General features: G+C 47.2%; 187 protein-coding genes, 1 tRNA gene, 1 pseudogene and 3 riboswitches (2 of these 192 only partly in view). Of the genes and pseudogenes, 121 read left to right on the top strand and 68 right to left on the bottom strand.

Annotation, left to right across the window (positions count from 1 at the left end):
• On the bottom strand, positions 1-802 hold the 5' portion of the coding sequence (locus LL912_RS17465; protein WP_235554877.1) for a winged helix-turn-helix domain-containing protein. The gene continues 230 nt to the left of window position 1, outside the view; only the first 802 of its 1,032 coding nucleotides appear in the window; the start codon lies at positions 800-802; the stop codon falls past the left edge of the window.
• Positions 803-1,016: 214 nt separating this feature from the next.
• Between LL912_RS17465 and LL912_RS17460 the strand changes: the two genes are divergently transcribed.
• The 14 genes from LL912_RS17460 (at position 1,017) to LL912_RS17395 (ending at position 28,050) form a co-directional block, all read left to right on the top strand.
• Positions 1,017-4,196, top strand: a complete 3,180-nt coding sequence (locus LL912_RS17460; RefSeq protein WP_235554876.1) for a SusC/RagA family TonB-linked outer membrane protein — start codon at positions 1,017-1,019, stop codon at positions 4,194-4,196.
• A 33-nt stretch (positions 4,197-4,229) separates the two neighbouring features.
• Positions 4,230-5,801, top strand: coding sequence for a RagB/SusD family nutrient uptake outer membrane protein (locus tag LL912_RS17455; protein ID WP_235554875.1), 1,572 nt, complete (start codon positions 4,230-4,232; stop codon positions 5,799-5,801).
• 15 nt (positions 5,802-5,816) lie between these two features.
• Positions 5,817-6,719 carry a DUF5017 domain-containing protein gene (locus LL912_RS17450; protein WP_235554874.1) on the top strand — a complete coding sequence of 301 codons (903 nt, stop codon included), beginning with the start codon at positions 5,817-5,819 and terminating at the stop codon, positions 6,717-6,719.
• Positions 6,720-6,736: 17 nt separating this feature from the next.
• Complete coding sequence (locus LL912_RS17445) at positions 6,737-9,343, top strand: prenyltransferase/squalene oxidase repeat-containing protein (protein WP_235554873.1); 2,607 nt, start codon at positions 6,737-6,739, stop codon at positions 9,341-9,343.
• Positions 9,344-9,355: 12 nt separating this feature from the next.
• The gene (locus tag LL912_RS17440) at positions 9,356-12,763 is read left to right on the top strand and encodes a hypothetical protein (protein WP_235554872.1); all 3,408 of its coding nucleotides are present in this window, start codon (positions 9,356-9,358) and stop codon (positions 12,761-12,763) included.
• Complete coding sequence (locus LL912_RS17435; RefSeq protein WP_235554871.1) at positions 12,750-14,189, top strand: glycoside hydrolase family protein; 1,440 nt, start codon at positions 12,750-12,752, stop codon at positions 14,187-14,189. The genes LL912_RS17440 and LL912_RS17435 overlap by 14 nt, the downstream gene beginning before the upstream one ends.
• Positions 14,190-14,199: 10 nt before the next feature.
• The gene (locus LL912_RS17430; protein ID WP_235554870.1) at positions 14,200-15,699 is read left to right on the top strand and encodes an SGNH/GDSL hydrolase family protein; all 1,500 of its coding nucleotides are present in this window, start codon (positions 14,200-14,202) and stop codon (positions 15,697-15,699) included.
• The gene (locus LL912_RS17425) at positions 15,692-16,783 is read left to right on the top strand and encodes a glycoside hydrolase family protein (RefSeq protein ID WP_235554868.1); all 1,092 of its coding nucleotides are present in this window, start codon (positions 15,692-15,694) and stop codon (positions 16,781-16,783) included. Before LL912_RS17430 ends, LL912_RS17425 begins: the two co-directional genes overlap by 8 nt.
• A gap of 189 nt (positions 16,784-16,972) precedes the next feature.
• Positions 16,973-18,835 carry a glycoside hydrolase family 97 protein gene (locus LL912_RS17420; RefSeq protein WP_235554867.1) on the top strand — a complete coding sequence of 621 codons (1,863 nt, stop codon included), beginning with the start codon at positions 16,973-16,975 and terminating at the stop codon, positions 18,833-18,835.
• The gene (locus LL912_RS17415; protein ID WP_235554866.1) at positions 18,832-21,681 is read left to right on the top strand and encodes a hypothetical protein; all 2,850 of its coding nucleotides are present in this window, start codon (positions 18,832-18,834) and stop codon (positions 21,679-21,681) included. Before LL912_RS17420 ends, LL912_RS17415 begins: the two co-directional genes overlap by 4 nt.
• 1 nt (position 21,682) lies before the next feature.
• On the top strand, positions 21,683-23,968 hold the full coding sequence (locus LL912_RS17410; protein WP_235554865.1) for an FAD-dependent oxidoreductase: 2,286 nt from the start codon (positions 21,683-21,685) through the stop codon (positions 23,966-23,968).
• Positions 23,969-24,127: 159 nt separating this feature from the next.
• Positions 24,128-25,804 carry a sodium:solute symporter family protein gene (locus LL912_RS17405; protein ID WP_235554864.1) on the top strand — a complete coding sequence of 559 codons (1,677 nt, stop codon included), beginning with the start codon at positions 24,128-24,130 and terminating at the stop codon, positions 25,802-25,804.
• 187 nt (positions 25,805-25,991) lie between these two features.
• Positions 25,992-27,110 carry a glycoside hydrolase family 88/105 protein gene (locus LL912_RS17400; RefSeq protein WP_235554863.1) on the top strand — a complete coding sequence of 373 codons (1,119 nt, stop codon included), beginning with the start codon at positions 25,992-25,994 and terminating at the stop codon, positions 27,108-27,110.
• Positions 27,111-27,120: 10 nt separating this feature from the next.
• Positions 27,121-28,050 carry a DUF4886 domain-containing protein gene (locus LL912_RS17395; protein WP_235554862.1) on the top strand — a complete coding sequence of 310 codons (930 nt, stop codon included), beginning with the start codon at positions 27,121-27,123 and terminating at the stop codon, positions 28,048-28,050.
• A 63-nt stretch (positions 28,051-28,113) separates the two neighbouring features.
• Here LL912_RS17395 and LL912_RS17390 read toward each other — a convergent pair whose 3' ends face one another.
• The 3 genes from LL912_RS17390 to recQ all read right to left on the bottom strand — a co-directional run bounded on the left by LL912_RS17390 (position 28,114) and on the right by recQ (position 32,466).
• Positions 28,114-29,214: an AAA family ATPase gene (locus LL912_RS17390; RefSeq protein ID WP_235554861.1), complete on the bottom strand. Its 1,101-nt coding sequence runs from the start codon at positions 29,212-29,214 to the stop codon at positions 28,114-28,116.
• A 784-nt stretch (positions 29,215-29,998) separates the two neighbouring features.
• Positions 29,999-30,071 (bottom strand) — tRNA-Phe (locus LL912_RS17385).
• 127 nt (positions 30,072-30,198) lie between these two features.
• Positions 30,199-32,466 (bottom strand): DNA helicase RecQ, encoded by a 2,268-nt coding sequence (gene recQ, locus LL912_RS17380; protein ID WP_235554859.1) that lies wholly within the window; start codon positions 32,464-32,466, stop codon positions 30,199-30,201.
• Between the two features lie 187 nt (positions 32,467-32,653).
• Between recQ and LL912_RS17375 the strand changes: the two genes are divergently transcribed.
• Genes LL912_RS17375 through LL912_RS17360 form a run of 4 tightly spaced genes read left to right on the top strand, consistent with a single transcriptional unit; the run spans position 32,654 to position 35,763 of the window.
• Positions 32,654-33,616, top strand: a complete 963-nt coding sequence (locus tag LL912_RS17375; protein ID WP_235554858.1) for a KpsF/GutQ family sugar-phosphate isomerase — start codon at positions 32,654-32,656, stop codon at positions 33,614-33,616.
• 10 nt (positions 33,617-33,626) lie between these two features.
• A complete protein-coding gene (locus LL912_RS17370; RefSeq protein WP_235554857.1) occupies positions 33,627-34,706 on the top strand; it encodes a mannose-1-phosphate guanylyltransferase in 1,080 nt (359 codons plus the stop codon).
• 1 nt (position 34,707) lies between these two features.
• Positions 34,708-35,430 carry a 3'-5' exonuclease gene (locus LL912_RS17365; RefSeq protein WP_235554856.1) on the top strand — a complete coding sequence of 241 codons (723 nt, stop codon included), beginning with the start codon at positions 34,708-34,710 and terminating at the stop codon, positions 35,428-35,430.
• A gap of 6 nt (positions 35,431-35,436) precedes the next feature.
• Positions 35,437-35,763, top strand: a complete 327-nt coding sequence (locus LL912_RS17360; RefSeq protein WP_235554855.1) for an MmcQ/YjbR family DNA-binding protein — start codon at positions 35,437-35,439, stop codon at positions 35,761-35,763.
• Between the two features lie 165 nt (positions 35,764-35,928).
• On the opposite strand, the gene LL912_RS17355 is transcribed toward LL912_RS17360, so the two are convergent.
• Positions 35,929-37,428: a GH3 auxin-responsive promoter family protein gene (locus LL912_RS17355; RefSeq protein ID WP_235554854.1), complete on the bottom strand. Its 1,500-nt coding sequence runs from the start codon at positions 37,426-37,428 to the stop codon at positions 35,929-35,931.
• A gap of 140 nt (positions 37,429-37,568) precedes the next feature.
• Positions 37,569-38,747, bottom strand: a complete 1,179-nt coding sequence (locus LL912_RS17350; protein WP_235554853.1) for a serine hydrolase — start codon at positions 38,745-38,747, stop codon at positions 37,569-37,571.
• Between the two features lie 488 nt (positions 38,748-39,235).
• Here LL912_RS17350 and LL912_RS17345 point away from each other — a divergent pair, with 488 nt between their 5' ends.
• Positions 39,236-41,524, top strand: coding sequence for a GH92 family glycosyl hydrolase (locus tag LL912_RS17345; protein WP_235554852.1), 2,289 nt, complete (start codon positions 39,236-39,238; stop codon positions 41,522-41,524).
• A gap of 436 nt (positions 41,525-41,960) precedes the next feature.
• Here the strand turns inward: LL912_RS17345 and LL912_RS17340 are convergent, their stop codons facing one another.
• Positions 41,961-42,731, bottom strand: coding sequence for a DeoR/GlpR family DNA-binding transcription regulator (locus tag LL912_RS17340; protein WP_235554850.1), 771 nt, complete (start codon positions 42,729-42,731; stop codon positions 41,961-41,963).
• Positions 42,732-42,910: 179 nt separating this feature from the next.
• On the opposite strand from LL912_RS17340, the gene LL912_RS17335 reads away from it, so the two are divergent.
• From LL912_RS17335 to LL912_RS17290, 10 genes are all read left to right on the top strand, one after another.
• Positions 42,911-44,473, top strand: coding sequence for a glycerol-3-phosphate dehydrogenase/oxidase (locus LL912_RS17335; protein WP_235554849.1), 1,563 nt, complete (start codon positions 42,911-42,913; stop codon positions 44,471-44,473).
• A gap of 459 nt (positions 44,474-44,932) precedes the next feature.
• Positions 44,933-48,211 (top strand): SusC/RagA family TonB-linked outer membrane protein, encoded by a 3,279-nt coding sequence (locus LL912_RS17330; protein WP_235554848.1) that lies wholly within the window; start codon positions 44,933-44,935, stop codon positions 48,209-48,211.
• An 11-nt stretch (positions 48,212-48,222) separates the two neighbouring features.
• Positions 48,223-49,794, top strand: coding sequence for a SusD/RagB family nutrient-binding outer membrane lipoprotein (locus LL912_RS17325; RefSeq protein WP_235554846.1), 1,572 nt, complete (start codon positions 48,223-48,225; stop codon positions 49,792-49,794).
• 25 nt (positions 49,795-49,819) lie between these two features.
• Positions 49,820-51,469: a DUF5689 domain-containing protein gene (locus tag LL912_RS17320; protein ID WP_235554845.1), complete on the top strand. Its 1,650-nt coding sequence runs from the start codon at positions 49,820-49,822 to the stop codon at positions 51,467-51,469.
• A gap of 68 nt (positions 51,470-51,537) precedes the next feature.
• Positions 51,538-52,059, top strand: a complete 522-nt coding sequence (locus tag LL912_RS17315) for a hypothetical protein (protein ID WP_235554844.1) — start codon at positions 51,538-51,540, stop codon at positions 52,057-52,059.
• 30 nt (positions 52,060-52,089) lie between these two features.
• The gene (locus LL912_RS17310; RefSeq protein WP_235554842.1) at positions 52,090-52,782 is read left to right on the top strand and encodes a GDSL-type esterase/lipase family protein; all 693 of its coding nucleotides are present in this window, start codon (positions 52,090-52,092) and stop codon (positions 52,780-52,782) included.
• A 1-nt stretch (position 52,783) separates the two neighbouring features.
• Positions 52,784-53,695, top strand: a complete 912-nt coding sequence (locus LL912_RS17305; RefSeq protein WP_235554841.1) for a glycerophosphodiester phosphodiesterase family protein — start codon at positions 52,784-52,786, stop codon at positions 53,693-53,695.
• Positions 53,696-53,914: 219 nt separating this feature from the next.
• Positions 53,915-54,934 carry a DUF6528 family protein gene (locus LL912_RS17300; RefSeq protein ID WP_235554840.1) on the top strand — a complete coding sequence of 340 codons (1,020 nt, stop codon included), beginning with the start codon at positions 53,915-53,917 and terminating at the stop codon, positions 54,932-54,934.
• A 186-nt stretch (positions 54,935-55,120) separates the two neighbouring features.
• Positions 55,121-56,617 carry a glycerol kinase GlpK gene (gene glpK / locus LL912_RS17295; RefSeq protein WP_235554839.1) on the top strand — a complete coding sequence of 499 codons (1,497 nt, stop codon included), beginning with the start codon at positions 55,121-55,123 and terminating at the stop codon, positions 56,615-56,617.
• 105 nt (positions 56,618-56,722) lie between these two features.
• A complete protein-coding gene (locus LL912_RS17290) occupies positions 56,723-57,430 on the top strand; it encodes an MIP/aquaporin family protein (protein ID WP_235554838.1) in 708 nt (235 codons plus the stop codon).
• A 25-nt stretch (positions 57,431-57,455) separates the two neighbouring features.
• Here LL912_RS17290 and LL912_RS17285 read toward each other — a convergent pair whose 3' ends face one another.
• On the bottom strand, positions 57,456-58,532 hold the full coding sequence (locus LL912_RS17285) for an aminotransferase class V-fold PLP-dependent enzyme (RefSeq protein ID WP_235554837.1): 1,077 nt from the start codon (positions 58,530-58,532) through the stop codon (positions 57,456-57,458).
• A 153-nt stretch (positions 58,533-58,685) separates the two neighbouring features.
• Positions 58,686-59,507 carry a DUF5694 domain-containing protein gene (locus tag LL912_RS17280; RefSeq protein ID WP_235554836.1) on the bottom strand — a complete coding sequence of 274 codons (822 nt, stop codon included), beginning with the start codon at positions 59,505-59,507 and terminating at the stop codon, positions 58,686-58,688.
• Positions 59,508-59,637: 130 nt separating this feature from the next.
• Between LL912_RS17280 and LL912_RS17275 the strand changes: the two genes are divergently transcribed.
• Both LL912_RS17275 and LL912_RS17270 read left to right on the top strand, forming a co-directional pair.
• Positions 59,638-60,663 carry a sensor histidine kinase gene (locus LL912_RS17275; protein ID WP_235554835.1) on the top strand — a complete coding sequence of 342 codons (1,026 nt, stop codon included), beginning with the start codon at positions 59,638-59,640 and terminating at the stop codon, positions 60,661-60,663.
• Positions 60,660-61,361 carry a LytR/AlgR family response regulator transcription factor gene (locus LL912_RS17270; protein ID WP_235554833.1) on the top strand — a complete coding sequence of 234 codons (702 nt, stop codon included), beginning with the start codon at positions 60,660-60,662 and terminating at the stop codon, positions 61,359-61,361. The genes LL912_RS17275 and LL912_RS17270 overlap by 4 nt, the downstream gene beginning before the upstream one ends.
• 50 nt (positions 61,362-61,411) lie before the next feature.
• On the opposite strand, the gene lysS is transcribed toward LL912_RS17270, so the two are convergent.
• Complete coding sequence (gene lysS, locus LL912_RS17265; protein ID WP_235554831.1) at positions 61,412-63,061, bottom strand: lysine--tRNA ligase; 1,650 nt, start codon at positions 63,059-63,061, stop codon at positions 61,412-61,414.
• Between the two features lie 265 nt (positions 63,062-63,326).
• Here lysS and LL912_RS17260 point away from each other — a divergent pair, with 265 nt between their 5' ends.
• From LL912_RS17260 to LL912_RS17230, 7 genes are all read left to right on the top strand, one after another.
• Positions 63,327-64,088, top strand: coding sequence for a helix-turn-helix transcriptional regulator (locus LL912_RS17260; protein ID WP_235554829.1), 762 nt, complete (start codon positions 63,327-63,329; stop codon positions 64,086-64,088).
• Positions 64,089-64,517: 429 nt separating this feature from the next.
• Positions 64,518-65,717 carry a Pycsar system effector family protein gene (locus LL912_RS17255; RefSeq protein ID WP_235554828.1) on the top strand — a complete coding sequence of 400 codons (1,200 nt, stop codon included), beginning with the start codon at positions 64,518-64,520 and terminating at the stop codon, positions 65,715-65,717.
• 16 nt (positions 65,718-65,733) lie between these two features.
• Positions 65,734-67,755 carry a polyphosphate kinase 1 gene (gene ppk1, locus LL912_RS17250; protein WP_235554827.1) on the top strand — a complete coding sequence of 674 codons (2,022 nt, stop codon included), beginning with the start codon at positions 65,734-65,736 and terminating at the stop codon, positions 67,753-67,755.
• The gene (locus LL912_RS17245) at positions 67,752-68,582 is read left to right on the top strand and encodes an SdiA-regulated domain-containing protein (protein ID WP_235554826.1); all 831 of its coding nucleotides are present in this window, start codon (positions 67,752-67,754) and stop codon (positions 68,580-68,582) included. Before ppk1 ends, LL912_RS17245 begins: the two co-directional genes overlap by 4 nt.
• Positions 68,583-68,587: 5 nt before the next feature.
• Entirely contained in the window at positions 68,588-72,187 is a 3,600-nt protein-coding gene (locus LL912_RS17240; protein WP_235554825.1) for a BamA/TamA family outer membrane protein, read from the top strand.
• Between the two features lie 5 nt (positions 72,188-72,192).
• The gene (locus tag LL912_RS17235) at positions 72,193-74,595 is read left to right on the top strand and encodes a GAF domain-containing protein (protein ID WP_235554824.1); all 2,403 of its coding nucleotides are present in this window, start codon (positions 72,193-72,195) and stop codon (positions 74,593-74,595) included.
• A gap of 425 nt (positions 74,596-75,020) precedes the next feature.
• Positions 75,021-75,398, top strand: coding sequence for a GxxExxY protein (locus LL912_RS17230; RefSeq protein ID WP_235554823.1), 378 nt, complete (start codon positions 75,021-75,023; stop codon positions 75,396-75,398).
• Positions 75,399-75,683: 285 nt separating this feature from the next.
• Here LL912_RS17230 and LL912_RS17225 read toward each other — a convergent pair whose 3' ends face one another.
• From LL912_RS17225 to LL912_RS17200, 6 genes are all read right to left on the bottom strand, one after another.
• Positions 75,684-76,127 (bottom strand): phosphoribosylpyrophosphate synthetase, encoded by a 444-nt coding sequence (locus LL912_RS17225; protein ID WP_235554822.1) that lies wholly within the window; start codon positions 76,125-76,127, stop codon positions 75,684-75,686.
• Positions 76,127-76,498, bottom strand: a complete 372-nt coding sequence (locus tag LL912_RS17220) for a DoxX family protein (protein WP_235554821.1) — start codon at positions 76,496-76,498, stop codon at positions 76,127-76,129. Before LL912_RS17220 ends, LL912_RS17225 begins: the two co-directional genes overlap by 1 nt.
• An 80-nt stretch (positions 76,499-76,578) precedes the next feature.
• Positions 76,579-77,391 carry a sugar phosphate isomerase/epimerase family protein gene (locus LL912_RS17215; protein WP_235554820.1) on the bottom strand — a complete coding sequence of 271 codons (813 nt, stop codon included), beginning with the start codon at positions 77,389-77,391 and terminating at the stop codon, positions 76,579-76,581.
• Positions 77,392-77,414: 23 nt separating this feature from the next.
• Positions 77,415-78,692, bottom strand: coding sequence for a Gfo/Idh/MocA family protein (locus LL912_RS17210; RefSeq protein ID WP_235554819.1), 1,278 nt, complete (start codon positions 78,690-78,692; stop codon positions 77,415-77,417).
• A gap of 165 nt (positions 78,693-78,857) precedes the next feature.
• Positions 78,858-79,277, bottom strand: a complete 420-nt coding sequence (locus tag LL912_RS17205; protein WP_235554818.1) for a DoxX family protein — start codon at positions 79,275-79,277, stop codon at positions 78,858-78,860.
• Positions 79,278-79,366: 89 nt separating this feature from the next.
• Positions 79,367-79,951, bottom strand: a complete 585-nt coding sequence (locus LL912_RS17200; protein ID WP_235554817.1) for a Crp/Fnr family transcriptional regulator — start codon at positions 79,949-79,951, stop codon at positions 79,367-79,369.
• Positions 79,952-80,168: 217 nt separating this feature from the next.
• Between LL912_RS17200 and LL912_RS17195 the strand changes: the two genes are divergently transcribed.
• The 7 genes and pseudogenes from LL912_RS17195 to LL912_RS17170 all read left to right on the top strand — a co-directional run bounded on the left by LL912_RS17195 (position 80,169) and on the right by LL912_RS17170 (position 84,528).
• Positions 80,169-80,771 carry a Crp/Fnr family transcriptional regulator gene (locus LL912_RS17195; protein WP_235554816.1) on the top strand — a complete coding sequence of 201 codons (603 nt, stop codon included), beginning with the start codon at positions 80,169-80,171 and terminating at the stop codon, positions 80,769-80,771.
• Positions 80,772-80,824: 53 nt separating this feature from the next.
• On the top strand, positions 80,825-81,277 hold the full coding sequence (locus LL912_RS17190) for a DoxX family protein (RefSeq protein ID WP_235554815.1): 453 nt from the start codon (positions 80,825-80,827) through the stop codon (positions 81,275-81,277).
• Between the two features lie 60 nt (positions 81,278-81,337).
• On the top strand, positions 81,338-82,075 hold the full coding sequence (locus LL912_RS17185; RefSeq protein WP_235554814.1) for a GNAT family N-acetyltransferase: 738 nt from the start codon (positions 81,338-81,340) through the stop codon (positions 82,073-82,075).
• Positions 82,076-82,083: 8 nt separating this feature from the next.
• Positions 82,084-82,354 (top strand): annotated as a pseudogene (locus LL912_RS26270) (DUF6597 domain-containing transcriptional factor); the annotation flags it as partial.
• Positions 82,355-82,396: 42 nt separating this feature from the next.
• Positions 82,397-82,882: a helix-turn-helix domain-containing protein gene (locus LL912_RS17180; protein WP_406603627.1), complete on the top strand. Its 486-nt coding sequence runs from the start codon at positions 82,397-82,399 to the stop codon at positions 82,880-82,882.
• 158 nt (positions 82,883-83,040) lie between these two features.
• Positions 83,041-83,862 carry a bestrophin-like domain gene (locus LL912_RS17175; protein ID WP_235554812.1) on the top strand — a complete coding sequence of 274 codons (822 nt, stop codon included), beginning with the start codon at positions 83,041-83,043 and terminating at the stop codon, positions 83,860-83,862.
• 24 nt (positions 83,863-83,886) lie between these two features.
• Positions 83,887-84,528 (top strand): Pr6Pr family membrane protein, encoded by a 642-nt coding sequence (locus tag LL912_RS17170; protein ID WP_235554811.1) that lies wholly within the window; start codon positions 83,887-83,889, stop codon positions 84,526-84,528.
• A gap of 9 nt (positions 84,529-84,537) precedes the next feature.
• Here the strand turns inward: LL912_RS17170 and LL912_RS17165 are convergent, their stop codons facing one another.
• Both LL912_RS17165 and LL912_RS17160 read right to left on the bottom strand, forming a co-directional pair.
• Positions 84,538-84,966, bottom strand: coding sequence for a phage tail protein (locus LL912_RS17165; RefSeq protein ID WP_235554810.1), 429 nt, complete (start codon positions 84,964-84,966; stop codon positions 84,538-84,540).
• A 100-nt stretch (positions 84,967-85,066) separates the two neighbouring features.
• On the bottom strand, positions 85,067-85,996 hold the full coding sequence (locus LL912_RS17160) for a M20/M25/M40 family metallo-hydrolase (protein WP_235554809.1): 930 nt from the start codon (positions 85,994-85,996) through the stop codon (positions 85,067-85,069).
• Positions 85,997-86,227: 231 nt separating this feature from the next.
• Between LL912_RS17160 and LL912_RS17155 the strand changes: the two genes are divergently transcribed.
• From LL912_RS17155 to LL912_RS17115, 9 genes are all read left to right on the top strand, one after another.
• A complete protein-coding gene (locus LL912_RS17155) occupies positions 86,228-86,986 on the top strand; it encodes a phytanoyl-CoA dioxygenase family protein (protein ID WP_235554808.1) in 759 nt (252 codons plus the stop codon).
• 155 nt (positions 86,987-87,141) lie between these two features.
• Positions 87,142-87,927, top strand: coding sequence for a helix-turn-helix domain-containing protein (locus LL912_RS17150; RefSeq protein WP_235554807.1), 786 nt, complete (start codon positions 87,142-87,144; stop codon positions 87,925-87,927).
• Positions 87,928-87,996: 69 nt separating this feature from the next.
• Complete coding sequence (locus LL912_RS17145) at positions 87,997-88,551, top strand: dihydrofolate reductase family protein (protein WP_235554806.1); 555 nt, start codon at positions 87,997-87,999, stop codon at positions 88,549-88,551.
• A gap of 157 nt (positions 88,552-88,708) precedes the next feature.
• Positions 88,709-89,152 carry an IPExxxVDY family protein gene (locus tag LL912_RS17140; RefSeq protein WP_231005670.1) on the top strand — a complete coding sequence of 148 codons (444 nt, stop codon included), beginning with the start codon at positions 88,709-88,711 and terminating at the stop codon, positions 89,150-89,152.
• 10 nt (positions 89,153-89,162) lie between these two features.
• Complete coding sequence (locus tag LL912_RS17135) at positions 89,163-89,393, top strand: 4a-hydroxytetrahydrobiopterin dehydratase (RefSeq protein WP_235554805.1); 231 nt, start codon at positions 89,163-89,165, stop codon at positions 89,391-89,393.
• A 40-nt stretch (positions 89,394-89,433) separates the two neighbouring features.
• On the top strand, positions 89,434-89,910 hold the full coding sequence (locus LL912_RS17130; RefSeq protein WP_235554804.1) for a DUF4920 domain-containing protein: 477 nt from the start codon (positions 89,434-89,436) through the stop codon (positions 89,908-89,910).
• Between the two features lie 265 nt (positions 89,911-90,175).
• Positions 90,176-91,756 carry a F0F1 ATP synthase subunit alpha gene (gene atpA, locus LL912_RS17125; protein WP_235554803.1) on the top strand — a complete coding sequence of 527 codons (1,581 nt, stop codon included), beginning with the start codon at positions 90,176-90,178 and terminating at the stop codon, positions 91,754-91,756.
• 154 nt (positions 91,757-91,910) lie between these two features.
• A complete protein-coding gene (locus LL912_RS17120; RefSeq protein ID WP_235554802.1) occupies positions 91,911-92,624 on the top strand; it encodes a LytR/AlgR family response regulator transcription factor in 714 nt (237 codons plus the stop codon).
• Positions 92,625-92,734: 110 nt separating this feature from the next.
• Positions 92,735-93,103, top strand: a complete 369-nt coding sequence (locus LL912_RS17115) for an Hpt domain-containing protein (RefSeq protein ID WP_235554801.1) — start codon at positions 92,735-92,737, stop codon at positions 93,101-93,103.
• 148 nt (positions 93,104-93,251) lie between these two features.
• Here the strand turns inward: LL912_RS17115 and mtgA are convergent, their stop codons facing one another.
• The 4 genes from mtgA to LL912_RS17095 form a co-directional block, all read right to left on the bottom strand.
• Complete coding sequence (gene mtgA, locus LL912_RS17110) at positions 93,252-93,944, bottom strand: monofunctional biosynthetic peptidoglycan transglycosylase (RefSeq protein ID WP_235554800.1); 693 nt, start codon at positions 93,942-93,944, stop codon at positions 93,252-93,254.
• 240 nt (positions 93,945-94,184) lie between these two features.
• Positions 94,185-94,805: a LysE family translocator gene (locus LL912_RS17105; protein WP_235554799.1), complete on the bottom strand. Its 621-nt coding sequence runs from the start codon at positions 94,803-94,805 to the stop codon at positions 94,185-94,187.
• A 39-nt stretch (positions 94,806-94,844) separates the two neighbouring features.
• On the bottom strand, positions 94,845-96,374 hold the full coding sequence (locus LL912_RS17100; RefSeq protein WP_235554798.1) for a GH3 family domain-containing protein: 1,530 nt from the start codon (positions 96,372-96,374) through the stop codon (positions 94,845-94,847).
• A 495-nt stretch (positions 96,375-96,869) separates the two neighbouring features.
• Positions 96,870-98,009: a glycosyltransferase family 2 protein gene (locus tag LL912_RS17095; RefSeq protein WP_235554797.1), complete on the bottom strand. Its 1,140-nt coding sequence runs from the start codon at positions 98,007-98,009 to the stop codon at positions 96,870-96,872.
• Between the two features lie 168 nt (positions 98,010-98,177).
• Between LL912_RS17095 and LL912_RS17090 the strand changes: the two genes are divergently transcribed.
• From LL912_RS17090 to LL912_RS17060, 7 genes are all read left to right on the top strand, one after another.
• Entirely contained in the window at positions 98,178-98,954 is a 777-nt protein-coding gene (locus tag LL912_RS17090; RefSeq protein WP_235554796.1) for an inositol monophosphatase family protein, read from the top strand.
• Between the two features lie 46 nt (positions 98,955-99,000).
• Positions 99,001-99,321: a four helix bundle protein gene (locus LL912_RS17085; protein WP_235554795.1), complete on the top strand. Its 321-nt coding sequence runs from the start codon at positions 99,001-99,003 to the stop codon at positions 99,319-99,321.
• A gap of 89 nt (positions 99,322-99,410) precedes the next feature.
• Positions 99,411-100,436, top strand: a complete 1,026-nt coding sequence (thiL, locus tag LL912_RS17080) for a thiamine-phosphate kinase (protein WP_235554794.1) — start codon at positions 99,411-99,413, stop codon at positions 100,434-100,436.
• Between the two features lie 29 nt (positions 100,437-100,465).
• The gene (locus LL912_RS17075; protein WP_235554793.1) at positions 100,466-101,623 is read left to right on the top strand and encodes a helix-turn-helix domain-containing protein; all 1,158 of its coding nucleotides are present in this window, start codon (positions 100,466-100,468) and stop codon (positions 101,621-101,623) included.
• 192 nt (positions 101,624-101,815) lie between these two features.
• Positions 101,816-104,203 carry a TonB-dependent receptor gene (locus tag LL912_RS17070; RefSeq protein WP_235556527.1) on the top strand — a complete coding sequence of 796 codons (2,388 nt, stop codon included), beginning with the start codon at positions 101,816-101,818 and terminating at the stop codon, positions 104,201-104,203.
• A 36-nt stretch (positions 104,204-104,239) separates the two neighbouring features.
• Positions 104,240-105,298 (top strand): tetratricopeptide repeat protein, encoded by a 1,059-nt coding sequence (locus tag LL912_RS17065; RefSeq protein ID WP_235554792.1) that lies wholly within the window; start codon positions 104,240-104,242, stop codon positions 105,296-105,298.
• A 239-nt stretch (positions 105,299-105,537) separates the two neighbouring features.
• Positions 105,538-107,013 (top strand): S41 family peptidase, encoded by a 1,476-nt coding sequence (locus LL912_RS17060; RefSeq protein ID WP_235554791.1) that lies wholly within the window; start codon positions 105,538-105,540, stop codon positions 107,011-107,013.
• A gap of 29 nt (positions 107,014-107,042) precedes the next feature.
• On the opposite strand, the gene LL912_RS17055 is transcribed toward LL912_RS17060, so the two are convergent.
• The 7 genes from LL912_RS17055 to LL912_RS17025 all read right to left on the bottom strand — a co-directional run bounded on the left by LL912_RS17055 (position 107,043) and on the right by LL912_RS17025 (position 114,110).
• On the bottom strand, positions 107,043-108,416 hold the full coding sequence (locus LL912_RS17055; RefSeq protein WP_235554790.1) for an alpha-L-fucosidase: 1,374 nt from the start codon (positions 108,414-108,416) through the stop codon (positions 107,043-107,045).
• Between the two features lie 42 nt (positions 108,417-108,458).
• Complete coding sequence (locus LL912_RS17050) at positions 108,459-108,758, bottom strand: type II toxin-antitoxin system RelE/ParE family toxin (protein ID WP_235554789.1); 300 nt, start codon at positions 108,756-108,758, stop codon at positions 108,459-108,461.
• Positions 108,758-108,988, bottom strand: a complete 231-nt coding sequence (locus LL912_RS17045) for a hypothetical protein (protein ID WP_235554788.1) — start codon at positions 108,986-108,988, stop codon at positions 108,758-108,760. The genes LL912_RS17050 and LL912_RS17045 overlap by 1 nt, the downstream gene beginning before the upstream one ends.
• Positions 108,989-109,204: 216 nt before the next feature.
• Complete coding sequence (locus tag LL912_RS17040) at positions 109,205-109,891, bottom strand: hypothetical protein (RefSeq protein WP_235554787.1); 687 nt, start codon at positions 109,889-109,891, stop codon at positions 109,205-109,207.
• Between the two features lie 2 nt (positions 109,892-109,893).
• Positions 109,894-110,598: a hypothetical protein gene (locus LL912_RS17035; RefSeq protein WP_235554786.1), complete on the bottom strand. Its 705-nt coding sequence runs from the start codon at positions 110,596-110,598 to the stop codon at positions 109,894-109,896.
• 1 nt (position 110,599) lies between these two features.
• Entirely contained in the window at positions 110,600-110,935 is a 336-nt protein-coding gene (locus LL912_RS17030) for a PadR family transcriptional regulator (RefSeq protein ID WP_235554785.1), read from the bottom strand.
• A 121-nt stretch (positions 110,936-111,056) separates the two neighbouring features.
• Complete coding sequence (locus LL912_RS17025) at positions 111,057-114,110, bottom strand: sensor histidine kinase (RefSeq protein ID WP_235554784.1); 3,054 nt, start codon at positions 114,108-114,110, stop codon at positions 111,057-111,059.
• 144 nt (positions 114,111-114,254) lie between these two features.
• On the opposite strand from LL912_RS17025, the gene LL912_RS17020 reads away from it, so the two are divergent.
• Positions 114,255-116,018 carry a histidine kinase gene (locus LL912_RS17020; RefSeq protein WP_235554783.1) on the top strand — a complete coding sequence of 588 codons (1,764 nt, stop codon included), beginning with the start codon at positions 114,255-114,257 and terminating at the stop codon, positions 116,016-116,018.
• A 12-nt stretch (positions 116,019-116,030) separates the two neighbouring features.
• Positions 116,031-116,786, top strand: coding sequence for a LytR/AlgR family response regulator transcription factor (locus LL912_RS17015; protein ID WP_235554782.1), 756 nt, complete (start codon positions 116,031-116,033; stop codon positions 116,784-116,786).
• A 191-nt stretch (positions 116,787-116,977) separates the two neighbouring features.
• Here LL912_RS17015 and LL912_RS17010 read toward each other — a convergent pair whose 3' ends face one another.
• On the bottom strand, positions 116,978-118,504 hold the full coding sequence (locus LL912_RS17010; RefSeq protein WP_235554781.1) for a flavin-containing monooxygenase: 1,527 nt from the start codon (positions 118,502-118,504) through the stop codon (positions 116,978-116,980).
• A 107-nt stretch (positions 118,505-118,611) separates the two neighbouring features.
• A complete protein-coding gene (locus LL912_RS17005; RefSeq protein WP_235554780.1) occupies positions 118,612-119,019 on the bottom strand; it encodes a hypothetical protein in 408 nt (135 codons plus the stop codon).
• A 298-nt stretch (positions 119,020-119,317) separates the two neighbouring features.
• Between LL912_RS17005 and LL912_RS17000 the strand changes: the two genes are divergently transcribed.
• Positions 119,318-120,460, top strand: a complete 1,143-nt coding sequence (locus tag LL912_RS17000; protein WP_235554779.1) for a TlpA family protein disulfide reductase — start codon at positions 119,318-119,320, stop codon at positions 120,458-120,460.
• Positions 120,461-120,479: 19 nt separating this feature from the next.
• On the opposite strand, the gene LL912_RS16995 is transcribed toward LL912_RS17000, so the two are convergent.
• From LL912_RS16995 to LL912_RS16975, 5 genes are read right to left on the bottom strand one after another with little or no spacing between them, the layout of a single operon-like run.
• Positions 120,480-121,283 carry an amidohydrolase gene (locus LL912_RS16995; protein WP_235554778.1) on the bottom strand — a complete coding sequence of 268 codons (804 nt, stop codon included), beginning with the start codon at positions 121,281-121,283 and terminating at the stop codon, positions 120,480-120,482.
• A gap of 18 nt (positions 121,284-121,301) precedes the next feature.
• Complete coding sequence (locus LL912_RS16990; protein ID WP_235554777.1) at positions 121,302-122,222, bottom strand: sterol desaturase family protein; 921 nt, start codon at positions 122,220-122,222, stop codon at positions 121,302-121,304.
• A gap of 8 nt (positions 122,223-122,230) precedes the next feature.
• Positions 122,231-122,713, bottom strand: a complete 483-nt coding sequence (locus LL912_RS16985; RefSeq protein WP_235554776.1) for a regulatory protein RecX — start codon at positions 122,711-122,713, stop codon at positions 122,231-122,233.
• A 2-nt stretch (positions 122,714-122,715) separates the two neighbouring features.
• Positions 122,716-123,816: a trypsin-like peptidase domain-containing protein gene (locus tag LL912_RS16980; protein ID WP_235554775.1), complete on the bottom strand. Its 1,101-nt coding sequence runs from the start codon at positions 123,814-123,816 to the stop codon at positions 122,716-122,718.
• A 25-nt stretch (positions 123,817-123,841) separates the two neighbouring features.
• A complete protein-coding gene (locus LL912_RS16975; RefSeq protein WP_235554774.1) occupies positions 123,842-125,173 on the bottom strand; it encodes a hypothetical protein in 1,332 nt (443 codons plus the stop codon).
• 205 nt (positions 125,174-125,378) lie between these two features.
• Between LL912_RS16975 and dnaN the strand changes: the two genes are divergently transcribed.
• The 7 genes from dnaN (at position 125,379) to LL912_RS16940 (ending at position 134,367) form a co-directional block, all read left to right on the top strand.
• On the top strand, positions 125,379-126,494 hold the full coding sequence (gene dnaN, locus LL912_RS16970) for a DNA polymerase III subunit beta (RefSeq protein ID WP_231005542.1): 1,116 nt from the start codon (positions 125,379-125,381) through the stop codon (positions 126,492-126,494).
• Positions 126,495-126,596: 102 nt separating this feature from the next.
• A complete protein-coding gene (locus LL912_RS16965; RefSeq protein WP_235554773.1) occupies positions 126,597-127,844 on the top strand; it encodes an NAD(P)/FAD-dependent oxidoreductase in 1,248 nt (415 codons plus the stop codon).
• A 45-nt stretch (positions 127,845-127,889) separates the two neighbouring features.
• Complete coding sequence (locus tag LL912_RS16960) at positions 127,890-128,462, top strand: TPM domain-containing protein (RefSeq protein ID WP_235554772.1); 573 nt, start codon at positions 127,890-127,892, stop codon at positions 128,460-128,462.
• Between the two features lie 64 nt (positions 128,463-128,526).
• Positions 128,527-128,735, top strand: a riboswitch (cobalamin riboswitch).
• Positions 128,736-128,838: 103 nt separating this feature from the next.
• A complete protein-coding gene (locus tag LL912_RS16955) occupies positions 128,839-130,860 on the top strand; it encodes a TonB-dependent receptor (RefSeq protein WP_235554771.1) in 2,022 nt (673 codons plus the stop codon).
• Between the two features lie 10 nt (positions 130,861-130,870).
• Positions 130,871-131,992, top strand: a complete 1,122-nt coding sequence (locus tag LL912_RS16950; RefSeq protein ID WP_235554770.1) for a YncE family protein — start codon at positions 130,871-130,873, stop codon at positions 131,990-131,992.
• Between the two features lie 112 nt (positions 131,993-132,104).
• The gene (locus LL912_RS16945) at positions 132,105-133,232 is read left to right on the top strand and encodes a hypothetical protein (RefSeq protein ID WP_235554769.1); all 1,128 of its coding nucleotides are present in this window, start codon (positions 132,105-132,107) and stop codon (positions 133,230-133,232) included.
• A gap of 10 nt (positions 133,233-133,242) precedes the next feature.
• The gene (locus LL912_RS16940) at positions 133,243-134,367 is read left to right on the top strand and encodes a DUF5074 domain-containing protein (RefSeq protein WP_235554768.1); all 1,125 of its coding nucleotides are present in this window, start codon (positions 133,243-133,245) and stop codon (positions 134,365-134,367) included.
• 86 nt (positions 134,368-134,453) lie between these two features.
• Here LL912_RS16940 and LL912_RS16935 read toward each other — a convergent pair whose 3' ends face one another.
• From LL912_RS16935 to metE, 3 genes are read right to left on the bottom strand one after another with little or no spacing between them, the layout of a single operon-like run.
• Entirely contained in the window at positions 134,454-134,837 is a 384-nt protein-coding gene (locus tag LL912_RS16935; RefSeq protein WP_235554767.1) for an acyl-CoA thioesterase, read from the bottom strand.
• Between the two features lie 38 nt (positions 134,838-134,875).
• A complete protein-coding gene (locus tag LL912_RS16930) occupies positions 134,876-135,130 on the bottom strand; it encodes a cysteine-rich CWC family protein (protein ID WP_235554766.1) in 255 nt (84 codons plus the stop codon).
• Positions 135,131-135,132: 2 nt separating this feature from the next.
• Positions 135,133-137,463, bottom strand: a complete 2,331-nt coding sequence (metE, locus tag LL912_RS16925; protein WP_235554765.1) for a 5-methyltetrahydropteroyltriglutamate--homocysteine S-methyltransferase — start codon at positions 137,461-137,463, stop codon at positions 135,133-135,135.
• A gap of 177 nt (positions 137,464-137,640) precedes the next feature.
• Positions 137,641-137,831: riboswitch (cobalamin riboswitch) on the bottom strand.
• Positions 137,832-138,199: 368 nt separating this feature from the next.
• Between metE and LL912_RS16920 the strand changes: the two genes are divergently transcribed.
• The 5 genes from LL912_RS16920 (at position 138,200) to corA (ending at position 142,436) form a co-directional block, all read left to right on the top strand.
• Entirely contained in the window at positions 138,200-139,189 is a 990-nt protein-coding gene (locus LL912_RS16920) for a hypothetical protein (RefSeq protein ID WP_235554764.1), read from the top strand.
• Between the two features lie 76 nt (positions 139,190-139,265).
• Positions 139,266-139,682: a putative signal transducing protein gene (locus tag LL912_RS16915; protein ID WP_235554763.1), complete on the top strand. Its 417-nt coding sequence runs from the start codon at positions 139,266-139,268 to the stop codon at positions 139,680-139,682.
• Entirely contained in the window at positions 139,682-140,551 is an 870-nt protein-coding gene (locus LL912_RS16910; protein ID WP_235554762.1) for a sterol desaturase family protein, read from the top strand. The genes LL912_RS16915 and LL912_RS16910 overlap by 1 nt, the downstream gene beginning before the upstream one ends.
• A 22-nt stretch (positions 140,552-140,573) precedes the next feature.
• A complete protein-coding gene (gene kdsB / locus LL912_RS16905; RefSeq protein WP_235554761.1) occupies positions 140,574-141,305 on the top strand; it encodes a 3-deoxy-manno-octulosonate cytidylyltransferase in 732 nt (243 codons plus the stop codon).
• 18 nt (positions 141,306-141,323) lie between these two features.
• Entirely contained in the window at positions 141,324-142,436 is a 1,113-nt protein-coding gene (gene corA, locus LL912_RS16900; RefSeq protein WP_235554760.1) for a magnesium/cobalt transporter CorA, read from the top strand.
• Between the two features lie 3 nt (positions 142,437-142,439).
• Here corA and LL912_RS16895 read toward each other — a convergent pair whose 3' ends face one another.
• The 4 genes from LL912_RS16895 to LL912_RS16880 all read right to left on the bottom strand — a co-directional run bounded on the left by LL912_RS16895 (position 142,440) and on the right by LL912_RS16880 (position 147,559).
• Complete coding sequence (locus LL912_RS16895; RefSeq protein ID WP_235554759.1) at positions 142,440-143,042, bottom strand: DinB family protein; 603 nt, start codon at positions 143,040-143,042, stop codon at positions 142,440-142,442.
• 104 nt (positions 143,043-143,146) lie between these two features.
• Entirely contained in the window at positions 143,147-143,653 is a 507-nt protein-coding gene (locus tag LL912_RS16890; protein ID WP_235554758.1) for a DUF2480 family protein, read from the bottom strand.
• Between the two features lie 106 nt (positions 143,654-143,759).
• Positions 143,760-145,898 carry a peptidylprolyl isomerase gene (locus LL912_RS16885; protein WP_235554757.1) on the bottom strand — a complete coding sequence of 713 codons (2,139 nt, stop codon included), beginning with the start codon at positions 145,896-145,898 and terminating at the stop codon, positions 143,760-143,762.
• A 137-nt stretch (positions 145,899-146,035) separates the two neighbouring features.
• On the bottom strand, positions 146,036-147,559 hold the full coding sequence (locus LL912_RS16880) for a bifunctional GNAT family N-acetyltransferase/carbon-nitrogen hydrolase family protein (protein WP_235554756.1): 1,524 nt from the start codon (positions 147,557-147,559) through the stop codon (positions 146,036-146,038).
• Between the two features lie 251 nt (positions 147,560-147,810).
• On the opposite strand from LL912_RS16880, the gene LL912_RS16875 reads away from it, so the two are divergent.
• From LL912_RS16875 to LL912_RS16860, 4 genes are all read left to right on the top strand, one after another.
• Positions 147,811-149,088 (top strand): DUF3472 domain-containing protein, encoded by a 1,278-nt coding sequence (locus LL912_RS16875; RefSeq protein WP_235554755.1) that lies wholly within the window; start codon positions 147,811-147,813, stop codon positions 149,086-149,088.
• Positions 149,089-149,488: 400 nt separating this feature from the next.
• Positions 149,489-149,592, top strand: a riboswitch (SAM riboswitch).
• A 293-nt stretch (positions 149,593-149,885) separates the two neighbouring features.
• Positions 149,886-153,059 carry a SusC/RagA family TonB-linked outer membrane protein gene (locus tag LL912_RS16870; RefSeq protein ID WP_235554754.1) on the top strand — a complete coding sequence of 1,058 codons (3,174 nt, stop codon included), beginning with the start codon at positions 149,886-149,888 and terminating at the stop codon, positions 153,057-153,059.
• Between the two features lie 10 nt (positions 153,060-153,069).
• On the top strand, positions 153,070-154,512 hold the full coding sequence (locus tag LL912_RS16865) for a SusD/RagB family nutrient-binding outer membrane lipoprotein (protein ID WP_235554753.1): 1,443 nt from the start codon (positions 153,070-153,072) through the stop codon (positions 154,510-154,512).
• A 142-nt stretch (positions 154,513-154,654) separates the two neighbouring features.
• Positions 154,655-155,905: a peroxiredoxin family protein gene (locus LL912_RS16860; RefSeq protein WP_235554752.1), complete on the top strand. Its 1,251-nt coding sequence runs from the start codon at positions 154,655-154,657 to the stop codon at positions 155,903-155,905.
• 255 nt (positions 155,906-156,160) lie between these two features.
• Here LL912_RS16860 and LL912_RS16855 read toward each other — a convergent pair whose 3' ends face one another.
• The 3 genes from LL912_RS16855 to LL912_RS16845 form a co-directional block, all read right to left on the bottom strand.
• Positions 156,161-157,174 carry a zinc-binding alcohol dehydrogenase family protein gene (locus LL912_RS16855; protein ID WP_235554751.1) on the bottom strand — a complete coding sequence of 338 codons (1,014 nt, stop codon included), beginning with the start codon at positions 157,172-157,174 and terminating at the stop codon, positions 156,161-156,163.
• 132 nt (positions 157,175-157,306) lie between these two features.
• Positions 157,307-158,326 (bottom strand): aldo/keto reductase, encoded by a 1,020-nt coding sequence (locus LL912_RS16850; protein WP_235554750.1) that lies wholly within the window; start codon positions 158,324-158,326, stop codon positions 157,307-157,309.
• 107 nt (positions 158,327-158,433) lie between these two features.
• Positions 158,434-159,471 carry a nucleoid-associated protein gene (locus LL912_RS16845; RefSeq protein ID WP_235554749.1) on the bottom strand — a complete coding sequence of 346 codons (1,038 nt, stop codon included), beginning with the start codon at positions 159,469-159,471 and terminating at the stop codon, positions 158,434-158,436.
• Between the two features lie 558 nt (positions 159,472-160,029).
• Here LL912_RS16845 and LL912_RS16840 point away from each other — a divergent pair.
• The 4 genes from LL912_RS16840 to LL912_RS16825 all read left to right on the top strand — a co-directional run bounded on the left by LL912_RS16840 (position 160,030) and on the right by LL912_RS16825 (position 162,195).
• Positions 160,030-160,623, top strand: a complete 594-nt coding sequence (locus LL912_RS16840; RefSeq protein WP_235554748.1) for a dihydrofolate reductase family protein — start codon at positions 160,030-160,032, stop codon at positions 160,621-160,623.
• 54 nt (positions 160,624-160,677) lie between these two features.
• A complete protein-coding gene (locus LL912_RS16835; RefSeq protein ID WP_235554747.1) occupies positions 160,678-161,157 on the top strand; it encodes a GNAT family N-acetyltransferase in 480 nt (159 codons plus the stop codon).
• A 122-nt stretch (positions 161,158-161,279) separates the two neighbouring features.
• Positions 161,280-161,513 carry a hypothetical protein gene (locus tag LL912_RS16830; protein WP_235554746.1) on the top strand — a complete coding sequence of 78 codons (234 nt, stop codon included), beginning with the start codon at positions 161,280-161,282 and terminating at the stop codon, positions 161,511-161,513.
• A gap of 217 nt (positions 161,514-161,730) precedes the next feature.
• Positions 161,731-162,195: a hypothetical protein gene (locus LL912_RS16825; protein ID WP_235554745.1), complete on the top strand. Its 465-nt coding sequence runs from the start codon at positions 161,731-161,733 to the stop codon at positions 162,193-162,195.
• 69 nt (positions 162,196-162,264) lie between these two features.
• On the opposite strand, the gene LL912_RS16820 is transcribed toward LL912_RS16825, so the two are convergent.
• Genes LL912_RS16820 through LL912_RS16805 form a run of 4 tightly spaced genes read right to left on the bottom strand, consistent with a single transcriptional unit; the run spans position 162,265 to position 164,683 of the window.
• The gene (locus LL912_RS16820; protein ID WP_235554744.1) at positions 162,265-162,906 is read right to left on the bottom strand and encodes a DUF2911 domain-containing protein; all 642 of its coding nucleotides are present in this window, start codon (positions 162,904-162,906) and stop codon (positions 162,265-162,267) included.
• 9 nt (positions 162,907-162,915) lie between these two features.
• Complete coding sequence (locus tag LL912_RS16815) at positions 162,916-163,476, bottom strand: DUF2911 domain-containing protein (RefSeq protein ID WP_235554743.1); 561 nt, start codon at positions 163,474-163,476, stop codon at positions 162,916-162,918.
• Positions 163,477-163,489: 13 nt separating this feature from the next.
• On the bottom strand, positions 163,490-164,080 hold the full coding sequence (locus tag LL912_RS16810) for an acyl carrier protein phosphodiesterase (RefSeq protein ID WP_235554742.1): 591 nt from the start codon (positions 164,078-164,080) through the stop codon (positions 163,490-163,492).
• Between the two features lie 42 nt (positions 164,081-164,122).
• On the bottom strand, positions 164,123-164,683 hold the full coding sequence (locus LL912_RS16805; RefSeq protein ID WP_235554741.1) for a thioredoxin family protein: 561 nt from the start codon (positions 164,681-164,683) through the stop codon (positions 164,123-164,125).
• 176 nt (positions 164,684-164,859) lie between these two features.
• Between LL912_RS16805 and LL912_RS16800 the strand changes: the two genes are divergently transcribed.
• Positions 164,860-165,048 (top strand): hypothetical protein, encoded by a 189-nt coding sequence (locus tag LL912_RS16800; protein ID WP_235554740.1) that lies wholly within the window; start codon positions 164,860-164,862, stop codon positions 165,046-165,048.
• Between the two features lie 61 nt (positions 165,049-165,109).
• Here LL912_RS16800 and LL912_RS16795 read toward each other — a convergent pair whose 3' ends face one another.
• Both LL912_RS16795 and pnuC read right to left on the bottom strand, forming a co-directional pair.
• Entirely contained in the window at positions 165,110-166,189 is a 1,080-nt protein-coding gene (locus LL912_RS16795; protein ID WP_235554739.1) for an acyl-CoA dehydrogenase family protein, read from the bottom strand.
• The gene (gene pnuC, locus LL912_RS16790) at positions 166,186-166,791 is read right to left on the bottom strand and encodes a nicotinamide riboside transporter PnuC (protein WP_235554738.1); all 606 of its coding nucleotides are present in this window, start codon (positions 166,789-166,791) and stop codon (positions 166,186-166,188) included. Before pnuC ends, LL912_RS16795 begins: the two co-directional genes overlap by 4 nt.
• A 399-nt stretch (positions 166,792-167,190) precedes the next feature.
• Here pnuC and LL912_RS16785 point away from each other — a divergent pair, with 399 nt between their 5' ends.
• From LL912_RS16785 to LL912_RS16775, 3 genes are all read left to right on the top strand, one after another.
• Positions 167,191-167,628 (top strand): SET domain-containing protein-lysine N-methyltransferase, encoded by a 438-nt coding sequence (locus LL912_RS16785; RefSeq protein ID WP_235554737.1) that lies wholly within the window; start codon positions 167,191-167,193, stop codon positions 167,626-167,628.
• A gap of 111 nt (positions 167,629-167,739) precedes the next feature.
• The gene (obgE, locus tag LL912_RS16780) at positions 167,740-168,750 is read left to right on the top strand and encodes a GTPase ObgE (RefSeq protein WP_235554736.1); all 1,011 of its coding nucleotides are present in this window, start codon (positions 167,740-167,742) and stop codon (positions 168,748-168,750) included.
• A gap of 92 nt (positions 168,751-168,842) precedes the next feature.
• Positions 168,843-171,542 carry an alpha-L-rhamnosidase gene (locus LL912_RS16775; protein WP_235554735.1) on the top strand — a complete coding sequence of 900 codons (2,700 nt, stop codon included), beginning with the start codon at positions 168,843-168,845 and terminating at the stop codon, positions 171,540-171,542.
• Here the strand turns inward: LL912_RS16775 and LL912_RS16770 are convergent.
• On the bottom strand, positions 171,523-172,527 hold the full coding sequence (locus tag LL912_RS16770; RefSeq protein ID WP_235554734.1) for an SRPBCC family protein: 1,005 nt from the start codon (positions 172,525-172,527) through the stop codon (positions 171,523-171,525). The two genes, LL912_RS16775 and LL912_RS16770, sit on opposite strands and share 20 nt — an antisense overlap.
• A gap of 91 nt (positions 172,528-172,618) precedes the next feature.
• Complete coding sequence (gene msrB / locus LL912_RS16765) at positions 172,619-173,179, bottom strand: peptide-methionine (R)-S-oxide reductase MsrB (protein WP_235554733.1); 561 nt, start codon at positions 173,177-173,179, stop codon at positions 172,619-172,621.
• Positions 173,180-173,480: 301 nt separating this feature from the next.
• Here msrB and LL912_RS16760 point away from each other — a divergent pair, with 301 nt between their 5' ends.
• The 7 genes from LL912_RS16760 (at position 173,481) to LL912_RS16730 (ending at position 184,434) form a co-directional block, all read left to right on the top strand.
• Complete coding sequence (locus LL912_RS16760; protein ID WP_235554732.1) at positions 173,481-174,038, top strand: RNA polymerase sigma factor; 558 nt, start codon at positions 173,481-173,483, stop codon at positions 174,036-174,038.
• 69 nt (positions 174,039-174,107) lie between these two features.
• The gene (locus LL912_RS16755; protein ID WP_235554731.1) at positions 174,108-175,280 is read left to right on the top strand and encodes a FecR family protein; all 1,173 of its coding nucleotides are present in this window, start codon (positions 174,108-174,110) and stop codon (positions 175,278-175,280) included.
• 221 nt (positions 175,281-175,501) lie between these two features.
• On the top strand, positions 175,502-179,164 hold the full coding sequence (locus LL912_RS16750) for a SusC/RagA family TonB-linked outer membrane protein (RefSeq protein ID WP_235554730.1): 3,663 nt from the start codon (positions 175,502-175,504) through the stop codon (positions 179,162-179,164).
• A 10-nt stretch (positions 179,165-179,174) separates the two neighbouring features.
• Positions 179,175-180,668, top strand: a complete 1,494-nt coding sequence (locus tag LL912_RS16745) for a RagB/SusD family nutrient uptake outer membrane protein (protein WP_235554729.1) — start codon at positions 179,175-179,177, stop codon at positions 180,666-180,668.
• Positions 180,669-180,692: 24 nt separating this feature from the next.
• Entirely contained in the window at positions 180,693-182,114 is a 1,422-nt protein-coding gene (locus tag LL912_RS16740; RefSeq protein WP_235554728.1) for a substrate import-associated zinc metallohydrolase lipoprotein, read from the top strand.
• Between the two features lie 8 nt (positions 182,115-182,122).
• Positions 182,123-183,457: a DUF4302 domain-containing protein gene (locus LL912_RS16735; RefSeq protein WP_235554727.1), complete on the top strand. Its 1,335-nt coding sequence runs from the start codon at positions 182,123-182,125 to the stop codon at positions 183,455-183,457.
• Between the two features lie 368 nt (positions 183,458-183,825).
• Positions 183,826-184,434, top strand: a complete 609-nt coding sequence (locus LL912_RS16730; protein ID WP_235554726.1) for an adenylate kinase — start codon at positions 183,826-183,828, stop codon at positions 184,432-184,434.
• Positions 184,435-184,463: 29 nt separating this feature from the next.
• Here the strand turns inward: LL912_RS16730 and LL912_RS16725 are convergent, their stop codons facing one another.
• Entirely contained in the window at positions 184,464-184,925 is a 462-nt protein-coding gene (locus LL912_RS16725; protein WP_235554725.1) for a viral A-type inclusion protein, read from the bottom strand.
• A gap of 147 nt (positions 184,926-185,072) precedes the next feature.
• Between LL912_RS16725 and LL912_RS16720 the strand changes: the two genes are divergently transcribed.
• A complete protein-coding gene (locus LL912_RS16720) occupies positions 185,073-185,519 on the top strand; it encodes an MliC family protein (protein WP_235554724.1) in 447 nt (148 codons plus the stop codon).
• 36 nt (positions 185,520-185,555) lie between these two features.
• Here LL912_RS16720 and LL912_RS16715 read toward each other — a convergent pair whose 3' ends face one another.
• Entirely contained in the window at positions 185,556-185,756 is a 201-nt protein-coding gene (locus LL912_RS16715; protein ID WP_235554723.1) for a hypothetical protein, read from the bottom strand.
• A 45-nt stretch (positions 185,757-185,801) separates the two neighbouring features.
• On the opposite strand from LL912_RS16715, the gene LL912_RS16710 reads away from it, so the two are divergent.
• Positions 185,802-186,953, top strand: coding sequence for an ABC transporter ATP-binding protein (locus LL912_RS16710; RefSeq protein WP_235554722.1), 1,152 nt, complete (start codon positions 185,802-185,804; stop codon positions 186,951-186,953).
• 34 nt (positions 186,954-186,987) lie between these two features.
• Positions 186,988-188,715, top strand: coding sequence for a hypothetical protein (locus tag LL912_RS16705; RefSeq protein ID WP_235554721.1), 1,728 nt, complete (start codon positions 186,988-186,990; stop codon positions 188,713-188,715).
• 17 nt (positions 188,716-188,732) lie between these two features.
• Here LL912_RS16705 and LL912_RS16700 read toward each other — a convergent pair whose 3' ends face one another.
• Positions 188,733-191,993: an amidohydrolase family protein gene (locus LL912_RS16700; RefSeq protein WP_235554720.1), complete on the bottom strand. Its 3,261-nt coding sequence runs from the start codon at positions 191,991-191,993 to the stop codon at positions 188,733-188,735.
• Between the two features lie 249 nt (positions 191,994-192,242).
• Between LL912_RS16700 and LL912_RS16695 the strand changes: the two genes are divergently transcribed.
• Entirely contained in the window at positions 192,243-193,550 is a 1,308-nt protein-coding gene (locus LL912_RS16695) for a DUF285 domain-containing protein (protein WP_235554719.1), read from the top strand.
• A gap of 132 nt (positions 193,551-193,682) precedes the next feature.
• Here LL912_RS16695 and feoB read toward each other — a convergent pair whose 3' ends face one another.
• On the bottom strand, positions 193,683-195,800 hold the full coding sequence (gene feoB, locus LL912_RS16690) for a ferrous iron transport protein B (protein WP_235554718.1): 2,118 nt from the start codon (positions 195,798-195,800) through the stop codon (positions 193,683-193,685).
• A 151-nt stretch (positions 195,801-195,951) separates the two neighbouring features.
• Positions 195,952-198,219, bottom strand: a complete 2,268-nt coding sequence (locus tag LL912_RS16685) for an FUSC family membrane protein (RefSeq protein WP_235554717.1) — start codon at positions 198,217-198,219, stop codon at positions 195,952-195,954.
• Positions 198,220-198,720: 501 nt separating this feature from the next.
• On the opposite strand from LL912_RS16685, the gene LL912_RS16680 reads away from it, so the two are divergent.
• From LL912_RS16680 to LL912_RS16655, 6 genes are all read left to right on the top strand, one after another.
• Complete coding sequence (locus tag LL912_RS16680; protein WP_235553555.1) at positions 198,721-199,044, top strand: transposase; 324 nt, start codon at positions 198,721-198,723, stop codon at positions 199,042-199,044.
• Positions 199,045-199,058: 14 nt separating this feature from the next.
• Positions 199,059-199,946 carry an IS3 family transposase gene (locus LL912_RS16675; RefSeq protein WP_235553554.1) on the top strand — a complete coding sequence of 296 codons (888 nt, stop codon included), beginning with the start codon at positions 199,059-199,061 and terminating at the stop codon, positions 199,944-199,946.
• A 462-nt stretch (positions 199,947-200,408) separates the two neighbouring features.
• A complete protein-coding gene (locus LL912_RS16670; protein ID WP_235554716.1) occupies positions 200,409-201,884 on the top strand; it encodes a sensor histidine kinase in 1,476 nt (491 codons plus the stop codon).
• A gap of 3 nt (positions 201,885-201,887) precedes the next feature.
• Positions 201,888-203,381 carry a TlpA family protein disulfide reductase gene (locus LL912_RS16665; protein ID WP_235554715.1) on the top strand — a complete coding sequence of 498 codons (1,494 nt, stop codon included), beginning with the start codon at positions 201,888-201,890 and terminating at the stop codon, positions 203,379-203,381.
• 30 nt (positions 203,382-203,411) lie between these two features.
• Complete coding sequence (locus LL912_RS26110; RefSeq protein ID WP_235554714.1) at positions 203,412-204,074, top strand: LytR/AlgR family response regulator transcription factor; 663 nt, start codon at positions 203,412-203,414, stop codon at positions 204,072-204,074.
• Positions 204,075-204,085: 11 nt separating this feature from the next.
• Positions 204,086-205,408, top strand: coding sequence for a serine hydrolase domain-containing protein (locus LL912_RS16655; RefSeq protein WP_235554713.1), 1,323 nt, complete (start codon positions 204,086-204,088; stop codon positions 205,406-205,408).
• Here LL912_RS16655 and LL912_RS16650 read toward each other — a convergent pair.
• On the bottom strand, positions 205,405-206,643 hold the full coding sequence (locus LL912_RS16650; RefSeq protein WP_235554712.1) for a M16 family metallopeptidase: 1,239 nt from the start codon (positions 206,641-206,643) through the stop codon (positions 205,405-205,407). The two genes, LL912_RS16655 and LL912_RS16650, sit on opposite strands and share 4 nt — an antisense overlap.
• 93 nt (positions 206,644-206,736) lie before the next feature.
• Complete coding sequence (locus tag LL912_RS16645) at positions 206,737-208,020, bottom strand: OmpA family protein (protein ID WP_235554711.1); 1,284 nt, start codon at positions 208,018-208,020, stop codon at positions 206,737-206,739.
• Positions 208,021-208,220: 200 nt separating this feature from the next.
• Here LL912_RS16645 and LL912_RS16640 point away from each other — a divergent pair, with 200 nt between their 5' ends.
• Entirely contained in the window at positions 208,221-208,610 is a 390-nt protein-coding gene (locus LL912_RS16640; RefSeq protein ID WP_235554710.1) for a DUF4488 domain-containing protein, read from the top strand.
• A 60-nt stretch (positions 208,611-208,670) separates the two neighbouring features.
• On the opposite strand, the gene leuS is transcribed toward LL912_RS16640, so the two are convergent.
• Positions 208,671-211,451 carry a leucine--tRNA ligase gene (gene leuS, locus LL912_RS16635; protein ID WP_235554709.1) on the bottom strand — a complete coding sequence of 927 codons (2,781 nt, stop codon included), beginning with the start codon at positions 211,449-211,451 and terminating at the stop codon, positions 208,671-208,673.
• A 332-nt stretch (positions 211,452-211,783) separates the two neighbouring features.
• On the opposite strand from leuS, the gene LL912_RS16630 reads away from it, so the two are divergent.
• From LL912_RS16630 to hemL, 4 genes are all read left to right on the top strand, one after another.
• On the top strand, positions 211,784-212,035 hold the full coding sequence (locus LL912_RS16630; RefSeq protein WP_235554708.1) for a DUF3098 domain-containing protein: 252 nt from the start codon (positions 211,784-211,786) through the stop codon (positions 212,033-212,035).
• 65 nt (positions 212,036-212,100) lie between these two features.
• Positions 212,101-212,937 carry an undecaprenyl-diphosphate phosphatase gene (locus LL912_RS16625; protein ID WP_235554707.1) on the top strand — a complete coding sequence of 279 codons (837 nt, stop codon included), beginning with the start codon at positions 212,101-212,103 and terminating at the stop codon, positions 212,935-212,937.
• Between the two features lie 94 nt (positions 212,938-213,031).
• Positions 213,032-213,388, top strand: a complete 357-nt coding sequence (locus LL912_RS16620) for a four helix bundle protein (protein ID WP_235554706.1) — start codon at positions 213,032-213,034, stop codon at positions 213,386-213,388.
• A gap of 38 nt (positions 213,389-213,426) precedes the next feature.
• Positions 213,427-214,719, top strand: a complete 1,293-nt coding sequence (gene hemL, locus LL912_RS16615) for a glutamate-1-semialdehyde 2,1-aminomutase (RefSeq protein WP_235554705.1) — start codon at positions 213,427-213,429, stop codon at positions 214,717-214,719.
• A gap of 14 nt (positions 214,720-214,733) precedes the next feature.
• Here the strand turns inward: hemL and LL912_RS16610 are convergent, their stop codons facing one another.
• A complete protein-coding gene (locus tag LL912_RS16610; protein ID WP_235554704.1) occupies positions 214,734-215,249 on the bottom strand; it encodes a DinB family protein in 516 nt (171 codons plus the stop codon).
• A gap of 102 nt (positions 215,250-215,351) precedes the next feature.
• Positions 215,352-215,894, bottom strand: coding sequence for an ORF6N domain-containing protein (locus LL912_RS16605; protein ID WP_235554703.1), 543 nt, complete (start codon positions 215,892-215,894; stop codon positions 215,352-215,354).
• A gap of 136 nt (positions 215,895-216,030) precedes the next feature.
• Here LL912_RS16605 and LL912_RS16600 point away from each other — a divergent pair, with 136 nt between their 5' ends.
• On the top strand, positions 216,031-216,507 hold the full coding sequence (locus tag LL912_RS16600) for an SRPBCC family protein (RefSeq protein WP_235554702.1): 477 nt from the start codon (positions 216,031-216,033) through the stop codon (positions 216,505-216,507).
• 37 nt (positions 216,508-216,544) lie between these two features.
• Here the strand turns inward: LL912_RS16600 and LL912_RS16595 are convergent, their stop codons facing one another.
• Positions 216,545-217,222 (bottom strand): NAD-dependent epimerase/dehydratase family protein, encoded by a 678-nt coding sequence (locus tag LL912_RS16595; RefSeq protein ID WP_235554701.1) that lies wholly within the window; start codon positions 217,220-217,222, stop codon positions 216,545-216,547.
• 298 nt (positions 217,223-217,520) lie between these two features.
• On the opposite strand from LL912_RS16595, the gene LL912_RS16590 reads away from it, so the two are divergent.
• The 5 genes from LL912_RS16590 (at position 217,521) to LL912_RS16570 (ending at position 221,904) form a co-directional block, all read left to right on the top strand.
• Entirely contained in the window at positions 217,521-217,634 is a 114-nt protein-coding gene (locus tag LL912_RS16590; protein ID WP_235554700.1) for a DUF4287 domain-containing protein, read from the top strand.
• A gap of 123 nt (positions 217,635-217,757) precedes the next feature.
• Positions 217,758-218,345, top strand: coding sequence for a Crp/Fnr family transcriptional regulator (locus LL912_RS16585; protein WP_235554699.1), 588 nt, complete (start codon positions 217,758-217,760; stop codon positions 218,343-218,345).
• Positions 218,346-218,435: 90 nt separating this feature from the next.
• Positions 218,436-219,371: a DUF4267 domain-containing protein gene (locus LL912_RS16580; protein ID WP_235554698.1), complete on the top strand. Its 936-nt coding sequence runs from the start codon at positions 218,436-218,438 to the stop codon at positions 219,369-219,371.
• A 52-nt stretch (positions 219,372-219,423) separates the two neighbouring features.
• A complete protein-coding gene (locus LL912_RS16575; RefSeq protein WP_235554697.1) occupies positions 219,424-219,744 on the top strand; it encodes a ferritin family protein in 321 nt (106 codons plus the stop codon).
• Between the two features lie 108 nt (positions 219,745-219,852).
• Positions 219,853-221,904, top strand: coding sequence for a family 10 glycosylhydrolase (locus LL912_RS16570; RefSeq protein ID WP_235554696.1), 2,052 nt, complete (start codon positions 219,853-219,855; stop codon positions 221,902-221,904).
• Here LL912_RS16570 and LL912_RS16565 read toward each other — a convergent pair.
• Entirely contained in the window at positions 221,891-222,616 is a 726-nt protein-coding gene (locus tag LL912_RS16565) for a tRNA threonylcarbamoyladenosine dehydratase (protein WP_235554695.1), read from the bottom strand. The two genes, LL912_RS16570 and LL912_RS16565, sit on opposite strands and share 14 nt — an antisense overlap.
• The gene (locus tag LL912_RS16560; RefSeq protein WP_235554694.1) at positions 222,603-223,253 is read right to left on the bottom strand and encodes a TatD family hydrolase; all 651 of its coding nucleotides are present in this window, start codon (positions 223,251-223,253) and stop codon (positions 222,603-222,605) included. Before LL912_RS16560 ends, LL912_RS16565 begins: the two co-directional genes overlap by 14 nt.
• Before the next feature lie 190 nt (positions 223,254-223,443).
• On the opposite strand from LL912_RS16560, the gene LL912_RS16555 reads away from it, so the two are divergent.
• The 4 genes from LL912_RS16555 (at position 223,444) to LL912_RS16540 (ending at position 228,385) form a co-directional block, all read left to right on the top strand.
• A complete protein-coding gene (locus LL912_RS16555) occupies positions 223,444-224,694 on the top strand; it encodes a DNA polymerase III subunit (protein WP_235554693.1) in 1,251 nt (416 codons plus the stop codon).
• A gap of 227 nt (positions 224,695-224,921) precedes the next feature.
• A complete protein-coding gene (locus LL912_RS16550; protein ID WP_235554692.1) occupies positions 224,922-226,244 on the top strand; it encodes a PSP1 domain-containing protein in 1,323 nt (440 codons plus the stop codon).
• A 274-nt stretch (positions 226,245-226,518) separates the two neighbouring features.
• Positions 226,519-226,998, top strand: coding sequence for a hypothetical protein (locus tag LL912_RS16545; protein WP_235554691.1), 480 nt, complete (start codon positions 226,519-226,521; stop codon positions 226,996-226,998).
• 112 nt (positions 226,999-227,110) lie between these two features.
• A complete protein-coding gene (locus LL912_RS16540; RefSeq protein WP_235554690.1) occupies positions 227,111-228,385 on the top strand; it encodes a M16 family metallopeptidase in 1,275 nt (424 codons plus the stop codon).
• Positions 228,386-228,514: 129 nt separating this feature from the next.
• On the opposite strand, the gene LL912_RS16535 is transcribed toward LL912_RS16540, so the two are convergent.
• Positions 228,515-229,582, bottom strand: coding sequence for a DUF4421 family protein (locus tag LL912_RS16535; RefSeq protein ID WP_235554689.1), 1,068 nt, complete (start codon positions 229,580-229,582; stop codon positions 228,515-228,517).
• A gap of 252 nt (positions 229,583-229,834) precedes the next feature.
• Between LL912_RS16535 and LL912_RS16530 the strand changes: the two genes are divergently transcribed.
• On the top strand, positions 229,835-230,686 hold the start of the coding sequence (locus LL912_RS16530) for an alpha-ketoacid dehydrogenase subunit alpha/beta (protein ID WP_235554688.1). Its footprint extends 1,134 nt past the window's final position; the window shows 852 of its 1,986 coding nt (coding positions 1-852); the start codon lies at positions 229,835-229,837; its stop codon lies beyond the right edge, outside the window.

Here is a 230,686-nt window from a genome sequence, read left to right as displayed (position 1 = left end):
CGGTATTGTATCGGCTGAATGTTACATATGCATTGCCTTTCCGGAAATTTTTTTCATCAATCTCCGATTGGATCAGGTAGGGAAATTGGGTTTCGGTGCAATAACGTAGAAAGCCGTCAATCACCAGGCGGGCATGAACCGCTTCCGGATGGGCTACAAGAATAAGCCGTTTGTATTTGGACAATTCATGATTCAGCGCAAGGAGGCTGTGATAGATATCGTATCCAAAATCCTGATAAATACTGTTATAGTTCCCTGTTAAACCTTTTTCATGAAGGTCGATGATAATTCTCTTCTTATCCGGGATCTGGTTTAACAGGGGTGTCACATCTTCTTTAAGAAAAGTAGCGATGACATAATGTGTATATTTTCCCAGGTTTTCCCGAATCAGTTTTTCAAATACCTGGTAATTATGGTGGTGAAAATAAATGTCAATATCTGCGCGTTCCTTTAAGTGATCGAACAAACTCCTGTAGAGTTGTTCCCGCATAATGTTCATTTTGTCCAGCAGCAGGAAGATCCGGAAATTATGATCAATGGCTTTTTTCCTTACAAAATAACCTTTACGGTATATCGATTCTATGATGCCTTTTTCAACCAGGTGATTCAATCCCTTTAGCAACGTTTCCTTACTCATCCGGAGTTGTAACTGCAATTGCTTTAATGAAGGAATCTGATCTCCGATATGTAATTGGTCGCTTTCGATAAGCGAAATAATATACTCTGATAATTGCTCATACTTCAGTTTGGCGTGTAGTTCATTTTTCACCTGTTTTGTATCTGCATCCACTGCTGAGCTCATAAAAAATCTTTCCGGCAAAAGTAAGTAATAACCAAAACAAACCAAACCAGAAGCGGAGATGCTTTAGTATACAAGTATAATATATGTGTAATTAATTTATTTTAAAATGATTATAAAAAATATGATGTAAAAATTTGGAAAAAAGAAAATTAAGCCTATGTTTGTTTTTATATATACCAGTCCAGACCAGACTATAAAATAACGAATATTGCGTATGAAACGAAGTAAAATCTTGCCGTTGCTGTTCGCCTTTAGTTTTCCGATCAGCTGTTTGGCGCAGACCGTAAAGAGTGTTACCGGTACTGTTACGGATGAAAATGGAACGCCCCTGCAAAAGGCCACTGTTATTATACAGGGCAAATCCGTATCCGGTATCACCGATACCAAGGGGAATTTTAATCTCTCCAATATCCGGGAAAATGATGTAATGGTTATTTCCATGGTAGGGTACACCACGCAAACGGTTCCTGTTTCGGGCGAAAATCATTATAAAATACAGTTGGCACCCAGCAACCAGGTACTGGATGATGTGGTGGTAATTGCATATGGGGAAGTAAAGCGGAAAGATCTCACCGGGTCTGTAGGTTCTGTTAATATGAAAGACATGGAAAAGGCGCCGGTCGTTTCTTTTGAAGATGCACTGGCCGGAAGGGTAGCCGGTATGCAGGTAAGCTCCAATGATGGTCAGCCGGGAAGCACCAGCAATATCGTAATCCGTGGAGGTAATTCCATTACACAATCCAACTCGCCATTATATGTGGTAGATGGTTTTCCGCTGGAGAGTCCGGACAACAATACGATTAACCCGGATGACATCGAATCCATTGAAGTGCTGAAAGATGCTTCCTCCACTGCTATTTACGGAGCAAGGGGCGCCAATGGTGTCATCATCATCAAAACAAAGCAGGGAAAAACCGGGCCTCCGGTGGTAGCGTACAATAACTGGCTGGGACTTCAGTATCCCATGAAGAAGCTTCCGGTGATGAGCCCGTATGAGTTTGTCAAATACCAGCTGGAGCTGAACCGTACAATGGCAGAGCGCCTGTACCTGCAGGATGGTAAAACACTGGAATCGTATAAGGATATGGAAGGAGTAGACTGGCAGGACTATGTGCTGCAAAATGCCTTTATGCAAAATCACAGTATTTCCGTAAGAGGGGGAACGGCCGCTACCAAATATTCAGTAAGCGGATCTTACCTGGATCAAAAGGGCATAGTGATCAATGGAGGATATAAACGTTATCAGGGCCGTTTCCAGATTGAACAACGTATTGGCAAAAATTTCAGAACGGGCATCAATACCAATTATACGCAGGCGATAAAAAACGGGCAGATCGCCAATTTGACCAGCGACAATCTGAACAGCTCTTCTGCCGGCAATGCTTCATCCTACCTGCTTTACAGCACCTGGGGTTACCGGCCGGTTACCGGAAAGGGAGAAAGCGATGATTTTATAGATATACCGTTTGATGATGAAGTGGCGTCCAATACCGACTTAAGGGTGAACCCGGTGGTGAACTCCAATAACATGTATATGTACGCTTTCAATAAATCTTTTTTCACCAATGCATTCCTGGAATATTCGTTTCTCAAATATTTTAAATTCCGGGTAAATGGCGGACTAACCGATATAGATCTCCGGTTTGAGCGGTTTAATAATTCAAAAACTGCAGCCGGAAACCCGCGCACGGTTTATGGCGCTACTTATGGTATTAATGGTTCGATTGATAACCAGAATGTCCGCAGCCTGCTGAATGAAAACCTGCTTACCTTCAACCGGACGTTTAACAGCAAACACCGGGTAGATGCTGTTGGAGGATTTACCATGCAACGCAACAGCACCCAGGGGAATGGCTTTGTATCGATCTTATTGCCAAACGAGGTACTGGGGATCAAGGGGCTTGACCAGGGAACCATACTTTCAAAAACAACTTCGGGTTCTTATTCTACCCTTGTATCCATGCTTGGGCGTGTGAACTATACCTACAATTCGCGTTACCTGTTTACCGCTTCGTTCCGGAGTGACGGATCTTCCAAATTCGCACCTCAAAACCGGTGGGGCTATTTTCCCTCCGGCGCTTTTGCCTGGAATTTGGGAAACGAACCCTTTCTTAAAACCGCCAAGGCAATCTCCGCTGCAAAACTTAGGATATCCTATGGTATTACCGGTAACAACAGGGTTTCCGATTTTCCTTATCTCAGCGTGCTGGACCAGGAAGTGTCCTCCAATACAGGTAATACCAAGAGCGGATACTATTTTAATGGTACCTATATAAAGGGAACGGTTCCTATACTGGTTGGCAATAATAATCTAAAATGGGAACGCACCGCCAACCTGGATCTGGGCCTGGACGTTAGCCTGTTTAAAGAACGCATCAGTTTGACTACTGATTACTATTATAAAAGAACCACGGATCTCTTGCTGGAGGCGTCGCTGCCTACGTCAACGGGTTACCTGACCGCCTTTAAAAATATTGGTGTTGTAGCAAATAGAGGACTTGAATTTACCCTCAATACCGTAAATGTAAGCACCAAGAATTTTACCTGGTCATCTAATTTCAACATTGCGTTTAATAATAACGAGATAAAGGAACTGAACGGGGATCAACCCAGTTTGATTACCCGTATCACCAACTGGAATGCCAGCTTTAATAATTCGCTACCCTATATCGCGTTACCCGGACAGCCCGTGGCTTTATTTTACGGATATGTTTTTGATGGCCTATATCCCATAAGTGATTTCAATGTATTACCCAATGGAACCTATGAGTTGAAACCGGATGTGCCCAATAACGGAGGCGACCGGTCACTTATAAAACCAGGATATATAAAATACAAAGATATTAATGGAGATGGGGCCGTAGATGCCAATGATCAAACCATTATCGGCAATCCCAATCCCAAACATATTGGTGGCTTTTCCAATAATTTCCGCTACGGACAATTTGATCTGAATGTGTTTTTACAATGGTCATATGGAAATGATGTGTTGAACGCCAACCGGATCGTTTTCGAAGGAGCTGAAGCAAGGATGAACCTGAATATGTATAAAAGCTATGAGAACCGGTGGTCTGTTGATAATCAAAGCAGCCTGCTGCCGGTGGCCGGTGGTTATGGGCCGAATGTTTACTCCAGCAGGAATATTGAAGACGGATCGTTCCTGCGGTTAAAAACGGTATCGTTGGGATATAATCTTTCATCCGCATTGATGAAGCGCTGGAAGATCCAGGCGGCTCGGGTGCATCTTTCTGCGCAGAACCTGGCCACCTGGACCAAATATTCCGGATTAGATCCGGAGGTTTCTGTACGGAACACGGCGCTGACGCCAGGTTTCGATTGGAGCCCTTATCCAAGAGCGCGTACGGTAACACTTGGTATGAACATTACTTTTTAACGACAGCGATAAAGAACCCATAAAAATATTCATATGAAAAAGCGTTTCTATTATATCTATACAGCACTGGCATTGCTGGGTTTTTCGTGCAACAAGATTCTGGACACAACCCCGCAGGATTTTGTATCGCCGGTTAACTATTACAATACAGAAAGTGAGCTGGAATCGGCCCTGGCCGGGGTTTATGACCGTATGGGCGATAACCGGGTGTATGCGCAGGGGATGGCCAGCTACCTGGTGGTGAGTGACGAGTTCTTCATGAAAAACCAAACCTCCGGAATCAATGCCAACATCATCGATGCATCCACCCTGGAAATCAACCGGCATTGGGAAGCTTTGTATACCGGTATTGAACGGGCAAATATGTTGTTGGAAAATATAGACAAGGCACAGCAGGTAAGTGAAGCAAAACGTAAAGAGATAAAAGGGCAGGCGCTTTTCCTGAGAGCCTATTATTATTTTTTACTGACAGATGAATTTGGCTCCGTGCCTCTAAAACTGCAATCCAGCAAAAGCCCGGAAGAAGCGCCGCTGCCCGGTAGTCCGGTAAAAGAGATTTATGATCAGATATTAAAAGACATGAAAGAAGCAGAGGGTCTTGTACGGTCGGTTTCGGATTACGGATATAACACCCGTATTACAAAGACCACGGTACAGGGTATACTGGCCCGGGTTTGTTTAACGATGGCCGGAACTCCGTTGAAGGATGTTTCAAAATATACGGAGGCCCGGGCCTATGCCGATAGTGTAATGCAGTCGGGCCTGCATGGGTTAAACCCCGATTTCAGGCAGATCTATATCAATCATGTTAAAGAAATTTTTGACACACGGGAAAATCTTTGGGAAGTAGAATTTAAAGGAACCAGCCAGGGTGAAATACAGGAAGGCGGTACCATTGGAAGTTATAACGGTATTACCTGCGGCAATATCGATACCGGGTATGGATATGATTATGTACATGCCACGGCTAAACTGTACAATGCCTATGCCAATGGTGATCTGCGAAGAGACTGGGCCGTGGCGCCGTTCCGGTTTGTAACCACTGGAAGCACGGTGGTACGCACCGCCTGGGGGGCCAACGAAATTTACGAGCGCAGTAATGGAAAATGGAGAAGGGAATATGAAACCGTTTTGCCCCGGAACCAGAACAATACCGGAACCAACTGGCCCTTGTTACGCTATGCGGATGTCCTGCTGATGTTTGCGGAAGCCGACAACTACTTAAACAACGGGCCTTCCGAAAAAGCGTATATGGCCATTAACATGGTGAGGCGGAGAGGATATGGGAAAGATGTGCTTGCCCCGGATACCCAGGCCGATGCGCCCGCGGGCCTTTCACAGCAAGACTTCCAGGAGCTGATCGTAAATGAGCGGCTGCGGGAACTGGCCTTTGAAGGGATTCGCAAGCATGATCTGATACGCTGGGGGATTTATCCAACGGTTATGCAGGCACAGGCGCGGGAATACCAGGCAAATATGCCTACGGCGCTACGGGATCCTGCTGTAGCGCAGGCCCAGCGGGTAACTGCGCGGGCAGTATTATTCCCGATTCCCAACAGTGAACTGGCGGTGAATCCTAATATCAAACAAAATTCCGGTTGGTAATAAAAATTGTATGCGATGAATAAGCTAATAATTGCTGTGCTGTTTTTTCTTTCACTGGTTTCCTGCAAAAAAAGATATGCGCTGGATGCCTTTGATAACTTTTCTATAGAGCTCGAAAAAACCAGTTATAAGGTGGGAGAGCCCATTCGCTTTGTAATAAATGGAAAGCCCAACAATCTGGTGTTCTGGTCGGGCGAGGCCGGTCATGTCTACGACTTCCGGCAACGTACGGTTGTGGAAGGAAATTCCATATCTCTTAATTTTAAAAGCTATGCACAGTTCGGGCAGATGCCCATCGATCAGTCGGTGATCAAGCTGCTGGTGTCTACCGATTTTAGCGGGAAATACGATTCCACCAATGTAAAAGCCGCTACCTGGGAAGACATTACGGATAAAGCGGTGCTATCAACCGGCCAGGATCAAACGCCTTCGGGCAATATTGATCTGAGCAGTTTTGCCGCCCGCAATAAAAATATAGCCATCGCGTTCCGGTATAAAACCAATGTGATAAAACCGGAGGCACAGCAAAACCGTTGGGTGATCCGTTCCTTTGACCTGAAGAGCATTAATCAGCAGGGCGATGAAACGATACTGGCCAATATGGCAACTGCTGGCTGGACCTCCTTTAATTTCAGTGGCCCTGCAACCAACTGGAGCATTACTTCTGCGCAATTATTAACGGTACGGAACAGCACCGATCTGGATGACGACTGGGTGATCACCAAACAGTTCAATCCTAACAAAACAATGCCGGATAAGGGAGAACCCATTAAAAACATTTCCCAAAAATTATATGAATATACAAGGGTATATAACAAACCCGGCGTATACAAAGTGGTATTTGTAGCCACAAATGTGAATGTAAAAGAAGCGGCATCTGTTGTAAAGGAAATGGAGTTAACAATTACGGCTCCATAATAAAAAAAGAGATCTATATGAATCGTGTGGTTATTTATTGTTTAAATGGAATATTACTACTGGGAGCAGGAACCGGAAAGAGTTTGGGGCAACCTGTTGTAAAGGCCGGGTTAAGGAACAATGCGCTGCGTGTAGATTGGAACCCGACCAGTAACGGATATAAAATAAAGCAGCTGCTGGTAAAAGATCAGAGCAGGTGGCGATCTTTGGCGACACCCCTGGGGCAATACACCCTGCTTTACAGCGCGGAGCAACCGAAGATGGATGCAGCGGTCTTTACAGATAAAGAAGGGAAAACAATCCAGTTTCCCGAACCTGAATACCGGTATATCATTCCTACCTGGAAGGCGAATACTTCCGCTGTTTCGATGAACCGGGAGGGACGTGCTATTTCTTTTTATCCACAGCAGTATAAAGCAAACGGCGACAAAATCATTTTTCAACAAAACACGGACGTTGCTACCGTTGAAGCCGTTTGGCAACTGGATCCTGTTTACAAAAATGACCTCCGTGTTTCCATCCGGCTGACGGCGAAGGCGCCCGGTTATTATTCCATTGCAAGTCCGGCGCTTACTGTAAATGACAAAGACCGGTTTCAATGGGCCTGTATTCCCGGGCTTTTTCAGGGAAACAGCATCAACCACAATTTTATTGATGCGTATGGCTATGGCCATGGAATTCCGGACAAACCAATGGTGGTACGGGAACGTACTGCGGCAGCACTTACAAGTATGCTCACCAATAAAGAGGGGATTACGCTGGCGGTTACGGCAGAGCCCGGAACCGGCCGCGATCCCTGGGCGTTCGATAAATCGACTCAGTCCGACTGGCGGCTTGGGTTATCCCTGATCAATCGCCATGAACAGCTGATGCCCACGCTCTATTACCCGGTACTGGGACAAAAAAACTCCTATTTAAAAGAAGGAGAAACAGTTTCTTTTGATTTCCGGTATACGGTGAATGCTGCAAACTGGTATCCGGTTTACAAACATGTGGTGAATGATATCTACCGCTTTGATGAATTGCTGCATATAAAACAGACCCGCTTATCCTTATCTGAACGGATCGGGCAACTTTTCAGCTATGTAAAAAATGACAGTACTTCCCGTTGGCGTACGTTTGAATATAACGGTCGCATCATTGGTGCACAGGACTATCTGGGAGGCGTATACGAGTCGAACAGGGACGCTGTTAAAAATGCGGATTATGGTGCGATGTGGATGCTGGCAACCATCACGCAGGATTCTGTGCTGATTCACGAGCGGTTAAAAGCAGCATTGAATTTTAAACTGACGCAGCAAAATACCGGCGGTGGCTTTTTCAGCGGTGCGGCGGCGGGTCAATATTACCTGTATCAATCCAAGCGGTTTACAGAAGAGTGGGGCCCGTACACCGAACCGGTTGCCACCACTTATTATATGTTGCTGGATATGGGTAATATCCTGTTGTTTGAACCCGGAAACGCAGCTCTAAAAAAGTCGATACGCCTTGCGGCAGACTGGCTGTTGACCACGATGAAACCGGAAGGCTATTGGGAAGTAGCGTATAATAATCATACGATGAAGCCGATGTTTACGGATCTGAAGGATTACCGTCCTACTTTTTACGGGTTGGTGGTTGCATACAAAACACTCGGGGACAAAAAGTACCTCGATGCAGCGCTAAAATCAGCGAACTGGTATATTAAAAATGCGGTAGAGCGGGGCTACTTTTTGGGCGTTTGCGGCGATGCGCGGTTTGCTCCGGATTTTGCTACCGGTCAAAGCGCCCAGGCATTGCTGGATCTGTACGATATTACTAAAGACTCGCGATTTAAACAGGCGGCTGTAACAACAGCACAATTCTATACGACATCCATTTACTCGCATCCGATACCGGGGCATCAAGCTAAGAAAAGCAACGGACGCCAACTGGAAGACTGGCAGATCAGCCAGGTGGGATTAAGCTTTGAACATGGTGGTACATTGGGTTCGGCAAATCCCAGCGGTCCTATCCTGCTGGCCAGTCATGCCGGTATGTTCGTGCGCCTGTTTCAACTAACAAAGGATTCCCTGTACCTGAAAATGGCCAGAACGGCGGCATTGAGCAAAGACGCATTTGTAGATCCTGCTACCGGTGTGGCCTCCTATTACTGGAGCGCAATGAACAAGGGCGCAGGGCCCTATCCGCACCATGCCTGGTGGCAGATAGGATGGATCACCGATTACCTGATGGCGGAGCTTGCGCTGCGGTCGCAGGGCCGGATCGATTTTCCCGCCGGCTTTCTTACACCCAAGGTGGGGCCACATAAAACATTCGGTTTCCGGGAAGGAAAAATATTTGGTCAGCAAGGAAAATTACTGTTTAAAGAGGGCCTGGTTTCATTAAGCAATCCGAATATGGATTACCTGTGTGCGTTAAACCAGAAGACAAAGAAGCTTTACCTGTTTGTACTCAATAATGATGACGAGCTACAGCAGGGAGATTTGAAGATCGACGGTTCCCGTTTTATCCCAGGATGCGAGATCCGGCCGGAAAGTGCCGAATGTTTCACGGCATCAGGCGAGCGCATGAAAGATGTTCCGCCAAACAAGATAAAGATCGGCCCCTATGGCCTGACGGTCTATGCATTTGATTACAATTAAATCGTTCAATAAATGCGCCCCATCATTACAGTCAGGCTGGTGCTTGTGTTTATGTTACTGATCTGCTGCGGGAATGCTTTTGCGCAGCCTCGCAGGTACCTGCTGCTGGGATCCGATTTTCAGTTCAAAGGCAAGTGGTTTGCAGAAACCAGTAAGGAAAGCATCAGTGGAAATATCTTACGGTTTTTAGAAGGCGAACAGGATTCAAGCTCCGATGCATTGACCGTATTGAAAGTAGAGCAGCCCGGAAACTATGCTATATGGATCCGCACGCCGGATTTTGAAACCTATCCCCGTACACGTTTATTCCAGCTTTCCATTGGCAATGCCCGGCTAAAGAAAGCAGGGGGGCATGGAAGGCCGGGATATTTTTGGGAACGGCTGGGTACTGCAGACCTGAAACAGGCAGCAGTATTGCTGCGTCTTCACAATTTTAATTATGGCCGCTGTGATGCCATCCTGTTGTTACAGGACAGTACCATTGACCCAAATAAAACCGATACAAAAACGCTGCTATCCTGGAAGAAGATCCCGGAAGAGCAACCCGTGATAGCTGAAGAAAAAAAGAATACAGCTCCCTTGCTGCGGATTGGCCATACAGACAAAGTCATAGCTGGAATTGAAAATGAAAATATCCGCCTGCAATTTGTAAAGGCCGGTGCGGATCAACGATCCATCGCCTGCAAAACGGAGATCCGGGAGCAGGGCCAGTGGAAGCAGGCAGGAGGCCAGATGGAAGACCATAAAGTATTTTTGATCACAACGGATGCCACAGCCATCCAGTTCAATAAATACTATCCCACCTGGGATAACAGGAACCCCGGGGCGTATTTTATTTTCGAAGGACAAAAGTATATCGTACAAAAACCCGGGGACGAATTCAATCCTTTTCAATCGGGCAACCTGAGCGAGGCCATTCCAGTAAGCGTAAATGCCATTGATAAACAAACCATCGAAGTGCAGTATGTAACCCGGAACGGTTCACCCGTCACCGGATTTTGGTCGCTACCCGCGGGGCAGCAACACATTGAACTGCGGCTGGTTTGCAAAACGGCTCAGCAGGGATATTATAGCATGGGGGTAGCCGCTTTTCAGCCAGTGGCAGACCCGGAGCTGGAAAATGTATTGATGGCCCCTATGTTTCAATATAAGCGTGTATCCGAATGTCCGCAAATGATGGTTACTTCTATGATGCAGCAACCTATTGCAATCGTTGCTGCCAAAACAAGCTACGGGCCTGTTTCAACATACGTGGCTGCAGATCCGGAAACACTTAAAAAAGACTGGGGCTCTGTAGACCACGCTCCTTCCGGGTTTACCCTTAAGAATCATCAGAACCAGGTACAGCCGGTAATGTTTGCCCCGGTTCTGGGGATGAAGGATTCAAAATATGAAGCAGGGCAACTGATCGACCGGCGGTTTATCATCGGGTTGGTTTCCGGCAATTGGGATACGGCCCTGGCCTATGTGTCTAAAAATATATTCCAGGTGCGTGACTATCGCAGGCAACAACAGGCTTCGCTTACGGATGCGGTATTTAATATGATTGCATTAACAAAGAATGATACAGCCGGCGGATGGGCAAAGGAACTGAAGGGATTTTATGATATTGAAGGGGACCCAAAAACAGCGCCGACAGTAGTGAATGCCACGCCGCTGGTGAATGTGGCCCTTTCCGTATTACAAAATGATGAACAGTATTACCTGAGCCGCTCGTTACCTACGATCGAATTCACCCTTTCGCGGAGCGGATACCGATGGGCAACCGATATTGTTCCCACAGCCTTTAACAATACCCGGAAAACATTAGAGCTGAATCCGCTTACTTCCCAGTTCACCACTTCTTACTATGTGGGGTTGAACCGCATGCTGGGAGGTTTGAACCCGTGGTTGGAGCAGCTTGCGTTGCCGGGTGATAGCCTTCGGGCGGCGAAAGGATATTCCACTGATTTTATTCCCTGGAATCAGGCGCTATGGGCCTACCACATGACCGGGCAGGCAAAATGGTTGCAACGGGCCCGTAACAATGCCGACCTGTTTATTCAAAACAAAATTTATTCAAACTCCAGCAAGCCGCTGAGTCATATCCCGTTTTACAACGCCAGCTTTTATGCGCCCTGGTGGGATTTGCTGGACCTGTATGAAACCACAAAAGACGCAAAATACCTGAAAGCCGCGGCCTATGGCGGATATTTTACTATTGCAGGTATCCGCAGTTATCCTTGTGTGGAAGACCAGCAGCAAACCATTCATCCCGGAAACCGCTATGAGGGCATTACCCATATCTGGTGGAAAGGAAATCAGCCGTACCGGTTGGGTTTCCCGAGAAAAAAAGAGGATGTGCAGGAAAAGAAGGTTCCGGAATGGCTGGTGTCTCCGGTAGGGTTGGGACTGGAGCAGCCCAGTACGTATTTTACGCGCGTAAAAGGACAAACTGTGCACCCGGTATTTATGAGCAGCTGGGCGCCGCATCTGCTGCGCCTGTTTCAATATGCGCATCAGCCCATTTATGAAATTTATGCCCGGAATGCCGTCATTGGCCGATACGCGAACTACCCCGGATATTACGGCACGGGTTTTACCGATGTGCCTATGTCGGCCAACTTCCCTTATAAAGGACCCGATGTAAGCTCTATTTACTACCATCATATACCGCCGCATATCGGGTTTAGCCTGGACTACCTGATTACAGAGGCTATACAGCGCTCTAATGGCAATGTGGAATTTCCCTACAGCAAGCAAGAAGGGTTTGTGTGGTTTAATAACCGGGTATATGGTGGAGGAAAAGGAACCATTTTCGGAGATACAAAAGCAATACTGCGTATGCATAAAGATTGGGTGCAGATTCAAAACCCGGAGATTAATTATGTAACCGCAATTTCCGATAAAAATTTCTGGATCTTGCTTTCTTCGGAAGCAGCTCAGGCCCAACCGGTAAACATCAGATGGGCGAAGCAGACCGGTGCCAAACAGGAGGGCCAGGCCCTGTGCTACGCCGGCGACGGGCAATCTGAAACAGTGGCCATTAAAAATGCGGGCGTTGAAGTGCAGGTACCTGCAAAAGGATTCCGCGCCATAGCCATTCCGTTGAATGCAATCGCATCGCAGAAAATATTTCCGCCACTGAAAGAAGGAATGAAAATTATCGACCTGGGTAAACCCTGGGGCCGTGTGTTCCTGTTCCGCATCCGTTCTCCCTTTGGATGGGATAGTTTTTATGGCTTTGCAGAAACTGCACCCTTAAGCGGGCATGCTGTAACGGTTACATGCAACAGTCAAACGCAGGAAGTAAAACAGTATCCCTATGAATGGAGTTTCAGCAAAATCGGGATGAGCGAGCCTGCTGTGATCGAAATGGATTTTAAAACGGATGGAAGCAAATCAGTATCCAAAAAAATTATACTTAATGGAAATGAATAAAACCCATAAGAAGGCAGGTGCTCCGGGGCTGCGATGGTTACTGGTAATGGCAACTGCGGTGGGCTTTGCCTGCAAAAAGAATACTTCCGGAAACGCAAACGATGCCTTGAAAACCCGGTTGGCTTACACGGCCCAGGCCCTGGCGGCAATTGATACGCCGGCAGTCAGCAGCAGCGCATACCAGGTATATATAAACAACATTCCGGTAAACGTATGGAAGGAAACCTGTTATGATCTGGAGCAGAACGGAGGAAAAAGAGTGGTACATACGGCCCGTTTCACCCATGTGCCGGGAGCGCAGATTAAAATTGTTTGTACGTCTGCGTTTACCAGTTATACCCTGTCGCCCAAAAGACTGAACCTGCAACCGGTAAAAAATGGCAATATCCTCACATTTACAGCAGCAGACTATTATAACTATGCACTGGATCTCCCCGGCAGAGAGCCGTTATTCCTTTTTGGTGCGCCCGATCTGAATGCGTATAAAAGCAATGCCACCGTAGTCTTCGACAGCGGCGTGCACAATGGGGTAAACGGTGAATTTCAATTGCAGTCCAACACGGTCTATTACCTGGAAGAGGGAGCCGTGCTGAAAGGGAAGATACGGATCGAAAATGATTCAAATATCACTCTGGTGGGCCGGGGGCTCATTGACGACCGGAGCAGCCCGGTTGCCGGTAATTTTATAAAAGTGTACAAAAGCAAGAACATCGTGCTGAAAGGGTTTGGTGTTCGTCATGCCGCGCTGGGATGGCAGGTGGACATGGTTAACGCCTCCGATGTGGACGTGTCGCACCTGAACCTGCTTAGCTTTGGTCAGAACAATGATGGGCTGGATCTTGGATCCGGCTGTACCCGGGTAAACTTCAGCCATTGCTTTATTGGCTCGGGAGATGATGGTTTTGGCTGGCATGCGATCAACGCGGCAGTGGATGGTGAAATACCGCTGGCCGACTGCCATGCCCGGGATTGTATGGTATGGAAAAGCCAGGTAGGCGTGGGCATCCGCATCGGCTCTTCCCTTGAAACAAGCGCGGTTGAAAATCTAAGCTTCCGGAATATTGATCTTGCAAAAATGACCTGGGGCGGGTATGCAGTGGCCATCCCACATTCCGATTGGGCGGCAGTGCGGAACATTACCTTCGATGGTATTTACGACGAAACTCCCGGCAATACAAAGTTCGTACTGGCCTATATCAAACAAACATCCAATTCCAATCCGGTATACCGGCCCGGTACCATTTGCAATATCCGGTTTACTAATTGTGTGAGCAATGGAACAGGTACCTTGTTTGAGGGGTACGATTCAAGCCATATGATCCGGAATGTAAGATTTGAGAATGTAAAGCTGGCAGGGCGAAATATGATGCAATCTGATGTGGTTAAGAATGCTTTTACGGAAAATATCGTGGTACAGGAAAATTAAAGCAGAAGAAATGCGCCGGATTTTTCAATATATGATATGGTTGTTTTTGGGAGTATGCAGTATTTGTGCAGCCCATGCACAAACAACGGCCGACCAGGAGAAGATTGCCGCATCGCAGGCCGGCGCTTCACCGCTTTATTTTGATGCAGCCGCATCCGGAATTCCTGCGGTGGAGCCGGGAAGTTTTTACAATGCACAGGAATGCCAGGTACGTGCAGGCCTCCCGGATTTCTTTGAAAAAATAAAGCAGGAAAAAGAAGTGGTAGTAGCGTTTATCGGAGGCAGCATTACCCAGGCCGGTTTTTGTTATCGCCTGCAGACGGCCCGCTACCTGGAGCAGTTGTATCCGTCCGCCCGGTTTAAATGGATCAACGCCGGTGTTTCCGGTACCGGAACGGAGCTGGGTGCGTTCCGGATCGGGGAGCAGGTATTGCAGCACAAGCCCGATCTGATTTTTGTAGAATTTGCGGTGAACGGCGCATATCCTGCAGGGATGGAGGGCATGATCCGGCAAACAATAAAAGCGAATCCTTCTACGGATATCTGCCTCTTGTATACGATACAAAACGGACAAACAACGTTCTATCAAAAAAATGAAGTTCCTCCAAATATTAAAGGGCTGGAACAGGTGGCGGCTCATTACGGATTGTCATCGGTTCATTTGGGTATGGAAGCTGCCAGCCTCGAAGCCGCGGGAAAGCTGATCTGGAAAGGGAGCCCCGGCGCCGATCCGGGAAAAATTATTTTCTCGGAAGATGGCATTCATCCGGCAACAGCGGGAGGAAACCTTTATGCAGCAGCCATCGCAAGAGCCTTTCAAAAAATGAAGACAGCTGCGCAGGCGAAAAAGAAACAACTCCCGGCACCGGTGATTACGGCCAACTGGGATGCGGCCACCATGGTAGAGCCTTCGATTGCGGCCCAGGCAAATAATGGTTGGGCGCCACATGCTACAGCACCGGATCCGGCATTAAATAAATTCAATCCCTGGTTTGCAACTGTTTTTACTGCCAACAAACCCGGGGCTTCTTTCCGGTTTCGTTTCTGCGGCGATCTGTTTGGCCTCTTTGATATCGGCGGTCCCGAAGCAGGCCAACTGGAGTTTACAGTAGATGGTAAACCCGTAAAATTGAGCAGGGAGAAGGAGGGGAGTTTTATGTATTACCAGGCAAACGACACCGTATCCAACAAGGTGTTGAACCGCTTTAACGCGTATTGTAACAACCGGTACCGCGGGCAGTTTGATGTCATAAAGCTGGAGCCGGGTGTGCATGATGTAGTTGTGACTGTCTCTGCACAGAAGGCCGATAAGCTTCAGATTCTTCCTGCAGATAAACGGGAAGATATAGAACAACATCCGGAAAAGTACGACCGGTCGGTCATTTATCTGGGGCGGATCTTAATAAGAGGAAAATTGGTAAAGGAACCGGCGCCTGCACGTATCAAGAATAACACAACAATCATTTCTTGCAACCCCTTTTTCACCGCTAAAAACACTTCCTATGATTAGGCTTTTATTTATTGTATTCAGCATTCAACTTCTTTGTTCCTGGAGTTCCTGTAGTAAACAGGACCGTTCTGTTGCAAACAATCTTAAACTACAAAAAACAACGCTCACCGGCGAATGGAGTTTTACGCTGGGAGAACGCTCAATTCTTTCCCAGAGCGGCTTTCCGCCTGGCGACAGCGGATATTATACCGATGGTGCAGTTCCCGTTTTAAAATTGGGCAACCAGTATTATGCCTTTTGGGCCCGGTACCGCAATTACAGAACCATTGCCAATTCCCCGTTTTTACAAGATCACCTGAACCACTTGGATCCATTAACACCGGTATTTGGTGGTAACCAGCCCAATAACGGAACGTCTAACGGGTTTAATGACGGTGGCATGTGGTTTATCGGCGTGCGGCAACTAAATGATGGCCGGCTTGCAGGCTTTTTCCATGCCGAAACGCACTGGTATCCCCGTAACATCCAGGGCTGGTATGCCTACAAATCGATTGGTGTTGCCTATTCAAGCGATAGTGGCAAATCCTGGGGTGCACCTTACCAGATCCTGAAGCATGAGTTAAATAAGCCCGATACTCCCCGCTGGTCGGGATTGGGAGATGGTGCTGTTATTTATAATCATTTAAACAATAAATATTATTGTTATTACACACCGGCCACCGGCGTCACTGCCATCTGCATGGCTTCTTCAACGGATCCAAATGGCTATGTGGGTTCCTGGAAGAAATGGTACAATAATGCATTTTCGGAACCGGGTCTGGGCGGTAAGCAAACTGCAATTGCTCCCCTTAGTATGCATCCGGGCTCAAATCCTTCGGTTCACTGGAATACCTATCTGAACAAATTTGTAATGATCTGGCATGGGTGGGATGGTAAATTATACATTTCCGCCAGTGCAGATGGTGAAGCCTGGGAACCCCCGAAGTTATTACTGGAAGACGGTCCCAAAACCTGGTATCCGGCCATCATTGGAACCAGTAGTGTTGAAGGAGGACAGGTGATCCAATTATATTATGCCTATAATTTCCGGCCGGATGGCAGAAGAACCCTGGCCTCCCGAACGATCACGTTTCAGCTGTTATAAAAAATGAAACAAAGAAGAAAAATATTCGTCACCCCGGGGGGTATAATATTTTGGGGCTTGAAGTGGCACGTAGGGTGCCGCCATAACAAAAGCATGAGCGCTTGTCAGCCAACCGGCGATACAGGCCCCCGCAATCCTGGAAAATGGCGTCTTGCTTTGATCACTGCTTTAAACAGTTTCCTGTTGCTTATGGCACCTTTTACCGGGCAATGCAGTGAGCAACCGTTGTTGCTAAAAAGCCCCTCGGAAAACATTGTGGTTACAGTATTCAGAGAAAAGAACAGCTTCTTTTACAAAGTGGCGCTGAACGGGGCGTCGGCGTTGACGGCCTCTCCGCTCGGTTTGCAGATAGACGGTGCTGCATTATTGAACAGCACTACAGCACCCGTATTGCTGCGGAAAAAGTTGCTCACAGACACATTGGCCCTGCTGAAAGATCATTACCAGGGAAAACAAATGACATATTTTAATTACCAGGTAGCGATCGGAGAGTCCGTTATGGAGTTTGCCGTATTCGATAATGGATGCGCCTTCCGGTATCGGTTACCGGAAAACGGAGGACATATTCAGTCGGAGCAAACGGGCTTTACGCTGGACCCCAACAGCCGCGTCTGGTTTTTTGAGCGCACCAATAGCTGGAAGCTGAAATCCTATGCCGGTTTATGGATGCAAACCCGGGCGGATAGCCTGGATAAAATTTCGCCGGAAGGGCCGGTACAGGGCAAGCCGGTAATTGTGGAATGTAAGCAGGGTGGGTACATATTCATTACCGAGGCAGCACTATCTGGTTTTAGCGGAATGCGGTTGAAGGCCGCGGGCAATCGTCTTGCCGTGGATTTTACAGAAGATGCAGCAGGATTCACCGTGCAAAAAAGCACGGAGGCATATAGTCCCTGGCGTGTGATCGGTTTCGCAAAAGACCTGAATGCGCTGGTGAATCATTTCATGATCGCAGCACTAAACCCGGCACCTGATCCGGTGTATTTTAAAAACATGGCATACATAAAACCCGGCAGGGCGGTATGGAGCTGGATCACTAAAGATGAACGGTACCTGGATCCTGGCTTTGAAAAACAGCTGATCAATGCGGCTGCCATGCTGGGATTTGAATATACGCTCATCGATGACGGCTGGGAGCAAAAATGGAATCATAAATGGCAGGTTTTAAAAGAACTGATCGATTTAGGTAATATTAAGAAGGTTGGCGTTTGGGTATGGAAGGATTCGAAGTTTTTAAGAGACAGTGTTTACAGGAATGCGTTCCTCGATACCCTGCAGCAACTGGGTGTAGCGGGCATTAAGATTGATTTTATGAACAGCGAAGCCAAAGCACTGGTTGATTTTGAAACTGGATTTTTAAAAGCCGCGGCCCAAAGAAAACTGATGGTGAACTTCCACGGCTGCCAGACCTCCACCGGTGAATACCGGACCTTCCCGAATGAATTAACAAGAGAAGGGATCCGGGGCATGGAACTCAACATCATGAATGAACCAATTCCTGCCTGGCATAATGCGGCATTGCCGTTTACCCGGCTCATTACGGGCCCCGGCGATTATACACCCGGACTGTTCTCAAAAAAGGGTGCTACGACCAATGCCCACCAGCTGGCATTGCTGTACCTGATGGAATCGCCGTTCCTGTGCATTGCAGAAAACCCGTTAACGCTATTGAACGATCCGCGTTTTAAGCCGGTTCTTCCGCTGCTGCGAAAGCTGCCGGCTACCTGGGATGAACGCGTTGTTTTGCCCGGAAGCCGCATCGGCCAGGCGGCCATCATTGCCAAAAGAAACGGCCGCGATTGGTACGTGGCGGCAGTAAACGGACAGGAAAAAGCAATGACACTACCACTGGACCTTTCATTTATAAAGGATCTCTCCGGATACCGGGCTACCCTTGTAAACGATACCGGGGACGGTTTTACCACTACGACCCTGTGGCCCGGGCAATTGCATAAAATAACCGTTACCCTGCAGCCATCCGGGGGGATGGTCCTTTACCTGGAAGCGGTACCAGGAAAGGAAACCAGGAGCCGCTTAAAGAAGAAGAAATGATGAAACAGATTTATATATTTTTTTTGATATTGATTATGGGCCTGTTTCCCGCTGCTGCACAGGTAAAACTGGAGGGGAGCGATATGCTGGTGCGCTCTGCGGGGAAAACCTATCGCTTTTCACCGGAGTTTACGGTTTTGTTCAGCGAGTCAGATCCAACCCTGGCGCTGAAACCGGCAGGCATTGATAAAGTGCCCTACAATGTGCCTACCTGGAAAACGGAGGCCGCAAAAGCCGATTACCGGCAGCAGCGCATCAATGAATCTGTGGCCGGAGATGGATTCGATGATAAGATCCTGCGTAGCAAAAAAGAAATGAGAACGGCTAGTATTTATCATGTTGGCCATTCTTTGACGATAAAGGCAGACAAGGCCTCGGAAAAAGGGGATACGGCATATTTCCATTTCCCCGATCAGGAGGGATTTACATTGCAGGCCTGGCTGGTAAAAAATACGGTGCCCTATCCTCAGCTTGAATTTCTACTGGTGCCCAAAAAACAAGGCTATTACAGTGTGGGCTATACCGGGGCTCCATCCTTTGAGAAGCGCAACACCCGTGAATCATGGCAGCCCTTGATCTGGACGGAGCAACGTACCCCGGACCAGCCTTATCTTACTCCGGCCTTTATGGCAACAGAACCCACCACCCTTGTAAACGACGGTGTAAATTCACTGGGCGTGCTGGCCCATCCACGGCATCTCCCTTTTCAGCCGCTGCCCTTGCTGGACAATAGCCAGTTTGGAATTGCCTTGTTAAATTCGAAAGCCCAATTGCAGCCCCAGGTGTTTGCGCCCATCCCCGGCGGACTGCATTCTTTTATGAAGGCGGACTCTTCTTTTCGCTTTTCTTTTTATCTGTTGGTTACACCACGCACGATTACGGATACCTATGAGCAGATCGCCCGGAATATTTTTGGGTTCAGGGATTACCGCACCAATGCTACGGTTTCGATGAACACAACCCTTGATAACCTCATTGATTATGCCAAAACACACTATGCCTGGTTTGTGGATAGCCTGAAGGGATTTGCCTATTCCACCGATGTTCCGGGTGCGGTAAAAAATGTATCCAGTCTTAATCCGCTGGAGATGGCCATTATCAGGGATGACAAAGAACTGTTTGAAAAGCGCGCCTATCCGTTGATGGAATTTATGCTGTCGCGCGAGAAGTTTTTATTCAGTTTGGACAGCACCCAAAAGATACAGTCCCCGTCTCGAAAACTCAAGGGGCCGATTGCTCCGCTGTCGGAACTGGGTGTGCTGCACAGTGTATTTCCGTCAAACGATGATTTATATACCAAACTGGCAAAAAAAGAATTTTTAAGAACAAGGGTACGTAACCTGGATGTGGAGGAGAAAGGAGCCAACTGGATCAACGCATTGTTCCTGTTTAAAATGACAGGAGACAGCACCTATCTTTCCATGAGCCGTAAGATGGCGGATGCATACCTTAAAGCCCGGGTGGATCAACGGATGGAAGCTTTTGGAGACCCGATGATTAGCACGCATTTTTTCTGGCCTACATTCACGAATAACTGGTCGGCGCTGCTGGAACTATACGAATTGACCCGGGAAGAGCGCTATTTAAAAGCAGCCCATGATGGTGCCCGGCATTATGCCTTATTTACCTGGATGGCCCCTGCGATACCGGATAGTATAATCACGGTAAACAAAGGAGGAAAAGCGCCCATGTACTGGTACCTGAAATCAAAAGGACATCAGCAGATGTATTATCCTGAAGAAAAAGTGCCGGCCTGGCGGGTATCGGAGATAGGACTCACTTCCGAATCTTCAGGAACGGCCACCGGACACCGGGGAATTTTTATGTCGACCTTTGCACCCTGGATGCTGCGCATCGGGTATTATACCAAGGATGATTTTCTGATCCGGATTGCAAAAGCATCCCTGGTGGGGCGCTCCGCCAGTTTCCCGGGGTATCATATGAACACGGAGCGTACCACGGCCTATGAAAAACCGGATTTTCCCCTGCATGCACACCGGGATCAAAGCGTAAACTCGTTTCATTACAATCATATTCTTCCGATGGCTTCCCTGTTTATGGATTATCTGGTTTCGGATGCCTTTATTAAAAGTGACGGCCGGATTCATTTTCCCAATGACTACATCGAGGGATATGCGTATCTGCAGAATAAATTTTACGGGCACAAGAAGGGAAATTTTATGGGCTCGGACCAGGTGCAGCTCTGGATGCCGGCACGACTGTTAAGGATCGGCGATATCGGGTTGAATTATATTGCTGCCCGGAAAAAGGATTCGTTATTCATCGCATTTTCCAATCAATCGGCCCATCCCGTTCAGACAACGGTTACGGTTAACCCGGCATGGGTCCGGTTTTCAGAAAAGGCGGTAATGACCATGCTCGACCGGGAAAAGCAGGAAGAACCGTTAAAAGACAGCAGTTTCACGGTAACCGTTCCCGCCAACGGTCAAACCGCTGTTGTGTTGAAGGGTGCGGTTGCTAAATCGTTGTTCCAGGACCAACTGTTGCAACCCGTACCGGATAAAAGCCCGGACTATTTTTCTATACCCGAAGGGCATGCAAAGGCCCTGTTGTTTAAGCTGGGAGGCTACGGCCGCAGGTTGTTTTTGTATCTCGAAGACGATGATAATAAATGGAGCAATGTCACGCTTCAATATCGTGTAGGAAAATCAAAAAAGATAAGCATTATAAAAAAAGAGTACCCGTTCGAGTTTACGGTAGCAGCGGATCTTCAGAGGCCCATTGCATTTTCGTTAACCCTCAAGGGTGCTGATGGAAAGACTGTTCGCACAAAGGAATACGAGCTGGGTAGTGTAACCACATCAATCAAACAGAAAAATAAATAGCATGATCATTAAAGATGCAGAAACGAAGCGGGATCTGAAAAAAGAAGTTATTGAACAGGATCTTGTTATTGTAGGAGGAGGTATGTCTGGCCTATGTGGCGCTATAACAGCCGCCCGGCAAGGACTCCGTGTGCTGCTGGTGCAGGATCGCCCCGTACTGGGCGGCAACGCATCCAGTGAGGTACGGCTGTGGATCCTGGGTGCTACCTCGCATATGGGCAACAACAACCGGTGGAGTCGGGAAGGCGGCGTGATCGATGAAATACTGGTAGAGAACACTTACCGGAATCCCGAAGGGAACCCGGTAATACTGGATATGATCCTGCTGGATAAAGTAAAGCAGGAGGCCAATATCACCTTGCTGCTGAATACGGCCGTGTATGAAGTAATTAAGGCGGATGCCGACCGTATCTCAGGGGTAAAGGCTTTTTGCAGTCAGAACGCCACCGAATATGAATTAAGAGCGCCCTTGTTCTGCGATGCCTCCGGCGATGGGATCGTGGGCTTTCTTTCAGGAGCAGCTTTCCGTATGGGCGCCGAAACCCGGGAGGAGTTTCATGAGCCAATGGCTCCGGATATCAGCTATGGCGAACTGCTGGGGCATTCGCTTTATTTTTATACAAAAGATACCGGTAAGCCGGTGACCTTTCACGCGCCCTCTTTTGCAATGGATGTACAAAAGGAAATTCCACGGTATAAAAATTTTAATGCAAAGGAACATGGATGCAAACTGTGGTGGGTAGAATATGGCGGAAGAATGGACACGGTACATGATACAGAGCAGATCAAATGGGAACTGTGGAAGGTGATCTATGGGGTTTGGGATTATATCAAAAACTCCGGCAACTTTCCGGAGGCGGCTACATATACGTTGGAATGGGTAGGCATGATCCCGGGCAAGAGGGAAAGCCGCCGTTTTGAAGGGGATTATATTTTATCGCAAAAAGACCTTATTGAGCAGCGCATCCATCCGGATGCTGTTGCTTACGGTGGATGGTCGATTGACCTGCACCCGGCAGACGGCGTGTTCAGCGACCGCTCGCCCTGCAACCAGTGGCACAGCAAGGGACTTTTCCAGATTCCCTACCGTTGTTTGTACAGCAGGAATATAAAGAACCTTTTTCTGGCGGGCCGCATCATCAGTGTAAGTCATGTAGCGTTTGGCGCCACCCGGGTAATGGCTACCAGCGCGTATACCGGTCAGGCCGTGGCCGTGGCTGCCGCCCGCTGTATCCGGAACGGGAAGGATCCACAGGGTTTGCTGGAGGCATCGCAAATGGCGGCACTCCAAAAAGAACTGATGAAAACGGGCCAGTATATTCCCGGCAAAAAATTGCAGGACGAGGAAGACCTGGTGCCGGCCAGTACCATTACGGCAAGTTCTTTTTTAAACGTTACCGGCTTTGATCAGCGGCAACTGGTGTATAAACCGTTAGCGATTGCTGCGGCACAGTTAATACCGGTAACCGCAGGAAGGCTTCCGGCATTCCGTCTTCCTGTAAAAGCGTCCGGGGCTACCGAGCTTATAGTGGAGGTTCGCTCCAGCAGCCGGGTGGGCGGGTTTACACCGGATCAGACCCTGGTACGGAAAAAAATTTTGCTTCAGGAAGGGGAAGCAGAAATTAAAGTGGATACCGGACTGCAGCTGAATCATCCGCAGTACCTGTTTCTTTGCTTCCTGAAGAATGAGGAGGTTCAAATTGCGTACTCCCGCCAGCGGATAACAGGGTTTGTTTCCGTATTCAACGGGGTTAATAAAGCCGTATCCAACAATGGAAAACAAAGGGCCCCGGAGGGGTCTGGTGTGGATTCTTTTGAGTTCTGGTGCCCGCAGCGCCGGCCGGAAGGGCAGAACCTGGCACTCCGTTTTTCGGAGCCGGTATTTACAGCAGGTACCGGTAATCTTACCAATGGCATTGACCGTCCTACAGACCAGCCCAATGCCTGGATTGCCGATCCCGGGGATGCACAACCATCTGTTAAGCTTGCCTGGGCTACACCGCAGCAGATCCGGCAGATCCACCTGGCATTTGATACAGACTTTGATCATGCCATGGAATCGGTGCTGATGACACACCCGGAAACGACGATGCCGTTTTGTGTGCAGGATTACCAGGTGGAAGATGAGTGGGGAAACCTGCTGTATCAAAAAGAAGGTAACTTTCAAACGCGGAATGTAATTGTACTGGAACAACCGGTTGTTACCAAACAACTGGTCATCCGGATGAAACACCCTTCTGCAGCAGTTCCGGCAGCATTGTTCTCCGTTAGATGTTATGCAGAATAAGAAACGGACTACCGGCAGCATTGGCATACATAGCAGTACTGCAGTTGAAGGGTGCGATCCCGCTGTGGCGGGACAGGCTGCAACAAGGCTTAATAGTAGTAGTGCAGCCGGGCGCATAAAAATAAAATAATCATGGTTGCTAAAAAATAATCTCACAGCATGATAGATACAATAGTGGTGATCGTATTTTCTGTTTTTATTTTGTTGGTGGGGATCAGCTTTTCCCGCACCGGCAGAAACCTCAAATCTTTTTTTGCGGGGGGAGAGGCCGTTCCCTGGTTCATTGGCGGATTATCATTGTTCATGAGTTTTTTCTCTGCCGGAACCTTTGTTGCCTGGGGCGCAATCGCCTACCAGCACGGGTGGGTGGCGGTAACCATACAGTGGACCATGTGCATCGGCGCGCTGGTTACGGGGCTTTACCTGGCGCCCAAATGGAAGGCAACGGGTAACCTTACAGCAGCCGAGTTTATTAAAATGCGGCTGGGTACCAATGTGCAAAAAAGCTATATCTATATTTTCACGATTGTTTCGGTCTTTATCAAAGGATCTGTATTGTATTCTGTTGCCAAGCTGGTATCTGCCTCTCTTGGATATCCGCTGATCCCGGTTACGGTGATCCTGGGCATTTTGATGATCTCTTACACCGCGGTGGGAGGACTTTGGGCAGTAATGGTAACGGATATATTGCAGTTTGTGGTGTTGACCGCTGCTGTTTTGATCATCCTGCCCCTGGTGTTTCATGAAACCGGAGGCGTGCAGCAGTTTATCAATAAAGCCCCCGATCATTTTTTTGATCTGGTGAATGGAGAATTCAGCTGGGGCTTCATTTTTGCCTTTGCTCTTTATCATATCTTTTATATTGGCGGCAACTGGACCTTTGTACAGCGGTATACCAGTGTAGACGGTCCCAAAAGCGCATCAAAAGTGGCCTACCTGTTTGCCGGGCTTTATATCTTAAGTCCCATTATCTGGATGCTGCCGCCGATGGCTTATCAGGTGATTCATCCCGGCATGTCGGGCCTTGACGCGGAGAATGCCTATATCATGGTTTGTAAACAGGTATTGCCTGCGGGACTGCTGGGGCTGATGTTAACCGGCATGTATTTTTCTACCTCGGCATCTGCTAATACAGCGCTGAACGTGGTATCTGCGGTATTTACCAACGACATTTATAAAGGATCCATTAACCCACAGGCGTCCGATAAAAAACTGATGTTTGTGGCTCGTGCCTCCTCCTGGTTTTTTGGAATCTTTATGATCCTGATTGCTATTGGTGTGCCCTATATTGGAGGTATTGTAGAATTTACCTTAAGTGTGGGCGCCATTACGGGCGGTCCGTTGCTGCTGCCTCCCATCTGGGCATTGTTTTCTAAAAAACTGTCCGGAAAGGCGACCATCTACATTACCATCCTGAGCCTGGCCATCAACCTGCTGTTTAAAATGGTGATCCCGGTAATCAATCATTATAAATTATCAAGGGCCAATGAAATGTTGCTGGGGGTGTTGCTGCCGCTGATTGCGCTTATCATTTATGAGTGGGTAGCCGCCCGGAAAAAACAGGTAAGTAAGGACTACTTACAATACCAGGAGTATAAGCAACACAAGAAAGAGGCGGCAACCGCAGTGGATGAAGAGGAAGCCCGGCAGGTGAAAGCCCAGAATGTTTTCGGCTTAAAGATGATTGCCTTTTCCCTGGCGTTTATGGCGGTGCTGATGTTGGCGCTTGCATTTATTACCTCAAAGGGAGGGCTGTTGGTTGCCACCATCGCGTTGCTGATCCTGCTTGGCGCGCTGATTCCCTGGCGGGCGTCAAAAAAAGCCGGTCGCCGATGATGCGTGAAAAAGATCCAATGCTGTATTCCGGCGCTCATGCGTTATCAGTAAAAATATAAACGGCGGATCTGCAGCGAAAAAATGTCACACAATGCAGCCACTGCATATTTCTGTCTTGGTTTTTCGGGCGCTTTTCTTACTTTCATATTCCCGATAACGATTACGGGATTTCAATAATAAGATGCGCATGACAACTTCTACGTTTAAAAACCTGATTGCTTTTTTGACCTTACTTTTTTTTGTAATAACCAACAGTCCGGCCAGTGCAGCAGGTCCCAAGCCTAAGGAGGTGCTAAAGATCATGCACCGCGTGGCCGACTGGCAGCTGGAGAACTGGAAAACAAAAGGTTTTAAATACCCCAAGTCTGATTGGACCAATGGCGCCTGTTATACGGGGTTATATGCTGCGGGCACCCTAAAGGGCGGAAAAAAATACCTGCAGACGCTGGTAACTATTGGGAATGAGCTGGGGTGGAATACGGGTCGTCGACGCTTTTTTGCAGATGATTATTGTGTAGGCCAGACCTATGCGCAGTTGTCGATGCGGTACAAGGATAAAAAAATGACTGCCCCGTTCCTGCTGCTGGCAGATAGCATCCTGGCAAAACCACATGATGAACCGCTAAACTGGAAAAATAATGTGCATTTGCGGGAGTGGGCCTGGTGCGATGCGTTGTTTATGGGACCGCCTTCGCTGGCCTACCTGACCACGGCAACAAAAGACAGCCGGTACCTGGATATGGCCGCAAAGCTCTGGTGGAAAACAACCGACTTTCTTTATGATCCTTCCGAGCAGCTTTATTTCAGAGATGAAAGTTATTTCAATAAAAAGGAAAAGAACGGGAAAAAAGTTTTTTGGTCGAGAGGAAATGGATGGGTGCTGGGCGGACTGGTCCGTATGCTGGAAAATATGCCGGCTGACTACCACGACCGGGTTCGGTTTGAAAAGCTTTATAAAGAAATGATCCAAAAAGTGGTGACACTTCAGCAGCCGGATGGCAGCTGGCATGCATCATTGCTGGATCCGGAAAGCTTTCCAATAAAGGAAATGAGCGGCACGGGCTTTTTTTGCTATGCATTGTTATGGGGATTAAATCACGGCTTGCTGGATAAAGCCACTTACTGGCCGGCAGCGAAGCGTGCATGGGATGTGATGGTGTCTTCTGTACATGCGGATGGAATGCTGGGCTATGTACAACGTATTGGTGCAGCTCCGGACAAGGTGAATGCGGAAAGCACGGAGGTTTACGGGGTAGGGGCCTTCCTGCTGGCGGGTACCCAGCTATATGATTATCTGAAAAAATAATAAGCTACAAATGAAAAACAAAATATGCCGGATCCTTATGCTGCTTTTGCTTCTTGCGGGCTTCAGCACAGGTTATACCCAGGAAACGGAAAGGAAGTCAATACGATTATTTCTGATCGGCAACAGTTTTTCGCAAAACGCCACAAGATACTTGCCGCAACTGGCCAGCGATGGAGGCTTTACCCTTTCCATCGGCCGTGCAGAACTGGGAGGCTGCTCACTACAACGCCACTGGCAACTGGTTGAAGCCGCAGAGGCCGGCGATCCGAAAGGAAAGGCGTATAACGGAAAATCATTAAAGGAATTGTTGGGTTCCGGAACCTGGGATGTGGTCACATTGCAGCAGGCCTCCATTTTATCCGGCGACTCCAATACCTACAAACCCTATGCGCGCAAACTGGTGGAATACATTCACCACCTGCAACCCAACGCCACAATTGTGCTGCATCAGACATGGCCCTACCGAATCGATGCGCCTTCCTTTTCACAGATCCCGGGTGGCGGCCATGCCCCGTCTGCTGAAGCAATGTGGCAGCAATCGCGGGCAGCCTACCATACAATAGCTGCTGCGTTACAGTTGGCCCTTATTCCCGTTGGCGATGCTTTTTTTGCAGTGCAACAGAAAGGCAGTACGGCGTTTAAAAAGGATAGCGCCTTTAAGCCCGCGCAGGCGGTTTTCCCTGAACTTCCCGACCAGGCACATTCCCTGCATGTAGGATATTTTTATAATAAACAACAACAGCTGACCCTGGATACCCATCATGCCAGTGAAGCGGGTTGTTATCTTGCCGGATTGGTATGGTATAAATTCCTTTTTAGCGCGTCTCCTGTACAGATCGTTTTTAAACCGGAAGCCGTAGATGCCGGATTTGCAAAAGCATTAAGGACAATTGCAGATCGTATTGCATCCGGAACAGATCCGACGCAGCTGCGGCAGTGAACCCTGGCGAAAACAGTACCGGTCGTTGCCGCCGGAGATCAATGCGGCACCATCCTTTCCGCCTTATTGGTCTGCTAAAACATGAAAAAGCACCTCCATGTTCAGGTCATTTTGAACCAGGGATCCGGCATATGCGTTCCGGGTCAATCCATAAGTAGTGATCAGGGTTAAAAAGAGCGTTTTCCGGGTAGAGGTTGCTTCGCGGAATGCGGTTAATTTATTTCTTAACTCCTCGGCGTATTTTTTGGTGATCGAAAAGTTATTGATGGAAAATTTCATTTCACAAAGATTGATCACCTGGTCTTTCCGGTCGATTACAAGATCTATTTGAGCGCCTTCACCGGTCCAGGAAGAAACCGATGTCTGCACCCCGCTGATGCCGAGTGCCTGTTTGATCTCTTTTATATGTGCCAGGCATACCTGCTCAAAAGCATAGCCGCTCCAGGCCCGGTGTTTCGGATCATCGAGGCCATTGATCCAGTTGTTTTCATCCCGCCGGTTTACAATAAAACGCAGATAAAAAAGGGAATAAAAATCGGATAGCTGATATAAACTGTTCCGCTCCTTTTTTCCGAAAGAGTGGTATCTGCGGATAAAGCCGCTTTCTTCCAGCTCTTTTAATATACGGGTAGTACTGCCGGCATTGGGCAACTTTGTGATGGTAATGATTTCATCGCGGGTAAGCCCCTTTGCTTTTTTGCTCAGGGCTTCTATGACCAGGATATGTTTTTCTGCCTTGTTAAATAAAGAACGGTACAGATCGTCGAATTCTGTAACCAGGAGCCCGTTTTCACTGAAACAGATCCGGTCAATGTTCTGTGCGGCACTGAGGCCGGGATCGACCTGGTTCAGGTAAAAAGGAATACCTCCCATTGCCATATATAATTGTATGACCTGGTACCGGTCAAAGACGGCATTCCGGCTTCTTAAAAAGGCTTCACATTCGGCTAGGGAGAAGGGCTCCAGCTTGATGCGCCGGGTAACCCGGTTGTGCAGGCCGCCTTTATTGTGAATGAGCTTGTTGATCATCCAGGAGGCGGCCGACCCGCAAACCACCAGCACGATGTCTGTTCTGCTGCTTGCCCAAGAGTTCCAGAAATGTTCCAATGCGGGCATAAAACCGGACTGGGCGGTATCAAGCCAGGGTAATTCGTCGAGGAACAAAACTTTACGGGCACTTTTTTTGCTTCCAGGAGAGCGATGAGCCGCTGAAAAGCCAACATCCAGTTCCCCGCAGGAACGTGCTCCTTTGCGGCAGGATCATATTTTTTTAGGGCCAGATCAAAATTCAGGAGTTGTTGTTTGGTGTTTACATTTGCCATTCCGGTAACGTAAAAGTCGAAGTTGCTGTTAAAAACCTCCCGTACTAAAAAGGTTTTTCCTACGCGGCGGCGGCCATACAGCGCAATAAATTCTGATTGTGCAGACCTGTAGAGCTGTATTAGCTGCTCCTGCTCCTTTTTACGCCCGATAAGCATTAACGGTTCTTTTTGGCTATAAATATATAAAAAAAACACATTAAAGCCAAAATGAAAAAATAAAGTGGCTCTAATGTATAATATTTCATGAGTTAAAGCCAAATTGAATCCCTCTAAATAGATACTGCTTTACTTATGGGTTGTAAAGAAATCAGCGACTATAAAAATACGAGTTGAAATTTTTTAAAACCCTGGCATTGAATGCCTCCCGCGTATTATTATCGGAGCAAAGCAATCGCAGGTATTTTTTGGATTTCATGGATTTGAGATACGTTTCAATGGTCAGCGCGGACTTCTTTCAGGAAGTTCCCAGGTTTGAAGCGGCCTCCAATCACTGGCAAAGGCGGTGCTTGCATGATGATAATGTTTTGAATGGTGTTGCAGGGTTCTTATCATAAGTTGGGCTGTATAAAATATATACAAAATGCATAAAAAGCAAAAGAATCCCGGAATTACTCCGGGATTCTTTGTGGTGTGGGCCGGGATCGAACCGGCGACACAAGGATTTTCAGTCCTTTGCTCTACCGACTGAGCTACCGCACCATCCTTTCCGCCTTAACGGGCTGCAAATATAGCGTATCAACTGCAGACTGTCAAAAATATCGGGAAAAAATAAAAAAACGCCCCCGGGATAAAAATTTATCGCCGCGTTGTTCCTAACAGGGACTCTTTACATGCCGTATTCCGCTAAAAATTTGATCCGCATAATCTTCAGCTGCTCCCAGTTAAAATCAAACTCGGCCAGTTCTTCCTGTGCCAGCTGAAGGGAGGACGTTTCGCAGCTTTTAAAGTATTCAATGATCTCATCCTGTTCATCCTCGTCCAGCATTTCGTCAATAGCATAACCCAGGTTTAGCTTGGTGCCGCTGGCTGCAATGGTTTCCATCTCTTCCAACAGCTCATTCATCTGCCAGCCTTTGTTTTTGGCAATGGTTTCCAGGGGGATCTTTTTATCGGTTTGCTGAATGATGTACACCTTGTTACCACTTTTATTCACCACGCTTTTCATTACAAAATCATCCGGCTTCTGGATATTGTTGTCTTCTACATAGCGTGCTACCAGCTCCACAAAAGGCTTTCCATAGCGAATGGCTTTCCCCTTGCTTACACCCTGGCACTTTTCCAGCTCCGCTACAGTGGTGGGATACAGAGTGGCCATATCCATCAGCGAATTTTCAAGGAAAATGACAAAAGGCGGCAGGCTTTTTTTCTTGGCTTCTTTCTGACGCAGCTCCTTCAGCATTTCAAATAGCTGCTGATCGGTGGCAGCGCCTTCGCCGTCTTCCGTACCGGTAGCTTCATCATCGTCCCAGGCTTCTTCAAATTTATTGTTCAGTACAATAGCGAAGGGTTTGGGTTTCTTTAAAAAGACCGTTCCGGCAGGTGTTATTTTTAAAACGCCGTATTCTTCTATATCTTTTTTCAACAGACCCTCCAGCAGCATCTGGCGGATCAGGGAGTTCCAGAACAATGTATCCTGAGCTTTTCCCACTCCAAAAGAACTGAGTCCTTCATGCCGGAACATTTTAACCTGCGGGGTTAATTTCCCAATCAGTATGTTTACAACATAGTCGGTTGCAAAACGCTCATCCAGTTCTTTAAGCGCCTTCAGCACCAGCACGGCCTGTTCTTTTGCCTCCATCCGTTCTTTCGGGTGTTTGCAATTATCGCATTGACCACAGTTTTCCACATCGTATTGTTCACCAAAATAGCTCAGGATCACTTTCCGGCGGCAAACCCCGCTTTCGGCGTAGGCCACGGTTTCATTGATCAGCTGTGCGCCCACTTCCCGTTCGCTGAGCGGCTTATCGCGCATCAGGTGTTCCAGCTTGCTTACATCCTTATGTGAATAATACAACAGGCATTTTCCCTCCAGCCCGTCACGTCCGGCACGGCCGGTTTCCTGGTAATAGTTTTCAATCGACTTGGAAATATTATAGTGGATCACAAACCGGATATCGGGTTTATCGATCCCCATCCCAAAGGCAATGGTTGCAACAATCACCTGCACATCTTCATTTAAGAACTGGTCCTGCCGCTCGGCCCGCAGTTTACTGTCGAGCCCTGCATGATATGCCACGGCCTTGATGCCATTGGCCATCAGGATATCCGCCAGCTCTTCTGTGGTTTTCCGGTTGAGTGTGTAGATGATGCCGCTTTTATTTTTCATGCTTTTAATAAAGCGGACAATACTTTCATTGGTTTGTTTCTTGTTCACTTTTGGAACGATCTCGTAATAAAGATTGTCCCGGTTAAAAGAAGAAATAAAAATGTTGGCATCTTTAAGGCCCAGGTTCTTGATGATATCGCTTTGTACCTTGGGCGTTGCGGTAGCCGTTAATGCAATCACAGCAGCATTGGGGTTAATCTGGTTCATCATCTCCCGCAGGCGCCGGTATTCCGGCCGGAAATCATGTCCCCATTCCGAAATACAATGCGCTTCGTCCACCGCAAAAAAGGAAATGTTCAGATCGCTGAAAAAAACCAGGTTCTCCTGTTTGGTCAGCGTTTCCGGAGCCACGTATAAGAGCTTTGTTTTTCCGGATAACAAATCATCATGAACTTCCTTTATTTCTTTTTTATTTAAAGTTGAATTTAAAAAGTGTGCAATTTCATCATTGCTGTTATAACCCCGTACCAGGTCTACCTGGTTCTTCATCAGTGCAATCAGCGGTGAAACAATGATGGCAACGCCCTCCATGATCACAGCAGGGAGCTGATAACAAAGGCTTTTTCCGCCTCCGGTAGGCATTATAACAAATGTATCTTTTCCTGATAAAAGCGAATGAATGATGTCTTCCTGTTTTCCCTTGAATTTTTGAAAACCAAAATTCTTCAGCAATTCTCCGTGTAAATCTGTCTTTGAATCTGTTTTTGTTGCGCGGCCGGCCCCCGGTTCTTTCTTTTTTGGGGCCTTTTTTTCGCTTTTCACTGCCATTTCTGTAATATAAATGATTTTAATAGTCGATCAATATCCTTAAAAGATACGCAGGATATCCAGAAAAAAAAAATTTTCGGGTAGCGAATTTAGCTAAGCTTGGCCTGCTTTTAAAATATTAATGGTTAAAGTTTTTTGTGCCCATATAAATAATACATTTGTGTTTTCTTAACGAGGCGATATATAAATGAGTGACAATATTTTACAACGCGCCAGAAAGACATTCCAATTAGAGGCCGATGCGCTTAATGAAGTACAGCTTTTATTGAATGATGATTTTAAGCAAGCGGTTTTGCTGATTCATAACTGCGCAGGACGTGTGGTTCTCAGCGGAATAGGAAAAAGTGCCCTGGTTGCACAAAAAATCGTGGCTACGTTTAATTCCACAGGAACGCCTTCCATTTTTATGCATGCGGCGGATGCCCTGCACGGAGACCTTGGTATGGTTCAGGAGTCGGATGTGGTGGTCATTCTCAGCAAAAGCGGATACAGCCCGGAGATCAAAGCGCTGGTACCCCTGGTTAAAAATTTTGGAAACAAACTGATTGCCATTGTTGGAAATACCGGTTCTTATCTGGCTCAACAGGCGGACCTGGTTTTAAACACTACGGTTAATCAGGAAGCTTGTCCGAATAACCTGGCACCTACTTCCAGTACCACTGCTCAAATGGTAATGGGGGATGCGCTGGCCACCTGTCTTATGGACCTGAAAGGGTTTAAGGATGATGATTTCGCCAAATTTCATCCGGGGGGAACATTGGGGAAAAAGCTGTACCTGAGTGTGGCGGATGTGTTTCCGGGAAATGAGCGCCCCATGGTTTACGAACATCAATCACTAAAAGAGGTAATTGTTGAAATCACTCAAAAAAGATTGGGGGTTACGGCCGTAATCAATGAACAAAAAGAGCTGGTAGGCATTATAACAGACGGGGATCTCCGGAGAATGCTGGAAAAGAATACGGATATTGAAGGGACGGTGGCTCAAAATATTATGACCCGTAATCCGAAAACCATCGAGCCCGGAGAACTGGCGGTGTCTGCGCTGGACCTCATGCGCAGGAACTCCATTACACAGCTGGCGGTTGTGGAAGGAAAACGTTTCCTGGGAATTATTCACATACACGACCTGTTAAAGGAAGGACTGATTTAAAAAAAGAACTATGAGTAACCGTTATGTTGCAATAATGGCAGGAGGCATCGGAAGCCGGTTCTGGCCTAAGAGCCGGACGAACTACCCGAAACAATTCCTGGATATATTGAATACCGGCAAAACGCTGATCCAGTCTACGTTTACCCGGTATAATAAAACGGTTCCGGCCGAAAATATTTATGTGGTAACCTCCGAAGAGTATAAAGAGATTGTAGCGCGTCAGTTGCCGGAGCTTCCTGTAGAAAATATTGTAACGGAGCCTTTCCGGAAAAATACGGCACCCTGTATTGCTTACATCGCATTTAAGATTCAGAAAAAAGATCCGGAAGCGATCATGATCGCCGCTCCTTCTGATAACCTGATACTGGAAGATGAGGCCTTTAATGACACCCTGGAAAATGCGCTGAAATTTGTAGAGTCTGTGAATGCGCTGGTAACCCTGGGGATCAAGCCCCGGAATCCCAATACGGGATATGGTTATATACAGCATGATACCATAGAAGCAGCTCCGGGTATTTATAAGGTAAAGACTTTTACGGAGAAGCCGAACCTGGAGCTGGCGAAAGTGTTTGTGAAAAGCGGCGATTTTTTATGGAATTCGGGCATTTTTACCTGGAAGGTGAAAAACATTATTGCGGCGTTTGAGAAATACCTGCCGGAGATCCATGAGGTGTTTGCCACCTACCAGGATCAGTTCAATACGCCGGAAGAGATGAAGGTGATACAGGAAATCTATGCACAGTGCTCTAGTATTTCCATTGATTTTGGAATTATGGAAAAGGCGTCGAATGTATATGTGATCCCGGCCTCCTTTACCTGGAGCGACCTGGGCACCTGGAAAAGCGCGTATGAGAACATGAGCAAAGATTATTTTGACAATGCGGTTGTAGGGCAGAATGTGATGGTTTACGATACACATAATTGCATGATCCATGTGCCGGGAGGAAAACTGGTCGTACTGCAGGGGCTTGAAGATTTTATTGTGGCGGATACCGATGACGTATTGCTGATTTGCAAAAAAGACCAGGAGCAGGAGATTAAAAACTATGTTGCCGATGTAAAAAGAAACAAGGACGAAAAATATCTATAACATGCTCTCACAATACCCCGTTCAATCCATTCTTTTCCTGGACATAGAAACCGTGCCGCAGTATGCTTCTTTTAATGAGGTTCCGGAGGCCTGGAAGCACTTGTGGGAAAGGAAAGCCGGCTCCCTGTTGAGGAACCGGGAAGAGGAAACGCCGGAAAGTTTGTATGAGCGTGCCGGGATTTATGCGGAGTTTGGTAAGATCGTTTGCATCAGTTGCGGAGTGGTACAGGGGAGTGCCGGCCAGCGTAAGATGATTATGAAATCGTTTTACGGAAGCGATGAAAAACAGCTACTACAGGCCTTTTCAGAAATGTTGCAGAAATTTACAGCCAATGAGCAACGGTATCTTTGCGCGCATAACGGGAAAGAGTTTGACTTTCCTTACCTGTGCCGCAGGATGCTGATCAATGAAGTTTCTATTCCGTTGTTGCTGAATACAGCCGGAAAAAAGCCCTGGGAAGTGAACCACCTGGACACCATGGAGCTTTGGAAGTTTGGCGATTTTAAAAGTTATACCACGTTGAACCTGCTGGCACACGCATTGGGCGTACCTACGCCAAAGGATGATATCGACGGAAGTATGGTGGCGGATGTTTTTTATAAAGAACAGCAAATTGAACGTATTGTAACCTATTGCCAGAAGGATGTCATTACTGTTGCACAGATTTTTTTGAGAATGAACGGAGAGCCGCTGATTAGCGAACAAAATATTGAATACAAATAAAGCGGTATGAATATCGAAGAATTACGGGAATACTGTTTACGGCACCCGCTCGTAGAGGAAGGCTTTCCCTTTGGCCCGGATACGCTGGTATTTAAAGTAAAGGGCAAAATATTCCTGCTGACAGGATTGGATAATGATCCCCTTCAATTCAATGTAAAATGTGATCCCGAAAAAGCCGAGGCCTTACGGGAGCAACACTCCTGCGTATTACCGGGATACCACATGAACAAAAAACACTGGAATACCGTTGTTGTGGATGGGTCCGTTCCCAACCGCCTGTTAAAAGAATGGATCACCGATTCGTATAACCTGGTGGCAAAAATTAAGAAATAACGTTAAGGTAAAGCGAGTTTAAAAGATCCGTTTAAGAAAAATAATGATGGAAGTTTCCGATATTTTGAAGTTCTGAAATATCGAACTGTTTATTATATAAAACAAAATAAGGTTTTTGTCATCCGGTTGCGGCACACTAGTATGAAAGCTAAAAAGTATTGAATTTTAGGAAGAAATAAGCTGCTGCTCTTGACTACTCTTATAAAAAGCAAGAACCGCTTCCAGCGTATGGCGGTCATTGCTTAAACGGGGCACTTTATGCTGGCCCCCTAATTTACCCAGGTGATGCAGCCAGTCGATAAAAAAGCCTTTGGGCAATGCATGTACGATGGGCATTTTTAGCGCAATGTCCTTATGGCGCTTGGCCTCATAATCACTGTTGATCGATTGCAACGCAGCATCCAGGCACTCTATAAACCGGTCCAAACGCTCCGGTACTTTCTCAAACTCAATCAGCCACTCATGCCCTCCGTTACCGGCATCAGAAAAATAAACCGGTGCGGCGGTATAATCGTTTACCACGGCCCCCGTTTCCTTGCAGGCTATCTGGATCGCCTTATCTGTGTTGTCGATGATCACCTCCTCGCCAAAGGCATTGATAAAATGCCGTACCCTTCCGGATACAATGATCTTAAAAGGATCCTTTGATATAAACCGGATGGTATCACCCAGGAGATAGCGCCAAAGCCCTCCGTTGGTACTGATCACCGGGGCGTAATTAGTGTGCAGATCCACATCCCTCAGGCCAATGGTCCGCGGTTGTGCGCTGCCATATTCACTCACCGGCATAAATTCCATAAAAATGCCATGATCGGTAAACAGCAGCATGCCTTCTTCTCCCGGAACTTCCTGAGCGGCAAAAAAACCCTCGCTGGCATTATATGTTTCGAGATAATAGATCTCCTTTCCGATAATCCTTTTAAACTGCTCCCGGTAAGGCGTAAACGAAACGCCCCCGTGCATATATAATTCAAGCCCGGGCCAAACGTCTGCGATCGTCGGTTTTCCTGTAATTTCCAGGATCCGTTTAAAGAGCACCAGCGTCCAGGTGGGCACACCGCTTACAGAGGTAACATTTTCGTTGATGGCCTGCGCCGCTATTTTTTCAAGTTTGGTTTCCCAGTCGTCCATCAATGCAATACTAAGTTCAGGTGTCCGGAGCCAATGCCCCCAGAAGGGGCTGTTTTGCAGCAATACCGCACTCAGGTCGCCAAACTGAGCCTCTTCATTCAGGGCGTTGATGTTATGACTGCCGCCTAATACCAGGCCTTTTCCGGTAAGCATGGTGCTATCGGGTTTAAACTGGTAATACATGGTCAGCACATCTTTTGCCGCCTTATAATGGCAATCCTCCAGGCTTTCTTCGCTGATCGGAATAAACTTGCTTTTATCGCCGCTGGTGCCGCTGCTTTTTGCAAACCACATAATGGGCGAATTCCAGAGCAGGTTTTGCTCCCCGTTCATACAACGCTCTATATAAGGTTTCAGGTCGTTATACTCATGAATGGGAACGGCTTTTTTAAAATCGCGGATATTATACAGGTTGCTGAAATGATACTTTCTTCCAAATTCCGTATACTGGGCAGATGTAACCAGGTTTTGCAATACTTCCCGCTGCGCATCCAGGGGGTGGCTGCGCCAGCCATCAATACGCCATTGACGCATACGGGCAAGAGATGATATTGCAGGACTTAAAAGCGGCATCTGTAGCTTGCAATATAGTCAGAAACTAAGAAAAAAGAACCGGAATCTCTGTTGACTCCCGGTTCTTTTACTTTTTTATTATAATGATACGGTACTGTTATTTATTCGGTCCAGGCATTGTTATAAGCCGGTATCACCACATTTTCCATATTAAGCGTTCCTTTTAAGGAATTTACCTGCACGGCTGCCTCAATATTATTCGGAAACAATACATGAATGGTGTAGCAGCCCCGCCCTTTTGGATCTGCTGCATTATTGGGAGGGTATTTGTCTTCGAAATAGCCGCCGTGGTAGTAGGCTTTTCCTCCTTTTACATCGGGGGTACCGCTCCAGCCCATGGCGCGGTCGTTCATTTTATTTTTCCAGTGCTTATTCAGGATATCTTCTGTATACCTTAGGTGGGCTAATATCTTATTCTGCTCCTCTGAAGAAAGCCTCCATCCGGCGCTACCGGCATAGCGGGTCATATCCCCTTTGTTCCATCCCGGGTCCTGGGTGGTAAAATTGTAATTCATCGTGGGGTTGGTTTCGCCGTCGGGTTTGGGATAGGTGTAAGGAATACCGCAGGGGGCGAATACTTTCTTATTCACTTCGTCGATATAGTAGTTGTTAATGGCGGTTTCCAGTGCTTTTTCGGTAGCTTCGGTTGGAAAACTCACATATTGAAACTCCAGCAAATTCAACTCCAGCGGATGGCTGAGATAAGCAATAGCGATCCTTAAAAAGGCATAATTTACATTCTGATAATCATAGTTCCCATGAAGATAAACACCCCCGTCTTCCACTTTTTTCTTTAGTGAGAAGAAATCAAGACCGGAGGGCAGCATGCCGGTTTCATGGCGCATCAGCATCTCAAAAGTGATATCATTAAAACTCCAGGCCGGGCTTTTCCAGTAACTGGGCAGGTAATCAATGAGCAGCGCCTTTTCGGTGAGTCCTTTATCCTGCAGCAGACGCATCAATGTAAGTGCGGTAAAGGTTTTGCTGCAGCTGGCAAGATCCTGTCGCTTATTATATGCATGCGGAATCGCCTGGCCGGTACGGGTATCCCATGAGGCAACGGCAGCGCCACCCGCTCCTTTTTTCTTTTGCTGGCCGTTTTGAGAAATGCTGTAGCTAAATCCAATGGTTTTATCCGTTAAGGCGTTTTTAATATTTTGTTCAAAGCGGTCCAAATCAAATTCCTGGCCGGGAACCTTGATCGAATCCGTTTTTTTACAAGAAGCAATACATCCCGCTAAAAGCAGGATCAGTAGTGGTTTACATGCTGTTTGTTTCATTTTTTTGTTTTATACTGTAAAATTGAAATAGCAACAGGCAAAAGGAACGGGGGCTTAACACGCGAAGGTCCCTGCTTAACAAAAAGGCGTTTTTGTTTAACCGCAGGTCAGCGAAACAGGAATTCTTTGGCAGGAAAGACGGCAACCATGAGGTTTAACGCGGGGCAGCCGACAGATTCCCCAAGCCTAAGCATCGGCATTGTTTTGCAGCATTCACAGACTATAAAGTATGGAAGCGTTGCGGCTTCCGGTTCATTGCATGGGCGTCGGGTTAAAAATAAACGATCACTATAAAATGCAGTCCCCATAAGCCTTTTGGGTCAAGAATACAAACTATTTTGATAGCAAACGGATGCAACGCGCCGCAAATCATTATAACAAGAACGCTCAGTGCTTGCTCTTGGCCGTAGCGCAAGGGAATCTCCTCACATTCACAGTTTCGGTCCTGTGGTTTCCAAATAAAGCGAATAAGTCCTAAATTTACCGGGATGAAAAAACGATTTTGCTTTAATATACTAGTCCTGCTGTTTGCACAGGCTGCAATGACCCAGGACCAACTGATTCAATATGTAAACCCCTTGATCGGCACCCGTAAAATGGGGCATACGTTTCCGGGAGCCACGGTTCCTTTTGGGGCCGTACAGCTAAGTCCGGATACCGATACGCTTCCCTACGATGTAAACGGCAGGTATAATGCAGCTGTTTATAAATATTGTGCCGGGTACCAGTATGATGACCCCACGATTGTGGGCTTCAGTCACACGCATTTCAGCGGAACCGGCCACTCGGACCTGGGTGATTTCCTGATTATGCCAACCACCGGGCCGCTTCAGCTAAACCCGGGAACGGCTGCCAACCCTGAAACGGGGTACCGCAGCCGCTTTCAGCACCATACCGAAACAGCGGAACCCAATTATTATAAAGTAAAACTGGAAGATCATAATATCCTGGCTGAACTTACTACTACCACCCGCGTAGGAGTGCACCGGTATACTTTTCCGCAATCGGAAGATGCGCATATCATCCTCGACCTGATGCACGGGATCTATAATTATGCAGATAAGAATGTATGGACCTTTGTGCGGGTAGAGAACGATACGCTGATTACCGGGTTTAAACAAACCAACGGCTGGGCCCGCACCCGCACGGTGTATTTTGCCCTGGTTTTTTCAAAGCCGTTCCGTACCTATGGGTTTGCCAATTTCAAAACCTACCCGTATAAGGGCTTTTACAAACGGTTCGATCAGACAAAGAATTTTCCAGAAATGGCCGGAGAACAGATCCGTGCCCATTTTGATTTTGGAACCCATGCAGGCGAACAGATCGGGATCCGCTTTGCCCTTTCCCCGGTGAGCACTCAAAATGCCCTTGAAAACCTTTTGGCTGAAACCTCGGGCCAGGATTTTGAATCCATCAAAAAGAATGGACAAAGCCAATGGAATGAAGAACTGGGCAAGATCAGAATAGACGCGTTGAATAAAGCAGACCTGGTAAATTTTTATACGGCGATGTACCACGCATTCTTAAGTCCAACGGTATACATGGATCAGAACCGGGAGTATAAGGGCCTCGACCAGAACGTGCACAAAGCGGAAGGGTTTACCAACTATACCACTTTTTCGCTTTGGGATACCTATCGGGCGCTGCATCCCTTCTTTAACCTGGTGCAGTCCAAACGGAACAACGACATGATCCGCAGCATGCTGGCACACCAGCAGCAAAGCGTACATAAAATGCTGCCGGTATGGAGCCACTATGCCAATGAGAACTGGTGTATGAGCGGTTACCACAGTGTACCGGTAATTGCCGACGCCATTGTAAAAGGAACGGCAGATTTTGACGCCAATAAAGCGCTGGATGCCTGCATTCAAACCGCCAATGTGCGGTATTATGACGGGTTGGATGCCTACCTGCAAAAGGGGTATGTGCCCGATGATGTGCGGCCTAATTCGGTTTCTACCACAATGGAATATGCTTTTGACGACTGGAGCCTGGCTCAGGCAGCGAAGAAGCTGGGCCGGATGGATGTATACGAAACCTTTATAAAACGGGCGCAAAACTGGAAAAATGTATTTGATGCATCCATTGGATACATGCGCCCCCGGCTCAGTGATGGCAGCTTTCGTAAAGAGTTTGATGTACTCTCTACACATGGCCAGGGATTTATAGAAGGCAATGCCTGGAATTTCAGCTTGTTTGTACCACAGGATCCCAAGGGAATGATAGCGGCAATGGGCGGCGAAAAACGGTTTCTTCTGCACCTCGATTCCCTGTTTACCATGCACCTGCCTGATAAGTTTTTTGAAGAAACGGAAGATATAACCCGCGATGGCATCATCGGGAACTATGTGCACGGCAACGAGCCTTCGCATCATGTGGCCTACCTGTATAATTTTACCGGGCAGCCCTGGAAAACGCAGGAGCGGGTGCGCATGATCCTGAAAAAGCAGTACCAGCCGGCTGTTGATGGATTAGGCGGCAATGATGACTGCGGGCAAATGAGCGCCTGGTATCTTTTCAGTACCCTTGGGTTTTATCCTTTTGCCCCCGGATCGGAAGACTATCAGTTGGGAAGTCCGGCTATAAAGAAAGCGGTGCTCAAACTGGAAAACGGGAATACATTTACCATCGATGTAAAAAATCAAAGCGACCAGCATGTATACGTGTCAAAAGTCTTGTTGAACGGACAGCCGGTCAACGGTCATTCACTCAGGCACAGCGATATTTTAAAAGGTGGGGTATTGCAGTTCGTTATGGCGGCAAGGCCGGTGAAATAATGCCGAAAGATATTGAGCGTAGAGGGCTGCTATAAACACGACGTTCCTAAAGAAGCGAAATAGAGACGACCTGGTAAAAAAGGCATCAGATGCGGCGATTTTGAATACTAAAATTCAAAAAATCGGCAGCGTAAGTTTTGGTTTCTATTAGAATAGCGGCATGCTGCACACTTTTAAAGCAAGTCGCAAATTAAGATTGCAGCGGTTATAACGTTTTCTTTTGTGGGCTGGGGCCGCTGATAACCTGATCAAACAACGCGGGAGAAAAATATCGCCTTAGTGCTTAATCAGCGGTGCTCAAATAAATACGGGTATAAAGATGATTTTGATGTCGGGTCATTACCAGTAACACCCCGGCTCCTGAAAGAGAAGGCTGAAAGGTACCAGGGAAAAGCATACGCATCCACACAACGAAGCAAACAACCAGCAGCGGTCGTTAAACCGGCAATACGGTTACCTCAATTCCTCCCGCCCGCAATTCATCTACGATATGTGGGGAAATATTGCTGTCGGTAATGATCTGTTCAATATCTTCCAGTCCGCAGATCTTTCCAAATCCCCGTTTTCCAAACTTGCTGGAATCAGCCAGCACAATGGTTTTCCGTGAAGCTGCGATCATTTTGCGGTTTAATTGGGCTTCCATCATGTTTGTGGTGGTTAGTCCAAATTCCATGTCAATACCGTCAACGCCCAGGAATAACTTGCTGCAGGAAAAATCTTCTAATATTTTTTCTGCATAGATGCCGGTTACGGATGAGGAGGTTTTGCGCATAATACCCCCCAGCTGGATCACCTCGATACCCGGGTGGTGGGCAATTTCCATCGCTACATTCAGGGCGGCCGTAATTACCGTTACGTTTCCCTTTGGTTGAATGTATTTAGCAAAATAAAAAACCGTAGTTCCTGAAGCAATGAGGATACAGTCGTTCGGCTCTATTAATCCCGCAGCATATTGGCCTATTTTTTCTTTTTCGGTCGATTGCATCCGTACTTTTTCGATAACCGGCCGGTCGCCGATATAAGGGTTGCTTAGGGTGGCGCCCCCGTGTGTGCGGAAAAGCTGGTTTTTATCTTCCAGGAACTGCAAATCCTTTCGGATTGTTACGGATGAAACATCCAATTCCTGGCAAAGATCCAGTACCTGAACCACGCCCTTTTTTTTGAGCGTGTCCAGTATATGTTGATGACGTTCAACTAAGCTACTCATAATTTCAAAAATAATGATTCTCTTTTATTTGTAAAAGAAATAAAAGGAAAGCTTCATCTCGTTATTAAATTATTATTATTTTTTTCTTTTTTCAATTTAAAACGTTATTATTGCTTTCGAAATCTTTTGTTTTGTTTTTTAAACTAAGGATTCGAAAACAAAGACAACCTGAGGATAAAATGAAAAGTGGAACCATCGACAGGGAACAGCTATTAAAACAAGCGACTGCAGCCGGCGAGTGGGATGTAGTAGTAATCGGTGGCGGCGCCTCCGGTTTGGGAATTGCACTGGAGGCTGTAACCCGGGGCTATAAAACATTATTACTGGAACAGTTTGATTTTGCCAAAGGCACTTCCAGCAGAAGCACGAAGCTGGTGCATGGTGGTGTTCGCTACCTGGCACAGGGGGATATTGCATTGGTTCGGGAAGCGAGTATCGAAAGAGGATTGCTGCAAAAGAATGCGCCGCACCTGGTAAAAAACCAAACCTTTATTGTTCCTGTTTACTCCTTTTGGGACCGGGTCAAGTACACCATCGGGTTAAAGGCCTATGACTGGATCGCGGGAAGGTTGTCGCTGGGTTCCTCTGTATTTATTTCCCGTAAAAAAACGCTGGAGGCAATACCGGATGTGAAGGCAAAAGGATTGGTAGGAGGGGTATTATATCACGACGGCCAGTTTGACGATTCCCGGCTTGCACTGAACCTGGCTCAAACCATTATCGAACAGGGAGGGGTAGCACTGAATTATATGAAAGTAACCGGGCTCCAGAAAGATGGCCATCAGAAACCTTCCGGGGTGATCGTGGAGGATATGGAACATGCGGTTAGCTACAGCATAAAGGCAAAATCGGTGATCAATGCCACCGGTGTATTTGTAGACGATATCCTCCGTATGGACAACCCCGTGGCCTCAAAAAGCGTGGTAGCCAGTCAGGGCATTCATCTGGTATTGGGAAAAGAATTCTTTTCCTCGCCCCATGCATTAATGATTCCAAAAACGGCCGATGGACGGGTATTGTTTGCCGTGCCCTGGCATAATGAAGTGGTGGTTGGCACAACGGATACGCTGGTGGGGGCACCGTCTGTAGAGCCACGTCCGCTGGAAAAAGAAATAGAGTTTATACTGGAAACAGCAGGAGCCTACCTGGTAAAAAAACCGGCACGTGGGGATGTACTCAGCGTGTTTGCCGGGCTGCGTCCCCTGGCCGCCCCAAAAGAAGGCGCGCAGAAAACAAAGGAAATATCCCGCAGTCATAAGATCATGATCTCTCCTGACGGCTTGTTTACGATCATTGGAGGAAAATGGACTACCTACCGAAAGATGGGTGAAGACATGCTGGACAGCGTTGAAAAAACGCTGGGTTGGCCGAAGAAGACGTCGCAGACCCCACATCTGCGGATTCATGGTTTTTTCACCGGTGTGGACTGGAATGATCCCTTTTATTTTTACGGCAGTGATGCTGCATATATTAAGGAAAAGAGCAACGGCCATTGGATCAGCGAGCGGCTCCGGATTAATAAGGCGCAGGTAGAATGGGCCGTTTCCCACGAAATGGCCCGGACGGTTGAAGATGTGCTGGCGCGAAGAACCCGGGCGTTGTTGCTGGATGCGCGCGAAAGTATACGGATCAGCGCGGCCGTTGCCTCCATCATGGCCCGGGCATTGAATAAAGACCAACATTGGGAGGAAGAGGAAACCAAACGATTTAACGGACTTGCACAGCAATATATCTTACGATAATAACGAATGACTAAAAGAATGCCATATGAATCGATTGTACCACGCCTCATCGGCAGTGTTAGATTATGTTTTCGTTAACAACCCTGCCGGCTGTTCAACGCATACCAATGGCGCTCTATATTTGGGCCCCCGTTGTGTTTTTTTAAGAGCACAAATCCATAAAATGATCGGAAGCGCCCTGTTAAAAAAAGCAGGGTGGGGAAATTTTACAGATGGCCAGGTTTGGACATCGGTAGCATCAGGCAGCGGGTCCATCCATAAAACTGTTGCGTATTACCGGCTACTGGCTGCATCTATTTATATATCAGGGATTGCGGTACCTGTTGCATACGGATTGGCTCCGGGTGCGGCTGGCATAGCAAGGCAATGATCGGCTCCAAGCTGATACGGGTATGTAATGTCTATTGGGCAACAATCCGGGTTTATCCCGAAAGAAAAATAAAACATAATACTACAGGTATGATCGTTCAATCAACTATCCATCGGGTCCTGCGTTTAAAACCGCTGCTTTTGGGTTTAACGCTGCTGCTGGCCCCGGTGCTTTTATTTGCACAAGGCAAAACGGTAAAAGGCATCGTTACATCAAAGGAAACGTCCGAGCCCATTGTCAATGCCACGGTGTTGATCAGGGGTACTTCCAGGGGAACCACCACCAATGCCCAGGGCCAGTATTCCATTGCTGTGATGAACAATGAGGTGCTGGTTTTTTCCGCGGTAGGGTACAGGGAACAGCAGCGAAAAGTAGAACAGCAAACCATCATAAATATAGCGCTGGAAGAAGAAGGCAAACAGGAAGAAGAAGTGGTGGTTACGGCTTTAGGAATTAAGCGACAGGAAAAGGCTCTTGGATACGCCCTTACAAAAATCGACAGCGCACAGCTAACCGATGCTGTGTCCTCCAACTGGACGGACGCCCTTTCCGGGAAGGTGGCTGGTTTAAACTTAATACGCTCCGGCTCCGGCCCGGCGGGATCAAATAAGATCATCCTTCGCGGAGAAAATAACCTTACCGGCGATAATGAAGCCCTGATTGTGGTAGATGGAGTAGTGATCAATAACAGTAGTGGTAAGCGCTCTGCCAATGGATCGGATAACGTGTATGCAACCGGCGCAGATAATTTGCCGGCGGACTACGGAAGTTCTCTGAATGACCTGAATCCGCAGGACATTGAGAGTGTTTCCGTATTGAAAGGTCCTGCAGCTGCGGCATTATACGGACAAAGAGGGGCAAATGGCGCCATTATTATCACAACAAAATCGGCCTCCGCAAAAAAGAAAGGACAATTGAGCGTCAGGTTTACTTCAAACGGATCCATGGAATCGATCAACAGGACGATTGACCGGCAATATGAGTACGGACTTGGCCTGGACGGCCAACTTGACTACGACTTTGGTCGGTCGGCAAACAGTTCTTCCAGTTCGGCGTATGGACCTAAGTTAGACGGACAACTGTTTTACCAGTATGACCCGGTTACGCAAACAAGATCAACGGTAGCAACGCCCTGGGTGGCGTACAGGAATATCGATGATTTCTGGGACGTGGGAAAAAATCTTACCAACAATTTAAGTGTGAATGGCAAAATAGGAACAACCGCATTCCGGCTTTCGGGGGCCATTCAAAATAACAAATGGATCGTTCCAAATACCGGGTTTGATCGCAAATCAGCGAGCCTTTCGACAACCACAGACATTACAAAAAAACTGAAATTATTGACCAAAGTGAACTATGGTTTCCGGTCGAGTGATAATCTGCCCGCTGCGGGTTATGGGAATCAGTCGCTGATGTACTGGTATATGTTCTGGCAACCCAATGCAGATTTTAACTGGCTGCGGAATTACTGGATGGGTAGCCCCGGAAGTTCCTACAGCAGCGACAGTATGTACCGGAGGATCCGTTATCCATACTCATCTTTCCCTGAAAATCCATTTGCCATCGTAAATGAATTTATAAATAAGACGAGGAGACATAATGTAACGGGAAATGTGCAGTTGAACTACGAGCTTACCAAAGAGTTGAGTTTAATGGTACGGGGAAACCTGGACTGGTCCAGGGATAAGCGTGAACAGGATCGCCCTTATGATGCCGGCTCCCGGCTTCCGCAGGGATCGGTAAGAAAACAGGATGTGTATGCCCGTGAATTGAGCTATGACTTTTTGGTGCGCTATCATAAGAGCCTGTCAAAAGATATTAAATTCGGTGCATCATTGGGAGGAAGCCAGTTGAGAAATGTATATAACAAAACAGATGTAAGGGCGGATGGCTTAAAATTCCCAAAACTGGACTCCCTGAAGCGTTCTCCATATCCGGGAATGTATAATCTGGATAGTAACCTGTATGGGCTGCTTTATATTCCGGATACCAGCCGGTACCAGATCAACAGTGTGTACGGGGTTGTTAATTTTAGCTATAAGAACTACCTTTTTTTAGAACTTACCGGAAGGCAGGACTGGAACAGCGTGCTGGCCACGGCAGACCGCACGGATAACGTGGGCTTCTTTTATCCTTCGGTAAATACCAGTTTCGTACTGTCTGACTTTACCCAACTGCCAACCTCTATCAGCTATGCCAAATTAAGAGCTTCTATCGCACAGGTGGGAAGCGGCGCTACTACACCTTACCGGACGGCGTATACCTATCTCCTTTCACGTACGAACGGGTTGTTTCCGGATAGTGCGGTGGCCAATCCAAGGACCCTGCCCAATGATAACCTGAAGCCGCTGAAAACGACAACTTTTGAATTGGGGACCGAAGTGCAGTTATTCAAAAACCGTGTAGGGTTTGACCTGGCCGTTTACTGGGGTAATACAAAGAACCAGATCCTGACAAGAACGCTGGACCGGTCTTCAGGGTATGATTATGCGATTATTAATGCGGGACGGGTAAATAACAGCGGCGTGGAGTTGTCGCTGAACGGAAAGCCCATTGTAAACAGGAATGGGTTTAACTGGGATGTGTCCGCCACCTTTGCATCCAATAAAAACAAGATTATCTCCATGCCGGACAGCGTGGTGCTGCTTCGCTCCGGTCAGATCGCCAGCGGCCAGATCGTAGCTACGATCGGTGGAAGTATGGGTGATTTATATGGGTTAGGTTACCAGCGCAGTCCGGACGGACAGGTGATCTTTGATCCCGCAACCGGTTTCCCGAAAATCACCAGTAATATTATTTATTTAGGCAATACGACGCCTAAATATAAAATGAGTATCGGCAATACATTCCGGTATCGGCAATTCAATTTAAAGGTACTGTTTGATGCACAGGCCGGAGCGGTAGGGTACTCGCTTACACATTATAAAATGGTAGAGCAGGGCAAGTTGAAATCCACGCTGCCGGGACGGTATAACGGTATTATCGGCAATGGGGTGCTGGAAGTGCTGAATGATAAGGGCGAGGTGACCGGGTACCGGAAAAATGATGTGGTAGCCTATGATGTCGATCAGTATTACCAAAACAGCATGGGATCGCTGAATGCAGAGGGAAGTACCTTCAGCACCGATTTTATCAAATTCCGGGAAGCATCAATAAATTATGCGTTCAAGCCCAGGCTTTTAAAAAGAATAGGGTTGAGCTCTGCCCAGATCGGTATTTACGGACGAGATCTGTTCATCTGGTCGCCCTGGCCGGTATTTGATCCGGAATTTGGTACCCTGAGCGGATCGGATATCGTTACGGGTTTTGAAGTAGGGCAGTTCCCTTCGACACGTACTCTTGGTTTTAATTTATCTATAGGATTTTAATTGATAACAAAATGAAAAAACAATTAATTACCACATGTGTCATTTTGTTGATCTTATCAACAGTATACTCATGTAAAAAAGGGTTTGAGAAATTAAATATCGACCCCATTAATATCCTTCATACCACTCCGGACAAACTATTGGCACCGGCATTGCAAAGTTCCATCTGGCCGGGAATGAGCCGGAACCGGAGCTTCACGAATGAGCTGATGCAGGTTACCGTGAGCCTGAGTGATGGAGAAAATACGGTATTCCGCTACGCCTTCAGGGCCAGCCAGTCTGATTATTTATGGAATGCCTGGTATGTACAGCTGACCAATTTCCGCGATATCGACAGCTTGTCGAGCCGCGGGGACAGCATCAATACCTCCTACCAGGGCATCGCGAGGATTTGCGAGGCATGGCTGTTTGCAAACCTGACCGACACCTATGGAGATATTCCTTACAGTGAAGCCCTGAAAGGCCGGCAGGGAAATATGCAACCCGTTTTTGACCGGCAAAAAGATGTTTACGAAGGATTGTTTAAAAAACTGGAGGAAGCCAATGATCTTCTGGAAAAGGGTCAGTCGATTGTGGTAACAAGCGACCCGGTTTATAACGGGGATATTGCCAAATGGCGAAAATTGGGAAATTCCCTGTATCTGCGGCTATTGCTCCGGATTTCCGGAAAGGCCGAAGTGGCTCAAAAGTGTCAGGATAAGATTAAGGAGATTGTTCAAAACTCCGGCAAATACCCCATTATGACCTCAAACGCCGACTGTGCAAGAGTGCTTTGGAGCGGAGGCGTCAGCAGTACGGATCCCTATACATCGCCTTATGTATATAATGTGCGGGTACAGGATTTCCGAACCCCGGCCATCTGCAGCTATTTTCTCGACAGTCTCAATGCCTGGTCGGATCCTAGGTTTACTTCTGCTAAACCCTATGGATCCGGTTCCATTGGCCGCCTGGGTATTGCGCAGGCCAGCGGCGGCGGTTGGCGCGGAGTAAGAAGCGGCTACGAGCCGGGCAAGGCGGATCCGAAAGGATGTTATTTCCAAAGCTATGACGATAAAAGCACTGGCGGGGTATGGTCTCTGCAGCAGAACCCCAATACGGGGATCATTATGCAATATGCCGAAGTGCAGTTCATACTGGCGGAAGCGGCCTTAAAGGGATGGATCGGCGCCAATCCCAAAGGGCATTTTTACCAGGGTATCGCATCGGCTATTAACTATTGGGTACCCAATTTTCCGGAGGATACCGCTGCTGCCGACTTTAAACTGCATCTTGAGAATCTTTCTAACAGTAGTGTGATCTGGAATGACACACTTTCAACTTCAAGAAAAATGGAACTGATCCATGGACAAAAATATTATGCCCTGTTTTTGACAGACCTGCAGCAATGGTTTGAGTACCGGCGTACCGGGTACCCCAACCTGCATTTATCTGAATTGCACGGTTTGCAAAATGGCGGCGTAATGCCTGCCCGCCTTGTGTATCCTGTTTATGTGCAGTCTGCCAACCCCACCAACTATAAAAACGCAGTGGCTGCACAGGGGCTCGATCAGATCAATACCAGTGTATGGTGGCAAAAGCCATAAAAAAGAATTATTAAAAAAATTACAGATGAAATATATATTCAATCTTTTTTTGGTACTCAGCGTTGCGGCTTTAATCAGCAGTTGTACTAAAAACACATACGAAAATTATCCGGGGGGTGTACCCTATGATGTGGTTTCTATTTTGGATATACGGCCCCTTTATAAGAATCAGGATGTAACACTTACCAAGGAAATGCTTTATGGCGGTACCCGGCTGGCGGCCGTGGTTATATCAGACCATACAGAAGGTAATATTCCCGAGGGACTGTTGGTGGTGCAGGATAGCCGCCGCCTTAGCACACTCAGAGGTATTTCGATAGACTTGGGTGCAGCAGCAGCAGGCTATCATCCCGGCGATTCGGTAATGATCGATATTGCTGGCGGCACGCTCACTCGCAAAAACGGCATTTTAACGATTACCGGCATACCAGCATCCGCAGTTACTCCTAAGGGAAAAGGCACGGTAGGCATTAATGCCATAAATATAGCGCAGCTGTTGGCAAATCCTGATAATTATGAGAGTTCGCTTTGTCTTATTAATAAATCCGGTTTTAATCCTGCACCTCAACCGGGCGATGTGATCAGTGGTGCTAAAACGATCAATGATGGTTTTGGAGATCTTACACTTTATACGGACCCCGGGGTAAGCTATGCAGGAGTTACTCCTTACGGACTGGGCGCATATGTGGGCATCCCCTTCAAAACGGCCGAAGGATCGGTACAGCTAAGAACACGAGAAGGCGATGATATGATCAATATGGGATCTTCTGCTCAGGATCTGATTATAACCGGGATACAAAGCGATCCTAAAGGCGGAGACGGTGGAAATGAGTACGTACAAATGATCGCGACAAGAGATATTAACTTTGCGGTTACCCCCTACAGTATTGTATTTTGTAATAATGCCGGAGCGTCTACTCCTACAACGCTGGATGCAGGGTGGGCCACAGGCGATAAGCGTACCATTAAATGGAATATTACATCCGGTACCGTAGCCAAAGGAACGTTCTTTTATTTTGGTTTCCAGAACAGGAAGATCAACGGCAATGCCGGTACCGTTTCTTTCCCGGCAGAAACCAATTGGTATGGGAAAACATTTTTGAATGTAAAGGGTGGCCCAACAAATCCGGGCGATGGAGGATTGGTGCGCACCAGCACATTTACCGAATCCGGCCCTTTTGCAAATAGCGGAAATGCATGTGGGGTGGCCTTGTTTAAAGGAACTACGGTTACAGAAGCTTCCGTGCCGGAAGATGTTTTATTTATTGCTTCGGGCGGGAACACGGGGATCTATGATCCTTCCAAAAACCCCATACAAGGTTACCGCATTTGTAATAACGACTGGTATTCCATGTTTTCCGTAAGCATTGACCCAGATAGCTATAAACCAGTAATCGTACCGTATTTATATTATCGTTCTACCGGTAATACAACCAATATGCCTTACCCGATAAATGCGGCGCATCCGGATCCATCTAAAGCAGACGCCGGACTGTACAGTATGATGGGGGGCGTATACAATATCACCTTAGGCCGGTGGACCACCGCCCGGAAACAGACGGTAATAGAGCTGTTTCAAAAAACGGAAGACGGGCATGAAGCGGCTACCATTGCCGATATAGAACCTGGTCGCGGCGGCCCCAATGATTCACTTATTACAAAAATTGTGGAGTAGTAACGGCTGGGTTTATGCGTTGTTGAATACATCCGGAACGTTTTTAAATCACCTTTAAACATAAACACATGAAAAAAGGAATCCTCTTTACAATCGGAGTATTTGCATTGATGACGGGCTTATTTGGCCTGTCGGCTTTTACAAAAGCTGAAAAATCAATAGTGGCTGCAACGGATATTGGCTGGCAGAAACAGGCAACCCTAAAAAAAATCAATTACACAAAATTTTTGGGAAACGGCTTTTTAAACAGTTTATCAAGGATCACTACAGACACTGATTGCAGCGGAACTACCTGGACAAGCGGTCTTACGATGAATGTAATCTATAACGCCGTAACCCAGTACAATAGTTTTAGTATGAACTTTAGCGGAACCGGCCCCTATGTACTCGAATATTCCATTTGGGCAAACGGGCCAACCTATGGTTATATGGGTTCCGGCACTATTCACAACTTTCAAAGAAATTATTATTATATATTCCCGGTAAGCCTTCCGCCCGGCGACTATGCGTTTGATTATGTAATTAAAAATGAATGCGGAGAAGATCTCAGCGATCCGCAGGAGTTTTTATTCACCAACGAAAATGAATAGCGTAAACAATAAATGGAAATTGCAAAAACGATGAAATTAAAATTAAAAAAAAGTATACAGGCCGGCCTAGTGGTGGCCTGTATACTTAGTGGCGTCGGCAGCCAGGCCCAAACCCCGGCCTGGGACAGTACCTACCGCCCTGGCAGTTATGCATTGAAGGTGGATCAGTTTAAAGCCTTTCCTAATTCTTCAAAGGATATCGTGTTCCTGGGTAACAGTATTACCGCGGGTGTTGACTGGACGGAACTGCTGCAAAACCCGTTGGCCCGTAACCGCGGCATCAGCGGCGATATTACGTTTGGCGTATTGGAGCGATTGCATGAAGTAACCGAAGGCAAGCCGCAGAAAGTATTTATCCTGATCGGTACGAATGATATCTCCCGGAATGTTCCGGATGCCGTGATCCTGGATAATTATAAACGCATCATCCGGCAGATCAAACAGGAAAGTCCGGCCACTAAAATTTACTTTCAAACCGTGCTGCCGGTTAACAGCGATGTACCGCCGAAGAAAAACCATTACGGCAAAGATGAACATATTGCCGCCGTAAATGAAGGATTGAAAAAGCTGGGAAGGGAAGAGGGCATCACCGTTATTGACCTGCATCCGCATTTTTTAAAGGACGGAAAACTGGATAAAACCCTTACCTACGACGGACTGCACCTGAACATAAACGGCTACCGGTTATGGGCAAAGATTTTAAAGGACGGAAAATACTTGTAAGATGAAATTAAAACTATTAGGCACCACATTATTGCTGACCGCGGTGGCGGCATGCAGTGCACAAAAGAAGATCGTGCTTCCGGCAAAGTATCAGCACTTCGACATGGAGGCGCACCGGGGCGGTAAAGGGCTGATGCCGGAGAACACTATCCCTGCCATGCTAAACGCCATCGACATGGGCATTACCACACTGGAAATGGACATGCAGGTAACCAGGGACGGGCAGATCGTGGTATCGCATGATGCCACCTTTAACTATGGGTTTACCACTACTCCTGAAGGTGACACTCTGACGCCTGAGGCGGCCAAGAAGCGGATCCTGTATACAATGACCTATGACTCTATAAAGAAATATGATGTAGGTAAGAAATTTTATGCTGCGGTTCCGCGTCAAAAAAAAATAGCAGCCGTAAAACCCCTGTTGAAAGACCTGCTTGCGGCAACAGAGGCCTATGCCAAAAAGAAGGGCGTAAAGATTCAGTATAATATCGAAATAAAATCCAACCCCAAGGGGGAAGGGATTTATTGTCCGCCGGTAGCGGAATTTACCGACCTGGCCATGCAAACCATTTTGCCCTTTAATATCGGGAAACGCATGATCATTCAGTGTTTTGACGAGCGGGCATTAAAGATCATGCATGAAAAATATCCGCAGGTGCAAACCTCCTTTTTGGTCGGGGATAAGGAAAAACGCAGCCTGAACGAACAGTTAAAAAGCCTGGGTTATACGCCAGAGTATTACAGTCCGCACTATTCCATTGTAACCCCGGAGTTGGTAACAGAATGTCATCAGCGCAATACAAAGATCGTTCCCTGGACGGTAGATGATATTGCCACTATTAAAAAGCTGGCGGATATGGGCGCCGACGGTGTGATAACGGATTACCCGGATTTATTTTACCAGCTGAAATAACGTTTATAACAGGGTTGAGGCAGATCGTTAGAACAGATCATGATCTGTTTGTATAATAATAAGCAAATATATTTTACAACGATCAAAGGGCATTGCACTGCGGATAACACATATTGCGGAGGGCCGGATAAGAATGATTCGATTGCTGATAGCGGAACGCCGACTCCCGCGTCTTCAAAACTTCGGAAACAACATTTTTTAAACGATAAAATTTCAGGTATGAAGCTATTCCTTATCGCCGCAATGCTGCTGTTTACCCCGGCTTGTAATAAGACGCATACGAATTTGAATGATGGACCTGCAGCTGCTAGAAAATTATCCGCGGAAGTATCCGGTGCTGTAGCGGCCACCGCCACACCCAAAGAAGTGATCATCTGTGATCAGAAAAATGCCCGCATCATTATGGTAGATATTGCCAATAACAACCAGATCACCTGGGAATGGAAGGCCTCCGGCTCATATGCCATGATACACAGTGCTGCACAGGCATGGTTTTCGAACCTGAGCGATGCCAAACTGGTTTATAATGGCAGTTATATTTTAGCAACAGCATCCGGCGGCGGAGTGGCGCTTATCAGCGTATCCAGTAAAAAAGCCATCTGGTACGACTATGCGGGCGGCAATACACATTCTGCAGAGCTCCTGCCAAATGGAAATGTGGTAACCGCATCCACCACCGGGGGCTACCTGATGATCTTTACCGTAGATTCTTATATCAACGATCAATCCAGCCAGGTAAAGGCGGCGGACTTTGAAGATGTACATAATGTGGTATGGGATCATGCCCGCCAGCAGCTATATGCAGCGGGAAAAGATAAGTTAAAGGTATTTACATACAATGGCAGTTGCACGGCACCCAAGCTTACGCTGAAAGCCACCTATACCATGCCGCAGGGCAATGCACACGAACTGTTTCCGGTGTATGGCAGCACAACAGACTTATGGCTGACCAACTCCGGTAATATCTATAAGTTTAACGTAACCACAGGCGCGTTTACATTAATAAAAGCGACCGGCAGCGTTAAATCTGTATCTTCCGGTCCTTCAGGATATCCAACCATTATTGCAAAAGCAACCGGTGCCGGTGGCGAAACATGGAGAACCGATCAGCTGCTGGATATTAACAACGCGTTGGTATATAAAAATACTGCTATCGGACTGTATAAAGCAAGATGGAAGCTGGTAAACACATTTAGCTATCCCGCAGCGGACCATTTTCATGAGTGCACACATCCCTAAGTAGTTTCTTCGCTTGTTTGCCGGTATCAAATGATATATAGCAGAAAGATTTAAGACGAACAAAATGTAGAGGAAAACAAGAACAGTATTCTAAAAGATCAACCAGGACGGGTCATTTTTTAAAATTTATTTGCCCGCTCATAAACAGAATTTTTTATTTTCACTTTTTTATAAACAAGATTGTATATGCCAAAATATGTTCTATCTCTTGACCAGGGAACCACAAGCTCGAGGGCTATTATTTTTGATAAGGCCGGTAATATTGTTGCCGTAGCCCAAAAAGAATTTACACAGATCTTTCCCCAGCCCGGTTGGGTAGAGCACGACGCCAACGAGATCTGGTCTACACAACTGGGGGTAGCAACCGAGGCCATTGTAAAAGCCGGCCTCACCACGCAGGATATTGCATGTATTGGCATCACCAACCAGCGGGAAACAACCGTGGTTTGGGACCGGCATACTTCCCAGCCCATTTATAATGCCATCGTATGGCAGGATCGCCGGACCTCTGATTATTGCGACACCCTGAAAAAGAATGGATCGGCTGAAAAAATAAAGGAGAAAACAGGACTGGTAACAGATGCGTATTTCTCCGCTACCAAAATAAAATGGATCCTGGAAAATGTAGACGGGGCCCGGGCCAGGGCGGAGAACGGGGATCTTTGTTTTGGAACCGTAGACTCCTGGTTATTGTGGAAGCTCACCAACGGGCAGGTGCATGCCACGGATGTGAGCAACGCTTCCCGTACCATGGCATTCAATATCCATACCCTGGATTGGGATGAGGAACTGCTGCGGCTCTTCGGAATTCCGAAAAGCATGATGCCGGAAGTGCGTTCCAGCAGCGAAGTATACGGACATACGCAGCAACTGATCACTGCCGCAAGGATACCTGTAAGCGGTATTGCCGGTGATCAGCAATCGGCATTGTTCGGCCAGATGTGCACACAATCGGGGATGGTAAAAAATACCTATGGTACCGGATGCTTTATGCTGATGCATACCGGTAATCAGCCGGTGCCTTCAAAAAATAACCTGCTCACCACGATCGCCTGGAAGCTTAACAACGAGGTCAGTTATGCGCTGGAGGGGAGCGTATTTATTGCAGGGGCGGTGGTACAATGGCTGCGCGACGGGCTGAAACTGATCCAGAAATCGGGCGATATTGAGGCTTTAACGGCAACAGAGGCTGACAACGGCGGCGTATACATGGTACCGGCATTCACCGGTTTGGGCGCGCCTTACTGGAACCAGCATGCGCGGGGCATCATTACCGGGCTTACCCGCGGCAGTTCCGACGGACATATTGCACGGGCCGCAGTGGAAAGCATCGCCTACCAGACCATGGACGTATTAAAAGCCATGGAGGCCGATTCCGGCCTACAGATAAAGGAAGTGCGGGTTGATGGTGGTGCTACGGTGAACAACTACCTGATGCAGTTTCAGGCCAATTTGTTAAATACAACGGTGGTACGCCCTAAGATCACTGAAACAACGGCGCTGGGTGCGGCCTACCTGAGCGGACTGGCCGTTGGCTTTTGGAAAGACCTGGATGAGGTAAGGCAATACTGGCAGGTAGACCAGCGCTTTGAACCGTATATGAACGAAGAGGTGCGGGAGCAGCTAAGTAAAGGTTGGAAACGTGCGGTGCGCGCTGCACAGGTATGGGCGGAGGAGGTTTAATTTGAATGTGAAAATGTGGGAATGTGAGAATGGGGAAATGGACAATTGATTTTTGACCTTGAACCGGAAACTTTAAACAAGAAACTTCAAACGAAAAAAAACCATATGAATATTTTTACAGGTGAATTGATTGGCACCTTCTTCCTGATCATTTTAGGTAACGGGGTAGTTGCCAACGTAGTATTAAATAAAACAAAAGGAAACAACAGCGGCTGGATCGTAATTACGTTTGGTTGGGCCATGGCGGTTTTTGTGGGAGTTTTTGTATCTGCAAAAGCAAGTGGTGCCCACCTGAATCCCGCGGTAACAGTGGCACTGGCCTGGCTTGGAAAAGTGGAACCCTCCCATGTCCTTGAGTATCTCGGTGGACAACTATTGGGTGCGATGCTGGGCCAGCTGGGCGTTTGGGCGGCCTACCGGCAGCATTACCAGCAAACGGAGGACACCGGCCTGAAACTGGCAACCTTTAGCACAGCCCCGGCCATCCGCAGCGCGCCGTATAACCTTATCACGGAAATGATCGGAACCTTTATACTGGTGCTTTCCGTGTTATTTATTGTGGCTCCATCCAACAGCCTGGGAGCCCTGGATGCCTTGCCTGTTGCATTCATTGTGCTGGCCATCGGTCTGAGCCTCGGCGGGCCCACCGGTTATGCCATCAACCCGGTGCGTGACCTGGGACCACGCATCATGCATGCGATTTTACCCATTGGCAAAAAAGGCAGCAGCGACTGGGGCTACAGCTGGATCCCCGTAGTGGGGCCATTGATCGGAGCAGTGCTGGCAGCTATTGTATTTCAACAACTGGCATAAAAAAGCAACGAGCGTTGCAGAACCCTTATGCGTTGCGATGATCAGCGATGCACTGTATCAGGTGTTCAATATCTGCTTCTGTATTATGAAAATGAATACTGATGCGGATATTCCCGTTCCTCATTGTGGTAATGATATTATTTTTTACAAGGAATGCATGCAACCCGTTTTCTTCGCGTATCACAACGATGGAGCTCCGGTGTTGCATATCCGCGCCGCCGGTAACCGGAACAGAAAGTTGCCGCAGCAATAAGGCCGTGAGGTTCCTGTTATAAGCTTCAATAGCTTCCATACCCCGCCGGCTTTTTTCTTCAATGGCTTTATCCAGGATGGAGAAGCCAAACATGTTCAGGCTCCCGGGTTCGTAATTGGTAATGCTGGTATTTTGCCGGAAGGACAGGTCCGCAAACTGAAACGCGTTGCTGTGCGCGCCGGAGATCCTGGGCGGATATGCTGCGGCAAATTCCGGGCTCATATACAGGATACCTGTGCCAAAGCCGGCATTCATCCATTTGTAATTACTGGCAATAAATACATCGGGCTGTAATTCGGCGACAGAGATCTTTACCGATCCCAAACTTTGGGTGGCATCAATAATCGTTCGGGTACCAAGGTCCCTGCAAAGGCTGCAAAGCGCCTGCAGATCGATCTTAAAACCTGACTGCCATTGCACATGGCTGATGGCCACCAGGTCGATCTTTTCAGTCTTTATAAGCGATTCGATCTTATTCAGATCAATCAAAAAGCCATCATCATCATCCAGCCACACAATATTAAATTGATTCACCATGAAAGGGATGTATACTGAAGGAAAGTCCTTTCGGTAAAGCAATACTTTTTCCTGACCGCTGAGGGCTTGCACCACGGCATTCAACCCATAGGAAAAGTTGGGAATGAGCGCAATGTTTTCCGCTCCGGTACCTATAAAACGGGCGATATTGCTTCGGATCTCTGAAGCCTTTACGTCGCGCCAATGCTCGCTTGCAGCCGAAGCAAGGTTTTCAAAGTCCTGGTATAAATGAATCCCTGTTTGCAATACGGGGTTTGTGATAAGCCCGCAGGCGGCGGTGTTCAGGTAAACCGGTGGTGTATGTTCCGTCATGAAATGTTTTTGCTAAAAGTACAAATAAAGATGGGTACACAGAAGATACCGTAATCGAATACCGGATAGATCCTGAAACGGGTCCCGGAAGACATCGCCGTATGACAGGGCATTAAAAATATTTTTGATAGAACTTCTTTTGCCGGACGCGTGTTACTTTAAATAAGCAAACGTATTCACCGGCCGGTATTTGGGACTGCGGCGGAAAAATTCGTTAAAAAAAGCTGTATGCGTTGCGCCCATCAGGATAAAAACACGGTCGTTTTTTGTAAGCGGCAACTGGTTCAGGTTGGAGAACATTACCAGGTTGCGATGATAAAACCTGGCGGCCTGATCGGCACCCTCCGCATTCCCCTTTGTAGAAACATAGGTGAGCAGGTCTGCATTTACATTGATCAGATAATCGAGGCTTTGCGGGTGATTGATTAATTTAAGGCGGTCTTTAACCCCCATTGTTTTTTCATTCCGGGTCTTTGCAAATGCTTCCACCAGTTTATTGTATTGCGGTATCGTGGTTGAATCCGTCTTTTGCTGCAGCGTCCTAAAAAGCGCATAGTTATAGTTCTCATGAAAATCGATCCCGTATATCCGGGTGGCACCGCTCAGCCGGCCAACTTCATAAGCCAGGAGCTGGATCTCCGACAGGTTTTTGAATTCCATATCGGGCGTTTTTAAGTACGACTGATATTCCGCCTGTAACGCCTCATTCCGTTCCGGCACCCGTTCTACAATAATAACGGTAGGCTTAAACGCCGCCAGCAGCTTTGCAACAGCGTGCACCTCCTGCTGATTCTTTTTGTCTGTTTTGTCAAAGTCTACTTTTGTAGCATCCGGTGTATATCCCATATGGAAGGTTCCGAAGTTTAATACAGGAATCGCATCATCAAACTTATCTTTAAATACAGGGCGCTGTCCATGGGCTACCATCGAAAGGGAGAAGCCGCATAGCAGGCAGAAGGAACGGATACGCATCATAAAATGTTTTTTCAAATTTGTAAAACGGGGCCGATGTAAAGAAAGAAACTCTGCAAACACCCTTTTTTTGTCTGCAAACAGGTTGGTTATTTCCTCATTTCCCACGTACTTCACATAAAATACTACGGGCATGTTCCGGAAAAAAACGGCAATCAGTATTCACCTGGTATTCTGGGTCTTGTTTATAGGGATCCGGTTTATCCGGATCGGGTATGCCCCTGCAATCAGGCTGCAGTTCCCGGGCCTGAGGTTCTTTGATGTGTCTTACCTGGCCATCACTGCGCTGGTGTTTTATATCAATTACTTTTTTTTACTGCCATTTTTCGGCAAAAGGAAGCCGGTTATCAAATACCTGCTGCCGGTGCTGACCAGCTATGTGTTGTTTTTATGTATCCGGTATGGTTTTGAGCAGGTGATCAGCCCGGCTGTTTGGGGATACCGGAATTATTATGGCACGCCCCCGTTGTGGTATTACGCGTATGACAACCTGTATTATGCCTTTCCCGCTGTTGTGCTCAGTACCATTATGTGGGTATTGATCCATAATATCCGCCTGATGGAAGAAAATGCGCAAATGAAGGTACAGCAGGCTTCGGCGGAAATAAAGTTTTTAAAGGCCCAGGTAAATCCCCATTTTATCTTTAATACCTTAAACAATATTTACGCCCTTGTATTTAACCGGTCTCAGGCCGCACTGCCGGCCATAGAGGCCCTGGCGGGCATGATGCGTTTTACCACGTATGAAGCCGGGGCGGAAACCGTTTTCCTCACGGAAGAAGTACAGTATATTGATAACCTGATTGCGTTGGAACAGCTCCGGCATGAAGCCCCCTTGCACCTGCAGTTTAAAAAAAGCATCGCCAACGGGCAGCAGTTGGTTCCTCCGTTTATGATTTCCCCTTTTATAGAAAATGCGCTTAAGCATGGAATAGTGGATGATGCCGCATCGCCGGTGACCATTGTGCTGGAAACTACGGCTTCCCGGCTAACGCTGGAGGTAACCAATAAGATCAGCACACGGCATAAAGATACCGTAGGGGGCGTTGGCCTGGAAAATATAAAGCGGCGCCTGAACTTTTATTATCCCAACCGGCACCGGTTGCAATGCACTACAACCGGGCGTATCTATAATGTGTATTTACAAATAAATTTTTGACCCAAACTAAAATGATCCGCTGTGTGATACTGGACGATGAGCCGCTTGCAGTAACCTTGCTCAAAAATTATATTGAGCAAACGGAAGGGCTGGCTGTAATGGCCTGTGGAACAAAGTGGCAGCCCTTGATTTCCTATCTGGAGGAAGGGCTCGCCGACCTGGTATTTATGGATATCCGGATGCCGGAAAAAACAGGCATGGAACTGATGGCCCGGTTTAACCGGCAAAACTGTTTCGTAATCACCTCGGCGTATCCGCAATATGCTGTTGAGAGCTACCAGTACCAGGTGATCGACTATTTATTAAAACCGATAAGTTATGACCGGTTTGTAAAAAGCATTGTAAAATTCCGGCAATGGAAGGCCCTGCCGCAATCCGTGCCGGTGCTTTATATTAAGGAGAGCGGTGTGCAGCACCCCGTCCGGGAGGATGAAATCGTATATATTGAAGGGTTACGAGATTATATCCGTATTTACACGGTCCGGCGCAGTTTTATGGTGCTTACCAATTTGAAAGATATACTGCAGCGTTTATCGCAGCAGCAGTTTATGCGGATCCATCGTTCTTACATTGTAAACTTGCATAAACTGGAAAAAATACAGGCGGGTTCCGTGGTAGTTGGTCAAAAGGAGCTTCCGGTTGGCGATACCTACCGGAAGGCGTTTCTGATGCGGATACAGGAGGCCGGGGGCGCATAAAAAAAAGGCACTTCCACCGGAAGCGCCTTGAAAAATGTATCATGTATCCGTTAATCCATCTTCTCCGGCCGCATCTGCGGGAAGAATAATACATCCTGTATGGATGGCTGATTTGTGAGCAACATCACCAGGCGGTCTACACCAAAGCCAATACCTGAGGTAGGCGGCATACCATATTCCAGCGCCCGTAAAAAGTCATAATCGATGTACATCGCCTCTTCATCACCCCGCTCCAGCAATTTTGCCTGCTCTTCAAACCGCTCACGCTGTTCAACAGGATCGTTTAATTCAGAGTAGGCGTTTGCTATTTCCTTTCCGTTAATCATCAGTTCAAAACGCTCTACCAGTCCCGGTTTGCTGCGATGCTTCTTGGTAAGCGGGCTCATTTCCACCGGGTAATCAATAATAAATGTGGGTTGCACATAATGCGCTTCGCATTTTGCCCCAAAGATCTCGTCGATGAGTTTGCCCTTACCCATGGTTTTGTCTACATGGATGTTCAGTTCGCCGCAAACCGCGCGCAATCCTTCTTCATCCAGGGCACTTACATCGTGGCCGGTATGCTCCTTAATGGCATCATAAATAGAAACGCGTTGAAAAGGTGCCTTAAATGAAATGGTTTTATCTCCAACCGGAACATCGGTGGTGCCGCAAACATCCTGTGCCGCTTTTTCCAGCAGTTGTTCGGTTGTTTCCATCATCCAGTAATAGTCTTTATAGGCCACATAGAATTCCAGGATGGTAAATTCCGGGTTATGGGTGCGGTCCATTCCTTCGTTACGGAAGTTACGGCTGAATTCATACACCCAGTCAAAACCACCCACGATCAATCTTTTCAAATAAAGCTCATTGGCAATGCGCAAATAAAACGGAACATCCAGTGCATTGTGATGTGTTTTAAACGGACGCGCCGCTGCGCCTCCCGGAATGGATTGCAGCACCGGCGTTTCCACTTCCAAAGCACCCTCCTTATTCAGAAATTCCCGGATCGAGTTCACCAGAAGGGTACGCTTCAGGAAGGTTTCCCGCACTGCCGGGTTAATGATCAGGTCTGCATAACGCTGCCGGTACTTGAATTCCGGATCGGTAACTTCGTCAAAAATGTTCCCTTCCTCATCCCGTTTTACTACGGGTAATGGCTTTAATGATTTTGCCAGCAGGGTAAGGGTTTGCGCGTGGATCGAGGTTTCACCGGTTTTGGTAATAAATACGAAACCGGTTACGCCGATAAAATCACCCAGATCGAGCCCGTGTTTTACCACGTTCTCCCAAAATGATTTATCCTCACCGGGGCAAAGTTCGTCCCGCTTTACATAAAGCTGGATCAATCCCTGTTTGTCCTGGATCTTAATAAAAAATACCTTTCCCTTATCATTGATGCTCATGATACGGCCGGCCACACATACCTGGGCAAATTCCTCTTTCTTTTCTTCAGTAAAATTATTTTTGATATCTGCAGAAAAATGACTTACCGGGAACAATGCTGCCGGGTAGGGGTCAATACCTGCCTCTTTTAATTTTTGTAATTTTTCTCTTCTTATTTTCTCCTGTTCGGAAAAGGATTGTGTACTCATGAACTGCTCCAGATTTTTATGAGCGGCAAAGATACTTTTTTGGGAACATTTTTCGGGCCTTATCATTCCCGAAAGCGGGCCGCTTCCCGTAAAGGTAGTTACAGAACGGTCTCTGTACTGTGTCAACCCTGCGTTTTTACATATACGATCTGGTATTTTTGGGTGCATAACATTTTTTGTATTATTTATGAACGCGAAGTGCGCAAAGGACCCGCAAGGAGGGCAACGAGAGCCATAATGATGAATGTCTTAGCGACCCTTGCGAAAAAAACCTTGCGTTCCTTGCGGTTGAAATTAAATCACATAGCAAATGCAGCGTGTAATAAAAATGTTATGCAACCGTATTTTTGGAGCTGCTTCTTTATATTTATCTTTGTTGTAATATAAAAGCATGTCTCAAAACCTGTACAAAACGGAGGCCTTCACCATCGAATATATCCCGGGCGCGGATATTTTAAAAGGAGATTTCCTGAAATGTAAAAGCTCGGATGAATATGTAACCGCCATCCGTGCATTTAAGGAGGCGTATGAACGGGTGCTTCCCCGGTATACTTTCTGGGACAATACCAAATTCGGGCATATTATTACACCGGAGGAGCAGAAATGGACAGATGCTTTTCTGAATTATCCCGCTGCACAAAAAGGGGTAACCGAGAAAGTAGGTATCCTGGTGAGCCGGGATATACTCGCCATGCTTTCTGTGTATGAAATTTTTGAGGAGGGCAAGGCCCCGCTAAGGCCCGGGTTCTTTTCCCACGAAAACCAGGCATTGGAGTGGCTAACCAGAAAAGAAGCCCCTGTTGCCCCAATTCCGGACACCAGGCCCCTGATTGCAGTGGAGTGGGATGCCGAAAAGGCAAAAGCCGTACTCCGCATGGAAATTGAAGCACCAGACCTCCCGTATTACCTGAACCGGTTCCGGCGCTTTTTAAGCGACCATGATTTTTTGGTAGCGCATCTCCGGCTTTTCCAGGAACTTACCCGGAGAGAACGGAAGATCCTGTCGATGGTGATCAACGGGCAAAATAATGGGGAAATTGCCGAACTGCTCTTTATCTCCTGCGAAACCGTAAAAACCCACCGCAAAAACATTATGCGGAAACTGGGCTGCTCCAGCTACAGCGAACTGATGCGGTTTGGATTGTTCCTTTAAGCCTGTTTTTTAGTGTCTGCTACGCCAGAGCCCCTGTTTTCCGGCCGCACTGTTGGGATCAATATTTTGTAATAATTTATACATATTTCAAATTTCTTATTACAATTTTGTGATAATATATTTGTGATATTTTTTTCTATTACAGATATTTTATTACAGAAAAATGGCGCCCGTTTGTTTTAAAGGCCGCTGTTGGCAACGATGGGACTGGTCCTTTTTTATCGAACGGTCCGGTATTTATGCGAACGCTCAGGGCTGCGGTTGCGGGAAGGGGTCCGCTCCATATTCCGCATCTTCATATGCTGCGGCTCATAAAAATCTTCAATCCGCCCCGGGCCGGGTATGATCATTTTAAAATTCCTCGTCGTATCTTTAACAACGCTATTTTCTTTGTAAACAGGGGCTTAGCGATCCACTTAAAAAAACAAAATGGAGTACACGGCCTTATTACAGGATGCGGAAGCATATGTAAGGCAATATATTGCCCGGCATCCCAAACCGGAGTTGTATTATCACAACCTGGAACATATCATCCACGCGGTTACTGCGGCAAAACAAATTGCAGATCATTACCAGCTTCCGGAGCGGGAATATGCCATCGCAGTGGTCGCTGCCTGGTTTCACGACCTGGGCTATTATGCAGGAGACCGGGTTGGGCACGAAGCAACCGGTGCCGGGCTGGCGGCCGAATTCCTTGCTACGAAAAAAGCGGATGCCGCCTTTATAACCGCTGTTGCCGGATGTATACAGGCTACAAAAATGCCCCAGCAGCCTGCCAACCAGCTGGAATCCATTGTGTGTGATGCCGATCTCTTCCACCTGGGCACCTCCAATTTTGAAGCGTTTAATAAGCTGATGCGGAAAGAAGAAGAAGCCGTTTTTCAGAAAAAGATCTCAAAAGATGAATGGCGCCAGAATGCCATCCGGCTGCTGCAACAGCACCGGTATCATACCGATTACTGCCGGTTGCTTTTGAATGATAAAATGCAGGAAAACCTGGAGAAGCTGCTGGCCAAACAGCAGGAAAAACAACAGGAAGCTCTATTACCGGTAGCGGAGTCAGCGGGAGAACCGGCTGCTTCCGGCAAAAAGAACCCGAAAGATCCAGGCCGGGGTATCGAGACCATGTTCCGCATCACCTCTACCAATAACCAGCGGCTGAGCGATATGGCCGATAACAAGGCGCAGATACTCATTACCGTAAACTCAATCATTCTTTCGGCCATTATCACCTTATTGTTACGAAAGCTTGATGGAAAAGACCCGTTGGTGTACCCGACCTTCCTTATCCTTTCCACCGCAGTGGTTACGATGGTGGTAGGCATCCTGGCTACACGCCCCAGTTTGCCCAACGGACTGTTTACACAGGAAGAAGTAGATTCAAAAAAGATCAACCTGCTGTTCTTTGGCAATTTTTACCGGATGCACCTGGATGAGTATGCTTCCGGCATGCGGAAAATTATGGGCGACAAGGACTTCCTGTACGATACTTTGATCAAGGACGTGTTTTCACAGGGAGTGGTGCTGGGCCGCAAATACAAATTGCTACGGCTGGCCTACAATATTTTTATGTTCGGGATCATCTTTTCGGTGATCGGGTTTTTAATTGCTATGATTCTTAACGACTAACGGTCAATAAAGCGCGATGGAGCTATTGCAAAAATGGAACGACCGTGATATCAGCTGGTTACAGTTTAACGGCAGGGTGCTGGAAGAAGCAGCGGGGCCGGAAGTGCCCTTACTGGAGCGGATTAATTTCCTGGCCATTTATTCTTCGAACCTGGACGAGTTTTACCGGGTGCGTATGCCGGTAATAAAGGCGATCGGAAAACTGGAAGCCGATACAAGGCTCCCTGTAATGGAGGAGGTAAAAGAGTTGATCAACCGGCAACAGCAGCGATTCGGCGCTATTTTGCAAGAACAGATCATTCCCGCACTCCGGCTTGAGAAAATCCACCTGGTGTATCACGAACCCATTCCCGAGGGTATCCGCGCTACATTAAATGCCTATTTCTTTGATGTACTGGCAGCATATATTGTATTGATACCGCTGGATGCGGAAAAACCGGCATTCCTGGAGAATAACAAACTGTACATGCTGGTACACCTGGAGCAGCACGGCAAAGGGTGCAATTACATTATAAATATTCCCTCAGATAAGGTTCCGCGCTTTTTGCACACCAGTTGCGATGGTATTACCTACGTGCTTTTTATAGAGGATATCATCCGGATATACCTGGATATAATCTTTAAAAATGCCATTGTTAAAGGCGCCTATAATATTAAAATAACCCGGGATGCGGAACTGAACTTGCGGGACGAATATGCGGGAGACATTGCGGTAAAAATAGAAGAGGAAATTCAGAAGCGGGATTTTGGGCTGGCCACGCGTCTGTTATATCCCCCCGATCTGCCGCCGGCATTGCTGCATACACTGATCGATACGTATGGACTGCAGGGCGCCAATACCACATCCGGCGGGTACTATCACAATCTGAAAGACTTTTTTTCGTTCCCGGTGAAGCCCCCATTCCTGCTTTATCCTCCGGAGCCGCCCTTTTCAATGATACCGGAAGTGGCTTCCCTGTTTGATCATATCGCAGAAAACGATTTTATCGTGCATACACCCTATGCCTCTTACGATGCGGTACTGCGGTTTTTTAATGAAGCGGCAATGCGGCCGGAGGTAGCAGAAGTATACACAACCATGTACCGCGTGGCAAGGGATTCGAGGATCGCGAATGCGCTGATCGCGGCTGCCCGGAACGGAAAAAAAGTTACGGCTTTTGTAGAGTTAAAGGCCCGGTTTGATGAGGAGAACAACATCCGGTGGGCGAAGACCATGAAGGCGGCCGGGGTGAAGATCATCTACAGCATTCCGGGATTAAAGGTACACGCCAAGGTAGCCCTGGTCAGGGTCAGCCACCAGGGACGGTTAAAAGACTATGGTCTCTTTTCCACCGGCAACTTCAATGAATCCTCTGCCCGCGTTTACACGGATTATATCCTGTTTACCGCCCGCCCGGTCCTGTTAAGAGAGTTGGAGCTACTCTTTATTTTTCTGGCAAAACGCCGCAAACCGGCGCCTGAAGAGCATGGCATTTTTAATACCCTGCTGGTGGCACAGTTTAACCTGCAGCGGGAATTCATACACCGGATTGATACAGAGATCATGCATTCCCGCGAAGGCCGGAAGGCCGGCATTACCATTAAACTCAACAATCTTGAGGAAGAGGTCATGATCGCTAAACTGTATGAAGCCAGTTGTGCCGGGGTAACGGTGAACCTGATCGTACGCGGCATCTGCCGGATCGTGCCCGGTGTGGAAAACTTAAGCGAACGGATTAAAGTAAAACGGATCGTAGACCGTTATCTGGAACATGGGCGCATCTTTTTGTTTGAGAACAACGGAGACCCGCAGATATTCCTCGGATCTGCCGATTGGATGAACCGGAACCTGTACCGGAGAATTGAAGTTTGTTTTCCCATACTTGATCCGGCATTGAAAAATGAATTGATGACCATCCTGCAAATGCAGTGGGAGGATACAGCAGCGGCTGTATGGATTGGAGAAGACGCCCGGAATATACCCTCGTCCGGAAACAAAAATGATTTCAGATCGCAAAGGGAGATTTACCTTTACTTAAAAGAAAAATACGGAAAATGAATAAATTCGGCATGCTGCTTTTTTCCCTTGCAACAGCATCCTGCATGGGACAAAAGGAATATACGAGCCCCGCCGGCTATGACCTGTCCCGGCCCGAAACTTTTAACATGCCCGTTATCCTGGACGAGATCTCGGGAATTACCTTCGCAGGCGGCGACTCACTTTATGCGGTTCAGGACGAAAGTGGAACCGTATTTCATTTTAAACCGGGCAGTAAAGAACTGGCGGCTACAAAATTTGGAAAAAAAGGCGATTATGAAGACCTGGCGGTAAGCAACGGCCATATGGTAATCTTGCGCAGTGATGGCAGTTTGTTTGCATTTCCAGTGAATGAAACAGCTTTGAATGAGGCCGTTTCGGTGCAGGAATGGAAAAAGCTGGTGCCGGAAGGAGAATATGAAGCACTGTACGCGGACCCGGTTAGCGGAGACCTATACGTGCTCTGTAAACAATGCAAAGCGGATAAAAAAACAAGCCAGGTAACAGGCTATTTATTACAATGGAGCGGCAGCGAACTAGCGGTTAAAAGCGCGTTTACGCTGGATGCGGCAACCCTGCAGGAAAATAAATCAAAAAAAAATACGCTAAAGCCCAGTGCGCTGGCCCGGAATCCAAAGACCGGCGAATGGTATGTATTGTCTTCTGTAAACAAAATGTTGCTGGTAGCGGATCCGCAATGGAAGGTAATAGGAATGCATGCCCTGAAGCCATCACTTTACGCCCAACCGGAGGGGATTGCATTTGACAAAGCGGGGAATTTATGGATCAGCAACGAAAAAAATCAGGCAGCTTATGGCGCCGTTTTAAAGTTCGCGCGTAAACAATAGCCCCTATGCTGAAAAAAATTATCGGATATCTTTTTTTATGCATTCCGTTTGCCGGGGTACGGGCACAGGACTCCGTTCAAAACCGCCTGATATTGATCGGGGATGCGGGTGAAATCAATCCCCATCAGTCGGAGGTAATTAAAACAGCAGCGGAGAACGTATTGGGTCAAAAAACCATCGTATTGTTCCTGGGAGATAATATTTATCCTAACGGGATGCCGCTGAAAGATACCGCTGCCATTACTGCAGCCGAAAAAATTCTGTCGGCACAGTATGAACCCATGCTTCAAAACGGCGCAAAAGTGATCTTTGTACCTGGTAACCACGATTGGGACCGGATGGGCAAACAAGGGTATCAAAAGATTCTGGCGCAGGACGCTTTTTTGAACGGACAAAACAATCCCCGCCTGCAACTGGCGCCCGGAAAAGGCTGTCCCGGCCCGGAAGAAATCCCCGTTTCGGAAAATGCAGTACTGATCGCCTTCGACAGCGAATGGTGGCTGTTTCAGCATCAAAAAACCAGTGAGGACTGCGCCTGTGATACAAAGGAAGCCTTCCTGGAAAAGTTTTCTGAGATCGTAAACCGTAACCGCGGTAAAATGATCTTCCTGGTTTGCCACCATCCTTTTCAAAGCTATGGCGTGCATGGAGGCTATTACAACCTAAAGGATCATATTTTTCCGCTTACCAACCTGAATAAGGCGCTTTATATTCCCCTGCCCGTGATCGGATCGCTTTACCCCCTGCTCCGGAGCAGCATTCCTAACCCCGAGGACCAGGGGCACCCCCTGTATAAAGAGATGACAGCCCTTATCGACAGTGTGTGCGCCGGGTACAAAAACCTGGTGCATGTGGCGGGGCACGAACACGGACTGCAATTTATTAAAGGGCAGGAAGTACAGATTGTAAGTGGAGCGGGTGCTAAAAACGCCTATGTGAAAAAAGGAAGGCATAGCCTTTTTGCAAAAAAGAACAGCGGGTTTGTAACTATAGATCTCCTGACCGGAGGCGCATTAAAGGTCCGCTATTATATGATGGAAGGCGGACGCATACAGGAAGCATTTACGTACCGTCTGCCATTTATAACGCCGGAGTTGCAGTGGACGGCAGTGAGGAACACAACACTGGCAACAGCAGATAGTGTAGTCGTGCGTACTAATGCAGCACTTGACAAGCCAGGACCTGGCCATCGCATCTGGTTCGGAGAAAATTTCAGAAAAGAATGGGCGGCGCCTACCAAATTGCCGGTGCTGCGGATTTCGGAGATCAGCGGGGGGCTTTCGCCGATAAAGGAAGGTGGTGGACTTCAAACCAAATCGCTCCGGCTGGTAAACCCCTCGGGGAAAGAGTGGGTGCTGCGCAATGTAAATAAGAATATGGAGATCCTCCTGCCGGAAGCGCTGCGGAATACGTTTGCCAAGGACGCCATTACCGATGCGTTGAGCGGGCAACACCCTTTCTCAGCACTTATTGTACCACCTATCGCCAATGCGGTTGGGGTGCCGCATGCCAATCCGGTAATTGGGGTAGTGGCGCCCGATACAGCACTGTTGCCCTATGCGGATAATTTTTTCAATAAGGTTTGTTTACTCGAAGAACGGGAGCCGATCGGGAAATCGGATAATACCGAAAAAATGTATAAGAACCTGCTGAAGGACAATGACAATACCGTAGACACTGCTACCTACTTTAAAGCCCGCCTGGTAGACCTGCTGATCGGGGATTGGGACCGGCATGAGGATCAATGGCGCTGGGCCTATGATAAAAAGAAGAAAGATCGCCGGTATATACCAGTGCCCCGCGACCGCGACCAGGTATTTCATGTGGTGCAGGGCATATTGCCTACCATCGCCTCCGGACCGTCTATAATGCCGCGGCTGCATGACTTTTCCGGCCGAATCAAAAAGATCAACGCCTACTTTATGGCGGGGAGAGGGTTGAACGGTAATTTCTTTAATCAATATGATTATAACCAGTGGATACAGCTGGTACAGGAGTTTACTGCTGCAGTGACGGATTCGGTATTGGAAACCGCGCTGAAGCGGCTGCCCGCGGCGTCCTATAACATGGATCATGATAAGTTTCTGGAGATCCTGAAAGAACGGCGAAGCCGCCTTCCGGAAGCCATGACCACTTACTACCGGTTCTATAACCGGGTGGTAGATATACAAACCTCCGACAAGAAGGAGCTGGTGCAGATTACCGATGCCGGCAACCGTGGTCTGAAGATCAGCATTCATAAGATCAATAAGGACGATGCGGTTTCGGATCAGTTGTTTGAACGGATATTTGACCCGGGCGTTACCAAAGAGATCCGCCTGTATATACATTCCGGTAAGGACAGCGTGGTAATTAACAGCCATTCAAAAATACGGCTACGCATCATCGGCAACAAGGATGAAAAGCAATACCAGGTGCTTTCGGGGAGAAAAAATATCCGGGTATATGGCAGGAAAAACAGTGTGCATTTTACCGGTGCGGATATGAGCATCCGCAAGCGGTTGTCAAATGACAGTGCCAATACAATGTACGTACCTACAGATCTTTACAACCGGTACATGATTCATCCCAATCTTGGATTTAACAGGGACGATGGGATTATGCTGGGACTAGGTGTACGGTTTGTAAACCAGGGGTTCCGGAAAAAGCCCTATGCGAATTCGCATCAGTTGTCGTACCTGCATTCCTTTTCCTCCGGGGCTAATAGCTTCCGTTTTAAAAGCGACTGGCTGCACGCCATAGGTCATGCAGACCTGGTGGTGACCGGCCGGGTGCTGGCCCCCGATAATGTGCAGAATTTCTTCGGCCTGGGTAACGGAACCGGGTATGATAAATTGAAAGGCGTTGGCTACTACAGGGCCCGCTTTACGCTGGTGGATATTGCACCGGGGTTAAGATGGCGCATAAAAAATACGAGGACCCTGGCGGTTTCGCCATTTTTTCAGCATTACCACTACGATAAAGACGATAACCAGGGCAAGCTGATCGCAACACCTTCCCTGGTTGGCACTTATGATAGTGCCTCTGTAGATCAGAACAAAAATTACACGGGACTTGTTGTAAACTATGAGGCAGATTCCAGGGATGATCAATTACTGCCCACATCGGGCGGGCTGTTGAACCTGCGGGTCCAGGGGTTTAAAGGGTTGAACGCCAGTGCCCGGGATTTTGCGCAGCTATTGCTGGAATTGTCGCTTTTCAGAAAAATAGGCGCCACCGGGAATGTAGTCTTTTCGGATCGCATTGGTGGCGGAACCACGGTGGGGGATGCGCCGTTTTACCAGTCGCTGTTTTTAGGCGGGCAGGAAAATTTGCTGGGATACCGGAAATTCCGGTTTGCCGGTGCGCATCTTTTATATAACAACCTGCAGCTACGTATAAAAATTGCGGATCTGGGGAGTTATATCCTGCCCGGGCAACTGGGTTTTTCCGGGTTCTTTGACGCCGGTAAAGTGTGGGCGGAAGGACATAATAGTACTCAAATTCATACCGGTGTAGGCGGAGGGCTTTATTTTGTACCGGCACAGATTGCCGTGGTACAGGTTCTCGCCGGGTATTCCAGGGAGGGTTGGTATCCTCATTTTAGTCTCGGATTCAGATTTTAACTACCATGCAAACCAAATTACTCGATTTAGCAAAATGGAAAGCCGTGCGCATCGACGGGTTAGAGAATGCGCTTTCCTTTGACCCGCTGATCCAATATCTTAAAGACCGGATCAGCCGGGAAACAACTGTAAAAAAACATTTTTTTGAATTTGTTCTTGAAAAACTGCTGGCCAATCCGCATCTGAAAGAAGAACTGATGCCGGAAGAGATGGTGCATTTTAAAGATGAGCTCGAATTGGTGTACTGTTTGGTAGAGCCGGCGCTTGCAGAAGAGCAAAAAACGATATGGGCACTAAGCGTGCCCCTGGATCCCCAGATCATATGTGGCACGGATGCCTTTTACGAGATGATGGAGGGCAATAATGAGGTCTTACACCGGTCCATGATCCAGTCGATACAGGACAAATCCATGGTGCAGAAACGGATGGAATTTGTGTATTCGGTCATCTTTGAAAAACTGTATGGCCAGCAGATTCCGATTGGTAACGAGGTAAGTTATGCCATGTCCTATGTAGAAGACGGATTGCCCCGGTATTTTAAAATCAATATCGATACGCGGTTTGTGGATGTAATCGCCAAGGGAGAACTGCCACCGCTTAACCTCATTGAGTGGGCAAAAGATATAAAGGGCGAGGACTATGACTGGAGCCAGGGGATCAAACAGCTGCCGCTGCATTTATTTAAGTTCAGAGGGCTGGCCGTCATTACTGTAACAGAAATCACGCAGGAACATGCGGTAGAGCGCATCAAGGAAGTGGTGCTCAGCAGGCACCGGTTTGCTCTAAAAGAAGATACCGAACAGGTGATTCATTCATTAAAAGTGCTAATGGGGAGTCCTGCCATCGAATTTGGCCTGCTGCCCAACCTCCGGGTGAACAATAAGCTGGTATTTACGCTTGAAAGCGGCAATAACAGTATCCTGCTGCAGCCCAATCATTGCATCGACAACGGGAAAAGTTTTCAGAAACTGGCAGAGGAATACCTGAATCATCCCAAACCGGTATTGATCGATGAAACGGTTCAGACAGAAGATGCCAGGCAATTACTGCAGTTTTTAAATATGGCCGGTATCCAGGCCTATGCGTTGTTCCCGATTTTTCACAGCAACGAAGTTGCCGGTGTGCTGGAGATTTACTCTTATAAAAAAGATGTGCTCAATCTTCAAAGCCTGGTGAAGCTGAAAGACGCCATCCCGGTCATTGCACAATTGCTAAAAAATGCAATAGATGAGTTTGATAACCACCTGGACAGTATTGTAAAAGACAAGTTTACCGCTCTGCAACCGGCCGTTCAATGGAAATTTAACGAGGCGGCATGGAATTATCTGCGCGATAACCGCCTGTCGTCGGATCAGAAGCGGACAATCGGTAAAGTATCGTTTAAAAAAGTATACCCGCTTTACGGAGCGATTGATATCCGCAATTCTACCATCGAGCGAAATAAAGCGATGGCGGCCGATGCTGCCTTTCAGCTGGAACTATTGATCGGTTTGCTGGACCAGATCCGTGAACGGACCGGATTGTTGCTGGTAGACGATATGATCGGAAAATGCCGGAAATGGCTTTCCGGTATCAGTCATGATATCCGGGATTCTGAATACGGCAAGCTCAATGAGTTCCTGGAAAATAAAATAACTCCGTTCCTGAAGGATCTGAATGAAAAGGACCGGGAATTGCGGCCGCTTATTCAACCCTACCTGGTGGAGATTGAAAGCAATACCGGAAGTGTACTTAAGCATATCAGGGTATTTGACAATGCGCTCAAAACCGTGAATAATACGATCAATGCCCGGCTGGAGCAATTCAATAATGAGCTTCAGAGCTTCTATCCTTTCTATTTTGAAAAATTCAGGACCGACGGTTTTGAGTTTGATATCTATATCGGCCAGGATATTGCGCCGCATAAACCCTTCAGCCGGTATTACCTGCAAAACCTGCGGTTAAGGCAACTGCAGGTAATGGCAGAGATTGCACGGGAAACACATGCGCTGCTGCCCCGGTTGGAAATACCCCTGCAAACCACTCAGCTGATCTATATCCGTTCGGCGCCTATCGATATTGTTTTCCGGCAGGATGAGCACAAGTTTGATGTGGAGGGCAGTTATAATATCCGGTACCAGGTGATCAAAAAAAGAATCGATAAAGTGCGGATTCTGCAAACGGGAGAGCGGCTTACGCAACCGGGAAAGATTGCGTTGGTATACCTCAATGAAAGCGAAACCCGCGAGTACCGGGATTATATTGCCTATCTGCAGGAAGAAGGACTGCTGCTGAACGATCTGGAGGCTGTGGAGCTTGAAGAGTTGCAGGGCGTGACTGGCCTCCGTGCATTGCGGGTGGGGATAAATGTTGAGAAAAGGGATGAAGTTGTTCCCGATGAATTTACTGGTGCCACAAAGGAGGCCTAGGTTTTTTGAAGTTTGGCTTTTGCTGAGAAGGTTGCGGTAACAAGAGAAACCGGATCGTTATAATAGTCGTTGCGCTCTTCGCGTAATCCCGGTGCCTTTGCGGTGTAAATTGAACCGCAATGAGGGTTGGATTATTGTAATTTCATAGCGCTCTTTGCGTAACTCTGGCGTCTTTGCGGTAAAAAAGAAATCGCAATGTACGCAATGCATCTGCAAGGTTGCAACAGAAACTGAGGGTATTGAAATTTCCCCGCGTTCCTTGCGGAGGACCTTGCGCGCCTTGCGTTAAAAAAACTGCAATATAACTAACAACTTCATAGACATAAAGAACCGGTCTTTTCCGTTTTTGAATTATATTTATAAGGCGATGCGAATGCGATCGCGAAGAAGAACACACCTTTTATTAAACATCAAAATAGCTACCTATGACAGAGAATGAATTGTCCAAAATTGTATTTGATGCTGCGTTAAAAGTGCATCAGCAGTTAGGCCCCGGATTATTAGAAAGCGCCTATGAAGCATGTTTGTTTTATGAGTTGTGCAAAAGCGGGCTTTTTATCCGGAAACAAAATGCGCTGCCACTCATTTACGAGGAAATAAAGCTGGATGCAGATTATCGCGTGGATCTGATGATCGAGAATAAACTGATTGTGGAAATAAAAGCCGTGGAATCACTCAATGATATTCATTTGGCGCAGGTGCTGACCTATTTAAAACTTTCGGGTTGTAAACTCGGATTGTTGATCAATTTTAATGTAACCCTTATTAAGAATGGAATCAAAAGAATTGCAAATCATTTATGACCGGTGCCTGCCAGCGTTAGTGACGCTATTCTTGTGAAAAAAATTGAACCGCTACGGACGCAATGCACCCGCAAGGGTCAGCGAGAACCGGAGAATTGTGAATGTCCTTGCGTTCTTAGCGTAATCCTTGCGCACATTGCGTTAAAAATTGAACCGCTATGTGCGCAAAGCATCCGCAAGGGTCGCAACGAGAACCGGAGAATTGTAAACATCTTTGCGTTCTTAGCGAGGGACCTTGCGCGCCTTGCGTTTAAAAAGAAACCGCTAAAGCGCAATTTTCCCAACTTATCCGCCCCGGTGCTGTTTCAGATGCGCTACCAGCTTGGAAGAACGGTATCCGAAATCCGCTCCAAAGCTGTTGATCACTGTTCCCTTGATCTGGTGCTTTTGAGAGGAGATCGCAAACACAATGCTTTCATCTGCCGGATCGGTCATCCCTTCAAAACGATACACTTCATCAATCTCAAATTCTTCCGGCGACAATTCCAGGGAGTGCTGGTTGCAATAAAGACAATCCTTTTCTTCCATTGCCAGGAAGTCTTCCGTATATCCACGACGGATCAGGTCATCTACGGCTTCACTTAAGGTGTCGTAACTATAATGAGGCGTTTGGGCATTCATAACAAGGAGCTTTTGTCTGTCAAAGGTACTCCTTTTATAAGTGGAAACGAGGATAGACAGAGCAGCAGCAGTCCGCAATGCGGCAATAGCCGTTTGTATCTGACGCATTATTGCGCCATCGGCAGGTACTTTTTCCGGTTGTCGATGATGATCCAGATCAGGATCAGTGCCATAGGCAGCACCATTGGTAAACCGGAGGGGTCCATCGTGAAATGATGCAGGAGAATACCGGTCATGATCGGGAAAAGGACCAGCGCGCCCAATGCCCGCGTTTTGGGAATGATCACCAGGATACCTCCTGTAGTTTCCATGGTTGCCAACAGGGGCATCAGCCATTTTATTTTCATAAAGGCACCGAAGGCTTCCATTTGCTCCGGGGTGAGCTTGGGCACCGGCATGTAATTAAAAAATTTGTTGAGGCCGGCATTGAGGAACATCAATGCAAACAGGGTAAAGACGATCTGTTTTACAATTTTCATTTTGCTGGGTTTAGTGGCTCAAAATTAAAATCGCGCGCCTGCAAAAACGCCCTACTATATTATACGATAGCTGGTAAACTTTAGTAAAGCTGTTCCCTCCGGATATAGTTAAAACTGGCAATCACACGGTCCATGCCATCGGTGGCGGCCGAAGGGGTTTCCACAATTCCGTACAAAAATCCGGCCTGTTTTTTCAACGGCTGCAATGCATGGAAGTTCACAATGCCAGCGCCGGCGTTTACGGCTGTTCCCCCGGCATCCACGTCACGCAAATGCCAGAGCGGAAAACGCCCGGGGTAGGTTTCAAAAAGGGTTTCCGGCGCTGTGCCGGCCTGTACCGCCCAACCAAGATCCAGTTCAAAAGATACCAGTGCAGGATCGGTATTTTTCAACAGGATATCGATCGGGCGCTCGCCCTCCACGGGAGTAAATTCAAAATGATGATTATGATAGCCGAAATGAACATCCGCTTTCCGGGCAATGCCTCCGGTATGATTGTAATTTTCTGCGATCTGGTAATAGTCGGCAGCAGTACGTCCGGCATCCGGATAAAGCGAACAGATCAGGTAGGCGATGTTTAAAGTAGAAAGATCTTCCAGTACCTGGTGGATCGTTTCCGGTGAAACCGGCGCATGCGCTCCGATGCACTGTATTCCTGCTGCGTCAAGCTTTTGCCGGAATACAGCGGGTTTCAATCCAAAAATAGTGCGGGTATTTAAATCATAACCCGCGGCTTCTGCAAAGCGGAATCCGGTTGCCGCCAGTTTCTCCAGGGTTGGGTCAATACCCCGGGCCAGATCGTTTTTTACCGACCAGAGCTGAACGCCCAGCGGGATGGATATTTTATTTAAAAAACCGGACGTTGAAAGTCCGGTTTTTGAAGAATATGTCATTGGGCTGCTGTTTTAAAGCACTGCTAAAATTTAGTAAAATCCCATTCACCCCGGTACGAGCGACTACGCATCATATTGGCATAGGGGTTATCGAAAGCCTCTTTTACAGGATCCCATTTCAGGTCTTTCTGAAGCTCGTAAGCAATATTCACCGCGTTACAAACTGAAGCGGTCCGGTGACCGGTTTCCACATCGCAGATCGGTTTGGAGCGCTTTTTAATCGCATCTACCCAATCCTGATAATGATTATCGCTAAAATAGAGCCGTTTGTCACTGGTTTTAAATTTCAGCGAAGCCAGGTGCTCCGGATTGGTCCGCAGGAATCCCCTGCTTACTTCGATCTTCCCTTTATCGCCCACGAACTGGATGGCGTTGCCTTCTCCCCAGTTCTTGTGGTTTACTGTTATGCCATTGGCATATACAAACGAAAGCCCGTCCTTGGCGCCCGGGTTTTTGGGGGGAATGAATTTTATGGGTCCGGATTGATCCATTCCCAGCGCCCATTGCACAATATCGAACATATGGGCTCCCCAATCAGTAATCAGGCCACCGCCAAAACCGGCATAGCCGCGCCACCAGGCCCATTCCTTTGCTTCCAGCGGAGGTGCCAGAATTTTATTGAAGCCCCGGTATAATGAGGGGCCGATCCAAAGATCCCAATCCAGTCCGTCCGGAACCGGTTCTGTAGGCAGGTCGCACTGTTTTACCGGCTCACCCACCGAAACGTTGATCTCATTGATTTTACCGATGTAGCCGTTCGCTACCAGTTCTGCAGCCTGCCGGAAGTTAAACGAAGAACGTTGCATACTGCCGGTTTGAAAGACACGCTTGTATTTACGTGTGGCATTTACCATCGCACGTCCTTCGGCAATCGTAAGCGCCAGCGGTTTTTCGCAGTAGATATCTTTACCCGCTTTTGCGGCATCAATGGCAATTTGTGCATGCCAGTGGTCCGGGGTGGCGATGACAACCGCATCAATGTCTTTACGCTCCAGGAGCTCGCGGTAATGTTTGTACCCTTTTACATTGGTGGCTACTTTTTTTTCATTGGCTTTTTGGGCCAACCCGATAAAATGCTCCAGTTTTTTTTCATATACGTCACAGGCCGCCAGTACCAGTGTTTCTTTAGGCCCGTTAATAGCATTGACCAGTCCGTAAGACTGTTTTCCGGTTCCGATATATCCCAGGTTTATGCGGTCGCTGGGCGCAACAAACCCGTTGCCTCCTAAAACGGAACGGGGAATGATGGTAAATGCAAGCGCTCCCTTGGCGCTCTGACTGATAAAGTTTCTTCTTTTCATGTTTTGAATGGCTAAGCAGGCGGAGCCGGATCGTTTAAAAGGACCTTGCCTGTTGTTTTGTTTTAAATTTAATACTGACCATCCAAAACTACTAAATTGAATCTAAACTTCTTCTAATGACGCATTGAGTTTTTTGCTGCTTGCTTTATGCCTTTTTTTAGGGGGCTACTTTTCCATAAAATGGTCTACGGAGCATTTACCACTACCCAGGAGCACAATGGCAAGGCCGAGGCCAATGGCCAATAAATGATATTCGAATCCTTCTCCTTTTTGATTGCCGAACCAGTTCATAAAGAATCCATGTTGCCAGTGGTGCCCCATAATAATGGCTCCGGCCATCAGAACGATCAGCAGCAGCGCCATCAGCCGGGAAGCCAAACCCGCTACGAGAAAAATAGGGGCGATGAATTCGGTCAGAATTACCCCAACGGCCAGCAGCCAGGGCAGGCGGTAGTCTTGCTGCAGATGCATCAGCGTATTTTGAAAGTTCGTAACTTTTTGCCAGCCATGCGGCAGCATTACAAGGCCCAGTGTAAAACGGAGTACCAGGGAGGTGATTCCCGGAGTTTGATTAAGCATTTCCATGTTCATTTTTTTTAGTGATCAAAAAGCAAAACTGCTATTTGCTGCATTCAAAAAAAATGAAGCCGTACAGGAAAAATACTTGAACTGGTTCAAGATTTCTTGCGGGCGATGTGATGCCGGATCTTGCTGAGAAATTCTGCAGACATGCCCAGGTATGCGGCCAGCTGGTATTGAGGAATGCGGTGCACGATCTCGGGATACCGGTCAGCAAATTCCCGGTAGCGCTGCTCTGCGGTTTGGCTCATTGACGCAATTACCCGTTTTTGCAGCATAATAAAACTGCGCTGGTAAAGGATGCGGAAAAAACGCTCCAACTGCGGGATATTTTGGTAAAGATGCTCAAGCCCCGGCCGGTCGATCTGTAATACTGTTGTAGCTTCAAGGGCTTCGATATTGAACTGTGAAGGCGTATTGTACAAAAAGCTTTCATTGTCGTTTAGCCACCATCCCTCAATGCCAAACTGAACGATATATTCCTGGCCGTTGTCGTTGGTAAAATAAGAACGGAGGCATCCGTTGGTTACAAAGCTTAAATAGCGGCAAAAATCACCTTCCTGTACCAGGAATTGCCTGCGTTTCAGATTTTTCTGGTGAAACCCTTCAGCGATCAGTAGTTCTTCCGCTTTTGTTAAGGGAACCAGGGCTTTTATATGCTGAATTAATAAGGTGTGCATATTCCGTTATTCTTACCGTTACAGCTGATGTTACAGCAGCGCTCCGTTCTAAAGATAGGGGATTTGCTGCCGGTAATAAAGTTTTAGAAGCCCGCGGGTGCAGATAAAGGTATGGATGCATTACGGAAAGTTCCCGGTGGATGTGCGGACATTTTTCCGGACCTGCCTGGAGCCTCGGTGTTTTAAAATGATAAACCGTACTTTTAATCCCCGCGGGATGCCGCTTCAACAACAAACGGGCATAAAGAATATAATGGAACAGATCCGGAAGCTTTTTGAACAGCGCGAGCAGCTGAGCGACGCCGACTGGGATTTTTTTGCTTCAAAACTGGTACGACGGCCATTCAATAAAAAAGCATTGTTGTTAAAGACCGGCCAAACCGAGCATTATTTGTCGTTTATCGAAAAAGGAGCGGTTCGTTTTTATATCGACCGGGAAGATCGGGAACTTACCTTTGCGTTTGCCTTTGCCAATGGATTTGTAAGCGGCTACGATTCCTTCCTTACCCGGTTGCCTTCAGGCTACCATATCGAAACGCTTACGGAAACGGTTCTTTGGCGGCTTTCCTATGACGACCTGCAGGACGTGTACCGGCAAACCGCCGTTGGCAATGCAATCGGGCGATACGCGGGAGAAGAGCTGTTCCTGAAGAAATCCCGGCGTGAGCTTTCATTACTTAATGAAACAGCGGAACAACGGTACCTGAAACTTTTTACAGAACAGCCGGAGCTCTTACAAAAAATCCCGCTGAAATACATTGCGTCGTATATTGGCATTACACCCCAGGCATTAAGCCGTATCCGCAGGCGCATTTATTAATCCAGGTTCATTGTTTTGCGTAGCAGAGCGATAGAACTTTGCATAAAAAAAAGATGAAGCCCTTAATGGTATTACTGGTCACTTTTGCAATAGCTGCCGTTATATCCAAATTGATGCACAGGCCCGATGCGTGGGCGCTGTCTGGCCGCATCGCTATGGTCGTGATGCTGGTGTTTACGGCAACAGCACATTTCGTTTTTACAAAAGGCATGTCGATGATGCTGCCGTCGTTTATTCCCGGAAAAGCGGCGCTTGTATACAGTACCGGAGTGATGGAAATGGTAGCTGCTGTAGCCTTGCTCATTCCTGCGCTGCGGCTTCCTGCGGCCTGGTTCCTGGTGCTGTTCCTGGTGCTGTTGCTCCCGGCAAATGTATATGCGGCGTTGAAACATGTGGATTACCAGAAAGCTTCGTTTCACGGAAACGGGCCGGCCTATTTATGGTTCCGGGTACCACTGCAATTGTTTTTTATTGCCTGGATTTACCTGTCGGCAATAAAGGCATAAAATTTTTTAGTTTTGTACAGATTGCGGGAACCGGCGGGGATGAAGATTTAGTTTACGCACATGATACTTCAGATTACAAAAACAACACTGGATGTGATTGAGCCCTTCAGGGTGCTTTTCCTGAATGAAGGGGCCTTTCAGTTTGTGTGTAATAAATGCCATCTATATGGCTGGGCCGACACCTATCTTTTTACCGCTGACGGAATTCCTGTGGGATATGGAGCCGTATGGGGATCGGATAAACGCGAAGACCGGGATACCATTTTTGAGTTTTACCTGGAGCCTCCTTACCGGGAAATGGCCAGCCGCATTTTCAGGGAGTTTCAACGGGTCAGTAATACCATACAGGTAGAAAGTCAGACCAACGACCGGCTGCTGACCGCCATGCTATATGAAACCACGCGGAATATTTATGCAGAAGCGATCCTTTTTGAAGAAGCCTATACCTCCCGTCTGAAGATACCCGGCATTACATTCCGAAAGCGGGAGGCTACGGATGATATGGGTGATGATGACAGCACGCATGTATTGGTACAGGATGGCGTAATTGTTGCCAGTGGCGGTTTAATGCTGAACTACAATATCCCTTATGCAGATATCTATATGCAGGTAAAAGAAGCCTTCCGCGGACGGGGGGTGGGCGCATTGATCGTGCAGGAGTTAAAAAAGGAAGCCTATCGCATGGGCCGGGTGCCGGCTGCACGGTGTAACATTGAAAACATGGCCTCCAAATCCACACTGTTAAAAGCGGGGTTCCGTATTTGCGGTTTCCGTATCAGGGGCACTATTAAAAAATAGCAGACATTATGATCTATCAAACATTTTCACCGGGGGAGGACCTGGGTGCCTTTATAAAATGTTACTGGACGCTGGAAAGCGCGGAAGCATCAGCGCAGCGGCAACGGATCGTACCGGATGGATATGGAAATGATCTTTCATTATGGCGATCTGTACAGGCAGTATACGGATCAGGACTATTATATTATACAACCCCGGTGTTTTGTGATCGGTCAGCTCACACGCCCGCTGGAAATTGAGCCCACCGGAACTACGGGTATTTTTGCCGTACGTTTCCGGCCGGAAGGGTTTATTCCTTTTGCTACCTTACCCGTAAAGAAAATGGGAAACAGGGCCATTGCAACCACAGTGCTGTTTACTGCTGCCGGCAGCCAGCTAAACCAGCATATATTAAAGGCCGGAACAACTGCGGAACGTATTTCGATAACGGAAACCTTTTTACGGAAGCAGCTGTCAGATCAAAGAACGATTGACCACGTTGCCAAACAAACGGTTGAAATGATCCTGTCGGCAAATGGCCGTTGCGCTGTTGATGAACTTTCCGGGCAATTACAGATAAACCGCCGCCAATTGGAGCGGAGGTTTGCCACGATGATCGGGCTTAGTCCTAAACAACTTTCCCGGAACGTTCGTATGCAAACCGTACTGCGCCTGTTGCTGAACAACCAATATGACAGTCTTACCCGTCTTGCCTATGAAGGCGAGTATTATGACCAGGCGCATTTTATCCGGGACTTCGGGGCATTTAAACGGAAAAGAGCGGAAGCAGTCCTTCCCGATGAAACGAATGCGCTAAGCCATACCTGATCCGGTATTTTGCGGATGTTGCAAAAAATGGCGAACAAGATGTCTGCCCTTTCCATGTTCGCTGATGCGCGGAGGCGAGCATGATGGCAACAACCAGAATGGCGTCTTCAGATTATTCCTGATACGGGGATGCAGCGATTTTTTTGTAAATTCGGGAAATGCATGACAGGGGCGGCGCTGCGGGGAACAATACCGGCTCCGGCTTTTCCTGTTTTATTGTAACGGTCAAATCGCATCAGGTTATGCTGGACTCTTTATGGGTGATCGGTTTTTATGTTTTGTTGTTATTCGCCAGCGTTGCCGGAGGCATCTGGTATGCAGCCCGCTACCGGAAAAGGTCCCGCTGGGAAAGCTCCGGCATCGAAAATTCCATAGTCGGTATCTTTGGCCTCATCATTTCCTTTACCTTTTTGCAGGCAGGAAATGCACACCGGGAGCGGTTCGCCTATCTGCATAAAGAAGCGAACAATGTAGATGCGCTTTACCGCTACAGCAGGGAGCTGCCGGATTCCTTCCGGTTGTATACAAAAAACATGCTGCAGGATTTTTTAAAGAACCAGCTGGCCTATGAACAGTCCGGCAATACTGATTTTTTTTACAACGCCAAAAGACAAAGCGATGCCTATTGGGCGAACCTTGCCAAGCTGCAAAAACAACAGCACAGTGCCGCTATTGATAAAGTGGCGGAATATTTTGACCAGGTGCAGGATACGGTTTCGCTATTTGCGTATTCCAACTATGAACGGACTCCTGCATTCGTGATATTTTTGCTGGTGGTGGTTTCCGTTCTGATCGGTTTTTTAGTTGGATTTATGAACGGTGTAAAGGAAAGGGTTCATTATATGGTGCCGCTTATCTATTTTGTAACCGTATCGCTGACGATGCTCGTAATCAGTGATCTTAACAACCCCCGGCTGGGACTGATCAAGCCCAGTTATTATCACCTGCAGTTAACATTGGAATACATCCGGAACAACTGACCCGATGAATCATAAAATCAAAACATGGCGCATCAAATAAAAACACGCTGGTTGGTGGCTACGATAACCGTTGTTGCCTGGTTTGCCATAATCCTTCAGCTTTACCTGATGCTGCTGTATACAAAAAACCCCGTTGGGGAGACCTTGCTGCGTTTTTTTAGTTATTATACGATTCTTACCAATGTGCTTGTTGCCGTTTATGGTTCCATGCTGCTGATAAAACCTTCCGGCCGGCTGAAAGCGTTTTTGATGCAACCTGCAACCGCAACAGCGATTGCCGTGTATATAACAATTGTAGGCCTGGTATATAACCTGGTATTACGTAGGTTGTGGAGTCCGGAGGGGTGGCAATGGCTGGTGGATGAGTTGCTACATGTGGGCGTTCCCCTGCTCTTTATCCTGTATTGGTTCGCTGGGGTATCCAAATCCGCACTGCGATGGAAGCAGATCCCAGGTTGGCTGATCTATCCTGCTGTATATGCCATCTGTATCTTTTTACGGGGGTCGCAATCGGGCTTTTATCCCTATCCTTTTATTGATGTAACCGCATTGGGCTATCCGCGGGCATTGTGGAACAGTGTCGTTTTAACAGGGGGATTCCTGTTGGTTTCCGCTGCATTTGTAGGACTGGGTCGCTGGCTGACCCGCGCAAACCCCTCGGGCTAAGAAGCCCGGTTATGTCTTCACCACCGTTAATCCTTCATGGGTTAATTCCAGGCATTCCATAGCCACGCTGTTGGCTCCGGCCGAAAGAACCGGTCCCGTATATTTTACCGGGAAAGCGCTCTTAACACGCCATACAACAATGGGTTCATGATTTTCGTTCAACAGCGAAATGGTAATATCCCTTCGCTGGATCTGGTTCATTTGTTTAGTATTGATCCATTCAAAAAAGTCATTGTCGCCTTTAAGAATGCTTCTTTTTAAAATAATATTGGAATAGCTGCGCAGGCCGGGCAGTTTACGCATCTGGTCTTCCGGGCTGGCGCCTTCGCGGAAGAGCACCGGCTCTATTTCAATGTTCAGTCCGGATATTTCGGCAAACCCCGTACGGGATCCGCCCCAATCGGCCGTAAAATGATAGCGGGAAACAGGTTGTGGCATGTGGGTTGTTTTTAGATCCGGATGGCCGGATAAATAAAACACCAATGTACAACAACGGCCGGCGGTTTCCCCTCGCTAATTTTATGGATGATCGGGAGCTTTAATTGGTGGGAGTAAAATCCATTTTTGGCACATTCATGGACCGGTCAATAACCCGGATCTCCAGTTCCAGGATCACTCTTAAAGCGTTGAAGTCTATTTTGTCGGCATCATCGCCCGTTTTATGATAGTCCGGGTGCCCTCCGGTATGAAAAAACAGAACCGGTATGTTCTTTTTGTAAAAGGAGGTCTGGTCAGAACCACCACTTCCGTCCCTGCTTGTATAAAACTTTATACCGGATGTAACGCCTTTAAAAATTTCAGGGAAAGAAGAGCTGGTTCCGTATCCTATTACCGCCACCCCGTTACTAGGATGATACCTTCCGATCATATCCATATTCAGCATCCAATGGATGGTATTGAAAGCCACGGTCGGGTGCTCTACAAAATACTTTGATCCCAGCAGCCCCAACTCCTCCGCTCCGAAGGCAATGAAAAGAAGATTAAAACGCTCTTTAACCCCGTTTTTTGCATAATATTTCGCAAGCTCCAGGAGTCCGGCCACACCGGATGCATTATCGTCTGCACCGTTATGTATTTTTCCAATATTCAGGGAGTCTTTGCTATTGCCCAGCTCACCGTACCCGATATGGTCATAATGCGCACCCACCACAATGGTATAGGGCGCATCGTTATTTAAAAAACCGATAATATTGGCTGCTTTCCGGATACTATCTGTTACCGCCACTCTTTTAACCTTCGCTTCAAAAGACTGGCGGAATGCATTCGTACCTAATGGAGTGAGCCCATATTTTCTAAATTGTGCTTCAATATAAGTTGCAGCTGTTTCGGCTTCCGCACTTCCCGTTTGGCGGCCTTTCATTTTATCAGCAGCCAGGTAATGGACGTGTTTTTTTAATTTTTTTTCAGATATCTGGGCATTTGCAGTTGAAAAGATAAGCAGAAAAAGGAGCAAAAAATAGTTGTTCATAAACCTGTTATTAAAGGAGCCCGCATAAAGCTGCAGGGTTTGTCAATTCATGCGAAGATCAGGAAATCATACCGGTATTTTGCACAGTATCAGGGACGCGACACCGGGCATATGTCCGTATTCTGCTGCGCTGTTATAGCAGGAGCAGTGAGAAGGAATAAGTATTTATATTTGATAATGACACTACGGACCGACAATTAAATTTTTCGCGAAAATCAGTGAAGGGGGTAAATGACCATGCGATCAGAAATAGAACCATTATCAGCGTTGCAACCGGAGCTTGACGCAAACGGGTTTACCGTTGTTGCAGGTATTTATACCCCGGAAGAAATAACCGCGATCATCGAAAAGGTCGGACAGGCGGATCGGGCTGCTGCTACTTTTAGACGGTCGGCTGACCTCTTTGCCATCCGCCGGTTCCTGACGGAGGTTCCGGAAACCCGGGAGCTGATTTTTAATAACCGGTTAAAGGAACTGATCAACCGGCTTTCAGGGAACGGCTTTTTTGTAGTAAAAAGCATCTACTTTGATAAACCCGCGGCGTCTAACTGGTATGTAAGTTACCACCAGGATCTCACTGTTGCTGTTGATTGCAAAGCGTCAATACCTGGTTTTGGTCCGTGGACAGTTAAACCGGAGCAGTTTGCGGTACAGCCGCCATCTGTTTTCCTGGAGCGTATTTTTACCGTACGGATACATCTTGATGATACTGACGAAACAAACGGTGCCTTAAGGGTAATACCAGGATCGCACCGCAAAGGCATTTGCCGGCGGGAACAGATTGACTGGTCTGTAGAAACCGAACGCTCTTGTTGTGTTCCGCAGGGTGGCATCATGATTATGAAACCACTATTGCTGCATAGCTCCGGGCGTACGTTGAACAGCCGTCGGCGGCGGGTCATTCATATTGAGTTTTCAGATATGGAACTTCCCGCCGGATTAAACTGGGCCGAGCGCATGCCGGTGTTTAACGAAAAAAACGCCTGGTAGGCGGTTGCCGGGTTTTATGCACCTTGACGGGTGGCCGGCATAAAGGTGAGCTGGCCGGCATACATCCATAATAACCCAAGCAATCAGCGCATCAGCGGCGCTTAAAACATATTCCGCAGGATGCATTTACAATCCAACTGTTTTATATTTGGTTGATGAAAACCGCTTTTTTTATACCGCCTTTGTCGATCGCGGAGTATGTAAGTGGTATCCTGGTTGTCGAAGATTTCAACAGCCTTCACGAGTTTGTGATTCCCCTTTTTGCCAATGGCTGTCCGACCCTTGTTTTCCAGACAGCACCAGCCATCAAAGCCGGGCAAACAACCGGCCATCTTTCTCTTTACGGACAAACCATACAACCTGGTGAATTGAAATTTAAAGATCCCTTTGTCTTTATCGCCTATTTTTTTTACCCGCATGCGCTGAACCCGCTTTTTGGTATCAATCCCCGGGAAATTACCGGGAGCGATCTTGATCTAATGTTGTTAAAACAGGCCAGGGATATCAGCTTGGAAGCGCAACTGCTGAATACCACCCCGCTTGCCAAACGGCTGGAACTGATTGACATGTATATTTTAAAGCTGGCCGGGCAAAAAACCAAAATCGATGAAAAAATTGTTTTTGCAACCAGCCGGTTACGCAAAAGTAATGGCCTGTATACATTGACCGAACTGCAAAAAGAGCTGCACACAACGGAAAGAAGCTTCCAGCGGCTATTTGAAAGCCAAATTGGGATTGCTCCCAATCTTTACCGGCGCATCTGCCAGTTCCAGTTCGCCTTTCAGCAGGTCAACCAAAAAAAAGTGCTGAAGCTTACAGATATCGCCTACGACAGCGGGTTTGCCGATCAAAGCCATTTTATCAGAGTATTTAAAGAGTTTACCGGGCTAACCCCCAATGAATACCTGGCAAAGCGCGCGCCCTATAACCCTGAATTCTGATTTTGTCGGTTCCGTTCTATTTTTCCGTGCGCCCGGCGACGCATTTTTGCGGTATAAATTTTTATCACAATGAGAAAAATAATTGTAACCGAATGGATGTCGTTGGACGGCATCACCGACGCCGCCACCATGGCCGAATGGTTCAATCCTTATCACAGCGACAGCAGGGCGAATGCCATCCGGGAAACCATCCATAACAGCGAAATCATGTTGTATGGACGTGTAACTTACCAGATGCTTTATCCTTACTGGAGCGCAATGAAGAACAATGAAATGGGCGTTGCCGAAAAGCTCAATACTTCAAAAAAGTATGTGGTTTCCGCCACCTTAACCGAAGCGCCCTGGGAGCACACCACTGTTATTAAGGAGGATCCGGTTAAGGCGGTTACCGAGCTCCGGAACCAGGAAGGAGGTCCGGTTTTGGTACAGGGCAGTGCCACACTTGTAAAAACGCTGGTGGCTTCCGGTCTTGTAGATGAATGGAAACTGCTGGTGCAGCCACATATTATGGGTACGGGAGCCGGCCGACTGTTTGCCGGCATACATACCAGCTTGGATCTGCTACAGGTGCAGCAATTGGAAAAGGGTGTGCTGCAGCTTTGTTACGGCCGGGGACGCAAATAAGGGTGAGCCGTGTAAAACGGGCTATGAGTGACGGTGATTTCCCACCATGGCGTAAAAAATAAAATGCAGCCGTGCGGGCGCGGCTCCGGCGCATTATTTGCTACCTTTACAGCATCATTCCGGGAGCGCACATGCTTCCCGGAAATCTGTTTTATTCATGGCCACTGTAAAATTATCTTTAAATACCGAGCAGATCACCGAGGAGTTCTTTGAAGACACAAAGCTCCTGGGTATTGTAACCACGGTTAAGGACTATAAATTTTGCTGGAACCTGAATAATTTGCTGGAGCTGGATTTCCGGATCAACCATGATATCGAGATCAAGTTAAAACGGAAGAGAAGGCTTTATTTTTTTTCCGTGTACGAATACCGGGACCCCAATAGCTCGCTGTGCCATTATTTATATAATAACCTGTATGACGGGGAGTTTTTGCTGCCGGAATTTAAACACCTCGATTTCCTGTGGCTGATGAAAAATGACACAGTGACCGATGAATACCTGGAGCAGGTAAAAGCCTGGCTGCGGGAAATTCCAGGGGTGCAGTTGATTACCGAGCTCACCAACGAAAAAATAAAGAATAAGGATTATCTGATCTTTTAAAACCAGTGTTATGTGGACAGAAAACGATAATAAACTCTACCGGAAGTTCGCTTTCAAGGATTTTAACGAGGCCTTCGGTTTTATGGCCCGGGTGGCGCTGGCCGCTGAAAAAATGGACCATCATCCCACCTGGACCAATACCTACAATACTGTGGAGATCTGGCTTTCGACCCATGATGCCGGGGATGTGGTTACCGAAAAAGATCATAAACTGGCAAAAAAAATTGATCATTGCCTTTAAGCTTTAATTTATTATTGATAAACCGCAATTGCATTAAATTATGAGAAAAGTACTGTTAATGATGGCATCCCTGATGGCTGGTATTTTATTATATGCACAGCCTCCGGCCGGGGCGGCTAAAAAAGGAGATGCCTATGGTGAAAAAATAACCGCGAAAGGCGCCCTTTCCCTGGAGGAGCTGGCTGGTAAGCTTTCTTCTTCAAAAGAGGAGGCGGTAAGGGCCAAAATAAAGGGAACTGTGCTGGCGGTTTGTGCAAAAAAAGGATGCTGGCTAACCATGGAACTGACGGATAAAACGAAAATGCAGGTTAAATTCAAGGACTACGGTTTTTTTGTGCCAACGGCTATCGCCGGGAAAACAGTGGTGCTGGATGGAGTGGCGCGCCAGAAACTGGTTTCGGTGAACGAGCTGAAACACTATGCAGAAGACGCCAAAAGGCCACAGGCGGAGATCGATGCGATCACAAAACCCGAAAAACAGGTACGGTTTGAGGCGAGCGGAGTGCTGGTAATCTGATAATAGCGCCCACAGGGGCTACCACTCGAAAACCAGGTAAGGGATGATCCTGTCCGCAGACCCATCAGCAACAAGATTTGAATCTTCCGGTAATGGGGATCCTGCCCATATGTAACCGGCTCCCTGAATTCCCAACAATCCAACAGGAGAACAAAATTTTCACTTCCTTATTTTTTGTTGGGAATCTGGTAATACACTACTTTTGCAGCCTGAAAACGGGCGTTAGGCCCTGTTTCAATACAAAACGTATTAAATATCATTATTTATGCCGGAAATAAAACCAGACGAAATAAGTGCCATCCTTCGGGAGCAGCTGAGCAATTTTAATGCCCAGGCAGATTTAGAGGAAATTGGTACCGTATTACAAGTGGGTGATGGTATCGCCCGCGTTTATGGCCTTGGAAATGTAAGGTATGGTGAACTTGTTGAGTTTGAAGACGGTGTACGTGCAATTGCGCTGAACCTGGAAGAAGACAACGTGGGTGTGGTATTGATGGGAGAAGGCAAGGATATTAAAGAGGGCTCCAAGGTACGCCGTACCAACCAGATCGCTTCTATCAAAGTGGGCGAAGGCATGACCGGCCGTGTGGTAAATACGCTGGGTCAGCCGATCGATGGTAAAGGCCCCATCTCCGGCGAGCTGTATGAAATGCCGTTAGAGCGTAAAGCTCCGGGGGTTATTTTCCGGGAGCCGGTAAAAGAACCGCTGCAAACTGGTATCAAAGCCATCGATGCGATGATTCCCATCGGCCGTGGCCAGCGGGAGCTGATCATTGGTGACCGTCAGACCGGTAAAACAGCGATCGCGATCGACACCATCATCAACCAGAAAGAATTTTTTAAAGCAGGCAAGCCTGTATATTGTATTTATGTTGCCATCGGACAGAAAGCATCTACCATTGCTGGTGTGATGAAAACCCTGGAAGATAACGGTGCGATGGAATATACCACCATCGTTGCTGCATCTGCCTCCGATCCGGCTCCGTTGCAGTTCTACGCTCCGTTTGCGGGTGCTGCCATCGGTGAGTATTTCCGCGATACCGGCCGCCCGGCGCTGATCATTTATGATGACCTGTCTAAACAGGCGGTGGCTTACCGCGAGGTTTCCCTGCTGCTGCGTCGTCCTCCGGGCCGTGAAGCATACCCTGGTGATGTATTCTACCTGCATAGCCGTTTGCTGGAAAGAGCTGCAAAAGTGATCAACAACGACGAGATCGTAAAAGACATGAACGATCTGCCGGATTCGATCAAGCACCTGGTGAAAGGCGGTGGTTCTTTAACAGCGCTCCCGATCATCGAAACACAGGCGGGTGACGTATCAGCCTATATCCCTACAAACGTGATCTCCATTACCGACGGCCAGATCTTCCTGGAATCTTCATTGTTCCTTTCCGGTATCCGCCCGGCCATCAACGTGGGTATCTCCGTAAGCCGTGTGGGTGGTAACGCGCAGATCAAATCCATGAAAAAAGTAGCCGGTACCCTGAAACTGGATCAGGCGCTTTACCGCGAGCTGGAAGCCTTCTCAAAATTCGGGGGCGACCTGGATGCGGCAACCAAGAACGTAATTGATAAGGGCGCCCGGAACGTAGAAATCCTGAAACAGCCGCAATATTCTCCGTATTCTGTAGAAAAACAGGTAGCGATTATTTACCTGGGTACCAACGGTCTGATCAAAGATGTACCGGTAAATAAAGTGAAGGAGTTTGAAGAACTGTTCCTGTTGGAAATGGAAAATAAATATCCCCAGGTACTGGCCGAGTTTAAAAAAGGAAATCTGCCTGAAGAAGGATTAAAACAAATGGTGGAACTGGCAAACGGCCTTATCCCTCAGTTCAAGAAATAAGCAGTATAACTTGATTTTTTAAGGGCTGTCCGTAAGGGCGGCCTTTTTTTTGGAGTAAAACAACGTTATATGTGGGGTTTTTTTAATTTAATGGCCGATCGATTTTTGCAAATGATAAGTTTTCCGTAATTTTAGGCAACCTTAGACGATATAAATGAACGCGAACGGCCCTCTTATATGCTTATTGGTTGACGATAACAAAGTAGCGCGGGTTATTTTAAAAAAAATTCTTCTTAATGTAAGTAATATTAACGTTATAGGGGAATGTGAAAGCGCATTGGAGGCCAAAAGTTTTTTAGAGGCCAATCATGTAGATATTTTGTTTTTGGATGTTGAAATGCCGGAAATGAGTGGCCTCGACTTGTTAAAGTTATTGCCGAACCGCCCGCATACGATTTTAACAACAGCAAAAGAACAATACGCGGTAGAAGCTTTTGAATTGAATGTAATGGATTACCTGGTAAAGCCCTTTACACTAACCCGGGTCCTGGCCGCTATTGACAAAGTTCAGGAGCTGATCCGGTTTAAGCAATCGCAGCAATCCGATGCCATTACGCCCAAGCATTTGTTTATAAAGGAAAACAAGGTAATCCGTAAAATCAATGTGGATGATATTTTATGGATGGAGGCAAAGGGAGATTATGTACAGTTTAATTTACCGGATAAAATGTACATGGTTCATGGAAGCCTTAAGACCATTGAGGATAAATTTTCGCCGGATAAGTTTGTGCGGGTGCACCGGAGTTATGTGATTGCGATTGATAAGGTGGAGTATATAGAAAACCGATTGGTGTATATAAAAAATCAGCCCATACCCGTTTCAGAAAGTTATAAAGATGCATTGCTGGCAAAGCTGCACCTTTTATAAAAACAACAATACCTGCCGCAATAATAATGCATTCGCAGCGATTGCAGAAAGCGCCGTTTTGAAAGAAACGCTTTTAACCATTTTAATAGATTGACAAAATGCTAGCGACCATGACTGAGCCCCTTCTAAATAATATTGAGCCCCAATATAACAATCTGGATTACCTGAGAGATTTACTGGGTGACGACATCAATGCCGTTAACGACATTCTGACTGAAATAAAGACGCAGTGGAGAGACGACCGGTTTCATTTAGAACAGGCATTAAATGAAAATGATATTGCTGAGGTAAAACGATTGTTACATCGCATTAAATCTACCTTTTCCCCCCTGGGTCCGGGGCATGTGCTATACCGGGTGGTGGCCAATGGTGGAGAATCCTTCCTGGAAAAAAGAGGCACACTGAATAGCGATGGGGAATACTGGAACACGTTTCTTAAAAGCATTGAGGGAATGGTACAGGATCTATCCGCAGCCTAATGCAGCAATACGCCTGTTACCTACTGCTAATACCGGATCATCATTTTTAAGGCAATTGAAAGGGAGCAGTTTGCCCTGGGATAACCGTGTAATTTCTTTGGTAAATCCGTCTGCATGGGTTTTGAAAGCTGGTAGTGAAGCGGTTGGCTTACTGGCGGATCAGATTTTGTATATCCCGGTCGGGTTTCAGGAAGTTCATTTGCTGTACGATCTCCCTTGCTCGTTTTGATACTTCGGGCGACATGGGTTTGGCCTTGCGCTTTATCGGGTTGGGCAATACCGCGGCAATGGCCGCGGATTCAAATACCGTCAGTTCTTTAGCAGGTTTGTTAAAATAACGCTGCGCTGCCTGTTCTATACCAAAAATACCCGGCCCCATTTCCGCCACATTCAGGTAGACTTCCAGGATCCTTTTTTTACCCCAGATATTTTCAATCATAAATGTAAAATAGGCCTCAAGACTTTTGCGGATCCATCCCCGGCCCTGCCAGAGGAATACATTCTTGGCTGTTTGCTGGCTGATGGTGCTGGCGCCGCGGATCCTGCCGGGCTTTTTCTGGTTGTATTCGATTGCCTTCTGAATCTGCTTCCAGTCGAAGCCATTGTGATCCGGAAACAATTGATCTTCGGATGCAATCACCGCCAACCGTGCATTTTCAGAAACTGAAGCAGATGGCCGGTTTTGCTGGTGAAACCCCCGGCCGGCCATGATGCTGCCGATCTGCGTAAGCGTAATAGGCGGATTCACCCATTTGAGCAGTACGATATAAAGCAGCTGGCCTACGAACAATACCACAAATAGCCGTTTGCCCCATTTCCATATGCCTTTCAGAATCTTCATTGTATAAAAACAGATCGCTTATTCATGCAAATCAATAGCGTAAAATAGAAATCTGCACCCAACTGTACCGGTTTTTCCGAAATGCAGTCAACCGGCCACCAATATGCATTTCACCAGGGCCCTTGCTATCGGTTGATTTCTTAATGATTTCAATTACAGCCGTTTAACAAAAATAAGCGTATTTGATGCTGCTATATGTTAAATATATAAAAATATCAAATGCTAAAGATACTGCGGCTCTCAGATAACCAGCCGTATAATAAGCGCTATACCAAAGCACATCAGCACAAAACCATTGATGCGGTTCAGCAGATGGATGTTTCGGGGAGTCAGCCGGGTACGGATCTTATTGGCCAGCATTACCTTTGCAATATCTGTACCCAGAACGATCAGCAATGCTGTTATAAAAATGACGATGCGCTCATTGATGGTATGAGTGATAACGGAGGAGGAGGCGGTGAGCCAAACAAGAAAGATACCGGGGTTGAGGGTATTCAGAAAAAAACCGGAAAGAAATAGCTGAAGATAATCCCGCTTCCGGAAAACCGGAGGAGTCCGTTTGATACGATCACGGATGCGGATCTTTTTAAAGAAGGCATAATAAATACCCAGTACAATGAGAAAGGTGCTACCCACAATGCTGATGGCCACCTTTTGTGAGCTAAGACCGGTAAAAAATTGCGAAAAGAAATTACTGGTAAATGCAAGGGTAGTATCGCTGGCGGAAACACCCAGTACAAAGGCCAGTCCGCCCCGGTGGCCTACATTAATACTGTGTTTAATGACTGAAAAGAACACGGGCCCTACCGCAAGGCAGAGGACCAATCCCATGGTTATTCCTTTAATAAAGGCTTCAATCATAATCGGATAACAATATAGCCGAAGTTTTTAAAAAGGGGATCAAATTTTCCCTGTTTTTAAAAAATTTTCCCAGTCAAGGAGTATCCGGCCTTTCATCACCCGGGGAAATTTATGCTGGCTGCCCAGTTTGCCTTTCAGCTCCATAAACTTCATAAATGTTTCCGGGGGCAATACTTCAATAAAAACCTCTTTTAATGCACTGGTTCGTTCTGTTGCGTAATCGTCGTTGATCTCGCGGAGCTTATTATCTATAAACGCAATCAGCTCCTCTTTGTTTACCGGGTCGCTGGTAGCTACATACCAGCGGTGCGCAAAATAGCCTTCATAAGGAAGACCGATAACCGTATACTCCTGAATACTGATATTGAAATGATCATTGGCGTCCTGGATGGCCCGGTTCATATTTTCCACGCTCAGGTGTTCACCCACCAGGCTTAAGAAGTGCTTGGTTCTTCCGGTAATGATCAGTTCCGCCTTTTCCTTATCCAGGAACTTGATCGTGTCGCCAATCAGGTAACGCCAGCTTCCGGCATTGGTGCTCATCAGCAGGGCATATTCCTTGCCTTCTTCCACCTCGTCGATCAGTTTTACTTCCGGGTGGTCAACAATGGTGCCTTCCGCATCAAAATTGCAATTGTCAAAAGGCACAAATTCAAAAAAGATATTATTATCTGTTACCAGCTGTATGCCCCGGTCTTCTTTCATCTTATACCCGATAAAGCCCTCGCTGGATAAGTAGTTTTCTACATATACGATGGGTTTCCCCAACAGCTTGTCAAAAGATTTTTTATAGGGCTCAAAGGCCACCCCTCCATGTACAAAAACGCCGAAATTTGGCCATATTTCATGAATATTTGCCAATTTATAGCGTTCTATGACCATTTCCATGCACATCTGGCACCAGGCCGGCACACCTACAATATACCCGATATCCCATTTATGGGCATTGTCTACAATTTCGTTCAGCTTCTGGTTCCAGTCAGCAATGGCAGCGATCCGTCCACCCGGTTTGTAAAAGGTTTGAAACCAGAACGGACGTTTTTTTGCCAGGATGCCACTCAAATCGCCTGCAAACCAGCCCGCCTCTCCTTTTTGAAGATTGGTAGCGCCACCGATGATGAGGAAATCTTTAGTAAGGGATCTTTTATTGGCCTGTTTATAGCCAAAAACACTGATCAGCTGTTTAATGTAGTTGATGGTGTTGCTTTTCAACAGGTCTGTGGTTACGGGGATGTATTTGCTGGAGGCTTCAGAAGTACCCGAGCTCAATGCGTAATATTTAATTTTCCCGGGCCATGTGATATCGGGTTTACCCTCCAGCGTTTTCACCCACCACTGCTGGTAGATCTTATTGTAATCATAAACGGGAACCAATTGCTGGAAGCTTTTTTCGATGTTTTTGGAAAGAAGGATCTCGTCAAACCGGTATTCCTGGCCAAATTCTGTGAATCTTGCCTTTTTTAATAGCTTTTTTAATACTTTCTGTTGCTGTGTTTTTGCATTACGCTTAGGAAGTCGCAGTGCACTGGCAATCGATCGCGGTAATTTAATATCTATTATTGATGCCATATTCTACTAACTACTGTAACCGGCAAAGATACAACTTTGAACGCCGGTGTGCTCATATAAACTAAACTGCACCTTTTGTACGGAATGCTTCCGATTCAAACAGATTGGTGCCCGTAAAAGGCCCTGTTCCGCATAGCTGTTCCCCGGTATTCCGGCCGGGCTTTAAGGCTCAACTGTGGTCTGCGACAACAAGGCCTGCAAGGTAACTATAAAACCGATAGAAACCATACAGTTGTTAGCGGCCTGCTGCGGGTGTTCCTGTTTAAGGTTCAACGTTCCAGTTGGATCCGCTTGATGCTCAATCCAATTGGCTAAAAGCCGGGGGCTTATTTCAGGTTTAAGGGGCCGTTTAGATCTGTTTGCACTTGATGAACCTAGCCTCCTCCTCCTCGCTACTTGCTATTCCTTATTGCCTGTGGAAGATCAACCGGAGGAGAGTAATCATGGAATGCGGGCGGATGCATTCCCACATTTTCAAATTTCCACATTATTACATCAACTTCCGGCAATGATGCTATTACCATTGTAAAAATTCAGGTAGCGGTGCTGGCTTTGCCGAACGATGCGGATCAGTTCTGCAAAGCGCATATCCTGCTCACAGAGATATACCGGCGAATGCGGATGCGCCTTAAGAAGGACAACCAGCTGCTGCTCGGAAGACGGAATAATGGTAACGGTTGACCCGATTTCGGCAAACTGCCGCAGCAGGCCGGCGGCAGACTGTTCGGAACCCACGACGATGACGGCTCCCTTATCCTCCGGTTCTTTCTTTTTACCAGGCCGGATCAGGCCCGATATATATTTTAAAGCGGCATGTGTCCAGATGCCCAGGTGTACCAGCAACCGGAGCCCGAAGCGTTTGGTGCCCCGGTGGTGTTTGTTCACAAAAATGCCCATGGCCTGGTAAAAGTTTTTAATATAGCCCAGGCTGCTCTTTGACGTGCTTTCCCCTTTAAAGTGAATAATGGCCGGATCTGATAAATAATAATTTTTATACCCGCTTTTGTAAATACGGTAGCTGAGGTCAATATCTTCTCCGTACATAAAAAAGGCCTCATCAAAGCTTCCTGTTTTTTCAAGCACTTCCCGTGGAATCAACATAAAAGCCCCGGCCAGCACCTCAACATATTGGTCTTTTTCGTCATCCAGGTGCCCCATATAATACCGGTCAAATGTCCTGGATCCGGGAAAAAAGCGATGCATCCCCGATAATTTAAAAAACGAAGCGGAGCATGAAGGAAATCCACGTTTAGATTCCTTTAGAAAAATACCTGCACCATTAAACATCCGGATACCAACGGCGCCCACAGTTTCATCCCGTTCAAAAACTTCCAGGCTTTTTATCAGCGCGTTTTCAGGCACCAATGTATCCGGGTTCAGGAATAACACAAAACGGCCCGTAGCACTGCGAAGGCCCTGGTTACAGGCACGGCCAAAACCGGCGTTCTCTTTATTGGCAATAAATAAAACCTGCGGAAACAAGGGCAGCAGGTATTCCAGGCTCCCGTCTGTAGAGCAATTATCCACAACAATAATTTCTGTTTGCAGATCTTTTGCCGCACGCAGTACCGATACCAGGCAGTGTTCTAAAAAGTACTTTACGTTGTAGCTAACTATAATGATGGATAGGGTCATTTTTATAAAAGCAGGAGCAATGCACAAAAATAAATGAATTCGGTTATTGGAGCGTTGAGATTTGAGAATCGGGAATGGAGCGATTAGCAATCAACTTTCAGTCGTTGGATTCCCAAATCTCAATTCTGAAATCTGACCGCTGAAAGCTAAATCGCTATCTTTGCCCTCATGTTAGCAACTGTTTTGGAAGAAGCCGTTCGGGCGGGTGCAGCAGAACTGACCCGCTATTTCCAGCAATCATTTTCTGTACAGCATAAAGAAGGCCGTAATAACCTGGTTACAGATGCCGATCATGCATCTGAAGAGGCCATTATTGAAGTGATCCGCAGGCATTACCCCGATCATTTTATATTGACCGAGGAAAGCGGTGCCCTGGCGCAGGAGTCGGATTATAAATGGATCATCGATCCGCTGGATGGCACCATTAACTTTGCGCACGGAGTGCCCATTAATTGTGTATCCGTGGGAGTGGAATATAAAAAGGAGATCATTTTAGGGATGGTATACAATCCGCATATGAATGAGCTCTTTTTTGCGGAAAAAGGAAAGGGCGCTACATTAAACGGGCAGCCGATAAAGGTTAGCACAGAAACAGAGGCCATGCGCTCCTGCCTGGTAACCGGTTTTCCGTATGTATATATTCATATGGAGAACGGTCCGCTGCAGGTATTTGAACGGCTGATTAAAGAAGGCGTGCCGGTACGGCGCCTTGGGGCTGCGGCCATTGACCTTTGCTGGGTAGCCGCTGGCCGGTTTGATGGGTTTTACGAACATAAACTGGAAGCCTGGGACAGTGCAGCCGGTTTTTTAATTGTAGAAGAAGCGGGTGGCCGGGTCACTGATTTTAACGGAGACCGCTATTCTCCTTATCAGCACCGGATTGTTGCCACAAACGGAAGGATACACGAAGAGTTGTTGAATATTATTAATGATGTACGATATTAGATGCAGGATGTACATATCTGCTTAATCATTATGAAACCTATAAAACATGGACGCGGAAGAATTAAAAACCAGAACGAAGCAATTTGCCATTGACGTTGGCCGTTTATCAGAATTATTACCGGAGACCCATGTTAATATAGCGTACAAAAGACAAATTATACGATCCTCTAGTTCAACATGCGCTAACTACAGGGCGTCCAGAAGAGCAAAGTCTGATGCCGATCATCTGAATAAGTTGAAAATCGTTGAAGAAGAGTTAGATGAAAGTTTGTTCTTTCTTGAATTGTTGACAGCATTTAATCCTGTATTTAAAGAACGAATAGATGTTTTTATAAAGAGGGAGAGATTTTACTCAGGATCATTGTAGCGACAATTATAACTTTACGTAAAAAGAGAATTTGACATTGTGATGGCGTACAACGTACATCATACCTCGTACATAAAAAAGTAAAAAGTATGTCAGAACGTACAGAATTATCGGAACTGGGGGAATTTGGTCTGATCGACCATTTAACCAAAAACATAGAATTGCAGCATGTATCCTCACTGGTCGGTGTAGGCGATGACGCCGCCGTGATCGATCATTTCGGAAAACAGACAGTGGTCACAACCGACCTGCTGCTGGAAGGGGTTCATTTTGATCTGATGTATACCCCGCTGAAACACCTGGGCTATAAATCGGTAATTGCAAACCTGAGCGATGTATATGCCATGAATGCGATGCCCACACAAATTACGATGAGCATCGGGATCAGCAACCGCTTTAGCCTGGAAGCGCTTGACGAATTTTATGAAGGGGTATATGCCGCTTGCAGCCACTATGGGGTAGACCTGGTGGGCGGTGATACCACTACCTCTCAAAAAGGATTTGTGATCTCTGTTACCGCCATCGGGGAAGTGGCCCCGGATCATTTTGTGAAACGAAGCACGGCAAAAAAAGGCGACCTGCTTTGTGTGAGCGGCGACCTGGGTGCAGCCTATGTGGGCCTGCTGTTCCTGGAGCGTGAGCGGAAAATATTTCTGGAAAGCCCGGGCGTGCAACCGGACCTGGAAGGAGAAAGCTATGTGATCGGCCGGTTATTAAAACCAGAGGCCCGGAAAGATATTATCGAATTTTTTGCCGAAGCGCCGGTAATGCCAACCGCCATGATGGATATCAGCGACGGCCTGAGTTCCGAGATCCTGCATATTTGCAAAGACAGCGAACTTGGATGTATATTGTACGAAGATAAAATTCCGATTGCGGAAGAAACCCGCAATGCAGCCTTCAAATTTGAGATCGATCCTACAGCCTGCGCATTGAGCGGGGGAGAGGATTATGAATTATTGTTTACGGTGGCGCAGACCGATTATGAAAAAATACAGGCCAATCCCGCCATCAGCATTATCGGTTACATGACCGACGCCGCAGATGGGGCACATATCATTACGAAAGGAGGTGGACGGCATGCCATTACAGCCCAGGGTTGGAATCCTATCTGACAACAACCCGGCGAAAAATAAACAAAACCATGCTGTACCTTACGGGGATTAGTGTATCGGTATATTTATTAATACTGCTGATTGCGAAGCCAAAAAAAACCACCGCCGATAAGATCCTTACGGCATGGCAGTTTCTGGCAACCATTCATCTGGTGTATCTTTATTTATTCGTTACCAAACAGTACAAAGAAGTGCCCGGTGTGCTGGGATGGGAGCTGCCCCTTCCGTTCATCCATGGTCCTTTCCTATATTTATACACCTTATATGTCACCAACCAGCAAAAACATAAATACCGGTGGATCTGGCACTTTTTACCCTTTCTGGTCGGTTATCTGATGTGGATACCGGTGCTGCTTCAATCACCGGAGCAAAAATTGTACACCTATGAGCACGGTGCGCCTGGCTACAAGGTGATCATAACCGTGCTGACAATCGCCACTATTGCCTCCGGGATCAGCTATGTTAGTGCATCACTGGTATTGCTGAGGCGCCATCGCAGGAACATCGCGGGACAGTTTTCGAACACCGGTAAGATTACGCTCAACTGGCTGCGTTATCTAATTGGCGGTATCGGAGTGATCTGGTTCTTTGTAATCTTTTACCTGACAGAGCAGACACTTTACATTTCTGTTTCCCTTTTTATCTTTTTCCTGGGGTTTTTTGGAGTGCGGCAGGAAGGTATCTTTAATAGAAGCAGTTCCGGAGGCCAGCCGCCGCAACCATTACCGGATGAAGACCTGGTTTTGCTAAAAGGAATGCCGGCGGCTCCGGCAACACAGGCAGCTGCCGTCCTTATGAAAAATGCGGCACCCGAAAAAGTAAAATATGAAAAATCGACATTGACCGACGATGATGCAACCGAGATACATGGGCGGCTTGTGAAACTGATGCAGGATACGCTGTTATTTAAAAATGCCGAATTAACCCTGGGTGATGTGGCCGGGCAACTGGATATCCATAGCGGCATCCTCTCGCAGGTGATTAACTCAAAAACAGAGAAAAGCTTCTATGATTATATCAACCACCTGCGCGTGGAAGAATTCAAGAGGATTGTTGCCCTTCCCAACAATCAAAACTATACCCTGTTGTCCTTAGCCTTCGAATGCGGCTTTAACTCCAAATCATCCTTTAACCGGAATTTTAAAAAATTTACTGGGCAGGCGCCATCTGATTATTTGAAAAGCTGATGCGCTGTGCATACTAACATAAACATAATTACGGATCAGGAACATGCATGGAGCCGCAGGGCTTTAGGAATTCATTAACAAAAAGGATCGTTTTTAGAGGTGCCACCCTATTTGGTGGGGCGATTTGCGCAGGTACGACACCCATATTTGCAAAAAAATCAATTTTTATCTTTTAAACTTGTTTTTGTGCGAATGAATCCGGCTGCTATTTGGTGGAGTGCGATCCTGCCCCTTTTTTTCCTGTTTTTTAATCATTCCCTGCTGCAGGCACAGACCAACCAAACCCAATTGGTGCGGGGACGGGTGCTGGATGATGTGACCCAGTTCCCGATCGAAGGTGCCACGATCACGGTTTCGGGCACCAGCCGGCCACAGGCCCTGTCTGACAAAAACGGCTATTTTGCACTGCAGGTACCCCTGGGCCGTTATAGTTTTGTTGTTACGCATACCGGTTATGAGCCCCGTACAGCACCTGAAGTACTGGTAACCGCGGGAAAGGAGGCGCAACTGACCATACTGCTACCAGAAAAAACCACGGTTTTAGACGAAGTGACGGTGCAAACACGGAGCAGGCGTAACCTCAACAATGAAATGATCACCGTTAGCGGGACGGTGTTCAACCCGGCAGATACCCGTCGTTTTGCCGGTGCTATCGGAGATCCAGCCCGCATGATCAGCGGGATGGCGGGTGTGGCCAATGCATCAGACGGCCGCAATGATATTGTAGTGCGGGGCAACTCACCGCTGGGGCTTTTATGGCAGGTGGAGGGTGTAAATATTGCCAACCCCAACCATTATGGTTCCCTGGTAAGCACCGGCGGTCCAGTGAGCATTTTAAATGCCAACAGCCTGGCGAAATCCGATTTTATAGCCGGTGCTTTTCCGGCTCAGTACGGCAATGCCCTGGGTGGTGTATTTGACCTGCGGCTAAGGAATGGCAACTCCGAAAAAACCGAAATGGTCGGGGAGATCGGTTTTGCCGGTTTTGAGGCCGGCATCGAGGGGCCTTTTTCCCGGAAGAGCAAGGCGTCTTACCTGGTAAACTACCGGTATTCTACTGTTGGGTTGCTGCAGGCCATCGGTTTTAATGTAGGCACCGGGTCCTCTATTCCGCAATACCAGGATCTGAGTTTTAAGATCCACATCCCGCTGTCGGCAAAAAATACCCTGTCTCTTTGGGGAATGGGTGGCCCCAGCAAAATTGATTTCCTCGGGAACGAGGCTGACACCGCAAATAACAAAAATCTTTACGGTGCTGAAAACACCAATCTCTTCTCCCGGTTTTTTACCGGTGTTGGCGGGGTGAGCCTGGAGACCAACTTCAACCGGAAAACGTTTGGGAAACTGAGCATCGGTATCAACAGGGCCACTGAAAAAGGACTGGCCGATTCGATCAGTGAACAAACCCGTGAAGCCTTCCGCACTGGAGAAAGCCGGTTCAATACCTCCCGGTATGAGATCGCGTATACCCTGGCACATAAATTCAACGCTAAAAGCAGTGTGCTTTCTGGCGTTACGGCAACCGCTTTTCAGTACCGGCTGTTTGATAAACGGATCTATGGCAATTACGAAAGCGAAACCATCCAGATCGATGAAGACACCCGTACCACGTTGCTGCAGGCCTTCAGTCAGCTCAAACACCGGTTTACAGAGCGGCTGACATTAACCGCGGGGCTTCATTATCAACAGCTGAGCCTTAATGGGGCGAATGCAATAGAGCCCCGTGCATCTCTGCAGTACGACCTGCCGGGCCGGCAAACGATCAGCACGGCTTATGGAACGCATGCGCAGATGCAAAGCCCCGTTGTGTACTTTAAGCGATCCTATATTAACGACCAGCCGGTGCATACCAACCGGCAACTAGGCTTTACGCGCAGCCGCCAGTGGGTATTGAGCTATGCCAACCGGCAGGCTTCATCCCTGCAGTTAAAAGCGGAGGCCTATTACCAACAATTATCCCGCGTGCCCGTAACCCGTTATCCCTCCGGTTTTTCCATGCTGAATGAAGGCGCCGGTTTTGGTATCATTTTAAAAGACAGCCTGGTTAATAAAGGCACCGGAGCCAACTATGGACTGGACCTTACACTGGAAAAGACCTTCAACCGGGATTATTATTTTTTGATCACCGGAAGCCTTTTCCAGTCGAAGTATAAAGGGAGCGACGGAATAGAGCGGAACACCACCTTCAATAATCATTACATTGGAAATGTTCTTACGGGTAAGGACTTCCGCCTGGAGGGCGATCAACATATTTTTTCCATAAGCCTGCGGATGACGGTTATGGGCGGGCGTTATGCCTCCCCGGTGGATGAACATGCGTCGGCCTCTGGCAGGGGTACCACCTATGATGAAGACCGCAATCCCTATTCTATCAAACAATCTCCGTACTTCCGCACCGATCTTAAGCTTGGAGGCCGCCGTAATTTTAAACGGTCTACCCTGGAAGGTGGCGTTGACCTGCGCAACCTTATCAACCGGCAGAATCTTTTTGTGCAACTATACGACCGGAAAACACAAAAAGTAGTGAACCAGTACCAGCCAGGCATCCTGGTTGTACCCTACTTCCGGTTCACCTTTTAACCAGCTTTATTACATGTATAAATAAATCAACCGAAAATGAAAAAAAGTATCCTTGTGCTGGCCTGCATGATCCTTGCCGGCACAGTGTCCATCCTTTCTTGCAGAAAGAATAAAACCGAAAAGTCTGCATTTGATAAACTCTACGAGCGGGTGAACGATCCGCAAAACCATTATTTCTGGGAACAGTTTCATGCCGGGAATATTGAAAATGTGAAGACCGTGATCCATAAGCTGGAGCAGCAGTATCAGGAAGATTCAACCAACCTGATCGCTACGGCGCACCTCGGGTTTGCGCGGTTCTGGCTGCTGTCTGAAGGGATGAGGGGCGGCGTTTCACCGGAAGAGATTCCCGGCCATGTGGCCGACGCCCGCAGGTTTTTTGCAAAGGCCTATCAGATGAATCCCAATGACAAACGGGTGCTGGGTTTCCTGGCAGACGCTGAAATGGCGCATGCGGGAATACTTCAATCCCAGGAACTTCAGCAGCAGGGGTATACCAGGGGAGTGGAGTCGATTAATGCCTGGCCGGAGTTTAATAAATTTACAATCGGGATCTCTTTTGCAGGCGCTCCCGTACAGTCACCGCTTTTTCAGCAGGCACTGGAATGGCAATGGACCACTTTAGAAGATTGTTACACGGCCTCTGTAGACCGCTCAAACCCGGCCATCCAGGCATTCATCAACCGCGATCTTTCCGGCCATAACCTGGGCAGGAAACGGGCCTGTTACAACAGCTGGATTGCACCGCATAATATCGAAGGCTATTTTTTAAACATGGGGGATATGATCGTACGGACGGGTGATGCCGCAACCGCCAAAAAAATATATGCCCTTGCAAAGGCATCGCCCAACTACAATACCTGGGCTTTTAAGGACGTGCTGGAAAAACGGATCCAGAATGCGGAGCGGAACACGACGGTATTTTTAGATCCGGCCCATCAGGGGATCGACAATGTGATCATTGCCAGTTCCGGCTATAACTGTTCGAGCTGTCATAAAATGAGCGCGGCCGACCAGGACCGGTTCAAAAATTACAATTGGGTCCAGTATTTTAAAACAAGAGACATCTATTCGCTGAACGGGTTAAGGCCCTGATGGGCCGCGACTGTAAAGCGCTACTGCTGCTGACGCGCAGATTTTCTGACACGTTTTTTTGGGTGCCGGTCTGTGCGTCAGCGGCATTCATATACCGGATCCGCTCCGCATTTTTTGCGGAAACGTCATCCTGCCATACTAAGCAATGGCCATGAAAATTGAGACGCCACTCATGATATGTAGCCTATAAATTGTAGTTTGCAGCAATTACATCGGTTATTTGTAAAAGCGGCTTTGGCATGAAATGGTGGATCGGTTTGTTTATGGGTATAGTGCTGTACTCCTGTAAAACAGGCAGGGTGGCGTTTAATCCTCAAAAGAAATTCAGTCTGCAGCAGTTGCAGGCCGATTACCACCTTTTCCGAAACATTCTGGAAGAACGGCATCCTTCTTTGTACTGGTATACATCCAAAGCTGTTATAGACAGCGTGTTTGACAACGGGTATCTCCAGCTTAAGGATAGTCTTACTGAACCGGAGTTTCGTAGAGTGCTGACGAAAGTGGCGACACAGATCGGCTGCGGGCACACATCCGTACGCGCTTCAAAAAAATATACAAAATACCTGGATACACTGAAAACGAAGGATGTGTTTCCCGTATATGTAAAAACCTGGAATGATACCATGGCGGTGGCGTATAATATTTTTAAAAACGACAGCAGCCTGGTCCGGGGTGCGTTGATCGATTCCGTTGGAGGCAAACCGGTGAAAACTGTGCTGGACAGCCTGCGGAGCTATATACCGGCAGATGGAGGGAACCGTACAGCAAAGGACCAGCGATTGAGCACGGGTACCTATTTCGGGGCATTATATACGTGGATCTATGGTTGGCCCAGGGACCTGCGTTTCGGATTCCGCGATAGCACCGGTACATCGCACGAACGTCTGATCCGGCCTTATCGCCCTCCGGTGGATACCAGCCGGAAGTCACATGCAGTATCAAAGCAACAACGGGAACCGCGCAGCAGACGGTTGCAGGAGGAGCGATCACTGATAATTGACAGCAGCGGCCGTTTTGCCACTATGGAATTGAACAGTTTTTCTGAAAAGCTGAAATTACGGTCGTTTTTCAGGCAATCTTTCCGGAAACTACGCCGGCAAAAAATACCGAACCTGGTAGTGGATCTGAGAAGTAACGGAGGCGGCAGGGTCGGCAATTCCAACCTGTTTATGAAATACCTCAGCAACCGGCCCTTCAAACTGGCAGATTCGCTGTATGCCCGCACCCGCAGCTCTGCCTACAGCCGTTTTATCAGCAATGACCTGGCGCTGAAATGGTTTATGCGTTTAGCTACCCATAAAAAGACCGACGGGTATTTCCATTTCACCTGGTACGAAAAGCATTATTTCCGGCCAAAGAAAAAAAACCATTATGAGGGGTTGGTGTACCTGCTCAGTGGTGGCAATTCCTTTTCGGCCACCTCACTGGTGATCGGCGGATTAAAGGCCCAGCAGAATATAATCGTCCTGGGAGAACCTACCGGCGGCGGCGCTTATGGGAACAGCGCCCTGCTGATTCCCGATGTAACCCTGCCGGCAACCAAAATACGTTTCCGGCTTCCCCTTTTCCGGATGGTCAGGGATAAGCACCTTCCAAAAGACGGGCAAGGCGTGCAGCCGGAGATCCTGGTACAGCCTACTATTGAAGATATACGCCGGGGGCGGGACTACAAGATGGAAAAGGTGAAGGAACAAATCCGCTCCTCAGAAAAATAAGAATCTTGTCTTTTCATCAACCGTTGTTATTAAAATGCACCCTCTATTTCATACACCCATGCATAAGGGCTGGGGTTATTGGCGGGTGTAACCTGTGGGGCGTGGATGGTAATACCGCCGGCTGTTGAACGGAAACCGACCCTCCCTGGAACACCAAGCAAGCGGATGCCGGATGCTTTTTGAATACCCTTTACCAGTAGCAATTCTTTCCAGGTAGTGGCAATGGCATAAAGCGTATGCCCTTTTCGCGTAAAACGGATGGTGGAATCGGTTTGCTTGGGCGCCGTTGTCCAGGCCGTGGTGCCATAAATGGCATCACCATTCACGTTGAGCCAGTCGCCTATGTCTTTCAACCGTTGCTGCATAATCACGGGAATGGTGCCGTCTGCGGCCGGGCCGATATTGAGGAGCAGGTTACCTCCGCGCGACACAATATCGATCAGCATGTGCACCAGGCTGCTGCTGCTTTGGTATTGCTCCAGGTTTTCATTCCGGTTTAAACCAAAAGAAGCACCAATGCCCCGGCATTCTTCCCAGGGTTTGTGCAGACCGGCATTTCCCTTTCCATATTCGGTGGAATTAAAAGTACCGTAGTGTTTATTGCCGGTTCCCCAGCGGTCATTGATCACTACCGTGTTTTTTACCGGAGATTCGTTATACAACCAATGGATAAAGGAACGGCTCTTCCATACCGTATCGGAATGATCCCAATCGCCGTCGGCCCAGATCACATCCGGCTGGTAACGGTTTACCAGGTCCTTTAGCTGCGGTAACATACGCTGATCTACATAGTTTGTCACATCCGTTTTATACAGCGGGTTGTACCATTCATACAGTGAGTAATAAAAGCCCATATGCAAGCCGGCATTCTTTACGGCCTTTGAAAGATCCCCGGCCAAATCGCGGTGCGGACCGGCGTCTACGGCATTCCAGTTCCAGGACTCACGGCTGGGCCAGAGTGCAAAACCATCATGATGCTTGCTGGTGAGCACTACATATTTAGCCCCGGCATCTTTAAAGAGCTGCGCCCATTTTACAGGATCAAACAGTTCCGCTTTAAACAACGGCGCAAAATCGGGGTATTTAAAACCAGGACCGTAAACGCGGTTCTGGAAGTCGACAAATTCTTTATGGATCTTAAGCTTGGTATTGTTCAGTCGCTCCCAATACCATTCCGCATAGTTGCTGCCAAAGCCATCGGCATTTGAATTGGTGGCCCAGGCGGGAACACTGTACAAGCCCCAATGGATAAAGATTCCGAACTTGGCATGAGTATACCATTCTGGTGTGGGTCTTGATTCCAGCGACTCCCAGGTAGGCTGGTATTGCTGGCTGCGGGCGGTAAAAGAAGTAAGCAGTATTACCGTAAGCAATATTAATTTTGAAAAAAAAACTTTTTTCATGTGCAGAATGTTGATAAGGAAGTGCAGATTTAGCAGAGAAAACTAATATTTGGTGGGCTCCATACTTGTATGCCGTAGCCGGATTATAAAGACCTCCTTCGGTGCTGTATAATACACAATCCGATATTTCGACACTTCAAGGTATAGGTATTTACCATCGTTGTTTTTCTTGTGGGGATCTTTGCGATGTACAACTTTATTGTCTGCCAGCAGTCCCACTTTTTCCAATATTCTTTCTTTTACTTTCTCGGCATTTTGAGGTGAATCATGTCGGATATATGCAATCGCTTCATTTAGCTGACGGACCGCGCTTTTAGTCCAGGTTATTTTCCGTTTTACCATCACCAGCTTTTTGCCATTGTTACTACATCTTCATGGCTATACGTATTCCCATTTTTCACTTCTTCCATAGCCGCTTCTATCTCCTTATTATATTGCTCAATAGTCACGCGATCCGGAACCGTTTGGCGGCCCTTTAAAAAGGCTTTCAGCATTTGTACTATGGATTTTTTTTCTGCCTCATTCAACTGGGTAAAATAATTAATCATCTCTTTATCTAATACGCTTGCCATAATATTCAGTTTCTACAAATTTAGTGCTAATATTTGAAACTAAGTTTGAGGTGCTCAGCCCACAGTTGTTGGTATGGTAATGCGCAATTCATTGATTTTATGTTCAATATTGCTTGCAATGAAAGGATACAATGCGCTGCCGGGATCTTCCGGTTTCGGGAGAGGAAAAGTACAGTCCAGATACGACTTTCGATGGGGCCTTAAAGCAGGCTATTGCTAAAACGCTAACGGATACCGCCGGCAGGCGTCTGCATAAATGGCCTTGTAAGCATGGTAGCGGGCCATGGTAAATACGATCGCCAGGGCACAAAATGCGGCCATCACCGGGTTGAACCAGGGAGTATGGTTGATGTCGATTTCCAAACCGTTCACCGCCAGGTTAAAATAGAGGTTGGGCACCTGGAAGAGACCCACGAAAACGGTGAAGCTGCCGGTATGTTTTAACAACAGCAGCTTTTGGGTGGGGCGCTTAAAACGGATGTGTACAAAAGCAATGGCCGCAATACTGAAAAAGAATAAAAAGATACAATAAGCGCCGTATACCAGCTTCGCATTCTCTATTTTAAACAGGAATACCGGGGTAAGCAACAGTAAAAAGGCCAGCAGCGACAGTGCTATTTTCGGAAATGTAAAGTATTCCCTGAAAAGCCGGAGCTCTTTTTGACGGCAGGCTTTTCGTGCCGCTTCTTCGCGTTGCCGGATCACATTTGAAAAACCGGAAATGCCAAAGGCGCTGTATACGCGATGGAGCGCCTGGTCAAAATTTGTTTTCGGATTGGCAGCTATATCGGTCTCTATGCTTTCTGCTAGATGATCCACCATTTCCTGCCGGAGATCATAATAGTGTACGCCTTTTTTCTGGCAGAACTGATCCAATGTTTGTATTTGTTCGGTTGTAAGCATGTTTAGAAAGTTTTTTTCATGAATGCCAGGGGGTAGTCCTGTTTGGCTTTTGCGTATATTTTTATCACTGCATAATACCGGGCAATAAATATTAAAGAATACATGATCGTTACAAACAAAAGAAAAATCATAGCAAAAAGTTTAAAATCCCCGGGGATATCTTTTTTAAGGGTTGTGTACCCGTTTACGAATAACACCAGGAGAAGTCCGGTATTGCGGCACAGCGATTTTCTTTTTACACCTTTTAAAAGGAATAAGGGCTTGCTGGTTCGGCCTGGTTGTAATACTATTCCAAGTATGGTAAGTACACAAATAAAGGCCATCAACAGATAATAGACCCGGTGCATCTGCAAGATCACTTTTTCACCGGCGTAAACGAACGGCAAACACAAACAAACTGCCATAAATAGTGTAAGAATCATTTTAGGAGGCGTAAAAAAAGACCAGAAATAGTTGCGGTGGCATCGGGTATATGCATCCTCTATACTGATTTCTTTTGCTTCCACAATGGAACGAAAGCCGTTTTTACCAAATGATTCAAAAACGGGATGCACCAACGAAGGAAAATTGATATCTGTGCGGCGTTGCATTTCCTCTTCTAATTCCGTAGCCAGGTGATCCACCATTTCCATCCGCAGGTCGTAATACTGTACCCCTTTTTGTTCGCAGAACTGTTCGAGGTATTGTATTTGCTTATTAGTAAGCATCCTAGGCCAGTTTCGGGTTAAAGATCAGCTGCAGCGTATTTTTAAAGGCCTCCAGTTCGATCATAGATCGCGCCTGTTCTTTTTTGCCCGATGCCGTCAGCGAATAATATTTACGTACCCGGTTACCCAGGTTTTCCATCTCCACTTCCAGGATGCCCTCCGCTTCCAGCCGGTGCAAAAGAGGATATAAGGCACCTTCCGTGATTTTTAGCTCCCCCGCTGTAAGCTCTTTTACTTTCTGGGTGATCTCGTATCCATACATGCGCCCGTTTTCTTTCAGCAGCTTTAACAGGATAGGCTCGAGACAACCTTTGTATAAATTGGTCTTGTTCACCATAATTGATTTCTTGCATAAAGATACATAAGAAATCGATACATAAGTATTTTAGGTATTTGATTTTTTTGGGGGGCGAAAAAAAATGTTTTAGAACGGCGGTTTACGCTCCGGCTGCTTTTTATTAAAAAGCGGTTGATAATGCCAGCAGCACTTCAACGCGGGTGCCTGTTGCTGCGCCCTGTTCATCTTTAAGATCTGTTACCTGTACCGGTTTAAATACCTGATGTTGACTATTAAAGGCTTCAATCCGTTTAAGGGTAATATCCATTCCGTGCGATTTGCGGTTAAAATTGAGCTGCTCTTTATTTTTCTGGGCAGCAGCCCTTCCGATGCCGTTATCCTCAATTGTTACTAAAAGCATTCCCTGCATTTCAGCGATTGCGATCTTCAGCTTTCCTTCGCGAGTGGAAGGCAGTAACCCATGAAGAATGGCGTTTTCCACAAAGGGTTGTATGATCATGGAAGGGATTTCGATGGTGTCTGCATCTACATTTTGCACATCAATGGTATAGCTAAAACGCTGGTCGAATCGTAGTTGTTCCAGCGCCACATATATTTTTATTACCTCAAGTTCATCTTTCAGAAATATTTTCTTCGAACGGGAATGGTCAAGCGTTAACCGTACCAGCCGCGAAAACTTGCTGATGTACTGGTTGGCCTGGAGCCGGTCATTGCTGTTGATAAAAGAATTAATGGTGTTTAACGAATTGAATATAAAATGCGGATTCATCTGGGTGCGCAGGGCTTTATGCTCCAGTTCATTTAACCGTATTTCAAAATCGCGCCGCAGGCGGCTCTCTTTTTTAATTTGTGCAATACGCCATTTATATAATGCAAATATGATGCATAATGCCAGGCATAGGGCCAGTAAACGGAATTGCCAGGTTGTCCAAAACGCCGGGGTTATGGAAAAATATACCGGTTTGGCGGCTGCAAACCAATGCGTTCCATTTACCGAGGCCTCCGCCAGGAAATGATAGCTACCGGGTGGAAGATTGGTATACCGAGCCTGTCGTTCTTTGAATGCATCAATATATGCCGTATCAAACCCTTTTAGCCGGTAACGGTATCTGATCGCATTGCCGTTGCGGTAGTCCACTGTTAAATAGTGAAACACCAGGTTGTTTTCCTGGTGGTTGAAAACCAGGGGCCCGCTGTTGCTTAGGGTACTCCGCTTCTGATTACCTGCCTGTAAACCGGTGATATAGACTTTGGGAACATAAGCTTTTCTTTTAAGCGCTGAGGGGTAGAAATGATTAAATCCCGTTTGTGTACCGATGAACATTTCTCCGTCCGGTGTCAGGTAATAGGCCGATACACGATGATTGCTTTGTATGAGCCCGTCTTTTTCATCGAAAACGGTCAGGGCTCTCGTTTGCGGGGCGTAACAGGCCAGTCCCCGGTTGCCGATGATCCATATATTTCCTTCCAGATCCTTCAACAAGCCCACAACGTAGGATGATTCAAGCCCCGAATATTTGTTGATCGTTTTTTTGATTTGTCTGGTTTGAGGGTCTATGATATAAACACCATAATAGCCGCATGCATAAATCATTCCGCCAGAGTCCTGCTCTACGGCAAAGATATTGTTATCCTTTTGCGACCCCGGTGGAAGGATTGTATACAAGCGGTCCTTTTGCCGGTCATAATAACTCAATCCCCTGCTCTGTGCAAACCACCAGTTGTCGGAACGGTCTGCAAAAAAATGTGTGGTATAACCGTTCACAATTTGTTTGAGCGTTGGGTGGGTTGCGAACGTTTGAACACTGCCGGTAAGGGGATTGAGCATATAGAATTGAGCCCCGGTGGCTATAAGGAAGTTCCCATTTTTATCGGCGGTGATCCTGTGAAATTCGTTGCTTAGCTTTTCGTTCTGCAGCTTTGCCGAAAAAACGGTTTTTTCAATACGGCCGTCGGGTAGCATTCTTCCAAGCCCCGATCCAAACGCCCCGATCCACAGCCTGTTTTTCCGGTCCGGGATAACCGCGCGCAGTGTACGGGTCATGAAAGGGCCGGTGCCTTTATCATAGTAGGGATAAAAAGTACTGATTGCGTTTCCCCGGTTCCATTTAATCAAATATCCATTGGTGCCGATCCACATTTGCCCCCTGGCATCCTGGTAAAAACAATTCACCACATCCTTATATTTTTTTCCCCTGCGGTCGGAAAAAGACAATACGGAGGCCATCGCAGGAGGGTCAAGACTGCTGTAGGAAACCCCGTTGCCGTGTACGGCAAGCACCCCCGTGCTTGTAACCATTACGCGACGGATAAAATTACTCGCAACAGATGATGGATCGTCCGGGTCATTGATATACTGTACTGCCGTTTTCTTACGGATATTTAAAATATACAGCCCGTGATACCGTGACCCCATGGCGTATTCTTCGTCGTTGATTTTTGCTATTTCGCTGCCATATCCGGTAATTTTTTCACCTCTTTGGGTACGCCAACTGTTTACAAGCTCTGTTTTTCCCGAACGGATATTCATCAATACCACGGTATCCCTGGCCAGGCTGCAGGCCAGCCATTCGTCATTGTTCACTCTGCACAAACTCCATGCATTATGATAAGAAAAGGTACGGATCAGCAGCTCTTTTGAAAGATCCACCATCAGGGTTTCTCCGCGTACACCCAACAGCCAGACATCTTTTTCCACATGGCTTACCGCGAGTATTTCGTTATAGTTTTTAATGATGGCCGACAATTTGTTAAGTGGCCGTACCTGTGCTCCGTGCGGTACAAGGAAGGCACTATCCCTGGTAAGCAAAAGCAAACCCGACATGCTTTCCCGTATAAAAACGACCTTTTCAAGCGGCAGTTTCCCTGGGTTGGGAAGGGTTAAAAAAACGGCGGTATTTTCGCTTTTGTATTGAATGCCTACCGGCGTTGCAATCCACAAAGTACCGCGACGGTCACAATAAATTGCCTTGATGCGGCTGTTTCCAATACCACTTTTATTATATGAAGTATAGCTGTCAACATGTAGGCCGTCAAACACATTTACACCCTCGTCGGTAGCAATACACAAGCGTCCGAGGCGGTCTTCACAAAACTGGATCCCCTGGTCGCTAAGCAACCCATTTGTACTATTCAGGTGTCTGAAACTAAGTGTTTGTGCCGGCAACCGGATCTGAGAAGTACAACAAAGCAGTATAAGGATAATGAGGCGCACTTTGTTATAAACGAGAGCGTAAAGTTAGTTCATCACTTCCGGTTGGTCAAAAAAACGGCCCCGATTTCGTTAACTCAAATGCCAGTTTTGTTAAATCAAATGCCGGCTTGGTTATATTTGATGCATCTTTACAAAAAACAAGGAATGTCTATTTCCTGTATCAAACGATTATTAACGGGTTTATTGCTCATTCTTTTCACAGGTGCTGCAGCGTCTGCGCAATCAAAGGCGGATTCCTGGGAAAGCGTATCCGGGCAGGGAAAGGGGACCATTACGGTGCTTTGGGATGAAATCGAGCCGTTTATTTACAGAACCAAAGAGGGAACGCTGATAGGCGTGGAGTATGAATTAATGGAGGGGCTCAAAACCTTTCTGAAGAAGCATTACAACGTGCAGCTCGAAATTAACTGGAAGGAAGTTAGTGCATTTGAAGACATTTACCCCCTTATCAGGGATGCTGCCCGGCCGGGGATTTTTGCCGTTTCCTATTATTCCATAACAGAAGCGCGAAAGAAGGATGTTCGCTTTTCACCGCCCTATATGCCGGATCTCAACGTACTTGTAACCAATAACCAGGTGCCTGTATTTGAAAGCCGGGCGGACTTTCGTACACAAGTAAAATCGTTGCACGGGTATACGCAGCGTGGTACTACCATGGAAACGGACCTCCGGCAACTGCAGACGCAATATTTTCCGGCGCTGCCGGTTTCTTACGATACGGATGATTATGCAATTTTAAAGCGGGTGTCACAAACCCCGGGGTCGATGGCCTATGTGCCGGTGGCCATTTATGTGGTGGCCCTGCAAAGGGGATATAAGATTAAGCGCCAGCGGCTGTTTGATGTTCATCGCGAGGGATTTGCGGCAATATATCCGAAAAACAGCGACTGGGAGGCCCCGGTAACCGCTTATTTTAATTCTGAGGAATGCCATACATTGGTGGCGTCCCTGATCCGGAAATACCTGGGAGAAGAGGTGGCGGCGATCATCCTGGGTGTTTCGGCGGCTGATGACGATCAGGACAGCTCAGATGATATCGGCCTGCTGACCAAGGAACGCGAAATAGTAACCCACCGGCTGATGGATGCTGCAGTTGAACTGGAACGACAGCAGTGGTATCGCAATATGACGTTGTTGCTGCTGGGTTGCTCGGTTGTGTTCATACTGCTGCTTTATACAAGATTTCGCACCAAGCAACGGCTAAACAGTGCGCTGAAACAACGCAATCAGCTGATCAGTGCGCAAAATGCGCAGATTGACCAGATGAATCGCAGGCTGCAGTTAAAAGTGTTGCAAACCCGTATGAATCCGCACTTTTTGTTCAATTCGCTAAACGCGATACAGTATTTTGTTATGGGAGGAGATAACCGGCTGACGCTCCAGTATATTAAGCGTTTTTCCGGCTTTTTAAGAAAACTGATCCAGTTTGGCGATGAAACGGTTATTACATTGGCAGACGAAATAGCCTTGCTGAAAGCCTATCTTTGGCTGGAGCAAAGCCGCTTTCCCGACCTGTTGGAATATGAAGTGACTGCAACAAACGCAGACCCTAACCAGCAGTTGCTTCCGCTGCTTACACATGCTATCGTGGAGAAACAGCTGTATAAACGGCTCCTGGATCATGGAATACCGGGTAAACTGCAGGTGCAGTTTAATCCCGGTACAGACGTACTTACCGTAGTGATAACCGTAGCCATAACGGGTAATGCAGTGCCAGGGGAAGCGGATGTTGATGAAAGCACATCGGATGAGCGCAATTCGCTGTACGAGCGGATCCGGCTTTTTAACCGGAATAGTAAACGTAAAATATCCGTGATCACCGAAGAACATGCAACCTTAAGTACAACCATTATCACTGTTCCGCAACCGCTGTTTGAACCGGTGACCGCCGGAAGCAACGGCTCATAAAAACTAAATCCAATGAAGTACAAAGCCATTATCGTAGAAGATGAAATAAAAAACCGGAATTTTCTGGAAAGCCTGATTGCAGAATTTTGTCCTGAACTTTTTGTCGGCGGCATGGCGGCAACGGTAACCGATGCGGTCCGGCTGATAGAGCAGGAACAACCGGACATTGTGTTTATGGACATTGAACTGCAGCCCGGAACGGGGTTTGATGTTTTGAAAGCGCTCCGGCAACATAATTTTCAGCTCATTTTTATAACGGCCTACGATCATTATGCCATAAAGGCCATAAAGTTCAGCGCGATTGATTATATCCTGAAACCGATCGACATTGAAGAGTTGCAGGCCGCTACGCAGAAGGCTATTGACGCCGTCCGGCGGCAGCAGGAAAACGGCATTGGGTTACTGATGCAGAATCTTAACCGGATGAAAGAGAACAATTTTTCCATCAGTCTTTCTACCTCCGACGGCGTAGAATATGTGCAGTTGGGAACGATCATCCGCCTCGAGGCCAGCGGTCCTTATACCACCTTCTTTATTAAAGGCCGCGATAAAATTATGGTGAGTAAAAACCTCAAAGAATACGAGTTGCTCTTAACGGATCATGGCTTTTTACGGGTGCACAATTCGCATATGATCAATTTAAAGGAGGTGCAGAAAATGATTAAGACAGACGGCGGCTATGCCGTTATGAGCGATGCCTCCATGATTGCCATTTCTCCCAAGAAAAAGGAAGAATTCCTGCTGCAAATGTCGCACCGGCTGGTATAAAAAAGAGGCCGTCTCAAAAGTCCGTCATTTCGAGCGTAACGCAGTGAAGCCGGGAAATCTTCAATATATATTTCAGTTAATGAGATTTCTCCTCCCGATAGCAATCGGGACCGCTTCGTCCCACAAGGGCGGGATCGAAATGACGGTTCCGGACTTTTGAAACAGCCTCTTGCGGATAAGGCAAAAAGGATTTAGAAAAGTTCTTTAGAAAAACGGGTTGCAGCGGATCTGTTCAGATTAACCGGACGGGGTTGCTGGCCGGCATTCCGGAGATTGGCCAACAGTCGTTGATAAGCGGCAGGATTAACCGGTTTGAAAAACTGGAGCAAACGGTTGCGCCCCCTGGTTTTTAAGCCCATATCTTTCATAAGCTGATCCAGATGCTGAAAATTGAACGGTGCTATACAAAGACCGCTGAACTCCGTGGCCACCGGTCGCACCTTTTTTTTCCATTGTTCTATAACGGCCCGTTCTTTTATAAGATCACTTTGCACGGGCAACTCAATGTTCCCGCTTACATATTCGGCAAGCCAGTTGGCCGCAATTTCCGATGTAAGTGTGGAGAACAGACTGGAATTAAATCCTACAAAACCCAGCATCGGCAGGTTTGGGCTGATGATGTTCCGGTGCAGCATAAACTGTCCGTTTTCGTTGCAGATCAGTCGCTGGTAATCGCCGTTGAGGAAGGGGAGGCGCTGCCGGAACCCGGTGCCCATTACCACCAGGTCGGGCCGGATGATGGTTCCGTTTTTCAGCAGGAGTCCATCCCTGGAAAAGGAATCGATTTCCGTACAAATGGCCCTGATCTTATGCGTGCGTACTTTTTCATAAAAGCCTTCAGGCGCTACTCCCAGGCTGCAGCTTACCTGGTCTTCGATCCGGTGTGCTGGCAGCATACCGCATTCTTTAAGACGAAACTGTTTTTTTAACAGCAGCTCCACGCCGCGCCATTGCATCCACACCAGGGGTTTGCCAATGCTATGCAACAGTTTTTGAAATGCCGTTTGACGATAGGACCGGAAAAAAGCTTCGGAAAAGCGGGAAAACAAAAGGTATTTGAGGTTGATCTTTCCCCCAAAAAAACGGGGCACTTTCCATTGCGCTTTCCGGTAAAGCAGGGTACAGGAGGCGGCGGTATCAGCTGCCTGGGTGGCAATATCCGTGGCTGATTTGGCAAATCCTACTACAGCAACATCTTTGTTTTCCAAAAGAGTGTTGCTGGTAACTTCCGAACTGTGCAGGATCTGCCCGCCGGCCGCGGTAAAGGCTTCCATGCCCGGGAAAGGCGGCAGGTATTTTTCATGGAAGGTGCCCGTGCATATAACTACAAAGTCGAAGGTATAGGTTTGGAAATTTCCCGAGACCGTATTTGCCGTTTTCAGATGCCAGCCTTCCTCATTATAGGTCATATCCAGCACCTGTACGTTGAAGCAGATGGAATCGCTGATGCAAAAGTGCGTTGCATAGTTGTTGAGGTATTCATTCATCTGTTCTCCGGTGGGCCATTCATGATAATGATCCGGCATCGGGAAATCCGTATAGGCATATTCGTTTTTTGTGGTTTGGGTTGAAACATTGATATAAAACCGGTTCCGGTCCCAAACGCCCCCGATGGCGCTGGCTTTTTCCAGTACGACCACTTTATAACCGCGTTCCCGGAAGGTTTTTGCGGTGGTAAGGCCACTGATACCGGCTCCGATAATTCCTATTGTTTGCATGGATTGCTTGTTTAATGTTTGAGAATAAGGACCGGATGCTTTGGTCCGGCCAATAAAAACCCCTCCCGGCCCCGCCAAAGAAGGGTATTGCACATCGGAATGCCGGACTATTTTTTTGACACGCTAAACCCACCTTTATTGAAGCCAAGCTGGTTGTCTTTCCAGGTGCCTTCCATAGAAGTGAATGCAGCATTTAGCGTAGCTACCGTGGAGTAGCTAATGTCGGCGCCGGAATGATAGGTGGTCTTCACCGTGCTGTTCTCAAGGGTGTAACTGCCTTCTGCCTTTACGGCCTTTGAGGTATCGGTATTGCCGGAATAAACACGCACGGTGCCATTCGACCGGAACAGGAAGGAATAAAAAAGATCGGGAGTGGTGTTGCCTATGCCGTAATTCCCTGCCCAGTAACCTTCAACAGTAGGCGGTGGCGGTGTTACTGTTTCTTTGTTTTTTTTACAGGAAGCAAAAAAGGCAACGGATAAAACGGATGCACCTACTAAGATTCGAAACGTCATTTTTTTCATGATAAGATTTTAAAAAGTGAATGATAATGGTTTCTTCTAATGAAACTGAGTGCAAGATATCCGCGGTGCATCGCCTGCAGAAGATGCAGTTAACGGGGAGCCGACTTTGATTAATCAATTACTTAAATGGCTGAATATTTAAAAGGAAGAGATAATGCAGAAATGCCAAGGAATGGATGAATAGCTTTATGTTAACCGTTCAGGGATGCCTGTTTTAACAAAATCTTCCAGATTGACTTTTGTAATTTGAGTCTTCATCGTCCTGTTCCTATTCCCGTAAACTAATTGTATGATGAAGCATTTTTTCAAACCGTTGTTGCTGCCCTTCCTTATATTGGTTGGCACTGATATTGGTGCCCGGGACTCCGCTTATATAAACTTCAGATTTCAACCCCAGCTCAATCCTCGTAAGTTTTATATTAAAATATACGATGGAATTAATGAAATAACCATTACACCACAATCAAAAAACTACTGGAATGGTTCGCTTTTTGCACCCTTTGGCCTGATCGAAATAGGGTACAAAAAAAGCGATTCCACTACTGCTATAAAGCGATGTTTTTTTAAAAAAGGGCCATCGGTTCTCAAACTTATCATGGTCGCCGACAGCCTGGCATATTATGCCATTGATGAGCGCGGTTCTGCAAATATGGTGTCTTATAAAAGCATGGGAGGAGCCAATTATGATGCGTTTATTAAGCCGCATTACGACACGCTGATTCGGTTTTATCAGGACAATAAAGCCCGTTTAGGAACAGAACCGGCACTTTTGGAGAAAGCTTTTGCACTGGGTGATGTTATTTTTTATAAGAATTTAGAATTTATAAAACAACACCCGAACCTTTATCTGTCACTTTGGATATTTCAAAACAGCATTATTCAATCCGCTCTGCTGCCTCCCGACAGTCTGCTGGTTTTTTACCAGACCATCCTGCCCGACAAGTATAAAAACTCGCCGGCAGCCCAACACACCCGTAACCTGCTGCAAAACAAAATCGCCGTAAATTCTGGCGGAACATTTCCGGATTTTTCGGCAGTTGACGTTGAGAAAAAAAGTTATTCCGCTGCCGGTCTTAAAAACAGGTATGTCTTGATCCAGTTCTGGGCTTCCTGGTGTAAACCCTGTATCCAGGAGGTTCCGATCTTAAAAAAGATACACGAAAAATACAAAGACGCTCCTTTTACGCTGATTTCATTCAGTATTGACCAGGACTCGCTTGCTTTTCGGAAAGCCATTGTACAACACGCTATGGACTGGCCGCAGGTATTTGGAGACGACCGGCTTTATAAAGCGCTTTTGGTGATCCCTATCCCCCAGCTTTATCTGATTGATAAAACGGGGAAGACCATTTATAACAGTACTTTCATAAACGACAAGGAGTTGAACTTGCTGAAAAAGATCCTTGCGGAGCACCTGGATAACAGGAATTAGATATGGGCCGGCGGGGAACCTAGGAAATGAAAAAACGATCGGCATCCCTCCAGAACGGAAATTTGTTGCGGACCTCTTCCAGTTTGGTCTTATGAAGCGTGATCGTGTGGATATCTTCTTCATCCGCCTTATGGTACAAAATTTCTCCCAACGGATCAATCACCATACTATCGCCGCTATAATAGATACCGTTACCGTCTTCTCCTACACGGTTCACCCCTACCACATAGCATTGGTTTTCGATGGCCCTTGCCTGCAACAGGGTCTTCCAGGCCAGGCTTCGCCGCTGCGGCCAGTTGGCCACGTTCAGGAGCAGGTCGTACTCCGGCTGTTCTGCAGATTCGGAAGGCGTTGGGCCCATGTTTTGCCGGGCCCATACCGGGAAGCGGAGATCGTAGCAAACCTGAAGATGGATCTTCCAGCCGTTCACGGAAGCAATCAACCGCTTATTGCCCGCGGTGTAATGTTGATCTTCTCCTGCAAAAGCAAAACGGTGCCGCTTGTCGTACAGGCCGTACTGTCCATTGGGCAACATCCAGATCAGCCGGTTAAAATAACCGGTACCTTCCTTTATGATCAGGCTGCCGGTTAAAATAACCCGGTGGGCGGCTGCTATTTCCCGCATCCACTGTATGGTGGGGCCATCCATGGTTTCTGCCAGCAGTTCCGGCCGCATAGAAAACCCGGTAGAGAACATTTCCGGAAGCACAATGATCTGCGCCTTTTCGGTAATGTTCTCGATCTTCTGTTGCAGCATCGATCGGTTGGCCGTTTTATCCTCCCAATGGAGCCGGGTTTGTATCAGGGTAATTGTTAGAGACATACCAGGGGTAAAGTTCGGTTATTTTGAAGAAAGGCGTGCGGCATCTTCTTCCTTTTCCAGCTGGCGGCTGGTTTTACGGCTGCCGTCGTGGCTATAGCCGGGGCGGCCAAACAAATAACCCAACCGCTGTTTCCAGGTAATTCCGGGCTGACGGATATCCCTGAAAACCTGTACCCATTCATGAAAAATGATGGTAAAAGCGTTGGGGCTTTCCAGGTTGTGCGTGAGACCATAACGGATCGGACCGTATTCTTTTTCCGGAAGTTCTTCCTGGAAGGTGCCGAATAGCTTATCCCAAACGATCAGGAACATGCCCATGTTTTTATCCAGGTATTTGGGGTTGGAGCCATGATGCACCCGGTGGTGCGATGGAGTAACGAGGATTTTTTCCAGCCAGCCCAGCTTGCCCACCAACTCGGTATGCACCAGGGTGCCCCATATTTGTGTGGCCGAGTACATAAACAGGATATCCAAAGGGCGAAAACCGATCCAGGCCAGGGGAATAAAGAAAATAAAACGATAAAGCGGTTCAAAGACCGACGACCGGAATCCTACACTGAAATTGAATTTTTGAGAGCTGTGATGGGTAACATGCACGGCCCAAAGAAAACGGGTGGTATGATCCAGGCGATGCAGCCAGTAATATACAAAGTCTTCGAGCACCAGTAGCAGGAGCCAGTACAGCACCGCATTGCGGATCGGATGAAAAGGGCTGTGATTGGCTACCTGCGTAAGCACCCACAGGTAAGACAGCTTAAAGGCTGTGTCGATAAGCCCGTTGGCCAGGGTTAGATAAATATTGGTAAGGGTATCCCTTAAGGTGTAGGTTTTTTTATGGAAATGAACGTTCGACAACAGGATCTCCGCCCCGATAATAACGATATAAAACGGAGTGGAAAACAACAGCAGTATTTGTTCGTGGTAACTGTAGCGATGCATGGCAATGGCTATTTGATCGTATGAAGCAGTGGTTGAAACAGGTCGGGCTCAAATCCCCGTTGCATCAGGAATGTGGCCGTTTTTTTCATTTTTATAAAACGGTTGCGTTCTCCCTTCAGACTATTCCATTTCTGGTGCAGCAGTTCGGTAAGGGTTTGTTCGTAGGCCGCCTCGTCGATCTCCTTCATGCCGGTTTTAATGCAGTACGGGCTGACCTGTTTTTGCTGCAAGGCCGTTTTTATTTTATTGCGGCCCCATTTTTTATGCCGAAAATGCCCTCCGGCAAAGGCTTTTGCAAACCGTTCCTCGTTTAAATAATTTTCCTCAATCAGGGCTGCAATAATCGCGTCATGTTCTTTTCTCCACACACCCAGTTCAAATAATTTATTGATCACATCCTGGTGGCAGCGTTCGCTGTAGGCACAGTAATGTTGCAGTTTCTTCAATGCCTGTTCGGGCGAAAGCCGCATATTTGAAGTTTCCTGTTTCATGGCTATTCCTCCAGCCTTGCGGTACAGCCGAATTCGTTTTTCAGGTAATCATCGTAATGATCGGCCTGCTCAAAAAGGTTGCGGAATTCTTCAATGCCCGATTCGCGCGTCATATCCAGGTCATAAAATAGCCGGCTCAGTACAATATTGTTCTTATTGCAGCTCAGCACCAGCCCATGAGATTTATTGTTTTCCTGCAGCAGGTATTGATACAGGGGTTTTATTTTGGCGGCTTCGGGAGGCATCTGGCAGAGATAGGCATCACCTGCTATAAAATAATTATCGGGGTTATAGCTGATATTGATCTTTGCCGAGCCTTGTTTTACACTCCATTGATTGGTCCCGTCACGGGCCAGCCGCACATCCTTTCCCAGTTCTTTTAAAATGTCTTCGATTAGTTTGGCCACGCCCATCAGCTCCGCCTCTTTTTCGGGCACCTGCAGCAATTTTACCTCAGACCCGCAATTGGGGCAGTATTTATTGTTGTCGATGTTTCCTGCCGTTACCAGCGAATCGCAGCTGGAGCAGCGAACGGCTTCCTGACCTTTGTACGGCAGGTAAAGATCAATCGCTTCTTTCAGATAGCTGGCCGGAAGTGCAAACCCCAGGTTATCGCCTCCCTTTATGATAAAGGAATTTACACCGATCACATCGCCGGCATAATCTACCAGCGGCCCCCCGCTGTTTCCCGGGTTAATCGCTGCATCGATCTGGATGTATTTAAGACCTTCCCGGATACGATCTACCTTGGAAATAACGCCCTGTGTGGCAGAATAACTCAGGTTATAAGGATGGCCAATAGCAATGACATTATCACCATCCTTCATAAGATCATAATTGCCCATATTTACTTCAGGCAGCTCTACACCGGAAGGCGGCTGCAAAAAAGCCAGGTCGTGTTTAGGGTCGGTATACAGCACGCGTGAAAGCTGTTTTTCAAAAAGCTTTCCCTGTATGGTTACTTCGGGGGTATTGTTAACCACGTGATTATTGGTGATGATAAGACCTGCCGTTTTTAAATAAAACCCCGTTCCGGTACCGGTTTGTGTAGCGATCTGGATAATGGCCTGCTGATATTTATTAATAATTTCCTGCGTGTTCATAAAATGTTCCGTTAATGAATGAGTCCTATGCCGGTATGTCCATATTCAGCTTTTCGATCTGGGTGGTGAAGCTATAGTTGAACGCCAGCAGACCAGAGAAATTCAACCCTTCGGTTCTGAAGCTCATATAAGGGTAGCGCTCTTTCCATTGTGCTTCAACCGTGCGGATATATCTGATAATGGTATCTTCCTTAAAGCGCCCGGAACCGGTATCGTAGAGATCCTCCGTATAGCCCAGGGCTTTGAAAAAGGAGGGATAATTCACCTGCATAAACAGACGCACCAACAAGGTAATGGGCCGGGGAAGACTGTAGGAATACTGGCAATAAGAGAGGCCGTATTCCATCAGTTTATTGGCAAAGTATTCATATCCGTTATCGCGGTACCAGAGCATATTTTCGTTTGCCTCATGTATAGCATCCGCCATAACTTTATGCACCTGCGGGGTTACTATGGAAAACGTGTACTTGGAGCGGAACAGGTTTTTAAAGATCTCCTCCCTGGGTTTTGTCTTCAGTTCCCTGAAGGCCTCGATCATATCCCGGTTTTTGTCCACAATAGAGCGCTCATCTTTTTTAAAATAGATTGCTCCTATTTTTTCCAGCAGGTTCAGCAGCTGGCCTTCGGGGGTGATGAGGAAGTCGATGCGGTACACCAGGCTCAGCAGCAGGTACGAAATGCCTCCGGAAAATTTATCGGCATCAATACCGGCAATTTTTTCCAGTGTTTCATCAATCCAGCTGATCATGGAATCGTATTTTACCTGTTTTTCCTTTTCCGAAAGCGGTGTAATATGGTCCTGATCTACTGCCGCCAGATGCGAAAAGTCCTCGATCAGCAAATCATCCTGTTTGTCCGATTTTGTGGCCAGTTCTTTTAGCCCATAATACAGTTTATTGGGATTAGCGGTGCTCAGGTCTGTGTCAAAACGCATGCACAGCTCATTGTTGTTTAAGGCAAAGCGGCTGTAATACAGGCCGAAATTCATTTCCAGCAACCGGCGCATCACCGGTACGGAAGGTTCTGCCATTAAGGCCAGCTTTACATCGGCCGACAGGCGGTTGTCGCGGATCTCGCCACGGATGATCTTGGATCCCTGGAACAGCTCAAAGGAGGCTGTATCCCCGTTGCGGGTATAACGCACATTTTGTACGGCATCGTCCTTCAGGTAATCAAAAAAGGCGTCTACCGACGCGGCGTAGTTTTTTTCTTTAAACAGGCTGTCAGCATCTTTCCAGCGGCGTACTTTTCCGGACATCTTATTATTATCCGAATACCGGCCGAACTCGATGGAAGGGTTGCCCTGTGCGGAGGGCTCTTCCTTCCCTCTGACCCAATTTAAAATTTTATTCAACATAGGCCTTTTTTTAAGTCGGGGAAGTTACTAAACCTTATCAAACTACCTAAAAAATTTTGCCCGGGGGCAAATCAGCGTTTTTCCCCCTATATTTACCGAAAAATGGGCATAGATTTTTCGAAACTTTATTGAATAAAATAGTAGTTTCGCTACCTCCATTTTGCCCTAACAGGGAACAGAAACGTAAAAATTAATATAACAACAGATGAAATTTATTGCATCGTCATCGGCTTTACTGAAACAACTTCAAAATATTTCAGGGGTAATTAATGCGAACAATGTATTGCCCATTTTGGAGGATTTCTTGTTTGATATTGATAAAAACCGTCTGACTATTGTAGCCACCGACCTCGAAACAGTAATGAAAACGGAGATGCAGGTAGAGGCAAAAGACAGCGGCCGCGTTTGTATTCCCGCAAAAATCCTGATCGATTCTTTAAAAAACATCCCCGAGCAACCGCTTACTTTTAATATTGACAAGAATTACAGTGTTGAAATTACCAGCGATAACGGAAAGTACAAGGTAATGGGAGAAAACCCGGATAATTTCCCGAAAGATCCTACGGCAGATGATGCGTCCAGCTTTACGATGACATCCTCCGCCCTGGTAACTGCCATCAATAAAACCCTGTTTGCCACCAGCACCGACGATCTGCGTCCGGCAATGACCGGCGTGTACTTCGAACTGGATAAAAAAGGCATCCAGTTTGTGGCCACCGATGCACACCGTTTGGTTCGGTATAAGCGAACCGATGTAAGCTCTCCCAATGTGGATACATTTATCGTTCCGCGTAAGCCGCTGAACCTGTTAAAATCGGCCCTGCCGGATAATAGCGACGAGATCACCATTAATTACAATACCAACCATTTCTTTGTAATCCATGGCACCACTCAAATGAGTTGCCGGCTGATCGATGCCCGGTTCCCGGATTACAAGGTGGTGATTCCTGCAGAAAACCCGTACCGGCTAACTGTAAACAGGACTGAATTCCTGGGAGCCCTGCGCCGGGTAAGTGTATTCAGTAATAAAAGCACCTACCAGGTGGCCCTGAATATCAGTGGCAGTGAACTACAGCTGGCAGCACAGGATGTGGATTTCAGCTTTGAAGGAAATGAGCGCATGAAATGCCAGTATAACGGCGAAGACCTGGTGATTGCCTTCAATGCCAAGTTCCTGATCGAAATGCTCAATGCAACAGATAGTGACGAGGTATACATGGAACTGAGCACGCCTACAAAAGCAGGCCTGATTAAACCTGTGGATCAGGAAGAAAATGAAGAACAATTGATGTTGGTGATGCCGTTGATGCTGAACCAATAAACAAAATGATATTTTTTAAATCTGCCTGATTAGGCGGTTGAGCCTGACTAATGCTGCCTTTGGCAAAATGGTCAGGTTTTATTTATTAGAGAGCCTTCTGCAATGATTTCTACAAAAGTTTGCATCATCGGCGCCGGACCCGGAGGCGCTACTGCCGCCCTCCAGCTGAATAAAGAGGGTATCGACTGCATCGTGGTCGACAAAGCGGTTTTCCCCCGGGATAAGGTTTGTGGCGACGGTTTAAGCGGCAAAGTACTTACCTGTTTAAAAAAGATCGACCCCCTTGTGGCGGAACGGCTGAAACAGGCCGGGTTTAAGCTCAACAGCTGGGGCGTGAGTTTTATTGCGCCGAACCGCCGGGTGCTGGAAGTGGGCTACCGGCCCGATTTTAATGCGGAGGACCACCATCACAAGGAAGTACCCATCGGTTATGTATGCAAGCGGATGGTTTTTGACCAGTTTCTGGTAGAGGAACTAAAACGCTGCGCACACGTAACACTTTACGAGGGGGTTGCGGTTACAGAATATACACTGGAAGCAGATGGCTATCGTGTGAGCGATGGTAAGGGGTTTGTGGTAAAGGCAGACCTGCTGATCATTGCCAACGGGGCACATTCGTCCTTTACAAAAAAAGTAGCCGGCATCCAGATGGAACCAGCGCATTATGTAGCAGGTCTGCGGGCGTATTATAAAAACGTAGAAGGCATGCATCCGGAAAACTTTATTGAGCTGCATTTTTTAAAAAGCCTGCTGCCCGGTTATTTTTGGATCTTTCCGCTGCCTAACGGCCAAGCCAATGTTGGGGTAGGCATGCTTAGTGAAACCATCGCCCGCAAAAAAGTCAATCTGAAAAAAGAATTGATCCGTATTGTAGAACAGGACCCGGTGTTTAAAGAGCGGTTTAAGAATGCGCAGCTGGAAGGCCCAATTGAAGGCTATGGCCTGCCTCTGGGTAGCAAAAAAAGAGTGCTTACGGGGGAACGGTACATGCTGGTAGGAGATGCCGCCTTTCTTATCGATCCGTTTACCGGCGAAGGCATTGGTAATGCTATGGGCTCTGGCCGTTTGGCGGCATTACAGGCTGTAAAAGCCATTCAGACCAGTGATTTTTCCGCGGCGGGCCTTTCCGGTTATGATAAGGACATCGAACGCGTATTGGGGTCCGAATTACGACTGAGTACCCGTATTCAAAAGCTGGTGCATTATCCTCGTTTGTTTAACCTGCTTATCAATATCAGTGCCCGTAACAAAAAGGTACAGGAGCTCCTGTCCTGTATGTTTTATGAGGTCGATCTGCGGAAGAAGTTAACAAAGCCTTCGTTTTATATCGGGTTATTGCTCAATAAATAAAAACGGCGCTAATTTTGCAATAGATCCTATATTTAAAATGATCCTATGCTACAAAAAATATTTCGGGGTGCGTTGTTGTTAACAACCGTATTAACGCTGGCCTGCAATGCCGGTAAAAATCTGAATACCCAGGTACATGAAAGAGATGCAGACGGACGGGATGTAAAGCTTAAATATCCGCAGCAGCAAACGGAAACACCTCAGAACGTTAATATGTCCTATGATTTTGAGCAGCTGTTTACGGATGCGCAAAACAAAAAGCTCGACAGCCTGGTGCGGGTGTTTGAAAAAAGCAACCTGATAACGATCAAACTAGTAACACTGCCGGCAGATAAAGTTACCGCCAGCTCTTTTGAAAGCAATAATAAAAACCTGCTGAAAGAGTGGGCCGGGGTACACGGCAACACCGATAAAGCCCTGGTGGTTTCCATCAGCAGGGGGCTGAATAAAGCCGCCATCGATTATGGCCCGTTTGTCGGAAAATTATTATCCCGATCTGAGGCAGATCATATCATCAACAATGATTTCCTTCCCGCGCTTCAAGGCGGTACTGTATACAATGGCGTCCTGCAAGGCCTTAATGACCTGATGGATACCATTCGGAGGAATATTAAATAACTACGCAGCTCTTGCAGCGTATAAGCCCTATAAGGTTTTTTTAAAACCCTATAGGGCTTTTTTCTTACTTTTGCCGCGCATTGGTTAAATGTTCACTTTTACAAAGGAATATTTATTAAAAGGGAATCAGGTGCAAATCCTGAACAGACCCGCTACTGTAAGTCCTATGCAACGTGTTTAACAATCTGAAGCCACTGTGGTGCTGCAAGCGCTATGGGAAGGCAGTTAAAAACGGGGATAAGTCAGGAGACCTGCCAACGCAGTTTTTGTTTTAAGCTTTCGTGGAATAAGGCTTGGAATGCAAATGCGCTGGTAGCTGTTACCCATTTGTTTTCTGTTTATTTCAGGTGAAGCTGTTTGATGAACTCAAATAGTAATGAGCCGATTTTATTTTTGGATCCGGTTTTCCGGAATAATAACCCTTTTGTACGGCATCGGTTGTACGGATGGGATGGCACAGATCCAGGACACTGCGTATGCCAGGGTACTGGATAGCGTATGGATCCGTTCCGGCAGGGCCGTTGTTCAGTTCAATACCGCTACGCCTGTTCAAACGCTTACCGGCAGCCGGCTGCAGCAGGTAAACAGTTTTTCGGTAGCGGATGCGCTGCGCTATTTTTCAGGTGTACAGCTCAAGGATTACGGCGGCATCGGCGGACTAAAAACCCTGAATGTAAGAAGCCTGGGGGCACAGCACCTGGGTGTTTTTTACGACGGGCTGCAGCTGGGCAATGCGCAGAACGGCATTGTTGACCTGGGGAAATTTTCACTGGACAATATTGATGCACTGAGTTTGTATAATAGCCAGAACACCTCCACACTTCAATCTGCAAGGAACTTTGGAAGCGCTGCCGCATTGTTTATAAAATCAAAACAACCGGTATTTGAACCGCACAAAAAATACCAAATAAGCGCGGCATTTAAAACGGGCTCCTTTGGGTTAATAAATCCCTCGCTGTACTGGCAGCAAAAAGTAGCCGGGAATATGGCCACAACGGTTAGCGTAGAAACCGTTCATGCGCATGGAAGATATAAGACCCGTTATCAAAAGCAGGCATATGATACCACCATTGTACGGCAGAATGCAGACGTGGCATCCCGGAGAATGGAATTTGCAGTGCAGAATCTGCATAAGGATGCGACCACTCATTGGAAACTACAAGCCTATTTTTATAATGCTGAAAGAGGATTGCCGGGCGCCGTTGTTGCAGAGCGGTTTTATAATGCGCAGCGGCTCTGGGACCGCAATTTCTTTACGCAGGGCATGTGGCGCAAACAAATCAATACCCGTTATCAACTTTTGGTACAGGGAAAGTACGCTAACGACTATACCCGGTACCTGGATACTACCATCAAAAAGATCGGCGGGGCACCACTTAACAACACTTATCGCCAGCAGGAATATGACGCGTCACTGGTAAATGAATACCTCATTGCAGCCGGATGGAGCGTGTCGCTGGCCACAGACTGGATTGTAAATAAAATGCAAGCAAACCTCGATCATTTTGCGTATCCGGTACGAAGCACCGGGCTGGTGGCGATTGCCACCGAGCTGAAACGGAAACGCTTCATGGCCGCCGGTAATTTGCTGGGAACGTTTACCCGGGAAAAGGTGAGCACCGGGGCGGCGGCAGGAAACAAGGATGTGTTAACGCCCGCCATCAGTGCCTCCTGGCGGCCCTGGAATCATCTTCCCATCAGTGTTCGCTCTTTTTACAAACGCATTTTCAGAATGCCTTCATTCAACGACCTGTATTACACGATCATTGGCAATGCCACGCTGAAGCCGGAATACACCACCCAGTATGATATCGGGCTTCAGTATAAAAAGAACCTCGCCGACACGGGATCCTGTATCAGCCTGCAGGCGGATGTATACTATAATGCCATCCGGGATAAAATTATTGCCATCCCGGCCAATAACCTGTTCCGCTGGAGCATGATCAATATGGGAAAAGTAGCAGTAAGGGGAGCGGATCTACGGTTTACCTATGCCATCGCTATTCAGCACCGGGTATTTCTTAACAGCACGCTTACCTATTCGTATCAGCGGGCGGTAAACAAAACGGCAGGAGAGCGGTCCTATAATCAGCAGATCCCCTATGCTCCCAAACACAGCGGATCCACAACGGTGCAGACAGCGTATCGCAGCTGGGGTCTTAACTATAGTTTTATATATACCGGGGAGCGGTATATGCTTCCGGAAAACGATCCGCAAAATTACCTGGAACCCTGGTATACACACGACCTGTCGCTTACGAAAACGGTCCGGTTAAAACAGACGAACGCTGTGCTGGCCCTGGAAGTGAACAACCTGCTGAATCAATACTATGATGTTGTGGTCAATTATCCCATGCCGGGCCGGAACTACCTTCTAAAAATTGCCTTTAACTTATAAAATACAGTACATGAAACAAAACCGATGGATGCCCGCTTTTATGTTCTTAGCATGCTTACTGCTTTTAGGTGCCTGCAGGAAGGACCATGACCGGACGCCGCCGCCTCAGAAGACTGAAAAAGACACCACCAGTACCGGATTTTATTTATTAAATGAAGGCGGGTGGGGCTATAACAACGCAACGCTGGATTATTTTGATTCGCACAACGGGGTGTACGAGCGTGATGTGTTTACCAAAGCGAATCCGGATGCCGTACTGGGTTTGGGCGATACCGGGAATGATATCGGTGTATATGGCAGCAAATTATATATCGTAATGAACTGGTCAAAAAAAATAGAGATACTGGATGCCCGCACCGCCCGGCGGATCAAAGTACTAACCGATCAAACACATAAGGCCATCGAAAATGCGCGTTATATCACCTTTGCGAATGGCTATGCTTATCTGAGCTCTTATACGACTTCCGAAAAAGGAATGGTGCTGGAAATAGACACGGCTACGCTTAGCATCACAAGAACGGTGGAAGTAGGGCGGCAGCCGGATGAGCTGACGGTGGTGGGTAATAAATTATACGTTGCCAATAGCGGAGGTTATAGTCCGTCCAATTTGGAGGACTATATTTCTGTGGTTGATTTGCCGGCTTTTAAGGTGACTAAGGCCATAACGGTTGCGCCCAATTTGAGGCGGCTGAAAAAAGACAGTAACGGGTATCTGTATATCTGCCCCTGGGGCACTACCAATAACCTATATATAGTGGATACAAAAACCGACCAATTAACCGACTCCATAGGGGTAAAGGTAGAAGATTTTACCATTGTGCGGGATACGGCATATGTATATGGAACCGATTATGGCGGAGGGCAGCATGCTTATACACGGGTAGATCTCAAAAGCAAAAAAGTAATACCCGGATCGTTTATTACAGATGGCACAAAGATCGTCATTCCCTATGGCCTTGCCGTGGATCCAAGCAATGGCAGTATTTATATAGCTGATGCGCGGAATTACAGCGAAGCGGGCGACCTCTATTGCTTTGATGCTTATGGAAAGCTAAAAAACACGATAAGAAAAACGGGGATTATTCCTGGCCATATAGCTTTTTATAACCGGAACGGAGCTCCCCGCCGTTAAATTTTTTATGCACCTCAACGTACGATCCATTGTATAGCAATCAAACAAAAAATAAACACATGAAAAGACCATATTCCATGAGACCATTAACAACCAACAAAAAAAAATTCACATGAAACAATTTTTCTTTTTTGCATTCCTTCTTTTAATAGCAATGAGCAGCTGTAATAAAGATAAGGATGTAACTACTACACCCGTATACAGTTTTTCCGTAACTACAGACACCATCAATGCCGTTATCCAAAAGCCGGTGGTCATTGAATCGAACAAGACCGGTGGTTCTGAGGCCACAGTTGCCTGGATCGTTGACGGTAAAGAGTTGTCGTCAGCACATGCATTTACGCATGTATTTGAAGTAGCCGGTTTTTACAAAGTGCTTTTCAAAGCCCGGAATGATGCAGGGGTATTTGAAAAGGAATTTATTATTGATGTAGCGCCCAAAGTGCGTGAAGGCGGGGCAAGTCAATATATTTCAAGAATCCTGGAATATTTGCCGGCTCCTGGTCAGTTTATTAATGTGGCGCCGGGTAATGTAGCAAGCGCTGAAGGCATTGTAGGAAAGAACAGCGGATTGGTAACATTGGGCGCATATGGAGGATACGTCACTTTTACATTTGACCATTCGGTTCAAAATAAGGAAGGCGCCGATCTTGCGATTTATGGGAATCCGGCAAAGCCGCCAACAGACTGGAGCGAACCGGGCATCGTAATGGTAAGCCGCGATGATAATGGAAACGGGATTGCAGATGATGCCTGGTATGAGCTGGCCGGCAGCGAATATAACAGCGCGGAAACGATCAAAAATTATAAAATCACCTATTATAATCCGAAAGTCTATGCAAACGTACCCTGGAAGGATAACCAGGGCCATTCAGGAGCCGTGGAGATCAATGCCTTTCATAAGCAGCAATATTATCCGTTGTTTGCCCCTAACCAGGATTCGCTCGTATTTACCGGTACCCTGCTGAAAAGTACGTTTGGACAGGTAAGCGGCATCTGGATCAATGCCGGTTTTAGCTGGGGATATGCGGATTCCTATTCCTCCGGTGATGACTATGATACAAAAAAATATAACTCTTTTGATATTTCCCGGGCGGTGGATGCCAGTGGTAAACCTGTTCAGCTGAAGGCGATCGATTTTGTAAAGGTCTATACCGCTCAAAACAACAAAGGAAACGCATTAATGGGCGAGATCTCCACTGAGATCAAGGGCGCCGAAGATTTACATTTTGGAAAATAAAAATTGAATAATGAATATGTATATGAAACAACCGTTACACAAATTACTGCTGCTATTAACGTTGGGGATGCTGCTGCAGGCCTGCTCCAAAAACGACGATTATTTCCGGGAACGTCCACGGCCTAATCCATTAGAAAATGCGCAGCCTTATTCCAGCGGCTTTTTTGTGATCACTGAAGGGTCGTACGGACAAATGGCCGGAACCGTTAATTTCTATGCCTATGGGGCAGATACCATTGTTACCCGGGCCTATGAAAAAGCAAATCCCGGTAAGGTTACTGCAAATGCTTCTTTGTCCAGTACCCTGCAATTTGCTACGTTGTACAACCAAAAGCTGTACCTGGTCAGCAAGCTAAACGGACCCATTGTCCGGTTGGATGCACGCACCTTAAAGGAAGAAGTGCGGTATAACCAGGAATCCAGCAACTGGAGAAGCCTGATCGGTGTAAGGGATAACCTGGGGCTGGTAAGCGCGGCCGATGGGGTTTACGCAATTAATCTGAATACACTGGCTGTGCAGTATAAACTGAGTTCGGTTTCCGCTGTTAATACCGGAGATATGCTGAAAGAAGGAAATTACGTATACCTGTTACAGGCCAATGGTGCAAAGATCATCGATGCAACGAATTATTCATTTGTAAAAAGCTTTGCAAACATCAGCCGGGGTTTTGCCCGAACCCCCAATGGAAAAGTATGGGCATCTGCCGGCAGCCGTCTGATCGCCATCGATAAAAACCTGGATACCGTGGGTGTTGCATTACCGGTGAGTATCGGCTCGTTTGGGTTAGATGCACCCACCAGGATCACCGCTTCTACAAAGGAGAATGCGGTTTTTTATCATTCCGGGGCTGCTATTTATAAATATGTAGATGGCAATGCCGGATCGGTTGGCCAACCGTTTATTACAATCAGTGAATCTCCGTTTATGGTATATGGTGCTATCCGGTACGACCGGAACAAAGACTACCTGGTGGTGAACGGCATTAAGGGATATGGCGGATTAGCCGGAGTAAACTTTCTTTTGATCTATAATGCTTCTACAGGAGCATTGGTGAAGAAAATCGTATACGGAAATGATGGCTCCGTTGTGGATTTTAACCATATTTATTTCCCGGGGCTCGCCGTTTTTTATTAACCGGAACCTTGTTAAAGAAACGGTTGGGATTGCCGGAATATGGCCTTTTTAATAAACAGGATTATACACTTGATAAGAAGCCGGTGTTATGTGATGACAACCGGTTTCTTATTTTCATCCACGGCCACAAAAGAAAATACACCGCTTACTGCTTTTTCGCGGTGTGTGCTGTACATCTGCTCTACATAAATATCTACCTGTACTTTCATACTCGTATTGCCGATATGTATAATGGAACCCGTTAGTTCGATGATCGTTCCCGAGGGGATAGGATGTTTAAAGTCGATCCGGTCGCTGCTTACCGTTACCATCCGCAGCCGGCTGTAGCGGGTAGCGGTAATAAAGGCCACTTCATCCATCAGCTGCATGGCCATACCGCCAAATAACGTGTCGTAATGGTTGGTGGTATTGGGAAAAACGGCTTTATAAATACGGGTCGCTGCCGCGGCGATCCGGTCTTCTGTATGCATGTGTAATTGGTTTTAAAACTGAAAGCGGGAAAAGAACGTTACGTGCCGGACGAATCCTTATAGAATACGCCCAGGATCCCTTTTAGCTTGTGCTGAAATTGTTGTTGATGATATTGTGCTTTGAGCGCTTTTAAACATTCGGCACAGAGGCAATCTTCATACTGCTTAAAGATAAAATCCCGTTCCTCATTATTCAGGGAAACGGTGCTGCATTGGCAAAGAAGAATACTGCCCACCTTGCATTCAAAAGGTTGTTTACAGCGTGGGCAGTATTTATCTTCATGTTGGCACATAATTATTCCGGTACCGGTGTGTTTATTTTTTTACGCAATGCTTTTGCCGCTTGGATCATGGCGGTGAGCGCTTGTGTGGTTTCTTCCCATGCCCGGGTTTTTAAACCACAGTCGGGGTTAACCCATAGGCGCTCTGCGGGGATATAGTTCAACGCTTTCTCCAGTAATGCGGCCATTTCCTCTTTTGTAGGAACGCGGGGCGAATGAATATCATACACACCGGGACCGATATCATTGGGGTATTCAAACAACGCAAATGCATCCAGCAATTCCATCTGGGAGCGGGATGTTTCAATGGTGATCACATCCGCATCCATGGCTGCAATAGAACGAATGATATCGTTGAATTCCGAGTAGCACATATGTGTATGAATCTGAGTTTGATCCTGAACGCCGGAAGCCGCAATCCGGAAGGCGGTTACGGCCCAGTTCAGGTACGCCTGTTGCTGTTCCTTTCTTAAAGGTAAACCTTCCCTGATTGCGGGTTCATCGATCTGGATGATCTTTATCCCCGCTTTTTCCAGATCCGTCACTTCATCCCGGATGGCCAGGGCAATCTGGTTGCCGGTAATATTGCGGGGCTGATCATTCCGTACAAAACTCCATTGCAAAATAGTTACCGGGCCGGTAAGCATTCCTTTTACCGGTTTGGAGGTTAAGGATTGGGCATAAGCACTCCATTCCACAGTCATCGGTTTGGGCCGGTACACATCGCCATAGATCACCGGCGGTTTTACACAGCGGCTGCCATAACTCTGTACCCAACCGTTTTTTGTAAAAGCGAACCCCGCCAGCTGTTCGCCAAAATATTCCACCATATCGTTCCGTTCAAATTCTCCATGTACCAATACGTCCAGCGCTATTTCTTCCTGCCATTGAATGGCTTTACGGGTTGCCTCCTGTACCCGTTGGAGATAGTCCGCATCAGAAAGCTGTTGTTTTTTCCACTGGGCCCGCCAGTTGCGCACTTCTTTTGTTTGGGGAAAAGACCCGATGGTAGTGGTAGGAAAGAGCGGCAGGCCCAACTCCTGTTGTTTTTCCTTTCTAACCGGAAAAGAGCTGATCCGTTCTGCATCTGCAGCGGTAATAGCAGCCACCCGGTCCTTTACCTGCTGTTTATGGATCATTGAAGCGGTTTTGCGCGCTTCCATACAACGGCTGTTTTCCTCCAGCAGCTTTTTTGAATGCGCCGCTCCGGGATCCGTTGCAATCTGCTTTAACGAAGCCACTTCCCTCAGTTTTTGTTTGGCAAAGGCCATCCATTGCTTGATCGCTTCCGGGAGAGTCTTTTCATCGGTTTCCAGGTCGAGGTCGCAGGGTACGTGCAGCAGGGAACAGGAAGGCGCGATCCAGATCCGGTTGGACCCGATAGCATCCATTGCTTTTTGAATCAGCAACAGGGATTGTTCAAAGTCATTTTTCCAGATATTCCGGCCATCCACAACGCCCAGTGAAAGATGGGTTCGACAATTTACAAACCCCGGTGTATCGAGGATGTCATTCAGCTGCAACGGGCACCGCACCAGGTCGAGATGCAGGGTGTGTACCGGTAATGAAAGCGCCGTTTTCAGGTTGGGTCCAAAACAATCAAAGTAACTGGCAAGGACGATGCGAAGATTGGGAAAGCGTGTGGAAAGTATTGTGTAGGTTGTTTTAATGGCCTGTTGCGTTTTCTCATTCAGCTGAAGCGCCAGGCAGGGCTCATCGATCTGAATATAATAGGCACCCTGTGCATCCAGCTTTTCCAGTACCTCCATATAAACGGGCAGGAGGTTTTGCAGCAGGTCAACTCGGTCAAACCCATCCTCTTTTTCCTTGCCCGATAACAGGAAACTAACGGGGCCCAGGAGCACGGGCTTGCTGTTGAAGCCGGCCTTTTTGGCCTCATTGAACTGGTCGATCACCTTATTGTTAAAAAAACTAAAGCGCTGATCTTTTTTAAACTCCGGAACGATATAATGGTAGTTTGTATCAAACCATTTGGTCATTTCCATGGCGGTAAGATCATACCCGTTTTGCTGATAGCCTCTTGCCATGGCAAAAAGCAGGTCCAGCGGAGCGCTTTGCTCCTTTTCTATTAAAGGATGATAGCGGTCCGGGATGGCACCGGTCATCAGGCAGGTATCCAGTACCTGGTCATAAAATGAAAAATCATTTACGGGGATCAGGTCCATACCCGCATCTTTTTGCAGTTGCCAGTTGGTGTCCCTGATCTTTTTTGCCGTCTGCTCCAGTTGTGCAGCGGTCATGCTGCCGGCCCAGTATTGTTCACTGGCCTTTTTCAGTTCCCTGTTGCTACCAATACGCGGGTAGCCGAGGTTGTGCGTTTGCATTTCTTTTAACTTTTTAATGAAGAATAAGCTAAAAGCCCTTTGCAAGTTTCGCAATGCGGCGGTGATCAAGAAAAAGACAGACAGATGCGTAACCAGGAACAGTGTGAGGAGGCTGCCCCGTTACAGAGAGGGAAAGAATAAAACATCATGCAGATCCTTGCTTTATACCGCGAAAGCATTGTTCCTACGGATAAGGCAGGTCTCCTGGCTTACAGCAGCGTTTACCGTCCTTCCCATGGCTCCGGGCCACAGTGGACATATGAGGTAAAGCCTTTTGCGCTGTTTACAGTTGCGCGACAGCTCGTGATTTACACACGATTCCCTATTATCCCTGATCTTCATCAGGGACCTTTTCCGGTTGATGAAAAATGAAAGAACTTATCGAAGGACAAATGTAGCTAAATCGGTGGAGTTACCGCAGAAAAAATGGGGGCATAACATTTTTTGTATTATTTATGAACGCAAGGTGCGCAAAGGACCCGCAAGGAGCGCGACGAGAGCCATAGTGATGAATGTCTTAGCAACCCTTGCGAAAACCTTGCGTTCCTTGCGGTTGAAATTGAATCACATAGCAAATGCAGCGTGTAATAAAAATGTTATGCACCCGAAAAAATGGTTGTGAAAAAAAAGCGTTAGCTGCAAAAGGATTTGAGCAGGGGAAAGAGAAACCGTAATTTTGAACAACTCCGGTATTATCCCGGAAGCAGGTCATCTGTAACAAAAACCTGGAATAATAATGAACGGCACTAAATGGTTAATGATTCTTTTTGCATTTCCGGTTACTATTGGTTTTTATGCTTGTAAAGATAAACGGCACGACCGGACGAGGGATTACCGGTTGGATCATTATGCTTTTTTCCTGGTGTCGGTGATCAACGACCGGGAATTTTATTTAGACCTGTTGCGGAATACCCTGCAGGAAAAAAGGAAGACGATACTAGACCCTGCAAGATCCGATACCCTGAAGGGCGATCAGCAACATATTGCATCGTATGACACCCTGTTCTTCCGGTCGGATGAACTGCTTTATGAGCCGGCAAAAAAGATCGGTTCCGGCACTGTAACGGATAATACACCCCCGGATAATATTACCCATGAGGAAGCGGCCTGGCTGAATGAGCGGATCGGTGACCTGGTAACCGTATTCCGGGAACTCAACCAGACTTACCGGCGCTTTGATCAATATTACGGGCAGGGCGGTTATAAAGCGGATAAGGGATCGTATGGCCTGCAGCTGATCGATTCGATCCGGCTGCTGGATGATCAGTTCGGCGTTATCAGCGACAGTATCATACTGCGGTCCGATCATATATTCAAAGATATTTACCAGGTGCCGGAAAAGAAAAATGCCTTCGCCCCGGCAGCGGCCCTGATGCAACAATCGATAGCCGCCTGCAACAGTTATACCCGGATGCTGGAACCGCTTCTTTCCGGCGGCACGCAAACCGGCGCCGTCACAGACAAAGCCTTTAGCGCTGCAAAAGATTCCATCCGCCAGCAAACCCTGGCGCTGGCGCAACTTGGATTAAGCGGTACGGAGCGATCGATCTGGGCAGATGTGCTTGTACTGAGATTCCGGCACCTGCTGATGGGGTTCAGTACTTATGCGGAGGTGCGGCTTCCGGCTCCGGGCCAAAAGAAACGCGTTCAGAAAGCGAACCTCGATTTTCTGAATGCTATAGAAAACCGGATGCGAAGGTATGATGCTCTTTTTTTAAAATTGTAGATCACCCGGTATTTCCTGCGTTAAAATAACCGGCAACCAGCTTTTTTTATCCATGCTACTGTAATAACTTTAGGGTATGGACTTCGTTATTGCAGCTACATATGACAACTATATTGACGCGAACCTGGCAATGGGGAACCTGCTGAGTGAGGATATTAATTGCTGGCTGAAGGATGAAAACACGATCGGTATTCATCCTGGTTTGATTAATGCCATTGGGGGAATCAAACTAATGGTAGCAGCTCCGCAGATCGACCGCGCCATGGAAATACTACGTACAGCAAAACAGCAATACCAGGCGCAAAACCCCTGTCCCCATTGCGGTTCTACAAACGTGGAGTATATTACTACTCCTAAAAAAGCATCCACCTGGTTACAGACTTTTGTAAACATTGTGCGGCTTGGCGGTGCTGAGATGGCTGCAGATAAAGTATACCATTGTTTTGACTGTGGTTTTGAATTTGAAGATTCCGTTAAAGAGCAAGCAAGCTGATGGAACCGGTTGTTACATATTTTTCCACCCTGGAGCAGCGCCCGCTGGAACGCATGGCCCTGCTCGTGGGCGGACTAATCTTTTTCTGGATCATCGAAGGTGCCATTCCCTTGTTTCAGCTGAAATACCGGAAGACAAAATTTTCGCATGCGCTGGTCAATTTCGGGTTCACGGTCATCCACCTGATCATTCATACAGCGCTTGCGGTGTTGATCGTATTGCTGTCTGACTGGTGCCGCAACGCAGGCTTTGGCCTGGTATACTGGTTGCACGCGAATGTAGCGGGTGCGATCGTCATCGGGGTACTGGCGCTGGATTTCAGCAGCTGGCTGGTTCATTGGAGCATGCATCAGCAACCCTATTTGTGGCGCTATCACCTCATTCATCACAGCGATAATAAAGTGGATGTGACCACGGGCCTGCGGCATCATCCCGGCGACAGCCTGCTGCGCGGTATCTTTTTCCTCCTGCTGATCTTTGTAAGCGGTGCGCCCATGTACAGCGTGATGATCTATCAGACCCTGGTGGTGATCACCACCGCGTTCACCCATGCCAATATCAGCCTGCCTAAAAAACTGGATAAAGGACTCAGTTATGTACTCATTTCTCCCAATATGCACAAAGTGCATCATCACTGGAAACAGCCGTATACAGATAGTAATTATGGGGCTGTTTTTTCCATATGGGACCGTTTGCTGGGCACGTATAAAGAGTTGGATCCTTCCAAAATCCGGTATGGATTGGACCGTTATTATGACAACGAAAAGGATGAGGATTTTTTGAGTCTGATGAAGGATCCTTTTATAAAAAAGCGGCAGCGGCAGGATGCTGCGCTGATCCAACCAGGGAAGAAAAGTCCTTCAACCTGAAAGAGTTTCCTACATTTGAAGCATGATAAAAAAGAAGATAATAGCGGTGATTCCTGCCCGGTATGCGGCAACGCGGTTCCCTGCAAAATTAATGAAGATGCTGGGCGACCGGCCGGTGATTGCGCATACCTACGCGGCTGTGGCCGGCAGCGGCCTGTTTGACGATGTTTTTGTGGTAACGGATAGCGCATTGATCTTTGAAGAAATCGTATCCCGGGGCGGAAAGGCAATCATGAGCGTTGCAGAACATGAAAGCGGCACCGACCGGATCGCAGAAGCGGTAAAAGATATGGAGGTGGATGTGATTGTGAATGTACAGGGCGATGAGCCCTTTATGCAAAAGGAACCTCTGGAAAAAATTGCAGCCCTGTTCAATTCCGATACCGTGCAGGTTGGTTCTTTGATGCGGAAATTTGCTTCGGAAAACGAGGTGCAAAACCCCAATGCCGTAAAAGTGGTGACGAATAAGAACGGGAAGGCATTGTATTTCAGCCGGAGCGTGATCCCTTATAAGCGGGACGAAAATATAGCCGTGCCCTATTACCTGCACATTGGTGTATATGCATTCCGCAAAAAGGCCCTGCTGGACTTTACCGCCTGGCCGCCTTCGCCACTGGAACAAACGGAGAAACTGGAGCAGCTGCGTTTTTTGGATAATGGAGTGGATATTCATATGGCGGAAACCGGTTATGAAACCGTGGCCATTGATACACCGGAAGACCTGGAAAGGGCCATGGCACTCCTGAACCGGTAAAATAATTATCTTTCCTGTATGAAGATGCGTCCCGAAAAATATCTGCGATACCTTTTTTTGCCCAACCTGTTTGAGCTTTTCGGAACCGAGCGCACCCGGGAGATCCTTTCTGTGAACCCAACCGTTGTGCCTAAAAGAGAGGAAGCGCAACAGGTAATCATTACGGCATATTGCTATAACAAAGAAAACATCGAAGAGCGAAAGGATATTTCCTTACAGGAGGCGTTGACATTAAAAGAAGGAAATAAGATTGCTTGGATCAACGTTGATGGGCTTCGTAAATCCGACGTGGAAACGGTTGGTGCGCGTTATGGTATTCATCCCCTGCTGCAGGAAGATATTCTGAGTGTGAACCAGCGGGCCAAGATGGACGAAGAGGATGAGATCCTTTTCTGCCTGATGAATATGCTTTATTACAACGAACAAAAAAAGTCGGTAGACCAGGAGCAGATCAGCCTTGTATTGGGAAAAAATTTTGTGATCACCTTTCAGGAAGACCTGAACCGGGATGTGTTTACCGCATTGCGGGAGCGATTAAAGTTGCCGACGAGTAAAACGCGTACCAAGGAGGCCGATTATTTATATTACACCTTACTGGATACCATCGTAGATCATTACTTTATTGTAATGGACAAACTGGGCGACGAGATTGAGGACCTGGAGGAGGAGATCATCCGGAGCGCCAGCAAGCGGACGCTGGCATATATCAATTCACTAAGAAAAGAACTGATTGTTTTAAAAAGAACCATTTACCCGGTGCGGGAGGTGATCAGCGGCCTGATTAAAAGTGAAAATGACCTGCTGACGGAACAAAACGAACGCTATTATAAAGATGTGTATGATCATATTGTACAGGCCATTGACCTGGTAGACAATTACCGGGACATGCTGACCGGTATGCAGGATCTGTACCTCAGCAATGTGAACCTGAAGATGAATGAGGTTATGAAAGTAATGGCCGTTGTAACCTGTTTATTGGCCCCGGCTACCGTTATCGGCGGTATTTTTGGGATGAACTTTAATGTATTGCCACTCACCAATCAGCATTTTGGCTTCTGGATCGCTGTAGCGGCGATGATCCTGATCCCTATCTGGATGTTGCTGATCTTTAAAAAGAAAGGTTGGTTTTAATCGCTAAAATAATTTCTCCTGGGGCGGCTTTATTCCTGCAAGGCGTATATAAATGGTGGATTGGCCACGGTGGTGGGTCTGGTGCTCAAAGGTTTTGGCAATCCAGCCGGCGCGGCTTATGTCCATGTTAAATAAAGATACCTGTTCACCCAGCTTTCCGGCATCCAGTTTCTTTAATCCTCCGATCACAAAATCATAAGATGCGGTTACATAGTACATGACGGAGTCCTTAATTTGTGCAGTACTGCTTTGCTCCAGGTCTCTTTTTCCAAAGAGCAGTGGCTGATCGAGCGCTTTGGCGGTAAGCAACACATTGTCTGTGGCCAGGTGCAGCATCTGCCGGGCAAAGCTCCGGATGCTATCAACCGGTTTTAAGGAATATTGATCCGCCGGCATTGTATTCAGGTATTCCAGGGTATAAGCTTTTGCCCGTTCCCAGTCTTTAATAAATTGTGTTTTGATGTCTTCGTTTGTAATGCTTTGTGCAGCAGCGGTTGCCGGATAAAACGGTGCCATGAATATCATCAGGAAAATGGTCAGCCTGGAAACGCCGGCAAACATTCCTGCGGAGGCAGGAACGTGGACTGCAGTATTATTCTGTTTCATAAAAAAATCTTTTCTTAAAATTAAGCAGAATACCCGGTTTGCCAACAAAAAAACCGGTGGTATTGCCCAGGGCAGGGACAAGTAGCAACCGTTGTAAGGCCGGTTTATTTCCGTTTGAATACCGGCACGGTGCTGCAGGGCTCTCCGTACATAAGGCTTTTTACCACGGGGAGTAATTTTAGGGAAATGGCGGCATATGCTTCTTCCGATACCGGAATATCACCGCAGCCCTTGATCACCACACGCGCATCCGAAAAAGAGGTGGTGTCAATGGCATCAATATTTTTCAGGAGCCATTTATTTTTGACGGAAGCCTCATCGCCCAGGCATATGAATTTGGCAATGGGCTGCAGGTAGCTCACAATAAGCATATAGGCCCATAGCGGAATGATGGCATCTGCGGAGCACACAATGCCCACCAATTGGTTTTCATAGGCCGACCAGTCCAGTTCTTTCAGCGCAGTCCGGAAATCCTTTTCTTTAAGGATCATGCCCATAAAGAGATAATCCTTGATATCAAACAATTTAACCGGCTCCGAAGGATAATAGGATTCCAGGTTGAGGGTAATGATCCCGCTTTCTGCTACTTTATTTCTGATAATCGGCTCCATAATTAGTAAAACAAAGTTAAGCCTGCTTTGGTTTATTCCTGCTGTGTGCATACAAATAAACAGCCCCGCCAAAAGCGGGGCTGCAAAAAAATATACAGAACTCTGATTAATAGAATTTGCTCCGGAAATCCTTAATGGTAGCGGCTTCCCGCAACGCCTGGATCGACTGGAACTGGCTCTGTTGTTTTGCCTGCTGGTACCGCATCTTGCGCAGTTCATCCAGGTTTTGAACGGAGGCGGGTGTGCTCATTAAATTGTCAACCCGTACTACATACACCCCTTGTGTGCCGGCAATTGCTTCCGGTATTACCTTTTGCAGGTTGGCTTTATTGAAAGCAGCGCCGATCACTTTTGGCTCAAACCCAACGGCAGAAGGAGACTGGCCGTTAAAGCGCAGGCTATCGGCGGTTTCCACCTGTTGCTTCAGCGAGGATGCCGCCGCTTCCAGGGTACTAATTTTGCCAATCTTATCCGTGATGATCTTTGCTTTTTTCTGGTTTACAAGCAGGGGCTCCACCATCATACGCGCTTTCGCAGGGCTCATGGTTCCTTCTTTATTGATCTCGGTAACCAATCCAACAACATAATAATCACCCACTCTTTCCGGCTGGATCACATCGCCCAGGCCGGCTTTATAAATATTTTTTACAAAGCTCCGGGAAGCTCCCAATCCCTGTATCATCGCGCCGGTAGGCGGAATGTCAGCTGCAACCGACTTCATAATGCCCTTTTCCTGCTGCAGTTTCTCAGCGGCGGCGTTAAAAGCCTTTTGGTTGGTTGCCTGGGCCGCAAAATGCGTAGCAGCGCTGCTGGCTGCATTATCGGTTTCCTGGCTGGCCTCGATCGGCTTGGTTACATAAGCAATCTTATAACCGGTAGCACTTCCTTTTGTGGCCAGGACTTCAACAATGTGGTACCCATAATCTGTTTTTACGATGCCTCTGCTGCCCACGGGATGCGTAAATATATAGTCATTAAAAGTTGGCATCATCTGCCCGGAAGGTACATTATCATAAACACCGCCGTTTGCCGCACTGCCCTGGTCTGTTGAGAACTTTACAACCAGTGAATCAAAATTAGACCCGTTTTGTAACGCAGTAAACAAGCTATCAGCCAGCTTACGTGCAGTAGCACTGTCGCGTAAAGGAACCTGCTGGCCGGTTTGCGGATCCTGTGTTACCGTACCTACCAGGATGTGGCGTACTTTAACAGTGTCCGGCATGCTGGTAGTGGCAACAATTTTTGCCAAGGCATAATTGTTCCCATCCACATAAGGGCCGTAGGTATTGCCGGCACCTACCCGAAAGATGGAATCTTTCATGGGTACCTGGATGCGGCTACCGCTGATAAAGCCATCATAGTAATTGTTGATGCCCTCGCTCATCAGGAAGTCTTTTATATTATGCGCACTGTCAAAAGCCGGCTTCAGATCCAATACCCGCTGACGCGCCACGGCGCTGTCTGCTGCATTGGGCTGCGCATTGAAAGCCACATAGGAAATGCCACGGCTTTCCTGTTGTTTAAAGTCGTTTTTATGCTTATTAATATAATCCTGTATATCACTGTCAGTAACCTTTACCGCCGAATCGGAAATGGTGGTGTAGGGCACTCTTACAAAAGAAACTTTTGACATCAGGGCGTCCTCGGTCTGCCGTTTTTCCATCATCCATTTAGGGAAATTGATGCTGGTAGTTAACAGGGCATCGTATTTTTCTGCCTGGCGCTGGAGGATCAACTGGTCCAGGAAGGCATTAATCTGTGCTTTTTGTTCAGCGTTTCCCTTTGATTTGATGTCGTTGATCTGTCTCTGTGCGGCCGCAGCATCAAATTTCCCGGTTTGAGGATCCGTAAAACCCTGTGCCAGTTCCTGGGGAGGATTGGCTCCAAACAGCAGGTCGTTCAGTTCTTTTTTGCCTACATCCAGTCCCAGTTTTTTAGATTCCTGGGAAAGCAGGATCCGGGAAACCTCCTGGCCCCAGGCCATTTCGTTGGCTTGCTGAGCAGCACCTTCACCGCCGCTCATTCCGCGGGCCTGCATCATTTGCGTTTGTTGTTCTACAAGGTTACTGAATTCCTGGAACTCAATTTTATCACCGTTTACTTTTCCAATGGTCCGGACATCTCCGGTAAACAGGCTTCCGCCGTTCTCAAAAGCAAGCATCACTACAAATATGACCAATGCAAGCCCAATGATCACAGCCATCACCTTGCCATACTTGTCCTGAATGTTCTGTATTACTGACATGTTAAATAATATAGTTAATTAAAAGGTTGGCAAAAATAGCGTTTTTAAAGATATCAACAAACTGTGGAAAAAAGGGTGGAAATAGCCCGAAAACAGGACATTTCAAGGGTTGAAAATGAGGCAATAACCAGGCTTTTTCAAACCTTCCGAACCACTTCATATACATCTTTCCGGCGGTCTGCCAGGTTTTTAACGCTTCCGAATTTATGGAGATGTCGTAACAGGTCAATGTCCACATCACCGATCACCACCATTTCCGTATTGGGGGTAGCTTCCGCTTCAATACCATTAGACGGAAAAGAAAAATCGCAGGGCGTAAGGATCATCGATTGTGCATACTGGATGTCCATATTCTGTACCTGGGGCAGGTTGCCCACATTGCCGGCAATGGCTACATAGCATTCATTTTCAATGGCCCGGGCCTGCGCACAATGCCGCACCCGGAAATAAGCGTTTTGGGTATCAGTAAGAAAAGGCACGAACAGGATGTCCATTCCCTCGTCTGCCAGCAGGCGGCTGAGTTCGGGAAACTCGGAGTCGTAACAAACCAGGATGCCTACTTTACCACAATCGGTATCAAAGGCTTTTACCTGGCTGCCGCCCACCATGCCCCAAACGCGCTCCTCATCGGGTGTAACATGAATTTTTTCATATTTGTCTACGGATCCGTCGCGCTGACAGAGGTACCCTACATTGTAAAGGCGGCCATCTACCACCTCCGGCATGCTCCCCGTTACAATATTGATATTGTAGCTTACGGCCAGGGCCGCAAACCGGTCGCGTATAACGGCGGTATATTTGGAAACCTCTTTTACGGCGTCGGCGGCGGAAAGGTGGTTGTATTCGGCCATCAGGGGCGCATTAAAGAATTCGGGAAACACGGCAAAATCGCAACGGTAGCCGGAAACCGTGTCCACAAAGTATTCGACCTGGGTCATCATTTCTTCCAGGTTCTTATAAAGCCGCATCTGCCATTGCACCAGCCCCAGGCGCACCACGCGTTTGAGCGGGAAGGCCTGCTCGCTCCGGTCTTCATAATAAATATTATCCCATTTCAGTAACACGCCATATTCATTAGACTGTACGTCGCCATGCAGGTAATTTTTGATAATACGTACCGGGTGAAAATCGTTGGCGAGCTGAAAGTCCAGCACCGGGTCATGCAGCTCTTTCTGTTTTACCTTTTGGATATACGCGCTGGGCGTCATTTCCCGGGCATACTTATGATACCCGGGTATCCGGCCGCCAAATACAATCCCTTTCAGGTTCAGGCGTTCGGCCAGTTCTTTCCGGTAATCGTACAACCGCCGTCCCAGGCGCATACCACGGAACTGCGGTTTAATGAAAACGTCAATGCCATATAGGATTTCCCCTTCGGAATCATGCGAATTAAAGGAATAATTGCCGGTAATGCTTTTATAATTGTGCCGGTTGTTCACTTTTTTTTCGTCTACGATAATCGAAAGCGCACAAGCTGCCATTACGCCGTTTATATAGATTACTACCTGGCCTTCGGGAAACAGGTTGATCAACCGGTTGATTTGCGCCCGCTGCCAGTAGCTTTCCGGCATGCTGGGGTAGCAGGCGATCATGGTTTCCTTAAGCGCATCATACTGGTCCTTTTCAAGTGTTTTTATTTCGATATTGATCGGGTCTGTCATAGAAACAAATTTAACATAAATAATCCGGCCGGGATATTGTGTGAGTAGCCGCAGTGCTTGTATTAAGAATCAAAAGTTTTTTTAGGGCCGCCGATTACGCCCGGATTAGGGCGCTATTATAATCAGCACATCAGCAGCAAGCCATCCGGCAAAACGGAGCGGGGGTATTTTTCCATATGAATGCAATCGGTTGAGCAGCCAGATCACGGGGTTAAGGGATATATTCGCATATACACAAAAATTTACGCTTTATGAAACGTTCCGTTAAAGGATTGTTTGCAGGGTTCCTGCTTTTTTCTTCTGTGATCAATGCCCAGTCTGTAACCGTTCCTGCAGGGGGTAATGCCTGGGCGCTGCAAAGGACCGAAGAGGGCGTGCGGATCCATAACAACGGGGTAACCAACTGGACAAAGATCAATGATGGCTTTACAACCTATATACGGGTTACACAGCCCGGAACCTTGAAGGTATGGCTGGAGACGGGGGCGGTGACCGGAATGCCTGAAGTTGCGGTATCTGTATTTAAACAGACCCGTAAGGCAATCCTGAAAGCCGAAGGCCGTTCTTTTTATATTGGCGAATGGAATATAAATGACAGCGGCTATGTGCTCATTGTAGTGAAAGGGGTAAAAAAAGAAGGCTGCTGTTTTCCGGATGTAACTGCGTTAAAGCTGGAGGGTTCTGCACTTACGGATAAGGCCAGTTATACCAAGAATAATGAAGGCAGCTTCTTTCATTGGGGGAGGAGGGGCCCCTCCGTACATATGGGGTACCAGTTGCCAAAGGATGTGGATGCCGAATGGTTTTATAATGAAGTAACGGTGCCGGAAGGCAATGATCTGATCGGTTCTTATTTTATGGCCAATGGTTTTGGTGAGGGTTATTTTGGCATGCAGGTGAACTCCGCCACTGAGCGGCGCATCCTGTTTTCCGTTTGGAGTCCGTACAATACGGATGATCCGAAGCAAATTCCTGAAGATCATAAGATCAAGATGCTAAAAAAAGGCGAAGGCGTTTATTCCGGCGAATTTGGCAACGAAGGAGCAGGTGGTCAGAGCATCCTGCGGTATAACTGGAAAGCTGCTACCACCTATAAGTTCCTGTTGCATGTGTTGCCGGATGGGGACAGCCATACGGTTTATACGGCATATTTTTACGATGGTGCAAAAAATACCTGGCTGCTGGTGGCCAGCTTCCGGCGTCCCAAGCTGGCCACTTATCTGAAGCGGCCGCATTCTTTCCTCGAAAACTTTAATCCCAACCAGGGCGACCTGGAGCGGAACGTATTCTTCGGTAACCAATGGGTGCGGGATACAAAGGGCAATTGGCATGAGCTCACCAAAGCACGCTTTACAGCCGATAATACGGCGCGCGTGGGGTATCGCAAAGATTACGCAGGAGGTGTGAAGGGACAACAATTTTACCTGCGCAACTGTGGGTTCTTTAATGACTATGTGCCTTACGATACCATGGTGGAACGTCAGCCCACGGGTAAAGCACCCCAGGTTAATTTGAATGCATTGCCATAGAGCAGGGTTTATCTTTTTATCTGGAGTTGGTATCAAAAGTTGCTTTATAGCGTATTGTTATGCGGCCCGCCGCGGCAACACAAGTGGAAGTCATTTGATACAAACGCTTTTTTACCTGTCCAGAATGACAATAAATTAATAAAGGCGCGGCGCGCCGATGCCTGCTGTAGCTGAAAGCAGTAAACGGCGTTCCTGCCGCAGCGCACCGCAAATCCCTGTAACCAGGAGCAGGGACAGGCATTTCAGCCGCAGCGCGGCGGTAATCTCATTGAATTTGTTTTATAGTACGTGCCGGATAAACGAAACCTTCAATTCTCATGATTTAATAGTCTACTTGTTTTGTAGAAATTTATTTTGCCAATAATATTTTAGCAATTACCTTTGCCCTGTCTTAACAGACAACTTATCAAGAAAGACTGAGGGAGATGGCCCTGGGACGTCTTAGCAACCGCCTTTAGAAGGATTGGTGCTACATCCATCCGCCAGAAGGCGGAAAGATAAGTGAATCGTCAATGCTCCCTGCATTGTCTCTATTCACGATTTTCTTTCCATAACAAATTTTTTAAACGGCAATTTTTGAACATGAACACAAAAATGCAATCGTCGGGTTATAACCAGGCGTCTTTCAATTGCCGGCAGATGAACTGTCGCAACATACAAACCCTCCAGCTTCTTACGATGAAGATGGCGTGTTGTTGCTGCCGATCTTAATCCCTTTTTCATTATAGTTTCAATTAACGGCGGAAGCCGAACGGGATCCGTATGACCATCCGAATATTTTAAAACAGCATGTAACAATGAACCAATTTCTAAAAAGACTCATCTATGCAGCGTTTGTTCTCCTTCCCTTAGCGGGTGCTGCGCAATCGACAACGATTACAGGCACTGTTCAGGAGCTTCAGTCCGAAACCCCGTTAGCCGGGGTAACAGTGGAGGTGTCTGGAACCAACCGGCGTGTACTTACCAACGAGCAGGGTAGTTTTTCGATAGAAGCCGGACCACGCAGCGTATTGCTTTTTTCTTATGTAGGCTATGCCAACCGGCAGGTAAATACAGATACCATACAGGGCAACCTGCTGGTACTGCTGCAAAGTTCCAATACGGCCCTCGATGAAGTAGTGGTAACGGCATTGGGCGTTTCCAAGGCTAAAAAATCCCTGGGATATGCTACACAGGAGTTGAAGACAAAGGACATCTCGGAAGCAAAAGAAACCAATATCGTAAATGCGATGGCCGGAAAGATTGCCGGGGTACGCATTACCAATACACAGGGTGATATGGGATCATCGCGGATTGTGATACGGGGAGAGGTTTCTATTGCAGGGAATAACCAGCCGCTGTTTGTGGTAGATGGAGTTCCGGTAGATAACTCGCAGCTGGGCGCGGGGGGATCCAGGGATTTTCGCAATGCCATTGCCGACCTGAACCCGGAAGACATTGAAACCATCAGCGTACTGAAAGGCCCGAATGCGGCGGCACTTTACGGATCACGGGCAGGGCAGGGGGTTATCCTGATCAAAACAAAGACCGGCCGCAGTAAAAAAGGATTGGGAGTAACGATTAACTCGAACGTGAATATTGCCAAATTGCTGATATTGCCGGAATATCAGAATGTTTTCGGACAGGGATCCGAGGGAAAGTTCAGCTACGTAGATGGCAAGGGCGGTGGTGTCAATGACGGGGTGGATGAAAGCTGGGGACCGAAGCTGGATGGACGCCTGATCCCGCAGTTTTATTCCAACGGTCAGCCGGTGCCTTTTGTGGCGCATCCTAACAATGTGCGGGATTATTTCCGGACGGGTATTACGTACAGTAACGGTATTGCGCTGGCAAATGCAGGCGATAACTACGACTACCGGGTTTCTTATAACAATGAAAAGCAGCTGGGCGTGGTACCTAATAGCGAGGCAAAAAAAGATAATGTTTCCTTTAACGCCAATTACAATGTAACGCCCAAACTGAAAGTAGGCGTAAATGCCAACTATGTGGTAAACAACGCGCCCAATCTTCCGGGAGCGGGTGGTAAGCGGGCTACCAGCACCATGTTGCAGTTTACCTGGTTTGGGCGCCAGGTAGATATCGGTCAATTGGGGAATTATAAAGATGCAAAAGGGAACGGCATCAACTGGAACAACAGCTATTACAGCAACCCGTACTGGATCGCTTATGAAAATACCGTGAGTCAGCGTCGCAACCGGCTCATCGGGAATGTAAACATCAACTATACGATCCTCGATGGCTTAAGCGCTAACTTCCGCACCGGTACCGATTATTATAACGACCGCCGTAAGCTTAAAATAGCCTACGGAACCAATGGGACGCCGTTCGGTTCTTACGAGGAAGATGCGTTTACGGTGAATGAAAATAACACGGAAGCCATGCTGCGCTATAATAAAAACATCAGCAGTCTGTTCAGCCTGGATGCCTTTGCCGGGTGGAATGTGCGTACTAAAATTTATGAGGAAAATATTCAGCAGGCCCCCCGCCTGGCTGTACCTAATGTGTATACCCTTACCAATTCAAGAGATCCGCTGGTGTCTTCAAATTATTATTCAAAATCGAAGATCTACAGCACCTTTGCATCAGGACAACTAGGATACCGAAACTTTGCCTTTGTAAACCTAACGCTGCGTAATGACTGGTCTTCTACACTCCCCGTACAAAACCTTTCCTATTTCTATCCTTCCGTAAATGCCAGCCTGGTACTGACGGATGCGTTAGACATCAGGTCAACGACACTTAATTATCTAAAGATCAGGGGAGGATGGTCCAAAGTGGGAAACAGTGCGGAGCCGTATCAATTAGTTAATATATTCAACTTTAATGCGCCGTTTTTGAGTAGTCCTCAGTTGGTTACCTCCGGGATTGATTACGCCCCTGGTCTTAAATCGGAAAGCACCATTGCTTCAGAAGTGGGTTTGGAAGCTGCGCTGCTCAACAACCGCGTGCGGCTGGATCTGAGTCTTTACAATTCAAACAGTGTTGACCAGATCCTGAAAGTGGATGTCACTGCTGCAACAGGGTATACCCAAAAACTGATGAATGCCGGTAAGATCAATAACAAAGGCATCGAAGTGCAGTTGGGTGTCATTCCTGTAAAGCACAATAACTTTCAATGGAATATTGATCTGAATTATGCAGCCAACCGGAGCCGCGTGCTGATCCTGGATTATGAAAAACGCCTGCAAAATTATGTGTTGGGCTCCTACCGGAGTGTGCAGGTGCTGGCTTCTGTCGGAAAGCCATATGGTACCTTATTTGGAAATGCCTATCTGCGGGATGCCCAGGGCAATATTGTAGTGAACAATAGCGGTATTCCGCTGGCAGATCCGAATAAAAAAGTGTTGGGCAAATTTACGCCCGATTGGGTAGGCGGTATCACCAACAGTTTTTCTTACAAAAACTTCAGCCTTTCCTTTTTGGTGGATGCCAGCATCGGCGGCTCATTATTTGCCGGAACGAACTCCACCGGCAGCTACACGGGTGTGCTGGCGCTTACGTTGCCGGGCCGGGATGCGGAGCACGGAGGGCTTAGCTATTACTATCCCGGCAATGATAAAAAGAATGGCACCAGGGCCGGCACCAGCGGACCCAACGGGGAAACCGTATATGACGATGGAATGATCTTTAACGGAGTAACCACCGATGGCAAAAAAAATACCACCATTATACCCGCATCCCAGTATTATAAGGCGTCGCGGAGTATTGAAGAGGAATATGTATATGATGCTTCTTATGTGAAGTTGCGGGAAGTAAAGCTGGGGTATAACCTGCCGGCGCAGTGGGTTCATAAAATCGGTTTCCAGGGTGCTTCTTTTTCCGTTGTAGGCCGTAACCTCTGGATCATTCATAAAAATGTTCCCAATATCGACCCCGAAGTGGCGTTTAACACCGGCAACGCACAGGGACTGGAAGACCTGACGCTTCCTACCGTGCGGAATATCGGATTTAACCTGAACCTTAAATTTTAAAATGGCAGTCATGTATAAAAATATATTCAAACTATTTGTAGTTCTTATTACGCTATCTTTTACTGCCTGCAAAAAGAACCTGGCGGAAATTAACCGGAACCCCAATGCGGTGGAAGATCCGCAGCCGGATTATTTATTGACCGCGGCCGAAAAAATTGCGGCCGATACCTACTGGGGGGCAGATAATAATTTCAACTCCAGCCTGCTCATCATCCAGCACTGGGCCAAGATCCAGTATACGGAACCGGACCGCTATATTTTTAGCAACAGCAGTTTTACGGCGCTCTGGAACACCGGTTACGCACAGGTGATCACCAACCTGAATACCATTATCCAGCTCCCCGATGAAAAAGCCAATGCCAATTATAAAGCCGTTGCTACCATCCTGCGATCCTGGATATTCCAGCTGTTGACGGATGCATATGGAGCCATTCCCTATAAAGAATCTGGCAAAATCAAACAGACCCTTACGCCGGTTTATGATTCACAAAAAGAGGTGTACTTTGGTTTGCTGGATGAGTTGAAGTCGGCCGCGGCCGCACTGAATCCTGCCGCCGGCAGCGTTGCCGGGGATGTGTTATACGGCGGCGGTTTAGCCAGCTGGAAAAAATTTGCGGGAGCCCTCCGGCTGCGCATTGCGCTGCGTATTGCAGACCGGGAGCCGGAGAAAGCAAAACAGGTAATCAGCGAAGTAACCGCCGACCCCTCTTTACTGATCGGTAGCAACGCGGAAATCGCACAACAGGTGTATGATAAGCCACCCTTGCAAAACCCGGTGGCTGCCTGGTTTTCTACCCGGGATGACTACCGGGTGGGAGAGACGATCATCGACAAATTATATGCATTAAATGATCCACGTCTGGCTGTGTTTGCAGACAAACCCACCGATCCTTCCGTTACCAACTACGTAGGGGTGCCCAGTGGGCTTACCAACAGCGATGCCAATAATCTTGGATTTGCCAAAACATCCAAACCTGGTTTAACATTTTTCCGGTCGGATGCCAATCCCGCGGTGATTATAAGCTATGCAGAGGTATTGTTTGCAAAAGCCGAAGCGGTAGCACGGGGCCTGCTGGCCGGCGATGCAGCAGATCTGTACAGGCAGGCGATTACCGCATCCCTGAATCAATACCAGATCAAAGACAATACGGTGATCACCAATTACCTCAATCAGGCATCAGTAGCATACAATCCCGCGAATTTCAAGAAGTCAATTGGCGAACAGAAATGGATCGCATTGTATGGCCAGGGACTGGAAGCTTTTGCCGAATGGCGCCGCTTGGATTATCCGCAACTGGCACCGGGCGCCTCAGGAGTACTGGATGGCAAGATCCCGGTACGGTTCATTTACCCGGGTACGGAGCAGTCGCTCAACGGCGATCATTATAAAGCCGCGGTAGCTGCCCAGGGAACAGACAACCTGCTGACAAAGCTGTGGTTTGATGTAAACTGATGTTGATATGGTTTGACCAGAAGAATACTGAATCGTTGCTTTTGTATTTCTGTGGCCACCTCCTGTAACCACCGCGCAAATGCAATGGCCTGGCGAACTTTGCGTTAAAGAATTTTGTTTTATTTCAACAGATTTTAAGATCATGCAGAAAATATACCGGCACTTTTTTTTGATACTGATGTTACTGGGTTCGTTTGTAAGCAGTCATGCGCAGCATATAAAACCCGGCATCTGGCAGGGCGTATTGCAGCGGCCAGACGGACAAAAGATCATTTTTAATTTTGAATCGGCTACGCTGAAGGGAAAGCCAGTGTGGTATGTGATCAATGCAGGAGAGCGGTTACTGGTAGATGATGTAACACAAAAAGGCGATTCCATCTGGATCCAGATGCCGTTTTTTGCTTCGGGTTTTGCATTGAAGATAGAAAAGAACGGCAACCTGAAAGGTCTGTATATAAAAAACTATGGTACGCGTAAGGAGGAGATCCCTTTTTACGCTTTGCACAACGTTTCGGAGCGGTACCCGTTAGAGAGGCCTGCAGCTGTGGATATCAGCGGGCGCTGGGCCGTAGTCTTTAACTCCGTCAACGGAAAAACGCAGCAGGCGATCGGCGAATTTGCACAGGAACCTGGTGGTAGGATCACCGGCACCTTCCTGACGCCTTCGGGTGATTACCGCTACCTGGAGGGATCAGTAAACGGCGATTCGCTGCACCTATCTGGTTTTGATGGTGGTCATGCCTTTGTTTTTACAGCATTGCTGGATGATAAAGACAGCATCGGCCGGGCGGCAGTATATTCTGGGTTAAAAAGTTCACAAAACTGGACGGCCCGGCGGAATGATACGGTGCAGCTCCCGGATGAAAATACGTATACCAAATTAAGGGAAGGGGAAAACCGGCTGAACTTCCGGTTCCGCTCTACCTCCGGTGGATGGGTATCCATTAACGACGCCCGGTATAAAAATAAAGTGGTCATTGTGCAGATCCTGGGTTCCTGGTGTCCCAATTGTATGGATGAAACGGCTTATCTGAGCGATTTTTATACCCGCAATAAAAGCAAGGGCGTAGAGATCATTGGACTGGCCTATGAACGCACGGGCGATTTTGAAGCATCGCGCAAAGCACTGGTACCTTTTCAAAAACGGTACAATGTAAAATATCCCTTCCTGGTTACCGGGGTGGCAGTTTCCGATGAGCAGCGTACGGAAAAAACCCTGCCCCAGCTGGAAAGCATTAAAGCATTTCCGACATCCATTGTAATTGATAAAAAAGGAGTGGTAAGAAAGATCCATTCCGGGTTTAACGGGCCGGGCACCGGTAAACATTACGAGGAATTCAAAAAGGAATTTGAAGCGTTTATTGATGGCCTGCTGAAAGAGCCAGGCCTTTAGAAGCAGTCTGAATCTCTTTCATAAAGACCCGCAGTAACCATTAAGGAATGAGAGGCATTAAGGCATTGGGACCACTTAATGGTTCTTATAAAGAGCGGTATCAATTTTAGTAAAATGGTTGCCCTTAAAAGGTTTGTGGAGACACAAACCTTTTAAGGGCACCGGGCAGTGTCCTCACTGTCCGGCCAGGAGATAAAAATAATTTTGATACCGGTTCATTATTAAAGCTTTAATGGTACAAGAAAATTCAGCTTCTTAAAAATGGACCATCGCCTTGATCACGCCCGTGGCTGGGTTAAGCCAGCTTTCAAATCGCCGGGGTACTTCATCAAAGGCCACCGTATGGGTGATATAGGTTTGAGGCCGGATGCTGCCTTGCTTCATGCTCCGGATCACCAGTTCAAAATCTTCCTTTACAGCGTTGCGGCTGCTCATTAAAGTACTTTCCCGTTTGTGAAATTCGGGGTGGCTGAAGGAAAAAGCTTCTTTCTGTAAACCGATCAACACATAACGGCCGCCGTGGGCCAGGTATTGAATGCCATCGTTGATGGCCCGCAGGTTGCCGGTAGCATCGATAACCACCGTTGGAAAATCGCCATTGGTGATGGCTTTTACCTGTTCCACTGCATCCGGATCGGCACCGTTCACGATGGCATGTACTCCAAGTTTTTCTTTACAAAAGCGCAAGCGATCAGCATTGATATCGAGGGCAATGACATGGGCGCCTGCTATCCGCGCCAGCTCCATAGTGCCCAGTCCAATGGGCCCCGCACCCATCACCAGCACATATTCGCCGGGCTGTACACCGGCTCTTCGTACCCCATGGGCGCCGATGGCCAGCGGTTCTACCAGGGCCAGCTCATCTGCATTCAACCCCTGGCCGTGCAGCAGGCTGCTCGCAGGCACCAGAATCTCTTCCCGCATGCCTCCGTCAATATGCACGCCAAATACGTTTATGTGTACACAGCAATTGGGTTTGCCAGTACGGCAGGCAATGCAGATGCCGCAACTGAAGTAGGGGATGATGGTCACCAGTTCGCCCGGTTCAAAACTTTCGGCTCCACTGGCGTCGATCAGCGCTCCGGAAAGTTCATGGCCCAGTATGCGGGGATAGCTAAAGAAGGGTTGCGTGCCTTCAAAAGCGTGAAGGTCCGTGCCGCAGATGCCTACCCGTTGCAAGCGGACGCGGGCCATGCCGGCACCGGCTTCCGGAGCTGCATCTTCACGAAAGGCAAAATGACCGGGGGCTGTACAAACTAAGCTTTTCATTGTTTAAGATAGTTGTCAAAATAACAATTAATTATTCTAATGGACAATTTAGCTTCGAGCGATCAGTTATCGGCAGAAGTAAACAAGAGGCAGTTGCCGAAATAGACGCTGATTGCTGACCGCTGAAAAAGCTTACAGATACGGATAATCTTCCGCAATCAACCCATCTTCCTTCAGCCGGTTCCAGAAATCAACGGGGATTTCAATATGGCCCATCTCCACATTCTTACGTACGCGGGCGGGATTGCTACTGTTTAAGGCAATACTTTTCACCCCCGGCACGTGCAGCCCGAAATAAATGGCGGCAGCAGCCGGGTCTATTTCAAATTCCCGGCAGATCTCGTAATACCGGTCGCGCCACTGGTAATAGTGGGCATGCTCCGGGTTATTGCGATCCAACAGTATATAGTTAAAGTAGTCACTGCCCATCAGGAAACCGCCATGGAATACGGCGGAATTAATGATGGCGATGCCTTGCTGGTACAGGCTGTCCATAAAGGCGATCAGGTCTTTGGGATGATGGTAAATGGTAAAGCTGTTGGCGATCATCACCCAATCGAGCTTTACATCTTTTGCAATTTTTTCAATGGCTTTCCAGTCCTTGGCCCCAATCCCGATTCCGGCCACTTCTCCTTTCTCCTTTAATTCGGTAAGCGCCTGGTAAGCTCCCAGGATGTCATCATATCGCTTTTGGTAATCGGCTTCATCTGTAGCGGCAGCCAGGTACTCATCCGGGTCGTGAACGGATACCAACTGTGGAATATAACCGCCCAATAATTTATTTCCCTGCCTAAAACATTCTAAAATTCCTTCATAGCTGATCTTTTGCTCGGCATCGTTTTTTAATTCGTGCCAGATGCCTTTTTCAAAAGTAGGCTCGAGGGTGGTCAGTGGTTTTTGAACCCAGGCCAGTTTATTACTGATCAACACCTTGTCTTTGGCAATGCCCAGGTCGCTCAGGCATTTGCCCAGTTCCTCCAGGGCCAGTCCGGCGCCGTATTTTCCCGCTGAGTCAAACAATGGAGTATCTCCTGCCGGGGTGGCAGCAATATATTCTTTTACAATAGCCAGCTTTTCATCATAAGGCAATGCCCGGTACAAATTACCCAGCAGGCTGGTACCGGAACACACTACAGGTAACTTTATTTGCATTCGTCAAAATTATCTGAAATGGCGAATAATCGACATTCAATATTTGCTGATTCCTATATTTTATTAACCGGTTTTAACAGTTTGGAAGGAGAAGTGCCAGCTCTTCTTTATTCTTCATTGTGAAAATACAGCTTATAAAACCGGCCCTTGTCATCCTCTCCATGTTCAATCATGTTCCGGTCACCATGGATATAGATATGAAAATTCTTATCCAGTTTGATCACGCTTTTGTAGGCCCGGTTTTGCCGCTTTACTGCCGCTGGAGAAATGGAAAAATTATCTGCTATTTCAATATCCCGCTCGGCGGAATAGTGTTGCTTATATCGGTCAAAGCTCTCCACATATTCTTTATGGTGCAATACCTCGTTATTAAAGGTTTCCTGGTCAAAATGCTGTTTTTCCTTAAAAAACTGGAGGCTTCGGTTCAGCAGGTCCGCCTGATCGGCCTTGGTAACATTGTATTGTTCCGGTAAATGGTCTACTACATAGGATTTGTACAAAGCCATCGTACTTTCCGTATTAAAATACTGGTCCTGACGCTGCTGGATCCGCAGAAAGCTGTCCGTCCAGTAACGGGCTTCCGGCGATTTATTCTTCGTATCTACAATGGAAATAATATAACCGTTTTCCCTGTCGGTATTAAAGATCATGCAGCCTTTGTCCAGTTTGTTGATATTGATACCCTCCTCGCTTTCCACTTCAAAGGCATCTTCTACCGGGAACACTTTCAAAAAAGGCTCCTTGTTCTCCGATTTGAACAGCCCGATGGCGTCCACTGTTTCGCCATTCAGCAGGCCTTCTTTAAAATAGACCACGTAAAACTCACCCCCTTTAATGCTGGGATGGGTGCCCTGGTTGTACAGGTGCTGGGCCAGGTTTTTGGATTGGGCCAGGGTCTGCTCCGGGTTTTCAAAAATGGCCGAAACATAGTTCCAGGCTTCGTTGGTACTGATATGCCCCTCGGCATAAAACTGGAAATATTCCTCCGATTTAAATGGATTCAGGAAATAGCGGGTCATCAGATCTTTTACCTCCGGGTCTACGGCCAGTTCCTTCTTGGAAAGCGTCAGATACTCATCCTCTAGCTGGTTGCCCACTTTATGCACGGCGATATGGGTAATGGCCGATCCTTCAAAATACTGCATGCTGCTGTTTTTTAAAACGGCTGCAAAGTAACGCAAAACGCGGGAAACCGGCGATTTGCTGTAACTGGTTTATTTGGGACGAACCGGCCCTTAACTTCTTCCAATTGCCGATGCTGGGAAAAACGCTAAATTGCATAGTGATCTTATGAAACCAGTACCGAAACGTACGTGATTGCAATTATTTCATGAAAACACATAACGCTTAATCTATGCAAACAGCATTTATCATTTACCGGGCCCCGGATGGGCAAGCAGCTGTTGATGTACGGCTTGAGAATGAGACCGTTGGTTAAGTCAGGCTCAAATGAGGGAAAAAAAGATGGTAAAAGTGGCGGAGACCCTTAGGAGCCTTAAAAATTAAGTATCGCGGCAGAGCTTCCTGCTGGAAACCAGGTACAAAATGCAACATAAACAACATGCATCGGGTGATGGTTAACTCCTTCATAATTCTGCCCTAAGATTGTCGTATTTACACTATATAAATACAATCTGTATAGACGAGCTTTGTGTTGTAAAACAAGTTTTAAAATTCAAAGATTCAAAAAGGAGGATAACACTATGCGAAACTTAATCGTATCAGAAATGATCACATTGGATGGGGTTATGCAGGGTCCCGGCGGCCCGGAAGAAGACCGGTCCGGCGGTTTTGAATACGGCGGCTGGACAGCAGCCTATGACGACGAGGAGTCCGGCAAGGCCTTTCAAAAACAAATGCAGCCGGCAGACTACCTTTTGGGCAGGAAAACCTTTGAGATTTGGGAAAACTACTGGCCGCAACATGACGACTTTTGGCCGGCTGTCAATGCAGGTACCAAATATGTGCTGTCTGCCACACGGGGCAGTTCGGATTGGAAAAACACTGTTTTTCTCGAAAGCCTGGAGGGCATCAGAGCACTTAAAAATACAAACGGCCCTGATCTCCAGGTTTGGGGCAGTGGCCAGCTTGTTCGGTTGCTGCTACAGCAGGATCTGGTAGATGAGCTTTGGCTCAAAATTTTTCCGGTGACGCTGGGTACGGGAAAAAAGCTGTTTGAAAACGGCCCCATTCCTGCAGCTTTTACATTAACGGAAAGCACGGTTACCCCCGGTGGTGTGATTTTTGTCAATTACAAACGAGCGGGGAAGGTGAAGACCGGTACTGCCGGCGCATAAAAGGAAGATACCTGGTACTGATACAACAACAAAATAGAGTAATATAGTAATAAAATGATAACAGATAACATACGATTGCAGCCGACGGTGATCGCTGACCTTGAACGGTTCTTTACCTTCCAGCTGGACAAAGAGGCGATCCATTTGGCCGCGTTTACACCTAAGGACCCGACAGACAAAACGGCCTACTTAACGAAGTATTCAAAATTGCTGAACGAACCTACGGTACATATGCGCACGATTCTGGTAGACAATGTTATTGCGGGCAGTATTTCAAAATTTGAAATAGAAGGCGAAGCGGAGATTACCTATTGGATCGACCGGAATTTTTGGGGTAAAGGGATTGGCACTACCGCACTGCAACAGTTCCTGACGCTTGAAAGTATGCGGCCCATTTTTGGACGAGTGGCCTTTGATAATTTCGGGTCACAGCGTGTTTTAGAGAAAGGCGGTTTTGTAAGAATTGGCAAGGACAAAGGCTTCGCCAATGCACGGCAGGCAGAAATAGAGGAGTTTATTTATAAGCTGGGCTGAAGACAGGCCGCTTGAAAAAAGCAGGTCGATTGTATTTATACATTATAAAGAAATGCGTGCGCTTTGAACCCGAGCCTGCTTATTGAGGCCGCGAAACCGATGTTTCCATTGCTTGTAACAAAATGACGAAAGCTGAAAGAATGGCGGCCATAGAACAATTAAAATTGACGTTGAACGAACAACACGTTTCAGAAGACGACGATGAATACAAAGTGGAGCCCCAGCCGGGTTTGACCGATCAGCAAATAGACAACCTGGCCCAAAAACTCTTAAAATATGCTGGTGGGTTTGAATTTTACGGGCTTGGGGAAGTAACATTTGACGGCGTTGGACAATCGGGGTTTCAGGAATATTAAGCAGTATCGATTGAAAATGATCCTGTATCTGTCTGACGATAACTAAAGGCCGGTAAACCTCCGGCAGGTTTTTCATCCCTGAAAAACAGCCATTCACCCTCCTTTCTTTTGCCTTCAGCCGTAATGCGCTTGACCCGGGGCAGGGTTTGCTACTATTTTTGTTTCAACAAAGCAATAAAAACGTAAACCGCCGGGTAACGGCATAAAACTAAAAAAAATGAAACTCTTTATTCTTACCGCTGTTCTTTCTCTTGGTTTAAATGCAATGGCTGCTGTGCCCTCGAATCCTACAGTTACAAACCCTACTGTTAATGAAAAAGTCATTAAAACCTTTAACCAGGTGTTTTCCGATGCACGGGACGTGCAATGGGCTACTACTGCCACTTACAGCCAGGCCAGCTTCCGTTCCGGTTCTGTAGCTACCCGTGTGATGATCGACAATAACGGAACGCTTATCCGCACGATCCGTTACTATAAAGCAAATGAACTGCCTTCGCATGTATTGTACCAGATCCGGAAGCAATATGAAGGTAAGGATATTGCTGGGGTTACTGAGGTGAGCAACAGTGAAGGAACCAGCTATCATTTGATCGTAAATGACAGCCGTAACCTGTATAAGGTAACCGTTGATCACAGCGGAACGATTACACAGGAAGCAAAATATAAGAGAGCCGATTACTGATGCAGGCGTTTTTAACCGGATCTTCCGGTTGTATATAAGTAAAGAGCAGAACCGCGGTTCTGCTCTTTTTTATTTGATCACAAAGGGAAGTTTCACCAGTGTTTCGCCCCAGGCAATGATCAGGTTTGCACCCGTATCTGCCTGCTGAAAAACCATGGTAAAGTATTCCACCATGGGATTATTGTCGGTAGAAGGCACTTCTATCCGGAAAAGATCCTGGGTGCTGTCCTGCCGGAGTCCCCAGGTATCCAGATTATTATTCAGTACGATGGTCCAGCTTTTTTCGTGTGGAATACTGTAAAGGGTGTACCGGCCGGGTTCAATTTTTTTGTTACTGAGATAAACGGGCCGGAACACATCCAGTTCAGTAGCTTCATTGGCGCCCATCCGCCAGGGCTGATCATATTTGAGCACCGACCCAAACAGGGAACGCCCCTGGAGATGCGGCCGGCTATAAATAACGCGCATGACCGGCTTTTCCGTGGAGCTGCCGCTCATTTTCTGCAGCGGGTAATGCACCGGATAGTAACTCATATCAAGCGGGGATACGTCTACCGGCTCATAGGGATTGGTAGGATTTACCGCTTGCAGGGACCCTGGCGGGGCCACTTTAGGCGTGGGTTGTGTAATTTTCGTTTCGGGCTTCTGATTACAGGCCACCAGTAATGCGAAGCCGGCAAGCAGGAACCATCTGCCCTTGATACAGTTCATTCGTTATAGTTAAAAATTAATAGGCAGGGACGCTTTCTTTTGATCCCATTCAATGGCCAAGTTAACGGTTGATCCGCTTTTTTCAAAATCAATGGTCAGGAATTCTACCGGATCTTTCAATTCTTCCACAGGTGTCGATACGCGAACTACATCTTTTGTTGCATCGTAATTAAAAGCGCCCCAGGCGTCGGTGTCTTTGTTTACAATAAAGGTCCATTCCTTTTCGGTGGGAATGCAATAAATAGTGTACCGGCCTGCGGGCACTTTTTTTCCACCAATCATTGCCGGAGTAAAAAACTGGATCTCTGTTGCCTCATTAGCCCCCAGGCGCCAAACCTTGCCATAAGGCACAATATCAGAGTTAAAGATCTTGCGGTTGTTTTTAGCCGGCCGGCTATAAATAACCCGCATACGCAACGGTTCACTGGTGCCCCTGATTTTTTTTGAGGGATAATCAACCGGGAAATAAATCTGGTCCATCGGAGATTTATCGACTGGTATCCAGGATTGGCTGTGGGCGGCTATATGAAAAAAAAGGCCCATGGCTACTATTAATACATACTTTGTCATAACAGATCGCATTTTAATTCGTCAACTTTTTAAATTGTTCTTCCGCAAAAGGTTTCAGGTCTGTCCAAAACAGACGGTAGTTTTCCTCCAAACGTTTAATGTTTGCCGCAAATATTTTTTCAGCCGGCTGACTGTCATTCAGGTATTTTGCCCGGCGTACCAACCCGGCAAAACTTTTGTAAATACCCCGGGGCTCGCGGTAGTTCAATAGCCAGTTTTGCTGTTTCATATAATAAAACAATTGACGGAAGCCTTCCGGCAGTTGTTCAAAATAGTGATCCAGCGTATGATAAGTTTCCTGGGTAAAAATCTCAAGCGTTCCCGGGGGGAACTCCAGCGTGTCGTTTGCAAGAAAGTAATCATATGCAACATCCATAAAAGCACCGCTGTATAACCGGTATTCGCTTCTGAAAACCTGTTTGGCGGCAAGGGTAGCGGGGTGAGCGTCGGTAAACGCATCAATCTCACGGTGCAAACGGATCCCGGCCTGAATTCCCTGCGGATAGTCCTGCTGGTGGTTTCCTTTCACAAAGTCGCTGATCATATTGCCTACAAGAACATCCGGATGGCGGAATGAAAGGTATGCATGTGCCAGGAAATTCATGCCGCAAATGTAGGAATAAAGGAAGGATCCGCATGGAGTCCTTTAGTGATGCATCGCCAGTAAGGCACTTACCTCCTGTTGAATCCCCTTGCTTTTATCGTTGTTATAAACCTGCTGAAGGGCCATTTTTGTTTCTTCAAAACCGGCTTTTTTCGCTTTCAAGGCATTATAAACTTCTGTTGCGGCGGCCGGCCTGGGACCCCAGTGAAAGAGGTCGTTTCCGTTTTCATCACGTACGATTAAAATGGGAATGGACCGTGTGCCATTGGTAAGATAGTTTTCGATCTCAGAGCCGGAATCCCTTAACTGTAACTTAAAATCAATGTGATCATTCAGCTGGCTCATAAGATAGAGGATGGGCACAATATGCGCGGCATCTCCGCACCAGGGTTCGGTGATTACAACCCATTGCTGCTTCCGGCTGATGGAAGACAAAACGGCCCTGGTTGCTTCGGTAACCGGATTCTGTTTGAGCCAGCGGTTCATGCGCGAGGCGTTCATTTTTGTATATTGAAAATAGTCGGCGTTATCATAAGGAGGGGCCGGCTTGTCCGCAGCCAGGATGGTATGCATTACCTCCAAGTATTCCTGAAAATTCATCATCGGTAAAATTTGGATTTTTTCCGGGCCGGGGCCCGACATGTATTAAAACAGGTAACTTTGAAAAAAGTTCCGCATTTTTTAACAGCAATTTGCCGGTGACGGTATCCTGTTCCGGAACTGTGGCATAGTTTTTTGAGGGGTATAGGTATTCATTAACTGTATAAACATATTCGAAAATGAACAGGAATACAAGAAACGGGCTTCTGGCCCTGGGACTGGCAGCTGTTGCCGCCTGGTATAAAATGACGCCGGAGCAAAAGGCAAATGTAAAAAGCAAGGTATCCGATCTTGGAAACAAAGTTAAGGATGGCCTGGCCAACCTTAAAAAGCAGTCTACCCCCAACAATCTGCAGTCCGCGTCTTAAGCTCCGTTAAAACAAACCGTCCTTTAATACTTTTGAAGGCTCCGGGAGGAGCCTTTTTATATTATGCCGGGGCATTTAGTAGCAGGTGCTGACTCGCCGTAAAAATATCCCGGAATACCTGGTTGAGCTCCGTACCATTTTGCGTAGCATTCACTCCGCAGTAAGGATACAGGTCGGCAACCATTTTCCTTGAAAATCGGGCCAGCAACCGGCTTTGCCTCGAAACCCGCACCAACAGTGCTTCCGGAACTGATCCCTGTTTTGACAACAGTTCCCAGGAGTCGTCCACGGCGGCATAAAACTGTCCGCGTAATTTTTGCAGGAAACCATCCGCCAGCTGCCATTTTTGCCAGGCCTGGTTCACAGAACTGGCGTGCAGGATTTCTTTCCGGAGTTTTGGCTGGATCCATTTTTGTACCGCTTCCAGGAAATGCCGGGCCATTCCAAGACTGTTAACGGCAAGGGTAGCTTCGGCAAATTGCGGGAAGGGATACTGGTAAATAATTCCCGCCAGGGTGGCGGCTTCCGGTTGGATGCGAAAGCTGCGTTCCCAGGGAACCCATAAGTCCGTTACACTAAAACGCTCACTGGCGGTTGCTCTCAGCCCCATGGTATCCCAGTCTTTTTGAATGGCAACCTCCTCCCGGGTAAATAAAAAGGACCTGTAAACCGGGGTACCTACCTCATCGGTAAGGAGTTGCCCGTCTTTTTCAATCGTACAGTTTGCGGTAAAATGGGTACAATACGGGGCGCCGGTAGCATATTTCCACGAACCTGTTACTATATAACCGTCAGAAGTTTCCTTTGCAATACCCGTCAGGGCCCCGCTGCCTCCAAAGCAAGCCGCCGGATCTTTGAAAATGACATCGGTAAGAGATGGCGGCAGGTAACCGGTAAACTGTGTGGCGCCACTGCAAAGTGTAACCGTCCAGCCCAGGCTTCCATCGATTTTTGCCAGGGCTTCTTCAATTCTTAGTCCTTCCGGCAGACTGAGTTCCAGTCCGTTTTGCGACCTGGGAACAAAAAGCCGGAACCATTTCTCACGATAAATAATCTCCAGTTGTTCCGGCGTAAGACAGGCCTGCCGGTCGGCCTCTTTTATAAAATGCGCCAATTGCATGGCTGTTTTCTGATCCATCATTGTTCAGTTTTTTCAAGCCCGCGTTTCCACTCCAGAAAGCCGAAGATCGCCACGATAAATAAGAAAAGGGTTAACAGGGCATACAGTGGAAGCTGTTTATAAAACAAAAGCGGAATTGCCACCGCATTGCTGATATTGAGCAGGATCCAGTTTTCCAGTTTTCGTTTTGCCAGCAGCCACATCCCTGCCCAGGCCGTAGCGCTTACAAATGCGTCCATTACCGGCACCGTGGAATCTGTAAGATACCGGAGTACGAAATACAGCACCAGGAATCCGCCCAATGCAATCCACAGGGTCGTATACCATTCTTGTTTTGTGGCCCGGGTAACAGGCAACGGTTTCACAGACCGTTTAAATACCCAAAACCACCATCCGTAAATACTCATTACCAGGTAGTACAGGTTCAGAGCGCTTTCGGCATACAGTCCTTCCGTAAGAAAGATATAAATGCTGATAAGTACAGAAAGAATACCCGCCGGGTACAGCCAAACTTTGTTGGCTTTTGCCAGCAGCACTTCTGCAGCGCCCAGGCCAGCGCCCAGCCACTCCAAGAGACTGGTACCCCTGATCTGTTCAATAAAAACACTGATCCAGTTTGCCATAGCTTTAAAACATAACATACAGGGGCAGGGCTGAAAAGCTGCTCTTTCCTACGCCGGCATTACCCGGATCAGGTTCCTGGATCGCATCGTTTAAACGGATCCAATGGGTATATTCTCAGCCTTGATTTCATCCCGCTACCTGCGGGAAAGGCACCCCGTATGGCGTGAAGGTAAGCAAAAAGCCGGAAGTAGCGGGATGTTTAACAGATCGTCGATACCGGCCGGTTGCTACCAGGTATTGCTATATCCCCAGCCGCCGCCGCAAGTTGGCGGAAAGCCGGTGCTGTGCTGCACACCGGGATGTTGCATCCGGAGGCAGGCCGCACTGAAAATAATTTTCCCCTTGTTTTAAACTTTCGCAATGATTTGTGATATATTCGCTCCGCTTAATTTTTTTACATGCCATCGTCGAAGCGTTTATTTGTGAAAACTTCTACCCTTCCTAATGCCGGTAAGGGTCTGTTTACAAAAGTTGCCATAGCCAAAAAAGAAATTGTTACCGAATATACCGGTGACCTGCTGACCTGGAAGGAGGTTGCGGATGATGCTGATAACGGGTATATATTTCATATCAATGATGATGCTGTGATTGATGCCAGTAAGCACCCAAAATCTTTTGGACGTTATGCCAACGATGCCGCGGGATTGCAACGCGTAAAAGGAATCCGGAACAACGCCGAGTACGTAGAAGAAGGCACCCGGGTGTTCCTGGTAGCGAAAACTGATATTCCGGCGGGCAGCGAAATTTTTGTGTCCTACGGACCACAATACTGGAAACAGGTAAGGGAGAATATCCGGTTTGACCGCCAGGCTGAAAAGGAAAAATCCAAACGGTAAGATCAGCCTCCTAAAAGACACGTCGATACCAATCTGTCCTGTGTTGATTACAGCGCTTGTTTTTTCATTCCTGACTTCTAAGGGAATGCTGTTATCTTTGTTTGCAGAACAATGGAAAAAAGCAATTTTGTAGACCAGATACGGATATTTTGCCGCAGCGGACATGGAGGTGCGGGCATCAAGCATTTTTTGCGCGACAAATTTACTTCTAAGGGCGGCCCCGACGGGGGCGACGGTGGGAGAGGTGCCCATATTATTTTAAAGGGAAACCGGAACCTGTGGACCCTGCTGCATTTGCGCTATTATAAAAATATTCTGGCAGAGAATGGAGAAAACGGAGGACATAACAATTGCACCGGCCGCAGCGGAAAAGATGTAGTGATTGAAGTGCCGCTGGGTACCATTGCTATGGATGAAGAAACCGGTGAAAAAGAGGCCGAGATCCTGGAGGATGGCCAGGAGATCATTTGGATGCCCGGCGGGAAAGGTGGATTAGGGAATGCCAATTTTGCCACACCCACCAACCAGGCGCCGGACTATGCACAGCCTGGTTTACCGGGACTGGAAGGCTGGAAGATACTGGAGCTTAAAGTGCTGGCAGACGTAGGGTTGGTAGGCTTTCCTAATGCGGGAAAATCGACCCTGCTTTCCGTGATCACCGCCGCAAAGCCCAAGATTGGAAACTATGCTTTTACTACGCTTACACCCAACCTGGGCATTGTGGAATACCGCGATGGGCGTAGCTTTTGTATGGCCGATATGCCCGGGATCATTGAAGGAGCTGCAGAAGGCCGTGGACTGGGACACCGTTTCCTGCGTCATATTGAGCGTAATCCAGTATTGCTGTTTTTAATTCCTGCCGACAGCGCCGATCATCGGAAAGAATTTGATATACTGATGCATGAGCTGGAGCGGTACAATCCCGAGCTGCTGCATAAACAATTTTTAATCGCTATCTCGAAAAGCGATATGCTGGATGATGAGCTCAAGGCAGCCATCAGTGCCGAAATGCCGGAGCATATTCCGCACCTGTTTATTTCTTCGGTAGCTCAACAGGGGCTGACGCAGTTAAAAGACAAGCTCTGGGAAATCTTAAACACCACGTCCGAACCGCAGCAATAACTGCCAGTTCAGGATTGTACAGGACGGTTCACCAGTCATTTCATTGTACTTTCGGAGCAACGATGTGTTGATAACATTTACAAAGCTTGCTCATGAACAAGAAATTATTGGTGCTTGCCCTTTGCGCCTGTGCGCTTACCGCAACGGCACAATCTGAAGTAAAAAACCTACGTACCGAAAACAGGGTCGATCCCCTTGGACTGGATGTACTGCAGCCCCGGTTTAGCTGGCAGCTGGAAAGCGGTAAGCGTAATGTAATGCAAACCGCTTACGAAATCCGTGTGGTAACTAATAAAAGCAATGTATGGAGTAGCGGTAAAGTGCTTTCTGACTCCTCCGTACATGTAACATATAAAGGTGCAGCCTTAAAGAGCGGTGAAAAATACCAATGGCAGGTAAGGGTTTGGGACAATAGCGGGAAAGCCTCAGCATGGAGCCGTACGGCGGGCTTTCAAATGGCCCTGTTGCAGCCATCCGACTGGCAGGCCAGCTGGATTACGCCGGGTTATGAGGAAGATGCCACCATGCGGCCCAGTCCCCTCATGCGCAAAGAATTCAACATTGCAAAAAAAATTGCCCGTGCTACGGCCTATATTACAGCCCACGGCATGTATGAAGCAGCCGTTAATGGAAACCGCGTAGGCGATGCCCATTTTACCCCCGGCTGGACCTCCTATAAAAAAAGACTGCAATACCAAACCTATGATGTTACCCGCCTGTTGCAGCAAGGCCACAACGCATTAGCGGTTACCCTTGGAAGCGGCTGGTACCGTGGTACCATCGGCTATACCAACCATAACAATTTTTATGGTAAAGACATCGCGTTATTGCTGCAACTTCAGATCGACTACACGGACGGAACAAAAGAAGTAGTGGTTTCTGACGGCTCCTGGAAATCTTCGACCGGAGCCATTACCTATTCGGAAATCTATAACGGAGAAACCATTGATGCCCGTAAGGATAAAACCGGATGGATGCGGGCGGGGTACAACGATGCCAGCTGGAGCGCAGTAAAAACAGCTTCCTTTGATAAAGCAAACCTGCTGGCTACCTATAATGAAATGATCTCCGCGCAGGAAGTATTCAAACCCGTAAAAGTATTCAAAACGCCTGCTGGTGAAACCGTGCTGGATTTTGGGCAAAACCTGGTTGGCTGGGTGCGTGTAAAGGCAAGGGGAAATGCCGGAGATTCCATAAAGCTGCAGCATGCAGAAGTACTGACCAAGGCCGGTGATTTTTATACAGAAAACCTGAGAGCGGCAAAAGCACAGAATATTTACGTGCTGAAAGGCGGAGAAACAGAAACCTTTCATCCGCATTTTACCTGGCAGGGATTCCGGTATGTTAAAGTAGAAGGGTATCCTGGCACGGTGATTCCCGAAAACTTTGAGGCCATTGCATTTTATTCGGATATGGAGCCGACCGGAACTTTTACCACATCTAATCCGCTGATCAACCAGCTGCAGCACAATATCCAGTGGGGACAAAAGGGGAACTTTTTAGATGTGCCAACTGATTGCCCACAACGCGACGAACGGCTGGGCTGGACGGGCGACGCGCAGGCCTTCTTCCGTACAGCGTCCTTTAATATGGGTGTAAATAATTTCTTTACAAAATGGTTAAAAGACCTGGAGGCAGACCAGATCGATGGCCGGGTGCCGCACGTAATACCCAATGTGCTGGGCAATAACGCCAATAGTGCCGGCTGGGCCGATGTAGCTACCATTGTTCCCTGGCAGCTGTACCTGGCTTATGGCGACAAGCGTACCCTGGCGGCACAGTACAATAGTATGAAAAACTATGTGGAAAGCGTTCGTAAAACCACCAGGAATGATCTCTGGAACACGGGTTTTCACTTTGGGGACTGGCTGTTCTACCGTCCCGGTGATGATAACGATGGCCGGTCTGCAGTAACCGATAAATACCTGATTGCACAGTGTTTTTATGCGCATTCGGTGCAGTTGCTGATCAATGCAGCTACTGTACTGGGCTACACTTCTGATGCTGCTGCTTATACGCAATTATTACAGAACGTAAAAGCGGCCTTTGTAAAGGAATACCTGACACCTTCCGGCAGGCTGGTATCCAGCACGCAAACCGCATATGTGCTGGCACTGCATTTTGATATGTTGCCCGAAGCATTGCGGAAACAGGCGGCAGAACGATTGGTTGAAAATATCAAAAGCTATAACAATCATCTTACAACCGGGTTTCTGGGAACTCCCTATCTCTGTCATGTACTCACCCGTTTTGGTTATACGGATATGGCGTATACCCTGTTGTTACAGGAGAGCTATCCTTCCTGGTTGTACCCTGTAAAAATGGGAGCCACTACCATCTGGGAGCGCTGGGATGGCATCAAGCCGGATGGCAGTTTTCAAACGCCCTCTATGAACTCTTATAATCATTATGCATACGGGGCTATCGGCGACTGGATGTACCGGAAAATGGTGGGGCTGGATACCGAAGAGGACGGTGTTGGCTACAAGCATATAAAAGTAAAACCGCATATCGGGGGTAATTTTAAGCAGGCTGCCGCATCTTTAAAAACCTACTATGGCCTTACAAAAGCTGGTTGGGAAGTAACGGATGGCAATATTGTGATGGATGTAGAAGTGCCCGCCAATACCCGCGCAACGGTATATCTTCCGGTTAAGGATGCCGGTGGTGTTACAGAATCCGGTAAGCCGCTGTCTTCAGTAAAGGAGATCAAAGAACTTGGATCAGAAGACGGATACCTGAAAATTGAAACCGGATCGGGTAAATACCGGTTTACTCTACCAGGTAAATAATCCGCGTAGTAGAGTCCCTTCCATTGTATTGCTCAATAACCGGCGTTTTCACTTTGAGCTGTTTGGCGGCTACATAATTGTCAAGGGTTTTATAAGCCAGGTCTTTTATGGCCTGATCGCCTTTAAAAGTTGCTTCGATGGTTTTGGATGCAGGCAGGCTGATCCGTTCTTCGGGCGTTTGCAGCTGGGGATGAAATCCGGCGGGGATCTCCACTGCGGCTGCCACATCGCTTTGCAACTCCTTTTGATCCGTTTTATAGAAAAGACCCACGCGCAGAGGGGACGTAACGCTGTCTTTGAGCGTATAATGTTCCAGATGGTGAAAATGCGTGGTAAAAAAGCTGGGCAGGTCGGCCCAAAGCACCCGCTGTTTAATGGCCACGTAATTGGTAAGCTGAAAATAACCCGTGGTAACCTGGGGTGTATTCCGGTCTTTGACCGGCGATTTTTCAATGATCAGCTTCAGCGCCTGTAATCCCCTGTCAAACTCAGCGCCTTTTTCCTTTTCCAGACTGTAAAAGATATTGAACACATTCCAGGGCTTTTTTGAAGGAAGCGTAAAGGTCCAGGTAACAACCGTTGTTTGGTCATCCTGCTGCTTTAGATCGAAGCGGGAATCGGCTTCAAATTTTTGAGGTTCCTGTAAACTGATGTGATGCGTGATCTGTTTTTCGGGCAGGAGACCGGTTAAAGCAATTTTTCCTTTTCCGGACAGCAGTGCGTTTCCTTCCCACATAACCGTGGTACCCACCTGCCCATCCGGCAGTTGATTTGTAGTATAACGGATGGTGGAATCGGACTGGCCCCAAACCGACCAGTTATTGAAGTTTTGCAGGAGGACCATCTGATCATATACTTTTTTTACCGGGGCATGGATGACAATTGATTTGGTAACCGTTTGTTGATCCGGGGCAAAAAAAGAAAGGGTGAATAATGAAATCACCACAAAGATCAGGAACAGGAGAATACCTCTGACAAATTTCATGCGTATACTTTTGCGCACAAAAATAGCTACTAACCTGTTGTGGTGGTTCTTTGGAGGACGTAAACTTTATACAGGAACAGGTACAGGGATACTATTGCTTTTTATACCCTTCCTCTGCTTTTTTCGCTTTTTCAAAATCCAGGATAACGCCGTTGATGCAATAACGCAGGCCTGTAGGGGGCGGGCCATCTTCGAATACATGGCCCAGATGTGCTTTACAGCGCCCGCATTCTACCTCAGTGCGAACCATGCCATGAGAGCGGTCTTCCAGGTAAATAACACTGGTTTTACTGATGGGTTCGTAAAAACTGGGCCAGCCGCACCCGCTTTCAAACTTGGTATCGCTCTTAAATAAAGGATTGCCGCAGGCAGCACAATAATAAGTACCAATTTCTTTCGATGTCTCATATTTGCTGGTCCAGGGACGCTCCGTTCCCTTTTGCCGGGCGATATAATATACTTCTGCGGGCAGTATTTTTTTCCATTCGTCTTCAGTCAGGTTGACTTTTGTACTATCGGAGCGGGAGTATACGGGGTTGTTTTCTTTTTTCATATTGATTGAATCCGGTTTGGAGCCGGGCCTGGATTGAGAATAGCCGCAATGCTGAAATAACACGCTGATGGTAATCAATAATACCGGTACATATTTCATGGCGACATTTATTACAAAACAAAGATACAATGCAAAAGGTTTCCGGCGGAGCAGCGGATTTACGCATGGCAATCTGGCCAGTGGTTCTGAAAAAGAGGCAGGGAAGGTCCCGGATGATCGGCTGATTGTCAATAAAAGAGACCGGATTTTATAAAAAAGGGCTATCTTAACCTTTTAAAAAATAGCAAAAAACTGATCAGTATTTTTTTTGTGGATATGCAATATGCAAAATCCCGCTTAAAATAATGAGAACCAAAGCATCATACTTTGTCATAAAATTTAGGACGTGAATACGGCTTCCATGCAAGAATGGCTTCAGTTAATTGCAGAAGGCAATGAAGGTGCTTTCCGGCAACTGTTTGATGCGTACAGGCCCCGTATGTATACCTACCTGCTCCGGATTACCGGCTCGGAAGATGTTGCAGAAGATTCCGTGCAGGACATTTTTTTAAAACTCTGGAAAGACCGTGCAAGGCTTGCTCATATCGAAAATTTTAATGCTTATCTGCATCGAATGGCCCAAAACCAGGCCTACAGCCGTTTTCGAAGCCTGGCAAAAGAGGCGCTGATCCTTGCAGAGTTAAAAGATAACACGTTCAGTCCCCGGCATCCGGAGCACGAGCTGGTTTTTAAAGAAGTGCGGGAGCAGATCATCGACCTGATAAGTCAGTTAAGTCCTCAACAGCGTTCTGTTTTTTTGCTCAGTCGCGAAGCTGGGCTGAAACATGAAGAAATCGCCCGGAAAATGGGCATTACCGTACTTACGGTTAAGAAACATATGTCGGTAGCACTGCGCACATTACGTAAAGAAATTGCAAACGGTTACAGCCTCCTCATCCTGTTTTTAATAAAGTATTAAAAAAAAGTTAAGAAATCACTACTCCCTTCTTCCCGTTCCGGCGTCATAGTATTGATAAACCACTTTAAAATGACATCTGCAGCGGGAAGATTGACCGAGCTATTTAACAAGCAGCTTGAGCATGACTTATCGGAAGCCGAACGGCAGGAACTTTTTTCGTATGCCATGCGGGAGGAGCTGCAGCCGGTTTTACGCAAATTGGTACATGCGGCCTGGCATAAAACCAACGACGCTACAGACCTGCCTCCAGAAAAGGCAGCAAAAATGCTGGAACGTATCCTGGCTGGTTCAAAACAACCGGCGCGCGCACGGCGTAACAGGGTAATCTGGGCGAAATGGACGGCGGTTGCAGCTGCTTCTGTCCTTATTATTTTTGGTGCGGTCTTTTGGTATACCCGTAGTCAGAAAGGATCGCTCCCTCCTGTTGACAAGGTTGTATTCCAGGATGTAAAACCGGGAACTACAGGCGCACTGCTCACATTGTCGGACGGTCGCCAGGTAGCGTTGGACAGCCTGGGAAATCATGTGATTGCTGATGAAAGCGGTGCTGAAGCCGTACTGAAAAACGGCAGACTCCAGTATAATGCTCAAACGGATGGCCGGCCGGTACAGCATACCGTGTCTACTCCCCGCGGAAGGCAATTTGAGCTGGTGTTGCCGGATGGATCGAAAGCCTGGCTCAACAGCGCCTCTTCCATTTCATTTCCTACCGCTTTTGCCGGTCCATTACGGGAAGTAAGCATTAGCGGCGAGGTTTATTTTGAGGTAACCAAACAACCGTCGGCCGTGCCGTTCATCGTTTCCTGTAACCACCAAAAAATAACGGTGCTCGGTACCCGTTTCAATGTAAACAGCTATCCCGAAAACGCAGATGTAAAAACCACACTGCTTGAAGGAAAAGTAAGGGTGCAATCGGATCAGTACCCGGCCGAAAGGGTATTGGCTCCGGGTCAGCAATCCGTTGTGGCCGCAAACGTTCCCATAAAAGTTCAGGATGTTGATATCGACCAGGTAATGGCCTGGAAACGGGGCTATTTCAATTTCTCCAATATTTCGTTTGCAGAAATCATGCAACAGCTGTCGCGCTGGTATGATATCGACGTAACGTATGAAGGTAAGATTCCACAGGTAGAGTTTGAAGGCAAGCTGAACCGTGGGGTAAATTTATCGCGCGTGCTTGAATTTTTTAAAGACTCCGGAATCCGGTTTCGGATGGAAAATAAAACCCTTGTTATCTATTAACCAAAACATAAAACAAACATGACATAGACCCGCCTTTAAAAGCGCTGTAAAATAAAATGCTGTCCCCGCACCACCAGGGACAGCCAGCGATGATTATCAACAGAAAAGATAAGCATATCCAGTTTCTTATTGTATAACCATAACGATACAAATGTATGAGTTTTAATTTTTCTCCACGGAGCCGCATCCGGCGGCCTCTTCTTTTCAAAACGATTCTGATAATGAAATTGACGGTCTTTCTTCTTTTTATTGCATGTATGGAAGTAGGAGCCAGCGGGTATTCCCAAACCGTAACGTTCAGCGGACAGGAACAGAGCCTGAGGAAATTGTTTGCGGCTATTGAGCAGCAAACCGGGTACACGGTGCTTTATAAAAAACAGGTGATCGACAAGGCCGGGCTGGTTTCGCTAAACGTCAGGAATATGCCACTGACAGAAGTATTAAACAAGGCTTTTTACAACCAGCCCGTACAATATGTTATTGAAAACAAGACCGTGTTTGTAACCGCCAGGCCGTATAAAGAAGCACCGCCTGTTGCCGTCAATGTCCCGGTTGCGGCTGTCAAAGTTCCGGAAATAAGCGTGATCGATATCCAGGGTACGGTGAAAAGTGAGGATGGAGCCGCCATCCCCAACGCCAGTATTGTTGTAAAAGGTACCAAGATGGGGGTAACCGCTAATGACCAGGGTGTTTTTCATTTAAGCAATGTAGCCATCGGCGCTGTTTTAGAAATATCGGCTTCAGGGTTTAAGTCAGCGGAGTATAAAGTAACCTCGGCTTCCTTTACCATCACGCTCGAAAAGCAGGTAAAAGATATGGAAGAGGTGCTCATTCAAACCGGGTACCAGAAAGTAGACCGTAAACTGTTTACCGGGGCGGCAACCAAATTGAACTCAAAAGACGTGGAGCGCAACGGTGTTCCCGACATCTCAAGAATGCTGGAAGGACAGGCTGCCGGTGTTTCAGTTCAAAACGTATCGGGTACATTTGGTGCGGCTCCTAAAATAAGAGTAAGAGGTGCTACTTCTCTTTCCGGAGATAACAAACCCCTGTGGGTAGTGGACGGTATTATTCTGGAAGATGTGGTAAACATATCAAATGAGGCGCTTTCAACGGGTGATGCCAATACCCTGATCGGTTCTTCAGTAGCGGGTTTGAACCCTGATGATATTGAGTCTTTCAATATATTGAAAGATGCGGCCGCCACAGCGTTGTATGGCGCCCGCGCGATGAACGGGGTCATTGTAGTTACCACGAAAAAGGGACGCAATACCCAGGGAAGAGCCAATATCAGCTATACCGGCAATTTTACTACCTATATAAAACCTTCTTACAACCAGTTCGATATTATGAACTCTGCGCAGCAGATGGGGGTAATGGTAGAGATGGAAAATAAGGGCTACCTGACGCCTGCCAGTCTTGGCGCTCCGCAAAACGGAGGTGTTTTTTATAAGTTGTATAAGGAAATGTATGATTATGATTCCGTTTCCGGAACCTGGGCGCTGAAGAACGGCTATGATATGGCGGATAAAAACAGGTTTTTACAGCGTTATGCAAGTGCCAATACTGACTGGTTTGATGTATTGTTCAAAAACTCATTGCTGCAGGAGCATTCGGTAAGTGTTGCATCAGGTTCGGAGCGGGTGCAGAATTATTTTTCAACCAGCTTTATGAATGACAATGGTCAAACTATTGCCGATAAGGTAAGCCGCTTTACGGCCAATATGAGAACCAATTTTAAAATCAGCAAGAAATTAAGCTTTGAGTTTATCGGAACCTCTTCGATCCGGGACCAGCGCACGCCAGGTGTGATCAACAGACAGTCGGATCCGGTATACGGGAAGTACTCAAGAGACTTTGATATCAACCCCTATTCATACGCGCTAAATACCAGCCGATTAATTACACCGTATGACGGGAACGGGAACCGGGACTATATGCTGATGAACTGGGCGCCATTTAATATACTGAACGAGGTTGAAAATAATTATTTAAAGCTTTCAATGCTGGATATAAAAGTTCAGGGAGGCTTTAAATATATGATTATACCTGGGTTGCAATACTCAATAGACGGAGCTTACCGGTATGCCCAAACTACGCGGCAGCAGTATATACTGGATAATTCCAACATGGCCCAGTCCTTCAGGGCATATTCCAATAGCTCGGTGATCGGTAATAACCGCTGGCTGTATGATAATCCGGATAATGATGATTTGCCGGTGATCGTTTTACCGGAAGGCGGTTTTTTAAATACCGTGGAAGATAAAATCAAAAATTACTATTTCCGTCAGAATGTTGAGTATGATAAAAAATGGGCACGTAATACCTTTAATTTCTTTGGGTCTATGGAGCTTCGGTCTACAGACCGGCAGAACTATGCCTATGACGGTGCCGGATACCAATATGGCAATGGAGGCCTGGTGAATCCTAACTACCTGTACTTTAAAAAGGTAATCGAAAGCGGCGCCCCTTACTTTGGGATGTATTACACGTATGACCGGTTTTTGGCATACATGGGCCGTGCGGCGTATAATTTCGATAACCGCTTCAGTCTTAACGGAACCCTCCGTTATGACGGCTCTAACAAGATGGGTAAATCTCCGCAGGCACGTTGGCTGCCTACCTGGAATATATCCGGAGCCTGGGATATCTCCAATGAAAAATTCTTCCCCGCGCATTTGTTTCTTAGTTCGGCAAGGGTGAGAGGCACGTATGGCCTGGTTGGGAATATTGGCAATGCCACGAATACAGATGCGGTTTTCTACAACCGGATCGCTTATCGTCCCAATACTGATGAGAAGGAAGCCGTGATTTATATCGGAGACCTGGCCAATGATCAGCTGACCTGGGAGAAAATGCGGGAACTGGATTTGGGTGCAGACCTGGGTTTTTTTAATGACCGGCTCAATCTTACCGTAGACTATTATCGCCGGAATGTGTTTGACCTGATTACCAGCGTAAAAAATGCCGGTATCGGGGGTGAAAAAACAAAAACGGCAAATAATGGAAGGATGCGCGGGCAGGGCTTTGAAACAACGATCGGCGCCCAAATTATAAGGGCAAAAGAATCAGGGGATTTTGGATGGAACACCCGCCTGAACTTTGCCTTTAATAAAAATGAAATTGTAGAGCAGCAGATAAGCCCCAATATCTGGACCCTGGTAAGAGCCGAAGGTGGCCCGCTGGAAGGCTATCCGCAACGAGGATTGTTTTCCATAAAATATGCAGGTCTGGATCCCGCAAATGGCTCGCCCCGATATATTAATGAATCAGGAGCGATAGACAATTATATTTATCTGCAGGACAATACGACCAAGTATCTGAAATACGAAGGACCGGTAGATCCTACGTTTACCGGAGGGTATTTTAATAAGCTGGATTATAAAGGCTTTTCATTATCCGCCCTGTTTACATTTGCTTACGGCAACAAAGTAAGGTTGCAGCCCATTTTTTCAGACCGGTACACTGATCTGTTAGCCATGTCGCAGGAAATGGGCAACCGGTGGATCATGCCCGGTGATGAAAACAAAACAAATATCCCTTCCATCCTGGATGCGTTACAGCGTGTCAATTTCAAACGGCTCACTACCGGAACCTCCGTATCTCCGGCGTATGCATACAATGCATATAATTATTCTGATCAGCGGGTTGCTAAAGGCGATTTTATCCGCCTGAAAACGGTGGCACTCGCTTATTTGCTGCCCAGGAGCATCACTCAGCGAATGGGGCTCAACTCGATGCAGTTATCTTTTGTGGGGAACAATATTGTCCTTTTGTATTCCGACAAAAAGTTGTTAGGGGCAGATCCGGAGTTTTTTAACAATGGCGGTGTGGCCATGCCCATTCCAAGGGCGTATACCTTCTCAGTAAAAATCGGTTTATAATTTTTAGACTATGAACAAGCTTATTATAATTACAATTTGCGGTCTCCTGTTTACTTCCGCTTCTTCCTGTAAAAAATTTCTGGAAAAAGCGCCGGATAACAGGGCCGAGCTTAGCACTGCTGCGAATGTGGCAAAACTGGTAGCAACGGCATATCCTAATGCACCTTATGGGCCCCTGGGCGAAATGTATTCGGACAATGTTTCCGATAAAGGCCCTAATGCCACCAGTGTAAACTTGGACTATCCCTTGCCTCAGCTGTACAAATTTGAAGATATTGAAGAAAGCGGTTATAACACTCCGGCCGCATTCTGGAACGGCGCCTACGAAGGAATTGCGGCTGCCAACCAGGCCCTGGATGCTATTGCAAAAAATGACATCGGCCCCTCTGCCAACCCATATAAAGGCGAGGCCCTGGTTGCGCGGGCTTTCAGCCATTTCCTGCTGGTTACCTTTTTTGCCAAACCTTATGATCCGGAAGGCGCCAACGATACTCCGGGCATTCCGTATGTACTGACACCAGAAACCAACCCTTTCGTGAAATACGGGAGGGGCACGGTTGCTTCGGTGTATGCGCAGATCGAAAAAGACCTGGAAACCGGTATCCCGCTTTTAAGTGGCGGCGAGTGGCAGGTGCCGGCTTATCATTTCACTCCCGCCGCAGCCCATGCTTTTGCAGCCCGCTTTTATTTATTTAAAAAGCAATGGCAAAAGGTAGTTGATCACGCCAACCTGGTGGTGCCCAATGGGGATTTTACCGGCAGTATCAGAAATTATCCCGCCGCGGCAAGCCTGACCAGCGATGGAACTGCATATGCCAATTTCTTTTGCAACGGCGACGCTAAATTTAACCTGTTGGTACATGAAATGGACTCCCGCTATCAACGGTCAAATTTCTTTGCAAACAGGTATACATTTGGCCCTGCGGTTTATTCCTGGTACACAGCTCCAAATGTAACCGGAACCAAATTTTATACGGTGGGATATACCTATGGTACGGGCAATTATACGCTCAGTAAATTGAGAGAGTTCTTTTTTGTAACCAATGCAGCTGCAAATATTGGCTATCCCATGCTGCAAATGCCGTTGCTAACCACCGATGAAGCCTTGCTGAACCGGGCAGAGGCTTATTTGCAACTGGGTAATTATGATGGGGCACTGGCCGATCTGAATATGTGTGCCCGGTATAAATTCACCGCATACAATCCTGCTACAATGGCCGTAACCCTGGCGAAGGCCAAAGGTTTTTATAAGGTGAATGGCGTGGAGGCAGATGATAAAACTGCTGTGCTGAATACCATCCTCGATTTTAAGCGCTGGACCTTTATGAATGAGGGCATGCGTTATTGGGATATGATCCGGTATAAAATGCCGATAAAGCATTTGCTTATCGCCAATGACAATTCCGAATCATTCATAACACTGGAGCCCAACGATAACCGGAGGATATTCCAGATACCGAATGATGCTGTACAGTTAGGTGGCTTGCAACCCAACCCAAGATAATAAAACATATAAAATATTATACGGATGAAAAAAATTGAAAATTATATATGGAGCGTGGTTGTCGTTGCGGCATTGCTTGCCATAAGCAGTTGCCGGAAGGACGATACCAATTTAAAAGTGGATATGAACGATTATCCTCAGAACATTACGCCCACCAATGAGATTGATACCTGGCTGAACCAGCAGTTTACCATTCCATGGAACATACTGGTACAATACCGGTTTGAAAGAAGCAAGCAAAGCGATGACCTCAAGAACGTATCGCCGGTAGACCTGGATAAGATAAAGCCGATGATGCAAGTGATTTTAGATAATTTCATCGGGCCGTACCAAAAAGTAGCCGGAAATAATTTTGGTAAAACCTATTTTCATAAAGAATGGGTATTGTTTGGATCGCCGGAGTACAATAGTGATAACAGTGCCACCGTGGGTACCTCCAGCAATGCACGCACCATGGTACTGTACGATTTGAACCGGTTCACGCCCACCGATCCTGATTTGGTACTCTGGTACACACATGTGGTCTATCATGAGTTTACACATGCGCTCAACCAAACAATTCCCATTCCTCCTGCTTATGCAAGAGTGAGCGCGGGGGATTATGATCCGGATTGGACAAAAGTAAAAGCTGATACAGCCTATGCGCGTGGATTTATTAGTCCCTACGGTGGCAGCGCTTTTACAGAAGATTTTGCGGAAATGCTGTCATACATGCTGGTGGAAGGCCCCATCCGTTATAGCAATATACTAAACAAACTGGGGAGTGGTTCGGTTGGGTATACGCGGTTAAAGGAAAAAGAAGCGATTATATATGACTACATGAAGAATAATTTCAATGTAGATATATACGCTTTGCAAGCCGAGATCCAAAAACAGTTAAAAGGAATTTACAGTGTAAAAGATCCGGAGGATATTTCATTGCAGTTTCCTTTTCAGCTTGCAGGAAACAAGGTCAATACGATTACTGTTGATACCGCGGCCGCTCATTATACCACGTATGGTTCCTCTGCAGCATTCAATTCCCTCTACTCTAATTTTAGAACAGAATTCAGGGCAGCTCAAACGACGTATGACATCAGGTATCTGCAGTTTGTATTTACAAGCGCCAGCACCATGACCTTTAGAATTGCATTTGCAACCTCACCTACGGCTACCACGGTTTATGCATCGGATTATTATATGGCATATACGGTTGATCCGGTAACCGGCATAACGCGGTTTACAAAAACCCAGTCTGGCGGTTTAGATTATAATGGAAACGGAGGTAATTTTGGATTGACTGCATTCGAAAAAGTAATGCTGCCCTATCTAACAAACAGAACCTTTATAGCCGCTTATTTACCTGCAACAGTCACACCCACAAATCCGCTGTATAAAACCTTTGCCGGGTTTTACGTAAACGGAACACCGGCTAACTATTTCTATGGACCTGTAACTTATAAATAATAGAAACTATGCGAAAATTATTATACATATTATTGGGCGCATTGCTATTTTCCTGCAGCAAAGCCAAGGTGGACTATGTGTTTGATCAACTGCCGGAACAGCGGATGAAGGAGCGGAATGCCGCATTGCAAAACCTGTTGACCGGATCGGCTAACGGATGGAAGGCCTTTTTACGAACTTCGCTCAATGGCGGTGGTTATGGATTTTATATGAAGTTTGATAGCCAGGATTATGTAACCATGCTCTCGGACTGGAATAACACATATGCCACCACCGGAAAACAATCTACCTATCGCGTGCAATATATTTCCAACAGTACGTTGATATTTGACACCTACAATTACATCGGTATTTTGCAGGATCCTACCGCGTCGAACAACGGCGGTTCGGCCCGGGAAGGATTGCAAAGCGACATGGAATTTGAATACTTAAGAAGCAATGGTGATAGTGTTATTCTCAAAGGGAGGAAGTATATGAACACGCTGTATCTGATCAAGGCAAGTGCCGCAGATGCTGCATCTTATAATAATGGAGAATATGGGTCCGCCATTCAAAATTATAAAGCATACAATACCACCAATCCCTTTACCTTTATTAATGTAGACAGTGCAGGGAAAACATACAAGGTTGCGCTTGCGTATGATTATACCAAAAAACTTATTTCCTATCAGACGGTAAGAACCGATCAGTCCATTGCTGCAAATGCGTCGGGATTTGCATTTAGTATTGACGGGTTGTTTTTTACTTACCCCTTTACAGTTTTGGGGACAAAAGTGACTTCTATCGTACAAACCGCTGCGGGGGCATACAGCATGGTAGATTCAAGTGGAAAGAAATATGATATACAAGCAGCGTCAGCCCCAATCATCCCATTGTATTTGTTACTTGGACCAAAATACAAATTGCAAGCTAAGTTTAAAAAAATTGATCCGGGAAACTCTGCGCTCGGTACCGCCATTATTGGCCAATTTGTAAACAATCTGGATAATGGGTATACCGGATATACATTTGGGAATGGTACATTGACCCTGAATTTTGATAATGTAAATAAACGATTAAAAGTGGAAGGCTGGAGTAATCAGAATGGTAACGCAGGGTGGACGACTACAATCGTGTTTGATTATACTGTAAACAGTAATAACGAATACACCTTTACGCTCAAAAGTCCTGCTTCTGATGGATATGTTGCCAAGTTAATGAACGAGCCGGGTAAAGAAACAATTCAAAAATTTTTGTTAGAAAACAAGGTGACGTTTGACTATTTTGTTAGCAACGGCGTGGTTTACGGACGGGTTACGAGTGTTAATAATCCGGCCTATGTGCTCGTGTTTGATTTGGTTTAATTTAATAATCTGATTAGCTACTGACAGCAGCGTGGAATATAGGTATTTTACGCTGCTGTTATATTTTTGAAATTCGGGGCTTACAACATCTAATGGCGCCGATTTCAATAGCGCATATTCAGTTGTTTGAAGAAACAGCCCGGCCCGTTGCGATATCCGCGCGGGCCGTATTAAAAATGGCAACCAAGCGAAGGTGTTATAAAAATCAATAATACGTTGAGTTCTAAATACTTCAGTTTTGGGGAGGGCTTCCGGGAACATGAAATGGCAATGTTCGTTTTTAAGAATTTTTAATAAATGCTTCAAATCGGCCGTTTTTGCCCAAGCTTTGCTATATTTGTTGGCATCACTTTAAAAGAAAAGCGTAAATGTTTAATTTAATCTTATTCGGCCCTCCCGGTAGCGGTAAGGGAACACAATCTGACCTGTTGGTGGCAAAGTATGGCTTGGTGCACCTTTCCACCGGGAACCTGCTGCGTTCAGAAATCGCCGAGAAAACGCCCCTGGGCATCGAGGCGAAGAACTTTATGGACAAGGGGCAACTGGTGCCGGACGAAGTGGTGATTGGTATGATTGATAACTGCCTGGAACTGCACAAAGATGCGGGCGGTTTTTTGTTTGACGGGTTTCCGCGCACGGCTAACCAGGCCAAGGCCCTGGATAAACTGCTGGAACTGAAACGTACAGCTATCCATAGTGTGCTGGCCCTGGAGGTTTCTGAAGAGGAACTGGTAAAACGCCTGCTGGAAAGAGGGAAGACCTCCGGCCGCTCGGATGATACCAATGAATCGGTGATCCGTAACCGCTTTTCCGTTTATCAAAACGAAACTGCTCCGGTTGCCGAGCATTACAAAGCACAGCACAAATTTAAAGCGATCCCTGGTGAGGGTTCTGTAGAAGATATTTCAAATGCCCTGAGCGCCCAGATCGACAAGGTTCTGGAACGGCAACGCAAGGAACAGGAAGCGTTTGAATAAGCATTAGGGTCCGGCAAAACCGGACCTTTTTATTGATGGCCTAACACGCTGTCGGCCTTGCTGATGCTGTTGAGCACGGCATTTTTCATTACATCTACCTTTGCTTTCTGATCTTGCAGGTATTTGATTCGCTCGGGTTCATTGTCCTTCAGCGAATCGTATTTGAACCCATTCATCCATTCATGCATGGTTTTGTCTGCATTGGAAAGCGCTGCCAGCGCATCTTCCAGTTTGGTTTTTAACGCAGCATGTTGCTTTTGGGCTTCCGGCGATAATTTGCCAATAGAGTCGATGGCAGCCTTTGATTCGTTCATCAGCCGCTCAAGTTTTTTCATTTTCGGCATCGCCACATCATGACCGTCAATTACTTCCTGCAAAAGACTGTCTGCCTGTGTTTGAGGGCCTTCACCGGCTTCTGCAGAAGAGGGGCGGTTCCCTTCTCCACAGGCCATCAATACGACCATTGCCAGGGGGAAAAACAGCATTTTCATGAATGAGAAAAATTTTAAAATCAAAGGTACGAATAGTTGGCGGACCCGCCGGTTTGTTAAGGAATGATTCTTGTATATTAGCTAATAATATAAACCGGGCCTTTGCAGGAAGCAATGCCTCTGGATTTTTAATAAAAAGAAAGCAATATGAAAAAACAACATCTGATCATGGCTGCGGCCTTGGCAATAACAGTGGCCTGTAACAACAATCCTTCTGCGGAAGGCACACCAGCCCCTCCTACAGGCGATTCGCAGGCCCTTCCTTCCGCAACGCCGATTACAGATCCTGCAGATAGTGTTATTGTGAATACGGCAAATGTTGACAGCAGCGGAACCCCGGCGCCAACGGTGGATGAAAACGAGAAAAAATATACCAACGATAAAGGGGAAACGATTGCCGCAGTTTACCACGATTCGGGGAATATGGGTGTGGCGGAGCTTACGATAAACGGAGAAACGATTAAGCTGATGAAGGGCGAAAAAGAAAAAGGCGCCACCACCTATACCAATGGAAAACTTACCTGGAAAGTAAAAACGGATGAAGCTACATTGGAAAAAGATAATGTGGTAACAGTGTATAAGGCAGTGAAATAGGGAAGCTGGCAATCATACCATCAAGGAAGGAACATCCTAAGCGCCCGTGATATAAGGTTGGCTTTCTGAGCCAGACAGGATCAGCGGCGCAGATGCTTCGCGCGGACCGTGCAGGAAACCCGCCGGCTGCCGGTGTTTATAATAACGCGTAATTAAATGCAATAGCCGGGCGGCTTTTAATTCATTAACATATTTTTTTGCCTTTTTATGACAAAGCTGGCATTGGAAAATGCGCATATCGGCTTATTTTAGCCGATAACAGCTGTTGCTGAAACAATAAATATGGGAAAAACACAAACGCGCATACTTGAAACGGCTGCATTTTTCACCAATAATGACACCGTACCCGGCTTCCGTAAATTGATGGACCTGGCCATGGATACACAGGATATGGCGATTTACCGGGAAACCATTGCACTTGCAGATTGGAACGAGCAGCACAGTGAGCTGTTTATTCAGAAATGCCGGCAGTTGCTGGAAATGATCAGCCGGATTCCTGTAGCCGAATATGAGGCACCAGCACCGGTAGTAGTGGCCGAGGATATCCGGAAAAATTACGGCCGTGGAAACTTTGCACTGGGGCCGGTTTCGCTGAGTATCCGGAAAGGGGAGGTATACGGGTTGGTAGGAGAGAACGGAAACGGAAAGACCACTTTATTGCGTATCCTGGCAAAGGATCTTTCCTGTAGCAGCGGCAGCCTCCGGTTTCATTTCCGTAATCAGGCACGTAACACCTATGACCTTCGTACCCAACTGGTTTATATACCACAGCGTACGCAGCGCTGGTACGGAAGTCTTAAAGACAATCTCAAATTGGTATTAACGGCGTATGGTGTGCCGGCTTCAGAAAATGAAACAAGGGTGCTGATGATGATTGCCAGACTGGGTCTTTGGAAATATCGGCATCTTAAATGGCAAGAATTGTCTTCAGGATATAAAATGCGCTTTGAGCTGGCACGTACCTTACTGCGAAAACCCGAGCTGCTGTTGCTGGATGAACCACTGGCCAACCTGGATATTGTTGCCCAGCAGGTGATCTTGGAAGATCTTAAATCCATTGCAGATTCGGTTAATCATCCCATTGCGCTGATCCTTAGTTCCCAGCAATTATACGAGGTAGAGAAAATATCGGACCGGGTAATCTTCCTGCGCAATGGTGTTCCGGTAGAAACCCAGGACCCGGGAGCCGGTGTTGCCCCGGCAGCAGCAGCACTGGTTGTTGAAATGGATTGCAATAGTCCCAGAGCAGAATTACAGGCGGCGCTTGAAGGATTGCCGCTGGACCGGCTGCTTTATAACGGCGGTGTATATATCGCTTATTTTAAACCCGGGACCTCCTTTTTGAGTGTACTGGAGGTATTAGGCAAAAGTCAGTGCCGCCTGGTATATATCCGGGATATTTCTTCCTCTACCCGCCGGCTTTTTATGTCCTGAGCCGGAGCAGCAGCCATGCTATAAAATAAAACAAATGAAAAATTTTATACAACGTGTGAATCACTATTTCCTGGAGCGTTATCCCTTGCTCTGGAATACAAGACTATACTGGATGCTCTTCAGTTGTGCCCTGGTACACGGCTGTTTTTACCTGTTTGGATACCATACATTCCGGAATGCAGCACTGTTTAAACAGTACAATGCGCCGGAACTGTTTATCGAAAACGGGGCGCTGCTCTTCAGTATCGTTATTTCAGTATTGATACTGGTAGTTTGGCTGCTGGTATTGTTTCGCAACAATGCGTTCAAAAATTTTTATCCGACCCGGAAACGGCAGTTGTTTGGAAGCTTTTTTATCTACTTTCTGGTGTTTGTTGTTGCAACCACGTTTTACATTTCTTACATTGCAGGATACAAACAATTTGTAGGGCAGCATTACCCGGCATCCTGGCTGAAAACAAAACGGGAACAGGCAAACCTGGCCGCGGCCTTTCTTCCGTTTAGCCTGGACGCCTATACCATTAACAATAAACGTTATCCTGCGCCTTTTGATACGCTTTACTGTGAAACGAATGAGCGGAACATTAACTTTTCAAAACCCTATCTCACGCGCGATAACGATGAATACCAGTTTTACTCCGTTGAAAAAAAAGTGATCCGGCAGGTAGATGCGACGGCAGCAGATGAAAAGGAGATCAACCGGGCGCCATTGACGGATAGCCTGCTGACGGTGTACTACAAGGAGGCCGTAGTGGATGTTTCGGGCCTTGTAAACACAGAACCCTCGTTTTACAATTACAGCCGGTTGAATTTTGGAGGAGACGGCATTGGTTACCCGGATGAGGAAACGCCTGTCTATCAGGAAGGCGATCGCCGGAAAGCGATGAATAAAAAAGTACATGATTTATTACAACGGAACCACCCGGGGGAAATTAAAAAGCTGCTGGAGAATTTCCTGGAGTTTGCCCGGGAATTTAAGATCAGCACAAATCTCACAGCCGAAAAATGGTTGAAGCTGATGTATCATCCAACGGATTTTAAGGTAACCTATTTTATCAGCAATTCCAGTGTGGAAGCGCTCTCTCCAAACCCGCAGGGTGCAGAGATGGATGTAGCAGCGGTTGCAGATGCTACCCCTGTCGGCAACGGCAGGGATAACGATCCGTATTACCTGAAACATAAAATGAACTACTGTTTTGATGCCTATGATCTGAACCGGCTGTTTACAGGAATGGAAAACGTGCTTGATTTTTCGGTATTTGATGTGATTATTTATGTGGCCATTTGGGTTGCATTTGCACTGGCTTGCCTTCTTTTTGCTTTCCGGATCACCAACCTGCGCCTGCTGTTGTTTTCGGGTATTACGGCTGCCGTTATCGGTATCCTCATCGCACTGCTCGTTCTGGTACTGGGATTAGCCAATGGCCGGCAGGGTGAAAAAACGATTGCTTACCTGGTGTTTGCGGTAGGCACAATGATCCTGTTGGGTTCTGTTTCTGTATTCCGGTTTCGCAGAAAATCCATACAGGGCATCCTGATCAATATATCCCTGGTTGGAATTGTTCCCTATTTTCTCCTGATCCTGCTGATCATTTCATTGCACCAGCGCGACTACCCGCCTGGAGGCGGATACGAGGCACATCCAACCATCCTGGAGGTATTAGGGGTGTACTGGAACTATGTACTGCTGGCGCTGGGATTTCTTTTTATGATGCTGTATACCGCGGTGATCCGGAGATGGCGGGCCCTGCCGGAGCGGTAATTGCTATCAGCTGTCTGCTAATCCGTATCCATTTGCTGCGTGCCGCCGCCGTCCTGCCAGTTAAAGGCTGGGCTTCTTCTTCCCAGTTCCCAGTAAAACCGGCTTCGCGGGTTGTTGTAGTTGCCAATCTCGTTCATGGTGCTGGTATCGTACAGGCGTCCGTTCACCATTACGTATTTTATCGATTCGGTATTGCGGATATTTTCCAGCGGATTGGCGTCCATAATGATCAGGTCTGCCAGCTTCCCTGTTTGCAGGGACCCGATCCAGTCGTCCAATCCCAGGCTTTTAGCTCCGTTGATGGTTGCCGTTTGCAGGGCCTGCAGCGGGGTCATGCCCCCCTGAGCCATCATCCATATTTCCCAATGAGCACCAATCCCCTGGATCTGGCCGTGGGCGCCCATGTTGATGATTACGCCGGCATCGGCAAGTTTCCGGACACTTTTGGCGCTCAGGATATGACCATTCTCATATTCTTCTTCCGGAATCATGATGCGGTTGCGGCTCCGGGTATCAATTACGGCCCGGGGTGTGTATTTCAGCAGTTTCTCGTTTTCCCATACATTGGTATGCTGGTACCAGTAGTATTCGCCCGCAACGGAACCATAGTTTACAATAAGTGTAGGCGTATATACGGTATTGGAGCGCTTCCAGAGCTGGATTACATCATCCTGCAATACGGCAATGGGCAGGTTGTGTTCAATCGTTGTATGGCCGTCGTTGATCATTGCCATATTGTGGTTAAAAAAGGAGCCCCCCTCCGGAACCACCAATACTCCCAGTTCTTTTGCGGCAGCTATTATTTGCTGGTTCTGCTCCCTGCGGGGCTGGTTATAACTTTTTACAGAGAATGCTCCGAAGGCCTTTGTTCTCCGGATGGCGCTGCGTGCATCATCCAGTGAATTGATCACCGCCTTAAAATCTCCGTCTGCACCATACAATACGGTTCCGGTACTAAATACGCGCGGCCCAACCATTTTACCGGCCTTTATCATTTCGCTTTGGGCAAATACCAGTTCACTGTTGGCGGAGGGGTCATGCATAGTGGTAACTCCAAAGGCAAGATTGGCATAATAGGGCCAGTGTTTTTGCGGTGTGACGCCATCCCTGAAATGACTGCCATGTCCATGTACATCAATGAATCCGGGAAGGATGGTTTTGCCGGAGCAATCGATGACCCTGGTACCCGCGGGTATTTGCACTGCATTATTGGCACCCACTGCTTTTAGCAGATTGCCTTCTACCAGCACCGTACCGTTTTCAATAATGGTATTACCATTCATTGTAATGATGCGCGCATTGGTAAAGGCGATGGCCCCTTTGGGCTTGTCCGGTGTATAGGTAACGCCTACGGGAATTCCTTTTGCCGTTGCCGGTGCTGCAGCACTATCGGCTTTTTCATTCAGGAATTTAAAATAGGATTGAAGCGGAATGGTAAAATACTCATTGCCCAAATTATAATGCAGTTCCCGGCTGTTGGCATTCCAGTGCAGGTTATAGCCCGCATCTTGGGCCACCAGCTGTACCGGAACGGTATTGGAGCCGCCGGAAATTTCCAGCGTTTTTCCGGTTTTTGGGAATGCGGCAATATACACTTTGTGCAGGTCTGAAAATGCCAGCCAGTTGCCGTCGGGCGACAGCATATACTGGTGGCCATAGGTGCTGGTTACGACTGTTTTTTCGCCGGTGCCGTCTTTTTTGCACTGCGCAAGGCTGGTGCCTTTTTGAAAATAGATGTAAGTGCCACCCGGCTCAAAACGTGGCGCGCTTCCGTATTCAATAATGCGTTCGGGCTGATTCCGGCCACTGGCATCCACGGTATAAATACCGGTATTTACATTAAACGCATTGCCCAGTACATTATCTCCTCCTTCCTTACAATACACAATGGTTTTTGCATCGGGACTAAAAGAAGGTGTACGGTAAATGCCCTTTTCAAGGTTCAGCCGGCGGCTGCTGCCTTTTGAAAGATCCATTACATGGATGCTGCCCATGGTACTGTCGTTCCAGCTGACATAGGCAAGCCATTTTCCGTCGGCGGAAAAGCTTGGATCGTCTTCGATATCGGTTGACTGAGTAAGCCGCACCGGTACCCCGCCGGGTAATGCCTTTTTCCAAAGGGCCCCCAGGGCATTAAATACAATATATTTCCCATTAGGTGCTGTTACCAGGTTTTTCAGCACATGGACGGTGTCGCGGTCCCTGTTGATGTGCTGCTTTATCCGGACAGCATCTGCAATTTTTTGTGTTACGTTACAGGTAAAGGGGATTTCGGTGCTGTGGTTATTTCCGCTAACGGATACGCGGTTGATTTTTCCATTGGCCCATATCACAATTTCCTTTCCTCCGGGCATCCAGGCGAAACCGGTATACACCCCAAAGATGGCCCAGGCTTCCTGCTGGTCCTTGCTGAGTTGATCATAAACCGGCCATTCTTCACCGGTACTGATATTGCGCAGGTATAATACCGTTTTGGTACGTACCCTCCGCACAAAGGCAAGTGTTTTTCCGTCGGGTGATACCTGCGGACGAAAAGCGCTGCCTCCGCCACCGGTGACGGTTTCCGTCCGTCCTTTTTCGCGGTCATACTGTTTGATCACATAAATCTCGGCATTGGGATCTTTATTATATTGGAAGTATCCCCCGGGATACATGTCTTCGCTGTAGTAAATATAACGGCCATCGGGTGATGCAGAAGGCTCGTTTACATCCTGCTGGTCGTTTTTCCGTTTGGTTAGCTGAATGCCGTCTCCTCCGTTGATATGGTACATCCAAAGCTCGCCTGCGCCCATCGACCGTGCTGCTGTAAAGTGTTTGCGGGCAATGATATAATTGCCTTCCGGCGACCATACGCCGTTGTTCAGCAGCCGGAAATTTTCTTTGGTTACCTGGCGGGCATTACGGCCATCGCGGTCCATCACCCATATATTATCGCCACCGCCGGCATCAGAAGTAAAGAGGATCTTCTTTCCATCGGGGCTGAAGCGCGGCTGCACTTCGTAGGCCAGGCCCTGCCGCAATACCTTTGCAGTGCCACCGGTGACGGGTATGCTGTAGATATCACCCAGCAGGTCAAATACGATCTCATCTCCCTTGGGAGATACATCCAGGTTCATCCAGGTGCCTTCGTTTACCGAAAAGGACACTTCCTTATATTGCTGCCCGGGAGGATTGTTTACATCCCATTTGGAGGAGGCCGGTTTAACAGTGTCCTTTTGGGATTGGGCTGCAATGGCAGATCCGATAAAACAAAGACCGATAAAAATTAAAGACCGCATGTATTCATTATTATAAAGGGCCGAATGTAGGAAATTAGCTGCAAACTTAGTTGGCTGTTGCGGTTGGGGGGCTTTCAGGTGCGGTAAAAACCAGGATGAACCGGACGGCATGACGTCTACATTTCGCATTAGTCTCCTTGTTGCCCAACAACACGCGGGGAGAATGAATGATTTTACACGGCCAGGCCTACCATATCGTATCTATTAAATACATTTGCATACCTCTTTATCACTTTCAAATGTAAACACATGAAACCGATGCTGCACCTTTTCCCCGGGTTTAGAAAAAGTCTTTTGTTGCTGCAGGCTTTTCTTTCTCTGGTGATTAATGCAAGCGCACAGGATCCCGGTGCGTTTGTTGCGATCTTCAATACGGGGCCCATCGCTCTTTATGAACCTGCTCCCCGGATTCTCATACCGGCTACGGGCAGCAATTTTACCATTAACTGGAAGCACTTGTATGGTCTTAATGAATCCGGTACCGCAATTGGAAATGACAAAACGATGCTCTCGCTGCCCGATACCGGTACTTACGAAGTGACCATTACGCCCGGTAGCGGCAGCTTTAGCACCATGACCTATGGCGGAGATACGACAAACGCGGCAAAACTATTGCGCATTACCCAGTGGGGCACTATTGCATGGTCGTCGATGATGAATGCATTTCGAGACTGCAGGAACCTCACCATTACGGCTACCGATCTGCCCAATCTTGCCGGCGTAACCAGCATGGAAAATGCTTTTTCTGAGTGTACCTCTTTAACCACGATACCCCGTATCGATCAATGGGATGTAAGCAATGTAACCAACATGCAGTTGATGTTTTACAAAGCCGGCGCTTTTGATCAGAACCTGGGCAACTGGAAGTTGAACAGTAATGTGGATATGTGGGGGATGCTTCATGTTAGCGGTCTGTCCTGTGAAAATTACAGCCTTACCCTGAAGGGATGGGCTGAGAAGAACCCGTTGGTAAACGGCCGTTCCCTGGGTGCTTACGGCCTGGTGTACGGGCCGGTTGTAAAGATCTATCGCGACCAGTTGGTGAATGCGCAGGGATGGACGATTTCCGGGGATACTTATGATGCCGGTTGTTCTGTTGTGTTGCCGGTGCACTTTTCAGCCATGCAGGCTTTCTTCAAAAAAGGCCAGCTTATGGTACAATGGACCACCACCGCAGAGACCAATAACGATCATTTTGAAATAGAGGTATCGTCAGATGGCCGTCTGTTTACAAAGATCGGGGAACTGAAAACCAGGGCCATGGAGGGGAATTCTACAACCTCCCTTGATTACAGCTTTGCTGCAAATGCACCCGGTTCCGGAAACGGGCTGCCTGCAGCGGGTCTCCTGGGGTTGATAGGGTTGGCTGTACTGGGAAAGCGCAGGCTAAGGGTATTAGGGGTTGTTGCTGGTGCGGGATTGATTGCTACCCTGTCCTGCCATAAGACCAACCCGGTGGAGGCAGGGGATTCCACGGCGGTGTTTGTAAGACTTAAACAGGTAGATAAGGATGGAAGGGCTGATTACAGTAAAGTGGTAAAAGCAGTGGCCGAATAGCAGGCCCCTGCACAAAGCCGATGGGCTGCGCCGCTTAGGCGGAAATCCTTTGCCTGCAGGGCAAAGATTGGAGACAGGCGGCGGACTGCTGCTAATGGATGCACCGGGCCGGGAGCCCCAGCTCCTGAATCATTATTTCAGCAACTGGTATACTAAAAAGCTGAGAGAATAAGCCAGTCCGGTCATATAGGCCAGCTGGATGAAAGGCCATTTCCAGGAACCGGTTTCACGTTTTACAACTGCAAGAGTGCTCATGCACAGCATGGCAAATACATAAAAAATGAGCAGCGATACGCCGGTGGCTACTGTAAATACCTTGCTGCCATCTTCAAAAGTGGCTTTGTTCATTTTATCGCGCAGGGCCATATTGGCGCCGCCATCATCCTCCACGCTGTAAAGGGTGGCCATGGTGCCTACAAATACTTCGCGGGCAGCAAAGGATGTAACCAGGGCAATGCCGATCTTCCAATCGAAGCCCAGGGGCCGGATCACCGGTTCAATGGTTTTACCCATGATACCGGCATAGGAGTTTTCCAGTTTGGCCGCAGCACGGGTTTCTTCCACCAGCAGGGTATCGGCATTGGGCCGGGCGATTGCGGCTTCGTATTCCTGCTGCACGGCGTGCATGCGCTCTTTGGGTCCGAAGGAGCTCAGGAACCAAAGGATAACGCTGATGACCATGATGATTTTTCCGGCCTGTACTACAAAGATCTTTGCTTTTTCGATCATGGTTTCCAGGGCGTTTTTCCAGCGGGGAGCACGATATATGGGCAATTCCAGGATGAAATAGCTTTTTTCCTTGTTCTTTATAAAGAATTTGGCTATATAAGATACGAGCAGGGCAAACACAACGCCCAGCAGGTACAACCCCATCATCATCAGTCCCTGCAGACTGATAAATCCGAGCAGGTAGGTTTTGGGAATCACGAGGCCCACCAGGATCACGTATACCGGCAGCCGGGCCGAGCAGCTCATGAGCGGGGTAATTAAAATGGTGAGCAGCCGCTCTTTGCGGTTCTCGATGGCGCGCGCGCTCATAATGGCGGGTACTGCGCAGGCAAAACCGCTGATCATGGGCATTACGCTCTTTCCGTTGAGGCCCACGCTGCGCATGACGCGGTCCGTTAAAAAGCTGATACGGGCCATGTAGCCGGTGTCCTCCAGCAAGGTAATGAGCCCAAAAAGGATCATGATCTGGGGTACAAATATGACGATGCCGCCCAAACCGGCGATGATTCCGTTTATTAAAAGGTCGGAGAAATTGTTATGCGGAAGCAGATCGCTCAGCCAGCCGCTAAAGGCGGCGGTGCCGGATTCGATCCAGTCCATGGGGTAGGAGGCGATCAGGAATACACACTGGAACATCAGGAACAGCACGGCCAGCAGGATAAAATATCCCCAAACGCGGTGGAGAAAAATATTATCCAGTTGATCGGTAAAAATTGATTTTTTGTTGGGATCCGGCAGGGTTACCGATCCGTTCATTACCACACCGATCCGTTGATACCGTTGCAGGATCTCCTCCGCCTGGGTTTTTGTGGGATTGAAATGGTGATCGATCTCCGTTTGCTCGATTTGCTCCTGCAGGGTGTCTGGCAGGTTAAAGGTTTCGTGGTTGATAAGGTAATGCACACCTTCGTACGGGCTGATGCCCGGAACCAATTGCTGAATACCGGCAATGGCCTGGGGCGCCAGGGCTTCCACATCGATAAAATTGTGTACCGGCGCTTTAAACAGGTTGCCGGAGACGAGCTCAATGGCTTTTTTAAGGGGTTCGATCCCTTTGTTTTTACGGGGATTGACGGCCACAATGGGAATGCCCAGCTCCCGTTCCATTTTATTGATATTGATGTGGATGCCTTTTTTCCGGGCAAGATCCATCATCGTGAGCGCCATCACCACGGGGCGCTTCAGATCAATGATCTGACTGCAAAATAATAAATTGCGCTTCAGGTTGCTGGCGTCTGCCACTACTACAATCACATCCGCCTTCAGGGTTTTATCCTGGTTCAGGATCACTTTATAGGCCACTTCTTCATCCAATCGCCTCGGGTATAAGCTGTAGGTGCCAGGGAGATCAATTATTTTAGCATTAGATTGGCCAATTTTAGATATTCCTGTCTTTTTATCGACAGTTACGCCCGGGAAATTTCCCACTTTTTGGCTCAGCCCGGTAAGGGAATTGAACAGGGAGCTTTTGCCGCTGTTGGGGTTCCCTACTAATGCTATATGTAGCTGCTTATTTTCCAAAATCCTGAAGAGCCGCAAATTTACGGATCCTCAGCGGATGATCATTTACGAAATCCGATGTTTGTGCGGGTGGTGCACAGATTTCTCGGATTTTCACAGATAGGGGTTAAAAGAATCTGTGTACGGCTGTGAAATCCGTGAGCAAAAAAAACTACCCTGCCGCAGAAAGTGATTCCACAGGTATCTTTTCAGCCTCATCCCTCCTTTTAAAACCGGTTATTTCTTCCACCAGCTTATTCAGGTCGCCGGAGGCCCGGCTGATCAGCAGGAACTGGTCAATAATGGGTTTTAGCTCATTAAGCGTGATCTTGGTTTCGGTATCCAGCAGGCCTTGCTGAATTTCGTGCCTTCGTTTCTCCAGGAGCTCCTTTACCGCTGTTTTGAGAGACTGGGTATCCATATGGGCTGCAGGTTGTGCTACATCCTCATCTGAAAGCATACCGGCGGTATTTCCCAGTTCATGAATGGTATTTTCGATAATGGGCAGGAAATTGTAGGAGCGGTATTTGGCCGCAAACTGGCGGGAGTAATGGGCCAGGGTGGCAATGTGAGAGTTGATGGTAAAGATCATTACCACAAACTGATGAATGGTTTTGATGTTCTTTTGCTTGCTTTTGGGCTCGCTGAGCATCCGGGAAAACGTGCCCGAAAGGTTGGCCTGGGCCACGAATGCCTCCTTGCGACTGAGTTTATAATCGGGCGTGGGCTCGTTTTTTACATAGGCGCTGGAAACCGTTTCAAAATAGATCCGGGTTTTTTCCAGGGCTGCCGCCATATAGCTTTTTACCTGTTTTTTCTCCCAGGAGGGAATGATATAGGTGGTCATGAAGGCAAGAATGGACCCGATAATGGTATCCAGCACCCGGTTTTCGATCACCACGTGAAAATTCCGGCTGTCCAGTAAAAAGAACATGATCAGCACATAAGCGGTCATAAACGTAACGCTTACCAGGTATCGGGTACGCATAAAACTGTAGGTGGCAATCATTAAAAGGATCATGGCAGTAAACCGGCCGGTGCCCGTCTGGATCAGGAACAGCAATCCGATGCCCCCCATGGCACCAATGATGGTGCCCAGTACCCGCTGGTAGTTGCGCTGTTTGGTAACACTGTAGGTGGGCTTTAAAATCACAAGGGTGGTCAGCAGGATCCAGTAGCTGTATTCGAGCTTTAAAAGATGAGCGGTAATATACCCCAGGGTCATGGCCAGGCTCAGGCGCAATGCATGCCGGAAGGTGTTGGACTGCAGGGAAAGATTTTCCCGGATTAGCTCACTGTCGAGGTCTGTTTTTTCCAGGAACGATTTATAGTTGTCGGACAGGCGGTATTCTTTTACCCGCTTCCGGTCGTACCGGGTATAATGATGCAGGGTATAGATGCGGAGGATCATGTCTTCGATCGATTGCATGATCTTGCGCATATTGATCAGTGCTTCGAGGTTTTCGGCGTTGCGATGGGTGGCCACAAAGCGTTCAAAATGTTGCTTCAGGTTTCTCAGTTCATCATTCAGACTTTTAGATACCCGGGAGCGCCGTCCTTCCTGTACCGAAACACCTATCTCATAGAGTTCGTCTACCATACCGAGGATCACTTTCTGGAAGTGCGGCAGGATATTGGCGCCATCAAACCGCTTGTGCATGGACTCGTAATTGTAAAACGTGGCATTGGCTTTTTCAAAAAGATCAACCGATTCTACAAAGATCACCAGCAACCCGCGGCCGGTAAGGGTGGTTGACTTTACGATATTGCGGCTTTTAAACAGCATTTCCCGCACCAGGATCTGTTTGTCCTGCACCTTTTGCTGCTGCTGCATCAGGTTTTTATAGGTTTTATCGTAATTGACTCCTTCGTTATAAAAATAAGAACGCGTTTTAAGATAATCAGCTATAGAAACAATAGAATCGCCCAGGGCTTGCTGGATCACTTTATAGGGGCGTACACCATGCAGTGCCAGGCTTAGTACAATATACCAAAGGCCGCCGCACAAAAGATAAACCCCATCCAGCACCACATTCCACCCCGTAGCTTTGTGGTAAAGGGTGAGCACCATAATCAGCAGCCCGGCAAAGCCGATGGCATTCGTCCGTGCGTTATATACGCCCAGCATGCTCAGGGAAAAACTAAAGGACAAGATAACGAAAGCCGTAATAAAAGGATTTATATGGGCAAAGCCGGTGATGAGGTCTACCAGGAAGATCAGTACCAGGGCGGCTAACATGCCGTTGCGCCGTTCCCGGATAGGACCAGGAATATCCGCGGCGCTCACTGCCATGGCACCCAGCGAGGCAATCAGTCCGATTTCCAGCATTCCGAAGAAGTTCAGTATAACTGAAGGAAGGGTAATGCCGATAGTGATCCGGATCGCCTCGTTGAAGTAATAACTGCTTACAAACTGCCGGTATTCTTTTATATAATCCATGCCCTACAAATTTACAAACAAGAAAGAGTTTGAGGAAATGAGGAGCGTGCATAACATTTTTATTACACGCTGCATTTGCTATGCGATTCAATTTCAACCGCAAGGAACGCAGGGTTTTTTCACAAGGGTTGCTAAGATATCCATTATTATGGCCCTCATTGCGCTCTTCGCGGGTCCTTGCGAACTTTGCGGTAAAAACCCACTGCAAGGAACGCAGGGCTTTTTCACAAGGGCCGCTAAGACATTCATTGTTATGGCCTCATTGCGTATTCTTGCGTTCATCAATAATACAAAAAATGTCATGTACCCAATGGAGCCACTCAGCCCTTGTTATTTTTTATTGCTGAAGTAACGCTGACCAGAGCGAATGCGGCGGGTATTGATGCCGGGACAAAGGGTTCCGTTGCAAAATGTAACACGGCGGTGCAGTTTGAAAAAAGTCACTTTGTCTTGTCCTGAAATAGGTTTACACAAAAGGTGTACATTTAAATCGGACAGGTTATGATAAAAGTTAATAAGGAAACAAAAGAGGCAATAGTAGCGGAGTATTTATCAGGCGGCACGAGTTTTCGTAAACTGGCGTCTAAGTATGGGATAACTTCTCGCAGAGTTTATTATTGGGTAAAATGCCATCAGGACAATCAGAAAGAGCAGAAGCAATTGGAAATTGAAGCGGTAGAACCATTGCCCACTGAGGTAAAGCAACTTCAGGCTGAACTGCGCAGGGCAAAGCTGCACAATGAGCTATTGGAGGAAATGTTGCGTTTATCGGAGAACCTTACAGGCGTTGAGCTCAGAAAAAAGTTTGGCACCAGGCAGTTATAAATGTAGGACAAAGGATGCCGAAGAACATTTCTACCCTTTGTTCATTGCTTGGTTATAGTCGGCAAGCTCTTTATCAGGGCGGGCGCCAACAACAGCAGCAAGCATATAAGGAAGCACTAATAATACAACAGGTACAAATGATCCGCCTGACGCAAAAGCGTCTGGGAGGCAGGAAACTACTGGGCCTGCTGGGCAATTTTTTTAAGGAGCACAAGATCTCTATAGGCCGGGATGCTTTCTTTAACCTGCTTTGCCGCAATGGCTTGCTGGTGCGCAGACGTAAGCGTTCAAAACCAATCACTACAGACAGTGTTCATCATTTTAGAAAATATAAAAACATTGTAAAAGGATTTACTCCCATGGCAGCCAACCAACTATGGGTAAGCGATATTACTTATATTCCGCTTGCTGAAGGTTTTGGCTACCTGAGTCTGATCACCGATGCTTATAGTCGCAAAATTGTTGGGTTTGATCTGCATCCGACACTGGGTGCCACGGGTAGTGTAAAAGCCTTGAAAATGGCCTTGCTGTCATTACCCGCTCATCACAACATAATCCACCATAGTGACAGGGGGATCCAGTACTGCAGTAATGAATATGTCCGTGTTTTAAATAAAAATAATATCACCATCAGTATGACCGAAAACGGGGATCCGCTGGAAAATGCAATTGCGGAGCGGATTAATGGTATCTTAAAACAAGAATTCCTGGAAGCACAATATTCTGATTTCCAGGCGGCGCAAACCGCGATAACCCGAGCCATAAACATTTATAACTACCAGCGGCCGCACAGCAGTGTAGATTATTTAACCCCGGTTGCCGCACACCAACAAACAGGCAGGCTCACCCGGCGATGGAAAAATTATTACAACAAAAAGGAGGTAGCAATGGCAGAACCCTAAACGCTTAGCCTGCAAAACAATATTTTCTTTAGCTGTGGGCTACAAAAATATTGTTTTATTACTGGCTTAAAACAGCAGTGTAAACAATATACAGGACTAAACTATATTTGTAAACTTGTAACAGGACTAACACCATTCAAGTGTCAACTTTTTTCAGGACGAGTCACTTTGTAACACGATTTTTTGTAGTAAAAAAAGTTGCTACACATTTTTTTGCTACAATTTTTACGCCCGTATGGCAATTCGGGCGGCGGTCGTTTCCTCGGCGCCGGAAGCCGTTGTTTTGTCTGCACGCGCTACCCGGCAGCAGGTCTCTTCTTTCTGCCGGCCGGAGGATAACGGAACAGAAGGTATCCTGCCGGACGTACCAAAACCGTCGAAAAATGAAAAATTCGCCCCAAAAAATGCCGGTTCTATAACAATTGTATATATCCAATGCCACATCTGTATTAATCTTGTATTATGAAATCAAGAAGTATTTTTCAGAAAGTGGAGATCCTGGTTGCCACCCTGGTAGCGGGCTTTTTTATTTTTATGATTTCCACCAACCGGGACTATTCATATGACCGGCATCAGTTTACGGAAAATCATATTCCCTATAGTTTTTATACCAACTACCTGCAACCATTGATTGCAGTGGTGGTGATCAGCTACCTGGTCTTTTTGTTCCTTACCCAGTATGTGGAAGTAAAAGCAAGGGGCTTTTTTAAGATCACGCTCCTGGTTTGCACCTATCTCCTGCTGTCGATAGCGCTGTCTGTTTGCTTTACCTATATTTTTGCCTGGAGGTATGGCGAGGAATCTTATCCAACCCAAAGAGATGTGACGGCTACCTTTTTTGTGCAGGGCTTTGCGGCCGCCGCAATCGGCTATCTTTTTTACCTTATTTATTATGGATTAAAAGAGTTGATATTCAGCCCGCGGCTCCGGCGGAAGCTGAAGGAAAAGAACGGCTCCCGGCTCCTTTTTATCGGAATGAGCGTGTTGGCGTGGTTTATTATTCTTATCATGCTTACGGCCAATAACGCGGCGCCCTTTGCAGTAATCCTGTGGGCGGTGGTGCTGCCCTATGCACTGCTGGTGCTGTACATTCATATCTATGTGCTCATTCCGGGGATGCCGGAAAAAAGTCCCCGGAGCGGATATTATTTATCGCGTATTGTGCCCGTTATCCTCCTGATCAATTTCATTGCCACGGTGTTTTGTAAGACCGCGTCCGATGGAGGCGCGCCTTTTCTCGGCATTTATGTATTGCTGTTGTTGTGGACGGTGGTGGTGGTCATTCCGCTGGCCTGGTGGATCTATAAAAACCAGAAGGAGAAGCTGGGACTGAAAACCGCACTCGGCTCTTCCGAGGCAAACCTCAGCTTCCTGCGCTCGCAGATCAATCCGCATTTTCTCTTTAACGCACTCAATACCCTGTATGGAACGGCGCTGCAGGAGCATGCAGACCGTACCGGCGAGGGGATTCAGAAGCTGGGCGATATGATGCGGTTTATGCTGCATGAAAATGTGCAGGACAAGATCTTACTGGTACGGGAGGTGGAATACCTGAATAATTATATCGACCTGCAAAAATTACGTACCGTTAACTCGCCCGATATCCTCATCCAGGTAAAGATCGATGAGCCGGCATCCGGTCTTCAGATCTCCCCTATGCTGCTGATTCCCTTTGTGGAAAATGCTTTCAAACATGGTATCAGCCTGAAAGAGCATTCTTATATCACCATTGCACTTCATACGCAGGATAACACCCTGTATTTTGATGTGCAGAACAGTATTCACCTGAAGCCGGACGGCGACCCGGAAAAATTAAAGAGCGGCATCGGGCTGCCCAATGTGAAAGAACGCCTGCAACTGGAGTACCCGGACCGGCATGAGCTGGTAATCCGCCAAACAGCCAAAGACTTTTTTGTACACCTGACGATTAACTTATAATAAATGAAGTTTATTAGTGTTGCATTGCTGACGCTGATCCTGGTGCCGGCCCGGGCACAGTTTCGCCTGAGCGGACGGATTGAGGGACTGAAAACATCGGAGATAAAGATCCAGATTCCCTTTGTATACGATTTTTTTGCAGAGGAACAGGCGGTACCGGTGAAAGCAGACGGCCGTTTCGATATCCGGTTTCCGCTTGACAATGAAAAACTGGTACGGATATCCTATGATAAGAAAGCGGTATTGATCTATGCCCGGCCGGGACAATCGCTGCAGATCGGTAACCGGAAGGCTGGTGGAGACGTAGTTCCGGTGGGTGGTACACTGCTTAAAGAAAACCAGGTATTGTTTAACGCCGATGTACTGGAGTATCCGGTTTTTTTAACGGCGCCGCCGCCCCGGGATTCCCTGTCAAAAATTACTCCGGATGAAATATATAGTGCCTATATCCGGCCCTGGATGCAGCAGGTGCAGGAAAAAACAGCGGCCGTCGAAAAAACAGCACTTTCACCGCGATTAATGCAACTGTTTAGCCAGGAAGCACGTTCCGCCGCTTACTGCCGGTCTATCGAGTTTGCACGGGAGTTTATGAACAGGAAGCAATTGATCGCTTTTTTTAAACTATTGTATCAGCAGGTTTCCCCGGTATCTGCTGTTTCACAACCGGGTCCGTTTTATTACTGGTTTGTAAACGATTATAACGGGTATCTCGAGTCCGATGCCATCAGCCATTTGGAAGCTTCGGGTAATAAAACAAATGAACCGCTCCGGTATTACCATATCAGCCTGGACAGCGGGACGGTGTTAATCCGGAAAACAGGAAAGGCTTATATCAACTGGCTGGCCGTAAAAAATACCAATAGTGCCGCCGTGGCCGAAGCCTACCTGGCGCAGCAGGTATTTACGGCCACCGCCGATAAGGACCTGAAGTATGCCGGTGGGCTGCTGGAGGTATTGAAAAAAACATATCCTGCCAGTACCTATTATTTCCCGTTAAAAAGTAAAGCAGGAAAACTGGAGGCGTTGCTGGAGCAGAACCGGCATAATAAGGCGATACGGATCCTGGCAAACTATGATACTCTAACTTCTATTTATCCGGTTATTGATGCGCTGAAAGGGAAGGTTGTTTACCTGGATGTATGGGGCACCTGGTGCGGGCCCTGTAAGCGTGAGCTGAAATTTACCCCCCGGTTAAAGACGTATTTCAAAGACAAGGCAGTGGCCTTCGTATATTTGGATATGGACGATGATGAAAAAGACGCTACGTGGAAGGAGTTTATTAAAGTGAATGCGTTAACCGGTACGCATTTGAGGAAGAGCCGGGAGCAAATGGCGCCTTTTTGGAAAGAGCTGCTTGAAAATGCGGAAGACAAAAGCGAATATTATCCCCAATATTTTATTTTTGATAAAGAAGGAAAACTGGTGGTAGCAAAGGCCAAACGGCCGAGTGATAAAGAAGCGCTTTATAAACAGATCGAATCCGTTTTAAATCAATAGACCTAACGGGTCGTATATAAAAATTTTCCTGTGAATGCAATTGCAATAGATGACGAACCCATGGCGTTGGAAGTGATTAAAAACCTGGCGGCCAAAGTACCTTTTATAAAACTGGAAGGCTGCTTTACCAATGCGTTTGAGGCGCTTGATCACCTGCAGAAGAATAAAACAGACCTGATTTTCCTGGATATTAAAATGCCGGATATCAGCGGTATTGAACTGTCTAAAAGCCTGGCCAACCCTCCCATGATCATTTTTACCACGGCTTATACCGAGCATGCGGTGGAGGGGTTCGAAGTAAATGCCGTAGACTACCTGCTAAAGCCCTTTTCCCTGGCTCGGTTTATAAAGGCCTGTACCAAGGCTCAGGAATTGTTTTCCCTGAAGAACGGCAAAGGGGCGGAACAGGATTTTATTTTCCTGAAGGACGGGTATGAACAGGTACGGGTGATGCTGAATGAAATCCTTTACATAGAGGCTGCCGGAAATTATCTGAACGTGGTACTCAAGCATAAGAAAATCATGAGTCGTATTACCATTAATGAAATGATGCAATTGCTGCCTGAAGAAAAATTTACCCGGATCCATCGCAGCTATATTGTGGCCAGGGATAAGGTAACCAAATTCAATAAACAGGCGGTGTTTATCGACCTGCTGGAGTTTCCCATCGGCAGTAATTACCAGTTTATATAAAAGAATTAAATATGAAATACGTAATACTGGTTATACTATTCTGTATAACCGGGCTCCAACCGTTTGCCCAGGATAACCGCTACCGGAAACTGGATGCCTATTTTGATACACTGGCAGCCCATCAATTATTTATGGGCAGTATTGCTATTGGCCGGCAGGGCATGCCTGTATATAAAAAATCGGTGGGTTTCCGGGATATAACAAGGGGGATAAAAAACGACGACAGTACCCTGTATAGAATCGGATCGATTACCAAAACGTTTACGGCAACCCTGGTGCTCAAAGCTGCCGAGGAGCGGCTACTGGATACCGGTAACACCATTGCACGCTATTTTCCTGGTATCAAAAACAGCGAACGCATTACAATTGCCCAGTTGTTGCGGCACCGGAGTGGGATTCACAATTTTACAAACAATCCATATTACAGATCATGGAGCACGCAGCGGCATACCGGAACGCAGTTGCTGGATACCATCATTGCCGGGGGGAGTGATTTTGAACCGGGCAGTAAAATAGAATACAGCAACTCCAATTACATTCTGTTAACGCTTATTCTTGAAAAGGTATACCGGCAATCCTATGCTAAAATCTTGGATAAAAAGATCCTTGAACCATTACAACTGAAACATACGCGTTTTGGTGGTGCTATTGAAGATGTGCGTAACGAATGCCGGTCGTATACGTTCAAAAATGGCTGGCAGCCCGAGCCGGAAACCGATCTGTCGATACCCCTGGGTGCCGGTGCCATAAAAAGTACGCCGGCTGACCTGGGGAGGTTTGTGCATGCATTGTTTACAGGCCGGGTGATTGCGCCGGCCAGCCTTGTCCCAATGCAAACCGCACAGGAAGGGGCTGGTATGGGCCTGTTTCCTATGGCCATGGCCGGAAAGAACGGCTGGGGACATACGGGTGGCATTGACGGATTCCGGTCGGTGTATATTTATTTTCCGGAGGAAGATGTTTGCCTGGCGTTGTTTGGGAATGGTGAAAATTACAACCTGAACACAATCGCAGCTACAGTAGTAAAGGTCTTTTATGATCTTCCGTTTGAGCTGCCGGATTTTACGGTATTTCCGGTAACGGAAGCCGATCTGAAACCGTATACCGGCAGGTATGCATCGGCGGAAGTATCCTTAAAAATTACGATCAGTAATAAGGGAAATGTACTGCAGGCGCAACCCGATAATCAGCCTGTTTATACCATGCGTGCGCTTGCCAAGGACAAATTCCGTCATGACGCAACCAATGTTGACCTTGAATTTAACGCAGATGGTACCATGGTGCTGTTGCAGAACGGTCAAAAACGGATATTTAAAAAAGAAACGCCGCTTTAGTTTTTTGCATGATAATACAACGTGCTGCTGTTCTCTTCACGGAAGATCTTCTGCGCGGTTTCCTGGATGGCTTGTGTGGTAACGGCATTGTACCGCTCCAGCTCCGTATTCATCATACCCGCATCGCCCAGTAGTTCGTAAAAGGCCAGGCTGTTGGCGCGGTTCAGCAGGCTCATATCTTCAAAAGCCATCATGCTTTCCGTTTTGTTCTTTACCTTTTGTAATTCAGTTTCCTGGATGGGCTCCTCCTTTATTTGGCGGAGAATGGCTTCTACTGCGGCTTCGGCCTCCTTCATGTCTGTTCCTTTCACCAGTTTACCCTCGATGCAGATGATGCCCGGGTCGATGCTACCCATATGGTAGCACTGGATGTTTACAAAAAGCTGCTGCTCTTTTACCAGTTTCTCAAACAGACGGGAGGATTCTCCGCCGCCTAAAATATCGGTGAGCAGGTCTGCCACATAGTATTCAGGGCTCAGGCGGTCGCCGATATGCCAGCATTTATAAAAGGCATCCAGCGGAACGTCGGCCGTAACCGTTTCTTTTCTTGCTTCGGTTTGTGGCGGCTCGGCCGGCAATTCCCGTTTTTTTGGTGTTCCGGCCGGAATATCGCCAAACCATTTCTCAGTCAGGGCTTTTACCGCTTCTGTGGTAATATTCCCCGCAACAACCATTACCGCATTGTTAGGACGGTAATGTTGAAAAAAGAAATTTTTTACGTCTTCCAGCTGTGCATTTTCAATGTGGGAGAGTTCTTTGCCGATGGTCATCCAGCGATAGGGATGGCGTTTATAAACCAGTTCGCGGAGCTTGAACCAAGCATCGCCGTAGGGCTTTTCCAGGTAATGTTCTTTAAATTCTTCACACACCACTTTGCGTTGCACTTCCAGGCTTTTTTCGCTGAAAGCGAGCGAAAGCATACGATCGCTTTCGAGCCAGAAAGCGGTTTCAATATTTTCTTTGGGAATCTGTATATAGTAATTGGTAAGATCGTTGGAGGTGTAGGCATTGTTCTCGCCTCCTGCCAGTTGCAGGGGCTCGTCATACTCGGGAATGTTTACTGATCCGCCAAACATCAGGTGCTCAAACAGATGGGCAAAGCCCGTTTGCTCTGGCACTTCATCACGCGCGCCCACATCGTATAAAATATTCATAACTACAGTGGGGGTGGCCGTATCCTGGTGCACAATCACGCGCAGTCCGTTTGCTAAAGTAAATTTGTCAAACTGTATCATTTGGCAAATGTAAGATGAATGCTGTTTCCGGATGCATTAGCCAAACAAAAAGCCGCCTCCTTTTGAGAGACGGCCGTATTCAGGGTTTACATACTATTTTTTCAACAACCTTACAGAAGTCCTGCGGTCGGCCGCACGGGCTTCATCTGAGGCGTTTTCATCCACTTTGGCCAGTTTTTCGCCATAGCCTTCTGCTTCAGGAACCTGGGCCCCCACACCGGCAGCCTTTAGGGCAGCCTGTACGGCCTTGGCCCGGCCATCGGAAAGTTTCAGGTTGGCTGCATCGTCTCCTTTTTTATCGGTATAGCCGCCCACTTTGATCTTTACATCAGGGAAGGCCTTTAAGATGGCCGCGATATTATCCAGCTGACGTTTGGAGGAATCAGTGAGTTTGGTGGTGCCAAATTCAAAGTTCAGGTCGTCGAAATTGAACCATTTTTCCTTCAATGTACTGTCGGTGGCATTTTTGTATTCATCCGATTGGATAAACTGTACCAGCTGGTCTTCAATACCACCCGGATAGGCCTGTAGTTTTACACCATTGGGCAGGGTAACTTCTGCAAGCGTTTTTGCAGCAGGAGCCGGAGCTGTTTGGGGTGTTGTAAGCGTATCTGTAGGCGCAACGGCTGTAGAGTCTGCTCCGGTGCTGGTGGTACTGGTGTTGTTACAGCCTTTTCCAAGAAAATACCAAAGCGCCAGTGCAACAACGGCAAGCAGGAGCAGGGGTAATAGCCATTTAGCTCCTCCGCCGGCATTCTGGGCGGTTTCTTTAGCGTAATTATAGGCCGGTGCGGCGGTCTCCTGAACGTTGGAAACGGTTTGCCGAACACCATCGCTGATGGAATTCAGTCCCAGCACGGTGCCCAGTGAGCCCAGCCCGGAGGGTAGTGCGCTGAGGATATTACTTTTCTGGGAACTCATAAAGGAAGAAAACGTACCGGCATTCAGATGATTGTCGGTAGCATGCTTTCCAAGCAATCCCAGAACAAGCGGTACAATCATGCTGATCAGTGATCCGGAAGAAGAAGATTTGATGCCTGCAAAATTTGCAATGCTGTCAATAATGGAGTTGGTTTTGTCGCCCAGCAATCCTTTAAAAAGACTGGTGCCTTTTGACAAAAGATCGGCATTGCCAAAAAGCGCATCGGCGTTGTTTTGGATGCCGCTGTTGGAAAACCCTTTGGCTGCGTCGAGCACCTCAGCGGCCCCCTGCTCGCCGGAGGATGCTTTGGAGGCAAATAAACCCAGTACCGCGGGAATGATGCCAGAAACGGCGTTGGATACATTTCCCTCACTTTCGTTCAGAAACGATCCTGCCTTTGCAATCAAATCCTGTGGAACATAGTTCTTCACAAGATCTACAATGTTGATTGACATAGTTTGCGTTTTTAGTTTGATTAAAAGACAGCGCTTTTTGGTTGCGCCATTCAATTCTATCTAAAAATATGCCATTTTTGTAGAATACTTCAAAAGAGGCGGTTCCGGTTAAAGCGGAAAATATGGAAAATGGCCATTTCCGGGTCTGCATAGGGTACTAAAAAAGGAATCCTTATCTTTCAGCAATTAAATTTTCTACAATGCAAAAACGCTTCTTTTGGATACCGGCAATTGCCCTGCTGATGGCGTTTGTTTCAAAACCTCAAAACCGGCTGACCGGTATCTGGGAGCTGCAGATGGATGGTGCTTCAACCGGATTGCTGAAGCTGTATCATGCGGATGGAACGACTACGAATATTGGTTTGGGCGATGACGGATTTGGTATTTCTATGGAAGGAACCTACACCCTGCAATCGGAAAACAGTTATCTTGAAAAAACGGTCCGGTCTTCTTTCCGGGACCAGGTGGGCACAGAAAAGCTGGTTCAATTCCGCTTAGCGGGCGACAGCCTGCTACATCTTTCTTATACGGTATCCGGTGAAACATTTACAGAAGAGTATAAAAAACTGAAGCTGATCAACGGACAGTAAGCGGTGTCAAAGAAAAGGGCCTGCAATCTGCGGCCCTTTCAAAAACATAGAATTGATTCATTAAATCACCAGGTTTACCATCTTGTTTTTTACATAGATGATTTTTTTGGGAGGCTTCCCATCCAACCATTTCTGCACGGTTTCGTTGGTCAGTACCAGTTGTTCCACTTCCTGTTGTGAAGCGTCCAGTGAAATCGTCATCGTGGTACGCATTTTCCCGTTGATCGAAATGGGATATTCTTTTTCAGATTCTTTTGTATAGGTTTCCTCATATACCGGGAACGGCGCGTCCAGCACGCTGGTATGGTTATCCAGTGCATGCCACAGCTCTTCGGCTATATGGGGTGCATAGGAAGAAAGCATGATCAGCACCGGTTCCAGCACTGCCTTTTTATGGCATTTCAGATCGGTAAGTTCATTTACAAGGATCATGAAGGCACTTACGCCGGTATTAAAGCTAAACCGCTCATTGTCGTCTTCAATTTTTTTGATACTCTTGTGCAGCACCTTCAGTTCGGCTGCAGTGGGTGCGTCGTTTGTCCAGATAGCTGCAAAGCTGCCGTCGGTATTTTCTTTATAAAACAGGCGCCATAATTTTTTGAGGAAGCGGTGTACGCCCTCGATGCCCTTGGTATCCCAGGGCTTGCTCATTTCCACCGGTCCCAGGAACATTTCATACATCCGGAAGGTATCGGCTCCGTATTTGTTCACCAGGTCGTCCGGGTTTACGGTGTTGAACTTGGTTTTGGACATTTTTTCTGTTTCCGTTCCGCAAATGTATTTCCCGTTCTCCAGGATAAAAACGGCATCTGCAAACTCATTATTCTTCCACTGTTTAAAAGCTTCGAGATCCAGTTCCACGCCGTCTACAAAGTTTACATCTACGTGGATCTTGTCCAGCACGTGGCTGTTATAGGTTTCATCGGGTGTTATCAATCCATGCGAAACAAATTCATTGGTGCCGTTGATGCGGTATACAAAGCGGCTGCTTCCCTGGATCATGCCCTGGTTCACCAGCCGTTTAAAGGGCTCATCAAAACCGATATAGCCCAGGTCGTAAAGCACTTTTGTCCACATACGGCTATACAGCAGGTGCCCAACGGCATGCTCGGTACCACCAATGTAAAGGTCTACCTGGTTCCAGTAATCCGTGGCCTGCCGGCCTGCAAATTCCAGGTCATTGTCAGGATCCATATAACGGAGAAAATACCAGCTAGATCCTGCATAACCAGGCATGGTATTGGTTTCCAGCTCGCGGGCTACCCATTCCGGGATATTAGCCAGGGGGCCTTCTCCCTCAGGTCCGGGTTTATAGTTATCTACTTCCGGCAGTTCCAGCGGCAATATTGCGGCATCCAACGGGTAGGCCGTACCGTTTTTCCACTGGATAGGGAAGGGCTCGCCCCAGTAGCGCTGGCGGCTGAAAGCGGCATCCCGCATTTTGTAATTGACCTTGCGTTTTCCAATGCTTTTTTCTTCAATGGCTTTGATCACGAGCTCCATTGCTTCCCGCATGGGTATGCCATTCAAAAAGCCGGAATTCTCCAACACGGCATCCTTGGTGGGATTGGCGTCTTCCCCGTTAAAATGACTGCCAATGATATTGGTGATGGGAATATTGAAATGTTTGGCAAATTTAAAATCCCGTTCATCGCCGCAGGGTACCGCCATGATGGCTCCTGTGCCATATCCCGCCAGTACATATTCGCTGATCCAGATGGGTATTTCGCGGCCGTCGAAAGGGTTAATGGCGTAGGCCCCGGTAAACACACCGGTGATCTTTTTTTCGGCCATACGCTCCCGCTCGCTCCGGCTTTTTACATAAGCGATATAGGCATCCACGGCCGCCGCCTGTTCCGGGGTTTTGATCTGGTCTACCAGGTCCAGCTCGGGTGCAATCACCATAAAGTCGACCCCAAAAATAGTATCCGGGCGTGTAGTATAAACGGTAAGGCTATGTGCTGAATGCTGAATGCTGAATGCTATTTCAGCTCCGCTGGACTTTCCGATCCAGTTGCTTTGCATTTCCTTCATTGCTTCGCTGAAGTCTACGCGTTGCAGGCCCTCCAGTAAACGGTCGGCATATTCGGTAATACGCAGGTACCATTGGCGCAGTTTCTTTTTTACTACGGGATAGCCCCCGCGCTCACTCACACCATTTACTACTTCGTCGTTTGCCAGTACCGTACCCAGCGCCTCGCACCAGTTTACTTCGCCGTAACCACAATAGGCCAGTCGGTATTCCATCAGGATGTCCAGTTTTTGCGCCTCACCGTAGGATTTCCATTCGTCGGCTGTAAAGCTGAATGCGGAGGGTTTAACACCGGGTGCTGCTGAACCATGCTGTTCAAATAATGCCACCAGGTCACGGATGGGCATTGCTTTTTGCTGCAGGCGGTTGAAATAGCTTTCAAACAACTGCAGGAAGATCCATTGTGTCCATTTATAATAATGTGGATCGCTGGTACGTACTTGCCGGCTCCAGTCGAAACAAAACCCGATATTATCCAGCTGTTTCCGGAAGGTGGCAATATTTTTTTCCGTTGAAACGGCCGGGTGAATGCCGTTTTCGATGGCATATTGCTCTGCCGGCAGGCCGAAAGCGTCGTAGCCCATAGGGTGCAGCACGTTAAATCCCTTCAAACGTTTATAACGGGCATAAATATCGCTGGCAATATAACCCAGGGGATGCCCTACATGCAGCCCGGCCCCGCTGGGATAGGGAAACATGTCCAGTACATAATATTTGGGTTTGTCACTTTCATTTGAAACGGTATAGGTTCCGTTTTCCGCCCAGAAGCGTTGCCACTTTTTCTCTATTTCAGTAAAGTTATACTCCATAATTCTTGTATTGATCCGCCCCTTTTCTTTAGCATAGTGAAAAGGATTTTGTACTTCATTTTCAGCAAAAAGATCAGGAAACCGGACTTGGGGGGCAAATTTAAGCATTGTATTTGCAAAAAGGCCGGTCTGGTGCGTATTTTGAACGCAAAAGCCCCGGTTTTGCGGCAACCTTTGTGGCAGGACTGCGCCACGCAAACAACCGGACACAGCAGGTACCTGGTAGCAATCCCTGTTTTTTATAAAAAATCACTAAATGCATACAGATTTGCCTGTCTGACCCCGGGCATTGCTTATAATATATTATATTGCAACCCTAAAATTGTCAGCATATGGCTACTTCAACAAATAGTGCCCCTTCCATGTTCTCAAAATCCAACTATACCTGGATGCTGATCGGGGCAGTGGTGATTGCATTGGGCATGTTTTTGTTATCGGGTGGAAAAAGCAACAATCCTGCCGTATTCAACAGGGATGAAGTATACAGTACAACCCGTATTACCATTGCGCCGATCATTATCTTCATTGGACTGGCCATTGAAATATATGCTATTTTTAAAAAATCGCCCTCGGTGAAAAAATAAACATTTTCAATAAAAGAATTTTAAGGCGGCTACTTTTGTGTCGCCTTATTTTTTAAAGATACTTTATGAGCATTATCCAGGCGATTATTATCGCGATCGTAGAAGGGATTACCGAGTACCTCCCCATTTCTTCTACCGGGCATATGATTATTGCCAGTTCCTTTATGGGAATCGAAAAAGAGGAGTTTACCAAACTGTTTGAAGTGGCCATCCAGCTGGGCGCTATTCTTGCGGTGGTGGTATTGTATTGGCGCCGGTTCTTTCCTTCGAAGGCGGAGGGCGGCCTCAACTGGATGTTTTATTTTAAACTTATTGTAGGAGTCATCCCTGCCCTGGTGCTGGGTTATTTATTCTCCGATAAAATTGATGCACTGTTGGAAAGCCCCACGGTAGTAGCCACAACCCTGCTGCTCGGCGGGTTTGTGCTGTTGTTCATTGATAAAATGTTCAATCATCCCACAGTGAAAACGGTGGACCAGATCTCTTTTCCCCAAGCATTCCTTACGGGATTGTGGCAGGTGGTGGCTATGATCCCCGGTGTAAGCCGCAGTGCGGCTTCTATCATCGGCGGTATGCAGCAAAAAATGACGCGGAACATCGCTGCGGAATTTTCCTTTTTCCTGGCCGTTCCCACTATGGCCGCTGCAACGCTGTACTCCCTCTTCCTGAAAAAATGGAACCAGGGTGGCGCTACACAAAAAGGGTATGAACTGATCCTGGCTTCAAAGGAAAATACCATTGCTTTTATTGTGGGCAATGTGGTGGCCTTTGTAGTGGCCATTCTGGCAATCAAATTCTTTATTGATTTTCTCAAGAAATACGGATTCCGGGCTTTTGGCTGGTACCGTATCATTGCAGGAGGGGTGTTGTTGATATTGATTTATAAGGGGGTGATCGCATAAGTGAACAGTCAAATAGTCAATAGTCAATAGTCAATGAGGAGCAGGTGCGTAGTGATGGAAAATTGACTCTCTTAATGATTAAATGCCAATCTCCATGTTTTTAAAATTAAAACACCAGGATCTTGAAGCTTATAAAAGTGCAAATGCACTTCTTATTGAATGCTACAAATTTTCAAAAACGTTGCCTGACTATGAAAGGTTTGGGATGGCTTCTCAAATAAGAAGGGCGGCATTATCTAATGTATTAAATATTGCAGAAGGCGCATCCAGAAAATCGGAACCGGAAAGGAAACGTTACTATAAAATAGCCTGGGGATTGGTAATTGAAATAGATGCCGCCTTTGATGCAGCTGCGGCGCTTGACTATTTAAATAATTACCCAATCGAAAATCTGGTAGAAAAGTTGCAAAGTTCTTTCAAGCTACTTACCGGTTTGATCAATTCAAAGTAGCTTTGCACTTTCACTATTGACTATTCACAATTCACATCATGTATACATACGAATCCAGCAGAGCATTATTCGAGCGTGCACAGCAGAGCATTCCCGGTGGAGTAAATTCTCCTGTACGGGCCTTTAAAAGCGTGGGAGGTACCCCCGTATTTTTTGATAAGGCAAAAGGCGCCTACCTGTATGATGTGCAGGGACAACGGTATATAGATTATATCGCCTCCTGGGGACCGATGATCCTTGGGCATGGTTATGAACCGGTGGTAAAAGCCGTACAGCAGCAGGTGGAAAAAGCCACTTCTTTTGGCGCCCCTACGGAGATCGAAGTGGAAATGGCAGAACTCATTAAATCTATGGTGCCCAATGTAGACCTGATCCGGATGGTGAATAGCGGTACCGAGGCTTGTATGAGCGCACTCCGGGTTGCGCGGGGCTATACCGGCCGTAATAAATTTATCAAATTTGAAGGCTGCTATCACGGCCATGCTGATCCCTTCCTGGTAAAGGCGGGTAGCGGCGTGGCTACCTTTAACATACAAACCGTTCCGGGCATTACTGCCGGAGCGGCGAATGACACCCTTACCTGTGCGTATAACGACCTGGCAGCGGTTGAGCAACTGGCTCAGGTGCATAAGGGAGACATTGCCGCCATTATCGTGGAACCTGTGGCAGGAAATATGGGTTGCATCCTCCCGGAGCCGGGCTTCCTGGAAGGATTGCGCCATATTTGCGATGAAGAAGGGATGCTGCTGATCTTTGATGAGGTCATGAACGGCTTCCGTCTGGCATTGGGAGGGGCACAGGAGCGGCTGGGCATTGATGCCGACCTGGTAACCTATGGAAAAGTGATCGGAGCAGGAATGCCCGTGGGAGCTTTTGGAGGAAAGCGCCATATTATGGAAATGGTAGCGCCTTTAGGAGGCGTGTACCAGGCAGGAACGCTGAGTGGCAACCCCGTAGCAATGACAGCAGGACTGACCCTTCTGAAAGCATTGAAGGAATCCCCGGAATTATTGACAGAACTGGATGAAAAAACAATCTATCTGAAAGATGAGTTGGATGTGGTATTGAAGGCCTGGGGGCAGCCCTATGTGATCAACCAGTTTGGCAGCATGATCAGTATACATTTCTCGGAGCAGCCGGTGACCAATTTTGCTACTGCTGCCGCATCGGATATTGTGCGGTTCAGCCGTTTTTTCCATGCCTTGTTAAAACGGGGCATTTACCTGCCGCCTTCGGCCTTTGAAAGCTGGTTTTTAAACAATGCGCTTACCAAGGATGACCTGGACGAGACGGTGCGGGCGGTGAAGGGGAGTCTTGATGAGATCGGCTGACGCGGGCTGCAATATCACGATAATAGCATGGCATCAATCCGCTCCTTTTGCCGCAGATGGTGCCGCAAATGCATATCTGCAAACTGAAGCCATTCTGCCGCACTGAAATATTGAAACCCGGGATGCAGTGTTTTGCCTCCTTTATGCCCGGCATTGGCGAACAGAAGGTTTACTTTTTCTTTGATGGCTGCGAGTTGCTGAAAGAGCTGTTCCCTGCTCGTTGGCTGGGGAAGATGGATGTCGTTAAAGGGATTTTCCAGCTGCCGGTCGGGAAATGCATTGACTGCAAAGATCGCAGCGGCTGCCGGGGTCATTTGAGCAGTAACATGTTCATTTGTTGCCGGCGCCGTTTCCATTTGTTCTATGTAAAACATCGTGTCATTGATCAGGTGCCTGTATACCTGGCCAAGCGACCAGCTTCCCGGAGCCGGCCGTTGTTGCAACTGCTGCAGCGTATATGCATTAAGATAGCCGGTCCATAATTCAATACTGCTGTTGAATCCTGATAATAATTCCGGAGTGGATAACATGTACCACGAACTTACCAAATTCCGGCTGAACTTTATGCGATGCTGTAGCCTGTTCTGATAAAATGATCAGGACATATTAAACCCGATCCGGTCGCGGCGCTCCTATTTTTTCTGAGCTGCTTTTTCATCCAGTAAATTTTCAATGGCATCATAAATGGAAGAAAGCTGTACATCATGTTCGGTGATGCGTTGCTGGATCTGTTTTAACTGATCTCGTATATCACCCTGCTCGAGCACAATCCGCCGGATCTCCACAAATGCGCGCATAATGGCAATATTCATTTGAATGGCTGTATCACTATTTAACAACCCGCTTAGCATGGCCACGCCTTGCTCTGTAAACGCATATGGGAGTGCTGTTTTAGGACGTTTTCCGGGATATGTCATCACAAATTGTGATGACATATCTGTAACTGATTGGTATTCATCCGAGTACAGTTTGTTGATTTCCGGCTTCAATGCTGCAAACTCTTGCCTGGTCAATTGAAACATAAAATCTTTTGGAAATCGTTTGCTGTTCCTTTTTACGGTTTGATTAAGGATCCTTGTCTCTACTTCATAAAGGATGGCCAGGTCAAAATCAAGGATGATACGTTCTCCCCGGATTTCATAGATACGGTTTTGAATATTGCGGATGATTTGCATAGGTTATAATTTTCTATACAAATATATTAATTATATTTAAAGTATTTATTGGAACAGCGTTCCTGTAGCCAGATTATAGTGCAGCCCGCCTGTCCTGTATCTTTGGCAGATCAGTTCATCCCAACCATGATCGTATATGCCTGTTATAATGCTGGAAACAGTTATCAACGCGGATATCGAAACCTGTTTCGATTTGGCGAGAAGTATTGACCTGCACCATTTCTCAACTGTTCAAACCGGGGAAAGAGCTATTGCAGGCAAAACCAGCGGGCTGATCGGTGCTGGTGAAACTGTAACCTGGCAGGCCACACATTTTGGAATCCGCCAGAAACTGACTTCAAAGATAACCGCATACAACCGTCCTTTTTTTTTCAGAGATGAACAGCTGCGGGGCGCCTTCCGGTTTATAAAACATGATCATTATTTTGAACCTACAGAAAGTGGAACGCTGATGAAAGATGTGTTCCGTTTTCTGTCGCCCCTGGGCATATTGGGACGAATCATAGATGCGACGATCATGAAGCGATACCTCAGCGGATTTCTAACCAAACGGAACAACGTAATAAAAGCGATTGCAGCATCCGAAAAAGAAAGAAAAGCATTCTTATTGTAAGCTGAAACGGGACGATGAGTAGCAGGAAGCTCCTGTTTTACCCGGCATCCACATTGAGTTTGGAAAGCCGGGCAATGTCTTTTACTTCTACAGTGGAAGTCGGATTGCCATTAATCACTATGTTGATCATGGCCTTGCCCACTTCTTCAAGGGTTAGAAAATAGGTACGATTGAATGCCCGGAATAATGGAAATAACAGGAGGATTACTTTGTAAATGCTTTTTACATTCCGTGCCCCTTTAGTGGGCTGCATAACTGCGGGTCTGAAATTATACACCGCTTTAAAAGGTAATTTCAGCAGGTCGTTTTCCGTTTTCCCCTTAACCCTGGCCCACATCAATCGTCCCTGCTCTGTGCTGTCGGTACCTGCACCAGACACATAGCAAAAGGTCATCTGTGGATTTTGTTCGGCTAACACCTTCGCAAAGTTGAGTGTAAGGGTGTAAGTAACGGCATAATAATCCGGCTCCTTCATCCCAACCGATGAAACACCCAGGCAAAAATAGCAGGCATCATAATCTTTAAAGCGGTCTGCAACAGAGCTGATATCATTAAAATTGTTGTGCAGGATCTCTTCGATCTTCAGGTGGGTATAACCGCTCGGTTTCCGGTTAATGAGCAGGATCTTTTTCACGGCCGGATTCACAATGCATTCCTGTAACACTCCTTCGCCTACCATGCCGGTGGCTCCTGTTATAATTACGTTTAGCTTCATTTTTTAAAACAACGGGCCGGCTTTTCTGTCTGTGAACAGACCGGAATTGCTGCTGTAAAAATAAAACATATTACAGCTGTTTTATTTCAATAGCGTGCGGATAACGCTTATTAAAGCCCGAAGCAGGGCTTATGCGACACAAACGCCCCCCAAAATTGCCTTCGCGACTGTGTCTACAGGATGTTTTTCTGTTTAACATTGCGTGGTAGACCCATATTTACCATATTTAAATGCTGCAGATGTCATTTCCGGAAGATTTCAAAAAGCTGGCAGAAAAAAGATTGCTTAAAAGCGGCCAGTGGCTCCTGGTGTAAAAGTAACAGAAATCACCAACTGGCTAAAGGAAACATTTGAGCTGGGGCATGGACGTGCCATGGCCATTTACGCAATCTTCAAAGGGGAGACGGAGTAGCTGCGGCGCTTTTCGCTGTTGTCCGGGGCGACCTTTATGCCGGTCGGTCGGAAAACTTCCCTATATTTATTCTGTCTGTTCTTCGAGGCGTAAGTCTTAAATAACAGAACAAGATTTTGAACCATGCAGCAGTTATTTCAGGCTATCCGGCAGCTTATTCCTGTAAGCGGGCGTGAAGAGCAGGTGATCAGCCGGCTTTTTACGCAACGGAATTATAAAAAGGGATCGTTCTTTTTGCAGGAAGGAGCGATCTGTAAATATGCGGGCTTTATCAGCAAGGGGCTGATGCGTTTTTATATTAATGTGGATGGAGTGGAAAAGACCTATGGTTTTTTGCAGGAAAACCAATTCATCAGTAACTATGGCAGCTTTGTGCCCCGAATCCCTTCTGCGCAGGCGATACAGGCATTGGAAGATAGTGAGCTGTACGTTATTACCTATACAGATCTGCAGCAACTGTACCGTGAGTTAACCCATGGTGAGCGCATGGGGCGGATCATTATCGAACAGGTCTTCATCCAGGCGCTGGCTGATCTGAATTCCTTTTACACCGATGATTCTGAAACGAGGTACCGTAAATTCATTACAGACCATCCAGACTTGCAGCAACGTATCTCCCAGTACCATATTGCCTCTTTTGTAGGAGTAAAGCCTCAATCGCTCAGCCGCATCCGTAAAAGAATCCTTGATCAACGTGTAAAGAGCTCCTGAAATATTTTAAGGGGCCATCATTTGTTAACCCAGGTGCATTAGATCCGTTTTTAAGGAACTGAAATTTGTTGTCGAAACAAAATAAAGTATATGACAACAAAAATTGCGTGGGCTATTTGCCTGTTTACAGGGCTGGGGTTAATTTTTATCGGGACCCGTTTTTTATTGGATCCTGTAGCTGCATTGCACGACTACGGAATTAGAATTAATACGGGCGGTGACTTTTCTTTTCATACTATTAAAGGAATCCGGGACCTGTTTTCCGGACTATTGATCCTGCTGCTCCTTTGTACCGGTCAGCGCCGCGCATTAGGGATCAGTCTGCTGGCAGCAACAGTGGTGCCCTTTGGGGATTTTTTGATCGTATGGAATAAAAGCGGCGATCTCCGGTTAATGGTCCCGCATTTGATGGCTATGCTGATCTGCGTCATCATTGGTCCATTGTTTCTCATACGTAAAAGGGAAAAACCCGTTATTACACGTGCGCCGGCCCAGCTCATCCGCTCTGCAGCCAGTTATACCGAAACCGTTACCGAAGCCATTATTTATCCCGGCGACAAAACGCCCTGGCATTATCATACATTGTTTGCCGAAACATTTGAAGTTTTGGAAGGAAGTCTTCAGGTGGGTAAAAGCAGTAACTATTATAAATTGAAAAAAGGGGACCATATAACCATTGCAGCGTACGAGCATCATTCTTTTTACAACAATACCGGCATTGCCTGCCGGGTAAGAACAGTGCTTCAACCTGGGAATCTGCGGTTTGAAAAAGCCGGACAGATCCTGACCGGACTGGCCAATGATGGTTTTGCAAATAAACGAGGCATTCCTAAGCGCCTCACCGACCTTGCATTGTTTTTATACCTGAGCGATTCAAGGCTGGTTGGCCCGGCAAAATTAGCGGAACCTTTGTTTGGAATTCTTGTGAGGATGGCGATCAAAAATGGCCGTTTAAATACCCTGATCCACCGCTATTGTATGCCGGTTCCCGCTGAAACGGTAACTTCATTCTCAAAGATGGCTTAAAATTTGTACGGTGGTTTCTGTTGTATATCTCTTTATGTAAAAACCAACCACCATGGGATTTGATCAATACCATGAGCCACCAGAGGAGCTCTCACAACCGGTACGCACTTTTGCGCGCATGATACAATCGCTGATTGAAGAAGCGGAAGCCATCGACTGGTATGAGCAACGGATCCATGTTGAAAAAGACCCTGAAGCCCAAAAAATCATGCAGCATGCACAACAGGAGGAATTCATCCATTTCGCGATGGATCTTGAATTTCTGCTGCGTAAAAAGCAAGAGTGGCGGCTTGTTGTAAAAAATATTTTATTCAAAGAAGGCGATATCATCGAGAACGCTGAGAAGGCGGAAGACAAAGTTGAGGATGCATAACCGGTTGTTTTAAGGGGCCGGCCGTGTTTTTAATAGCAGGATCCCGGTTATATAAAAGAGCGCTTGCAGATAATTTGTTGTACATTTAGCTGCGCTATCTAACATGCTATGTATACAAGGCTCTTGCTACTTACAACATACACGATTTTTATTTTCAGCGGCTTTTCTTATGCATCCGACAGGAAGGGTGCGCCTCCGGCTCAAAATGTTTCGCCGGTTCCACGCATTCCCCGGGAATTCAGGGCGGCTTGGGTGGCCACTGTAGCCAATATCAACTGGCCCAGCAAACCGGGGCTGCCCGTGGCGCAACAACAAAAGGAGGCCCTTGCATTGCTGGATTTTTTACAGGCACATCACTTCAATGCGGTGATCTTCCAGGTGCGGCCACAGGCGGATGCCCTGTATAAAAGTGCGCTGGAACCCTGGTCTTATTTTCTTACCGGTATACAGGGAAAGGCACCGGAGCCTTTTTATGACCCGCTGCAATTCTGGATTGATGCGGCACATGCAAGAGGTTTGGAGCTGCATGTGTGGCTCAACCCTTACCGGGCACATCATGTTTCCGGAGGACCTGTAACGGGAAGCTCCTTAGTAAAAACAAAACCCGGGTTGGTTGTAAAGTTAAAGGAAGGTTACTGGTGGTTTGATCCCTCCCTGAAAGCCACGCAGGACCATGGCGTAAATGTGGTAATGGACATTGTAAAGCGTTATGATATCGACGGTGTTCACTTTGATGATTACTTCTACCCTTACCCGTCCTATAATGGCAACGAGGATTTTCCGGACAGTCTTAGCTGGACCCGGTATCAAAGATCTGGCGGCAGGTTGTCCCGCGGCGATTGGCGGCGGCAAAGCGTTAATGCCTTTATACACCGCCTATATACCGAAATAAAAAAAGAAAAAAAGTATGTTAAGTTCGGTATCAGCCCTTTTGGTATCTGGCGCCCCGGTTATCCGGAATCTGTTACCGGGTTTGACCAGTATGAAGCCCTGTATGCAGATGCCCGGCTCTGGCTGAATAAAGGCTGGGTAGACTATTTTTCACCACAGCTTTACTGGCCTATCGGCCGCCAGGAGCAAAGCTTTCCGGTATTGCTGGGTTGGTGGGCATCCGAAAATATACAACATCGGCATCTATGGCCCGGCATCAGCGTAGGCCGGGATACCAGCGGCGTCAATACTACAGAAGTGATTAACCAGATCATGGTAGACCGGGGTATATTGCCCAATAGCAGCGGTGCGGTACATTGGAGTATTTCTTCCGTTATCAAAAACCCGGGCCTGGCCGACGCCCTGATGGAGGGACCGTATAAAAAGCAGGCACTGGTGCCATCCAGTCCCTGGCTGGATGCAGTGGCGCCGGCAGCACCCCGAGTATCCCTTGTACAACAGGCGGATGGCGTTACGGTACAATGGAAGCACATGAACAACAACGATGTGTTTCATTGGGTGATATACTATCAATATGGCACCGCCTGGAATTATAAAATCCTTAATCATGCCGAGCGCTCGTTTTTATTGAATACACAGGCGAACGGACACGCACTTCAACGGATTGCGGTAAGTGCTGTAGACCGCAGTGGCAACGAAAGTCCGGTAACCGAAGTGCCACTGAATAAAGTGGTGATCCTGCCGCGCAGCAGCTGGCAGGCCGCGGATGCCAAACCCTATAAGCAACATAGGCCGGTGCGCATTACCGTGCATCATGAAGGCGGCAAGGTGCTTCCGGAAATTGCCAGTGCTGTCACACGATTAAGAAATATACAAACCTGGTGCATGGGTACTGATCGTAAATGGGCGGATATTCCCTATCATTACCTCATTGCTCCGGATGGTTCTGTGTTTGAAGGACGCAACCCGCTTACAGTGGGCGAAACCAACACGGAATACGATCCTACGGGACATTTGCTGATTTGTTTTTTGGGAAATTATGAGCAACAGCCGTTCACACCTCATTTGCAGGATGTGCTTACCCGGCTTATAGCCCAGCTTTGTGTAGAATACCGGCTATCATCCGAAACGCTCTCCACACACCGCGATCATAGTAAGATCACCAGTTGTCCGGGTAAAAATATTTATCCCTTGTTTGAAAACGGGTCTATAAAAAAGCAGGTAAAAACATTGCTGAAAGCGCAAACAGGCATTACTACTTTCCGGTGAGATTACGGATCACCACCGAAGCGCAAACCGCGCCAAACGTAGCGGGCAGGTAGGAAATAGTACCATAAGCCGATTTCTTATAGTTATTGCCGTCGGTATAGATCAGGGATGCTTTATCCGGTGCTTCGGGAGAATACACGGTTTTGATGCCCGTGTAGATACCAGCTTTTTTCAGGTTTTTACGTACCTGCTGGGCAAAAGGACAGGTCTTCGTTTCAGAAATGTCTGCCACCTTTAACAGGGTGGGGTCCAGCTTCCCGCCGGCTCCCATCGAACTGATAATGGGAATACCGCGTTTGTAAGCAGTTGTTAAGAACGTAAGTTTTGGTGTTACGCTATCAATAGCGTCGATAATATAGTCGTAAGAAGCGGCTTGAATAATGGCTTCAACGGCCTCCGGATTGATAAAGGTTTTACGGGTATGCAGCGTCAGCTCAGGATTAATGGCCTGCAGGCGATCAGACATAATATCCGCCTTGCTTTGACCGTGATTGGTAGCAAGGGCCGGTAACTGCCGGTTGCGGTTGCTAGGGTCCACCACATCTCCGTCAATGATCGTCATGGTGCCCACGCCGCTTCTGCAAACAAACTCTGCGGCAAAGGATCCGACCCCTCCTAAACCAACGATCAATACATGGGCTTTCGTAAGTTTCTGTAAATTTTCCTCACCAATCAATAAAGTTGTACGCGACAGCCAGCTAAGATCCTGCATATGAAAAAACCGAATGAAAATTTTTTAAAAGCTGCAAAGCAATTTCATTTTCATCAATATTCCTTATTTCGGCGGCAGATTTGTACATGTTTTTTACAGAAACACCCGAATCGTCGGTTTCCAGAAACAACTGTGAAAGCGGAACGGCATTGAACGTAGTCCGGATGATATCGCCGGGTTTTAATAAAGATTTTCCAAAAGACAGGTAGTAGCCACTATCCAGCACGGGCGCCATGGCAGGTAGCCCGTTGTTGACGCCGTGAAAAATTACGGGCACCCCAATTCCTTTTAAAAGCGAGAGGATTTCAGGAAACGCTTTTACGCAGTGAATGATCAGTGGTTTATGCAGGTCCGCCGCCAGCTGTAACTGTGCTTTAAAAAACCGTACCTGCAAATTCCAATCAGTTTGGGCCCGTTTATCCAGGCCACATTCGCCAATGGCAATCACGCCGGGCGCTGTGGCAGCCGTTTGCAGCGCCGCCAAATTTTCTTCAGCTCCCTGGAGCCACCACGGGTGTAAACCAACGCTTACGGGGCCACCGGCGGGCATTTCCTCAAAATGTTCATGCATATTTTTTATACGGATCACCTGTGCACAGGACTCGCCGGAATGTGTATGTACGTCTGTATATACCATCTGCAACACTGTTTTTGTTCAGACCAAAATAGCATCTTTTTGGTGGATGAGCCGTATCACTCTAAATTAAAGCCTCGAAGGTGCTCCGTCTGCTAACTTGTATAGCCGGGAAGATCATTTTTATATTAGATAATCCAATGTTTTGGGGCATCGGGACCTTCTGTATCGATTTTAATATTGTTCACAATGAATGCGCTGTCAGCTGCTGCCTTCTTCCTACTTTTGCCGCATGCAGTTTAAGCAGGTTATTGGCCAGCAAACCCTGAAAAAAGAGCTCCCCGAATTGATGAAGGAGAACCGGCTGGCGCACGCGATTTTGTTTTTGGGAAAAGAAGGCAGCGGGGCCTTACCGCTGGCCCTGGCATTTGCACAGTATATTGTTTGCGAACGGATTAGCCGTCCTCTTTCGGCTGCGCCCCAGGGGCCATCCCTTTTCGGGGACGCAGACCCGGAGCCGCAGCCGGATACCATTACCTATGATTCCTGCGGAACCTGCCCATCTTGTGTAAAAGCTGCGGCTTTTGCGCACCCCGATATTCATTTCAGCTATCCGGTTGTTACCAAAAAAGCGGGAACGCCCCCCATCAGTACCGATTATATCGTGGAATGGCGGGAATTTTTAAAAGGATATATGTATGGCAATGCTTATGACTGGCTGCAGTTTATCGGCGCCGAAAATAAACAAGGGAATATAACTGCACAGGAGTGTAACGACATAATAAAAAAGCTGAATTTAAAAAGCTTTGAAAGTGAGTATAAAGTGTTGGTGATGTGGTTGCCAGAGTACCTGGGCAACGAAGGAAATAAGCTGCTGAAGCTGATTGAAGAACCACCACCAAACACCGTATTCTTATTGGTTGCCGAAAATGAAAGCCAGATACTGGCTACCATTCTCAGCCGGGTACAGCTGATAAAAGTACCCTTGCCCGAAGACCGGGAAATTGAAACTGCTCTTATCGAACGCAATCATATCGATCCCGAAACGGCAGCCCGCATTGCCGCAGTAAGCCAGGGAAATTATCATATGGCCTTGCAAATGGTGCAACATGCCGATGAAGACTGGCAGGAATTGCTGCGCGACTGGTTAAATGCGATCATGAAAACAGGCCCGGTAGCGCAGTCAAAATGGGTGGATGAGATCAGTAAGCTGGGCCGGGAAAAACAAAAACAGTTCCTGCAGTATTTTAACCACCTGCTGCAACTGGCTTTAAAAATGCAGGTATTTGAAAACGTTGGCGAGGGCTATCCCGAAAAAGACCGGGATTTTGCCATGCGCCTCAACAAAATTACAGGTATGGAGCAGCAGGAAGCCATTATTTCCGAGTTGGACAATGCGGCGTACTATATTGAACGGAACGCCAACAGTAAAATGCTGTTCATGGCACTCACCATCAAAATTTATCATATCATTAAAGACAAAATCGTATTTTTGAATGAATGAGGTGTTTGGTAGGAGGAGGAATCGACTTTTTTAAAACAAATGGGGTGATGAGATTTTTGTGCGGTTTGTGAATTTGATTTTTGCCGTTTATTAACCAGATATAGTATAACCGGTCGTTTTTATCGGTTATTGTTGCTTTTAAGACCAATACATCTGTTTGGCCTGGTATAATAATATTACATCAAAAACACAAGATTCTCAGGCATCCTCTCTATAAAAAATTCAGAATGGGTTGTTCAAGTTGCGGTACCGCCACTGGTGGAAAACCAAATGGATGCAAGAGTAATGGCGGTTGCAGTACAGGTGGTTGTAACCGGATGAATACGTACGACTGGCTGCGGAACCTTCCGGTGGCAAACACGGAAGATTTTTGTAACGTGGTGGAAATTAGCTTTAGCAAGGGTACGAGAAAGGATTTTTATCGGAATACGACCCTGCAATTATTTGAAAAAGGCGACCTGGTTACCGTGGAAGGTGTGAGTGGGTTTGATGTAGGAGAGGTTTCGCTTACGGGAGAAATTGTACGGTTACAGATGAAAAAATACGGGGTAAAAGAAGAAAACCCCGACATGAAAAAAATACTGCGCATGGCCACGGAACGGGACCTGGACCAGCGCCGGGTTAATAAAGAGCGGGAGCCGGAAGCCGTTATCCGGAGCCGGGCCATAGCCAAACAGCTGAACCTGAACATGAAGATCAGTCAGGTAGAAATGCAGGCCGACGGAAGAAAGGCTACTTTTTTCTATATCGCCGACGGCCGGGTCGATTTCAGGGAATTAATAAAAGTGTATGCCCAGGAGTTTAAGGTAAAGGTAGAAATGCGCCAGATCGGTGCCCGGCAGGAAGCCGGAAAGGTAGGCGGCATCGGAAGCTGCGGTCGGGAACTTTGCTGTTCTACGTGGCTAACCGACTTTAAATCAGTAAACACCACTGTTGCCCGTTATCAGAATCTTTCCATCAATCAAACCAAGTTGAGCGGTCAGTGCGGCCGTTTAAAATGCTGCCTGAACTATGAGCTGGATACCTATCTGGATGCGCTTCAGGGATTTCCAAATGATTGCGACCAGTTACAGGTAGCCAAGGGAACAGCCTATCTTATAAAAAAAGATATTTTTAAAAACCTGATGTGGTATTCGCTGCCCGACAGCAATAAACAGTACCCGCTCACCATCGAACGGGTTCGTAAGATCAAATCCCTAAACCGGCAGAATATAGTACCGGAAGAACTGGAACCGGTAGAGGTAACCAGCTCCAAACCAGTGGAAGTGGAGCCCGAGTTTGTGGATGTGGTGGGCCAGATCAGCCTCCGCAGCCTGGAACGGGCCGATAAAAAGAAACGTCAGCAAAAGAAAAATCAGCAACAGCAGCAACAGCAGCGTATGCCGCAGGGGGGCGGTCAAAAGCAGGCCTCCAGGCAACAACCACCAGCGAAACAAGGTCAGACCGCGCAAAAAAAGGCAGAAAACACACGGCCTCAGCAGCCTTCCAGGCATAAACCCAACAGGAATAAGCCACAGGAAGTAAAAAAGCCGGGCAAAACGGACGCCTGACCTTTTCAGGGCCAACGTTGAACCGCGTTTCCGGAAAAAATATTTTTTATACTGGGCACATGCGTAACCCGTTGTTAAGTTCTGCAACAGTCATCACTTTTTTGGCATCCGGTCTTGCCAGCGTGATGCTATAGGTCCGGTGTTGTTTTTCGTTACGCATTTCAGAAGGCAAAAGTCCATTGATCAGTCATTGCAATGATCGTTAAACATTTCAGCGGCAGAACGGAACTCCGGTTGTTTAAGTTCCTAACTTTGTAGAATAACAGATCAAGACATGCTTAAGAGAATGCCCTTTGTTTTATTGTTGGTGGCCGCTGTTTTGTTATTTATAGCGGGACTTTTTACCAGTAATAAAGAATGGATCGATATTCATTTGCATGACACCGTATTCGTAATTCCGCAGGGACATATCCTGGGCCTCGCCGCTTTTTTTCTTTTTTTACTATGGCTGATAAATATAGCTACATATAGCATCCTCTTTTCCAATAAACTGACCTGGTTTCACATTGTTACCACCCTGGGGATCATTTTGTTTGTTGTATGGTATACATTTACCCTCACGGATGGGCAATCCGGTAGTCTTTCCCGCCGGTATATACCGGGTCCGGAACAGCCGGTATCGGAGTTCCGGGATGTAAATGCCGTTGTTATGTACAGTATCGCAGCGCTCACTCTGGTGCAAATGGTTTTTATTGCGAACCTGCTGATCGGGTTGTATCGGAAAACCACCTCCACGGAATCCCTTCCCTTGTGACCGGGATCCGGCCGGTTAAAAGTTCCATTGCTTCAATTATCTTACTATTATGATACAATTCCGGTCTGGTCAGGGCTTCAACCGTATATTTGCGGTCTAAAAGAATGATACAATGCCAGACAGAAGCGTGGCGCCTCCTATTGTGGACGCGGTAAACTTTAATTTACAGTTGCAACCTTATCAAAAATACGTCCTTAAGAATGGAGTGGAAGTATACGCAGTGAATGCCGGAACAGAAGAAGTGTTGCAGATAGAATGGGTGTTTGATGCGGGCAACTGGTACGAAACAAAAAATCTTCAGGCAGCAGTAACCAATCATTTGCTAAAGAACGGAACAGCATCCCGGAGTGCCTACGAGATCAACGAATATTTTGATTACTACGGCGCCTACCTTAACCGGAATTGCTATGCTGAAACAGCTACTATCAGCCTGCATTGCCTTACAAAGCACATCAAAGAACTATTGCCAGCAGTAAAAGATATTATTGCCGGCAGCACGCTGCCCCAAAAGGAAATGGAAATCGCGGTGCAGAACATGAAGCAGAAACTGGATGTAAACCTGAAAAAAAGCAGTTTTGTTGCCGGGCGACTGATCGATGTATACCTGTTTGGTGCACAGCACCCATATGGACGCTTCAGCCGTCATGAAGATTTTGATGGGCTTACAAGAGAAGACCTGCAGGCATTTTATGATACGTATTACCGCAACGGAAATCTGAAAATATTTATAGCCGGCCGGCTGCCGGAAAAAATAGATCAGTTACTAGACCAGTATTTTGGCGATTTGCCGAATAGCGCGGTACAAACCCGGGAATTCCGTATTGATCCTTCGGCCGAGAAAAAACATATGGTCATTAATGACGATAAAAACAACCAGGGCTCCATACGGATCGCCCGGCCATTTTTTAACCGTCACCACCCGGATTTTTTAAAATGCCAGGTGCTGAATATAGTATTTGGTGGCTATTTTGGCAGCAGGCTGATGGCTAATATCCGGGAAGAAAAAGGTTATACCTATGGTATCCACAGCTACCTGCTTAATAACCGTTATGATAACGGGTGGATGATCTCCACGGAGGCCGGCAGGGCAGTAAGCGCCGCCGCTATTGAAGAAGTGTATAAGGAAATGGCCGTTTTAAGGGAGGAGCCTGTAGACGCAGAAGAGTTGCTGCTGGTAAAGAATTTTATGATGGGTTCGATCCTGGGCGACCTGGATGGGCCGTTCCATATCATTGCCCGTTGGAAGAATATTATCCTGAATGGTGTAAGCGATGATTTTTTTGAGCGGTCTATACAGAATATCAAAACCATCACCGCGGCTGATCTCCAGGAAATGGCCAATAAATATCTGCACCCGGAGGCGTTTTATGAGCTTACGGTCGTTTAGCGGATCATGGTACTTGATACGGAACGGGCTGTTTTGAGAATAGAGAAATGAGCATCAGGAAATGAGAATTGAAAAGCGAATTACGGTCTGAATTCTCAATTCTGTAATCTATAATCTGAAAGCTGACCCCTAATCCAGCAGCCATCCAAAACCCAGCGTATGGATCGCCTGGCGACCCCAGTTAATCACCGCGGGAATGGTTTTCCCGGCGTTGATGCGCCGCACATAAACGAGGCGGAACTGGTCGGAGGCATTCTGGTAGTTGGCGTCTTTTTCATTGGAACCGATAAAGAACCGGTTGGAGATTACCGACCCTACCAGCTCCCATTTTTCGGTGTTGTACCCGATCGCTCCGCGCAGGCTTAGGTTGGGGCTAAAATACCAGCGCGTTTGCTGTGCACCGGCAGTTGTTTTTTCAAGAGTCTGTGCCACATCACCGTTTACAGAGGCTACTCCTGTAACAAAAAGATGCTTTTTGATCACAAAGGTATGTGCATATCCGGCCGTGGGGCCAAACATGAGATAGCGCATATAATGTATGGAGGCATTGGGAAAGGAGGCCGACAGGTTGAAGGGTACAAAAGCGCTGTCGCCTTTGGCGTTCCCGTAAATGAATTCCCCACCAATCAGAAACGAGCCCGACGAGCGTTGCTGCCAGCTGTCATATACGAACGGAGCTTTTATTGAAAACCGGTTGCCCTTCAGAATCTTCCGGATAGTAGCCCCGAAGATTTGCGTTTTTATATCGGGACGTACATAATAGGCGCCATCGGCAAAAGCGGGATCCTGCTGCCCTCTTAAGTAAAACCCTTTGTTCACCTGGAAATGCAAATCAGCCAGCACCGACCGCCCGTTTACAGACATTTGGAAATTGGAGGATGTTGTTTTTCCTTTTTCTTTTTTATAATCCGGGTCCAGTGCGCCTAAACCTACAGAGCCGCTTACTGAAAGCCAGTCGTATCCAATGGAAAGACCGATCCGCGTAGGGTTGTTGGTGGAGTATCTGAGGGGAAAATCACCATCCTGCGAACGAATGGAATAAACGCTGTTTTTCTTCACCAGCAGCGGGCCCAGTGTAAGCCGTTGGTTGTATCGTTGATAATAACTGGTATCATATTTTATATCCGCATCCGCCTCCTGTGCAAAAACAGGAAGGACCGTGTTTAAAAAGAAAAGAACCGTTATAACTTTCTTCATGAATGCAACCCGGCAGGTTTTAACCGATGATCAAAGGTTCGCCATTGTGAAAGTAAAAATAGGGTTTTATCAGGGGATAACGCGTTTGAGCGATCATAAAAAACACAAGATGGAGGAGACACAGAGAAAGAAAAGGGTTTGCATCGCCGATGTTGCGGCTTTTTATTACGACGTTGCGGAACCAATAACAAATCGATGCGTCTGTGTTTCCGCAGTTGATCAAAAATGAAAACGATTCGTTAGGTTTGTGGTATGACAATGGATCGAAAAGGCCTGGGTCCGGATCAGCTGAAGGACATGTACCGGCAACTGCTGTACCCGCGGCTGATCGAGGAAAAAATGCTCATCCTGTTGCGGCAGGGCAAGATCAGTAAATGGTTCAGTGGCATTGGCCAGGAAGCCATTGCGGTGGGAGCAACGCTGGCACTGCATCCGGATGAATGGATTATGCCCCTGCACCGGAACCTGGGTGTATTTACCACCCGCAACATGCCACTGAGCCGGTTATTTATGCAATGGCAGGGCATGCAGGAAGGCTATTCCATGGGCCGGGAACGAAGCTTTCATTTTGGAAGCCGCGAACACCATATCTGTGGAATGATCTCGCACCTGGGTCCACAGCTGGCCGTGGCTGATGGCGCTGCGCTGGCGTACCGGTTGAATGAGGAATCCAAAGTTGTCCTGGCATTCAGCGGCGAAGGCGGCACCAGCGAAGGTGATTTTCATGAAGCCCTGAATGTAGCTGCCGTATGGGACCTTCCGGTGATTTTCCTGGTAGAGAATAACGGTTATGCACTCAGCACGCCCGTTCAGGAACAGTTCCGTTGCATTTCCATTGCAGATAAGGCCCGGGGGTATGGTATGGAGGGTATTACTATTGACGGTAATGAGCTGCTAACTGTTTATGATACCATAAAAGGAGTAAGGGAATATTGTATCCGGTATCAGAAGCCTTATCTTGTAGAATGCACCACCTTCCGGATGCGTGGTCATGAGGAAGCCAGCGGAACAAAATACGTACCCGAGGAACTCTTTGTGCTTTGGGCGCAAAAGGATCCTATAATGCAATATGAACAGCAACTGTTAAAAGAACAAATACTTACA

Source organism: Niabella agricola (assembly GCF_021538615.1).
GTDB lineage: Bacteria > Bacteroidota > Bacteroidia > Chitinophagales > Chitinophagaceae > Niabella > Niabella agricola.
Note: the sequence above shows the minus strand (reverse complement) of the source record. Positions and strands in the feature narration are given on the sequence as shown.

What these genes read in the sequence shown, in the direction of transcription:
- LL912_RS17460 (WP_235554876.1), top strand. Translation starts at nt 1,017, where the DNA reads ATGAAACGAAGTAAAATCTTGCCGTTGCTGTTCGCCTTTAGTTTTCCG.
- LL912_RS17455 (WP_235554875.1), top strand. Translation starts at nt 4,230, where the DNA reads ATGAAAAAGCGTTTCTATTATATCTATACAGCACTGGCATTGCTGGGT.
- LL912_RS17450 (WP_235554874.1), top strand. Translation starts at nt 5,817, where the DNA reads ATGAATAAGCTAATAATTGCTGTGCTGTTTTTTCTTTCACTGGTTTCC.
- LL912_RS17445 (WP_235554873.1), top strand. Translation starts at nt 6,737, where the DNA reads ATGAATCGTGTGGTTATTTATTGTTTAAATGGAATATTACTACTGGGA.
- LL912_RS17440 (WP_235554872.1), top strand. Translation starts at nt 9,356, where the DNA reads ATGCGCCCCATCATTACAGTCAGGCTGGTGCTTGTGTTTATGTTACTG.
- LL912_RS17435 (WP_235554871.1), top strand. Translation starts at nt 12,750, where the DNA reads ATGGAAATGAATAAAACCCATAAGAAGGCAGGTGCTCCGGGGCTGCGA.
- LL912_RS17430 (WP_235554870.1), top strand. Translation starts at nt 14,200, where the DNA reads ATGCGCCGGATTTTTCAATATATGATATGGTTGTTTTTGGGAGTATGC.
- LL912_RS17425 (WP_235554868.1), top strand. Translation starts at nt 15,692, where the DNA reads ATGATTAGGCTTTTATTTATTGTATTCAGCATTCAACTTCTTTGTTCC.
- LL912_RS17420 (WP_235554867.1), top strand. Translation starts at nt 16,973, where the DNA reads ATGGCACCTTTTACCGGGCAATGCAGTGAGCAACCGTTGTTGCTAAAA.
- LL912_RS17415 (WP_235554866.1), top strand. Translation starts at nt 18,832, where the DNA reads ATGATGAAACAGATTTATATATTTTTTTTGATATTGATTATGGGCCTG.
- LL912_RS17410 (WP_235554865.1), top strand. Translation starts at nt 21,683, where the DNA reads ATGATCATTAAAGATGCAGAAACGAAGCGGGATCTGAAAAAAGAAGTT.
- LL912_RS17405 (WP_235554864.1), top strand. Translation starts at nt 24,128, where the DNA reads ATGATAGATACAATAGTGGTGATCGTATTTTCTGTTTTTATTTTGTTG.
- LL912_RS17400 (WP_235554863.1), top strand. Translation starts at nt 25,992, where the DNA reads ATGACAACTTCTACGTTTAAAAACCTGATTGCTTTTTTGACCTTACTT.
- LL912_RS17395 (WP_235554862.1), top strand. Translation starts at nt 27,121, where the DNA reads ATGAAAAACAAAATATGCCGGATCCTTATGCTGCTTTTGCTTCTTGCG.
- recQ (WP_235554859.1), bottom strand. Translation starts at nt 32,466, where the DNA reads ATGGCAGTGAAAAGCGAAAAAAAGGCCCCAAAAAAGAAAGAACCGGGG.
- LL912_RS17375 (WP_235554858.1), top strand. Translation starts at nt 32,654, where the DNA reads ATGAGTGACAATATTTTACAACGCGCCAGAAAGACATTCCAATTAGAG.
- LL912_RS17370 (WP_235554857.1), top strand. Translation starts at nt 33,627, where the DNA reads ATGAGTAACCGTTATGTTGCAATAATGGCAGGAGGCATCGGAAGCCGG.
- LL912_RS17365 (WP_235554856.1), top strand. Translation starts at nt 34,708, where the DNA reads ATGCTCTCACAATACCCCGTTCAATCCATTCTTTTCCTGGACATAGAA.
- LL912_RS17360 (WP_235554855.1), top strand. Translation starts at nt 35,437, where the DNA reads ATGAATATCGAAGAATTACGGGAATACTGTTTACGGCACCCGCTCGTA.
- LL912_RS17355 (WP_235554854.1), bottom strand. Translation starts at nt 37,428, where the DNA reads ATGCGTCAATGGCGTATTGATGGCTGGCGCAGCCACCCCCTGGATGCG.
- LL912_RS17350 (WP_235554853.1), bottom strand. Translation starts at nt 38,747, where the DNA reads ATGAAACAAACAGCATGTAAACCACTACTGATCCTGCTTTTAGCGGGA.
- LL912_RS17345 (WP_235554852.1), top strand. Translation starts at nt 39,236, where the DNA reads ATGAAAAAACGATTTTGCTTTAATATACTAGTCCTGCTGTTTGCACAG.
- LL912_RS17340 (WP_235554850.1), bottom strand. Translation starts at nt 42,731, where the DNA reads ATGAGTAGCTTAGTTGAACGTCATCAACATATACTGGACACGCTCAAA.
- LL912_RS17335 (WP_235554849.1), top strand. Translation starts at nt 42,911, where the DNA reads ATGAAAAGTGGAACCATCGACAGGGAACAGCTATTAAAACAAGCGACT.
- LL912_RS17330 (WP_235554848.1), top strand. Translation starts at nt 44,933, where the DNA reads ATGATCGTTCAATCAACTATCCATCGGGTCCTGCGTTTAAAACCGCTG.
- LL912_RS17325 (WP_235554846.1), top strand. Translation starts at nt 48,223, where the DNA reads ATGAAAAAACAATTAATTACCACATGTGTCATTTTGTTGATCTTATCA.
- LL912_RS17320 (WP_235554845.1), top strand. Translation starts at nt 49,820, where the DNA reads ATGAAATATATATTCAATCTTTTTTTGGTACTCAGCGTTGCGGCTTTA.
- LL912_RS17315 (WP_235554844.1), top strand. Translation starts at nt 51,538, where the DNA reads ATGAAAAAAGGAATCCTCTTTACAATCGGAGTATTTGCATTGATGACG.
- LL912_RS17310 (WP_235554842.1), top strand. Translation starts at nt 52,090, where the DNA reads ATGAAATTAAAATTAAAAAAAAGTATACAGGCCGGCCTAGTGGTGGCC.
- LL912_RS17305 (WP_235554841.1), top strand. Translation starts at nt 52,784, where the DNA reads ATGAAATTAAAACTATTAGGCACCACATTATTGCTGACCGCGGTGGCG.
- LL912_RS17300 (WP_235554840.1), top strand. Translation starts at nt 53,915, where the DNA reads ATGAAGCTATTCCTTATCGCCGCAATGCTGCTGTTTACCCCGGCTTGT.
- glpK (WP_235554839.1), top strand. Translation starts at nt 55,121, where the DNA reads ATGCCAAAATATGTTCTATCTCTTGACCAGGGAACCACAAGCTCGAGG.
- LL912_RS17290 (WP_235554838.1), top strand. Translation starts at nt 56,723, where the DNA reads ATGAATATTTTTACAGGTGAATTGATTGGCACCTTCTTCCTGATCATT.
- LL912_RS17285 (WP_235554837.1), bottom strand. Translation starts at nt 58,532, where the DNA reads ATGACGGAACATACACCACCGGTTTACCTGAACACCGCCGCCTGCGGG.
- LL912_RS17280 (WP_235554836.1), bottom strand. Translation starts at nt 59,507, where the DNA reads ATGATGCGTATCCGTTCCTTCTGCCTGCTATGCGGCTTCTCCCTTTCG.
- LL912_RS17275 (WP_235554835.1), top strand. Translation starts at nt 59,638, where the DNA reads ATGTTCCGGAAAAAAACGGCAATCAGTATTCACCTGGTATTCTGGGTC.
- LL912_RS17260 (WP_235554829.1), top strand. Translation starts at nt 63,327, where the DNA reads ATGTCTCAAAACCTGTACAAAACGGAGGCCTTCACCATCGAATATATC.
- LL912_RS17255 (WP_235554828.1), top strand. Translation starts at nt 64,518, where the DNA reads ATGGAGTACACGGCCTTATTACAGGATGCGGAAGCATATGTAAGGCAA.
- ppk1 (WP_235554827.1), top strand. Translation starts at nt 65,734, where the DNA reads ATGGAGCTATTGCAAAAATGGAACGACCGTGATATCAGCTGGTTACAG.
- LL912_RS17245 (WP_235554826.1), top strand. Translation starts at nt 67,752, where the DNA reads ATGAATAAATTCGGCATGCTGCTTTTTTCCCTTGCAACAGCATCCTGC.
- LL912_RS17240 (WP_235554825.1), top strand. Translation starts at nt 68,588, where the DNA reads ATGCTGAAAAAAATTATCGGATATCTTTTTTTATGCATTCCGTTTGCC.
- LL912_RS17235 (WP_235554824.1), top strand. Translation starts at nt 72,193, where the DNA reads ATGCAAACCAAATTACTCGATTTAGCAAAATGGAAAGCCGTGCGCATC.
- LL912_RS17230 (WP_235554823.1), top strand. Translation starts at nt 75,021, where the DNA reads ATGACAGAGAATGAATTGTCCAAAATTGTATTTGATGCTGCGTTAAAA.
- LL912_RS17225 (WP_235554822.1), bottom strand. Translation starts at nt 76,127, where the DNA reads ATGCGTCAGATACAAACGGCTATTGCCGCATTGCGGACTGCTGCTGCT.
- LL912_RS17220 (WP_235554821.1), bottom strand. Translation starts at nt 76,498, where the DNA reads ATGAAAATTGTAAAACAGATCGTCTTTACCCTGTTTGCATTGATGTTC.
- LL912_RS17215 (WP_235554820.1), bottom strand. Translation starts at nt 77,391, where the DNA reads ATGACATATTCTTCAAAAACCGGACTTTCAACGTCCGGTTTTTTAAAT.
- LL912_RS17210 (WP_235554819.1), bottom strand. Translation starts at nt 78,692, where the DNA reads ATGAAAAGAAGAAACTTTATCAGTCAGAGCGCCAAGGGAGCGCTTGCA.
- LL912_RS17205 (WP_235554818.1), bottom strand. Translation starts at nt 79,277, where the DNA reads ATGGAAATGCTTAATCAAACTCCGGGAATCACCTCCCTGGTACTCCGT.
- LL912_RS17200 (WP_235554817.1), bottom strand. Translation starts at nt 79,951, where the DNA reads ATGCACACCTTATTAATTCAGCATATAAAAGCCCTGGTTCCCTTAACA.
- LL912_RS17195 (WP_235554816.1), top strand. Translation starts at nt 80,169, where the DNA reads ATGCCGCTTCAACAACAAACGGGCATAAAGAATATAATGGAACAGATC.
- LL912_RS17190 (WP_235554815.1), top strand. Translation starts at nt 80,825, where the DNA reads ATGAAGCCCTTAATGGTATTACTGGTCACTTTTGCAATAGCTGCCGTT.
- LL912_RS17185 (WP_235554814.1), top strand. Translation starts at nt 81,338, where the DNA reads ATGATACTTCAGATTACAAAAACAACACTGGATGTGATTGAGCCCTTC.
- LL912_RS17180 (WP_406603627.1), top strand. Translation starts at nt 82,397, where the DNA reads ATGGGAAACAGGGCCATTGCAACCACAGTGCTGTTTACTGCTGCCGGC.
- LL912_RS17175 (WP_235554812.1), top strand. Translation starts at nt 83,041, where the DNA reads ATGCATGACAGGGGCGGCGCTGCGGGGAACAATACCGGCTCCGGCTTT.
- LL912_RS17170 (WP_235554811.1), top strand. Translation starts at nt 83,887, where the DNA reads ATGGCGCATCAAATAAAAACACGCTGGTTGGTGGCTACGATAACCGTT.
- LL912_RS17165 (WP_235554810.1), bottom strand. Translation starts at nt 84,966, where the DNA reads ATGCCACAACCTGTTTCCCGCTATCATTTTACGGCCGATTGGGGCGGA.
- LL912_RS17160 (WP_235554809.1), bottom strand. Translation starts at nt 85,996, where the DNA reads ATGAACAACTATTTTTTGCTCCTTTTTCTGCTTATCTTTTCAACTGCA.
- LL912_RS17155 (WP_235554808.1), top strand. Translation starts at nt 86,228, where the DNA reads ATGACCATGCGATCAGAAATAGAACCATTATCAGCGTTGCAACCGGAG.
- LL912_RS17150 (WP_235554807.1), top strand. Translation starts at nt 87,142, where the DNA reads ATGAAAACCGCTTTTTTTATACCGCCTTTGTCGATCGCGGAGTATGTA.
- LL912_RS17145 (WP_235554806.1), top strand. Translation starts at nt 87,997, where the DNA reads ATGAGAAAAATAATTGTAACCGAATGGATGTCGTTGGACGGCATCACC.
- LL912_RS17140 (WP_231005670.1), top strand. Translation starts at nt 88,709, where the DNA reads ATGGCCACTGTAAAATTATCTTTAAATACCGAGCAGATCACCGAGGAG.
- LL912_RS17135 (WP_235554805.1), top strand. Translation starts at nt 89,163, where the DNA reads ATGTGGACAGAAAACGATAATAAACTCTACCGGAAGTTCGCTTTCAAG.
- LL912_RS17130 (WP_235554804.1), top strand. Translation starts at nt 89,434, where the DNA reads ATGAGAAAAGTACTGTTAATGATGGCATCCCTGATGGCTGGTATTTTA.
- atpA (WP_235554803.1), top strand. Translation starts at nt 90,176, where the DNA reads ATGCCGGAAATAAAACCAGACGAAATAAGTGCCATCCTTCGGGAGCAG.
- LL912_RS17120 (WP_235554802.1), top strand. Translation starts at nt 91,911, where the DNA reads ATGAACGCGAACGGCCCTCTTATATGCTTATTGGTTGACGATAACAAA.
- LL912_RS17115 (WP_235554801.1), top strand. Translation starts at nt 92,735, where the DNA reads ATGACTGAGCCCCTTCTAAATAATATTGAGCCCCAATATAACAATCTG.
- mtgA (WP_235554800.1), bottom strand. Translation starts at nt 93,944, where the DNA reads ATGAAGATTCTGAAAGGCATATGGAAATGGGGCAAACGGCTATTTGTG.
- LL912_RS17105 (WP_235554799.1), bottom strand. Translation starts at nt 94,805, where the DNA reads ATGATTGAAGCCTTTATTAAAGGAATAACCATGGGATTGGTCCTCTGC.
- LL912_RS17100 (WP_235554798.1), bottom strand. Translation starts at nt 96,374, where the DNA reads ATGGCATCAATAATAGATATTAAATTACCGCGATCGATTGCCAGTGCA.
- LL912_RS17095 (WP_235554797.1), bottom strand. Translation starts at nt 98,009, where the DNA reads ATGACCCTATCCATCATTATAGTTAGCTACAACGTAAAGTACTTTTTA.
- LL912_RS17090 (WP_235554796.1), top strand. Translation starts at nt 98,178, where the DNA reads ATGTTAGCAACTGTTTTGGAAGAAGCCGTTCGGGCGGGTGCAGCAGAA.
- LL912_RS17085 (WP_235554795.1), top strand. Translation starts at nt 99,001, where the DNA reads ATGGACGCGGAAGAATTAAAAACCAGAACGAAGCAATTTGCCATTGAC.
- thiL (WP_235554794.1), top strand. Translation starts at nt 99,411, where the DNA reads ATGTCAGAACGTACAGAATTATCGGAACTGGGGGAATTTGGTCTGATC.
- LL912_RS17075 (WP_235554793.1), top strand. Translation starts at nt 100,466, where the DNA reads ATGCTGTACCTTACGGGGATTAGTGTATCGGTATATTTATTAATACTG.
- LL912_RS17070 (WP_235556527.1), top strand. Translation starts at nt 101,816, where the DNA reads ATGAATCCGGCTGCTATTTGGTGGAGTGCGATCCTGCCCCTTTTTTTC.
- LL912_RS17065 (WP_235554792.1), top strand. Translation starts at nt 104,240, where the DNA reads ATGAAAAAAAGTATCCTTGTGCTGGCCTGCATGATCCTTGCCGGCACA.
- LL912_RS17060 (WP_235554791.1), top strand. Translation starts at nt 105,538, where the DNA reads ATGAAATGGTGGATCGGTTTGTTTATGGGTATAGTGCTGTACTCCTGT.
- LL912_RS17055 (WP_235554790.1), bottom strand. Translation starts at nt 108,416, where the DNA reads ATGAAAAAAGTTTTTTTTTCAAAATTAATATTGCTTACGGTAATACTG.
- LL912_RS17050 (WP_235554789.1), bottom strand. Translation starts at nt 108,758, where the DNA reads ATGGTAAAACGGAAAATAACCTGGACTAAAAGCGCGGTCCGTCAGCTA.
- LL912_RS17045 (WP_235554788.1), bottom strand. Translation starts at nt 108,988, where the DNA reads ATGGCAAGCGTATTAGATAAAGAGATGATTAATTATTTTACCCAGTTG.
- LL912_RS17040 (WP_235554787.1), bottom strand. Translation starts at nt 109,891, where the DNA reads ATGCTTACAACCGAACAAATACAAACATTGGATCAGTTCTGCCAGAAA.
- LL912_RS17035 (WP_235554786.1), bottom strand. Translation starts at nt 110,598, where the DNA reads ATGCTTACTAATAAGCAAATACAATACCTCGAACAGTTCTGCGAACAA.
- LL912_RS17030 (WP_235554785.1), bottom strand. Translation starts at nt 110,935, where the DNA reads ATGGTGAACAAGACCAATTTATACAAAGGTTGTCTCGAGCCTATCCTG.
- LL912_RS17020 (WP_235554783.1), top strand. Translation starts at nt 114,255, where the DNA reads ATGTCTATTTCCTGTATCAAACGATTATTAACGGGTTTATTGCTCATT.
- LL912_RS17015 (WP_235554782.1), top strand. Translation starts at nt 116,031, where the DNA reads ATGAAGTACAAAGCCATTATCGTAGAAGATGAAATAAAAAACCGGAAT.
- LL912_RS17010 (WP_235554781.1), bottom strand. Translation starts at nt 118,504, where the DNA reads ATGCAAACAATAGGAATTATCGGAGCCGGTATCAGTGGCCTTACCACC.
- LL912_RS17005 (WP_235554780.1), bottom strand. Translation starts at nt 119,019, where the DNA reads ATGACGTTTCGAATCTTAGTAGGTGCATCCGTTTTATCCGTTGCCTTT.
- LL912_RS17000 (WP_235554779.1), top strand. Translation starts at nt 119,318, where the DNA reads ATGATGAAGCATTTTTTCAAACCGTTGTTGCTGCCCTTCCTTATATTG.
- LL912_RS16995 (WP_235554778.1), bottom strand. Translation starts at nt 121,283, where the DNA reads ATGTCTCTAACAATTACCCTGATACAAACCCGGCTCCATTGGGAGGAT.
- LL912_RS16990 (WP_235554777.1), bottom strand. Translation starts at nt 122,222, where the DNA reads ATGCATCGCTACAGTTACCACGAACAAATACTGCTGTTGTTTTCCACT.
- LL912_RS16985 (WP_235554776.1), bottom strand. Translation starts at nt 122,713, where the DNA reads ATGAAACAGGAAACTTCAAATATGCGGCTTTCGCCCGAACAGGCATTG.
- LL912_RS16980 (WP_235554775.1), bottom strand. Translation starts at nt 123,816, where the DNA reads ATGAACACGCAGGAAATTATTAATAAATATCAGCAGGCCATTATCCAG.
- LL912_RS16975 (WP_235554774.1), bottom strand. Translation starts at nt 125,173, where the DNA reads ATGTTGAATAAAATTTTAAATTGGGTCAGAGGGAAGGAAGAGCCCTCC.
- dnaN (WP_231005542.1), top strand. Translation starts at nt 125,379, where the DNA reads ATGAAATTTATTGCATCGTCATCGGCTTTACTGAAACAACTTCAAAAT.
- LL912_RS16965 (WP_235554773.1), top strand. Translation starts at nt 126,597, where the DNA reads ATGATTTCTACAAAAGTTTGCATCATCGGCGCCGGACCCGGAGGCGCT.
- LL912_RS16960 (WP_235554772.1), top strand. Translation starts at nt 127,890, where the DNA reads ATGCTACAAAAAATATTTCGGGGTGCGTTGTTGTTAACAACCGTATTA.
- LL912_RS16955 (WP_235554771.1), top strand. Translation starts at nt 128,839, where the DNA reads ATGAGCCGATTTTATTTTTGGATCCGGTTTTCCGGAATAATAACCCTT.
- LL912_RS16950 (WP_235554770.1), top strand. Translation starts at nt 130,871, where the DNA reads ATGAAACAAAACCGATGGATGCCCGCTTTTATGTTCTTAGCATGCTTA.
- LL912_RS16945 (WP_235554769.1), top strand. Translation starts at nt 132,105, where the DNA reads ATGAAACAATTTTTCTTTTTTGCATTCCTTCTTTTAATAGCAATGAGC.
- LL912_RS16940 (WP_235554768.1), top strand. Translation starts at nt 133,243, where the DNA reads ATGAATATGTATATGAAACAACCGTTACACAAATTACTGCTGCTATTA.
- LL912_RS16935 (WP_235554767.1), bottom strand. Translation starts at nt 134,837, where the DNA reads ATGCATACAGAAGACCGGATCGCCGCGGCAGCGACCCGTATTTATAAA.
- LL912_RS16930 (WP_235554766.1), bottom strand. Translation starts at nt 135,130, where the DNA reads ATGTGCCAACATGAAGATAAATACTGCCCACGCTGTAAACAACCTTTT.
- metE (WP_235554765.1), bottom strand. Translation starts at nt 137,463, where the DNA reads ATGCAAACGCACAACCTCGGCTACCCGCGTATTGGTAGCAACAGGGAA.
- LL912_RS16920 (WP_235554764.1), top strand. Translation starts at nt 138,200, where the DNA reads ATGAACGGCACTAAATGGTTAATGATTCTTTTTGCATTTCCGGTTACT.
- LL912_RS16915 (WP_235554763.1), top strand. Translation starts at nt 139,266, where the DNA reads ATGGACTTCGTTATTGCAGCTACATATGACAACTATATTGACGCGAAC.
- LL912_RS16910 (WP_235554762.1), top strand. Translation starts at nt 139,682, where the DNA reads ATGGAACCGGTTGTTACATATTTTTCCACCCTGGAGCAGCGCCCGCTG.
- kdsB (WP_235554761.1), top strand. Translation starts at nt 140,574, where the DNA reads ATGATAAAAAAGAAGATAATAGCGGTGATTCCTGCCCGGTATGCGGCA.
- corA (WP_235554760.1), top strand. Translation starts at nt 141,324, where the DNA reads ATGAAGATGCGTCCCGAAAAATATCTGCGATACCTTTTTTTGCCCAAC.
- LL912_RS16895 (WP_235554759.1), bottom strand. Translation starts at nt 143,042, where the DNA reads ATGAAACAGAATAATACTGCAGTCCACGTTCCTGCCTCCGCAGGAATG.
- LL912_RS16890 (WP_235554758.1), bottom strand. Translation starts at nt 143,653, where the DNA reads ATGGAGCCGATTATCAGAAATAAAGTAGCAGAAAGCGGGATCATTACC.
- LL912_RS16885 (WP_235554757.1), bottom strand. Translation starts at nt 145,898, where the DNA reads ATGTCAGTAATACAGAACATTCAGGACAAGTATGGCAAGGTGATGGCT.
- LL912_RS16880 (WP_235554756.1), bottom strand. Translation starts at nt 147,559, where the DNA reads ATGACAGACCCGATCAATATCGAAATAAAAACACTTGAAAAGGACCAG.
- LL912_RS16875 (WP_235554755.1), top strand. Translation starts at nt 147,811, where the DNA reads ATGAAACGTTCCGTTAAAGGATTGTTTGCAGGGTTCCTGCTTTTTTCT.
- LL912_RS16870 (WP_235554754.1), top strand. Translation starts at nt 149,886, where the DNA reads ATGAACCAATTTCTAAAAAGACTCATCTATGCAGCGTTTGTTCTCCTT.
- LL912_RS16865 (WP_235554753.1), top strand. Translation starts at nt 153,070, where the DNA reads ATGTATAAAAATATATTCAAACTATTTGTAGTTCTTATTACGCTATCT.
- LL912_RS16860 (WP_235554752.1), top strand. Translation starts at nt 154,655, where the DNA reads ATGCAGAAAATATACCGGCACTTTTTTTTGATACTGATGTTACTGGGT.
- LL912_RS16855 (WP_235554751.1), bottom strand. Translation starts at nt 157,174, where the DNA reads ATGAAAAGCTTAGTTTGTACAGCCCCCGGTCATTTTGCCTTTCGTGAA.
- LL912_RS16850 (WP_235554750.1), bottom strand. Translation starts at nt 158,326, where the DNA reads ATGCAAATAAAGTTACCTGTAGTGTGTTCCGGTACCAGCCTGCTGGGT.
- LL912_RS16845 (WP_235554749.1), bottom strand. Translation starts at nt 159,471, where the DNA reads ATGCAGTATTTTGAAGGATCGGCCATTACCCATATCGCCGTGCATAAA.
- LL912_RS16840 (WP_235554748.1), top strand. Translation starts at nt 160,030, where the DNA reads ATGCGAAACTTAATCGTATCAGAAATGATCACATTGGATGGGGTTATG.
- LL912_RS16835 (WP_235554747.1), top strand. Translation starts at nt 160,678, where the DNA reads ATGATAACAGATAACATACGATTGCAGCCGACGGTGATCGCTGACCTT.
- LL912_RS16830 (WP_235554746.1), top strand. Translation starts at nt 161,280, where the DNA reads ATGACGAAAGCTGAAAGAATGGCGGCCATAGAACAATTAAAATTGACG.
- LL912_RS16825 (WP_235554745.1), top strand. Translation starts at nt 161,731, where the DNA reads ATGAAACTCTTTATTCTTACCGCTGTTCTTTCTCTTGGTTTAAATGCA.
- LL912_RS16820 (WP_235554744.1), bottom strand. Translation starts at nt 162,906, where the DNA reads ATGAACTGTATCAAGGGCAGATGGTTCCTGCTTGCCGGCTTCGCATTA.
- LL912_RS16815 (WP_235554743.1), bottom strand. Translation starts at nt 163,476, where the DNA reads ATGACAAAGTATGTATTAATAGTAGCCATGGGCCTTTTTTTTCATATA.
- LL912_RS16810 (WP_235554742.1), bottom strand. Translation starts at nt 164,080, where the DNA reads ATGAATTTCCTGGCACATGCATACCTTTCATTCCGCCATCCGGATGTT.
- LL912_RS16805 (WP_235554741.1), bottom strand. Translation starts at nt 164,683, where the DNA reads ATGATGAATTTTCAGGAATACTTGGAGGTAATGCATACCATCCTGGCT.
- LL912_RS16800 (WP_235554740.1), top strand. Translation starts at nt 164,860, where the DNA reads ATGAACAGGAATACAAGAAACGGGCTTCTGGCCCTGGGACTGGCAGCT.
- LL912_RS16795 (WP_235554739.1), bottom strand. Translation starts at nt 166,189, where the DNA reads ATGATGGATCAGAAAACAGCCATGCAATTGGCGCATTTTATAAAAGAG.
- pnuC (WP_235554738.1), bottom strand. Translation starts at nt 166,791, where the DNA reads ATGGCAAACTGGATCAGTGTTTTTATTGAACAGATCAGGGGTACCAGT.
- LL912_RS16785 (WP_235554737.1), top strand. Translation starts at nt 167,191, where the DNA reads ATGCCATCGTCGAAGCGTTTATTTGTGAAAACTTCTACCCTTCCTAAT.
- obgE (WP_235554736.1), top strand. Translation starts at nt 167,740, where the DNA reads ATGGAAAAAAGCAATTTTGTAGACCAGATACGGATATTTTGCCGCAGC.
- LL912_RS16775 (WP_235554735.1), top strand. Translation starts at nt 168,843, where the DNA reads ATGAACAAGAAATTATTGGTGCTTGCCCTTTGCGCCTGTGCGCTTACC.
- LL912_RS16770 (WP_235554734.1), bottom strand. Translation starts at nt 172,527, where the DNA reads ATGAAATTTGTCAGAGGTATTCTCCTGTTCCTGATCTTTGTGGTGATT.
- msrB (WP_235554733.1), bottom strand. Translation starts at nt 173,179, where the DNA reads ATGAAATATGTACCGGTATTATTGATTACCATCAGCGTGTTATTTCAG.
- LL912_RS16760 (WP_235554732.1), top strand. Translation starts at nt 173,481, where the DNA reads ATGCAAGAATGGCTTCAGTTAATTGCAGAAGGCAATGAAGGTGCTTTC.
- LL912_RS16755 (WP_235554731.1), top strand. Translation starts at nt 174,108, where the DNA reads ATGACATCTGCAGCGGGAAGATTGACCGAGCTATTTAACAAGCAGCTT.
- LL912_RS16750 (WP_235554730.1), top strand. Translation starts at nt 175,502, where the DNA reads ATGAAATTGACGGTCTTTCTTCTTTTTATTGCATGTATGGAAGTAGGA.
- LL912_RS16745 (WP_235554729.1), top strand. Translation starts at nt 179,175, where the DNA reads ATGAACAAGCTTATTATAATTACAATTTGCGGTCTCCTGTTTACTTCC.
- LL912_RS16740 (WP_235554728.1), top strand. Translation starts at nt 180,693, where the DNA reads ATGAAAAAAATTGAAAATTATATATGGAGCGTGGTTGTCGTTGCGGCA.
- LL912_RS16735 (WP_235554727.1), top strand. Translation starts at nt 182,123, where the DNA reads ATGCGAAAATTATTATACATATTATTGGGCGCATTGCTATTTTCCTGC.
- LL912_RS16730 (WP_235554726.1), top strand. Translation starts at nt 183,826, where the DNA reads ATGTTTAATTTAATCTTATTCGGCCCTCCCGGTAGCGGTAAGGGAACA.
- LL912_RS16725 (WP_235554725.1), bottom strand. Translation starts at nt 184,925, where the DNA reads ATGAAAATGCTGTTTTTCCCCCTGGCAATGGTCGTATTGATGGCCTGT.
- LL912_RS16720 (WP_235554724.1), top strand. Translation starts at nt 185,073, where the DNA reads ATGAAAAAACAACATCTGATCATGGCTGCGGCCTTGGCAATAACAGTG.
- LL912_RS16715 (WP_235554723.1), bottom strand. Translation starts at nt 185,756, where the DNA reads ATGCGCATTTTCCAATGCCAGCTTTGTCATAAAAAGGCAAAAAAATAT.
- LL912_RS16710 (WP_235554722.1), top strand. Translation starts at nt 185,802, where the DNA reads ATGGGAAAAACACAAACGCGCATACTTGAAACGGCTGCATTTTTCACC.
- LL912_RS16705 (WP_235554721.1), top strand. Translation starts at nt 186,988, where the DNA reads ATGAAAAATTTTATACAACGTGTGAATCACTATTTCCTGGAGCGTTAT.
- LL912_RS16700 (WP_235554720.1), bottom strand. Translation starts at nt 191,993, where the DNA reads ATGCGGTCTTTAATTTTTATCGGTCTTTGTTTTATCGGATCTGCCATT.
- LL912_RS16695 (WP_235554719.1), top strand. Translation starts at nt 192,243, where the DNA reads ATGAAACCGATGCTGCACCTTTTCCCCGGGTTTAGAAAAAGTCTTTTG.
- LL912_RS16685 (WP_235554717.1), bottom strand. Translation starts at nt 198,219, where the DNA reads ATGGATTATATAAAAGAATACCGGCAGTTTGTAAGCAGTTATTACTTC.
- LL912_RS16680 (WP_235553555.1), top strand. Translation starts at nt 198,721, where the DNA reads ATGATAAAAGTTAATAAGGAAACAAAAGAGGCAATAGTAGCGGAGTAT.
- LL912_RS16675 (WP_235553554.1), top strand. Translation starts at nt 199,059, where the DNA reads ATGCCGAAGAACATTTCTACCCTTTGTTCATTGCTTGGTTATAGTCGG.
- LL912_RS16670 (WP_235554716.1), top strand. Translation starts at nt 200,409, where the DNA reads ATGAAATCAAGAAGTATTTTTCAGAAAGTGGAGATCCTGGTTGCCACC.
- LL912_RS16665 (WP_235554715.1), top strand. Translation starts at nt 201,888, where the DNA reads ATGAAGTTTATTAGTGTTGCATTGCTGACGCTGATCCTGGTGCCGGCC.
- LL912_RS16655 (WP_235554713.1), top strand. Translation starts at nt 204,086, where the DNA reads ATGAAATACGTAATACTGGTTATACTATTCTGTATAACCGGGCTCCAA.
- LL912_RS16650 (WP_235554712.1), bottom strand. Translation starts at nt 206,643, where the DNA reads ATGATACAGTTTGACAAATTTACTTTAGCAAACGGACTGCGCGTGATT.
- LL912_RS16645 (WP_235554711.1), bottom strand. Translation starts at nt 208,020, where the DNA reads ATGTCAATCAACATTGTAGATCTTGTGAAGAACTATGTTCCACAGGAT.
- LL912_RS16640 (WP_235554710.1), top strand. Translation starts at nt 208,221, where the DNA reads ATGCAAAAACGCTTCTTTTGGATACCGGCAATTGCCCTGCTGATGGCG.
- leuS (WP_235554709.1), bottom strand. Translation starts at nt 211,451, where the DNA reads ATGGAGTATAACTTTACTGAAATAGAGAAAAAGTGGCAACGCTTCTGG.
- LL912_RS16630 (WP_235554708.1), top strand. Translation starts at nt 211,784, where the DNA reads ATGGCTACTTCAACAAATAGTGCCCCTTCCATGTTCTCAAAATCCAAC.
- LL912_RS16625 (WP_235554707.1), top strand. Translation starts at nt 212,101, where the DNA reads ATGAGCATTATCCAGGCGATTATTATCGCGATCGTAGAAGGGATTACC.
- LL912_RS16620 (WP_235554706.1), top strand. Translation starts at nt 213,032, where the DNA reads ATGTTTTTAAAATTAAAACACCAGGATCTTGAAGCTTATAAAAGTGCA.
- hemL (WP_235554705.1), top strand. Translation starts at nt 213,427, where the DNA reads ATGTATACATACGAATCCAGCAGAGCATTATTCGAGCGTGCACAGCAG.
- LL912_RS16610 (WP_235554704.1), bottom strand. Translation starts at nt 215,249, where the DNA reads ATGTTATCCACTCCGGAATTATTATCAGGATTCAACAGCAGTATTGAA.
- LL912_RS16605 (WP_235554703.1), bottom strand. Translation starts at nt 215,894, where the DNA reads ATGCAAATCATCCGCAATATTCAAAACCGTATCTATGAAATCCGGGGA.
- LL912_RS16600 (WP_235554702.1), top strand. Translation starts at nt 216,031, where the DNA reads ATGCCTGTTATAATGCTGGAAACAGTTATCAACGCGGATATCGAAACC.
- LL912_RS16595 (WP_235554701.1), bottom strand. Translation starts at nt 217,222, where the DNA reads ATGAAGCTAAACGTAATTATAACAGGAGCCACCGGCATGGTAGGCGAA.
- LL912_RS16585 (WP_235554699.1), top strand. Translation starts at nt 217,758, where the DNA reads ATGCAGCAGTTATTTCAGGCTATCCGGCAGCTTATTCCTGTAAGCGGG.
- LL912_RS16580 (WP_235554698.1), top strand. Translation starts at nt 218,436, where the DNA reads ATGACAACAAAAATTGCGTGGGCTATTTGCCTGTTTACAGGGCTGGGG.
- LL912_RS16575 (WP_235554697.1), top strand. Translation starts at nt 219,424, where the DNA reads ATGGGATTTGATCAATACCATGAGCCACCAGAGGAGCTCTCACAACCG.
- LL912_RS16570 (WP_235554696.1), top strand. Translation starts at nt 219,853, where the DNA reads ATGTATACAAGGCTCTTGCTACTTACAACATACACGATTTTTATTTTC.
- LL912_RS16565 (WP_235554695.1), bottom strand. Translation starts at nt 222,616, where the DNA reads ATGCAGGATCTTAGCTGGCTGTCGCGTACAACTTTATTGATTGGTGAG.
- LL912_RS16560 (WP_235554694.1), bottom strand. Translation starts at nt 223,253, where the DNA reads ATGGTATATACAGACGTACATACACATTCCGGCGAGTCCTGTGCACAG.
- LL912_RS16555 (WP_235554693.1), top strand. Translation starts at nt 223,444, where the DNA reads ATGCGCTGTCAGCTGCTGCCTTCTTCCTACTTTTGCCGCATGCAGTTT.
- LL912_RS16550 (WP_235554692.1), top strand. Translation starts at nt 224,922, where the DNA reads ATGGGTTGTTCAAGTTGCGGTACCGCCACTGGTGGAAAACCAAATGGA.
- LL912_RS16545 (WP_235554691.1), top strand. Translation starts at nt 226,519, where the DNA reads ATGCTTAAGAGAATGCCCTTTGTTTTATTGTTGGTGGCCGCTGTTTTG.
- LL912_RS16540 (WP_235554690.1), top strand. Translation starts at nt 227,111, where the DNA reads ATGCCAGACAGAAGCGTGGCGCCTCCTATTGTGGACGCGGTAAACTTT.
- LL912_RS16535 (WP_235554689.1), bottom strand. Translation starts at nt 229,582, where the DNA reads ATGAAGAAAGTTATAACGGTTCTTTTCTTTTTAAACACGGTCCTTCCT.